We start from the raw sequence: 208,999 nt of genomic DNA, 5'->3' as shown, positions 1-208,999 counted from the left end.
CCGCACAGCCGTCCCCCGATCGGTGGCCAGGCTGAAGAAGCTCACTGATCCTTGATCTTCCACGGCATGACGACGCCGGACTTCGAGAGGCAGATCCCGACCAGCACGCCCACGCTGACCAGCCCGATCACGGTCAGTGTGATGTTGCGGCGGCGCACCCGGGGATCGAGGGCCCGCTGGGCCGCGTCGGTGACCTTGCGTTTGGTCCAGCGGAGCACGAGCTGGGCCCAGACGAACTCGGTCGCCCAGATCGCCATGCCCCCGAAGATCACCACCCGGCCGGGTCCCGGCAGCGGCAACATGATGATCCCGGCCACGACGACCGCGAGGCCGACCGCGAAGACGCCGACCTGCCAGCTCGGATGCAGCGGCCGGCGTGCCTTGATGAATTCCGGCGCCCGGGAGCCGAGCCCAGCACTGTCCTCGGCCCCGGCCTCCCGCGGGTCCGCCTTCGCCTGGTCCGCCGCCACGGCGATCTCACCCGACTCGTCACTCCCCGTATTCATACAGACAAACCCTGCCGGAGTGAATCCAGTCACCGGAATGGTCGTAGATCCCGTACGAGTTCTCCGCCGGAAGAGTTACGTAAAGACACGCAAAACCCTCAGAGGGGTTTACAACGGCATCGTAGGTGGCATGTCGATTTCGCCGACGTGCGAATCCCCGAGCGCACACTGAGCGAAAGGCCCTGGCGCTTATGAACACCACGGTCAGCTGCGAGCTGCACCTGCGCCTCGTTGTGTCGAGCGAGTCCTCCCTGCCTGTCCCCGCAGGCCTGCGGTACGACACGGCCGACCCCTACGCCGTGCACGCCACCTTCCACACCGGAGCCGAGGAGACCGTCGAGTGGGTGTTCGCCCGCGACCTCCTCGCCGAGGGGCTTCACCGGCCCACCGGCACCGGCGACGTCCGTGTCTGGCCGTCGCGCAGTCATGGTCAGGGCGTCGTGTGTATCGCCCTCAGCTCTCCGGAGGGGGAAGCCCTCCTTGAGGCCCCGGCGCGGGCCCTGGAGTCCTTCCTGAAGCGAACAGACGCCGCCGTGCCGCCCGGCACGGAACATCGCCACTTCGATCTTGATCAGGAGCTCTCGCACATCCTGGCGGAAAGCTAGGTCGCGCCCATCGAAAGCAGCCCGGCGCCGTCCACTCGGGGAGACGGCTCGGGCCAGGACAACCGCATACGGCACAGCCGGGCGCCGTCACCGTGAACGTCTCACGGGACGGCGCCGAGCTGTGCGCGCCCGACTCCGCACTGCCGGCATGCTCCGTGCGCTGGCGCGGCGCGGGAACCGCCATGGGCCTCGCGGCGTTGTACGGGCAGTCGAGGTCGGGCACGGCACGGTGCGGTGGGCGGGGTTGTCGCTACCATCGGCCAGCATCGGCGGGCGTCGGCCCGACCCTCAGGCCAGGGAGCGAAACGTGCTGATCACCCATGACACCCGGTGCGCCCTCGAAGCCGTGGTGGATCTGGTGAACACCGCACCGGAGGACGACGCTGCGGCCGACGGACTGCCCGATGTCCCGGCTCTCGCGGATTTCGTACGAAACCACGAGATCAGCGATGTCGGTGTGCTGTCGGACTTCGACCTCTCGGCGGTGCGCAGGATCCGCGGGCGTTTCGCGGCGATCTTCGCCGCCCCGGACGCCCGCAGCGCCGCAGGGCTGATCAACGAGCTGGTCGCCGCGGCGGGCACCACCCCCCGCCTGACGGACCACGACGGGTACGACTGGCATGTGCACTACTTCGCACCCGGCGCCTCGGTGGCCGACCATCTCGCCGCCGACTGCGGGATGGCACTGGCCTTCTTCGTGGTCGCCGGGGAGGAGGAGCGGCTGCGACGCTGCGAGGCACCGGACTGCCGGCGCGCCTTCGTCGACCTCTCCCGCAACCGCTCGCGCCGCTACTGCGACAGCCGCACCTGCGGCAACCGCCTCCACGTGGCCGCCTACCGTGCCCGCCGCAAGGAAGCCACAGGCTGCTGACCGCCCGAGGCGGTCTGCAGCCGGCACCGGCACGGACTGACCGAACGACGCGACTGCCGACCGGTATGAGCTCACCGGTCAAGCGACGGCTGGCCTCGCGGCATCTGACCGGCCGCGCAGCCATCACGCACCTGACTGATCGCCGGCGCGCCCAGCGCAGTTCTGACTGACCGCAGCCGCGCCCATCACACTTCCGACTGACCGCTGGCGCGCCGATCACCGCACCGGCTGACCCCACACGCCGATCACGTGGCGGACTGGTCGGCCTGCGGGCCCGACCGCGCGGCGACCCTCCGTGGGGAGCGGTGACCGGCGAGGAGCCTGTCGCCCGACGGGGCTGGTCGCTCGGCGCCGAGATTCCGGGGTTCGCCGACGGGGCTCAAAGGGTTCGAGTGGGCCCGGGCGACGTCGGTCCCGGCGGGTGGCGCCGGGACGGACGTGTACGGCTCACAGCAACAGCAGGTCGTGCAGCGCAGCCATGAGGAGCAGACACCCGATCACCGCAAGGAAGATCATCAGCGGTGGCTGGGATAGGGCGAAGAGGCACCCGCGCGGCTCGTCCTTCGGCGGCGCGGCCTCGCTCTCTGTGTCCAGCATCTCGCGGAGATCATGACGCAGGTGAGGCCCTGTCCGCGATCAACACACCCGCGATATGCGGGAGTTGCCGTATATCGCGCCGTCTCGCCCGACTTGCTTCGGGTTGTGAACAGTTCCGGACGAGCGCACGACGCTCTGTGTCGTTTCAGTCCGACGGGTCCGGTGAGGTCGGTCCACCGTCGCGGGCGCGAGCCGCCGTCATATGCCGTGCTTCTTGAGGATCGCCTCGATGTCGCTGAAGTCCTCGGTCGAGCCGGTGGCGCGCGGGGCGGCAGACCCGGTCGCGGGCCGGTTGCCCGCACCGAGGGAGGGTGCGGAGGCCCCCGGAGCCACGGCCTCGGTCTGGCCGCCGCGGGCCGCTCTGCGCTCGGCGCGGGTGCCACCGCGCCGGCGTTCGACCGCCCGGGTGCCCGCGAACAGGAGCCAGGCCGCGCCCAGCAACCCGAAGCCCGCCCAGGCGGTGGGGCTGAAGGCGGTGTCGGCGAGCCAGCCGACGACCCCGGTCATCACCAGGCCGACCGGCACCAGCGAGTAGGCCGCGATGCGGGTCGCCGCGAGGAAACGCTTGCGGTAGGCCGTGACCACCGCGATGCCCAGGCCCGCCGCGGACACGGCGGAGCAGACGGTCTCGGCAATCATCCGGTCCTCCAGGCGGGCTCGGTCGGGTGGAAGGCGGAACTCGGCGGACGCGGCACACCGGCACGGCACAGCGCCTCCGTCCCCTCCATCCTGCACCGCCTCGTACCTGCGATGCCACGCCCCCGCAGGACATCAGGGACATCTCCGGGTCGTCTCCTACTGGAGTGCCGGTGCGGTGCCGTACCTCCCCCGCGCATGCCCACCGCCCCGGGCACGGCCGCCGTACCGAGCCGAGCCGAGGCGCCGTACCGTCTCGATTGGGTCGCCCGCGTCCGGCCTGGAAGACTGGGTGGCATGAGCGACTCCTCCCCCGCGCGCACCGACGCCCTCGTTCTCGACGTCTGGTGCGAACTGCAGTGCCCCGACTGCCGCACCGCCCTGGACGACGTCCGCGCCCTGCGCGCCCGCTACGGCGACCGGCTGGAGCTGCGGCTGCGGCACTTCCCGTTGGAGAAGCACAAGCACGCCTTCGCCGCCGCGCAGGCCGCCGAGGAGGCGCTGGAGCAGGGCAAGGGCTGGCCGTACGTGGAGGCCGTGCTGCAGCGGGTCGAGGAGCTGGACCGCAAGGGGGAACCCTTCCTGGTCGAGGTGGCCGGTGAACTCGGCCTGGACGCCGAGGAGTTCGACACCGCGCTGATCGACGGCCGGCACATCCTGATCGTGGACGCCGACCAGGCCGAGGGCAAGGCGATCGGCGTGACCGGCACCCCGACGTACGTCATCGGCGGCGAACGCCTCGACGGCGGCAAGAGCCAGGAGGGGCTGCGCGAGCGCATCGAGGAGATCGCCGACCGGCTGCTGGGCGGCCAGGGAGCCTGAGCCCCACAGCAGGCTCCCTGGGGCCCCTTCTCTGCGGCTCGACATACCGCGGGGGCCTACGGCAAGGACCTAGAGCAGGGGCTTGGAGAGGGAGCGTTCCGTCGTCTCGTAGCCGAGTGACTCGTACAGCCGCTCGGCCGCGGTGTTGCCCGCGTGGACGTTGAGGCCGAGGACCGGCCGGCCGGCCTCGATGGCCTGGCGCTCCGCGAGCAGCATGAGCGTGCGCCCGTGGCCCCGGCCGCGGTGAGCGGCGTCGGTCTCGACGTCGAACACGAACGCCCTGGTGTCCTGCAGGGCCACCCACAGCGTGCCGACCCGGTCCCCTTCGTGCTCCAGGACGCTGAAGAGCATGCCGTCGGTCGCGAGCCCGTGCGGCAGCAGTTGTGCGTGGTCGCTGTGGGCCTTGGCGAGGGCCACGGCCTCGGGGACACCGCGTTCGATCCACATGCGCGCGTAGTCCTCGCGCGCGTGCTCCTCCCAGGCGTCGAACTCGGCTCCGCTCATGGGCCGTGCGCTGCTGCCCGCCGGCAGCTCGGGCGGGGTGGTACCGAGGCGCTTCTGCATGCGGCGGCTGCGCAACGTGTAGCCGAGGGCACCGAACAGCCGCAGGGCGACGTCCGCCGAGGCGGGGACGGACGTCTCGATCTGCGTACAGCCCCAGCCCCGAGCAACCTCCTCGGCGGCGAGCGCGGCCACCGTGCCCCGGCCGCGCCGCCGGTCGGGCTCGGCTATCCGCAGGTCGCCGACGCATGCCACCGAGTCTCCGAAGGACGGCGAGGTGCCGAGGTGGATCTCGCCGACCGGACGGCTGTTCACGCATACCTGGTAGCGGCGGGAACGGGTGCCGTCGGGGTTCCGCTGGAGCGGCTCTAGCGGCCGCAGGGTCGTGGTCATCAATGGTGTTCTACCCATGGCTGACCGCCGAGTCAGCCCGTTTTCCAGGGCCACGGCCACCGGAGGGCTCAGGCCCGGCTCAGGGATCCAGGTCCTCCCCGGACCGCTCGTCGAAGATCCGCATCGCCTTGGCCGTGGCCGGGCCGGGGGCGCCGGGCAGCTCGCGGTCGTCGACACGGCGCACGGCCTGGACGTCGCGGAGGGTCGAGGTGAGGAAGATCTCGTCGGCGCGGCTCAGGACGTCCAGCGGCAGGTCGGTCTCCTTGGCGCCCGTCCACTCGACGGCCAGCGCGCGGGTGATGCCGGGGAGACAGCCGGAGGCCACGGGCGGGGTGTGGATCTCGCCGTCCAGGACGACGAAAACGTTCGACCCGGTGCCCTCGCAGAGCTGTCCGACCGTGTTGCCGAACAGCGCCTCGGACGCCCCGTGTTCATGGGCGCGGGCCAGGGCGACGACGTTCTCGGCGTACGAGGTGGTCTTCAGGCCGGTGAGGGCGCCGCGCTCGTTGCGGGTCCACGGGACGGTGATCACGGCGGTGGTGTCGGGACGGCGGGTGGTCGCGCCGACGGCGACGACGAGGGTCGGGCCGTGCTCGCCGCGGTCGGAGCCGAGCGGGCCGTGGCCGCCGGTGTAGGTGATCCGGAGCCGGCCGAGGGGCATCGGGTTCGCCTCCAGGACCGCCGCGCAGGCCTCGCGGACCTCGGCGTGGTCGGGGTCGGGCAGGCCGAGGCCACGGGCCGAACGGGTCAGCCGGTCCAGGTGCCGGGTGAGGGCGAAGGGCCTGCCGTCGACGGCCTTCACCGTCTCGAAGATGCCGTCGCCGACGGTGAGCCCGTGGTCGAAGACGGAGACTCGGGCGGACTCCAGGTCCCGCAGCCCGCCGTCCAGCCAGATCCTCATGCGAACACCCCTCCACTCGCCTCGTACGCCCCCGACGCTATCGCGAGCAGCCGGGAAGCCTTCAGTTCGGTCTCGCGCCACTCCCCCTCGGGGTCCGACCCCCAGGTGATGCCGGCGCCGGTGCCGAAGCGCAGGACGCCCTCGGCCCGGTCGATCCAGAAGGTCCGGATGCCGACGGCCAGCTCACCGGCGCCCCGGTCGGCGTCGACCCAGCCGATGCCGCCGCAGTAGGGCCCGCGCGGTGCGGTCTCCAGGGACTCGATGATCCGCAGGGCGCTGGACTTCGGCGCGCCGGTGACCGAGCCGGGCGGGAAGGCGGCCGCGAGCAGCTCCGGCCAGCCCGCCCCGTCCCCGAGCTCGCCGCGGACCGTGGAGACCAGATGGACCAGGCCCGGGTGCTTCTCCACGGCGCACAGGTCGGGGACGGTCACGCTGCCGGTCGTACTGACACGCCCGAGGTCGTTGCGGACCAGATCCACGATCATCACGTTCTCGGCGTAGTCCTTCTCCAGGAGGTCCGCCTCGGTGCGTCCGGTGCCCTTGATCGGCCCCGAGTCCACGACCCGGCCGTCCCGGCGCAGGAACAGCTCGGGCGAGGCGGTGGCGATCTCCACGCCGTGCTGCGGCAGCCGGATCGTTCCGGCGTACGGCGCCGGGTTGCCGCGGGCCAGCAGCGCGGTCAGGGCGTCCACGTCGGCGTCCGGGGCGACCGGCGCGCTGAGCACCCGGCAGAGGTTGGCCTGGTAGACCTCGCCGGCCGCGATGTACGCGCGGATGCGGCGCACGGCCGCCGTGTACGCGGCCCGGTCCAGGGAGGAGGTCCACTCCCCCGCCGCCGGGCCGCGCCAGTCGCCCGGTACCGGCATGGGCACGGGCTCCTCGCGTACGTCCGCGAAGCGGGCGCAGGTCAGCCGTCCCTCGAAGTCCGCGCAGACGGCCCAGAAGCCCGTGGAGTCCAGGGCGGCGGGGTCGCTGGTGACGTCGAGGAGACCGGTGGCGACGCGGTCACCGAAGCGGGCCAGAGGAGGGAGGAGAGGAGGCTGGTGGAGCACGTGGTCGAGTCTAGGCGGGTGGCCGAAAGGTGGCGTCGGGGTGACCCCGAGGGTGCCCTGACCACGTCGTCCGCCGGGCGCGGCGCAGCACGCTGCGCAAACGTGTTTTTGTGCTGGCCCGGGAATCCGCTAGAGTTCAACACGTCGCCGGGACGCGGAAGCGGACCGAAACGACAAGCGGACGTAGCTCAGTTGGTAGAGCGCAACCTTGCCAAGGTTGAGGTCGCGAGTTCGAGCCTCGTCGTCCGCTCGAAGGAAGAAGGGGTCATCCCGATCCCCTACACTCCTGGTGGAGTGGCCGAGAGGCGAGGCAACGGCCTGCAAAGCCGTCTACACGGGTTCAAATCCCGTCTCCACCTCCAAGGACGATTAGCTCAGCGGGAGAGCGCTTCCCTGACACGGAAGAGGTCACTGGTTCAATCCCAGTATCGTCCACTGGATCTTCTCGCAAGATCCACGGGGCTTCTCGAAGGTCCCCACCCGCGCGATTAGCTCAGCGGGAGAGCGCTTCCCTGACACGGAAGAGGTCACTGGTTCAATCCCAGTATCGCGCACTGACTGTGACCCCAGGGTCACGGTCTGCGGACGATTAGCTCAGCGGGAGAGCGCTTCCCTGACACGGAAGAGGTCACTGGTTCAATCCCAGTATCGTCCACACAGCAAAGAGCCCCCGGCCGTCTCGTACGGCCGGGGGCTTCTTCGTGTGCCCAGCCTGCTCAGCTGGAGAAGAGCATGTGGGCCCAGCTCTCGTGGCCGTGGTGACCGTGATGGCCGTAGTGCCCGTGGCCGCCGTGGTGACCGCCGTGCGGGGCGCCCCAGGCGGGCGCGGGCGGGGCCGGGTACGGCTGCGGGGCGACGGGCGGGGCCGGCGGGACGGGCTGGGACCACTGGGCCTCCAGCTGGGTCAGCGCCTCCAGCTCGCCGTAGTCGAGGAAGATGCCGCGACAGCCGCTGCACTGCTCGATCTGGACGCCGCTGCGGTTGTACTGTGCATCGGCGCGTGGCACTTCGGACACTGCATGCTCGGCTCAACCCCTCGCCGTTCGACACTGCTTCACGTTTGTCCAGGACAGACTCCGTCCACTCCCGGCCGGTTGCAGCCCAGCCCGTGTGTTCGGGCGCCAACCGGTGTGCAATCGGGGCCATTCGGGCACAGGCGTCGACGAGTCGCTGTTCCACCTCGTCCAGCGGGCGCCCGGCCGCGAGCGCCTTGGCCAGGGCGAGGGCGGCCGTCTGCACGGTCAGCGCGCGTGCCGGGACGTCCAGGGCGGGCCACGGGTCGCCGGCCGCGGGGACGGCCGGGCCGCCGGCCCGCTGGTACGCGCCGGGGAAACGGGTCCATTCGTCCGGCGGGAGGAGACCGCAGGCGTACCAGGCGGCGGGACGGGCGAGGTCCCAGGCCGGGACGCCGGTGCCCAGGTCGTCGACGTCGATCAGCCGCCAGGGGCCGTCCGGTGCGGGGTGGCGGACGAGCCGGCCGAGGTGCAGGTCGCCGTGGCAGAGGGCGGGCGTGCCGGGCATGGGGGCCTCCGCACGGGCTCATGCGGGCAGGACGGCCCAGGCCCGCAGGACGGGGCCGGCCGCCGCATGGGGCCCGGACCGCAGGGCCGTGTGCAGCCGGGCGAGGGCACGGGCGGCTTTGGCGGAGCCGCGCATCGGGGGCAGTCCGTCGAGCGGGGCCGTACGGTGCAGCCGGGCGAGGAGGGTGGCGGTGGCCTCCCAAGGGGCCGCGTCCGGGGCGGCGGGGTCGACGGGAGCCCCGTACGGCCAGAAGGTCACCGAGCGGTGGTGCACGGGGGTGGGTATCGGGGTGAGCGGGGACAGGAGGACGTCCGGGAGGCGAGTGGCGATGGCCAGGCGGAGAGTCAGCTCGGCGGGGTCCGTGCCGGGGGCGTGGGCCTTTGCGACGGTTTCGCCGGGCCGTACGACGGTGGCGTCGGGGCGGTCGGCCAGAGAGGTACTACCGCAGGCACGGTGGGCGTCACCGGTGCGGCCCGGATGGGCGGCGGTCCTGGCCTTTGCGGCCAGCGCGGGTATGAGGGCGGGAGCGTCCGCGGTCAACGATGCCTCGGGAAGATCGGCTGCGCACCTGAGCGTACGGTCGCCGGACGGGGGTGGGGTCACTTCCCGGCGCCGGCCGCGTGCCGCTTCCTGCGGGACGGGTGCCGCACCGGCGGCACGGTCCGCCCGCCGCTACGTGGGTCGCCCGCACCTGGAAGGACGTACCGCCCCCATGAACGGCGCATGCCGGCGCAGCTCCCCAGCTGCGCCGGCATTTGTGCCGTCCGCCGCACCCCCGTCCCCACGGGGTTTCCTGGATGGATGTCCCCACCCGGACCGCTCTTCCGGGTCTGGGGCGCCGCTCAGCGCCCCAGCATCGCACCCACGGACGACGCCTGTGTGGCCACCGTCTCCCAGCCGTCGAAGACGAGCAGGAGCAGGGCCGCCAGGGGAAGGGCCATGAGCGTCGCCACCAAGGGGTGGCGACGGCCCGTCCGGCGGGGTGCGAACGTCGTGCGTCGCGGTGCCGTGTAGGCCATGGTCCCTCTCCTGACCGTTTCGGTTGTCTTCGGCAGCGGCGGGTGTCTGACCTCGGGGGACGAGTGCTGCACCCGCCGCTTGACCTCAAATCTATGCGCGGGGCGGGCACCGGGCGTCATGCCCTCGTACCGATTGCCGGGCCTCCCGGAGGATGAGCCATGACCTGGGAAGTACTCCCCTGGGTGGAGACGCGGGTCCTGGTCTCGGGGTCTTCCCGGAGGGGTCGCCCGCCGTTCCGGTCATGTCCGAAGCATCCCGTGGAGCGACGGGAGTGACTTCGATCACTCCTGCCAGGGATGGGACGTACGCTGTGTCCGGTTCGTGATCCGTTCCGCGCCCGGGTCTCCTGGCGCCCCCGAGTGCCCGTGCGGCGGCTGTGCGACCCGGCGTCGCCTGCTGTCGGGTGACCTCAACGTCCTTGCCTCCAGGAATGGTTGACGGAACGTGAGGCCCAATGTCCCGGAAGGTACCGACTTCCTGACCGTGTTTCATGTCCCACCGGTGACCGGCACAATCCGTCCGGCCCGGAGGGCGCGGCCTCTGCGCGCCAGCGGCCGTGGAAACGTAAGCTGTGCCACGTCACAGGGACCGGGCAGCGGGGATGAACATGGCGATGATGCGCCTGAGGCGCGAGGACCCGCGCGTCGTCGGCTCGTTCAGGCTTCACCGACGGCTCGGCGCGGGCGGGATGGGTGTGGTCTACCTCGGCTCCGACAAGAAGGGGCAGCGGGTCGCGCTGAAAGTGATCCGGCCCGATCTGGCGGAGGATCAGGAGTTCCGGTCGCGCTTCGCCCGTGAGGTCTCGGCGGCTCGGCGGATCAGGGGCGGCTGCACGGCCCGGCTGGTCGCCGCGGACCTGGAGGCCGAGCGGCCCTGGTTCGCCACGCAGTACGTGCCCGGCCCCTCGCTGCACGACAAGGTCGCCGACGAGGGCCCGCTCGGCGCGGCCGACACCGCGGCGATCGGCGCGGCGCTCTCCGAGGGCCTGGTCGCCGTGCACGAGGCCGGTGTCGTGCACCGGGACCTGAAGCCCTCCAACATCCTGCTGTCCCCCAAGGGGCCGCGGATCATCGACTTCGGCATCGCCTGGGCCACCGGTGCCTCCACACTCACCCACGTCGGCACGGCGGTCGGCTCCCCCGGCTTCCTGGCGCCCGAGCAGGTGCGCGGCGCGGCCGTCACCCCGGCGACGGACGTCTTCTCGCTCGGCGCGACCCTCGCGTACGCCTCCACCGGTGACTCACCGTTCGGGCAGGGCAGTTCCGAGGTGATGCTGTACCGGGTGGTGCACGAGGAGCCGCATCTGCACGGCGTGCCGGACGCGCTCGCCCCGCTGCTCAGGGCCTGCCTGGCGAAGGACCCCGACGAACGGCCCAGCACACTGCAGCTGTCGCTTCGGCTCAAGGAGATCGCCACCCGTGAGGCGCAGGGCCTGGCCGACGTACGGCCGCCCGCGCCGCGCGTCGCGGAGGCGGACCGGCCCACCGGGCGGCTCGTCGACACCTACCCCGACCCGCAGCGCACCCAGCGTCGCACCTCCCCGGGCACCCCGGTGCCGCGCGGCGGAGCCCCCTCCCGGGGCGCCGTACCGGCACGCGGTGCCCCGCCCTCGCGGGGCGGCAACGGTCCGCGCGCAGGCGGTACGGGTGCTCCCGCACGGCCGAGTTCGGCTCGCCCGGCCACTCCGGCGCCGCGCGGCCCGGGGGCGCGCCCGGGAAACGGAAACCGTCCCGGCGCGCGCGGTGGTTCCGGGCGGCCGGCGCAGCGTACGACCGGCGGTGGGCGACGGCCGGCCAATCCCCGGCTGCTGCGCCAGCGGCTGTTCGTGTTCGTGGTGGTGACACTGCTCGTGGCACTCGGCATCGCGGTGGCGCAGGGCTGCCAGGGTCCCGCGCGGGGGCTCGGCGACGACGACGGCCGCCATCCGCAGCACGCCCAGCAGGACTCCCCGTCGGCGGTGACCGACCAGCCGACGTCCGACGGGCAGGCGTCGCCGGTGCCTGACCAGCCGATGTCGGACGGGCACGCGGCACCCGCCCCCGACCAGCCGATGTCCGGCGGGCACACGGTGCCGATGCCGGACCCGCACGAGTCGATGCAGAGCCGGGACTTCGGGAGGTAGCCGAGGAGGCCGGCAGAACCGGGCGGGGCTGGTCAGGACTCCGGGCGGCCAGTGGCCACCGCGTAGAAGGCGACCGCCGCGGCCGCGCCCACGTTGAGCGAGTCGACGCCGTGGGACATCGGGATGCGGACCCATTCGTCGGCGGCGACCAGGGCCTGGGTGGACAGTCCGTCGCCCTCGGCGCCGAGCATCAGGGCCACCCGGTCCATCCGATGCGGGGCGGCTTCGTCGAGACTGCGGGCCTTGTCGTCCGGCGTGAGCGCGAGCAGTGTGAAGCCGGCCTCGCGGACCGAGTCCAGGCCCTTCGGCCAGGTCTCCAGACGGGCGTACGGCACCGAGAAGACGGCGCCCATGGACACCTTGACGCTACGGCGGTACAGCGGGTCGGCGCAGTCGGGTGACAGCAGGACCGCGTCCATGCCGAGGGCGGCCGCCGAGCGGAAGATCGCGCCGATGTTGGTGTGGTCGTTGACCGACTCCATGACCACGACACGGCGGGCGGAGCGGAGGAGTTCGCCGGCCGTGGGCAGCGGCTTGCGCTGCATGGAGGCGAGCGCACCGCGGTGCACGTGGTAGCCGGTGACCTGCTCGGCGAGTTCGGGATGCACGGCGTAGACCGGGGCGGGAAGCTCGTCGATGACGTCGCGCATGACGTCGACCCACTTGGCAGAGAGCAGCATGGAGCGCATCTCGTAGCCCGCTTCCTTGGCCCTGCGGATGACCTTCTCGCCCTCCGCGATGAACAGGCCCTCGGCGGGCTCGCGCTTGCGGCGCAGCTCCACGTCGGTCAGGCCCGTGTAGTCACGCAGGCGCGGGTCGTCGGGATCCTCGACGGTGATGAGATCGGCCACAGGGTGATACTGCCTTGTCCTGGGTGTCGTGCCAACGGCTGGGAACGGGTGCGTTACCCCGGGTTACGCGTGATCAAGCCACGGGTGACCCGGCGGCGGGCGGTGCTCGGGCGACCGGAGATCAGACGGCCGGCTGCGGGCCGACCGTCACGACGTCGCCGATGACGATGACCGCCGGGGGCTTCACTTCCTCGGCGCGTACGGTCTCGGCGACCGTGGCGAGGGTGGCGTCGACGCGGCGCTGGGCAGCCGTCGTGCCCTCCTGGACCAGCGCGACGGGGGTCGCCGGTGACTTGCCGTGCGCGACGAGCGTCTCCGCGATCTTCCCGATCTTGTCGACGCCCATCAGGATCACGAGCGTGCCGGTGAGCCTGGCCAGCGACGGCCAGTCGACCAGGGAGCGCTCGTCGTCCGGGGCGACATGTCCGCTGACGACCGTGAACTCATGGGCGACGCCCCGGTGCGTGACCGGGATGCCGGCCGCGCCGGGCACGGAGATCGAGCTGGAGATGCCGGGAACGACGGTGCAGGGGATACCGGCCTCGGCGAGCGCCTGGACCTCTTCCATGCCCCGGCCGAAGACAAAGGGGTCGCCGCCCTTGAGTCGTACGACTGACTTGCCCTGCTTGGCGTGCTCGATGAGCGCGTTGTTGATGGCCTCCTGGGCCATGTAACGGCCGTACGGGATCTTCGCGGCGTCGATCACCTCGACGTGCGGCGGGAGTTCGGCGAGCAGGTCGCGCGGGCCGAGCCGGTCGGCGATGACGACGTCCGCCTCGGCGAGGAGGCGGCGGCCGCGGACCGTGATGAGGTCGGGGTCGCCGGGGCCGCCGCCGACCAGGGCGACGCCGGCGGCGCGGGTGCGGTGGTGGGGGGCGACCAGGGTGCCGTCGCGCAGGCCCTCCACGACCGCGTCCCGGATGGCGGCGGTGTGGCGGGGGTCGCGGCCGCGTGCGTCCATGGTGAGGACGGCGACGGTGACGCCCTCGCTGTGGCCGGTCGCGGGGGTCCAGGCGGTGGCCTGGTCGGCGTCGTCGGAGCGGACGCACCAGACGCGGTGGCGCTCCGCTTCGGCGGAGGCGGCGGCGTTGGCGTCCGGGTCGCTGGTGGCGATGAGGGCGTACCAGGCGTTCGCGAGGTCGCCGTCCCTGTAAGGGCGCCGCTCCCAGGTGAGCTCGCCCGCGTCCGCCATGGCCTCCACGGAGGGAGTCGCCTCGGGGGATACGACGACGATGTCAGCGCCGGCCGCGATGAGTGCCGGAAGGCGGCGCTGGACCACCGTGCCGGCGCCGAGGACGACCACGCGGCGACCGGAGAGACGGAGGCCTACGGGGTAGGCGGGGTGTTCGGCCATGGGGTGGCTCCTCCGGTGGCTGTGCGGTGGCGCTGACGTGCGGATTTTACGTTGGCGGTGGTGGGGCCGGCTCCGGTGTCCGATGGCTGGGCAACATGGCCGGATGCGGCCCCGTGGGTGGTTGTGCCCACCCGTTCCGCCCTGCGGAACGACTGCCCACAACCGCCCGGCCGTTGCCAAGTGCCCGGTACCGCAGTACCGGGCCCATCCACGGGCGTGTCGCCCGGGGACCTACTTCTCCGTGACACCCGCCGAATCGAATGTGGCCACTTCGTGCATGGCCCTGGCCGTGCTCTGTACCAGCGGCAGGGCCAGCAACGCGCCCGTGCCCTCGCCCAGACGCAGGTCCAGGTCGACCAGCGGGCGCAGGCCCAGCTTGTTGAGGGCGGCCACATGGCCGGGCTCCGCGCTGCGGTGGCCGGCGATGCAGGCCGCGAGGACCTCGGGGGCGATGGCGCGGGCGACCAGGGCCGCGGCGCCGGCGCTGACACCGTCCAGGATCACCGGCGTACGGAGCGAGGCGCCGCCGAGGAGGAGACCGACCATGGCCGCGTGCTCGAAGCCGCCGATCGCCGCGAGGACGCCGATGGGGTCGGCCGGGTCCGGCTGGTGGAAGTCCAGCGCGCGCCGGACGACCTCGGTCTTGCGGGCCAGCGTCTCGTCGTTGATGCCCGTGCCGCGGCCGGTCACCTCCGCCGGGTCGGCACCCGTGAAGACCGAGATCAGCGCGGCGGAGGCGGTGGTGTTGGCGATGCCCATCTCTCCGGTGAGCAGCGCCTTGTTGCCCGCCGCCACCAGGTCGCGGGCGGTCTCGATACCGACCTCGATGGCCGTCTTGGCCTCCTCGCGGGTCATCGCGGGCCCGGTGGTCATGTCGGACGTACCGGCGCGGATCTTGCGGGGCAGCAGGCCGGGCGTGGCGGGCAGGTCGGCTGCGACGCCGACGTCCACCACGCACACCTCGGCGCCGACCTGGTTGGCGAAGGCGTTGCAGACCGCTCCTCCGCCGAGGAAGTTGGCCACCATCTGGGCGGTGACCTCCTGCGGCCAGGGGGTGACGCCCTGGGCGTGCACACCGTGGTCGCCGGCGAAGATGGCGACGGCGGCGGGCTCCGGGATCGGCGGCGGGCACTGCCGGGACAGCCCGGACAGCTGTGCGGAGATGATCTCCAGCATGCCGAGCGCGCCGGCCGGCTTGGTCATGCGCTTCTGCCGCTCCCAGGCCTCGCCGAGGGCCTTGGCGTCGAGCGGGCGGATCTGTGCGACGGTCTCGGCAAGCAGGTCGTGGGGTTCCTCTCCGGGCAGGGCGCGGCGGCCGTACGTCTCCTCATGGACCACCCAGGACAGGGGGCGGCGCTTGGACCAGCCGGCCTGCATCAGCTCGGGCTCGTCCGGGAACTCGTCGACGTACCCGACACACAGGTAGGCGACGACCTCCAGATGCTCGGGCAGGCCGAGCGCGCGGACCATCTCCCGCTCGTCGAAGAAGCTGACCCAGCCGACGCCGAGGCCTTCGGCGCGGGCGGCGAGCCAGAGGTTCTCCACCGCTAGCGCCGAGGAGTAGGGCGCCATCTGCGGCTGGGTGTAGCGGCCGAGGGTGTGGCGGCCGCCGCGGGTGGGGTCGGCGGTGACGACGATGTTGACCGGGGTGTCGAGGATGGCCTCGATCTTCAGTTCCTTGAACTGCTTGGCCCGGCCCTTGGGCAGCGACTTGGCGTACGCCTCGCGCTGTCGCATCGCCAGTTCGTGCATCGTCCGCCGGGTCTCGGCGGAGCGGATGACGACGAAGTCCCAGGGCTGCGAGTGGCCCACGGAGGGCGCCGTGTGGGCGGCCTCCAGGACGCGCAGCAGCACCTCGTGCGGGATGGGGTCGCTGCGGAAGCCGTTGCGGATGTCGCGGCGTTCGCGCATGACCTTCAGGACGGCCTCGCGCTCGGCGTCGGCGTAGCCGGGCGCGGCGGGGCCGGTGGGCTGTGCTGCTTCCGCCACGGCGGCCGTGCTCTCTTCTTCCAGCTCTTCCTGATCGGCGGCCCTGGTCTGCAGGTCCTCCGCTTGCTGTACGACATCGGGGGCGTGCTCCCCTGCCGCTGCCGCGGGTGCGGTGACCGGCTCGCCCTCGCGGGGCGCGGGCACCGTGGCCACCGGCTGCTGTGCGTCCTGCGTGGGCAGGACCAGGGGCTGCGGCGGGGTCGGCGCCAGGTGCGGGGTGGTGGGGACCTGGCCCTCGACCGGCACGAACTGCCCGAGCGGCTGCCCGGGGTCCGGCGCCGACGGCGTGTTGGGCGGCAGCGGTCCGGTCTGCTCCGGCTGGTCGGCGGTCTCCGGGGGCGCGGGGGAAGCGCCGACCGGGTCGGCCTCCGGCGTGGACTCGGTCTCGGCCGCGGCCGGTGCGGGAGCGGCTTCCGCGGGCTGTGTCTGCGGGCCGGCGGGGGCGCCGGGGTCGGTCGCGGGGGCCGTCTCGGGCGCGGCGGCGACCTGGTGAACGGCGTGCGGGGCGACCGGCTCGGGCTGGGCCTGCGGGTGTGGCTCGCCCGCGGGCCCGGGCTGCGGCGCGCCGGGCACCGTCTCGGCGGCCGCCACGGGCCCGGCCAGCTGCGGGCCCTGAGCCGGGTAGGGGTGCGGCTCGGGGGTGCCGGTGCCGTCGGCGGCGACCGGGGCCGGTGCGGCCGACGGGGCCTCGGCCTCCTGAGTCGCCGGGGTACCGGGGTCGGGCACGGCCGTCGCCGTCGGCTCGGGGGCCGGTACGGCTTCGGCGGCGGACGCGTGGTGGGCGGTGGACGCGGGGCCCGCCACCGCGCCGGGCTGCGGCTCCGCGACCGCGGCGGTGTGGGGATCGGGCTGCGGGGCGACCTGGGCCGCGTCCGGCGCCTGCTGTACCGGAACGGCGTTCGGGGTCTCGGTGGCGCGCTGCGCGGGAACGGTCCCCTCGACAGCCGTAGCGGCAGCCGCCGGGGTCTGCGGGACGGCGGCGCCCTCGGCGACCGGGGAAGCCTGCGCGGCGACGGCACCTGCGGGGACCGCGGTGACGGCGCCCTCGGGGACGGCGGAAGCCTGTCCCGCGTCGGCGACCGGCGCGCCCTCCACCTGCTCCGGTGCGCCGCCCGGCTGAGCCGGTGCGGATGCCTCGGCGGCGACCTGGGCCTGAGCCGGCGTGGCCTGGGCCGGCACCGTCGGCACCACTGCCTGCACCTCTGCCGGAGCCTCTGTCCGCTGCTCGGGACCCGGTTCGGCCGGGTTCACCGGAGCGGTCCCGGCCGCGGGGGAGGCATCGGTTCCCTGGACGGCCGTGGCCTGGTCCCCGGCAGCGTCCGCCGCCACGGCCACGGCCTGCTCGGCCTCGGACGCCACCACGGCACCCTCGGCAGGCAGCCCGGCCTCCACCTGGGCCGCGGGCGCACCAGCCACACCTTCGGTAGCGAGGCCCCCTTCCACGGCGGCCGTACCCCCGGGCGCGCCCTGGCCGGCCTCGCCGGACGGCTGCTGGACGCCCTCGGGGCCGTAACCGGGAACAGGCGTCGGTACACCGTCCGGGCCTTCGGCCGCAGCGGACGCGACCGCGCCCTCGGGTCCCGGAGCCACGGCGGACGGCTGCACGCTCTCGGGAGCGGTGCCGGCCGGAGCCGTGTACACCCCGTCGTGACCGTGTACGGACTGCACGCCGTCGTGCCCGTGCACCACCTGAGCCTGAGTCTGAGCCGTACCCGGAACCGGTACGGCCGCCTGGGCGGCGCCGGGCGTGTCGGTCCGCTCGACGGGGTCCGCGGGGGCGGCGGCCGGGTCAACCGTTTCGCCAGCGGGGGCCGTTGCGCCGACCTGGGCCACCGCGGCCGGTACCGGTGCCCCGGCCTCGGCCGTCTCGGGGGCGGTGGGCGCCGCGCCCCAGGGGGCCGCGCTCTGCGGGGCCATGTCGCGCACCGGCTGGGCGTCGAGGTACTCGGGGCCGGCCGCGGGCGCACCCGGCTGCCGTACCGGAACTCCGGCCGGGCCGCGGTCGGCGAGGGAGCGGACCGGGCTGGCGGAGGCGTCAGGGATCGGCGGGCCGAGGTGCAGCGGACGGCGCGGCGGCTGGGTGGCGGCCGACGGGTCCTGCGGGGCCGAGAGGATGGGCGACGGCGGCACGGAGGCCGGGGCCGGGTCCGGCAGGCGGACGCCACCGAGGTCGACGGAGCCGCTGTCGCGGCCGGCCGTCTCGTGCGGACCCGGCTCGTGGACGGCCTCGACCACCGGTTCCGGAGCGGGTGGCGGCACTTCGTTGCCCCACGCGCCCTGGGCACCCGGCAACAGCAGGTCTTCGTCCTCGGCGGGGGCTTCGGAGAGGTAGGTGTACGCACCGTGCGCGGGGACGCCCGGCTGCTCCACCATGCCTGCACTCTCCGGCTGTCCCTCGCCCGGGACCTGGCCGGTGTCGGTCATGCGTACCCCTCGCCCATCGGTTTCGTACTCCTACGACCAGCTCACCCGGAACGGCGCACCGACCGCCCGTAGTGAAGAACGAGCGTCCGTGCCCAGCGGCACGAACGACCCGCCGGAAAAGGCGACAAAGCCATTCAGTGGCATTGTCCCGGCCGTTCCGCCGTCGCGACAGCGTGATCCGCGACAGCCCGCTGTGGACTGCGCCACGTTGCGCGTCCACCGGTTCCGCAGTACCACACCCACCCCAAAACGGGCGTGCTTTCCGGACATTGGCGAACGAAGTTCCGGGCCGCCCGGTGTGGCACAACGATCGGCCAGCCTACCGCGCGCAGTACGACAACCCGATCACGGGGCGCGATCCGGCAGTCCCGCCCGCCACGGCTCAACGAGGCGCTTCGCGCCGCAGCAATTCCGCGGTGAGCAGGAACGCGACGCTCCGCTCGGTCTCGGTCCAGGCGCGGGTGTCGAGTTCGACGGACTGCAGCAGCGCGCACTCGACCCGGTATCCGTGCTCGGTCAGGTCGCGCCCGATGAGTTCGGCCGCGTCACGGGTCGCGGCGTGCGTGACGATGCGCTGCGGGCGCCGGTCGGCGACCGCGGAGACGACGGGCGCTCCCCCGCCGCCGACCCGGACGACGTCCGGTTCGGGCAGGTTCTCCAAGGCGTGCGGGGCGGCGCCCTGGACCACTTGGAGCTGGACGCCGGACCGGCGCGCGACCGCGTCGGTCCGGGCGCAGGCCTGCGGGTCCCGGTCGACGGCGATGACGGCCGCGCCGGCGCGCGCGGCTTCGGCGGCGAACGCGCCGGAGCCGCAGCCGATGTCCCAGACGAGGTCGCCGACCCGGGGGCCGAGGCGGGCGAGTTGTGCGGCGCGCAGCAGTTGCGTCTCGCCCTCGCCGAGCCGGCCACCGGGTCCGTCGCCATGGGAGCCGTAGGACTCGTCGGGCTGCACCCAGCCGCGGGGTCCGGCGCCCGGGTCGCGGCCGGCGATCCAGTCGCCGCCGTCCGCCGCCCCGCCTCGTCCGGCGGGCCCGCCTATGACGATGACGACGTTGGGGTCGCGCCAGGTGTGGTCGGCGGCCTTGTCGGAGGTGACGACGGTGACCTGCTCGCGTTCGGTGCCCAGTTCCTCGCAGATGACGAAGGTCCGGTGGACGCCCTCCAGCAGCAGCCCGAGTTCGGCGGGTCCGGCGCCCGGTGAGGTGAGGACGGCGACCTTGGTGTGGGCGCGGCAGACGTTCACGGCCCGGCGCAGGGTGCGCCGGTGGGCGACGACCACCTGGGCGTCGTCCCAGGGCATGCCCGCCCGGGCGAAGGCGGCGGCGACCGAGGAGACGGCGGGGACGACCTCGACCTCCAGGCCGAACTCCGGTGCGCGCAGGGTGCGTACGACGCCGAAGAATCCGGGGTCGCCGTCGGCGAAGACGACCGCGGTGCCGCGGTGGGCGGCGATCCGGCGGGCGGCGAGCGCGACACTGCCGAGGCGGACGCGTTCGGCGGCGGGCGGGACCTCGGGCAGCGCCAGGTGGTGGGCCGCGCCGGCCACGAGCGTGGCGGCGCCGAGGGCTGCGCGTGCCGCGCCTGTCAGCGGCGAGCCGTCCCAGCCGATCACCGTGACGCGGTCGGCCATCGTCGTTTCTCTCCAGGTCTTCGCAGGTCGTCAGGGGTACGGGCCCGTATCCGGGCTCCCTGAGCGTACCCGGTGAGGCTCAGGGGCTCAGTTCCAGTCCGAGTACGAGGTGAAGCCGCCGGTGTCGGCGAGCTGCTCGTCGGCGCCCTCCAGGTCCTCCGGCAGGAGGCTCCACACGATGTAGTCGGAGCGCACGTCGGTCCAGGTGCCGTCCTCGGCTCGATGGCGGACTATGCAGGCGTTGCGCAGCACACCCTCGCTGATGCAGCCGATCTTCTGGGCGACCTGCTGGGAGGCGGTGTTGTCCGCGGCCGTGCGCAGCTCGACGCGCTCGAACTTCTGGTCGCCGAAGAGCCAGTGGGCGGTGGCGAGCGCGGCCTCCGAGGCATAGCCCTCGCCGCGGGCCCAGGGGGCGATGATGTACGACATCTCGGTCGAGCGTACGCGCCAGTTGGTCTTGGCGAGCTGGACGGTGCCGACCAGGCGCTGGGTGAGGAACTCGTCGACGGCGAGGTCGAGGCCGCGGCCCGCGATGCGCTCGGCGGGGGCGTCCCGGGTGATCCAGCGGCGGGCCTGGTCCTCGGTGTAGGGCTGCGGGACGCCGGTCCAGGTGCCGACCTGTTCGTCGTTCATCATCTCGGCCAGGGCGGGCGCGTCGTCCTCGTCGAGGGGACGCAGCACCAACCGCTCCGTGCTGATGGAGATGTTGGGGAAGGTGCTAGTCATGCGCCGCTCCGTAACCTTCGGAAATACCGTCAGGGCCTGCTGAACTGCCCAGCATGCAGCATGAAACCACCGAACCGCACGACGGGGTCCACACCCGGTGAGGGAGTGGACCCCGTGCGTGGCGAAACGCCGTTTACGTGCCGTCAGCCGCCGGTCACGGGCGGGACGGACCTCTTCTTTGTCAGAAGGAGGGGACGACCGAGCCCTGGTACTTGTCCTCGATGAACTTCCTGACCTCGGGCGAGGTGAGGAGCTTGGCGAGCTTCTTCACCCGCGGGTCCTTCTCGTTGCCCTTCTTGACCGCCAGGAAGTTGGCGTACGGGTTGTTCCTGGCGGACTCGAGGACGAGCGCGTCCTTGGCGGGCTTCAGACCGGCCGAGATGGCGTAGTTGCCGTTCACGACGGCGGCGTCCACGTCGTCCAGGGAGCGCGGGGTCTGGGCCGCCTCCACCTCCTTGAACTGGAGGTGCTTGGGGTTCTTGACGATGTCCTGCGCGGTGGCCTCGTTGCCGACGCCGTCCTTGAGGGTGATGAGCCCGCCCGCGGCGAGCAGCTTCAGGGCGCGGGCCTCGTTGACGGCGTCGTTCGGGACGGCGATGGTCGCACCGCTCTTCAGGGCGTCGGCCTTCTTGACCTTGTGGGAGTAGAGGCCGAGCGGCTCCAGATGCACCGTGACGACGGGCACGATGTGGGTGCCGCGCTTGTTGTTGAAGTCGTCCAGGTACGGCTGGTTCTGGAAGTAGTTGGCGTCCACCGAGCCGTCCTCGGTCGACATGTTCGGCGCGATGTAGTCCGTGAACTCCTTGACCTCCAGGTCGAGGCCCGCCTTCTTCGCCAGGTTCTTCTTGACGAAGTTCAGGATCTCGGCGTGCGGGGTCGGGCTCGCGGCGACGACCAGCGGGCCGCTGTAGTCGGCGGAGGAAGAGGAGGACTTGCCGGAGCCGCAGGCGGAGAGCCCGAGGGTGAGGGCTCCGGCGGCGAGGACGGCGGTGGTGAGCTTGGCGGTGTTACGCACGAAAAGTGCCTTTCCTTAAGGGTGGTGCGACCCCGTGTGTGGGTGAACGGGGAGTTTGTGGGGCCGTGTGGAACGGCCTTACGCGACCTTGCCGACGTCGGCCGCGGCGGGCTCCTTCGCCTTCAGCAGGCGGAGCTTCGGTCCGGGGCCGGAGCGGCCGCCGCGGCTGTGCAGGGAGCGGGCCGCGAAGTCACCGGCGAACTGGATCAGGGAGATCACGACGGCGAGGATCGCGACGGTGATCCACATCAGCTCGGTCTCGAAGCGCTGGTAGCCGTAGCGGACGGCGAGGTCACCGAGGCCGCCGCCGCCGACCGTGCCGGCCATGGCGGAGTAGCCGATGAGCGCGATGATCGTGGTGGTGGTGCTGGCGATCAGCGAGGGCAGGGCCTCGGGGACGAGGACCTTGCGGACGATCGTCCAGGTGTTGCCGCCCATGGACTGCACAGCCTCGACGAGACCGTTGTCCACTTCGCGGACAGCCGTCTCGACCAGGCGGGCGAAGAACGGGATGCCGCCGATGGCGAGCGGCACGATCGCGGCGGTCGTACCGATCGTGGTCCCGGTGACCCAGCGGGTGAACGTCATCAGCGCGACCATCAGGATGATGAACGGCATGGACCGGCCGATGTTCACGATCTGGCCGATCACCTTGTTGGCGACGACGTTCTGCAGCAGGCCGCCCCGGTCCGTGAGGACGAGGAGGATGCCGAGCGGAAGGCCGACGGCGACGGCGATCAGGGTGGACCACAGCACCATCGTGAGTGTCTCGGAACACGCCTGAGACAGCAGCGGCTGCATCTCGGACCAGGTCACTTGGCACCTTCCTTCACCAGCGGAGCCTCCTGGCCCACCACGTCGATCTGGAGCCCCTGTTCGCGCAGGAACCCGATCGGCACCACGTTGTCCTCGTAGCGGCCGGGCAGTTCGATGCGCATACGGCCGATCTGCAGGCCGCCGACGGTGTCGATGGCGGCGCCGAGGATCGAGATGTCGATGTTGTAGGTGCGCGCGAGCTGGGAGACGACGGGCTGGGTGGCGGCCTCGCCGTGGAAGGTGACGTCCAGGACGGTCCGGTCGTCGCCCGTGCGCTCACCGCTCACCGGGAACAGCGCGGCGGCCAGCTCGGAGCCCGGGGTGGCCAGCAGTTCGCTGACCGTGCCGGACTCCACGATCCGGCCCTTCTCCATGAGGGCCGCGGAGTCGCAGACCGACTTCACGACGTCCATCTCGTGCGTGATGAGCAGGACGGTCAGGCCCAGTTGCCGGTTCAGGTCGCGCAGCAGCTGGAGGATGGAGCGGGTGGTCTCGGGGTCCAGGGCGCTGGTCGCCTCGTCGGAGAGCAGCACCTTGGGGTCGCCGGCGAGGGCGCGGGCGATGCCGACGCGCTGCTTCTGGCCGCCGGAGAGCTGAGCCGGGTAGGCCCCCGCCTTCTCGGCGAGGCCGACCAGGTCCAGGAGTTCGAGCGCCTTGCGGGAGCGCTCCTTGCCGGACTTGCCGAGGATCTCGAGCGGCAGCTCGACATTGTCCTGCACGGTGCGCGCGGAGAGCAGGTTGAAGTGCTGGAAGACCATGCCGATCCGGCTGCGCGCCCGGCGCAGTTCCTTGCCGGCGCGCGGGCCGCGCCCGGCGAGGGCGGTGAGGTCCTGGCCGGCGACGGTCACGGTGCCGGAGGTGGGGCGCTCCAGCAGGTTGACGCAGCGGATGAGGGAGGACTTGCCGGCGCCGGACTGGCCGATGACGCCGTAGACCTCGCCTTCGCGGACGTGGAGATCGACGCCGTCTAGGGCGGTGACCTCACGGCCGCGGGAGCGGTAGACCTTGGTGAGGCCCGAGGTGGTGATCACGTGGGTTTCCGTCACTGTCGAGTGCGCGGGCGTGGGTGTGCCCGGGCACGGGTGCATACGGTTCCGGCATGGGGAGTGGTCGTGCGTCACGTACGGCCTACGGCGCACGGGCATGCCACGGCTCTCGCTTCGGGGCGCGAGGCTCAGCTGATGCGAGGGCCCTCTAGAAGGCGCACATTCGACACATCAGGCGACACATACAACGAGCACCGGGCGTCATGGTCGCCTCGGTCGCACGGGTGCGGCAGCTCGTCGTGGTCATGCGATCAGTAAACCAGACGTACGCTCCTGACCGGTCGCCGCTGTCCGGATGGTGGACGGCGGCGGACAGCCCGGGGCGGGGCCTCAGCGGCGGACGGAGATCTCCACACCCCCGTCGGTGACCAGTGCCGACAAGGCCGACAGGTCCGTCACCACGAGATCGGCGTCAAGTTCCTCCGCGCGGTGGGTTGTGGTCAACGCCACGGTGGTCATCCCGGCGGCGCGGCCCGCCCGGAGTCCGGCCGGGGCGTCCTCGAAGACGACACAGTGGGCGGGGTCGACGCCGAGCTGCCGGGCGGCGAGCAGATAGGGCTCCGGGTCGGGCTTGCCGCGGGTGATGTCGTCGGCGGCGATCAGCGTCTTGGGCAGGATGCCGACGGCGTCCAGGCGGGCCTCGGCGAGCCGCCGGGTGGCGGAGGTGACGACGGCCCAGCGGTCGGCGGGCAGGGAGTCGAGGAGGTCCCGCGTGCCGGGCAGCAGCCGGACGCCTCCGTCGGGTACGTCGTCCACCTCCAGCTGCTCGACCCGGGCGACCGCCTCCGGCACGAGGCGGGCCGGCAGCAGGTCGGCGACTATCTCGGCGGCGGGCCGCCCGTGCAGCGCCACGCGCCCGAACTCCTCGGCCGTGATCCCGTACTCCCGGACCCAGCGGGCCCAGCAGCGCTCGACGGAGTCGAGGGAGGAGACGAGGGTGCCGTCGTTGTCGAACAGGAGGGCGTGCGCGTGGATCGTCATGGTCTAGACCCTACGGTGTACGGCGCGCTGTACAGCGGGGTCGGCGGCCGGGGTCCGTTTCGGCCGTAATAAGGTCACCGCATGCTCAATGCCCTGACGCTGGTGACCGGGGTCGCCGCGCTGTTGCTCGCCGCCTGGTGCGGCTGGGCCGCCTACCGGGACCAGCCGACCAAGGACTGGCACTTCATCGGCATGGCCGTGGTGTCGCTGCTGGCCGTGGTCCAGCTGGTGGTCGGGATCGTGCTGCTGGCGCGGGGCGAGAAGCCGGAACAGGGCACGACGATCTTCGTGGCGTATCTGCTGGGCGCGTTCGCGTGCGTTCCGGCGGCGGGGTTCATGTCACTGGCCGAGCGGACCAAGTGGGGCTCGGTGACGGTGGCCGCCGGCGGTGTGGTGCTGGCCGTACTGGAGGTGCGGCTCTATGACATCTGGGGAGGCTGAGGTGACGGCCGTGGAGGAGAAGCCGGCCCGGTTGATCAGCGGGCCGGGCATGCTGCTCGTGTGGTTCTACGGCGTGATGGTGGTCGGCGCGGTGTCGCGTTCGGCGTACCAGATCAGCACGGAGTTCGACCGGGCACCGCTCGCCTACTCACTGTCCGCGGTGGCGGGCGTGGTGTACGGGTTCATCACGTACACGCTGGTCCGGGGCGGGGAAACGGCCCGCAGGGCGGCGCTGGTGTGCTGCGCCGCCGAGCTCGTGGGCGTGCTGGTCGTCGGTACCTGGACCCTGGTCGACCGCTCGGCGTTCCCGGACGCGACCGTCTGGTCGTACTACGGGGCGGGGTACATCTTCATTCCGGTGCTGCTGCCGATCTCCGCGATGTACTGGCTGCGGAAGGCGCAGAGCACCGTCAGGCCGTAGCCGCGTACGTCCCCGCCTGCTTTTCGAGGACGATCAGCTCCACGCCGTCGGCGCCCTTGGACCTGCCCACCGTCTCGTAGCCCGAGCGGCGGTAGAGGCGGAGGTTGCCCTCGCTGCGGTGGCCGGTGAGGAGGCGGAACCTCTTGGCGCCGCGCTCCTCCGCGAGCGCCGCCTCGGCCGCGCGCAGCAGCCTCGCGCCGATGCCGTGGCCCTGCAGACGCGGGTGGACGCAGAGCTTGCCGATGGCGGCCGCGCCGTCCTGGGTGACCTTGCCGCGCACGGAGCCGACCACCTCTTCGCCGAGCCGGGCGACGAAGACACAGTCGGAGGCGACCTCCTGGCGGACGGAGTCCAGAGTCTGGACGAGCGGGTCGATGCGGTAGTTGCCGTACAGCGCCGCCTCGCTCTGGAAGCACAGGTACTGGAGCCTGAAGATCTGCTCCGCGTCCTGTTCGGTCGCCACCGAGATGGTCACGCTCATGCCCATGTGCGCACGCCTCCCGCTCACCTGATCGCCTGTCGTTCTCACTCCTATCCCCGCACTTCGCGCGCCGCAACCTCCGGTGTGAGCAAACGCCGTAGACATCCCAGACATCTGGAGCGTTCCGGTCCAAGACTGCCCTGTGAGATACCCAACTCCCCCGCGATCTCCCGGTATGTCAGGTCCTTCGGGGAGAACAGGGCCTCGATGAGCCGGGGGCAGCGGCCGGGCAGACGGCGTACGGCTTCGCGCAGCGCGCGGTACCGGGCGGCCGCGAGGACGTACTGCTCGGGGTCGGTGCGCGCGTCGGCGGCCGGTTCGGCACCGTAGGGACGTTCCCGGCGGGTGGTACGGCGGCTGCGGCGGGCCTCGGCGCGGACGGCCTTGCGCAGCCAGCCCTGTGGGTCCGGCGGCGGCCCGTCGGTCTCCAGGCGCTCCAGCAGGCGGAGCCAGACGGCCTGCTCCAGGTCGCCCGGCTCACTCCCGGCGGCATATGCCTCGGCCGAGGCCTCGGCGGTGAGCAGCGGGTGCAGAGCGGCTACCAAGTCGTGCGTCATATGCGGAACGACGCGCCGCCCCGGGATCAGGTTTCCGGGGCGGCGCACAGTCAGCCCGAACGAGGTGCCGGCGGGGCCACCCGTTGACGGCGTCGGCCGGCACGGAAGTCGACGGTGCCTCAGCCGGCGGAGGAGAGCGCCGGGTCAGCCCGCGAGGAAGTCGGCGCGGGCGAGCACGCCGGTGTCGGCGTTGTCGGTGAAGACGGCGTCGATGCCGGTCGCGAAGTACGTCTTGAACGCGCCGAAGGAGTCGCCGTAACCGTCGGCCGCGCTGCCCTTGCGGAACTCGGCCGGGAGGAACGGGTTCTCGTTGCGCATGGTGTACGGGGTGAGGATCAGGCCCACCTTGTGCGCGTCGCCGACCAGGGTGGTCGGCTTGGTGAGGTTGCCGTTCGCGTCCTTCGGGATGATCAGGTCCAGCGTCGGGCCGATGCCCTGCGCGTAGCCGGCGATCTCCCGCAGCCCTTTGGGGGTGATCAGATCGGCGACCGTGCGCGGGTCGCCCGCCTCGACGAAGTCGTAGGGGCGGCTGTCCGCCGTGGAGAGCAGCACGACGAGCGGGTTGTCGACCAGCTGGTTCAGCCTCTGGATGCTGCTGGGCTCGAAGGACTGCAGCATGACCGGCGCGTTCCGGCCGTCCTTGCCGTGCTTGCGCAGCAGCTTCGCGACCCGCTCCTCCAGGCCGAGGCCGAGCTTGCGGAAGTAGGTGGGGTGCTTGGTCTCGGGGTAGATCCAGACCTGCTTGCCGCGCTTGCGGGTCTGCTCGTCCTGCCACTTCAGGACCTCTTCGAACGTGGGTATCTCCCAGCGCCCGTTGTAGAGGGTGTTGTGCGGACGGTTGGCCGGAATGCGCTCTATCGCGCGCAGCGTCTTCAGTTCGGCGAGCGTGAAGTCCTCGGTGAACCAGCCGGTGGTCGCGACCCCGTCCAGCATCTTGGTGGTCTTGCGGCCGGCGAACTCCGGGTGCGAGGCGACGTCCGTGGTGCCGCCGATCTCCGGCTCGTGGCGGCAGACGAGATGGCCGTCCTTGGTGGGCACCAGGTCACCGGCCTCGACGACGTCGGCCCCCAGGTCCAGGGCCAGGTTGTACGAGCCGAAGGTGTGCTCCGGGCGGTAGCCGCTGGCGCCACGGTGACCGATGATCGCCGGCTTCGGCAGGCTCTTCAGCCCCCGGCCGCCCCGCCCGGCCGCAGCGGCCGGGCCGGCCTCCGCGGCGCCGGCCACGCCCGGCAGCCCGAGGACCGCTCCGCTCGCCGCGCCGAACACCGCCGCGCCGAGGATCGCCCGCCGCCCGGTGCCCTGCGTCTTCTCGTTCGCCTGCTCGCTGCCCATCAGCGTCTCCTGCCCGTTCGTACTTCAGTCCGGGCCGATCGTAGGGGCGTTGACGTGACGAGTGAGAGTCCTGGGCCGGAACGTGCGGGTGCCGCCGGCTGTCGTGTCGGGGCCGGGCCGTGCGCGGCGTCGGCGGCGGAGTGAGGACTGTGCGCGATCTCCGTCACATCGTTGCAGGAAGGTCACGGGCCGACTCCGGGCCGTCACCGCAGGTAAACCCACGTCAACTCTTCGTAAGACCTCGGTGAACCGGCCGCACCCGATGTGCGCCCGGCCCGCGGCCGCGAGTAATGTCCTCACCTGCACAGACTCATATCGATTCCCTCGACATCGGAGGACCCGTTGTCCCGCTTCGCGCTCATCAAGGCAGTGCTCGGACCGATCATGCGCCTGATGTTCCGCCCACAGGTGGAGGGCGTGGAGCACATCCCGGGGGACGGACCGGTCATTCTGGCGGGCAATCACCTCACGTTCATCGACTCGATCGTGCTGCCGCTCGTCACCAAGCGGCAGGTGTTCTTCATCGGCAAGGACGAGTACGTCACCGGGAAGGGCTTCAAGGGCCGGCTGATGGCCTGGTTCTTCACCGGCGTCGGCATGATCCCGGTGGACCGGGACGGCGCGAGCGGCGGTGTGGCCGCGCTGATGACCGGGCGGCGGATCCTGGAGGAGGGGAAGATCTTCGGGATCTACCCCGAGGGCACGCGGTCGCCCGACGGGCGGCTGTACCGCGGGCGCACCGGTATCGCGCGGCTGACGCTGATGACCGGTGCGCCGGTCGTTCCCTTTGCCATGATCGGCACGGACAAGTTGCAGCCGGGGGGTTCCGGTATCCCGCGGCCCGGTCGGGTGACCGTTCGGTTCGGCGAGGCCATGGAGTTCTCGCGGTACGACGGGATGGACCGGGACCGGTATGTGCTGCGGGCCGTGACCGACTCGGTGATGGCCGAGGTCATGCGGTTGTCCGGGCAGGAGTACGTCGACATGTATGCGACCAAGGCGAAAGCGGCCTGAGCGCCGTAGGGTTTCCTGGCCGGATTGCCGGCGCGGGTCGAGGTCGCCTTTCGCGCAGTTCCCCGTGCCCCTGGGTTTCTCACATCACCCGGCGCTTTCCAGTTTCTGGCCTCTCAGCAAGAACCACGCCGCCACCGCCGTCGCCAGGAGGACTGCCGCTCCTGCGCCGGATGCCAGATGGAGGCCTCGCACAAAGGAATCACGGGCCGCGTCCAGCATCTGCTGGGCCGCGTGCGAGGGCAGATGCGTGGAGGCCTCGACCGCCGCGCCCAGTGACTCGTGGGCCTGGGGCGGAGTGCCCGCCGGACCCGTGAAGTCGCGGTAGACGCCCGTCACGATCGAGCCCAGCAGGGCGATGCCCAGGGCCGCACCCAGTTCGTACGCCGTCTCGGAGACCGCCGAGGCGGCGCCCGCCTGTTCCTTGGGCACGCTGGACAGGATGACGTCGGCCGTCACCGTGAACGAGAAACCGGCACCGACGCCGACGACCAGCAGTGCCGCGCCGAGGACCGGGTAGCCCGTCGACGCACCCAACGTGGTCAGCGCGGCCAGGGCGAGGCCCACCGCGGCGAGACCGCCGGAGACCACGGCCCGTACCGAGAAGCGGCGGGCGGCGCGGCCCGCGATCAGGCCGGACACCACCGCGCCTACGGCGGCGGGCAGTTCGGCGAGCCCAGCCTCGAACGGGCGCCTGCCCTGGACGAGTTGCAGGTACTGGGAGAGGAAGAACACCAGGCCGGACAGGCCGAGCACGGTCAGCAGGTCGGCGAGGACCGCCCCGCTGAAGCCGCGGCGCCTGAACAGCCGCATGTCCAGCAGCGGGGTCGGCATGGTGAGCTGACGGTGGACGAAGCCGTAGAGCGCCGCCGCGCCCAGCAGGCCCGCGGCGAGCGTGGGTCCGGTGACGCCGTGCGTGGCCGCCTCCTTGACCGCGTACACGATGCCGATCATGCCGACCAGCGACAGGACGACACTGATCAGGTCCCAGGGGCCGGGGTTCGGGTTACGGGACTCGGGCAGCGTGCGGATGCCGACGAGGACCAGGACCGCCATCACCGGCAGGTTGATGAGGAAGACCGAGCCCCACCAGAAGTGTTCGAGCAGGAAGCCGCCCGCGATCGGGCCGACGGCGGTGCCGGCGGAGGCGGTCGCGCCCCAGATGCCGACCGCGAGGCTCCGCTCGCGCGGGTCGTGGAAGAGGTTGCGGATCAGGGCGAGGGTGGCGGGCATCAGGGTCGCGCCCGCGACACCGAGCAGGGCCCGCGCCAGGATCATCAACTCCGGTGTCGTGGCGTAGGCGTTGAGCACGGATATCGCGCCGAACGCCGTGGCACCACCGAGCAGGATCCGCTTGCGGCCGATACGGTCGCCGAGGCTGCCCATGGAGACCAGCAGACCGGCGATGACGAAGGAGTACACGTCGCCGATCCACAGCAGCTGGGTGCCGGAGGGGTTGAGGTCTTCGCTGATGTAGGGGGTCGCCAGGCCGAGGACTGTGGCGTCGACGGCCACCAGCAGCACGGCCAGGACGAGGACGGAGAGCGCGAGCCAGCGGCCCGGTCGCTTCTCCGCCTCCGCCGCGCGGGCCGGCTGCAGGGTGCTGGTCATGGTTCCTCTCTTCGTCGGGCGTTTCTTCTCGTCGTGCGTGTCTTCGTCATGCGTGTCTTCGTCATGCCTGCGGCCGTCGGGCGCCGCCGAGCAGCAACTCGACGATCATGTAGGTGAAGTCCTTGGCCGCCACCCGCCCCTCGGCCACGGCCCAGGCGCCGGAGGCCAGCAGGCCGTAGAGCGCCTCGGTGAGCCAGGCCGGGGTGAGGTCGATGCGGAACTCACCGCTCTCCTGGCCGCGCCGGAACAGGGCCGTGAGGCGTTCGTCGATGCGGGCCCAGCCCTGGTTCTGCTCCTCGCCCTCGAAGAGCTGGTTCTCGGTGTAGAGGAAGGCGAGCAGGCCGGCGGCGGGTTCGATGGCGCGGACCAGACGGTGGACGGCCTCGCCCGCCGGACCTTCGTCCAGCCGGGCCGTCTCCAGTGCCGCCTCGCACTCCTCGATGCCGAGCGCCTCCAGCGCCCGGACGAGCGCGTCGCGCCCGGCGAAGTGGCGGTGCAGCGTGGCCCGGCTGATCCCGGCGGCCTTGGCGACCTCGTCCATGGTCGCGGTGGATTTACGGGTCAGCAGGGCGGCCGCGCTGCGCAGCACCTGGTCACGATCGAAGGCCATGAGACGATGATAGACCATGTGAGACATTTTTGTCTCACGGCAGGCATAGGTGACTCATATCTGCTGGTCGGCGTGGGTGCTCTCGGCCGGCCGGCGTGGCCGTGGGGTCAGTGCCAGGGCAGCTGTCCGCGCCGCTCCCAGTAGGCGCGCGGGTCCTCGGCGAGCGTGGCGAGGCGGGTCAGCTGGTCCGCGTCGAGGTCCACGGCGGGGGCGTGCAGGTTGGAGAAGAGCTGGGGGACGGTCGCGGCGCCGGAGAGGACGACTCCGGCCCAGGGCCGGCGCAGGATCCAGGCGAGGGCCACCGCGTCGCAGCCGAGGCCGGCCTCCTCGGCTACGGCCTTGAGCGCCTCCGGGGCGTGCGGTGCGGCGAGCCGGCCGTTGGCCATGCCCTCCTTGACGATCACCGTGAGCCCGGCGTCGTGCGCCTCGGCGAGCGCGGGTTCCGCCGAGGTCTCCAGGGCGTTGTACGTCGACTGGACGGTACGGAAGAGGGGCTCGCCGTCGACCGTGATCGCGAGGGCGGCGCGGATGGCGTCGGCCTGGGTGGGGCCGCTGGTGGAGAAGCCGATGGTCAGCCCCTGGGCGGCGGCCTCGACGAGCTTGGCGTGCAGGTCCTTGTCGGTGAGGGCCGGGCTGTCCGGGGTCACCGAGTGGATCTGGTAGAGGTCGAGCCGGTCGCCGAGCAGGGCGTCGGTCTCGGCGCGCTGCCGCTCGTACGTGGCGAGGCTGTGGTCCTTGACCTCGTGCGTCTCGGCGTCCGCCGACCAGCCGGCGGTGTAGGTGTAGCCCCATTTGCTGCCGATGACCACGTCGTCGATGTCGGGGCGGGTGTTCAGCCAGTCGGCGAGGAACTCCTCGGACCGGCCGTAGGAGCGTGCCACGTCGAAGTAGCGGACGCCTTGGGCGTAGGCGGCGTCGAGGAGTTCGTGGGTCCGGGTACGCATCGCGTCGACGCTGCGGTTCTCGCCGAGGTCTTCTTCGCGGCCGAGGTTGATGTAGCCGGGGCGACCTACTGCGGCCAGGCCGAGGCCGATGTGGCAGGTCGGCGTGGTAGCTGTTGCGAGGCGGGTGAAGGGCATCGCGGGTTCCGTTCGGTCGGCTCCGGTACGGTTTCCGACCAACGTAACCCGCGATGCCCTCCAGGTCCGCCCGAGAACTCGGTTCGTCCGGCGGTTCGGCGAATGCGGGAGCGTTGTGGCCGGCCGCGCAGTTCCCCGCGCCCCTCACGGGGCGCTGTCCCTCAGCTCTTCTTCGCGGACGCCCACTCGTGCTGGGCCGCCACGTCCGCCTTGACCTCGGCGAGCTGAACGGCGACCGCGCTCGGTGCCGTGCCGCCGCGGCCGTTGCGGGAGGCCAGGGCACCGGGCACATTGAGGACCGTACGCACCTCCGGAGTGAGATGCGCCGAGATCTTCGCGAACTGCTCGTCCGTCAGCTCGTCCAGTTCCTTGCCCTCGGCCTCGGCGACCTTCACGCACTCCCCCGCGACCTCGTGCGCCACGCGGAACGGCACGCCCTGCTTGACCAGCCACTCGGCGATGTCAGTGGCGAGCGAGAAGCCGGCCGGGGCCAGTTCCTCCATGCGCTCGCGGTTGACCGTGAGGGTGGCGATCATGCCGGTGAAGGCCGGCAGCAGCACCTCCAGCTGGTCGCAGGAGTCGAAGACCGGCTCCTTGTCCTCCTGGAGGTCGCGGTTGTACGCGAGCGGCAGGGCCTTCAGCGTCGCCATCAGCCCCGTCAGGTTGCCGATCAGGCGGCCGCTCTTGCCGCGCGCAAGCTCCGCGATGTCCGGGTTCTTCTTCTGCGGCATGATCGACGAGCCCGTGGAGAACGCGTCGTGCAGGGTCACGAAGGAGAACTCCTTCGTGTTCCAGATGATGATCTCCTCGGCGATCCGGGAGAGGTTGACCCCGATCATCGCGGTGATGAAGGCGAACTCGGCGACGAAGTCACGCGAGGCCGTGCCGTCGATGGAGTTGCCGACGCTGCCGTGCTCGAAGCCGAGGTCCTTGGCCACGGCTTCCGGGTCCAGGCCCAGGGAGGAGCCGGCGAGGGCGCCGGAGCCGTACGGCGACACCGCCGTACGGTCGTCCCACTGGCGCAGGCGCTCGGCGTCCCGGGACAGGGACTGCACATGGGCGAGGACGTGGTGGGCGAAGAGCACCGGCTGGGCGTGCTGGAGATGGGTGCGGCCGGGCATCGCGACGTCCGGGTGGGCCTCGGCGAGGCCGATCAGGGCGTCCTGGAGGTCGGCGATCAGGTCGCCGATCGTACGGGCGTGGTCCCTCAGGTACATCCGGAAGAGGGTCGCCACCTGGTCGTTCCTCGACCGGCCGGCGCGCAGTTTGCCGCCGAGGTCGGGGCCGAGGCGCTCCAGCAGGCCGCGTTCCAGGGCGGTGTGCACGTCCTCGTCGGCGATCGTGCCCACGAAGGAGCCGTCGGCGACATCGGTCTCCAGCCGGTCGAGCCCGGCGATCATACGGGTCAGCTCGTCCTCGGTGAGCAGCCCCGCCTTGTGCAGCACGCGCGCGTGGGCACGCGAGCCGGCGATGTCGTACGGCGCGAGGCGCCAGTCGAAGTGGACGGACGCGGACAGCTTCGCCAGGGCCTCGGCGGGACCGTCGGCGAAACGACCGCCCCAGAGCCGTACGTCACCGCTGCTGCTGCTCACTTGCGCTGCTCCTAGAGAAGTGGGTCGAGAAGTCGGTCGGAGAAGTCGGTCGGTCACGGGAGGTCCGCGTCAGGCTATGCCTGCGGATCACGCCGTGCGGCGATCTTCGACGACAGGCTGTAGATGTCGATGAATCCCTTGGCGGCGGACTGGTCGAAGGTGTCGCCGGTGTCGTAGGTGGCGAGGTTGAAGTCGTACAGGGACGACTCGGAGCGCCGGCCGGTGACGACGGCGCGGCCGCCGTGCAGGGTCATCCGGATGTCGCCGGTCACGTGCTGGTTGGCCTCGTTGATGAAGCCCTCCAGCGCGCGCTTGAGCGGGGAGAACCACTGGCCGTCGTAGACGAGTTCGCCCCAGCGCTGCTCGACCTGCCGCTTGTAGCGGGCGAGTTCACGCTCGACGGTGACGTTCTCCAGCTCCTGGTGGGCGGTGATCAGGGCGATCGCGCCCGGGGCCTCGTACACCTCGCGGGACTTGATGCCGACGAGCCGGTCCTCGACCATGTCGATCCGGCCGATGCCCTGGGCGCCGGCGCGCTCGTTGAGCTGCTGGATCGCCTGCAGGACGGTGACGGGCCTGCCGTCGATCGCGACCGGGACGCCCTCCTTGAAGGTGACGACCACCTCGTCGGGCTCGCGCGGGACGGCCGGGTCGGCGGTGTAGTCGTAGATGTCCTCGATCGGGGCGTTCCAGATGTCCTCCAGGAAGCCCGTCTCGACCGCGCGTCCGAAGACGTTCTGGTCGATGGAGTACGGGGACTTCTTGGTGGTGGCGATCGGGAGCTGCTTCGCCTCGCAGAAGGCGATCGCCTTGTCCCGGGTCATCGCGTAGTCGCGGACCGGGGCGATGCACTTCAGGTCGGGCGCGAGGGCGACGATGCCGGCCTCGAAGCGGACCTGGTCGTTGCCCTTGCCGGTGCAGCCGTGGGCGACGGTCGTGGCGCCGTGCTTCTTGGCGGCGGCGACGAGGTGCTTGACGATCGTGGGCCGGGACACGGCGGACACCAGCGGGTAGCGGTCCATGTAGAGGGCGTTGGCCTTGATCGCGGGGAGGCAGTACTCGTCGGCGAACTCGTCCCTGGCGTCGGCGACCTCGGCCTCGACGGCACCGCAGGCGAGGGCGCGCTTGCGGATGACGTCCAGGTCCTCGCCGCCCTGGCCTACGTCCACCGCGACGGCGATGACCTCGGCGCCCGTCTCCTCGGCGATCCAGCCGATGGCGACGGAGGTGTCCAGACCGCCCGAATAGGCGAGTACGACGCGCTCGGTCACGGGTTTCTCCTCACACTGCACTTGCTGTCATGCATGAGTATGCAGAACTCTGCATGATTCGTCAATCGACAGCCGGAGTGAACGCCCGAAACCGCTTTCTCGTACTTCCCTCTGCACGCAGGCGCCGCGTTGCCCAGACGTCGACCCGACCCAAGTGAGGCTTCCGTATGTCCAGGGCTCTTCCGAAGTACAACAAGCGCCGCGTGGCGGTCGCCGGCGGTGCCGCCGCCGTGGTGCTGTCCGGCGCGGTGATCGCCGGCTCGGCCCTCGCCGGCACCCCCGCCAGGAGCGACGGCGCCGCCCAGGCCCGCACCCTGGCGAGCCCCGGCACGATCAGCTGCCCGGACGTAGCCTCCAGGCTCCCTGCCGTACCCGCCTCCGCGAAGGCCGAGGTCGACCGCAACCTCACCCTCCTCCAGACCCAGATCCAGGAGGCCAACAAGCGTTTGCAAACGACCGTCGGCCAGGGCGGACCCAACTTCGTCAACAACGCCATCCTCGGACCCCTCAAGGACAAGCGCGTCTCCACCATCGACCGCATCGCCATCGCCATCGGCCGCACCACCACCAAACCCACCGGCCTGGACACCCTCGCCGCCTGCTCCCTGAACACGGGCGGCGCGAACACCGGCGGCGGGAGCACGTCGAGCACGACACCGACCCAGCAGTCGGGCACCGGCACGGCAGCGGGCGCGAACACCGGGGCCGGCAGGAACACCGGGGCCGGCACGAACTCCGGGGCCGGCACGAACTCCGGGGCCGGCTCGATCACCTGCCCGGACGTAGCCTCCAGGCTCCCCGCCGTACCCGCCACCGCGAAGGCCGAGGTCGACCGCAACCTCACCCTCCTCCAGACCCAGATCCAGGAGGCCAACAAGCGTTTGCAAACGACCGTAGGCCAGGGCGGACCCAACTTCGTCAACAACGCCATCCTCGGACCCCTCAAGGACAAGCGCGTCTCCACCATCGACCGCATCGCCATCGCCATCGGCCGCACCACCACCAAACCCACCGGCCTGGACACCCTCGCCGCCTGCACGCTCGCTCAGTGAGGCAGCAGACTCACCGCGGCCGCCCCGCCCGGGTGGCCGCGGTGGGTCCGCATGCGGGCGGACGGCTGGGCTTGTCCGGACGGGAGCGTCTGGATGGGGGGCGGCCCGGGTGGGGGCGTCCGGATCGTGGGCCGGTGTGCGAATTCGTTAGACAGGCGAAAGAATCGCGTCGATACTCGGTGGACATGGGAAAGAGCTACGAGCGCATCGACGGCAGGCTCCGGACGTTCATCGAGGAGCAACCCCTCTTCTTCACCGCGACCGCGCCGCTGTCCGGCGACGGCACGGTCAATCTCTCCCCCAAGGGCCTCCAGGGCTCCTTCGTCATACTCGACGAACTGACCGTGGCCTACCTGGACTTCGCCGGGTCAAATGCCGAGACCATCGCCCACCTCAGGGAGAACGGGCGGATCACCCTGATGTGGTGCGCCTTCCAGGGCCCGCCGAACATCGTGCGTGTGCACGGTCGGGGCGAGCCCGTCTTCCGGGACGATCCGCGCTTCACGGGGCTGCTCGCCCATTTCCCGGACATCGACCCGAGCGCGCACGGACTGCGCGCGGTCATCGTCGTACACGCGGAGCTGATCCGGGACAGCTGTGGGTACGCCGTCCCCTACATGGCCTACGAGAGCGATCGTGAGCTGCACGGGAAGCGGTTCGCGCGTGAGGACGACGCCTCGCTGAGCGCCTACTTCGCGAAGAAGGAGCACATCGCGACGAGCCTGGACGGGCTACCCGGGCTGCCGTTGCCGCTTCCCCCGTCTACCGTCTGAGCCATGCGCCCCGGTGTCGTGCTCGCCCTCGTGTCCGCGTCCTCGCTCGCCCTGCTCGGTCTCGCACCGGGCCCCGGGACCGTGCCGCTGCCCGCGCGGATGGCGGACACCGGCGGCGGCACCCAGCTGATCACGGCTCAGGCACCGGGCACCGACGCCACGTCGGGGACCCTCAGCTGGTGGGACCTGCGGGACGGACAGTGGGTGCAGGCCGGTACCGCACCGGCGCGGTTCGGGGCGAACGGGCTGGTGGAGGGGGCCACGCGGAAGCAGGGGACGAACACGACACCGACCGGGCTGTACGGCCTTCCCTTCGGCTTCGGGATCAAGGCGGCGCCGAGCGGGACGAGCGTCAAGTACCTTGCGGTGAAGGACAGTTCGTGGTGGTGCGAGGACACGGAATCGCAGTCGTACAACCGGTGGGTCGAACCGCTGCCGGACGACTGCCGGGCGTCCGAGTCCGAGCATCTGATCTCTTACACCTCTCAGTATGCCTACACCCTTGTCATCGGGTTCAACTACGACCAGCCCGTTCGTGGGCTCGGCGCCGGGATCTTTCTGCATGTCAACGGGCAGGGAGCTACGGCTGGTTGTGTGTCGGTGCCGGAGGACACGATGCAGCGGATTCTTGCCTGGGCCGAGCCGGGGAAGCTGCCGCATGTTGCCATCGGGACGGTTGACGGAGCCACAGCTCTGACGCGGTACTGATGTGCCGTGCGCCCACGCGGCGGAGCCGCACATCGATCCGGCCTCGCGCCCCTCAGGTCGGCAGACTGACCCTGAATGTCGTAGAGCCGGATCTGCTTTCCAAACCCACGCTCCCTCCGTGCGCCTCCGCGACCGCCGCCACGATCGACAGACCCAGGCCCGCTCCTCCTCCGGAGGCGTCCGGGCGGCGGCGGTGGTCGGCCCTGGTGAAGCGTTCGAAGACGCCCGGCCGGACGTCCTCGGGGACGCCGGGGCCGTCGTCGTGGACCGAGAGGACGGCCACTTCGGAACTGACCTCCAGGGTGACCGTCACCTTGGTGCCAACGGGTGTGTGCAAACGGGCGTTGGCCAACAGGTTGGCCAACACCTGTTGGAGGCGGTGGGCGTCGCCCGGGACCATGACCGGGTCTTCGGGGAGGTCCAGGGACCAGCGGTGGTCCGGGCCGGTGGCGCGGGCGTCGGTGACCGCGTCCAGGACCAGACGGGTCAGGTCCACCGGGCGGCTCTCCAGCGGTCGGCCCGCGTCGAGGCGGGCCAGCAGGAGGAGGTCGTCCACCATCTCGCCCATGCGGGCGGACTCGGCCTTGATGCGCCGCAGGGCCCGGGTGACCTCCGGTGGCACCGGGCCGGGGTGGAGGAGGGCCAGCTCGGCGTGGCCGCGGACCGAGGCGACCGGGGTGCGCAGCTCGTGGCTGGCGTCGGCGGCGAAGCTGCGCAGCCGCTCCTCGCTCGCGTGCCGCTTGGTCAGCGCGTCCTCGACGTGCCGCAGCATCCGGTTGAACGCCGCCGCCACCCGGCCGACCTCGCTGCGCGGGTCGCTGTCCGGGGCGCGCGGCGGCAGTGCCACCTCGCCGCTGGCCAGGGGCAGCTCGCTGACCCGGGTGGCGGTCGCGGCGACCCGGCTCAGCGGGCGCAGCGACCAGCGCACCCACAGCGCCCCGGCCACACCGGCGACGGTCAGGGCCAGGCCGAAGACGACCACCGCGACCAGTTCGAGGCGTTGCACTGCGGCCCGTACCGGCTCCGTCGGCAGCCCCGTGACCAGCACGTCGCCGTCCCTGCCGCGCCACGCCATCAGCCGGTAGTCCCGCAGCTTCGACAGGCACACGGTGTGGCCCGCGCCGTCCACGGGAAGCCCGGCCAGGGCCGCGCGGTCGGTGGCGGTCAGGCTGGTGCCGGGGTCCTGCCCGTCGCCGGCGGGCACCACGGCCGCGCTGGTGACCTGGCCGCCCAGCAGGCGGGCGCCGAACGTCTCGGCGGCCTGGCGGCGGGTGTCGCCGTGCTCGTCGCCGTCATGGTCCGACGGCCTGTAGGTGCCGTGCTCCAGGCTCTGCGGAAAGGCCGGACCGGCCTGCTGGAGCTGCTGGTCGAGCCGGCGGGTGAGAAAGCCGTTCAGCTCGACGACGGCCGCCACGCCGACAGCGGCACAGCTGATCGCGAGGAGCACGACCAGACCGGCGATGAGCCGGGCCCGCAGGGTGCGGGGGCGGGGCAGCCGCCATGCGAACGTCACCTGGTCACCGGCTTCAGGACATAGCCCGACCCGCGCACCGTGTGGATCATGGGCTCGCGTCCCGCGTCTATCTTCTTGCGCAGGTAGGAGATGTACAGCTCGACCACGTGGGCCCGGCCGCCGAAGTCGTAGGACCAGACCCGGTCGAGGATCTGCGCCTTGCTGAGCACACGGCGCGGGTTGCGCATCAGGAAGCGGAGGAGCTCGAACTCCGTGGGGGAGAGTTCGATCAGGTCACCGGCCCGGGTGACCTCGCGGGCCTCCTCGTCCATCGCCAGGTCGCCCACGGTCAGCCGTGGCCCCTCCTCCAGTTGCCGGGTCAGGCCCGCCCGGCGCAGCAGACCGCGCAGCCGGGCCACGACCTCCTCCAGGCTGAAGGGCTTGGTGACATAGTCGTCGCCGCCCGCCGTGATGCCCGCGATCCGGTCCTCGACCGCGTCGCGGGCCGTGAGGAAGAGCACACAGACGTCCGGCTTCACCTCGTGCAGCCGGCGCAGCACGGCGAAGCCGTCGGTGTCCGGGAGCATCACGTCCAGGACGACGGCGTCGGGCAGCAGCTCGCGCGCGCCGGCCACGGCCGAGGCGCCGTCGCCGGCCGCACGCACCTCCCAGCCCTCGTAGCGCAGGGCGCCGGTGAGCACTTCCGCGAGGTCGGGGTCGTCGTCGACGACCAGGACGCGCAGCGGGGTGCCGTCGGGTCGGGTGAGGGCCGGGCGGCCGGTACGGGTGGTGTTCATCGCGCCTACCAGCATCACCCGGACGGACGGGTGGGACGTACCGCCTCCGCTCTGAATTTTCTGTGAGTGCGCTCACCGGTCCGCCCGGCGCCGACTGCGCGTTTCCCCTGTGTCCGCGCGCGAAGCGGCCGGTCACCAGGGCGTTTCAGAGGTGGCTCAGAACTTCGCCCCGCACAGTGGCCTGGCACGACGGACGAAGGGACGGCGACCGATGACCACTGTGGAGACGAGACGGGCGGCGCCGCCTGGGCCCGTGACCGCACGGCGCTCCCCCGCCGGGCCCGTGCTGGCCGTGCTGTGGGCCGGGGCGGCTGCCGTCCTCGCACTCTGGTGGGCGGACACCGGGTCCGTGGCCGGTACGGCCGGCCTGCTGACCGGCGCCGGGCGGATCGCCGGGCTGCTGTGCGGGTACGCGTGTGCGGTGCTGGTCGCCCTGATGGCGCGGGTGCCGCTGCTGGAGACCCGGATCGGCTCGGACCGGGTGGCCCGCTGGCACGCGATGGCCGGCCGGTACACGGTCTGCCTCCTCGTCGCGCACATCGTGCTGATCCTCACCGGGTACGCCGCCCAGGACCGGGCCTCGCTCTGGCACGAGACCGTGACCGTCGTCCTGGACTATCCGGACATGCTCAAGGCCACCGCCGGCACGGTGATCCTCTTCGCGGTCGGCATCACGTCCATGCGCGCGGTACGGCGCCGTACGAGCCATGAGTTCTGGTACTACGTCCATCTGCTGACGTACGCGGCCGTCTTCCTGGCCTTCTTCCACCAGCTGGCGCTGGGCAACGAGTTCAACGGCAAGCCGGTGGCGACCGCCGTCTGGTACGCCCTGTATCTGGGGGTCGCGGCCCTGGTTCTGTGGTTCCGGGTCCTCGCCCCGGTCCGCCTCAACCGGCGCCACCGGCTGCGCGTGGAGTCGGTGCACCAGGAGGCGCCGGGGGTGTACTCGGTCGTCGTACGCGGTCGGCATCTGGAGGAGCTGGGCGTACGGCCGGGGCAGTTCTTCCGCTGGCGGTTCCTCGGCGAGGGGATGGGCTGGACGTCGACGCCGTACTCGGTGTCGGCGCCGCCGCGCCCGGACCGGCTGCGGATCACCGTCAAGGCGCTCGGCGACCACAGTGCGGCCGTGGCGCTGCTCAGGCCCGGCACCCGGGTGTGGGCGGAGGGCCCGTACGGCTCGCTGACCGCCGACCGGGCCACCGCACACCGCTCGCTGCTCATCGCGGCCGGTGTCGGCGTCACCCCGCTGCGGGCGCTGTTCGAGACACTGCCCGGCGAGGTCACGCTGCTGTACCGGGCGCGCCGGGCCGAGGACCTGGCGCTCGGGCAGGAGCTGGAGGCGATCGCGCGGTGGCGCGGCGCGCAGGTGCTGTACGCGCTGAACGGGCCCGGCGGGGAGCGCCCGGACATCTCGGCAAAGGCGCTGCGCGCCACCTTCCCCGGCCTCGCCGGCCACGACGTCTACCTCTGCGGGCCGCACGGCTTCGCCCGGGACATGTACGAGGCGCTGCGGGCGGCCGGGGTGCCGGACCGTCGTATCCACCACGAGTCGTTCGAGTTGTGAGGCCGTACACGTGCACGCGTTGAAGAAGAACCGTCCCCTGCGCCGCATCGTGCTGGCGAGTGCCGCGACCGTCTCCGGCATGGTGCTGCTGCTGTCGCTGAAGCCGCACACGAGCCCCACGCTGACGACCGCCGACGCCAAGTCGCCCTCTGTGTCCAGCAGTTCGGCCCCGTCGAGTGGATCGAGCGGCTCCGCCTCCGGCTCGAAGGGCATCTCCAGGTCCGTCACCGGCGACACCGTCCAGACCCGCTGGGGCCCGGTCCAGGTGCGGGTGACGATCAAGAGCGGCAGGATCACCGATGTGACGGCCGTGCAGTACCCGTCGGACAACCCGCGCGACCAGGAGATCAACAGCTACGCGCTCCCCCAGCTGCGGCATGAGGCGCTGGCCGCGCAGAGCGCGGAGATCGACATGGTGTCGGGCGCCTCGTACACCAGCACCGGGTACCGGCAGTCGCTGCAGTCCGCGCTGGACTCGGCGGGGCTCTGAACACTCAGCGCATGCGGCACGTATCTCTGGGCCAAGGGCCGAGTCCCCACGGAGGAACCGTGACCACCACCCTCGCAGGCGGACGTGCCGCCCGCCGACAGACGATGCGCCGCATCCGCCCGCGCCGCAGCCCGGCCGTACCGCTGCTGCTCGCCGTGTGGGCGGGCGCGGTGGCCGTGCTGTGGCTCTGGTGGCACAACACACCGTCCATCGCCGACGACAACAGCAAAATCCTCAACGCGGGCCGGATCACGGGCCTGCTGGCCGGCTATCTGATGGCGCTGGTCGTGCTCCAGATGGCGCGCGTGCCGGCGCTGGAGCGGCGGGTCGGCTCGGACCGGGTGGCACGCTGGCACGCGATGAGCGGCCGGTACACGCTCTGCCTGATCGTGGCGCACGTCTTCCTCACCATGTGGGGGTACGCGCTCCAGGCGGGCAAGTCGCTGGGCGACATCGTGCAGCAGACCATCGACTCCATCAACCAGCTGCCCGACGTGGGCAAGGCGGCGATCGGCACGGGCCTGTTCGTGCTGATCGGGCTGACCTCGATCGGCGGGATCCGCCGCAGGATGCCGTACGACACCTGGTACCACGTCCATCTGATGACGTACGCGGCGGTGTTCCTGACGTTCTGGCACCAGATCACCACCGGCAACGACTTCGCGGTCGAGCCGGCCGCCAAGACCTTCTGGTACGGCCTGTACGGCGTGGTCACCGCGCTGGTGATCTGGTACCGGATCCTCACCCCGATCCGGCTGAACCTCAAGCACCGGATGCGGGTGGAAGCGGTGATCGAGGAGACGCCGGGCATCGTTTCGGTGCTGATCGGCGGGCGGAAGCTGCACCGGATGGGCGCGGAGGCCGGCCAGTTCTTCCGCTGGCGGTTCCTGGCGCCCGGGATGCGGTTCAGCTCGCACCCGTACTCGCTGTCGGCGGCGCCCCGCCCGGACATGCTGCGGATCACGGTGAAGGCGATCGGCGACCACAGCGCCCGGCTGCGGGAGCTGACGCCCGGCACCCGGGTGTGGGCCGAGGGCCCGTACGGGGCGATGACCGCGCAGCGCCGCAGCCGGGGCAAGGTACTGCTGGTCGCGGGCGGGGTGGGCATCACACCGATGCGGGCGCTGTTCGAGACGCTGCCCGGCGCGGCCGGGGACATCACCCTGCTCTACCGGGCCAACAGCACCCAGGACCTGGCGCTGTGGGGCGAGCTGGCGAAGATCGCCGACGAGCGGGGCGCCCGGCTGATGTACGCGGTGAACAGCCCGGAGGGCGAGCGGCCGGACATCTCCGCGGAGAACCTCCAGCGGAAGATCCCGGACATCGACCGGCACGACGTCTTCATGTGTGGTCCGGCCGGGTTCGCGCAGTCGGTGTACGAGGCGCTGCGCGGTGCGGGGGTCCCCGCCCGCCGCATCCATCACGAGTCGTTCGAGATGTGAGCGCGGGCAACGGAGAGACCGGGAGCTACGGAGAGATACGGACTGATGAGGAAGAGCCATCCCATTCGACGGGTCGTCCTGGCCACCGCCGCGACCGTGTCCGGTGTCGTACTGCTGCTGTCGCTGAAGCCGGCGTCCGATCCGGCCGCGGTGTCGGCGGCCGGCACGGCACCGCAGGCGACGGCGGGGCAGCAGGCACCGCAGGGCGGCGCGCAGGCGGCCGGTGCGGCGGGCGGCACGGTCACCGGTGACGCGACGCAGACGCAGTACGGCACCGTGCAGGTACGGCTGACCGTCGCGGGCGGCAAGATCACCAAGGCGGAGGCGGTGCAGGCGCCTAAGGGCGGACTCAGCGACCAGAAGACCGCCATGGCCGTCCCCAAGCTCAACCAGGAGGCCGTCACGGCGCAGAGCGCGCAGATCGACGCGGTCTCCGGGGCGACGTACACGAGCACCGGCTACAAGAAGTCGCTCCAGTCGGCGCTGGACAAGGTGAAGGCTTCCGCAGGGTCTTCCGCAGGGTCCGCCGGCGGGTCCCCGCCCGGGTCCTCCGCTGGGTCCGCGGGCAGGTCCTCCGGTGGCTCCTCGTCGTCCGGTGCCGCGCAGGCCCGTACGGTGACCGGGCAGGTCGCGCAGACCCAGTACGGCCCGGTCCAGGTGCGGATCACGGTCAGCGCCGGCAAGATCACCAAGGCGGAGGCGGTGCAGGCGCCCAAGGGCGGACTCAGCGACCAGAAGACCGCCATGGCCGTCCCCAAGCTCAACCAGGAGGCCGTCGCGGCCGGCAGCGCGCACATCGACGCCGTCTCCGGCGCCACCTACACCAGCACCGGCTACCGGCAGTCCCTGCAGTCGGCGCTGGACCAGGCCGGTGGCTGACACGATGGCCGAACCGGCCGAAGCTCCCGCCGCGGTGCGTCATGCGGAGGAGGTCATGGGGACCGTCTTCTCCTTCGACGTCCGTGGCGGGGAACCCCGTGCGGTGCGCGAGGCCCTGGCCGAGGCGGTCGCCGGTCTGCACGCGGCGGACGCCGTCTTCAGCACCTACCGCGAGGACAGCGAGGTGTCGCGGCTGGCGCGGGGCGAGTTGACCGTGGACCGGTGCGCGCCCGAGGTGGCCCAGGTGCTGGAGCTCGCGGCGGAGGCGGAGCGGGTGAGCGAGGGCTGGTTCAGCAGCCGCTATCGGGGCTCGCTGGATCCCACCGGCATCGTCAAGGGCTGGGCCGCCGAGCGGGCTGCGCGGCTGCTGGCGGGGGTGGCAGGGGTGAGCGGGGTGAGCGTCAACGGGGGCGGGGACGTCCAGTTGCTCGGTTCGCCGGAGCCCCAGCGGCCGTGGCGGGTGGGGGTGGCCGATCCGCTGCGGCCGGGCGGGCTGGCGGCGGTGATCTCGGCGGCCGGGGTGTCCGAGCTGTCGGTGGCGACCTCGGGTACGGCCGAGCGGGGTGCGCACATCGTGGATCCGCGGACGGGAAAGTCGGCGGTGACGGATCTGGTCGCCGTGACGGTGGTGGGGCCGCGACTGACCTGGGTGGACTGCTGGGCCACGGCGGCGTTCGCGATGGGCTCGCGGGCCGGGCTGGCCTGGCTGGAGTCCCTGCCGGACGTGGAGGCCCTGCTGATCACCGCGGGCGACGAGGTGCGGTGCACCGGGGGGTTGGCGGCGAGGCTGGGCTGACGGCGATCTCGTTCGAGCGCGTTGTCCGAGCGCGTTGTCCGAGCGAACTTTTTCGCCGGAGAGCCATCCCGTTTCCGTCCCGGGACGTATCCCATATAAAGCAAGTTTCGGGAGGTACGGAATGGCTATCTTCGCCAGTCTTCTGCCGGCCAGCCGCCATGACCACCGTAAGCACACGTCGCATCACGACCACAGCGACCACGGCCACCGGCACGGCCACCGCCACGAGCACGGTCACGACCGCGACGACCGCCACGAGCACGGCGACCGTCACGGCCACGACGACCACTGAATCGCACGTCAGGGCTGAGCGGACCGGTGGCCAAAGGACCCGGCCCGCTCCGCCGGCCCCCGAGGAACGCGTCCCATGGTGCACGTCCTGCGGCGTCTGCTCTCGGTGGGCGAGGCCTGCGACGGCGTCGTCGCGGCCGCGCCCGCCGTCTCGCCGCGTGCGGTGTTCCGGCGGTTCTGGCCGTACACGCGCGGCGGCCGCCGCTGGCTCGTCCCCGTTCTCCTCTTCAGCCTGGCCGGACCGGCCGTCGACGCCGCGGAGATCTGGCTCTTCAAGACCGTCGTGGACGGCGTGCTCGTCCCCCGCGACCCGCGGCCACTGCTGTGGATCGCACCGGCCTACGCGGGACTCATCATCTGCTCCGGGGTGCTCGGGTTCGCCGACGAGGTGACGTCCACCTGGGTCGGCGAGAGCTTTCTCCTCTCGCTGCGCTCCGAGGTGTTCCGGCATGTCCAGGGGCTGTCGCTCGGCTTCTTCGAACGCCGGCGGCTGGGGGACCTGCTGTCCCGCATCACCGGGGACGTCGACGCGGTCGAGACGTTTCTGCTCTCGGGGGTGGCGGACGTCCTCTACTACGCCGTCCAACTGGGTTTCTTCCTGGGCCTGTTGTTCTATCTGCGCTGGGACCTGACCCTGCTCGCCCTGGTGATCGTGCCGCTGTTCTGGGCTGCCGCGCGGCACTTCGCACGGCTGCTCAAAACGGCCTCGCGGGAACGCAGACGCCGCAGCGGCTCGCTCAGCGCGATCGCCGAGGAGGTGCTCGGCAATGTCGCGCTGGTGCAGGCGTACAACCGGCAGGAGTGGGAGGATCGCCGGTTCGAGCGGGAGAACGCCGGCAGGTTCCGGGCGGCGATGGACTCGGCTCGCATCCGCGCCGTCTACGGGCCCGTCGTCGAGATCATCGAGGTGACCGGGGGCCTCGCGGTGCTGGGCTTCGGCACCTGGCAACTGGCCCGGGGACAGCTCACGCTGGGCGGTCTGCTCGTCTTCCTGGCGCTGATCGGCAAGCTGTACGGCCCGGTCCACGGCCTCTCCGGGCTCGGCACCACCTTCTACGCGGCCTCCGCCTCCGCCGAACGGATCATCGAGTTGCTGGACCAGCGGCCGCAGGTCGTCGAGGCTCCGGGCGCCCGGCGGATCGGCCGCGCGCGGGGCGAGGTGGAGTTCGACGGGGTCTCGTTCCGCTACCCCGGCGCGTCCTCCTGGGCCCTGTCGGACGTGTCGTTCCACGTCGCGCCCGGGGAGACCCTGGCGCTGGTCGGGGCGAGCGGGGCCGGCAAGTCCACGGTCGCCAAACTCCAGTTGCGCTTCTACGACCCCGAGCGCGGCGCGGTCCTGCTCGGCGGCACGGACCTGCGGGGCCTGAGGCTGTCCGACGTACGGGAGAACATCGCGGTGGTACTGCAGGAGACCCTCGTCTTCCACGGCACCGTACGCGAGAACATCGCCTACGGGCGGCCGGGGGCGAGCGAGGCGGACATCGTGGCGGCGGCGCGCGCGGCGGACGCCCACGAGTTCATCGAGCGGCTCCCGGAGGGCTACGACACCCTGGTCGGACAGCGCGGCCGGACCCTGTCCGGCGGGCAGTGCCAGCGGCTGGCGATCGCCCGCGCGATGATCAGGGACGCGCCCGTGCTGCTGCTGGACGAGCCGACCACCGGGCTGGACGTGCGGTCGGGCCGGCGGATCATGGATCCGCTGCGCCGGCTCATGGCCGGGCGGACGACCGTCGTCATCTCCCACAACCTGCTGACCGTGCGCGACGCCACGCGGATCGTGGTGCTCGACCACGGCCGGGTCGTGGAAGACGGCGCCCACGACGACCTGCTCCGCGGCCAGGGCACATACGCCCGGCTGCACCGGCTGAGCGCGGACGCGGTGCCGTCATGAACGCCGTGGTGGCGGCCGGCAGTGACCTCGGGACGGACTTCGTGACAGGCGGGAGCACCCCCGGGACGAACTTCGTGACGCACGAGAGCAGCCTCGGGACCGGCGCCGTGACAGGCGAGAACACCCCCGGGACGAACTTCGTGACACACGAGAGCAGCCTCGGGACCGGCGCCGTGACGGGCGAGAACACCCCCGGAACCCGCATCGTGACGGGCGAGAGCAGCCCCGGAACCGGCATCGTGACGGGCGAGAGCAGCCCCGGAACCGGCATCGTGGCGGGCGGGAGCGGCTGCGCGCCGCTCGTGACGGGTGCGGAGCCGGCGCCGGGGTACGTGATCCTGGCGCATCTGACCCGTACGGGCTGGCTCGATGTGTACGACGCGTGGAGCGCGGAACGGGCCTGCCGGTGCGTGATCAAGGTGGTGCGACCGGACCAGCGGGGCGAGGGGCGGCTCGCCGAGCGGCTGCTGCGGGAGGGCCGGTGGCTGCGGGAGTTCAGCCATCCGCACCTGGTCCGGGGGTACGAGACCGTCACGTCGCCGGAGCCACTCGTCGTCCTGGAGACACTGACCGGCGAGACGCTGTCCCACCTCGTGCACCGGCTGCGGCGCCGGCCGGCGGCCACCGATGTGGCGCTTCTCGGCATGCAGTTGTGTTCCGCGGTCCACTATCTGCACGGCCGGGGTCTGCTGCACCTGGACCTCAAACCGGCCAACGTGGTGGTGGAGCGCGGGCATGCCAAGGTGCTGGACCTGAGCGTCGCCCGGCCGCCCGGACCGGCGCCCGCCGGGCTGGGCACGTGCTGCTACCTCGCTCCGGAGCAGGCCCGGGGCGACCCGCTCACCGCCGCCGCCGACGTGTGGGGCATCGGAGTCACGTTGTACGAGGTCGCGTGCGGTGACGTGCCTTTCGGCTGCGGCGAGCCCGGAACGGAGTCCGACGAGGGCGGCGCCGGCACGGGCGGCTCCTCGGCGCAGCCGAACGCCCGGTATCCGCAGACGGAGAAGGCGGCCCCGCCCCTCGCTTCCCGGAGGCGACTGCCACCCGCGCTCGCCGCCGCCGTCGACGCCTGTCTGCGGGCCGACCCGGCGGCGCGGCCCACGGTCGCCGAGCTGGCCGCGGCCCTGGAAGCGACCCGGCCGGGGCGCCCCTGAGCCGTACCAGGCTGAGCCGTACCCGGCACCGGTTCACTGCTCCGGCTCCACGACCTGGCCTTTCGCCAGGTGAGCTGTGGCTAGGACCGTCCCGTCGGGTGCCGTCAGCCGGGCGCCGGAGAGGGTCGAGAGGTCGCCGGAAGCCGCCACGCCCCATTCGCCGTGTCCGCCGGTCAGGGTGAAGTCGCCGACGCGCACGGTCGTACCGTCGGCGTGTTCCAGGAGGCAGGTGACCTTGCCGTTGTACGCGGCGTGCGGGCCGGCGAGATCGACGGACACGAAGATCCAGCCGGGGGTTCCGGGGTGGGCGTAGACCTCGCCGACGGTGCCGCCGCCCGTGGTCGAGGTCATGTCCCCGATCAGCATGGGCTCGGACGCGGTGGCGGGCGCGGACGAGGCGAGGACCTGCTCGACGGCGGTGCCGATCCCCCAGCCGGCGAACCCGACGGCGACGGTGACCGCGGTGGCGACGGCCGCGAGCCGGAGCCGGGCCCGCCGGGCCCGCCCGCGCAGGATCCGGGACGTAGGGCCGGAGACGCCCTCGGGAGCCTCGGACTCCGACGCCTGCTGGGCCAGCCTGCGCGCCACCCGGGTCTCGAAGCCGAGCGGTGGCTCGCTGTCCGGCAGCAGGCCGATCAGCCGGTCGCCGACCAGGGTGAGTTGGCGGACGTACTCCCGGCAGTCCGCGCACCGGTCCAGATGGGCGACGGCATCGGCGCGCTCCCGCCCGGGCAGCACGCCCAGTGCCAGCTCGGCGGCGATCTCCCGGAGCCTGTCGCAGTTCACGTCACTGGACATGGTCGCCTCGCTTCGAAGCCGCAAGTGTGGTCCGCAGTTTCGCCATGGCCGCCCTGATCCGGGTCTTGGCGGTCCCCAGCGGGATCCGCTCCGCGTCGGCGATCTGCTGGGCGGTCATGCCGTAGATGCCCGCCATCACCAGGGCCCGGGCCTGTTCGCGGGGCAGCCGGGCCACGGCGGCCCGCAGCTGGGAGGAGGTCTCGTCGGCCAGCGCCCAGCGCTCGGGGGTCTCGGTGACCACACCGAGGAGGGCGTCGAGGTCTTCCGGTGCCACCGGTTCGGTCCGCCGGGCGCGGACGGCGTCGACGGCGAGGTTGTGTGCGATGGTCGTCAGCCAGGTGGTGACCGAGCCGCGGCGCGAGTCGTAGATCTGGGCATGGCGCCACGCCCGTTCGAACGTCAACTGGGCGACGTCCTCGGCGAGTTGTTCATCCCCGGTGACAGCCATGGCGACCCCGAAGACCCGGTGCTGGAACCTTCGTACGAAGACGACCGCGAGTTCCGGATCACCGGTGGCCAGCCCGGACAGCAGCGCCTCGTCCGGGAGGCGGCCCACGGGGAACCGGAAACCCGACACACCTCTGTATACGGTCGACGCCCGCCAGGGGATTGCCCGCCCGCCTGACCCCCCGCCGCGGAAGATCACATACCCATTCTCCGCCGCCGGGCGGGGCACCGCATGCGCGCTCAGTGGCCGTTCTGCGCAGTCAGTGCCCGTTCTGCGCCAGCCGCAGCAGGTGGTCCGCCAGGGCCTGGCCGCCGGTCGGCTCCCGGCTGATCAGCAGCAGCGTGTCGTCACCGGCGATGGTGCCCAGGATGTCGTGCAGTTCGGCCTGGTCGATGGCCGAGGCCAGGAACTGGGCCGCCCCCGGCGGGGTGCGCAGGACCACGAGGTTGGCGGAGGCCTCCGCGGAGATCAGCAGCTCCTGGGAGAGCCGCCGCATCCGCTCCTCCTTCGCCGACTCCCCCAGCGGCGCGCGCGGGGTGCGGAAACCGCCCTCGCTCGGCACCGCGTAGATCAGTTCGCCGTCGGTGTTGCGGATCTTCACCGCGTTCAGCTCGTCGAGGTCCCGGGAGAGCGTCGCCTGGGTGACGCTCAGCCCGTCGTCGGCGAGCAGCTTGGCGAGCTGGCTCTGTGACCGCACCGGCTGCCGGTTGAGGATGTCCACGATCCGGCGGTGCCGCGCGGTACGGGTCTGCGGCACCGCGGCTCCGGCACCCGCGGCCTGCTCCTGGTCCTGCGCCTGGCTCATCGTCGTCTCATTCTCCGGATCGTCCGTCCCCATTCGCTGGGTTCGCTGCGTCGAGGATGCCGGGCAGCGCCCGAAGGAAGGCACCCGTCTCGGCGTCGCTCAGGTTCAGCGGCGGCATCAGCCGTACGACGTCGGGAGCGGGCGCGTTCACCAGGAACCCGGCCTCCTGGGCCGCTTGCTGCACCTGCTGCGCGCGCGGTCCGGTGAGCACGATACCCAGGAGCAGGCCGGCGCCCCGCACATAATCGATCAACGGGTGTCCGAGGCCCTCGATTCCCTCGCGGAGCTTCTCGCCCTGCCGCTTGACGTTCTCCAGCAGTCCGTCGCCCGCGATCGTGTCGAGGACGGCGAGTCCGGCGGCGCAGGCGACCGGGTTGCCGCCGAAGGTGGTGCCGTGCTGGCCGGGCTGGAGGAGTTCGGCGGCCCGGCCGAAGGCCACGGTGGCGCCGAGCGGCAGTCCGCCGCCGAGCTGCTTGGCGAGGGTGACGACATCGGGGAGCACGCCCTCGTGGGCCTGGTACTCGAACCAGGTGCCGGTGCGGCCGATGCCGGTCTGCACCTCGTCCAGGACCAGCAGGGCGCCGGTGGCGGCGGTGATGGCGCGGGCGGCCTTGAGGTAGCCGGGCGGGGGTACGACCACACCTTTCTCGCCCTGGACCGGCTCGATGATCACCAGGGCGGTCTCCTCGGTGACCGCCGCGGCCAGCGCCTGCGCGTCGCCGTAGGGCACATGGGTGACGTCGGCGGGCAGCGGCCGGAACGGGTCCTGCTTGGCGGGCTGGCCGGTGAGCGCGAGGGCGCCCATCGTACGGCCGTGGAAACCGCCGTCGGTGGCGACCATGTGGGTGCGCCCGGTGAGCCGGCCGATCTTGAAGGCGGTCTCGTTGGCCTCGGCGCCGGAGTTGCAGAAGAAGACCCTGCCCTCGCGGTCGAAGAGCTGAAGCAGCCGTTCGGCGAGGGCGACGGTGGGCTCGGCCATGAAGAAGTTGGAGATGTGGCCCAGCTGGCCGATCTGCCGGCTGACCGCCTCGACGATCGCCGGGTGGGCGTGGCCGAGGGCGTTGGTGGCGATGCCGCCGACGAAGTCGTGGTACTCACGGCCCTCGGCGTCCCACACCTTCATGCCCGCGCCGCGCACGAGGGGCAGCCGCGGGGTGCCGTAGTTGTTCATGAGCGCGCCCTGCCAGCGCTCGGTCAGCTCCTGGTTGCTCATGACTCCCCCTGTTCGTCGGGCACGACCATCGTGCCGATGCCTTCGTCGGTGAAGATCTCCAGCAGGATCGAGTGCTGGACCCGGCCGTCGATGACGCGGGCGGTCGTCACGCCGCCTCGTACGGCGCGCAGGCAGCCCTCCATCTTCGGCGCCATGCCGGCGCTCAGCTCCGGCAGCAGCTTCTCCAGCTGGGAAGCGGTGAGGCGGCTGATCACCTCGTCGGAGTTCGGCCAGTCCTCGTAGAGGCCCTCGACGTCGGTGAGGACCATGAGTGTTTCGGCGCCCAGTGCAGCAGCGAGTGCCGCAGCCGCCGTATCAGCATTGACGTTGTAGACATGTCCGTCATCCTGGGAGCGGGCGATCGACGACACGACCGGGATACGGCCGTCGGCCAGCAGGGCCTCGATCGCGCCCGTGTCGATCGCGGTGATCTCGCCGACCCGTCCGATGTCGACCCGTTCGCCGTCGATCTCGGGCCGGTGCCTGGTGGCGGTGATGGTGTGCGCGTCCTCGCCGGTCAGGCCGACGGCGAGCGGCCCGTGCTGGTTGAGCAGGCCGACCAGTTCACGCTGCACCTGCCCGGCGAGCACCATCCGTACGACGTCCATGGCGTCCTCGGTGGTGACGCGCAGGCCCGCCTTGAACTCGCTGACGATGCCGTGCCGGTCGAGGGCGGCGCTGATCTGCGGGCCGCCGCCGTGGACGACGACCGGCTTGAGGCCGGCGTGCCGCAGGAAGACGACGTCCTGGGCGAAGGCGGCCTTCAGCTCCTCGTTCACCATGGCGTTGCCGCCGAACTTGATGACGACGATCTTGCCGTGGTGGCGGGTCAGCCAGGGCAGCGCCTCGATGAGGATCTGGGCCTTGGGCAGCGCGGTGTGTTTCCGGGTCGTGGTCATGAGGAGTAGGCGCTGTTCTCGTGGACGTAGTCGGCGGTGAGGTCGTTGGTCCAGATCGTCGCGGTGTCGGTGCCCGCGGCCAGGTCGGCGACGATGTGCACCTCGCGGTAGCGCATGTCGACCAGCTCGCGGTCCTCGCCGACACAGCCGTTCTTGCACACCCACACGCCGTTGATGGCGACGTTGAGCTGGTCCGGCTCGAAGGCGGCCGAGGTGGTACCGATCGCGGAGAGCACCCGGCCCCAGTTGGGGTCCTCGCCGTGGATCGCGCACTTGAGGAGGTTGTTGCGGGCGATGGAACGGCCCACCTCCACGGCCTCCTGCTCGCTCGCCGCGTTGATCACCTCGACCTTGATGTCCTTGCTGGCGCCCTCGGCGTCGCCGATGAGCTGCCGGCCGAGGTCGTCGCAGACCTTCGTCACGGCCTCGGCGAACGCGGCGTACTCCGGGGTGATGCCGGAGGCGCCGGAGGAGAGCAGCAGCACGGTGTCGTTGGTGGACATGCAGCCGTCGGAGTCGACGCGGTCGAAGGTGACCTTGGTGGCGGCGCGCAGGGCCCGGTCCAGCGCCTCGCTGCCGAGGTCGGCGTCGGTGGTGAGGACGACCAGCATGGTGGCGAGGCCGGGCGCGAGCATACCGGCGCCCTTGGCCATGCCGCCGACGGTCCAGCCGTCCTTCGTCACGACGGAGGTCTTGTGGACGGTGTCGGTGGTCTTGATGGCGATGGCGGCCTTCTCACCGCCGTGCGGGCTGAGCTGGGCCACCGCCGTGTCCACTCCGGGCAGCAGCTTGTCCATCGGCAGCAGCACACCGATCAGGCCGGTGGAGCAAACGGCGACCTGGCCCGGGGCGTGGCCGCCGGTCGCGTCGTGGCCTCGGGTGTTGAGCGACTCGGCGACCTTCTCCGCGGTGGCGTGGGTGTCCTGGAAGCCCTTGGGGCCCGTACAGGCGTTGGCGCCGCCGGAGTTCAGGACGACGGCGGTCAGCTCGCCGCCCTTGAGGACCTGCTCGGACCACAGCACCGGCGCGGCCTTCACGCGGTTGGAGGTGAAGACGCCCGCGGCGGCACGGCGCGGCCCGTTGTTGACCACGAGGGCCAGGTCGGGGTTGCCGTTCTCCTTGATCCCGGCGGCGATGCCCGCCGCCGTGAATCCCTTGGCTGCCGTGACACTCACGGTGCGACTCCGATCGTGGAAAGCCCGGTGGTCTCGTCGAGCCCCAGGGCGATGTTCATGCTCTGGACGGCACCGCCGGCGGTGCCCTTGGTCAGGTTGTCGATGGCGCTGATCGCGATGATGCGGCCTACGGCCTCGTCGTACGCGACCTGCACCTGAACGGCGTTCGAACCGTAGACGGCCGCCGTGGCGGGCCACTGGCCCTCGGGCAGCAGATGGACGAAGGGCTCGTCGGCGTAGGCCTTCTCGTAGGCGGCCCGGACCGACTCCGCCGTCAGTCCGGCGACAGCCGACGCGCTGCACGTGGCGAGGATCCCGCGCGGCATCGGCGCGAGTGTCGGCGTGAAGGAGACCGCGACCCGCTCCCCCGCCACCCCGCTGAGGTTCTGGATCATCTCGGGGGTGTGCCGGTGGCCACCGCCGACGCCGTACGGCGACATGGAGCCCATGACCTCGCTGCCGAGCAGATGCGGCTTGGGCGTCTTGCCCGCGCCGGACGTGCCGGACGCGGCGACGATCACCGCCTCGGGCTCGGCGATCCCGGCGGCATGGGCCGGGAACAGGGCGAGGGTGACGGCGGTCGGGTAGCAACCGGGTACCGCGATGCGCTTGGACCCCGTGAGCCTGGCGCGGGCGCCCGGAAGTTCGGGGAGGCCGTAGGGCCAGGTGCCGGCGTGCGCGGAGCCGTAGAACCGCTCCCAGTCGGCCGGGTCCTTCAGCCGGAAGTCGGCGCCCATGTCGATCACGAGGACGTCCGGCCCGAGCTGCTCGGCGACGGCGGCGGACTGCCCGTGCGGCAGCGCGAGGAAGACCACGTCGTGTCCGGCGAGCGCTTCGGCCGTGGTCTCGGTGAGGACCCGGTCGGCCAGTGGCAGCAGATGCGGCTGCAGTGCGCCGAGCCGCTGACCGGCGTTGGAGTTCCCGGTCAGGGCACCGATCTCGACCTCGGGGTGCGCGAGGAGCAGGCGCAGGACCTCGCCGCCCGCGTATCCGCTCGCTCCGGCCACCGCCGCACGTACCGCCATGTCCATCCTCCTCCAGATGGCATGACTATACGTATCTCTGCAGTTTTATGCAACGTCTTCGGGCTCCGCTCAGGGCAGGGCGAGGACGCAGAACTCGTGGCCCTCCGGGTCGGCCAGGCACGTCCACGGGACGTCGCCCTGGCCGAGGTCGAGGTCCGTGGCGCCGAGGGCCCGCAACCGGGCCACCTCCGCTGCTTTGTCGTCACCGGGGTACGGCAGCAGATCGAGATGGACGCGGTCCGGCACGGTCTTCACGTCCGGCGTGCGGATGAACTCGAGAAACGGGCCGACACCCTTGGCGGAGCGCAACACCGCGTGATCTTCGGCCACCTCGTGCACGGCCCAGTCCGTCGCCTCGCCCCAGAACCGGGCCATGGCCCGCGGATCCGCGCAGTCGACCACCACCGCGGCGATCGGCCCGGTGTCCCGGTACACCTCCCGAGGCTCCAGCACGCAGAACTCGTTGCCCTCGGGGTCGGCGAGGACCGTCCACGGCACTTCGCCCTGACCCACGTGGGCGGGCGTCGCGCCGAGAGCCTCAAGGCGCGCGACCAGCTCCGCCTGATGGGTGGCAGAGGTGGTGGCGAGGTCGAGGTGCACACGGTTCTTCGTCGTTGTCTTGGGTTCCGGGACGGGAACGACGTCGACGCAGACGGCGACCGGGTGCGGCCAGACGAGGCCGCCGTCGGGTCCGACGTAGGTGGTCACACCGGGGCTGTAAGCACGCCAGCCGAGCGCCTCCGCCCAGAACCGGCCGACCGCCGAGTGATCAAGAGCCTTGATGTTCACCATCACAGGTCGCAGTGCCATGCCGGCGATCCTATGCACCCGCTCTGCACCGGCATCCGCACCGTCGCCGAACAGAGACGAACTCGCTCACGAGCCGCACTGCCCGGTCAGGGCCCCAGATGGATGTAGGCGCCCACAGCCACGGGCTGCGCGGATAGCGCGCACGCAGATCACCGGTCACCCGGTGCAACGCCTCGGCGGGCGGGACGCCCTCCGCGAGGAGGCCGTACAGCGCCGCGGTGCACTCGGTGGCGTCTCCGTCGGCGACCTCCCACAGTGTGGCGAGTACATGGCTGAAGCCGGCGAGCTGGAACGAGGACGCGACATGGTGCGCCTCGTCGGCGAGCTGACAGGCGCCGGCGGCCGATCCGCACGAGGCGAGGAAGGCCAGCTCGGCGTCGAGGGAGATCCCGGGCATCCGGATCGTCGGCCCCGCAGATCTCACCGACCGGGGCTCGGCCGTCTCCTTCACGGTCGACGGCATCCACCCGCACGACGTCGGCCAGGTGCTGGACGACCGGGGCGTGGCCGTCCGCGTCGGCCACCACTGCGCCCGCCCGATCGTGAAGCGGTACGGCATCCCGGCGACGACCCGGGCGAGCTTCTACGTCTACAACACCCTGGCCGAGGTGGACGCGCTGGCGGCGGGCGTCCGGGCGGCCCAGAAGTACTTCGGGGTCTGACCGGGCTTGCGTTGGAGTGTGCTCCAACTCCTACCGTTCCGGTCATGAGCAACGAGCAGAGCACCACGCGTGAAGAGCGTTTCGCCCACGGCCTGGACGTCCTGAGGCGAGTCGACGGGGAGGCCGGGCAGCGGGTCATCGACTCGCTGGCCGACATCAGCCCCGAGCTGGGGCACCAGATCGTGTCCTGGGGCTTCGGCGAGATCTACGACCGGCCCGGGCTCGTGCCCCGGGACCGCCAGCTGGTCACCCTGGGCATGCTGACCGCGCTGGGCGGCTGCGAGCCCCAGCTGGAGGTGCACGTCAACGCGGCGCTGAACGTGGGGCTGACCCCCGAGGAGATCGTCGAGACGCTGCTGCACTCGGCCGGGTACTGCGGCTTCCCGAAGGCCCTCAACGCCACGTTCATGGCGAAGAAGGTCTTCGCCGAGCGCGGGTTGCTGCCGGTCGGCCGGCAGCAACCCGAGCGGGAAACGGCTACTCCTGCCTGATCACCTCTGCCTGATCACCTCTGCCTGATCCTCAGGAACGTGATCGAGTTCGCCGGGAAGGTGTACGTGAACCTGTCGGCGACTCCGGTGAAGGTGGACGTGACCGGGGCGACCGCCGTGGTCGTTTCGCTGTTCACGGCGTCCGGTGCGGCCGCCAGCGTGGTCACCCGCGCCCTGGACGCGACCTCGGCGCCGCCGAGGTCGATCGCCGTACGGGCCGCCGAGGACTGGTCGTTGACGACCTTGACGATCAACTCGCTGGTCTTCGCGTCCCGCGTGACGACCTGGCGGAACGGCTCGGCCGGCTTGTCGTCGGTGAAGCCGCCCCACTGCTGCCCGTCGAGGGAGAGGGTGACCTGGCGGCCGCGCACCTTGATGTCGATGTCGTAGGCGCGGCCGGTGTCGACCGAGCCCGGCCTGGAGATCAGCGTGGACTTGCCGCCGTCCACGGCCTGCTCGACCGCGGTCCGGGTGTTGTTCCAGCCGCCGATGTTCCACCAGTAGTAGTTGCCGGTGTCCTTGACCCCGAAGGCGACGAGGAAGCCCTCCTGACCCGCCTTCTTGGTGGCCTTCACGTGCAGGTCGTAGTCGTGCCAGGTCGGGTCGCCGGCGGAGACCATGGTGTTCTGGGCGGTGGTGTCGGTCTGGACGTACTGACCGTCCTGGACGCTCCAGCTGCCGGTGCCGGTATGGGTCCACTTCGAGGCGTCACCGGAGAAGTCGTCGCTGAACAGGGTCGAGCCGTCGGCCGCGGTGACCTTCACGTCGTCGTAGGCGGCGCTGGTGTTCCAGGTGGACAGGCCGACCGCGCCCGTGATGGGGCCGCTGACGTTCGGCGTGGTGGTGGCCCTGCTCGGCACCACTTGGTGGCCCACGTTGTTCATGAACAGCTTCTGGACCTCGTAGTTGGCCGAGCCCCACGAGGCATGGTTGTTGAACCACACGAGGTCGGGGCGCCACTGCACATAGTCCTCGTTGGCGAACAGCGGGGCGTAGGAGGCGAGCTTGACGACGTCGGCGTTGCGCTCCAAGCCGGTCATGTACGCCGCCTCGGCGAGCCCGTTCTTGAAGGCGTTGCCCTGGGAGGCGTACTCACCGACGAAGACCTTGGGTCCGGAGCGGTCGTAGGAGTCGTAGCGCTGGTTGTTCTGCAGGAACCACGTCGGGCTCTTGTAGTAGTGCTCGTCTACCAGGTGCACCTTGGCGTCCCGGTTGAGTTTCCAGGCCGTGTCGAAGGTCGTGCCGCTCGCGTCCGGGCCCGCGTTGGAGATCACCCGCATGTACGGGTACTTGGCCTGGACGGCCGCGCGGAACCGGGTGAAGCGGGCGAAGAACTCGTTCGGCAGGTTCTCCTCGTTGCCGACCTCGATGTGGGTGAGGTGGAAGGGCCTGGGGTGGCCCATCTCGGCCCGTACCTTGCCCCATGTCGAGGTCGCCGGGCCGTTGGCGAACTCGATGAGGTCCAGGGTGTCCTGGATGTGCCGCTTGAGCAGCGCGTCGTCGTCGACGGCCTGGTTCTGGCCGCAGCCGGTCACGAGCGCCGGTACGACGGGCAGGGGCATGGCGCCGATGTCCTCGGCCAAGCGGAAGTACTCGTAGTAGCCGAGGCCGTAACTCTGGTTGTAGCCCCAGAAGTTGGCGTTGGTGGCGCGGGTCTCGACCGGGCCGACGGTGTCCTTCCACTGGTAGGCGCGCTTGCGCTGCCAGCCGGAGGACGCGCTGTAGTCCTGCATGGAGCCGGTGTTGACGAGACAGCCGCCGGGGAAGCGGACGAAGCCCGGATGCAGGGCGGCGATCTTCTCGGCGAGGTCCTTGCGCAGGCCGTTGGGCTCGTGCTTGTAGGTGTCGCGCGGGAAGAGGGACACCATGTCGAGGGCGGCCGCGGCGCCGGAGGCCACCGTGAGGCGGCCGGTGGTGCTGGTGCGGGACGCGGTGAAGGTGGCCTTGTACTTCGCCCACCCCTTCTTCCTCACCTGGATCTGCCGGGCGGTGGCGAGGGTGCCGCCCGCGTCCTGGAGGGTGACGGTGAGCGCGGTGCCGGCGTCGGCGCGGGCCCACACCGAGAAGTCGTACTTCCTGCCGTCCTGGACCGCTATGCCGGTGTTGTAACCGGAGTTGGTGACCGACGAACCGGCGCCCAGGGAGAGGTAGTCGCGGTTGCGGTCGTTGAGGCGGCCGGAGTCGTTCACGACCTGCGCGGTACCGGAGACCGTCCATGCGGTCAGCGGGGTGTACGCCTCGTTGTCGTCGGTGGAGTACTCGAAGGACCGGTTCTGGACCAGCTCGGCGTACAGGCCGCCGTCGGCGGCGCGGTTGATGTCCTCGAAGAAGACCCCGTACATCGTCTTGTCGATCGCGGGCCCCTCGGCCGAGGGGTCGACGGTGATCGCGTAGTCCCTGGCGTCATCGGCGTGGGCGGGGGCGGGGAGGGCGGCCGTCGCGAGCAGGACGGCGCTCGCTCCCAGGCCGAGTCTCCAGCGGGCGGTGCGTGACATGGATACTCCGCGGCTCTCGGGTGTCCGAAGGACAGACTGTTCGAAATATCAGACATTGGTCAGCACTTCGAACGCACGGTAAGAGGAGGGGCGTGAACACGTCAATGGGGCGAACACGGTGACCCGTAAGCTCGACCCATGGATGTGCAGCCGCGGTACTGGCCGGTCGCCGATGTCCTGGCGTATCTGGCCGGACGCTGGCACGTCGGGCGCAGCGTGCGGGATCTGGCGAGCGGAGCCGACGGGAGCTTCTCAGGGGTGACCGTCTTCAGCGCGCCGCCGGGCGGCGGGCTGCTGCACGAGGAGTCCGGCACGTTCACCTGGCAGGGCGTGGCGCGGCCCGCGACCCGGACGCTGCGGTTTGTGCCGGGGTCCGCCCCGGGCACGGCGGAGGTGCGGTTCGCGGACGGGCGGCCCTTCCACGTGCTGGACCTGACCTCGGGGCGGTATGTCGCCGACCATCCGTGCGCGGCCGACCTCTACCGGGGCGAGTTCACCGTCCGGGACAACGACCACTGGCGCTCGGTGTGGCGGGTCGGCGGCCCGGCGAAGGATCTGGTGCTGACCACGGACTACGAGCGCGAGGACTGAGCCGAGCCACCGTCGAAACGGAGGTTCCAGCGGGCCGCGCGGCCGGTGACGGTGGACATGGACAGCGGGCGCACATCGATGTTCCAGTACGTGCTGGGCGGCGCCTTCAGGGCGTAGACCAAGGCCGCGCGGATCACGGCGGGCTCGGCGACGGCGACGATCCGGCCGCCGTCCTCCGCCGGCCGGGTGTCCAGCCAGCCGCCCACCCGGGAGATGAAGGCCAGCAGGGACTCGCCGCCGTGCGGGGTGGCGCGCGGGTCTGCGAGCCAGGCGTCCACCGCATCCGGCTCGCGGGCCATCGCCTCGCCCAGCGTCAGTCCGCGCCAGCGCCCCATGTCGCAGTCCCTCAGGGCCAGTTGGACCAGCGGGGCATACCCCAGCGCCTCGCCGGTGGCCCGGCTGCGCGGGGTCGGCGAGCAGTAGCGCAGTTCGGCGGCCGCCAGCGGCAGCAGGTCCCCGGCGGCTCGCTGCACCTCGTCCCAGCCGGCCCGGTCCAGCGGCCGGTCGTCCTCGAAGCGCTCGGCGAGCAGCGGGGCGCTGCGCGCGGCGGCGACGAACGTCACCCTCAGTGGCATGCGGTGATGGTGTGCCGCATGTGAAGGCAGGTCAAGGGGTGACCCCTGTGAGCTACGACGGGTAAGCGGCTGCTTACTCGAAGAGGTTGATCATCCACTGGTCGGGACGGTCCAGCGGCCGGAAGCCCACCTTCTCGTACACGCCGTGCGCGTCCTCGGTGGCGAGCAGCATGCGGCGCAGTCCGTACGGCTTCAGGTGGTCGCGGATGCGGCCGACGAAAGCCGTGCCGACGCCCTTGCCGCGCACAGAGGGGTCCACGTACACATCGGCGAGCCAGCCGAACAGGGCCTGGTCGGTGACCACGCGCGCGTACGCCACCTGCTCCCCGGAGACCGTCTCGTACACCCCGAAGTTGAGCGAGGACGCCATCGCGCGCTCGTGCTTCTCGCGGGGCCGGCCGATCGCCCAGTAGGCGTCGGCCGACAGCCAGCCGTGGACGCGGTCCACGTCGACACGGGCCGTGTCGGCGGAGAACTCGTAACCGTCGGGGAGGGCGGGTGTGTCGCTCATGACCCGGATCCTCACAGGCACCGGGCGCCGGCGTCGAATGGTTTGACCGTCTTACGGCGCCTGGGACGAGTACGACGGCTGCGGCGACCAGGGCGAGGACCGGGAGTTCGGCTGCGCGCCGGTGACGCTGTCCTAGAGCACCTCATCACAGGCCGTCCGCAGCCGCCGTACGCCTTCCGTGATCTCCCCGGTGCCGGCGACCGCGGCGAAGCTCAGGCGGAGGTGGGGGGCGGGGGGTTCGGCGCTGAAGTAGGGGCGGCCGGGGGTGAGGGCGACGCCGGCGCGGAGGGCGGCCGCGGTGAGGGCGGTCTCCTCGGTGCCGTCGGGGAGGCGGAGCCAGAGATGGTAGCCACCGGACGGGATGTGCGGCAGGGCGAGTTCGGGAAGGCGGCGGGCGAGTTCGGTCGTCATGGTGTCGCGGCGGGTCTTCAGCTCGGCCGACAGGGCGCGCAAGTGGCGGGGCCAGGCCGGGGAGCCGACGAGTTCCAGGGCGGCCTCCTGGAGGGGGCGCGGCACGAAGAAGCTGTCCACGACCTGGATGGCGCGCAGGCGTTCCAGCACGGGTCCGCGCGCGGCGAGCGCGGCCACCCGGAAGCTGGGCGAGGTCGCCTTGGTCAGTGAACCGACGTGGACGACGACGCCGTCCTGGTCGTCGGCGGCCAGGGTGCGCGGCAGCGGGCCCGCGTCGGCGTGCACGAGACGTCGTACGTAGTCGTCCTCGATGACGAACGCGCCCGCGGCACGGGCGATGCGCAGCACCTCGGCGCGGCGGTCGGGGGCGAGCACCGCGCCGGTCGGGTTCTGGAAGAGGGGCTGGCAGACGAACACCCGGGCGCCGGTGGCCCGGAAGGCGTCGGCGAGCAGGTCGGGCCGTACGCCGTCGCGGTCGACCGGCACCGGGACCGGGCGCAGACCGGCCGAGCGGGCCAGGGCCAGCATGCCCGGATAGGTGGGGGACTCCACGAGGACCTGGACGCCGGGCGGCGCGACCGCCCTCAGGGCCGTGGCCAGCGCGGACTGCCCGCCGGCGGCGATCAGTACCTCCGCGGCCGTGACGGCACCGCCGATGTCGCGCGCGAACCACTCCCGCAGCTCCGGCAGGCCCTCCAGCGGGGGCCTGCCCCAGGCGCCGGGGCGCCGGCCGGCCCGGGCGAGGGCGGCGGCCATCGCCCGCTCGGGCTGCAGGCAGGGGTGGGGGTAACCGCCGTTGAACTCCAGCACGCCCGGAGCCGGTGCGGCGAGGCAGATCGTGACGCCGGAGGCGTCCACCGTGCGCGGGACGAGGTCGGCGGCGCCGTCGGCGCTCAGCGCGACCTCCTGCCAGGAGGTGTCCCCGGCGGGCTCGGCGGCGGTGCGCGGCCGCGCGCGGAAGGCACCGGCGCCGGGCCGGGTGACCACCAGTCCCTCGGCGGCCAGCTGGGCGAGGGCGCGAGAGACCGTCACCGGACTCACATGGAACCGCTCGACCAGTGCCCGGCTCGACGGGAGCTTTCCACCCGGAGAGTAGCGGTCCAGGTCCCTGCGGAGCTCTTCTGCCAGTTCACTGACACTGCTACGCTGGTTCATGAGAACACAGAGTAGCGCTACTGCCCCGAGTCCGATAGCGGTCACCGCTCCCCGCGAGCACCGCGGCTTCGGCACCGCACTGGCCGCCCTGGGCGTCGCCGCCTTCTCGCTGACCTTCCCGGCCACCGCCTGGGGTCTGGAGAGCTTCGGTCCCTGGTCGCTGGTGGCCGTGCGCAGTGTCCTCGCCGCGCTCATCGCGGGCGGGTGTCTCCTCTTCCTGCGCGTTCCGCTGCCCGAGCGCCGGCATCTGCCGGGTCTCGCCGTCGTCGCCGGCGGTGTCGTACTCGGCTTCCCGCTGCTGACCACGCTCGCGCTGCAGACCTCCACCACCGCGCACGCCGCCGTCGTGGTGGGGCTCCTGCCACTGACCACCGCCGTGTTCTCGGCGCTGCGCACCGGCAGCCGCCCCTCGCGCCGGTTCTGGCTGGCCGCGCTGGCGGGGGCCGCGGCCGTGGCCGCCTTCACCGTCACACAGAGCGGCGGTGCGCTGACGGCCGCCGACGGCTGTCTGTTCGCGGCCCTGCTGGTGTGCGCGGCCGGCTACACCGAGGGCGGCCGGCTGGCCCGGGTCATGCCGGGCTGGCAGGTCATCGGCTGGGCGCTGGTGCTGTGCCTGCCGCTGAGCGTGCCCGCCGCCGCGGTGGCGCTGACGTACGAGCCCTTCCGGCTGACCGCGCACGGCATCGCCGGTGTGCTGTGGGTCGCGCTCGGCTCACAGTTCCTCGGCCTCGTCGTCTGGTACCGGGGGATGGCGGCGATCGGCATCCCCCGGGCGAGCCAGTTGCAGTTGGCCCAGCCGCTGCTCACACTGGTGTGGTCGGCGCTGCTGCTCGGCGAGCACTTCACGGCGGCCGCTCCCCTGACCGCCGTCGCCGTGCTCGTGTGCATCGCCGTCACACAGCGGTCGTGAACATGAGGAGGGCCTGACATGCGTGCCAAAAAAGGCGACAGGCTGGTCCAGCACGGCAGGGTGGTCGGGCAGCACGACCATGTCGTAGAAGTCGTCGAAGTACTCGGTCCCGAGGGGAACCCGCCCTATCGCGTCCGAGCCGAGGACGGGCACGAGACGATCATGTCCCCGGGGCCCGACTGCCTGGTGGATCACAAGAAGGAGCACCAGCGGTAGCTCACCGCGGCGGCCTCGCCGATCGCCCGTAGTGATCGGCGATCACGCGTGACATCGCGCCGATCGGATCGGCCGCCACGTCCCTGGCGGCGAAGAACACATGCCCGCGCACCCGCGGGTGCCGGGCGGCGAGGGTGAGGTGCCGGGACAGCTCGGCCGGGTCCTGCCAGGCCGGGGGCTGCCCGGCCGCCCCCGCCTTGTACAGGGCCTCGCCGATGTACAGCTGTGTCCTGCTGCCCCTGGCGACCGCCGCCCACCAGTCGACGAGCTTCGCGTAGTCGGCGGCGGCGAAGCCGATGTTCCAGTACAGCTGAGGGACGAGATAGTCGATCCAGTGGCGGCGCACCCAGGTACGGGTGTCCGCGTGCAGATCGTCGTACGTCTGCACACCCGCCCGCGTGTCCGAGCCGCGCGGGTCGTTCGAGGCGTTGCGCCACACCCCGAAGGGGCTGACCCCGAACCGGGTGCCGGGCCGGGCCCGTCTGACGCCGGCCGCCATCTCCCTGACGAGCTTGTTGATGTTGTCCCGCCGCCATGCGGCCCTGCTGTCGAAGGCGCCGCCGTAGCGGTCGTACGCGGCGTCGTCGTCGAAGGTCTGCCCGGCGACCGGATACGGGTAGAAGTAGTCGTCGAAGTGGACGCCGTCGACGGGGTACTTGGCGACCGCGTCCAGCATCGCCCGCTGGACGAAGGCGCGGACCTGGGGCAGGCCTGGGTTGTAGTAGAGCTTCCCGCCGTACGGAACCGCCCAGTCGGGGTGCTTGCGGACCGGGTGCGTGGGGGCGAGCCGGCCGGGGTCGGTGTGGTTGGCGATGCGGTACGGATTGAACCAGGCGTGCAGCCGCAGGCCCCGGGCGTGGGCCTCCTTCACCGCGGTGCCCAGCGGGTCCCAGCCGGGACTGCGGCCCTGGGTGCCGGTGAGGTACTCGGACCAGGGCTCGTACGGTGACGGCCACAGGGCGTCGGCGGTGGGCCGTACCTGGAACATCACCGTGTTGAGCCGGCAGCGGGCCGCCTTGTCGAGCAGGGTGGTCAGCTCCTCGCGCTGCGCGGCGGCCGTCAGGCCGGGCTCGGACGGCCAGTCCCGGTTGGACACCGTGGCGAGCCACACGCCCCGCATCTCGGTGGCCGCGTGGGGCCGGCGATCCGCTGCCGCCGCCGCGCCCGGCGCCGTGGCCAGCGTGGACAGCGCCGCCAACGTGAAGGCCCGTCGTGACAGTTGCCCCATCTGTACACCCCCATACGCTCCGGATCCGCTCCGTCACGGATCGTTTCGCGCCCCAGGATGCCCCCACCCGGACGATCGATCATCGATACTTGACGGTAACGTGCACGATCGGAGCAGGCGCCGAACCCGGAGGTCCTGCCAGCGAGCCGGAGAACCAGCGAAGGGGTCGATGTGACAGGCTTCCCATCGGGAGATATTGCGCGCGTCGGAGTCGTGGGCTGCGGCCAGATGGGCGCGGGCATCGCCGAGGTGTGCGCCCGCGCGGGACTGGACGTGAAGGTCGCCGAGACCACCGGCGAGGCCCTGGAGATCGGGCGTACCCGGCTGTTCAACTCCCTGGCCAAGGCCGCCGAGCGCGGAAAGATCACCGAGGAGGAGCGGGACGAGACGCTGGCGCGGCTGAGCTTCACCACGGACCTCGGCGAGTTCGCCGACCGCGATCTGGTGATCGAGGCCGTCGTGGAGAGCGAGCCGGTGAAGACGGAGATCTTCCAGGTGCTCGACCAGGTGGTGACCCGCCCGGACGCGATCCTCGCCTCCAACACCTCCTCGATCCCGCTGGTGAAGCTGGCGGTCGCCACCTCCCGCCCGGACCACGTGGTCGGCATCCACTTCTTCAACCCCGCCCCGGTGCAGAAGCTGGTCGAGCTGATCCCGGCGCTCACCACCTCCGAGGGCACCCTCAGCCGCGCCCAGGTCTTCGCCGAGAAGGTGCTCGGCAAGCACGCCATCCGCGCTCAGGACCGCTCCGGTTTCGTGGTCAACGCGTTGCTCGTGCCCTATCTGCTCTCCGCGATCCGGATGTTCGAGTCGGGCATCGCGAGCCGCGAGGACATCGACAACGGCATGGAGATGGGCTGCGCCCACCCGATGGGCCCGCTGAAGCTGTCCGACCTGATCGGCCTGGACACCATCGTCTCGATCGCCAACTCGATGTACGCCGAGTACAAGGAGCCGCTGTACGCCGCTCCCCCGCTGCTGCAGCGCATGGTCGAGGCGGGCCGGCTCGGCCGGAAGACCGGCTCGGGGTTCTACACGTACTAGCGAGTGCGGCGACGCCGCCAAGTGGCGCTGTTCAAGGGCGAGTTCACCCGGACCAGCACCCATGGCGGCGCTGCCGTGGGTGACTCTCGCGGCGCCCGCCAGGTCCTCATCCGCGCCTCCTCGCCCAGCCCATGTGTTCTGCGCGGGGAGACGGCCTGGTGGGCGGCATCGGTTGACACTAAACAGAATCTGACCTGGGGTTTCGTGTCTTTCGAAGCTGTCAGGGGCTTTCCCGCTCACTCAGCGGAAAATCCCTGGAAAGTCCCCGAGACAGAGCTGAAAGTCCCTGAAAAGTCTCTTGGCGCCGGTGCCTGGTGCTGCACCATCGAATCGCTTGAGGTACACCCACGTGCCATCAGCCGTGCTCGACGCCACCACCCTCTGCACGGCGCCCGACCACTTGCGCAGCTCCGCGACGCCGATGTCCCTGAGCGCCAGGTCTCCGAGCTGCGGCAGCACCTGTGCCCAGATTCGGTGCCTCGTGCTTTCCAGCGTCTGGGCGGGATGCGCCTGGGACGGCCACCAGTGCTTCTCGACGTACTCCCGAAGGCTGATCGCACCGTCGCGCGCGTCGACGAAATCCTCTCGCCGTGCGTCGGTCTGTGCCTCGGCCAGCCACGCCTTGGCGTCCGCGACCGTGTCGGAAGACCGGTCCCGGACTGCCGGTATCCACTTGACGCGGCAGCGCGTGCGCCGCTGATCACTGCCGAAGCCCGGGGCGCCCTTCAACCGCCTTCCGGCTGTCACTCGCGACACATTTAAGGAGCAGATTCACCGCTCCCAGTACGAGGGTCAACAGTCCACGCGCCACGGATGCCGCCAAGAGCCGACCGACTGGCCAGGACACGACGGGGCTTCCTCTCCGGATCACTGCCTGGCACCTGCCGCTGCCTCGACCAACTGCTCGATCCCGTTCTCCCGGTCGCGTAGGTGCAGGCGGAGTACCGTGCGCCCACGGGACAGCAGCGCCCTGCGGTCGCCGCCCGCCTGAGCCGCCTGCAGACCAGCCAGGGTGAACGGGCGGCCCGGAATCTCGATGTCAGCCTTCACCGCTCCGGTGATCTGGCAGAACACCCCGCCGGACGGACCGCCCTTGTGATACTGCCCGACCGAGTGCAAAAGGCGCGGGCCCCAACCGAAGGTCACCGGCCGACGCGTCTGTGCTCGCAGTCCGTCACCCACTGCGGTCACCTTCGCATCGCGTTCACGGTCCAGATAGGACATCACCGCAAGGTAGCCCTGTGGCGGAATGCGCTCCGTCAGCTCGCTGAGCGCACCAGCGACGGTCCGGGCCTTCAGCCCCGCTCCGGCGGTGTGGACCTCGATCGCGCCTTCGGTGAAGTCGGGCCTCTCATCGAGCTTGCCCTCGGCGAGCAAGGTTGCCGTGTTCGCCTTGGACTCCTCGACGTTGGGCTGGTCGAAGGGGTTCACCCCGAGTACACGAGAGGCGATCACGGTCGCGTATTCCCAGAGCAGGAACTGCGCACCCAGCGGCCGGTGGATCCCCAGCGCGCCGACGCCCTCACCGCCCGGCACCCCGTCGCCCGCCGTCAGCAGAGCTCGGATCGAACCGTCGGGATCACAGCCGCCGACCACGGGCAAAATGCCACGTCCGTCCTTGCCCGTCGACTCGGCGACGAGTTGTTCGATCCAGTCCCCCAGACCGCGAAGCCGTGGGTCCGGCACGTCGAGCACCAAGGCACCGCGACCAGCGAGAGCCGAATCCGCCAACACGCTGCCGAGTTCCCAGCCGGGGTTGTCGACACGTTCGAGCTCGTCACGGATCACCGCGGCGTCAGCGAGCAGACCATCCACGTCGGTTCCCAGCAACGCCCCCGCGACAAGCCCGAAGGGCCCCAGGGCGCTGTAGCGTCCGCCGACGCTCGGGTCGGCCAGAACTGCTTCGTAGCCCCGGTCCAGCGCGATGCGGTGCAGCAGCGAGCCCGGGTCGGTGACGGCGACGCAATGGCGGGCGGCCTCATGGGGAGGCAGGCGTTCGGCCAAATGTCGGGTCATGACCCGACAGAGGCTGTTGGTCTCGATCGTCTCGCCGCTCTTACTGGAGAGGATCACCAGCATGCGCTCCGGGTCGCGCCCGAGGACAGCCTCGACCTGCCGGCAGTCGGTGGTGTCCAGCATGGTCAGAGGCCTGCCCGCCGCGGAGGCGATCACCTCCGCGGCCAGCGAGGAACCGCCCATGCCGATCAGCACGATATCGTCGAGATCGGCCCGCCGCGCGGCCAGTTGGGACAACGCCGGGAGCAGGGCCGGCGAGCTGCGCGGAAAATCCATCCATACGGGGTGCCCGGGGCCCAGGAGTTCCTCATGAGCCGCGCTCGCGGGATCAGTCATGTCCACCATCTCTCAACGGGTGCGTTCGGCCCAGGCGACCAGCGGCGGACCGGCCAGGCCGAGCAGGCCGAAGACCGCCCCGAGGACGAACCAGCCCGGGCGGCCCCAGGTGATGCACAGCAGCGCGAGCACCGGCGGTGCGACAGCGTTGGCGAAGCCGAAACCCATGTTGTACACGGCTGAGTACTGGCCTTGAGCGTGCTCCGGCGCGAGACCGAAGGAGAGCTCGAAGCCCGCAGAGGACTGCCACATCTCGCCCATGGTGTGGACGGCGGCACCGGGGATCAGCATGAGAACGGCCGCCCAGCCGGGCAACCCGGCCATGAGGGCCAGCAGAAGGGCTGCGACCAGGTAGGCGAATCCGGCGCGCCGCAGGGCCCTGCCCGCGGCTCCCGGCGTGTCCACACCCTTGCTGAAGCGGATCTGGAACGCGATGCACAGGGCCGTATTGACGAGCAGTCCGAGACCGACGGTCCAACGTGGGGCTTCGGTCCGCCCCACGATCCACAGCGGGAGCGCGAAGGTGAGGACCCCGAGCTGGGTGGCGAGCAGCCCCTCATGCAGGGTGACGGCCAGGAAGGGCTTGTCCCGCAGCGCGATCCACCGGTCGGTTTGGGGCGGTGCGGGCTTCGGCGGCACGTGCGGGATCCGTGTCATCAGCAGCGCACACACGAAGTAGCTCAGGGCGTTGCCGAGGATGAGGGTCAGGTAGGCGGGCCGGGTCCCGATCTGGATGGCGGCCATGGCCACACCGGCTCCGAGCGGGAACGCGATGTTGGTCAGAGTGCGGAGATAGGCGCGGAACTCCGCCGGTTTCTCGCCCCCGAGGGCTCGCAGCATGGGGCTGCGAGCCGCCAAGCTCCCGGTCTGCGCCATCTGGGTGATGCAGACGAGGGCCAGGAAGGACCAGAAGGCGTGCACGAAGACCAGGGATACGGCCGCGAAGCCCTCGATCGTCATCGTTGCCGCGTACGCCTCGCGTGAGCCGTACCGATCCGCGATCCGGCCGACCGGGATCCCCACGAGCAGCCCGACGAGCGCGCTGATACCGAGGCCGGTCGCCACCTGGCCGACGGGCAGCCCGACCGAGCGGGTGAAGAACAGTGCTTGGCCGGTGATGAACATCCCATTGCCGAGATTGTTGATCAGTTGGGAAGTCGCGAGAACGCGCTGCGGCCCCTTGGCCGGTATCACCCTGGCCCACTTCCGGTGTTCGGCCGGCACAACCGGTTCGGCGTTCGCTGTCGTCATGGAGGGTTCCTAGGATTTACTCGTCGGATCACGGAAGCTCTGCGAGGCCGCTTCCCCTTGCATGCCCCAAACGGGCTCGCGGTCGGGAGCCTCGCGCCATCTCCAGACCGGTGTGGAAGCACCCTGCATCGCCTGGTGATCGAAGAAGAGGCTGACCGACCGCATGAACCCCTCGGTGCACTCCCACGCCCGTCGCGAGAAGGTCTCCACCAGCGCTTGCGGAGCCATGAACGTGACCCCCGCCACTGCCTCCGGGTCGGGTGTGAACGGTCCGTCGCAGCGGTGCACATAGAGAGCGCGCTTCTCCAACTGGCGCGCCGAGAAGCCGTCGTACAGGCAGACGTAGTCGAGCCCGGAGTCATGGCAGCCGAGTTCCTCGAGGAGCTCTCGGCAGGCCGCGGTCTGGTAGTTCTCGCCGCTGATGACGTGTCCGCCTGCGGAGGCGTCGAGCCGGCCGGGATGATTGGGCAGGTGCTGCGAGCGGATCTGCACGAGGATCTCGTCAAGCGTGTTGACGACAAGCACGTGGACTCCACGGTGCATCAGGTGATCCCTGTGCACCGCTTCTCGCGTCGCCCTGCCGATCACCCGGTCGTCGGCATCGACGACATCCAGGAACTCGGGCTCCGAGGTCACGCGAGGGTCCGCTGCACCCGAAGGTTCAACGCCTGGTAGTCCACCACGGTCTCGCGCAGGTTGCGCAGGTACTTCAGATACAGCCCGAGGCTGGACGAGTCGGTCCGTTGCACCAGCAGGCTCGCGAACTTCAGCACATCCGACAGCGCGCGGTCCATCTCGTCCCGGCCTCGCTGCACGTCCGGAACCAGATCACCGAGCGCGGCCCTGGTCTCGGCAGTCTCCAGCAGGAAGCCGAGATAGTGCTGCACGGGGTGGAAGCGGTTCTGCAGGTGTTTGCTGACCCGGGACTGGTCGTTGAAGCGCAGCTCGCCGGCGGCGAGGATCTCCTCCTCGCGCTCCTGCCAAGCCTCGATGAGCTGGTCCATCCCGGTGACGCCGATGGTGACCGGCGTGACGTACCGCGACAGCCGACCCCCCTCCCAGCGAAGACCGTACTCGGCGAAGACCGCACGGTAGGCCTCCATCGGTTCCAGGGCGAGGATCCGCTCGATGGTCGGGGCAGCCTTGATCTCCGTCACGGCGACGAGCCCGTCGTCGGTGCGGAACAGCTGATCCGCCAGCTTCTCGAAGGGCACCGGCTTGCGGAAGGTCCGGCTGGCCGCGTCCGAGGTCGACTTGGTGTAGTAGACGGTGTCGTCGGCGTCGATCCCCTCGAGCATCCACTCGGTGACGTAGGGCGTACCGTCGCTGTGGACGAAGGCCACCGGCACCGTAATGTGCGAGCCGCGGTCGAACGCACGACGGATCCGGTCCGGGAGTTCCGCAAGGGAGACCTCGTCCTCGGCCCAGGACTCCCGGCAGGCAATCTCCATCAGACCGTTGTAACGGCTGATCATCGGGACATCGCCGGAGCTCTCGTACTGCCAGTCGTACCAGCGGTCCATGAAGAACAGCGACAGATTGGGGCAGTCGCGCAATATTCGGTACCGGTGGAAGTAGTGCCGCTCGTGGCAGATATAGTACTGCGCCTGAACGAGCATCTCCTCGGAGGGTTCCCACACTTCTGGCATCCGCGCCACTCCTTAGGCCATGTTGTGCTCAGAAAAGTTCTTCGTGGAATCGCTGGTCGCCCACGGCGATCGCTCCTGCTCCCCAGTGCCAGCTCCCGCCGTCGAGCCTCGCGGGTTTCACCCCGGCCTCGGTGGATATCAGCTGTCCTGCGGCGAGGCCCCACACGCGCGGCAGCCCGCCGGCGGAACCGAGCAGCTTGATGAACCCGGCACGCGTGCCCTCGGCCAGGAAGCACAGTTTCAACGAGGTGCAAGCCATGTGTTCGAGCTCGTAGGAGAGAAGCAGCAGGTTCTCCAGCGCGAAATTGGACTGGGGGCTGAGGACCGCGCCGTTGCCAACCGCGATCAGCCTGCGCTCCGCCTCGATCGGGGCCGTGAGCGGCCGGCCGCTCACGCTCGCGCCGCCGCCCTTCTCCGCCACGTACAGCGCCCCCGAACTCGGCCGGTAGACCACGCCGAAGACCGGCTCGGTGCCCCGGCATGCCGCGACGGACACGGCGTAGGTGTCCCGCCCGGCCTTGTAGGACTTGGAGCCGTCCAGCGGATCGACGGCGAACCACAGATCACCGGACGCCTTGTGAGCGTAGTCGCCGTGAAGTGCGTAGTGCTCCTCCGCAAGGACCGTCACCGGTCCGAAGTGGCGCAGGATGAGCGCGACGATCTCCGACTCCAGGCGGCGTTCGACCTCGGCCACCCGCGAGGGTTCGGCACTCACCCATGCCTGCGCTGTCGGCAGGCGATCGGCAAGCGCTGTGAGCGCGGCAGTGAACTCCTCATACCCCATCGCGGCCTACAGGTGCCGCAGGTGCTGTTCGTAGCGGGTGAGCCGGCGAACCTTGTGGCGCTCGACCGGCTCCGGGGCGGGGCGCTCCAGCCCGCCCAGGTAGAGCGGCTGGTCCTGCGCGGGCGGACGGCTGAAGTCCTCCTGGGACTTACCGTAGGGACGCAACAGGATCCGCTGCTCACGAGTGAGATCCGGGTAGTCCTCCAGGTTCTGGAAGTAGTACCCGTTCACCCAGGTCGGTGTGTAGGAGAGGAAAACGTTGATCCGTGTGACATCGCTGTGGTTCGGCTGAATGCGGTGCCACAGGTTCGCACCGAAGATGGTCATCGAGCCCTTGCGGCACGTCAGCACCTTCTGCCCGGCGACTTCGTCGATGCCGGCGTGCTCGGCCTCGTAGTCGGGGAGGTGGCTGCCCGGGATGTAGACGAAGTTGCCCATCTCCTCACGGGGGAGATCGGTCAGCCAGTATCCGATCCGCAACTTCAGCGGGAGGACTGGGGAGAATACGCGGTAAGGGACGGCTCGCGGGCCGTCGAAGTGCCAGTGGTTGATGACGCTGCCGGGGGGCCGCATGAACAGGTCATTCTGGCTGAGCCGCGTCTGGTCGCCGAAGATGTCGTAGGCGTAGCCGATGTGGGTCTCCAGGTCGATCAGCGACGCGAACTCATGGTGTTTCGCGATGATGTTCTCGACCTTGTTGGTGTGTTCCTTCTCAGTCGCGCCACCGACGTACCGGTTGACGGCACCGAGCAGTTCCTCGACCTGCTTCTCGCTCAGTGCGTTCTCGACATGGAGTAGGCCCTCGGCGGCGAAGGTGCGCCACTGCTCGTCGGTGAACCCTGGCGGGGCCGGCTTGATCTCCTCAGTCATCTTCATCCCTTCGTACGGATCATCGTGTCCGCGATGACGCCGAAGACACCGCCGCGGCGGACGCAGTCCAGCTCATGCCGCGTATCGACCCGGGCCGTCATCGTCCATGCGGCGACCTCGGCACCGGACTCGTCGTAGGCGCGCACGTTCACCTTGCCGCCCGGCTCCAGGACCTCCAGCCCGGTCACGTCGAAGCGCTCCTCGCCCGTGATGCCCAGTGACTGCACGCCTTCTCCCGCGGCGAACTCCAGCGGCACAATGCCGACGGCCACGAGATTCGAGCGGTGGATGCGTTCGAAGCTCTCGGCCAGTACGGCCCGCACGCCCAGCAGCCGCGGTCCCTTCGCCGCCCAGTCCCTGGAGCTGCCCATGCCGTAGGCACGGCCGCCCAACACGATGAGCGGGACGCTCTCCTGGCGGTAACGCGTCGCCGCCTCGTAGACCGTGGTCTGCTCACCGGTGGGGAAATGCCGGGTGAACCCGCCCTTGCGATCGGCCAGGCGGTTCACCATTCCGGCACCGGCGAACGTGCCTCGCACCAGCACCTCGTGATTGCCCCGTCGGCAGCCGAAGGTGTTGAACTCCGCCTCCGGCACCCCGAGTTCGCTCAGGTATAGACCCGCCACGGAATCGGCCCTGATCTGGCCGGCCGGCGAGATGTGATCCGTCGTGGTCGAATGCTCGGCATTCACCAGCGCGCGGGCGCCGCGCACGTCCTCAAGCGATGCGTCACCGTCGAGGCTGATCAAGGGCAGCGGGGTGAGGTAACTCGAACCGGTCGGCCAGTCGTACCGGGCTCCGACCGGGCTCTCCAGCGCCTGCCAACTCTCGTCCCCTTCGAACAGGCCCTGGGCACTCTCCGTGTAGCGCTCCAGCGTGACCTGTCCAAGCGCCTCGTCGACCTCCTCGGCAGTGGGCCACAGGTCGGCGAGCATGACCGGGCACCCGTCCGAGTCGGTGCCGAGCGGCTCCGAGGTCAGATCGACGCGCACATGGCCGGCCAGCGCATAGGCGACCACGAGCGGGGGCGACATGAGATACGCCGCGGCGACCTGCTGGTGGATGCGGCCTTCGAAGTTGCGGTTGCCCGAGAGCACAGCCACCGTCTTCGTCCCGCGCTCACTGACCGACCGTGCGGCGTGGGCGTGCAGCGGCCCCGAGTTGCCGATACAGGTGGTGCACCCATAGGCGACGACATCGAATCCGAGCTCGGACAGCGCAGGCAGAAGCCCGGCGGCCTCAAGGTAGCCGGTCACGCTCCGCGACCCGGGGGCCAACGAGGTCTTCACCCAAGCCGGCACCTTCAGACCGCGCGCCACCGCATTCCGGGCGAGCAGACCCGCGAGCATCATCGACGTCTGGTTCGACGTGTTGGTGCAGCTGGTGATCGCTGCGATGGCGATCATTCCGTCCTCGTCGCTGCCCTTCCCTACCTCGGACTCGAAGCTCTTGGGCACACGGGCGAGCGGTACCCGGTCCTGCGGACGACGCGGCCCGGCCGCACTCGGCTCCACCGTGGCCAGATCCAACTCGATGGTCTCTGCGAAGGCCGGACGCCATCCGGCTTCCTCCACGAACAGGCCCTGATATCTGCTGTAGCCCTCGACCAGCGCGAGCTCCTCCTCCGTACGGCCTGTCAGGCGCAGGAACTCGATCGTCCGTGCGTCCACCGGGAAGAGCGTCGAGGTGCAGCCGTACTCGGGAGCCATGTTGGCCACGGTCGCCCGGTCGGTGACCGACAGCGACAGCGCTCCCGGGCCGCGGAACTCCACCATGCGGTGGACCACGCCATGGGCCCGAAGGACTTCGGTGAGGGTGAGGGCAAGATCCATGGCGGTGGTGCCGGCCGGCAGCCGCCCGGTCAGCCAGACGCCGACGACCGGCCGGGCCAGCAGCGAAACGGGCATGCCGAGCAGGACCGCGGACGCGTCGAGCCCACCGATTCCCCAGCCGAGCACGCCGATCGAGTTGACCATCGGTGTGTGGGAGTCCGTGCCGAAGACCGTGTCGGGGGCTGCGATACCGTCGCCGCCGATGCCGACCACTCGGGCCAGCCGCTCCAAGTGAATCTGATGGATGATGCCGTGGCCCGGCGGAACGATCCGCACACCGGCCATGGACTGCCGAGCCCACTTCAGGAAGCGGAAGCGCTCGGCGTTGAGCCGCATCTCCCGGCCCATGTTGCGGGCCAGCGCCATGCGACTGCCCGCTTCGTCGGCCTCCACCGAGTGGTCGACGACCAGATCGACCGGCAGCGCGGGGGAAACGACACCTGGGTCGAGGCCTCGCTCGGCCAGCAGTTCGCGCAACGACGCCAGGTCTGCGAGTACCGGGACTCCGGAGTGGTCCTGAAGCAGCAGCCGGCTCGGGTGGAAGTCGAAGGCCGCGTCGACCTCTTCGCCGGACCCCGCACGCACGATCGCGTCGGCCAGGGCGATCGCCTCGTCCGGGTCGCCCCCGCGTTCAGCCAGGCGTAGGACATTCTCGACGAGGATGCGCGTGGTGATCGACGCATCGTCCAGACCGGGGAGTCCCACCGCTTCGGCGGCCCGCAGGCTCAGCACGCGGTGCCCCAGGCCGGTCGGCGTGGTGAGCAGGCTCATCAGGCCGGTATCCCGGCATTGTCGAGCGTCTCGGTGCCCACCAGGTCGAACAGCCGCTTGACCGGAGCGATCTGGCTCTCCATCTCTGTGGTGGAGGACGTGCGTGCCAGCGAGGTGAGCACCTCCTCCATCGCGGTCACCGAACCCCGGATGAGCTGGTTCGCGTAGATCATGCCGGTGATCCCCATCGCATGCAGGCCCTCGACGGTAGTGACGTGATACGTCGTCGGTACCGCGAACAGCGGCAGTTCGAGACCGGCGTCGCCAGCGCGGGCACAGAACTCGGCGATCTCACTGGGCTGACGCTCCTTGCTGTGGACCAGGATCGCGTCGGCGCCGGCCTTCGCGTAGAGCACCGCGCGGGAGAGTGCGTCCTCCATGCCGGCTCCGGCGATCAACGACTCAAGCCGGGCGATCACCATGAAGGACTCGCCGCGCTGCGCCGCCTTGGCCGCCTCGATCTTGCGAGCGAAGGCCAGCGGCTCCTCAAGCAGATGGCCGTCGAGGAAACTGTTGCGCTTGGGATACTGCTTGTCCTCGATGCACACGGCATCGATGCCCTCTGCCTCATAGAGGCCGGCCATCCTCCGTACGACATTGACATCCCCGAAGCCCGCGTCCACGTCGGCGATTACCGGAAGGGACGACGCCCGCCGGATGCGCACGGCGTCCTGCAGGAACTCCGTCATCGTCAGGATTCCTGCGTCGGGCACCCCATGGGACGTCGAGATGCCGAGTCCTCCGGCCCACAGGGCTTCGAATCCCGCGTTCTCCGCCATGATTGCGCTCAAACCGTCATGCACGCCGACAGCACGAATCGGCACATTGGCTGAGATGAGCCCACGCAACGTTTTGTCCACCATCATCACCTCGTTTTCCGCTCGTTTTCCGCCTGGCGTGCAGTCATCGTCATGAAGTCCGGAAAGCCGGTCAATGAATCCGTGACGTACGGCCATGACGGCAGATCACCCCGACGCGAGAGGCATGCGATGAGCACCCTCTCGGCTAGATTCGCCTTCTGTCCCGCCGGCGGGACAGAACCTGCCGGGGAATCGAAGGCTGGCGATGACAACACAGGCAGTGATTCCGGTGGCGGTGGTCGGCGGCGGGCGGGTCGCTTCTGCCGTACACATTCCCTTGCTCTTGAGACGTCCGGATCTGTTCGACCTCGTCGCAGTCGTCGAACCGGACGCGGACCGCTCAACCGTGCTCGGACGGGAGTTCCCCGGGCTGACCGTGGGCGCGGAGCTCGAAGTGGCCTTCGACAAAGGCGCCCGTGCGGTGATCTGCGCGACTCCTTGGCCGACTCATCGCGAAATCGTCACCGCGGTCCTGGACCGCGGGATCGATGTTCTCGTGGAAAAGCCCGCGAGCCTTGATCCGGCCGATCTCGAGGCGCTCATCGCCGCGGAACAAAGTACCGGAGCGAACGTGGCGGTCGGCTACATGAAGCGCCACGACCCGGCCGCCGTGCGCTTTGTCGAGCTCGTCTCCGAACAGCTCGACGGGGTCCGCCGGATCTCCGTGGAGATCGTCGACCCGGATTCACCTCACCAGGTGGCCCATCGGCTGATCACCCCCACCGCGCCCAAGCCGGAGAGTCGGGCTGCCGCCGGCCGCATCGTGGCCCGGGTTCTCGCCGACGCGAGTGCCGGGCAGCGAACGGTCTACGAACGCGGAATCGGCGCCTCACTCATCCACCAGATCAACCTCGTCCACACGGCCCTGGCCCCGCACCTCCTCGTTGGGCATGTCGCCTATGGAAGGCACTGGGCGAACGGCACCGCCGCCGCGTGTGGCTGGTGGCCGAGCGACGAGATCGCCGTGCAGATGAGCCACATACGGCTTCCGGGCACCCCCGACTACAGGGAGCGGATCGAGGTCGTGACGGACGACGCACGGATCCTCCTGGAGGCGACCTCGCCATATCTCATCGAGCAAGGGATGCGGCTCACGGAGTTCCGCGGGGACCGGGTCACCACCCACAGCTTCCCCACGCAGAGCAATGGATTCGTCCGGCAACTCGAGGAGTGGGCGGCCTTCCTGCGTCGGCAGGGTCCGACCCTGCCGTCTACGGCGGAGGCGCTGCGCGATCTGACCGCGGCCAGGGAGGCGGCGCTCGCCTGTACGGGGGCGGAGCAGTGACCGACCGCCTCGTGCTGCTCGGACCGGACGACCTGCACCGGGAAGCCGACATTCCAGACAATGTCGAGAGGATCCGAGCGATCCGGTCGATCTTTCCCGACGGCGAGCAGCTGCTCACCGTTCCGGAGGTCGAGCGCATCCAGGGACGCCACGTGCTTATCGCGCAGACCACCGCTCCGCCGCAGGATACGCGCCTGTTCACCGCATGCCAGCTTGTCGACATCGCCGTGACGGCCAAGGCCGCCTCCGTCACCTGCTTTGTGCCGTACCTCTGCTATCAACGACAGGACCGGGTGACGAACGCGGGGGAGTCGCGCGGTGCCCGGATGGTCCTGCGCATGCTCGGCAGCTCGGGAGCGGACCGCGTGATCACCGTGGACCGCCACAGCACTCCCTCCTGGGAAGGCGATGACCTCCCCGAAGTGGTCAGTTTCGGCTGTGCGGAGCCGGTCGCCGCACTCTGCTCCGCCGACCCACCCGATCTCGTCGTTTCCACCGATCGCGGCGGGGCCGGGCGCGCATCGTTGATCGCGCAGGCGCTTTCCGTACCCGTGATCGCGCTGGACAAATCGAAATCTCCGGAACGCGGCACTTACTACGAGCGGCTCCCGGAGGAGCTCGCACATCGTCACCTGTTGTTGGTCGACGACGTATGCACCTCCGGGTCCACGATCCGGCCGCTCTGTGCCGCACTCGCCGCCCTGGGAGCACGTTTGACGGTCGTGATCACACACGTCGTCCCCACCTCTCAGGGTCGGCTCTCCTCGATCGAGGGAGTGGACCGGCTGCTGCACTCCGACAGCTGCGGCGACCACTCCGCTCCGATCCGTCTTCTCCCGCTCGCGGTGGACCTGTGGTCCGGGGGCCTCCCCTGACCCGCCGCACGACTTCGAAAGGCGATTGCATGGGAAACGAGTGGATCTCCGTACTCCTCACGGACCTGCTCCCCGCCGATACCGTCCAGCTCCTGAGCAACAAGTACGAGGAGTACAAGGACATCCCGCTCACCCACATCGGCCTGGAGTCGATGGCAGTGATGGGCCTGGTCCTGCGCCTGAGCTCGGAGTTCGGCCGCGAGGTCGACTACGAGGAGTTCGACCTCGGCGAGGTCTCCACCCTCGGCAAGATCAAGACTTACCTGGAACTCGACTAGACAATGAATCAGCTGACCATCGCGGTGAACACCGCCCCGTCCGTACGGGACAATCTCACGACCCAGCTGCGCTTCCACTTCCCCGAGATCACCGCGCTCGAGTTCGCGGACGGCGAGGTCACGATCCACGCCGGGCAACAGCTGGCAACGGCCGCAGTGGAGCGAACCGTCCGACGTATCCTCGACAGGTTCAATTCAGTTCCGCCGGCGATTCGCTCCAAGGTGCTACTGGACTCGCGCGTCGCTGATTCGGTGCAAGCGTGGGGATCACGCCGGCATGCCTTTCCTGTGGCAGTGCTCGCGGATGCCGCGCGTGCGTTCTCGAAAGAGCTGCGCAGGGCCGTCCCACCACTGCGTCGTCGCGTCCTGCCCGATCGCTCCGCCGCCCTGCGCGCCGGCATCAACGTCTACGGGCACGAGACCGCCGCGCTGTTGGCCGCCCTGGACCGGCTCACGGCGTCCTGCATCCGCGGTGTCTACGAAGCGGAGGTCATCCACGTCCCCTCGCTGATTCCGAGCAGTCTGGTGGAGCGGGCGGGCTACGTCGACACCGGATGCCAGCACCTGAGCTTCATCGCCCCGCTCAGCACCGATCCGGATGTCTTCGACGCCTTCGTTCCGTTCTGGAAGTCCGATGGGCGCGACGACCGGCGTGTCCTCGACTACGTCCGGACTCCGCGCGATGTGCTCTCCCCCGCCGTCTGCCTGCCGAGTTACCCGCTGCTGGAGGGGAAGACCGTCGCATCGGACGAGGCGCTGGTGCTCTCCTTCGGCGGTTCCGTCTTCCGCGACGAGTCAGGCAACCTGAACAATCGCGAGCGCCTACTCGAGTTCCACATCCAGGAGACGGTGGTGATCGGCGGGGCCGAGCCGCTCGCGCGGATCCACGGCGAGCTCGCCGACCTGATGGTCTGTGTGGCCTCGGTGCTCGGCCTCGACTTCTCGCTGCAGACCGCCGCGGACATCTTCTTCGGCGACGCCGCCGGCAGTCTGCTCTTCACCCAGCTGGCCTCCACGAACAAGATCGAGCTAGCCGTCCGCTCCGCCTCGGTCGGGCACCCGGTGGCCACGGCCTCGCTCAACAAGCATGGCAGCCATTTCGCCAAGGCGTTCGACATCACCGACGAGCGGGGGCTGCCGACATCCACGATGTGCCTGGGCTTCGGCCTGGATCGTCTGGCCTATCTTCTCTTCGAGCGCTTCGGCCTCGACCTTGCCGCGCTCGGTGACCATGTGGACGCGAACGTCGAAGCCCTGCTCAAGGAGCGGGCATGAGTGACACGCTGTTCCTCTGCCTGGAAACCACCGACACGATGACCCGCCGGCTCGTCGACGTCGCGCACAGCTTGGGTGACCGCGTGCTTCTCGTTTCGGGTTCGAACAGGGCGCCAGCCGGTACGGACTGGCTCGAACTCGACCTGCGCGACGAGCCCGAGCGGGTGGCCGCACGGATACGCGAGCAGACCACAGGTACCCGGATCATCGGGGCGCTCACCGACCAGGAAGCGTTCGTGATCAGCACCACGGCGGTGGCCCAGGCCCTCGGCGTGGCCCGCTACTCCGTCGAAGCCGCAACCAACGCGCGCGACAAGTCGCGCATGAAGCGCCTCTGGCAGGCCGCCGGCGTGAGGACACCCGCGGGAGCGGCCTTCCGCTCACGCAACGAGGTCGTCGGCACACATATCACCTTCCCGGCTGTCATCAAGCCGACACACGGCTACACCAGCGGCGGGGTACGCCGCGTGGACGACACGGCTGCGCTGCTCGCCCAGGCGCAGCGCATCGGCCTGCTCAACGCCACCACCGTGGCCAGGGACGCGACCGAAGGGACGGGGTTTCTCGTCGAGCAGTGCCTGCGCGGACCCGAGTTCGCTGTGGACACCGTCTGGTTCAACGGTGAACCCGTCCACGACTGCGTGATGTCACGCAACCACGACGAGGGCTCGGACTCCCCGTATTTTCCCGACAGGGTCTACCTCCTGGACCAGGCCATGCCGGCCGAACAGCGCAACGAGATCCTCGACATCACGTACGCGGCGGTGAGAGCCCTCGGTATAACTCATGGCGCAACCCATTCGGAGGTCCGATATGACTCCGGGCTTCCGTACGTGCTGGAGACCGCGGCACGTCCCGGCGGTTCCTGGCTCGCGTACGAACTGATGAGGCTCGCCCACGACGCGGACTTCGCACGGGCTCTGTACCTCAGTCATGTATGCGCTGATGCTGAGGAGTTCAAGCAGAGGCTGGGCCCAGTCGCCTGGCGTTCGGTTCCCAAGGACGTGAGCTACTTCATCTACTTCCTACCGCACTCGGGTGCAGGGCTGATCAAGGAGATCCACGGCCTCGACGAGCTGGCGGCGCGAGAAGAAGTACTGCTGTGCCGCTGTTACAAGCGGCCGGGCAGTCTCCTGCTCGCCGACGACGATCTCAACGCCGAGCCGTTCTGCAACGTGATCGCCCGACAGACACCCGACGGCCCGTCTCTCCAGGAGCTGCTGTCCGCGTACGACCGTGCCCTGACCGTGGTCTGCTGAGGGAGCGACGCCTGCCGGATCGCCGTGCCCGCCGTCCGCCTGGACGGCGGGCACGATCGTGTTCCGCGGCCGAGGGCCCGTTCATTTCGGCGGCTCCGCCGTGTCGGTCATCCATGCGCGAGTACCGAAGGAGGTACAGGATCGGCTCGCCACACCAGCGGCGAAACCGAGTGCGCTCTCGAACACGTCCGGGTCGAGGAACTCCGCCCGCGCCAGTCCGTAGCTCAGTGCCCCGTGGAAGACGTCACCCGCTCCCAACGTGTCGACCACATCCACTCTGGACACCTCGACTCGCCCCGCGGCCCCGTTCGGACCGCGCCAGTCGATCGATCCCTTCCCGCTCGTCAGGGCCGCATACCGCACTCCGCACTCCGCCAGGAACGCCAGGACGTCGGCCGGCGTGCAACAGCCCGACGGCCGGAAATCGGCCGAGCAGACCGCTACCTCCACCCACGGCAGCAGCTGCCGGATCTCGGGTCGCCAGCGACCACCGTCGTAGACGGTGAGCCGATGCTCGGCACGTGCTGCCCGCAACGCCGCGAGGGCGGCTTCGGGGTAATGCCCATCGACCTCGACGACCTCCGCCGTCCGGGCCAGTGCCGTGACCGCCGTGGTCGGGGCGATCTCCGGGGGCGCCATGTCGTAGGCGATGACTGCCCGCGCACCGGTGCCCTTGGTGACGGCGACCGCCGAAACCCGGGGTGGCCTGGTCCGGTCCACAGCGATATCGACGATACGGACCCCGTTCGTGGTCAGGTCATCACACATGATCCCGGCGAGACCGTGCCCGCCGACGGCACTGACCAGCGTCGCCGCACCCCCAAGGTGGGCGAAGGTAACCGCTGCGTTGGTCGCGGGCCCCCCGGCCGCCACGACCTGCTGCTCGGCGGACACCTTCTCGTCGGAGTCCGGTCGCCTGGCCACGAGGTGCACCACGTCCAAGGTGCACAGGCCCACGAAGAGCCCGCGTGGAGGCGGGGCATCCGCTGGTTGGCCGGCCATACCCATCACAGCTCCCGAGGCCGGTACGCCGCCGAAAGAACAGTCCATGCGAAGTGGAGCAACTCGGCAGCCAGCTCCGGGTGCGCGACCACCAGCACGGGGGACGACCAGGTGAAATCGCCGCCGTCGGCGCTCAGCGCCGCGTATCCACGGCTCCTCGCGATGGCGAGGCCGGCTGCGACGTCCCAGGGTTTCGGCCGGACGCACACGCAGGCGTCCAGCCAGCCCATCGCGACTCCGACCACATCGAGGCACATGGAGCCGTGCATGCGGACGCGGTAGGCGCCGGTTTGCAGGCGGGTCACCAACTCGGTCTCGGCCGGCAGGCGCCTGCTGCCCGTGCCGCTGACACCGACGATCGCCCGCGACAGCGACCGCGCCCGCGTGGCCGGAGGCTCCGCAGCCGGACACGCATCCACGTCAGCGGCGATCCGCAGCTGCAGCCGCGGCGCGCTGACCACGCCGAGAACCGGCCTGCCGGCGTCCACCAAACCCAGGGCGATGGCGTAGTACGGCGCTCCACGGGCGAAGTTCATGGTCCCGTCGATGGGATCGAGGATCCAGCCCGTCTCGGGTACGCTCCCGTCCCGCGTAGTCTCCTCGCCCAGCAGGGGAAGCCCGGGTGCGTGTTCACGAAGAAGCCCGGAGATGTGCCGCTCCAAACCGCGATCGGCCTGGGTGACCTCCTCCCCCGACGCCTTCAGACTGGTCTCGATGCCGTCCTTCTCGAAGGCCCTGAGCAGTGACTCCGCGGAAGCCACTGCCTCCTCCGCATGATGTAGGAGGCGCCGCCGATCCAGTGACGGCGTCATACTCCTGGGCGCGGCACTGAGACTGCGGCCTGCGGGGGGCCGCCTGAGCCCGTCCGACATTCGTATCCCTCGCTCTCTGTCGACGTGGAGTCGTGGCGGGCAGAGCTGGCACCATGCCAACCAGCGGACGCCTCAGGCCCATTGCGGACACCGCCGAACCCGGCCGTCCTGTCTGTCCCGCCTCCCCGCACCAGAGCCCGCCTCTTCACGTTCCGATCGGACTTCGTCGGCATGACTCCAGTCATCACACTCGTGGTACCTGTTACGCCCCGATGCCGGCCGGACCCGCATGGCCCTACCTGATCGCCTCGATCGCCACGCATCTGCTGTACTTCGCGCTGCTGATCCAATCGTTCCGCCTCGGCGACTTCAGCCAGATGTACCCGATCGCCCGCGGGACGGCGCCGCTCGTCGTCACGGTACTGGCGGTGCTGTTCGTCGGTGAGCACCTGAGCAGGTGGCAGATCGCCGGCGTGGCGCTCGTGTCGGGCGGACTGAGCGGTCTCGCCCTGTGGGGCATGCGCGGCTGCAGCCGACGCGTTGATCGCCTCGCGCTCGCCGCCGCCCTGGGCACCGGCCTGTCGATCTCTGCTTACACCGTCGTCGACGGAGTCGGCGTGCGGGCCGCCGGAACCGCGGCGGGCTACACCGGCTGGCTGCTGCTGCTCCAGGGCGTGGCGGTCCCGGCCTTCGCGTTCGCCTCCCGCCGGGGCAACCTGGCGGCGCAGTTACGTCCGGTGGCACTCCACGGTGCGCTCGGCGGGTTGCTCTCGGCGTTCGCCTACGGGTTGGTTCTGTGGGCGCAGAGCCGCGCTGATCTCGCCCCGGTCTCGGCTCTGCGCGAGTCGTCCATCGTCATCGGCGCCCTCATCGGCACGGTGTTCTTCAAGGAGCGTTTCGGCCGCGCACGGATGCTGAGCGCTGCCTTGATCGTGGCAGGCATTGGGCTGATGCTCCATTCCGGTTGACTCGGGCCCGGCCTGTGGTGAGGCCGGCCTTCAGGCCCCACCACAGGTCAGGTGAGCTCGCCCCGGTTACCAGCCGCGGTTGGCGAAGCGCTCGGCCTCGGGCAGGGTGTCGCAGTTGATGCCGACCATGGCCTCGCCCAGGTTGCGGGATGCGTCCGCGATGATCTTCGGGTCGTCGTAGATGGTCGTGGCCTTCACGATCGCGGCGGCACGCTGGGCCGGGTCGCCCGACTTGAAGATGCCGGAGCCGACGAAGACACCTCGGCGCCCAGCTGGCACATCAGCGTCGGCCGGGGTGGCCACGCCACCGGCGGCGAACAGCACGACGGGAGCTTGCCCAGCTCGGCGACCTCGGCGACCAGCTCGTACGGGGCACGCAGCTCCTTGGCCGCGGCGTACGGCTCGTTGTCGTCACAGCCACGCAGCTTGGCGATCTCGCCCTTGAGCTGGCGCAGGTGGCGGACGGCCTCGACGACGTTGCCGGCGCAGGGCCTCGCCCAGGTTAGTGGCACCACAGACGAACGGGCTGGTGCAGGCCCACTTGTCGGCGTGACGACGTCCGTGATTACGCCGCCCTTGAGCTGCTCGGCCATGCCGCGCTTTACCCGGGCGGTGCCGACCGCCGACTGGTCGGAAGTGGAGGGGTGTTGGTGGGCACACGAATGACCTCACTGCACGTCGGATGGATACGCGGATGGCCACTCTCCGAAACGGCTTCCCTGCGGAGAGAGACGATGTTCGCAGGTTCAGGACATCGTGTTCAGTTGAGGTCGTCGGCGACGGGATCCACTGTGGCTGTGCCACGGGCGCCGGCTGACGCGTTGAGGACCTGGACGGCCCAGACCGCAAGCTTCACGCCGGCGTTGGACGCAGCCTGCTCCCAGATCTCAAGCTGACCGGCAGTCGGACTCAGTCGGATCGCCATGTCCCTGAGAGTGGAGCCGTCCTCCGCCGCGCCGGGGTCTGCCGCCGAACGCAGCCGAGCGCTCGCACGCACCTCGCACCGAAGCCGATTGCGAGACCAGCCGTGCTCCTCCGCCCTGCGCAACCAGTAGTCCCGCTCCGCCTCGGGACAGGATGCGACTTCAGCATGGTGGCCGAAGCTGAGCTTGTCCCGCCGGCGGGACAGCGGGAAACGACGGGCGACCCACGCGTAGTTGCGGAGTGTCTGGTAGTTGAACGAGTAGAGCTCGACGATCTCCCGGTAACGCCCCGCGTAGGCCGACTCTCCGTGAACGAGCCAATCCCCGAGACACCACGCCATGGAAGACTGGGACGTAGACAGCAACTTTCCGATCGCCACCCACTTCTCAAAGGGCAGACGCTCACTCAGGTTGAGTCCGGTGGGCGGTATGGACACGATGCTGGCGAGTGACGTGGCCGAGTCACCTGGTTGGGTGACGCGCCTTGGGACCAGGTGGTGCCTGGCCGTGAAGCGGCTATCGTCCGCTGCCCTTGTGGATTGCACTCTGGCTGCGCTGTTGGAACGCACGAGGTGTGATCCCCTCCCCCATAAGAGGCTCGATGACGATCACAGTAGCCAGTGGCATGCTCATGCGGCACGGATCCGCCGTGCTCCGCTTGACAGTTCGCCCACATTGGGACACTTCTCCCGAAGGGCCGCCAAGTTATTCCTCAAAGACTCTTTGAGCACGCGTCAGAGCGTGGGACGCCAGGTCAGCTCGATAAGGGTCGCACCGAGCAGTGAGGCGCTCCGCCACCTTCTCCCCGATTCCCCAGAATCGATCTTTGATGCCAAATCGAGCTGCAGCCTATGGTGATCCGTGTCGACCGAAGGGGGCGTCTGAAATGGACCTGAACCACCTCACACCCGATGCTGTGCGAGAGCTCGACCTGCTCGAATGCGAGCAGCTCGCCTCAGATATACGAGAGTTTCTCATCGGCCAGGTGAACATCAGCGGCGGGCACCTGGGCGCCAATCTCGGCGTGGTGGAGTTGACGATAGCTTTGCACCGCGCGTTCGATTCACCGAACGAAAGAATTATCTTCGACATAGGTCACCAGGCGTACACACACAAGATCCTCACTGGTCGCGGAGCGCAGTTCACCACGTTCCGACAGCGCGCAGGAATGTCCGGATTCCCCAGCCGAGCGGAGTCCCCCCATGACGTGCTGGAGAGCAGTCACTCCTCCACCAGCCCGGCCTGGGCACTGGGAATCAACCTCGCCGACAAGACACGCTGCGCCGTAGTCATCGGGGACGGGGCATTGACCGGAGGCGTGGCTTACGAGGCGCTCAACGCCATCGGCGTTCGCCGCCGTCCAGTTACCGTCGTCTTCAACGACAACGGCCGCTCCTACGCCCGCACGCCGAGCCTGCTCACACTCGGCGAACCCCAGGAGAGCTCCCAGGTCCGCGAGAACGCCGAGAAGTTCTTCACCTCCTTGGGATTCGCGTACGTCGGACCGGTCGACGGCCATGACTTCGGCGAGTTGGAGGCGGCGTTCAAGAAGGCCGAGTCGATCGCCGGACCGGTCGTCGTACACACCCGCACGCGAAAGGGCCTGGGGTGGGACAAGGCCGAACAGGACGAAGTGATGCGGCTCCACCAGGTACCGGGAACAGTGGCCGTCCCCTCGGTTCCCATCGACGCCCCCGTGCCGACCGCGAAGGACGCCTGGGGCGCTTCGCTCAGCGACCTGCTGTGCGAGATGGCCGAGAACGACGAGCGAATTCACGTGATCACCGCGGCGATGCCCGACCTCCTGTGCCTGCTGGAGTTCCAGCGGCGATTCCCGGAGCGATACCACGACGTGGGGATCAGCGAACAGCTGGCGGTCTCCATGGCTGCCGGACTGGCCGCCCAGGGCGCCCGGCCCGTGTTCGCCGTCTTCGCGACGTTCCTCACCCGAGGACTGGACCAGGTGCTCAACGACGTGGCCCTGCACGAGCTACCGGTGACCTTCATCGTCGATCGCGGGGGCGTGGCCGGCGGGGACGGCGCCTCGTCCCACGGCATCTACGACGTCGGCCTGCTGCGCATGGTGCCCGGGCTGGAGATCTATGCGCCGAGCACGCCGGGCCAGCTGGAGCAGATCCTGCGCACCGCGGTTGGCCGCGACAAGGGACCGGTGGCGCTGCGCTACGCGAAGTGGAAGCCCCTCGACGACGCCGGCACGCCTGTCGCCTCCGACACCGTGCTGCGGCGGCGGGGAACCGACCTGTGCCTCCTCACCCACGGCGCGATGGTCCAGACGGCGATGGCGGCCGCAGCCGTTCTGGAACGCGACTACTCGGTGAGCACCACCGTGCGCGAGGTCGTGCGTCTGCGGCCCTCTGTGCCCGAGGCGTTCGCCGACGCGGCCACGCACCGCGCCGTGATCACGGTCGAGGACCTCTCTGAGGGCTCCGGCCTCTATCCTGATCTACTCGCCCACCTCGCGGAGAGCCCGGGGCCCCATCCGGCGACCGCACAGGTGACGCTCCCGGCGGCCTTCCTCGCGTGGGGCGTCCGCGAGGATCTGCTGGCAGAGTCCGGAGTCAACACCACGGGCGTGGTGGCGAAGGCGCGCACCCTGCTGGACCTCCCATGAAGGTCCTTCGCTATCGAGCCCCAGGGAACGTCGCCCTCGAAGAGGCGCCCGATCCCACGCCCGGCCCCGGCGAGGTGGTTCTGCGGGTGCGTAATTGCTCGCTCTGCGGAACCGACGTGAAGATCTACCACCACGGCCACCAGCGGATCGTGCCCCCGCGGGTGCTCGGGCACGAGATCGCCGGAGAGGTCGTACTCCTGGGTGAAGGATCATCCGCACACGGCCTGCAGGTCGGCGATCGGGTCCAGCTGATCGGTGCAATCCCCTGCGGCTCCTGCCGTAGCTGTCGCGACAAACTGCCAACGGTGTGCACGCGTTTCGAGGCGATGGGGTACCACTACGACGGCGGGTTCGCCGAGTTCGTCACCGTGCCCGGCAAGGTGCTCGACGCAGGCGGGCTGCACCGGATGCCTGATGCGCTCAGCTTCGCCGAGGCATCCCTGGCCGAGCCGCTGGCCTGCGTACTCAACGGACAGGAGTTGGCGCGCGTCGGCAAGGGCGACGATGTCGTGGTCGTGGGTGCCGGGCCCGTCGGCTGCATGCACGTCCGACTGGCCCGGGCACGAGGGGCGAACCGGGTCCTGCTCGTCGAGCTGGATGCGGCCAGGCTCGAGCTGGCCAAGGGACTGGTGGCGCCGGACGAGGCGATCTTTGGTGCAGACGTCGACGTAGCGCAACGCATCCTCGACCTCACCGAGGGCCGGGGCGCCGACGTGGTGCTGCTCGCGGCGGCCTCTGCGCAGGCGCAGCAGCAGGCCCTGCACTACACCGCGCCGCGGGGTCGGGTCAGCCTGTTCGGCAGCCTCCCACCGGGAAGTGCCGCGCCCGTGCTGGACACGAACCTGGCGCACTACCGCGAGCTGACGATTGTGGGCTCCAACTCCTCGCACCCCGGGCAGAACGCCGAAGCACTCGAACTCATCTCCTCAGGGGCGGTGCCGGTTGCCGACCTGATCACGCATACCCTGCCACTCGATCGCACCGTGGAAGGAATCCGGCTCGTGGAATCCCGGCAGGCCATGAAGGTCACCATCGAACCGTGACGAAAGAAGATTGCGGCGGGGGCTCCTAGAAAAACCAGCTCCCTTGGGCGAGACGACCGATCAATGTCCGTGTTAGCTTTCAAAACGCAGCCGCAACGCACAGAGAACGTATACGACATAAATCAGGGGGATTGCTATGCGCTCTGACATAATTCTCGAAGACACCACTCTTCGCGATGGCGAGCAGGCTCCGGGAGTCGCCTTCGACAAGGAGACCAAGTCCGCCATTCTCGATGCGCTCATCGAGGCCGGGGTCCGGTGGGTGGAAATCGGAATTCCCGCCATGGGCGGGGAGGAATTGGAATTCATCAAGGAGGCAGCCGCCCGCCAGGACGAAGCACGCCTCATGGTGTGGAACCGCGGGGTCAAGGCCGACATCGAGGCCTCCCTCGACCTGGGTTTCAAGGCCATCCACATCGGCCTTCCGGCGTCCAAGATCCACCTTGACAACAGCGTCGGCAAGACCCGCGAGTGGCTGCTGAAGTCTGCCACCGAACTCATCAGTTACGCCAAGGACCGTGGCGCCTTCGTATCGGTCAGCGCGGAGGACGTGGCTCGCACCGAGCTCGACTTCCTGGTCGAGTACGCCGGCACCGTGGCCTCAGCCGGTGCCGACCGGCTGCGGCTCTCGGACACCATCGGCATCCTCACGCCCGAGGAGTACGAAGCCCGGGTGAGCGCCGTAGTCAACAGCAGTTCAATCGACGTCCAGGCCCACGCCCACAACGACTTCGGCCTCGGCTTCGCCAACACCCTGGCGGCGCTGCGAGCGGGCGCCCGGTACTTCCACGTCACCGTCAACGGGGTCGGTGAGCGCGCCGGCATGACCGACCTGTCCCAGGCGGCCGTCACCCTGCAGCAGCTCTACGGCGTCGACCTCGGCATCAATACGGAGAAGCTCACCGATCTCAGCCGCCTGGTGGCAAAGGCCTGCAAGCATCAGACCGTGCCCTGGCAGCCGATCGTCGGCGAGAACGTCTTCGCGCACGAGTCCGGAATCCACGTCAACGCCATGCTCAAGGACACCTCCACGTTCGAGCCCTTCCCGCCGGAGCAGGTCGGCGGCGAACGCAAGTACATCCTGGGCAAGCACTCCGGGCGCGCCCTGATCGAGTCGGTGCTGACCGAGCACGGCCGGGCATTCACCGACGCGGACCTCGTCACCGGGCTCGCCTGGGTGCGCCAGACCTCGATCGACCGCGGCGGCGCCGTCGAGCCGAAGGAACTGGTCGCGGCGTTCGACTCATGGACCTCTCGCTGAGTGACGACCCCGTCGGCCTGACCGAGCGTCAGGCCGACGGGGGCTCCGCCTTGTCCGCACTGGTCCGAGCCGTCGAGACACGGGCTGATGACGAGAGCGTGCACCGGCTCATCGAAGCCTGCGTCGCAGCGGGCGAGCTGCGTGATGAGCAGGGCACGCTGGTCCCGCTGGGCGACGGTCCGTACCGGATCAAGCGCCCGGACCTCTCTGCGTCCCAGCTGCGACAGCTCGATGTGCTGGTCGGCCGGATCCGGGGGCTCGACCTGCCCGTCGTGCCGCACTGGGTGGCGGGCGGCCGTGTGCTCACGCTGCAGCGCCACAAGGCGATCGATCTGCGCGAGGTTGCCGGCCGCTCGACAGCGCTTGCCCGATGGGTGCAGGAGCAATGCCTGGAATCCCTGGCCGAGTTCAGCGAGCAGGACGCGCTGCTCCGCACCGCCCTGACTGAGGCGGGGTGCGCCCCCCTGCTCGGGTTCCCCGTGGGCGATCGCCACCTCGTCGCCGTCGCGAAACTGGAGCGGCTGCTCCGGACCGACGTCGAGGTTCCCGCACCGATGCCAGGTGGACGCGCCACGCTGTTCTGCGACCCCAAGCCGGCCAACTTCCTGGTCACCGGTGTGCGGGACGAGCGCCCGGAGCGCATCGACCTGGACCTCATGACATACACGTGTCCGGTGTCCCTCCAGGTGATCCTCGCGCTGTTCTCCCATCCGGTGCAGTTGCCCGGCACGGGGTCACTCGACAACCGCTTCGCCGCGGCCAGGGAAGAGGCCGCCGCCCGCTCGCTGGACCTCGGTGCTCTTCCCGGCGAGTCGGACACGATGCTCGTCTACCACCTGATCCGGAACTTCACTTCGTCGTACGCGGTCCACGGGATCGAAGCACGGACAAAGGCACGAGCGCTCGCTCCGCTGCTCGCCTGCGCCCTGGAACAGATCCCTGTCACCGCGGCGGCCGAGCCCGCGCGCCGGATCCGGCGCCTGATCGAACAAGAGAGGCAGGAGTAGTCCGCGATGACCGAGCGGATCACCATCGTGCGGATCGCCGGGGACGGGGTAGGCCCGGAACTCGTCGAAAGCGGAAGCCGGGTGCTCGAATCACTCGGACTGCCCGTCACCTGGGTCGATGCCGACGCCGGATTGACGGCATATCACCGGCACGGGACGACTGCGCCGCAAGAGACACTCGATGCGCTGCGCACGCACGGCCTCGCGATCAAGGGCCCGTTCCGTACTCCGAGCGGCGGAACGATCCGCAGCGGGAACCACTACATCCGGCGCGGACTCGACCTCTACGCATGCCTTCGGCCGCTCCCAATTCGGCAGGACCGTCCGCCGATGCTCCTGGTGCGGGAGAACACCGAGGACCTCTACGGTGCGATCGAGTGGATGGCGAGCCCCGATGTCGCCCAGGCCGTCAAGGTCGCCTCGCGCGGCGGATGTGAGCGGATCGTCCGATACGCCTTCGAGCTCGCCCGCCGAGAGCGGCGCGCGAAGGTGACGCTCGTCCACAAGGCGAACAACCTCAAACTCACCGAAGGGCTCTTCCTGTCGACCGCGCGGGAGGTCGCCGCGGACTACCCCGAGATCGAGTTCGAAGACGTGCTCTCCGACACCGCCGCCGCGCTGATGGTGCGGGAACCCGAACGGCTTGACGTCGTGGTCACGAGCCACACGGTGGGGGACATCCTCAGCAGCCTCGGTGCCGCACTCGCAGGGAGCCTGGGCGTGGTCGGCAGCCTCGACAGCGGGCCAGGCATACACATCGCCGAGGGCTGCCACGGCGACGCGGGTGACCTCGCCGGCAAGGGCACCGTCAACCCGGCGGCATTCTTCGAGGGGATCGTCCTCCTGCTCGACGCCATGAACGCCGAGCGAGAGGCAGCAAGGCTGCGCACGGCCCTGACGCGGCTGCGCACCGGCGGCCCCCGCGCCTACGACCTCGGCGGCGGCTCGGGGACCGCGGAGATCACCGAATTCGTGTGCGCCGAGGCGGCGGCGTCGTGACCGTCCCCGCCCCGGTCCGAAGCGCCCTGGGCCTCCTGCTCGCCGGGGTGCAGAACCCTCCTGCCGACCTTCAGGCGCTGGTCATCGCACCCGCTGCCGGGAGATGCGGACCGGCTGCGAACGGCCCGGTCGACGCCTTCCGCGACCACGGGGTGTTGCACACCACCGTCGGAACCACGGCGGTGACCCTGCGCGTGCTGAGCGCCCAGCACACACGGTGCTGGCTGCTCTCCTGCGATCTGCCCGGCCAGATGTCCTCGGTCGGCGGACCGATGAGCGGAGTCGAGGTGCTGCCGGCCGCCGTCACGGACACGGCGCAGCTGAATGAATTCATGCTCGACCGTGGTCTCGGCGGCGACTGGCCACAGGTGGTCCGCTTCGGCTCCGCGGACCGCCTGCTGGTGGCGTTCACCGACGGCATCCGGCCCCATGCCGCCGTCCACGCGCGAGACGCGTCCCCCAAGCCCTCCCGGGGCGGCGACATCCGAGTCGCCGTACTCGGAGCCGGTGTCATCGGCAAGCGTGTGATCCACGAGGTGATGTCGGACGACCGCTTCACGCTTGCCGGGGTGGTGGTGCGCAGCGCGAACACCTTCGTGCACGCCCGGCCGGACGTGCCCTACTACGCCTTCGACGAGGACACGGCACGCACCCTGCCGACACAGGGTGTCGGCGTCCGGGGCCGCCTTGAGGACCTCCTCACCCAGGCGGATGTCGTCATCGACTGCGGCCCGTCGCGTTCCGGTGCGGCACGTGCCGCGCTGTACCGCGAAGCCGGCATACGCAGTGTCTTCTGCGGCGGAGAGCGCGACAGCACGCTCGGGCCGGTGGTCCACCCCGCTCTGAGCTCCGAAGAGCTGCTCTCGGCGCAGAGCGTACGGCTGACAAGCTGCAACACCACGGCGCTGGCCCGAGTGGTCGCGGCGCTCGCCCCGGCGAGCATCGCCGAAGTGGATGTGACGGTCGTCCGCTGCTGCACCGACACGGACAAGGCCGGCAAGGGGATCACAAACGGCGCCGTACTCGGCCCCACTCCATCGCACCACGCCCAGGATCTCGTCAGTGTCGTCCCCGGGCTGCGAGCGAGTTCGCTGGCTCTGACCGTGCCGATGGACGCCGGTCATGTCATCCATGCGCGGATTTCCCTGGCACCTCAGCTGAGTCGAAGGGCCGCCTTGGCCCGGCTCGCGGATGCGTCACGGCTGAATGTGATCCACGAGGGCTCGACGATCGACCAGGTACACCGCAGGGCGACGATGAAAACCCCGTGGCACAACCGGTACGACCTTGATGTACAGGTGGTCGACACCGGTACGCCCGACAGGCTCGACCTCTGGCTCGCCCTGGACAACGAGGCGATCACAATCCCCGAGGCACTCGACGTACTGGCGGCGACCACGGCCGGGCCGGCTCGCGGCGAGACCGTCGGCGCCGGCCCTGTGGGGAAGAACGCAGCCACCTGACCGAAGGGGGGACGGAGGCACCCGGCCCGTGCGGGCGCCGAGCCTCCGATCATCGATGGACTACGTGCGGCTCGGCGGCAGCGGATTGAGAATCAGCGAGATCGCCTACGGAAACTGGCTCACACATGGCGCGCAGATCGATCAGGATACGGCTCGCTCCTGCATCCGGGCCGCTCTGGACGAGGGCATCACCACTTTCGACACGGCCGATGTCTACGCCATGACCAAGGCCGAACAGGGGCTCGGCGACGCCCTGTTCGGTCTTCGCCGGGAATCGGTGGAGATCTCCACGAAGGTCTTCTGGCCGACGGGGCCGGGCGCCAACGATCGTGGTCTTTCGCGCAAGCACATCATGGAATCAGCGCATGCCTCGCTGCGTCGGCTGCGGACCGACTACATCGATCTCTACCAGGCGCACCGTTTCGACCCCGACACGCCGCTTGAGGAGACCCTCCAGGCCTTCGACGACCTTGTGCGGCAGGGCAAGGTGCTGTACATCGGCGTCTCCGAGTGGCGCGCCGAACAGATCGAGCGCGCTCTGGAGATCGCGGATGCCATGGGTCTGCACCGCATCATCTCCAACCAGCCCCAGTACAACATGATCTGGCGGGTGGTGGAGACGGAGGTCCTCCCGCTGTGCATGCGCGAAGGGATCGGCCAAATCGTGTGGTCACCGATCGCACAAGGGGTTCTCAGCGGCAAGTACCGGCCGGGGCGCCCGGTCCCGGCGGGGTCACGTGCTGCCCATGCCGAAGGATCGGGCTACATCAGCAATCTGCTGGCCGACGAAATCCTCACCCGGGTGGAACGGCTCGGATCCCTCGCCAAGGAGGTGGGGCTGTCACCGGCCCAGTTCGCGATCGCGTGGACGCTACAGCACCCCGGGGTCGCCGCTGCCGTCGTCGGAGCGAGCCGACCGGACCAGATACGGGAAAACGCCCGAGCCTCGGGCGTGCGCCTGCCGGAGGACATGCTCAGGGAAATCGACAAGATCTTCGAGGGACAGATCATCACCGATCCTCGCCTGACACCGGCGTCGAGCACGCGAAGCACCGTCGCATCGGCAGGGCCTGACGCGCATCCGCGTCACCGAGATCTACGCACTTCGGCATTCGGACAAACCGACTAACGACTGGGAGACCAATACCGTGGCTTTGACCTATCGGGAGCTGCCGAACGGCTGGTCGGTAGCAAGTGTCAACCGACGTGAGACGGACTACCTGTACCAGGAGATCTTCCTCGATCAGACTTACCAGATGGGGCGCGAACTGACGACCGAGCAGCCCGTGATCTTCGACGTGGGTGCGAACATCGGGCTGTTCTCGCTGTACGCCGCCGATCGCTGGCCGGATTCTCAGATTTTCGCCTTCGAACCCGCGCCCGCGGTCTACGAGGCGCTGGAGGAGAATCTGCGGGCCCTGAAGAACATCTCGCTCTTCCGGGTCGCTCTCGGCGAACAGACCGAAGGCAGGGAGTTCTCCTTCTACCCCGGGTACACGATGATGTCGGGCTTCGACGCCGACCCCGACGCCGATCGGGCCCTGGTGAGATCATTCATCGAGAACAAGGCGACGCACATTGCCGAGCCGGCGCGGCGGGCGGTCCTGGTGGACTCCGCAACGAGGCTCCTTGAGGGAAAGTTCAAGCAACAGAAGTTCCCAGTGCGCGTCCAGCGGCTCGCCGACGTCGCGACCGTCCACGGCGTGGACCGCATAGACCTGCTGAAAGTGGACGTCGAAGGGGCGGAGCTGGAAGTCCTGCGCGGTGTCGGCGAAGCCCTGTGGCCGAACATCGATCAGGTTGTCGTCGAGGTCTCAGACCGGGAAGGCCGCCTCATGACGATCAGCGAACTGCTCACTCGTCACGGAATGGACATCGAGATCAGACAAGCTCCTGAATACGAAGGGACAGAGCTGTTCATGGTCTTCGCCTGGCGGTCGCGGAAAGAGCGCGCAAGAACTGATTCCGTACCCATGGGCCGATGATCGGGGAGCTACCCGGACACCGGTGAACGTCTTGGGTTTCTCGCCCAGCAGCTGATGCGGACTGGGCAGGTCTCGGCCTGCAGTCGGCAGGAGATCGAGACCTCCGACGTCCTCGTCGCGAACACGCCTCATCCGCAGCGGGGAAGACATCTGCTGGATAGGCATCCCTACCCACCGAACGCCTTCGGATCAGGTGGAGGACTGCATGACGACCTGCTCGCCCTCTCCATTCGGTTCCTCGAAGTTGGCCAAGTAGCGGCTGAACAGCGCCTCGTCCACGGTGACGGAGTTGGCACCCTCCTCTCCGTTCCGTAGCTGGAGGCGATGCTCCAACGTCGTCCGGTCGGCTTTGAGGTGCACCAGCTCCCAACGGCATCCGTGGTTCGCAATCAACGCCTTGTAATCGTCGCGTGCCGCGCGACTCCAGAAGCTGTAGTCCACCACCACATCGCGTCCTGCCACCATCAGCTCGACCAACTCATGCCGCTGCTCGCGGCGAACCTCCTCCTTGAGCTGGTCGAACGCATCCGCCTCCAGCACCAGGCCGGCGTCGCGCTGCCCGAGTCGCTGCCAGACCGCCTCGTCGATCGAGAGTCGAACATAACCACGTCGCACCAGCTCCATCGCGTAGGTGGTCTTGCCCGCTCCCGGAAGGCCACACATCAGCACAACCGTGCTCACTCGCTGCGTCACGAAGCCAGATTAGCCCGGAAGACATGCCATCCTCCGCGGCGAGAAGGCGCCCCGGGCGCCGCGCCCGGATGAACGCAGGGGTCGAGGTCTTCGCCATCCGGCGCCGAGTACGCCCCCCTGACGAGGCATCACGCACAGCTGTCCACCGGTTGTCCACCGGAAGCATCACGAGCCTGGCGCGGCTCTGCGACTTGGCGTCCCGGGCCCACGCCAGCACGGACGACACATCCCGTCTGATGGATCCAAGCCAGCTCAGAGGCATCCTCCACCCCTGTGCGCCAGGGACTTTTCAGGGACTTTCCGCCACCTGACGCGGCAAGCCTCCGAAAGACCGGAAAGGGCCTCCGCTGCAGGTGAGAGGCCCTTTCCGAGGTAAAATCGCAGGTAGCGGCAGATGAGTCGGGCTGTACGCCGGGTTCTGTTCCGCTCAGAGAGCGATCACGCTCTGACCTGCATGTTTACGGACATCCGGCGGCTGGCCCAGCCCTCTGGGACTTCTCAGGGACTTTCAGCCGATGTCCGTGAACCACGCCTCGATGGCGGACAGTCCCCGCGCGCCGGCCTGCGGCATGAAGTGCGTGTACGTCCGGAGCGTGAACGCCGGGTCGGAGTGCCCCAGCCACTTCGCGAGCGAGACGATCGACTCACCGGCTTCGAGCATCACCGAGGCGTAGGTGTGGCGCAAGACGTGGAAGCCGTGCTCACGACTCGGCTCCCATACACGCGACGGCTTCTCGCCCGGCTGCCGCTCGGGCAGGGGCGGGATCACTCCCACGTCAGCGAGCGCGGGCTTCCACGCCTTGGTGTTCCAGGTGGTGCGGTTGATCGCGCCGCGCCGCCCGGTGTACACGAGCAGCGGGACGGTCACCTTACGCCGGTCCTCGCGTACGAGGTCGGGCTCCTCGGGGTCCAGCCACGGCAGGGTGACGTTGATCGGTTCGAAGCGCTCCTGGTGGGTGAGGAGCCGCTTGGCGAGCACCTTCGGCAGAGGCACGTCCCGCTCTTTGCCGCCTTTGGGTGGGCCGAAGTACAGCCGCGACTTGTACATGAGGATCTGCCGCTCTACGTGCATGAAGTCGCCCTGAACATCACCGGGGCTGAAGCCGAACACCTCACCCTGTCGGAGTCCGCATCCGACGCCGAGGTCGAGCGCGATCCGGTAGCGGTCGGCCAGCGCCACCCGTACGGCGTCGACACGATCCTGCTCCCAGGCGCGAGCCTTACGCTCCGGCTTCTTCGGCGGCTTGATCGAGCTGTTGCCCTTGCACGGGTTTCGGTACAGCCGCTTGTCCTCGACCGCGGCCTGCATGATCGCCTTGAGGTACACCCACGCGACATAGGCCGTGCTCGACGCTACCGCCCTCTGTACATCGGCCGACCACTTGCGAAGCTCCGCGACGCCGATGTCCCTGAGCGCCACGTCTCCGAGCTGCGGCAGGACCTGCCCCCAGATCCGGTGCCTCATGCTTTCCAGCGTCTGAGCGGGATGCACCTGGGACGGCCACCAGTGCTTCTCGACGTAGTCTCGAAGGGTGATCGCGCCGTCTCGCGCGTCGACGAAATCCCCTCGACGTGCGTCGGTCTGTGCCTCGGCCAGCCAGGCCTTGGCGTCCGCGACCGTGTCGAACGAACGGTCACGGACGCCCGGTATCCCCTTCACTCGGTAGCGCGTGCACTTGCCCCACAGTGCGGTGCGATCGCGCTTGCCCGTCTCATTGTTCGGCCGCTTCTTGAGCCATCGGTCCTCTATGTAACCCGCCATGCGCATCTTCTCCTTGACCTGGGCGCGGTTCTGTCGGCGCGAGCTGCGCCGCGATCAGACACACAGACGACTTCCGTGTGCATGAAATTCCGAGTGCTGCCGAAGTCCTCGGAGCCGTCCTGCCAGGTCAAGCAGCCCGACGTCGTTCGCGCTGTTGCGGCGCCTTGTTCAGCGGGTTGAGAGCCGGGTTCGACCGCGAGTCCGCATGCTGCTGCTCGTTGAGCCACGCATCGAGCAGGTCCCGGCGGTACATGACCCTCCCACCGGGCCCCATCCGGAAGCTGGGCGGCCCTTGCCGGCGGTGCCGCCAGACGTAGAGGGTGTTCACCGAGATACCCATGTACCGTGCGGCGTTCTGAACGTTCAGGAACGCAGCTTTTACCTCAGGCTTGGGCTGGTTACGCATCGAGTGTCTCCGAGCTAAGCACTGCCAACGCAGCGGACGTTTCTTCCTCCCGCCCACCACGCAGCAAAGCCGCGCTGACAACTACTGGCGAGCAAGACCAGAATCCGGAGAATCCGCGATTTGGCGTGGCCGTGTCACCGTGGTAAGGCAAGCCGTGGAGCTCGCGGACGCCGTCGGTCGTCGCGCTGCTGGAGCAACACAAGATCGGCGCTCGCCATCGGATGGATGAACTGCGCGAAGAAACCACCTTCGAGCCGAGCTTGCCGCGGCCGAGCAGTAATGACAGGAGCGGCCGACCGCCTGGCAGCGGTCGATGTGCTGTGCTCGCGCGGGGCAACCAGGTTCACGTTCCAAGGCCTGGCGCCGACGGGCTGGCCTGGTCAGCGCCGTCGGTGTCCACTATCAGCGCATTCTTAGACCGTCGCACGATCAGGGCCGGCTCGACCAAGGGCCGCCGACCTGCCGGGAGATGGCTGGCGCCTTCGGCTTGGAGGTGGCGTCGGCGCGGGTTGAGGAGCTGCGGCCGAAGGCGCAGCGCCCGGTGGTCCGCGACTGACTAAGCCGACGCCGGGCCGCTCACCCTTGCCGACGGGTCACGCCACAGCCTGCCTGCCTCTCATCAGCAGCCGTCATCGACCTGCAGACCATCGCCTCGGCGCTGGGATTGCACCGCTCAGCGTAGCGCCCGAGGCGGCGGCTGCGCATTAGGCGGACGCAGAACCGTTCTCAGACACATCGCGAGAAATTCGCGTGAGGACCGTATCTGCGTCGGGATCGTCGAACCCCATTCGCCCCGTTTGGCGGTTGTACCTATTCACAAGCACCTGGGGCCATGGAGAAGCAAGTCCACTGACCCTTTCATATTCGCCCATCTCTGCGTCGGTCGGAGTCTCCACGTGTTGAAGATCCACCAACAGATCGGGCACCTTGAAGAACTTCGGCAGATAAAAGAAGCGGTCCTGCCGCCCGAGAATAATTTGCTTACTCGCCCCACGCAGTTCCCGAGCGTCCTTTTGTAGTTTAGCCCGGCGATCCTTCTCGGCTGAGCTCCACCCCCCACTGGGCACAGCAACATCCTTGATACGAACCCATTCAGACTCAGCCGCGCTCCAGGAAAGAAACGGCTCGACTTCCAGCAGAGGGTTCGCTGCCACCAACAGATGCCTGTCAGCCTTCTCGTTGGCAAGGTCACAACTCGGCGTGAGTTGCACCCAGTAGCGTTGTGTTGCCTTATGCAACAGCAGGTCACCCGTATCAAGCTGCTCCCCGATAGGGGGAAGGACGTAGATACGTGACGGGTGCCAGTTACTGGGACGCCCCAAAGCCCGCCCCACAGGTCCACGCAGTCGGTCTTCTCCATCGAGGGCGAGCGTCAACTCCAATGAGCGCGCCAGCCGGGCCGCTAGGAGGATCGTCTTCTCCTCAGCGTCATAACCTCCCAAGGAAGTCCACTGCTTTGTGATATCCCAGAGATACTCGCGAGTGACCTCGCGGACGTGATCCGTCAAGCCTCGCACGGCAAATGGCAAGCGACTGTCGAACGCTTCTCTTACAGCGTTGAGCAAAACGTCGGTATGCTCCTCCTTGCCCACAACCTGGACCACGGGTGGCTGCGCCAAAGGCTCGACTCGCTCAGCGTAAGCCGTGTAAAAGACGACCGGCACGAAACGAGTAGCCTTCAGACTATCCAGCACATACTCTCCGGCGTCGTCACTGCCCTGATCGTCTCGGACATCAAGAACGACGACATCGACCGTCTCCGCGCTCAGGATTTTCTCAGCCTGAGAGAACTCAGCGACCGGAACCACTCTCGGCGCCCGGCCGTAAGCGACATCCGACTGGCGAAGTTGTTCCGCGATGTCGTTTCGGTAGTCCTCGTTGTCCTCCACTATGACGACGGTCCACTCGGGGCTAGGTGCAGGGAAGTCGATGACGCCCCTGGCTATCTCCGCATCGGAGCTGTCGCCGTGAGCGCCGACAGGTTCGGCGATCTCCTCGGCGACACTCTCTTGAGTTGCTCCGTCCGGAATTTCACTCACACTCGTCTCCTAAAGGTCACCTGGAAAGCTGCTCCGCCGAGTCGGCTGTCCACAAGGGCTAGCGTCCCGCCGTAGGCGTCTGCGACACGCTCACCCACGATCGCCAGGCCGAGACCACCACCATCTGGCTTGCTGGAAAAATAGGGTTCGAAGATACTTTCGCGAATTTCAGGCGGCACCCCAGGACCACTGTCATCGACAATCAGCGCCAAAGCCCCGTCAGCCAGTCGCTCCACCTTCAGATCCACGTGACGTGAACCCTTCGGAACCTGCTGAAGCCAGTAGAGGGAGTTATCCAGAAGGTTGATCACGACCTCCTGCAGCTCGGCGGGATCAATGGTGACGTTTTCATCGGCACCACCCACCGTGACCTCTGCACCAACCTTGGCAGCCCGGCTCGCGAGAACGTCCGTCGCAGAACTGATCGTCTCCAGCAGGCTTACCTTCTTGGGTCGACCCCGGCGACGTCCTCCGAACGGGGCGATTCGCTTGAACAGCTGGGCCAGGTAGTCCGCTTGCTTGTCAACCGTGCTGACGAGGCCGACGGCCTCATCGCGCAACTCGCAAGCATCGGCTCGGGCGAGCATACGCTCAGCATCCCGGGTGACTCGCCGTATCCGTCCGACAGAAGACTGTCCGTCATGCACGACCTCGTCCACGAGTCTGCCCAGTGTGGCAAGTCTCTGATAACGGGCGAGCACCTCCCGAACATGCTCGACTCCGGCACTGATTCTGCGTTCCGCATTAGCAACTACGGCCGCCAGCACACGGTCGTTCGGGTGTGATCTGCGGACCGCTTCTGCGACATCGGTGATGTCGATGTCGTCGAACAAGCCGCGACCTCGAGGCTCTTCGGATCCGTCTTTCCGTCTCCGCTGATCGAATCGAGCGCTTTCAAGCTCGGCGATGATTTCAGTGACGGCCTCACGCAGACCATCGTAGGCATGCCCCTGCAGCAGCCCCTCGCGGTTTGTCTGATCTCGCAGGTCGGGATTGGCATCTGCAGAGATACTAACGGTGCCAATTATCTGCGAGTTACTGAGACGCATACGGGGATTGTTAACGCGCCTGGAGTCGAGCGTCAGCCAATCGTCTCCACGTTCACCGAATGGCAAGACTCGAAACCCATCGCGATAAACACTTACTCCAGCCCGCTGGTCGAGCAGGTCGCGAAACTCCTTGGTGGACAGGTCGAGGCCACCCGCGGCAGTCAGCCGTGAGATGGCGTCCCGGTCCCGGTCGTAGACCCGCAGATCAACGGAAAAAGGTCCACTGGCGAGGTTCCCGTCCGCGTCCCGATGCTGCATATTCCGATCAAGCTCCACATGGTGGACGTACGGAGCCCGACCAGGAAGGCTGATCTGCAGGTCCGCCGCGCCGCCGGCTGAAACGGAACCAGACAGCCTGTAAGGGGGGTTCATCAGTTCAGTCGGAGGTTCAATCGGCCCTGCCAGTGCCTCGAATTCAGGCGGCAGATCGAGTACGATTTCGAAGTCACGGTTGCCGTCCGCGTCGGCAGGTGCGATCAGGCGGGAAAGATCGCGGCGAAGTGCGAGGAGGTCTGCTTCCTCCCAGTCGCGGGTTAGTCCCCGTAGGAGGAGCAGCGTGCCGCTAGGACGACGTGGCAGAGAGACACGTTCCCAGAGCGCGACAACGCGTCCACCTTCACAGAAGTCCACCGCCATGCGCTCGTCGACATCGAGTTCAACCTGATCGAGGTAGACCTCTGGGTCCCGGAACTGTCGCCAGTCAACTCTGACTTCCACCTCATGTGACTCCCCCCTTTGCCTGCTGATCAGTTTCATCGAGTCAGCCAGACGAGCTGCGGCGAAGCGTCCAATGCCCTTTTCTCCCAGAACGCGACGGCCGCGAGGGGTGGTTCTCGTCTGCATTCGATGTGGAGTTGCGATCTCCAACCAGATGCCCGTGACTGTCTCGACAGTCATTCCCGATCCGTCATCTAGGACCGCCAACACCCCCCGGCCTTCTCGAAGCTCTCCGGAGAAGCACAGGACGACACAGTTTGCATCGGCGTCGTAGGCGTTCTTGACCAGCTCTACGACCGCCACCGTCTCGCTACTGATGAGCTCTGTACCAATGGTGTGAAGCAGCCTCGCACGAGGGCGCAGCGTAGGCATGGTGACCTCCCGGCAGCTGATGGTAGATCACCAGACGGTCTTACGTCCGCCGCGCGGCCGTTGGTCCCGGTGAGTGACGACGCGGGCAGTGTTCGCGCCAGCCGCATGTTAGCGGTGGCTTCAGGTCGTCGCCGTCGTGCGAGGCCACCAGCTACGCGTACCTCAGGGGTCTCGAACCGCAGTTCGCGCGCGTACCTTATGAAGTTCCCGACGAGGCGGCCGGCCTGCCTGGCGGGGGATGCCCGCAGAATCGCCGCGATCAAAGCTCTCCGCGCTCGAGCAGATCCCGGATGGCGTCCTCCTGGCGGCGCAGCACCACTCGCCCGTCGCCGTCGCTGTAAGCCACGAGCAGGACACCGGGATCCAGACCTGCCTCGGCCAGAACTCCGAGCGGGATCTCAACCGTCCCGTCCTCGCCAAGTCGTACTTCCGCAGGCTCCCTGATCACGGTTTCAGGATGCCACGCCGCCGGCTCTCCCACCGCTCAGCGATCACCAGACGATCCGGCCGGTGATCGAATCGAGCAAAATCCCGGCTACATCAAGACAGATTCGGTCAACTCCGCATACCCGCTTGTGACTTCATATGCCTACGTCCGATGCTGCTGAGGTTCGAAGAAGCAGAAGACGTCCGGCCATGGCGTCGTGCCATGGCGGCTTCTGACTCGCGGACCTTGGAGATCCCGTGGACACGCATGTCCCGCGGGCCGGTTTGGCATGTCTGCCCGTACCGGCACGCCCTTCCGAGCCGTCTCGGCTCTCGCCTCACTTCGCATGTGCGAGCAGGCACCCCCTCCCCCTTCCTCTGCTGTCGGCGGGGTGCTTCGGGTCCGACGGGGAGGCGCGGTGACCAAGCCCCCGTTCGAACCGAGCGTCGCCCAGCAGACCGCCCTCGTCGACCACCTCGTCAACGCCGTGGTCACCGATGCGACCGGCGAGGCTCAGGGCGACGTCTGCCTCGGCGAGCCTCCGAGTGCTCGCTACTTCATGGAGAGCCTTGGCCCGCACGCCGTCGAACCTGGTGGAGCCGCCCCGCGGTACGGCCGCACGACGCCGGACAGCCTCGGGTTCGAGTTCGAGGCCGAGAACGCCAGCTCCATCACCGTCAAGGCGCGGGCATCGTTCTACTACGCCGCTCTCCCGACCCGCGCCCAGCAGCTGGAGTGGGCCGGTGAGCGAGAGGAGCCGTACCGGCTGGCGCCGCTGTTCAAACGACTCGGTGTGACTGTCGGTCCGGTAGAGATCGTTCTGGGTCACGAGGCCGGCATGCGTCAGACCCTGGAACGTGAGTTCCAGCATGCCTTCGAGGAGGCCGTGAAGCAGGCTCTCCGGGATCCACGGATCGACCGCCGTGTCGGGAACGACCGCCGAGAGCGGCTGGTCCCGCCTGCCGCAATGGCAGACGACGGGGCCTTCGAACAATGGCTGGCCCGGGAGGTGGGCGGGGACCCGGTGGTGCCGTCCCCGGCCGCGCACGTCGTCGTCACGTCGAGGCCCGTGGCGTCCGGACGGCTCCGTGTGACCGCGACGCTGCAGAACCTTGCCACCGATCCCGTCGTGACCGTCCAGGGCCGGGGCAGCAACGCCGGCCGTACCCGTCGCGACGAGGCCAGGGACAACTCCCTGTTCCGTGCCGGGCTGGAGGTCGAGGGCGACCGTCTCCTGCCCATCGTGATGGACCTCGGTGCCGACGCCTACCGCTATTCGGGGGAGCTGGGTGCGTACGCGAACAACTGCGGCGTCGAGCCACGGTGGCACAAGGGTCGGCTAGTGGCTGTACGCAGCGTGCCCGTTCCACAGCATGACACCCACCGCGCCGTGGCCCGGACCGACGAACGCTGGGGTTACGCGACGCTCGCCGCCGACCCTCTGCCGGTGCTCGACGATCTCGCCGACGAGATGGAGGCGTACCTGGAGACGCCCGTCTGGAGTACTGCGGATCTTCAGGACAGGCCCGATCTTGCCCACCGAAAGGAAGCCGACCGGAAGGGCGCAGCACTGGAGGTCGCCCGCCTTCGTGACGGCATTGCGTGGCTGAGGCGGGACAGGCGTCTCCTGACAGCGTTCCAGCTCGCCAACCAGTCCATGGTGGAGCTCAACAAACGACGGAAGCGGCCGAGCCGGGGCTGGCGGCTGTTCCAGCTGGTGGCCATTGTCAGTCAGCTCGGTGCCCTGGCCTGGCGGGAGCACCCTGAGGACCTCTTCACCCCTGGGCTCTGGGGTGACGAAGACGACGTGGATCCGACCAAGGCGGCAACCGTCGTCTGGTACCCCACAGGAGGCGGTAAGACCGAGGCGTATCTCGGCCTGGTGCTGGTGTGCATGTTCTACGACCGCGCCCGAGGAAAGACGGTCGGGGTCTCGGCATGGTGCCGCTTCCCTCTCCGGCTGCTGACTCTGCAGCAGACACAACGGCAGCTCGACGTCGTCGCCGCCGCGGAGACGGTCCGCGACAAGAACGCCGATCTGCTCAGGGAGGTCGGCGGCGACCCCGGGTGGCCCTTCTTCATCGGCTTCTACGCCGGTGGCGGCAACACCCCCAACTCGCTGATCACAGACCGGATGTTCGACCGCCTTCGCTCAAGCGAGGAGGAACGGCACGCTTACCGACTTGTTCACGACTGTCCGTACTGCGGTGAACGGTCGGTCCGTATCCCCGCACCTGATCCGCAGCGGCTCAGACTGGAACACGTCTGCGGTAACGAACAGTGCGGAAGGGTTCTGCCGATTGTCGTCGTCGACACCGAGATCTACCGCTACCTGCCGACCGTCGTGGTCGGAACCCTGGACAAGCTCGCCAACATCGGGCTGTCGGACAAGTTCGGTGCCCTCTTCGGCGACGTGGACTGCTGGTGCCCTCCGCACGGCTTCGGCAGAGGCGGAAAGTGCCACGAACGTCACGCGCCAGGCCACCCGAAGACCCCTCTCAAGCCCCTGGGGGAACCTCTCTACGACCCCTCCCCCTCTCTGGAGATCATCGACGAGCTCCACATGGTCAACGAGGAACTCGGAGCCTTCTCCGGGCACTATGAGGGTCTCCTGGCCGAGGTACAGCGCACCCTGTCGTCCAGGCAGCGGCCCGACGGCCGAGGTGTCCGGATGAAGGTGGTCGCCACCACCGCGACCATCCGTGGCGAGGACCGTCAGAGCGAACACCTCTTCGGCTTGCGGTCGGTGGTGGTGCCCCTCCCCGGGCCCAACCTCGACGAAAGCTTCTACTGGCGGCTCGACCGGAGCCTTCCACTTCGCCGCTTCGTTGGAGTCATGCCAACGCGCGGAACGGCGGAAATGACGCTGGTCAGGATCCTGACCTCCGCCCACCGGGCTCTCTGGAAGCTTGATCGCCGGCACAGCCTTCCCCCTGCTCTCGCAGACTGGCCGGAGGACGAGCTCTGCGATGCCGTCGACCTCTACCGTACGAGCCTCACCTACGCCACGACACTCGTCGACTTCGGCCGTATCCGCCGTTCACTGGACACCCAGGTCAACGAGGCCCTGCGCAGGGAGGGCTTTCCCGACCTCAAGGTGGCGGAGCTCAAGGGCGAAACGCGTCTGGACGAGGTACGCGCTGTCCTGGACGACCTGGGCAGTACCAACGGCAGCACGCGCATGGTCGTCGCAACGAGCATGGTCAGCCACGGGGTCGACGTGGACCGGTTGAACCTCATGCTGTTCAACGGCATGCCCAGGTCCATGGCGGAGTACATCCAGGCGTCCTCAAGGGTCGGCCGCACCTACCACGGCCTCGTGTTCATGCTCTTCAACCCTGTAAGGGAAAGGGACCGGTCGCACTACCGCTACCACGGCAAGTTCCACGAGTACCTGGACCGTATGGTCGAGCCGGTGGCCATCAACCGCTGGAGCAGGTTCGCAGTGCGCAAGACCCTCCCTGGGATACTGATGGGACACCTTCTCCAGATCGCGAACCGCGACTGGTGGCGGGCGGGCAACGCTCCGAGCCACCTGCATGACCTCTCGAAGATGCAGGCCGCCCTCCGTGATCCATCCAGCGGAGGTCTCGACGGGGTCCAGCTCACCGAACTGCTGGAGGCCCTTCACGCCGTCTTCCAGTCGGAGCGCCCGGAGGGGCAGGAACTCCGCAGTGATCTGGAGGACATGGTGGAACACGCCCTGGCCAGCCTCCGCTCCGCCGGCGCCTCTGCCGGTCTCGCGGGTGGGAACAACCGGGGGTACCGCGCGACAGGCGACTACCTGGGTCTCGAGCACCGGCCCATGACAAGTCTCCGCGACGTCTCCGAGGGCATCCCGTTCCACATCGTCTCCGACGGCAGGAGGTCGTGATGGCGTTCAACCCCAGGAACGACGACATGGCCCGTGACCGGGGCCAGGTCCTCTACCGTTACCGCCCTGGTCAGACGTTCGACCACCGCGGCGGCTACACGGCCCAGGTGGTGCAGTTCGGGCGTGACGAGGAGTTCGACGGTCCCTCGCTCGACCGCGAGCATCTGGTACAGGAGGCCATGCGGTTCGTGCGGAGGTGGCGGGCCGCAGGGCGTGCCTTCTGCGCGGGGGCTGACCGGGCGCCGGAGTTTCCCGGGGACGAGGACCGGCTCGCCGACCGCCACTACGAGGTCGTGGTACCGGGCAAGGTCTTCTGCCGCATCTGGCCCCGGGTAGTGCGCTGCTCCAGCAGCGGGTGTGGACACGTCTGGACTGCCAGTGACCCGCGCCCCGGAACGGACGACTGGCCGCCGGCCTGCCCCGCCTGCGGCAACCCCGTCGGGAATCGGCAGCTCCAGTTCGTCTTCGCGCACAAATGCGGCGAGATGTCGCCCATGTACCCACCGAGCAAGTGCCCCAGGGGGCACACACGCTTCAGGCTCGACGACCGCGCCAGTCGGTTCCGTGACTTCCGATGGGAATGCATGACCTGCGGCTTCCCTCTGGGGGTGCAGTGGAGCTGCAGCAACTCCTCGTGCAGTTATCCGGACAAGTTCATGAACCCCCTGCTCCACACCGCGGGGACCGCGCATGTCGGCCAGGGCCTGACACTCGTGAACGTGACCACGACCGAAGAGGCCACCCGGCAGAGCAACCCCCTGTACACGGCTGCAGTGCTCGGTTGGTGGCTTGGTGAGATCACCGAGGACGAGTTCCGACGGCTGACGGACGGGCACACCGTTGACGTCCCCGACGAGGTTGTCGAGGCCATCCGGGCGATGGAGGAGGCTGGCATGCACGACCAGGCGCGAGCGCTCCGGGCACGTTTCATGCCGGTCGAGGTGGACCATCTGCGGGACCGGGTGGGCAAGGCGCTCGGACTCGACACCGAGAGCGACGACGCACGCGGGCTCGCGGCCGAGCTGCACACCTATCGCCGGGTCCTGAACCTGGAACGTCTCGGTGTGCCCCGTCTCCAGCGAGAGGCGCGCAACGCCGAACGTCTAGCCCTGTACGAGCGCTATCCCGGCGTCCTCGCATCCGCCGGTCTCGGTCAGGAGACCTGTCTGGTCAGTGATCTCCCGATCACCTATCTCGCGATCGGCTACAGCCGGACAGGGTTCAGCCCCGAGGAGGCAGACCTGGTCCCGTACCGGGGGCGGCCCACACGAGGGGCCCCCGAGAAGACCCTCGTCTACGCCCACCCCACCGAGGCAGAGGCGCTGCTCTTCCCGGTGGACCGGAAGCGGGTAAGCCGGTGGCTCGTCCGCAACGAACTCGTCAGTCGCAGCACCCTCGACGAGGCCGGTGGCGTCGCCAAGTGGCTGGTGCACCAGCTTGGGCCCAGCGACGGCAAGGCCCTCTCACACGAGACGCGTCCAGAGCCCGGACACCCGGACCTGCCGGTCCACGAACTGTTCGGGCTGCTTCACTCCCTGTCCCACCAGCTCCTGCGGGCCCTGGCAGTTGACAGCGGTTACAGCGAGACGAGCCTGTCGGAGTACCTCTTTCCGTACGACCTGGCCTTCGCTATCTACCCCAACGGGGGAAGCGACTTCAGCCTGGGCGCCATGCGGACGGTCCTCGAACAGAACCTGGACGCGGTCGTCAGTCGCGCTGTCGACAACGACGCCTGCCTGTACGACCCGAACTGCATGATCACGAACGAGGGGGCGGATCACGGCTGCCTCCAGCTGCCGGAAACGGCCTGCCAGTTCTGGAACCGGAACCTCTCCCGCTGGCATCTGTTCGGCTCCCCGGACGGTTCCAGGATCGGGTACTGGGATCCAACCCTGTGAATCACGGGGCCGGAACGGCGGTCTGCCCGCCACCGGCCCCCACCACAGCTGGGGACCCAGCCACCCACCGGTCTGGAACGAGTAGGAGTCCATTGTGAAACCCGAATTGGATCTTCTGGACACCGTCACCAGTGCCCGTGCCCAAGTGCAGGCCCATCCAGCCTGGGACTCGGGGCCGGAACGCATCTATGACCTTCTTCGTGCGTCGACCAAGCTGCGCGCGATGGAGATCACCGCAGGACTTGTGTCCGACCTTCCCTGGGAAAGCGTCCTGGCCCAACTTGTCATCTGGCACCACGAGTTCCGCGTCGGTTCGGGGTCGTGTGACGAAAGGACTGCCGTCGAGGTCACGGCTCTTGCCGCCATGGCCCAGCGGCTGGATCACCTCGAGACCGGCGTGCGATCCGGTGCCTACCAGGTACGCCTGTCAGGCGGGAAGTTCCGCGTGCGCCATCGCTGGAACCCGTCGGTCGAGGTCGCCGACATGATCCTCGCCGAAGCCGCGGCTCCCACACTCCTTCCAAAACTCTCCGAGACCGAACGCCGATGGATCTCGACAAGGCCAGTCGACTCCCGGAGTGGTCCGCCGCCGGCGGTGCTACGGGCGGCCGTTGACCGCGCCACCGAGACGATCGAGGTGTACCGGCAGGCGGTGCCCGAGGGACAGGTCCCCGACACGTTTCCTCTTGGCGAGGGGATGACAGCCGGGGACATGGTCCGTGTTCTGGCTGTGATCATGGCCATAGCCTCACTGTGCGAGGAGACAGCACACAGGCTCGCCAGACTCGAGTCAACCCTCGCCCACCTGCAGGTCCCCCAGTTGATGAGTCTTCTCGCGGAGTTCTGCCCCACCGTGTCCACGGCCCACCAAGCCCTGGCGGTGGAGAGGCTCACCTACCGTGCCGGCCGCTCGTGCAGAACCTCCCCACTGGTTCAGCACGGTGACACCTTGATCATCTGCCCGCCTCTGGTGACCCCCAGAGCGGTGGACACGATCATGCTTCGTTCCGCCGCCCACGATCCCCGGAGCTTCGGCCCCGTCGGGCGCGAGCAGGGGGAGCGTGCGACCGCATGGGTTGACTGGCTGCGCACCACTCCTGGCGTCCTGGTAGCCGAACGGCTCCCTGCTACGAGAGCAGACGGACGCTCTGCCGGGGACCTCGACGTGGTGGTTGTGGACCCGGTCAAAGCCATAGGCGTGTGCATCGAGATCAAATGGCCCATCGACGCAGTCTCCTTGCCCGAGGCCATGAAGGTCGAGAACTGGGTCACCTCCGCCGCCCGCCAGCTTGACCGTCTGAGAGGAGAACTTCGGTCGAGAACGGCAACCGTTCAGTTGCCGGACGGTTGGCCTGCGTTCGACTCAATCGACTGGACGTGGTGCGTCGGTACTCCACAGCAGCTCTGTCTGCGCCCCCTTCCCGTGCCGGAGATGCACGCCACCTCTCTGCGATACGTACAGGCACTGGGAACGCCACCCGGCCTCGAGGCCCTAGTGGACATCCTGGTGAGGCCGGATCTACCAGGTGAGGGAGAGCATTTCAAGGTGATCAAGAGGTCATTCCCCGTTGGGCGTCGCCAGGTGCACCTGGACACGATCGGTGTGTCCACGGACCGTTGGCGTCCCCGCTTCCGCTCGGAGCCGTCGACGGAGCCGGAGCGCGAAGCCGGATGAGCAGACACCAGCGGCCTGGCCCCATCCCCCCAACGACAGGACCGCACCAGCCGTCAAGGGTCCGGGGAGCGCGAACTCGGAACTCTCTGCGCAGCGAAAACATCCCTGCTCCGCGCCTCGGCGTACACAAGCCTTCAACTACCATGGATCCAGGGTGGGGCATCCCCGCTCGCGGCGATGGGGGATGCGGGGGGAGGCAGACTCTTACGGGGCCAGCGTCCTTCACGGTCTTTGTGACATCGGACGGCCACATACACAACCTCTGGCCGACGGGGGCATGGCACGAAGAATGAGTGCGAAGTACGAGGACTACGAAGTCGCTGCACCCGATCCGGCAGGCATGGTCGCCTCGCTGAGCTCTCTCGGCTACTCACTGGAAGCAGCAGTCGCCGACCTGGTGGACAACAGCATCTCCGCCAAGGCGCGGCGCATTGACGTGGAGTTCACCTGGGCCGGATGGAAATCCTGGATAGCCGTGGTCGACGACGGCGAGGGGATGACCAGCGAACAGCTCGTGACCGCCATGACGGTGGCCGCGCGCGGCCCTCAGACCGTTCGTACGAGCACCGACCTCGGCAGGTTCGGGGTGGGCCTCAAGTCTGCCTCGTTCTCCCAGGCACGGCAGCTCACGGTCGCCAGCTCTGTCGGCGGCGAATGGAGCGTACGATCCTGGGACCTGGACGTCGTCGAGGCGTCCGGCAGGTGGTTGCTGCGCCGCGGCGCGGACACGGAGACGACAGCCGTCATCGACCGTCTCCGTGGCGGTGCCGCCAAGGGCACCATCGTGATCTGGCAACGTCTCAGAGGGTTCCACTCCCAGGAGGTGGAAGAGGCCGACGAGAAGGTGCAACAGCAGTTCTACGCTGAGGCCGAGCGGACCGAGTCCCACCTGGGAATGGTTTTCGCCCGGTTCCTCACCGGTTCGGGCAGGCGGGCCATACGCGTTTCCGGAACCCCGGTCGAACCGTGGGATCCGTTCCTGGTCACACACCCTTCCCTGCAGCGCCTGCCAGTTGAACACCTGCCGCTTGGAGAGGACAGCGTCAGAGTGGAGGCGTTCGTGCTTCCCAGCGCTCAGCGCCTTTCGGAACACGCCTACCACCGTGCCGCCGGACCCGCCGGGTGGCTCGGGCAACAGGGGTTCTACGTCTACCGCCGCGACCGTCTGATCCTTGCCGGAGACTGGTTGGGACTCCCCGGCATGCGCCGGGAGGAGCGGTTCAACCTGGCACGCATTGCTGTCGACATTCCGGTTGAGACGGACACCGACTGGGGAGTCGACGTTCGCAAGGCGAGTGTTGTGCCCCCTGTTGGTCTCCGGCGGCACCTGCGTCGAATCGCGGTGCAGGCACGCACGCGAGCAGCTGAGGTGCTCCGGCACCGTGGGCGCGTGTCCGCTCGGACGCACGGTGATCCGCTCCTATACGCCTGGACCGTCAAGCGGGAGAACGGACAGGTCAGCTGCAGGATCAACCGAAGCCACCCGCTCGTACGGGAGTTGCTGCAGTCCGGTCGCGACTCGGCACCGGAGGTGAAGGCGCTGGTCCGCCTGTTGGAGGAGACCGTGCCCGTCACCGCGCTGCGCGCCCTGCACGAGACGGACTCCGAGGACGACCCAGTGCCTTTCGGGGGCGCCGCCATGGCCCCTCCGGAGGCTGTGCAGGTCGCCGAGCAGGTCTACAGGTCGCTCGTCACCCAGGGACGCTCGCCCAGTGCGGCCCGGGACAGGATCCGGGTCATGCCGCCCTTCGACCAGATGAAGGGTTTCTGGAACGACTGACACCTGGTTGTCAGTGAGCACCCCTACTCTTGCCACATCAAGTTCGAACGCTCCGGAGGCAGTTCGTGAGTAACACCCCCGACGACACCTTCGCCGTGGCTCGCCGCGTCGCCCTCGCCATGTTGCCTGTGGACCGCCAGGCGTCGCCGGAGGAAGTGACTCTCGCCGTGAACGCGGTCATGGGAATGATGGCTGCCCAGGGCAAGGTCCTGGACCGCGACCAGTTCACGAAGGACCTCCAGGAAATGGTCGCCGTCTACCAGGAGACCTCGTCCGGCCTGCACGACGACATCGGACACAGGGCCTGGTTGCCGGACGCGAAGAACGACCGGAGCTGGGACTTCTGGGATCGGTACCGGCTCTATCTCGAGGATGTCCGCAACATGCCCCGCCGGGTGGTGTGGCGCCTCGACGAGAGCACCGACGAGGTCCTCGGTGAGCTGGAGGACCCGCAGCGTGAGGGCTCATGGCGCCGATCCGGCCTTGTGATCGGGCAGGTCCAGTCGGGAAAGACCGGTCACTACATCGGTCTCGCGGCCAAGGCGGTGGACGCCGGCTACCGGCTGATCGTCATCCTGGCCGGCATCCACAACGACCTCCGCAGCCAGACCCAGCTGCGGGTGGACGAGGGCCTTCTCGGGTTCGACTCCCAGCACCTGATGCGTTCCGACGAGGCGGGCGCCAGTCGCCGACGGATCGGTGCCGGCGCCATGTCACACGCCAAGCAACTTCCCAGCGCCTCACTGACCAACAGCTCCGAGAAGGGCGACTTCGACCGCAGGACCGCAGCCAAGGCAAACCTGCCCATCGGCAGCTTCCCCGTCGTGCTCGTGATCAAGAAGCATCGCAAGATCATCGACAATCTTCGCGAGTGGGTCACGAGCACCCACGGGGAGCACGATCCCGAGACCGGTAGGGACATCGTCCGCAACGCACCGCTGTTCGTGATCGATGACGAGGCGGACAACGCTTCGATCAACACGTCCAAGGATGCCGACACCGACCCCTCGAAGATCAACGCCGCTGTGCGCAGGCTTGTGAACAGCTTCGACAAGGCCTCGTACGTCGGTTACACCGCAACTCCGTACGCGAACATCTACATAGACCCGGACGCGAACCACAAGGAGTACGGACCGGACCTCTTTCCCGAAGGCTTCATCCGCACCCTGCGCGCTCCCTCGAACTACCTCGGGCCCGAGCGGGTCTTCGGTCTCCGGACGGACGACGTGGAGGAGGACAACGTCGAGCCGCTGCCCCTGGTACACGAGGTGAACGACGCCGACGGCTGGATCCCGGGCAAGCACAAGTCCGTTCACGAGCCGGCAGACACGCTGCCTGCCTCGTTGAGGAAGGCGATCCACTCGTTCGTCCTCTCCTGCGCTGCGCGCCGTGCGCGCGGTCAGCTGACCGACCACAACTCGATGCTGGTCCACGTCACGCGGTTCACAGCTGTCCAGAGCATCGTCCGCACACAGATCGACGACTTCCTCCGGCTCATCAAGGACAGTCTCCGCGACCGCCACGGAAGCGCGGCAAGCACACGGATGGAGGAGTTCCGGGATCTGTGGGAGAAGGACTACGTTCCCACCACCCGCTACTTCACCGCGGACGAGGCGTCCCGTCTCACCTGGGACGAGGTCGCCCCGCACATCCTGCCCGCGCTGCGGAAGATCGAGGTCAAGGCCGTGAACGGAGCGGCCAGGGACGCTCTCGACTACTACGAGCACCGCAGGACAGGGCTGTCGGTCATCGCCGTCGGGGGTGAGAAGCTCTCCCGAGGGCTGACCCTCGAAGGGCTCACGGTCAGCTACTACCTCCGCGCCTCGAAGACCTACGACACCCTGCTCCAGATGGGCCGATGGTTCGGATACCGCCCCGGTTACGAGGACCTCTGCCGCCTGTACACCACCGCATCCCTCAAGAGGGCATACGTGGAGATCACGGCGGCGACTGACGAACTACGCCGCGAGGTGGAGGAGATGGCAGCCCTCCGCCTCACCCCCCGCCGGTTCGGGCTCAAGGTCAAGGCATCGTCGCTGGGCCTGGGAGTCACAGCTGCCAACAAGATGCGGAACGGCACGAAGGTCCTGCTCAGCTATTCGGCCGAAGGTCCCGAGACCGTGCTCTTCAATCTGTCGAAGAAGGCCGTGGACCAGAACTTCGAGACGCTGAAAACATTTGCGAGCAGGCTGGACGTCGTCTCAAGCCCCAAGGTGGAGTCGCCTGGCGACAGTGTGGTCTGGCGGGACGTTCCGCCGGAGGAGATCGTTTCCGGGTTCTTCGCTGCCTACCAGCCTGATCGTGCGGCGCAGAGGGTGCGGCCGGCGTTCATCGCCGAGTACATCCGCAAGTGCGCGGCGGTGGGGGAACTGGGGAGCTGGACGGTGAGGCTCGTGGGCAAGAAGCCTGCGGAAGCCCCCGTGACCGTTTCCGGGCACGCCGTCGGAATGGTCACGCGTAAGCCACTGAACGATCCTGAGAGCGAGGGTCGGTACACGATCCGTCGGGTGCTGAGCCCGACCGACGAGAGCCTGGACCTGGATAAGGAGCAGTACGACATCGCACTCGCTAGGACCAAGAAGGCGGCTGAGGGAACGACCACCAGCAAGGGCGAGCCCAGGGACCCGAAGGTGCCAGCCGGCCCCCAGATCCGGTACCAGAGGCGCCCCGACCAGCCTCTGCTGCTGATCTATCCCGTGCAGCCGCCGACCTACGGCGATCTGGATCCCAAAACGCCGCTGGTCGGCTTCGCGGTGAGCTTTCCCCGCTCGCGTCACCAGGAGAAGACCGAGTACGTGGTCAACGACATCTGGATCAAGGAGGACATCGAGACCTACGGCGAGGAGGAGGACGAGTGACGATCACCGAGAGCGACTGGATCGAGCTGGAAGACGCGCCCCAGGCCACACCGGGTCGGTCCATGCGTCGCATCCACTCGAGATCGCCTCATGACATCTTCCTGTCCGTCTCCCACCCTGGGCTTCGACGGATGCTGGTATTCCAGGCGGAGGCCACTGCCGCTGAGGGTGTGGTCCGTTCCCTGGGGCGACTTCCGCAGACGGCCGGCCTCGAGTTGTCTTTGACGTCCCTATCGCGCCACCAGTACGAGCTGCAGGTGGTCCTCACTGCGGACGATCTGCGGGAGGTCTTCACCCCGCTCGTTGCGGACATCGCCGCGACAGCGAAGGACGAACCGACCACTCTTGAGGCTCTCACCGCGGTTGTCAGCAGGTTCGGTCACTGGCAGACCCTTCTGCGTTCGGTGGGCCGCGACGGTCTCGGGACGGAGGCTCGGCGCGGCCTCTTCGGCGAGGTCCTGGTGCTCAGGGAACACATGGTGACTTCACTTCCGCAGTCGGAGGCGGTTGCGGCCTGGACTGGTCCCACCGGCTCCAACCAGGACTTCCAGTGCCCGTACGTGGCTCTCGAGGTCAAGACGACCGCCGCCAGGAACGCCGGAACCGTGCGCATCGCCAGCGAGAGGCAGCTCGACGACGCAGGGACGCCCTCGCTGCTGCTGGCGCTCGTCACGCTCGACGAAAGGCGCGGAGGGCTCGGGCAGAGTCTCAACGCGCTCGTCGACCAGGTGCGGAACCAACTCGCCAGCCCAGGCGCACGAGCCCGCTTCGACGGACTGCTGATCCAGGCCGGCTACCTGCCAGGCCAGCGGGAGCTGTACGACGAGCCGCGCTACACGCCTCGTGACGTGCGGTTCTGGGAGGTGCGTGACGGATTTCCCAGGATCGTCGAATCCGAACTGGCCCCCGGGATAAGCGACTGCACCTACAGTCTGGCGCTCTCGGGGCTCGACCAGTACCGCCTCAGCGACACCGAAGTGGGCGATCTGATCAGGGGAAAGAATGAGTGAGCTCGACCAGGGCACGTACGCCCGCCAGCTCGTAGGCGACGTCCTGGCGACCGCTGAGGCCGAACGCACAACCACTCCAGAGGCGTTCACGACCCGAGTACTCGAAGAGCTCGAGGAGGCGGGTGTCGTCTCCAACACGTACACCGCCTACCACCGGTCCCACGGTCTGGAGGTACACGGCTACGGCGCGGGCGACGACTCCGGCAGGCTTGATCTCTTCATCACCGACTTCCGGCTGTCGACGCTGGAGGACAAGCTCACCAAGGCGCAGGCCGAGTCACGCTTCAAGCGGCTTCTGACGTTTCTGCGTCGCTGCCAGAACGGACTGCGTCAGCACATCGACGAGTCGTCGGACGTCTACGACATGTGTGACGCGGTGGAGAAGTCACTCACCGACGTCACCCAGATCCGCCTCTTCTTGCTCAGCAACGGCGTCAGCACGTCGACAGCACCAGGCCCCACCGAGTTCGAGGGCATCCCGGTCGTCCACGAGATATGGGACCTGCCCAGGCTGCACCGGCACGAGACGTCCGGCACCCTGAGCGAGCCCATCGTCGTCTCGTTCGACCCGCCCCTCCCCTGCCTGTCCGCACCGAGTACGGAGGCGGACCACTCCGTGGCACTCACCGTGCTGCCCGGCGACAGGCTCGCCGACCTCTATGCGGAGCACGGCACGCGACTGCTCGAACTCAACGTCCGTTCCTTCCTACAGACAAGAGGTGCGGTCAACAAGGGAATCCGGGAGTCGCTGCTGCATTCGCCTGGCCGCTTCCTCGCCTACAACAACGGCATCACGGCCACGGCCTCCGAGGTGGAGTTCGCCGAAGGAGCAGACGGCCAGCACCTCGGGATCTCCAGGATTCACGGACTGCAGATCGTGAACGGCGGCCAGACCACAGCCTCGCTCCACCATGCAAAGAAGCGGGACAAAGCCGACCTGGCAAACGTGCGGGTTCAGATGAAGCTCACGGTGGTCTCACCCGAGAGACTGATGGAGATCGTCCCTAGGATCTCCGAGTACTCGAACACCCAGAACAAGGTGACCCTGGTCGACTTCAGCTCCAACCACGAGTTCCACGTCGACGTGCAGAGGATCACTCGTTCCCTCTGGGCTCCTGCCGCGGACGGCAGCGGTCACGAGACGCACTGGTTCTATGAACGGGCGCGTGGCCAGTACGCAGACGAACTGGCCCAGTTGAGCGCTGCGGGCCAGAAGCGGTTCAGGACGCTCTGGCCCACGAGACAGAAGTTCACCAAGGCGGACCTGGCGAAATACGCCCACTCCTGGGACCAGTTGCCGTTTCTGGTGAGCCGGGGGGCTCAGAAGAACTTCAACGAGTTCATGATCAACCTCCGCAGGCACCCTGTCCAGGTGGACACGGCGTACTGCCAGCGGACCATCGCGAAGGCCATCCTCTTCAGGACTGCGGACACCATCGCCCGTGGGCACGACGCGGGCAGTTACAAGAGCGCCATCACGACGTACACGGTGGCACGTCTCTCCCTGGCCGCGGGAAAGCGTATCGACCTCGACGAGATCTGGCGTAGGCAGCAGGTGTCCGAGGCCCTCATGGATGCTATCGACGACCTCTGTCCAAGGGTCATGGCCGCCGTGACCAACCCACTGCGAGGCACACACGTCGGCGAGTGGGCAAAGCAGCCGGCATGCTGGGACGCCGTGTCCCGGGTGAGGTGGTCGATACCCCGCGCTCTGGAGGCCGAGCTACTGGATCTTCCTGTGGAGGACCGCCCCGCCGGCGATGCCGACGAAGCCGGCACCACGGTGGCCCGCGAGGCCGTCTCCCGGGTCTCGCTGGAGGAGTGGGCGGACATCGAGCAGTGGGCGAGGGCCACGCGTAGCCTGGAACCATGGCAGCGTCAGCTGCTCCAGGTGGTGGGACGGCGACTGAACGTGAACGAGTCGGTTTCGGAAACCCAGGTGGCACAGCTGCTGCACGTGCGCAGCGAGGCGCTACGGCTGGGATTCACCCCGGCCGGAAGTGCGAGTACTCAGTGACTTCCCCGTCCAAGGTGCCTGGCCCGTCATCTGCGCCCCTCGGCGATCCGGCCACGGATGACGGCCACAGGGAGCAGCGAGGCGGAAGCCGGCCGCCCTCTCATGGTGACGGAGCCGACGGACGCTGGGTGAGGACAGAGAAGGGCGAGCACCTGAAGGGTCGGCGTGCGCGTGACACGGCCCCGGAGGTGGCGCTCCGCCGTGCCCTGCACCGACTCGGCTTCCGGTTCCGCCTGCAGCGACGGGTGGCGCCCCGTTGCACCGCAGACTTCGTCTTGCCAAAGCACCACTTGGCCGTGTTCGTCGACGGATGCTTCTGGCATGGCTGCCCGGAGCACGGGGCTCGTGAGTTCCGCGGCCCGAACGCGTCACGCTGGACGGAGAAGATCCATACGAACCAGGCCCGCGACCGACGCAACAACCAGGCAGCCCGGGAGTCGGGTTGGAAGGTGATCCGGGTCTGGGAGTGCGAGATCCGAAAGGACTCCGAGGCTGCGGCGCAGCGGGTGGCAGAGGCAACCCGCGCAGGTACCACCGCTCCCCCGCTTCCCTCCGATCCCGTGTGACGGCACGAGCTCAGAAGATCGTCGGCGTCTCCTCCTGGCGGGGGCAGAAGGTGGCGAGCGGACACTCCGCGCAGATCGTCTGCTGCTCACGACAGAGCTCCGAGCCGATCAGCCGGATCGCAGCCATGCGAAGAGGAGCATGCTCCCCCGCGCCCAGAAGCTTCACGAGATTGACCCTGCCCTCGCTGAGGCGGTTCTCGTGATCTGTCCTGACGCCGTTCATCCGGGCCGCGACGCGGATCGTGCCCTGCCCCACCAACATCAGGTCGTCGCCGATCAGCAACCTGTACAGCGACTCCTCGGCGGGCTTCATGGCGAGCTTGCCGGGGACCTCGAACCGGTTGTTCGACTTCCAGGCGGCAGGCTGGTCCACCAGCGGTTCCAGGCGGTCGATGCGACCTCGTACGACAGCGTTGGGGGCCGCGGCGACCAGCTTCTGGAAGCCCGTCGCCGTGAGCTGCTTGGACCGCCGCACAGTCGACATCAGGGCTGCCCGCTCCTCCGGCTTCATCCTCGTTCCAGAGATCACAGCCGCCACAGCAGCATGGAACGACACGGGCTCCGCACCAGGGAACTCGTACCAGTCGTTCACCTCGCGCCGCTCAAGCGCCCACTTGGTGAGTGCCTGACGGACCTGCTGCCAGTGAGGGTTGAGCCCACCACCCGCAGGAGGCTTCGCCCCCCTGATCGGCTTGAGAACCTCCGCCGCTGCCTTACCCAGCATGGGCGGCACCGCGTTCCCGATCTGGCGGAACGCGTCGCTTCGGGTACCCGCAAAACGGAAGCCGTCAGGGAAGGTCTGGATGCGAGCTGCCTCACGCACCGTGAGCGTACGCAGTTGCTCGGGATGGATGTACCAGTAGCCGTCCTTGGCGATGTGAGCAGTGATCGTCCGGCTGAGTTCGTTCCAGGACAGCTTGTTGTACTTGTCGGTGTACTGGTCGGCCTTGTATCGCTGGAACTGCCGTTCCTCCGGCTTGAGCTTCTCGTGCAGCTCCGAGTACAGCGTGGTCGAGTCCATTACGGCGAAGATCCTGTGGTCGTCCTGCCGTACCCTCCGGGTCATGTGGTCCCAGACCAGACCCTCCGGTGCTCCTTCACGCATCTCCTTGGCAAAGGGCGAGATGTCGGAGGGCTCGTTGTAGGCCATCTCACGTTCCCCGACCCGCTTCAGCGGCTCGACTTCGAGTTCCGGGAGGTCACCGATGGCATCCCGTAGCGTCGTCCAGCCAGGCTGCGCGGCGCGCCACTCGAACCGGTCGACGTCCTTTCTCGCGAGCAGTATGAGCCGCTTACGGTGCTGCGGGACTCCGTAGCTCCAGGCATCGACGAGCCTGACCTGGGTGGCGTAGTGAAGCTCCTCCAGCTCCTCCTCGATCGTGCGGATCACGGAGAAGTCGTCACCGAGCCCCATGTCCGGGACGTTCTCCATGAGGACGACCCTCGGCCCGATCTCCTTGACGACGTCCAGGTAGGAGCGCCACAACTTCTTACGGTGATCTTCCGGGTCCCGGTTGTGGTTGGCCACGAGATCACGGATCTTGTTACGACCGGCTCTGCTGAAGGGCTGGCACGGAGGCCCGCCGGCGACCAGATCGATGTCGGCCGGTTCGAGAAGCTTGAGGAGTTCCCTGCGGTTGGCCGGGTCCCCGAGGTCCATATGGAGGCTCAGACCGGGGAAGTTCGCACGATGCGTTTCCAACGCTCGTTGGTCGAAGTCGACTGCAGCGGCAAGCGTCCACCCGGCCTGCTGAAGGCCGTAGCTCAGGCCGCCCGCTCCGGAGAAGAGATCAACAGCGAGCCTCTTGCTCCTGCCGAAGGTTTTCAGCCACTTCCCGAAGTCCTCCGGGTCGCAGCTGTTCTCGTGCGGGTCGAGCTTCAGTGGATTGCTCCGCTCGAGAGGCACACCGTAGTGGCCAGCCACAGTCCGACCTCCGTCACAACGACATAAACGAGCACCAGGACATCACACAGGGGCTGGTCAAAGCAAGATTCAGAGGCCGTTGACCTCGGTGTTCCGCCTGCCCTGCATACAGCTGTCGGTGCTCGTACGAGCTGTGGAGGTGTACGGAGCCCCCTGACTTCGCGTGAACGTCCTGGTGCATTCTTCGGGGCCAAGCATAAGGGACGCGTGTGGCACGAGGAGCGGGGACTGCGTAACTACTGCTGACAGGTTATTCCGCCCCCAAGCACCACAGCCGCGGGCCGGGAGGAACGCTCCAGGGCGGACAATCCCGACGTCCAGCTGCCGCAGCGGGACGCACTCCCAACGCGCACCGCCTTCGCGCCTCGAACCTCAACCTGTCGCCCGACCGGGACGTGGGGCCCTGGTCGGAATACCCACACACCGAGATCGATTGATCGATCGGGACCAACGCGAACGGGGGAGTCGGTGAACGATCTGAAGCTGTTCCGCATCACGGAGGGACAGGCGTCCGAGATCCCGGGAGCGGTGGTGGCTCTGGAGCGGCAGTTGCAGACATTGATCGAGCAGAACATGGAGGGGATGCTCGGGATCCGGTTCCTCGCATCGGAGTACTCGACGGGCCTCCGACATCGAGGCCGGGTCGACTCACTCGGGCTGGACGAGAACGGGACGCCGGTCATTGTCGAGTACAAGCGTTCCCGCGACCAGAATGTCACCAATCAGGCGCTTTCATATCTTTCTTGGCTCCACGATCACCATCACGAGTTCGAAAGTCTGACCAGGGAAAGACTCGGCATCCATGCGGCTCAGTCGGTCGACTGGAGTAATCCACGGATCGTCTGTATCGCAGGGGACTACAGCCACCATGACCTGGTTGCGATCGAGATGATCGGTCGCCGGATCGACCTGGTGACCTACCGGCTCTTCGGAGACGTACTGTCGCTGCAACTCGTAGCGTCTGTCGCCGGCACCACGACTCCCGCCCGAGGAAAGGCGCCGTCCCCGCCCCGTCCCGCCGACACAGCGTTCCCGAAGTCGGTCCAGCAGTACCTTGATGAGGCACCACGGGACTTGAAGGACCTTTACGCGGATCTCGACGACGTGCTCCTGTCACATGGTGGCGTGCAGAAGGAGGCACAGCTCCACTACATCGCATACCGCCGGATCAAGAACGTCGCTACGGTGCGCGTTCAGACACGCAACCGGCTACTCGTGGTCAACCTCAAGCTGGACCCGGACACGGTCGAGCTGCACGACGGTTTCTCGCGTGACGTCCGCGGGCTGGGGTGTCTCGGTATCCGTGACGGCGTCGAGGTACGGATCGGATCGCACGCGGATCTCGCGCGGGCCGGTGAACTCATTCGGCGGAGCGCCGAGGGAGCCTGACCCTCCGTACAGTGAAGGGCGGTTGCACCACCTGTCTCCGGTGGTGCAACCGCCCTCTTCCGTGTTCCGGGGCACCCCGTTCTCACTCTTCAGGCCCAGCGAGCTCGAAGTCCTCCTGGGTCAGCGCGCCTCGCAGCCGCTGTTCAGCGACATCGGCGTAATGCGAGGACAGCTCGACCCCTACAAACTGCCGGCCCTCGCGCAAGGCGGCGACGCCTGTGGAGCCGCTGCCGGTGAAGGGATCCAGGACGGTGCCACCTTCGGGGCAGATCTGCACGATCTGCTGCATGATCTCGACCGGCTTCTGGGTGATGTGGACACGGTCCTTGCGGGGCTGGGAGGCGATGAAGTGGCCGGGCAGGTAGAGGTCCCGGTCCTTTTCGAGGCTGCCCTTGACGCCCCAGACGATGAACTCTGCCGCCTGCTTGAACCCGCCCTTGCGGGGCCGGCTGGCGGGCTTGATCCAGGGGATCGTGCCGCTCCAGGTCCAGCCCGCCATCTGCAGGGCGTCGCTGGTGGTCGGCTCCTGGCGCCAGTCGGAGAAGACCATGGCGACGGAGTGCTCGGTAGCGGCCCGGTACGCCTCGGTGAGCAGCTCGGTCAGCCAGCTTCGATAGCTCCGCTGGTCGCGGTTCTCGCCGGGGAAGTTCTGCAGGTCGTGCGCCGATCCGGCCGTGACGTACTTGGCACGGGCGGTACGGCCGGTGCGGTCCGAGCTGGTGCGTCCGCCGGAGTTGTACGGGGGATCGGTGATGACGGCGTTGACGCTCTCGTCCGGGAGGGTCTTCAGCACGGTGAGGGCGTCGCCTCGGTGCAGCGTGTAGCTCATGCGCAGGGCCTCTTTCAGGGCACGACGGGACTGGGCCAGCTCCGGACGGCGGCCAACAGCGGCCGTTCGGAGCGGGGGTGCGCCGGAGGTTAGCCGCGATTTCCGGCCGTACCTAACGAGCCTGTGCCGTGCTTCGAGCCTGGGTTCGGCGTTCGTTTGGTGCGGCCGGAATCCCGGTCTACTGTCTCGGCACGTCACCGAGGCGGAGCCCAGCTCCACCCCAGCTGACCTGTGCTAATCCGTGTTTCCGCGTCCAAAAACGTGGGTCGGGAGGCACGTTGCCCCCCGTTCCCGAAGCCGTATGGAGACCCGTGCACCGTCTGAGATTACGAGCGCGGCTGGCTGCCGCGCATGACCTGATTCCGGCGTCCGGGAGCTACCAACTCCCCTGGGCCGGGCCCGCCCTGAGAGGCGGATTCACATCGGCGCGGTGCCGACGGCTTTGCACGAGAAGTCGGCACCGCGCCTCCTACGAACCGCGAGGAGCCGCTGCGATGCAGCACGCCCTGACACGCCCACGCCCTGACCCAACGCCGTTGCCCGGCCGGGCTGTCCGCCCCAGCGAACGGCGGCGTCCGTGAAGAAAACCACCGGAGCAGTCGTCGGTCTCTTCGCCTCTGGACCGCTTCTGCTGGCCGTTCCTATCCTCGCCATCGGGGCCGGGACTGCTTCGGCTTCCTGCTCGACCGGCGGTACCCAGGCTGTGGATACCTCAGCCGTTGCCGCTCAGGTGAAGGCGATCCTGGACGGCGGCGGCAAGGGCACGGTCTCCGTGCCGGGCCTGGACGACCCGGCCGAGCAGATCCCCAACGCCAAGACCATCCAAGCCACCGGCGTTGCGATGAACATCCCCGTCCGGGGCCAGATCGTGGCCCTGGCGACAGCCCTGCAGGAGAGCGGCCTGCGGAATCTGACCTATGGCGACCGCGATTCGCTGGGCTTGTTCCAGCAGCGTCCGTCGCAGGGCTGGGGCACCGCGAACGAGGTCCTCGACCCGGTGCACGCCTCGACGATGTTCTACGAGGCCTTGGAGAAGGTCTCGGGCTGGCACTCCCTGTCCGTCGCCCAGGCCGCCCAGGCGGTGCAGAAGTCCGGCTTCCCCGAGGCATACGCGAAGTGGGAGCCCCTGGCCACTGCCTTGCAGCAGGCGATCGAGCCGCTGTTGTCGAAGGCTGGCGGCACGTCGCCGAGCCCCTCGCCATCCGGCCCGGACAGCACGGCCAGTGCTCCGCCGAGTACCGGGGGCGGCTGTATGGCAGGCGGGGACGGCACCGACTTCGGAACCATCCCGCCCGGCGCGGTGCCGGCCGGATACAAGGTTCCGGCTGACGCTCCCCCCAAGGTCCAGACGGCGATCCGCTGGGCGCTCGGCCAACTCGGCACCCCGTACCAGTGGGGCGGGAGCTGCACGGACTCCCACGGGAGCGACCCCATGGGCCGCTGCGACTGCTCCTCCCTGATGCAGCAGTCGTACAAGGCCGCCGGGGTCGCGCTCTCGCGGACGACGTACACGCAGGTCAAGGAGGGCAAGCCGGTATCGGTCGACGCTCTCCGGCCAGGTGATCTCGTCTTCACCGGGGGGACTGCCGAAGTCCCGGAACATGTCGGGATGGTCGTCGGCCAGGGCTTGATCGTGAACGCTCCGCACAGCGGCGACGTGGTCCGCCTCGCGACCCTCGCGTCCTGGAAGCCGCGGATTCTCGCGGCCCGCCGAGTCGTCTGACCGGCTCTTCTCTCCCTCCCCCTTCCTGCACCGACGTTGGCCCCCTCGGGCTTTGGCGTGCACTAAATCGAACTGGAGTTCACAATCATGTATCTCGCCGACAAGGTCGTCCAGCTCGCCTACGACCCCGGGATCAAGCCGAACGGGGGCGGGCTGCCGGGCTTGGCGGTCCTCAAGCAGGTGATGGGCTCGATCAACCTCTTCGGAATCGTCGCCGTGGTCGGCGCGCTCGCCGTCAGCGCGGGTGTGTGGGCCTGGGGCCACCACTCCGGCGGCCACCAGGCCGAGGCCAACGGCAAGAAGGGCGTGCTGGTCAGTGCCGGCGCGGCCCTCCTGCTGGGTGCCGCGAACGGTGTGGTGGCGTTCTTCAGCACGCTGGGGACGCAGGTCCACTGATGGCTCCCCGATCCACGAACCCCGGCGGCGCATCTCGCGTGCGCCGCCGGGCGCTGCTCGGCACTGCTGTCCTGGTGGTGCTCGTCGTCCTCGCTGCCCTGGCCGCCTACCTCACCCGCGACGGCAGGAGCTCATCCAAGGCTCCTACGCCGCACGTGAGTTCGGCTTCCTCGTCCTCCCCGACCACTCCTGCTTCCGCTTCGTCACCTCCGCACGACAGCCGCGGAGACCTGCCCGTTCCCCCGTCCACGCACGACCCGATCACCTTCGGTAAGGCCGCAGCCGCAGCGCTGTGGTCGTACGACACCCGCGCCTACTCCCAGCACGAGCTGCTGGCCGCCCTGCACAAGTGGCTGACCAGCGAGCCCAAGTACGCCGACACCGCCTCGGTCGACGCACTCGTCCCCTCGCCCGTGCTGTGGAAGGAGATGGCCGCCAACGGCCAGTTCGCCACCGCCATCGTGAACGAGGCGCACTTCCCCGACTCGTTCACCCAGGCCCTCCAGGCGGACCCCGGGGCGATCACCACCGCGTACGTCTACGCCGTGACGGTTTCCGGCAAACAGTCGATCGCCTGGAACGGCTCGCCGCACGGCGGCGCCGAGAACCGCGTCACCACCCTCGCGGTCCAGTGCCGCCCCTCCCAGCCCTGCGCCCTGGCCGGTGTCCTGTCGGCCGTCGCGCCCTGACCTCAGCCCCAGAAAGGAGGTATCGCCATGGGAGTCTGCGACTTTCCGCTGATGGACAAGGTCTGCGGCGCTGTCGACTTCGCCACCAACCCCGCTGGGTCCGTCACCGACGGCATCGGGGCGTGGATCGCGAAGTCTGCGGGTGAGCTGGCCGCCAGCGCGGCCGACCTCGCCGCCAAGGCCGTCAACGAAACCACCGCCATCGATCTCAACGCCGGATGGTTCCGGGACAACTACGAGCTGCTGTTGCCCATCGGCCTCGCCCTGACCGTCGGCACGTTCTGCATCCAGTTGATGTTCGCGGCCTGGCGACGCGACGAACGCGCCCTCGCTCAAGCAGCGATCGGCACGATGACCGGCGTCCTCTTCTCCTTCTGCGCCGTCGCCTTCACCTCCGTGGCCATCACGGTGGTCGACGCCCTGTCCGACGGCCTGTTCCAAGCAGCCAACAGCTCCGTGGACGACGCGATCCGCCGCGTCATCAAGGTCAACGAGTTGGGGCCGATGTACGGCCTCGGCTGGGGCGTCCCAGCCCTGGTCGCCCTCGGCTGCGCGATCGGCGCCTTCATGTACTGGGGCGTGATGGTCGCCCGCAAGGTCGGCGTCCTGATCATGGTCGCCCTCGCGGTCTTCGCCGGATCCGGCGGCGGCTGGGAGGTCGCCAAACGCTGGCGGAGGGGCTGGACCGAAGCCACCGCCACCCTCGTCGTGTCAAAACTGCTGATGACCGTGGTCTTCCTGATCGGCGTCTCGGCCATGGGCAAGTCCGACGCCAAGGACGGAATGGCCGCCCTGTCCGACGCAATGGCCGGCATCGTCGTGATGGTTCTAGTCCTCCTCTGCCCCTACGCCACCTACAAGTTCGTCCACTGGGCGAGTGACGGCGGCGGACACGACGACCTGCACCGTACCGGCGTCGCCGGCATGGCGGTCGCCGCAGGGGCCGCGAAGACCGCGGGCAGCCTCGCGCTGCAGGCCAGCACCGGCACTCCTGCTCCGCAGGGGCCGAGCCGGGTCCCCGGCGCGGGCAGCGACGGTGTCGCCTCCGGCATCAACCCCACCGGCGGCAACCTGAGCAAGGAGGGCATCGACGCCGGCCCCCCGAAGCCGCGGACCACTTTCCGGTACGGCGAGGACCCGAACGCCTCCGGCGACAAGGGCCGCGCGCTGATCCAGCGCCCCGGCATCCCTGCGCTGATCACGCGGCCTGCCGACACCGAAGCAGGAGGCTCTGAGGGGGTTGCTCCCTCCGCCGCCCAGCCCGCTGGTGCGTCGACTCCGGGCAGCAGCTTGACCCGCGCAGGTGCCGTGTCGCCCAGCGGTCCCGCCGCACCGCCGCCGCTCTCCACCGGTCCGTCGGCGACCGGCTCCCCGACTCCGACGAACTGGGTCTACCCCAACCAGCCGCCGTCCGGGTCCTGACCCACCACCCCCCAGGGGCGGGCTGCGTCCCTCCAGCCCGCCCCCCTTCCCTCCGACCACCCGAGACGGAGTCCTGCGATGCCCTCCAGAAGAGCGCCGCGCCTTCCGCCCCTTCCCGCCCACTCCCACTGTCTGGAACCGCCATGTCTGACAACCCCCAGGCCGAAGCCAGCACGGCCACCGTGAAGTTCCCGCACCGCAGCAGGCGCGGCATCCTGCTCGGCCTGACCGCGCCGCAGCTGATCGTCGTGAGCCTCACCGGCCTGCTCCTGCTCGCCGTGATCCTCGCCCGTGGTGTGGTCGGCGCTCTCGAACTCATCCCCGCTTGGGCCGCCATCGCCCTGCTCGTCTTCGTCCGCTACCGAGGCCGAGCCTTGGCCGACTGGGCTCCGATCGTCACCCGGTACGCGCTCCGCCGGATGCGGGGCCAGCTGATCTGGCTCGCCCGGCCCTCCCGCCGCCCGATCCGCGAAGGACTCCTCCACCTGCCCGGCACCGCAGCCAGCCTGCGCGTGGTCACCGCGCCCGACCGCCGGTACGGGGCGGTCCACAACCCCCACACCGGCACGTTGACTGCCGTCGTCAAGGTGTCCTCCCGCGCCTACGCGCTGCTCGACCCGGGCACCCAAAACGCCAACGTCAACGGCTGGGGGCGTGCCCTCGCCGCGTTGGCCCGCACCGGTCAGGTCGCCCGGGTCCAGGTGATCGAGCGCACCGTGCCGGACTCTGGCGACGCGCTGCGCCGGTACTGGGAGGAGCACGGCCAGCCCGATGCCCCGGTGGCTGGCCAGGTCTACAGCGAGCTGATCCAGAATGCGGGCCCGGCTGCGGCTCCGCACGAGGCGTACGTCGCCATCTCGCTGGACGCCAAGGCCGCCAGGCGCCTGATCAACCAGGCCGGAGGCGGTCTGGCCGGATCCTTCAGCGTCCTGGCACAGTTGACCTCGACCTTCGACCAGGCCGCGCGCACCGCCGGGCTCAACCCCACCGGCTGGCTCACCGCCCACGAGATCGCGGCAGTCGTGCGAACGGCATACGACCCCAAGGCCCTTGCCGCGCTGGACCGTTGGTCCTCCTCCGGACGTCCCGAGGCTGACCCCGCCGCTGCCGGCCCGGTCGTGGTCGTCGAGAAGTCGGACCACATCGCGACCGACTCCGCCGTCCACTCGACGTACTGGGTGGAGAACTGGCCCCGCACCGAGACGTCGGCGGGCTTCCTGCACCAGCTGCTGTTCACCGCCGGGGTGCGGCGGACCCTGTCGCTGTCGTACGAGCCGAAGGGGCTGGACGCCGCCCTGCGCGATGTCCAGCGCAAGAAGGCCAGCGTGATCGCGGACGCCGCCGAGCGTGCGCGGCGCGGCCAGGTCGACTCCGAGGCGGACTCCATCGAGTACCAGGACATCAAGTCCCGTGAGCGCCAGCTCATCGCGGGCCACGCGGATGTCGCCCTGACCGGCCTGCTGACCGTCTCGGCCGACTCCGAGAAGGAGCTTCGTTCCGCCTGCGCGGTCGTGGAGACCGCGGCGGTCGGCGCCCAGCTCGACCTCAGGCCGCTCGCCTGGCAGCAGGCCGAAGCGTTCACCGCCGCCGCCATGCCGCTCGCCCTCGCCGCCTGATGCCGGTCCTCCTCCCTTCCGAAAGAGCACCCCCATGTCCCGCACCGCCAGCCCGACCGCGCAGGACTTCGTGCCCTTCGCCACCGCCGCGCTCGACTTCCACCGCGCGCTCAACGTGCCAGGCGGTCCCCTCGTCACCACCCGCGCCGAGTTGGACGCCCTGCACGCCCACCTCGTCTCGCTGCACGGCCTGCTCGACGCCCACGCCGCCCGCACAGGCCGGCTCGTGCCGATCGTAGGCGACCAGCTCAGCGCCGCCCGCACCCGGATCTGGCAGGCCGCCGACCACGTCCACGCCGCCTACCACGCGGCCCCCCGACCCGGCTCCGGCGAGGTCCTCGACCGCGAAGCGTGCCAGGCCGGCCTGCCAGAAGGCGCACCGGAGCTGACCATCTGCCAGCGCCACCAGCGCACCGCGCACCTGGTCCGCCGCCGCACCACCCCGGCCGACCTCCACGCTCCATTCACCGGCCTGATCCGCCACTGACCCTGCCATCCGTCTGGAGAACCGTTCATGCCCCGCACCCGCGCCAGCGCCTCCCACCTGTTCATCCCCCACAAGGCATCACGCGCCGAGCAACGCGCCGCCCGCGCCGGTTTCGCCGAGGCCCGACGCCAGGCCCGCCTCGCCGGAGCCCCGCCCAAGCGCCGCGACGAGGAGGCCCTCGACCCGGAGCTGCGGCCGACCTATCCGCCGTCCGGACGCCCCGGCTCCTCCTCGGCACGCGGCTGCAAGCTCAGCCTGCCCGCCCACCGGATGACCACCGCCACCGTGTCCGCGGCCTACCCGTTCCTCGCCGAGGGCGGCCTGGGCGCGGAGGGCATCTTCATCGGCCGCGATGTCCACGCGGAGGCCGCGTTCTGCTACGACCCGTTCTCGCTGTACAGCAGCGGCCGGATCGAGGGCTTCACCAACCCCAACGCGGTCCTGGCCGGGATCATCGGCATGGGCAAGTCCGCGCTGGCCAAGTCCATCGCCACCCGGGCGATCGCCCACGGTTACCGGGTCTACGTGCCCTGCGACCCCAAGGGTGAGTGGACGGCCGTCGCGCAGGCTCTCGGCGGCTACAGCATCGCGCTGGGGCCGGGGCTCCCGGGCAGGCTGAACCCCCTGGATGCTCCGGCCCGGCCCGCCGCGGTGAGCGAGGACGACTGGTCGACCGAGGTCCGCAAGCGCCGTCTCCTGCTCCTGGCCGGCCTCGCGCGCACCGTGCTGAAGCGCGATCTCCAGCCGATGGAACACACGGCCCTCGATCTCGCGCTGGACCTGGTCGTCACCGAAGCCGAGGCAAGGGGCACCGTGCCCCTGCTCGGCGAGATCGCGCACACGCTCGGCTCGCCCGAGCTCCTCGACCGGGCTCTCGGCGACCAGGCCGGGCGCATGGGTGCCGCCTCGCAGGACCTCGCGCATGCCCTGCGCCGTCTGGTCCACGGCGACTTGAGCGGCATGTTCGACGCGCCCTCGACCGTGGCCTTCGACCCGACCACCCCGATGCTGTCCATCGACCTCTCCCGCCTCGGCGGCTCGGGCGACGACACCGCGCTGGTCCTGGCTATGACCTGCGCGAGCGCCTGGATGGAGTCCGCGCTCGCCGATCCGGACGGCGGCCGGCGCTGGGTGATCTACGACGAGGCATGGCGCGTGATGAGGCACGTCGGCCTGCTGGAGCGCATGCAGAGCCAGTGGAAGCTCAGCCGAGGGCTCGGCATCGCCAACCTAATGGTCATCCACCGCCTCAGCGATCTGCTGAGCGCGGGCGACGCCGGCTCACGCGGCCGGGTGCTGGCCGAGGGCCTACTCGCCGACTGCTCCACCCGCATCATCTACCGCCAGGAGCCCGACCAGCTCGCCGCCGCCGCGTCGCTGCTCGGCCTGACCGGTGTCGAAACCCAGGCCGTGTCCGCCCTGACCAAGGGCCGGGGCCTGTGGAAAGTCGCAGGTCGGAGCTTCATCACCCAGCACATCCTGCATCCGACCGAGCATGAGCTGTTCGATACGGACGCCCGGATGCATGCAAAAAGCGCCGAGTTCACCTCAACTGACGATTCCTCAGTTCCTACGCGACACAAGGAGGCGCGGCAGTGAGCCCCCGTGGGGTCGCGGGTTCCCGGTCCGGGCTCGTCCCTGGTCTCGGTGCGGTCGAGGACGCAGCGCCGCTCCAGCGCCACCCAACGACCGGCCCGGCCGCGAGTCCGGACAGCGGCGCACCGGCCACTGACTGGAACGACTGTCTCGCCACAGCCCGAACCGAGGAGTTCACCGACCTTTTCCACCAGGCCGTTACGGAGGACTCCGGCGCGGTGGCCCGCCTGCATCAGATGCTCGAAACCGCCTCCGAGTGGTGTCGCACCCACGGTGCCCGAAGCAGCGCGTCCGAGTTGGACGCCATCGCCTCCCGGCTGACCGACCTCGGCGAGGAGCTGCATCTCGTCCCGGAGAACGTCGACCACGAGATCTGCTCCCGGCCGCACCAAGCAACAGCGGCCCGCCTCTCGCCAGCGGCGTCGACTCGGGGGACTTCCCCCGGCCAGCAGAGCGACGCTCCTGCTCCGGTCCCACCATCCGTCACGCGCTCGCTGCCGCGTTCCCGGTGAGGCGCCCGTACAGAAACGAGGAACGACCATGCCCACCTCCCCCGACTCCGCCGCCACCCCTGACCGCCAGCCGCAAGATGCCGGCGAGCGGGCGACATGGCGGACGCGCGTCCAGGCCCTGGCCTCCGCCGCCGACGGCATCACGCAGGCTTCGGACCAGTGGGACGCGGTCTCCGACTCGTACTGCGACGAGGACGGCTGGCCCGTCGATGAAGCCGGCTACACCGACGGCAAGCTGGCCCGGGACACCGCCGCCTGGGAACACGTCGAGACCTTCCTGACCCACGGCCCCGAAGTCCTCGCTGGCGTCCGGGCCGCCGTGCAACCGGCCGACTATCTTGACGGCCCGATCAGCGCCGACCTGCTGCGCCTTCGGGGAATCGACTCCGTCCTGGAGCGAGCAGGCGAGATCCGCCGCGAGTGGGATCAGGTCATCGCGCTCATGGAGGGGTCCATGCCCGGGTCGCGGGAGCTCTACGAGGAACGAGCCCGCGAGATCCGCAACTCCGAAGGCTGGCACTACGCCGACGAACTCCGCTACAGCGGGGCGGCGTTGGCCAGGGCTGCCGATCACCTGAGCGACCGGATCGGCGTCGACCTGTCTGCACACACCGGGCGCGTCCAGGCGGCCCTGGCCCGATCCGCCTCCGGCCAGCGCGGTGCCTCTGCCACTTCGCCGTCGGCCTCGGCAACGCCGGACCCCCCTGCCGCGCGCCGCTCGCGCTGACAGCTCTAGCGCCAACTTCCGGCGAGGCCAAACCGCCCGATCACCGGATCCTCAACGAACACCACTACCCCCACCGGCCCCCGCGCGGCTGCGGCTTCCCGCCGTCGACCGCTGGGGACGGCCGACCATGGAGAAGCCCCCATGCGCCCCGATCAGACCCTGGTCATGCTCCAACGCGAGGGCACACGCATCACTGCGCGCACCAGCGAATCCTTCGTCCAGGAAGCCGCCGCCGGCACGTCGGAGCATGAGCACCCGTACGGCCACTTGACCACGCCGCTTCGGCAACGCGGCCTGGCCTGCACTGTCGAGTACGGCCTCAGCGACTACATCGTCCACGCCGAACTTACCGACGGCAGCGCCCTGATCATCTCTCCGCCGCAGGAACCGCCTACCGACCACCCGCCCGGGTATCCGGAGAGCTGGTTGGTGACGCGCGGGCATCCCGACGACTCCACGCTCCACGAAGTGATCTACGACTCGGAGCCCGACGGTCCTCACGCCCGGCATGGCGGCAGCATCCCCTGCCTGCTCGCTGCTATCGACACGCGCCTGGATCAGCTCGGCGTGCCGCCCCGACCGGAACTGTGGCGACCTGCCCAGGAGAGCGCTGCCGACGCGGTGCTCCACCGTGGGGGCTTCGTCCCCGTCGTGCTGTTCCGCGAGCGCTTCCACCGACTGCCCTCCGCCATGACCGAACTGGTCGAGCAGCGGCAGATGGTGACCCGGGCCTTCGACATGCTTCAGGCGGAGGGCTTCGACGTCTCGTGCGATCCCGACCTGCTCGACCCCAGCCTGCCGTCCCCTGGCGATCACGGGCTCAGCCTCGGCGACCGGATCGGCCACCTGACCCAGTCCATCCGGTCGGCGGCACATACAAGCGAGGCCGTCGCCGCACTGAGCGAGCTGACCGCTCCCGGTGACGGTGTTCTCCAGCGCGTCGTGGAGTCCCTCAACACGACGGCCGACTGGTGGGAGGGCCTGGGCGAACCCGCCGATCCCCACTACGCGAACCGGCTGCGTTACATCACCAAGAAGCTCGACTCCTACGCGTTGGAGATTCGGTCCATGCGCGGCGAGCTGGCCGACCGGCACACCGGCCACCCCGACAGGGTCCGGGCCCGAGTGGACCGGGTCGCCCCGGAGGAACCGGCGGCGCCCCGAGTCGCCGCCGCTCTCGCGGTCTCGCCGACCGCACGGCGCACGACCCCAGCCGCGCTGCCGTCAGCTTCAGCGGTACGTCCCTCCCCGCCTCCCGCCCGACCCTCATCCGCACCCGGTCGCTGACCGCTGCCCAGCTTGGAGCCCGCCGTGTCCCGCACCAGCAGAACCATCCCCGCCCTCGACCGCCCCTCTTCCTCTGCGCGCACCGGATGGATCCGCCATGCCCACCCCCGAGCACGACCTGCTTCCCGACGTCGCGGTCGGCCGCCACCCCGACTTCGGCATAGTCGCCTCCAACCCGAAGCATCTGGCCGCAAGTGCCTGGATGTTGAAGGGATTCGACTTCCACCCCGTCCCCGACCACCCCAGCCTGTACGCGCTGGCCAACCAGCAGCGTGATGGGCAGGGCCGCGCTACCCGGGCCGTCGCGCTGCTGCGCAAGGCCGGCTACCGGGTTGACGTGGACGCCGCGTTCGACCCCTCGCTGGCCTCCGGACCAGCGCCCGCCCGTGACCGGCCCCCGCGCGTTGAGCCGGACGTCGCGTTCGCCGAGCATCCGCAGCTCGGCGTGGTCGCCGCCACCGCCGACGGTTCCTCCGCTCTCGGCGGCCGACTCCTCCTGGAAGAGCACGGCTGGCGGCATAACCCGAGCCTGGACATCTACACGCTGCCCATCACCACCGACCGCAGCGAGGCACTCGGCAAGGTCGCCACCGCCACGCAGGCGATGCACCGATCCGACCTCCAGGTGGCGGTGCAGCCCCTTCTCGCCCAAGACATAGCCGCGCGCCGCTCACTCGCGCACACGACGGCAGCGCGCCACCAGCGCAGCCAGGGCTTCACCACTCACAAGTTCCCCATCAGCGCCGCCGCGCTCGCCGCCAGTCCCGCCCGCGCCGGCCTGCCGGGTAAGGCGCCGGTTGCCGCGCCCGCCGCTTCCGGCCCGGCGGCCCGCCCGGTGGACCCGCGCATCGCGTTCTCCCGCAACCGCTGACCCAACTCCCGTAAGGAGCAGTTCCCATGGCCTTGAAGACCATTTGGCAGATCACCCATTCCTGTGGGCACCAGGCTGAGCGAGACCTGTCCGACCGGGCGGCCGACCGTCGCGCGGGGTTCGCCGAGTGGCTCGCCAAGCAGGAGTGCACCGACTGTTGGCCGGCCGCGAAGGAGGGCGACGAGCAGGACAAGTCCGCATGGCTGGAGGCCAAGCGCGCCGCAGAGCAGGCCGAGTCCGAAGCCTGGTCGGAACAGTACCGAATGCCGCCCCTCGAAGGCCGCGAGCGCGCCGTCGCCTGGGGCGTGCGCTGCCGCCATCAGGTCCTGGCTGACGCGTACACCGCTCTGGTCCTCGAAGGCGAGACCAGCGAGGCGGAGTGGGAGGAGATCGAGGAGGCGGCTCGCGCGATCACCCGCGCCGGCTGGTGGATTGATCAACGCTCCTCCGAGCCCGGCGACCTGACCGAGCTGCTCGAGGCGGCCACCGGAGCCGACCGGCCCACGGAGAACCCCCACTTTTGACGCCCGGTGCCCCGCTTCGGCGGGGCACCGGATCTCTCTCCCTGCCAGTGATGCGGATACCCCATGCCCGAATACCTCCTGCGTTGCGATGTGCGGCGCATCGAGAGCACCACCGATCTGCTCGCCGACCTCCACCGCAGCGAGCCTGGCTTCGCCCCCTACCTGCTCACGGCCTGGTCGCCTGAGTTGACCGCCCAGGACGCCATCGTCCTGCCGTACCTGGCTCGGCTGCTCGACGAGCCCCTGGCTTTGCGGAAACCGCGGACCGGACACAGCGCGTATCAGCGGCTCACCTGGCACTGCGCGATCCGCAACACCTCCGGCCAGGAACTCGATGACGACGACTGGTTCGAGCTGACGCACGAGATCCTCGACGTCACCGGCATCGAGCCGGACGACGACCCGGCGGCCTGCCGGTGGGCGGCCCTGCGTAACACGACCGACGGGCTCGACATCGTCGCCACCGTCATCCGACAGGACGGCCGCTGGGCCCGGCTGCACAACGACGCGTACTTCGCGCGCTCCGCCTGCGCGGACTTCGCCTTCTCCCAAGGCCTCGACGAGCCGCTGTGACCTCAGGCGTCTATCACCCATCTCCGGCCGGGCCAAATCGCGGATTCCGCAGATCCTCTCTCCCCGACGGCCCGGCCACCCCGGCTCCCGTTCACCACTCCCCTTCGAGGTAGACGCCGTGATCGCCCACCTGCAGCGCGCCAGCCACACCGTCAGCCTGCTTGAGTATCTGTACGGGCCGGGCGAGCGCGGCAACCACACCAACCCCCGCCTGATCGCGGGGGACGGCCACGGCGCCCCGATCGAGATGCTCGCCCAGCCCAACGCGCTGGCGTACCTGGCCCACGCCCTCGACGCACCCGTCGAGCGCCTCGGGGCCCGAGCGCCCGAGCGGCCGGTGTGGGTCTGCTCGGTCCGCTCCGATCCCCGGCACCCCGACCTGACCGACTCGCAGTGGGCCGAGGTGGCCCGCCGGGTGGTGGCGGCCACCGGCATCGCCCCGGAGGGCGATCCGGACGCCTGCCGGTGGATCGCCGTGCGCAACCAGGCCCGCCTGGTGCACGTCGTGGCCACCCTCGCCCGCGAGGACGGCGGCGTCCACCACGCCTACCGCGACGCCTTCCACCTGCAGACCGAGTGCCACCGCATCGCCACCGAACTCGGCCACCTGCCCCCGGCCCCACGCCCAACGCCCCGCGCCCAGGAGACCCACGTGCCTGCCCCCTACATCACCATCAACATCGAGCCCAGCGGCAGCGTCTCGGCGAAAGGCGCCAGCGACGACCTGTCCGCCACGCTCCTCAAGCACGCCGGTTTCCAGCAGATCGAGGACTGGTACGGCCGACGCCACCGCCTGGCGACCACCACACCGCAGACTCAGCGCGTCGCCATGGCCTCCCACGCAGCCGAGATGCTCCGCGCCGCCCGGTACAGCGTCGACCTGGACCCCGACCTCGTCACGAGCCGGTTGACCACCCCCGCCCACCCGCTCGGGCTCTACACCGCCGGAGCCGAAGTCCTGCGGCTGACCGACCAGATCAGGGCCGCCGAGAACGGTGCCGGCCTTGCGCAGGCGGTCGATCACCTCCTTCATCCCGAGCACGGCGTCCTGGAACGCCTCCGGGAAGCGCTGGAAACGGCAGGCGAACAGATCACCGACCTCGACGACGAGGCGTATGCGCTCGCCGACCGGTTCGGCTTCGCTGCGGAGTTCGTCAGCGCAGCGCAGTCTGAACTCATCGGAGCGGGACACGAATTGCACCGTGTCGGCTACTCGCAGCAGGACCGCGCCGAGGCTCAGACGCAGTCCCCCGCCACGCCCGACGCCCGAAACGCGGCTCTCGCCACGTCGCCCGCAGCGGACAAGGCCAAGGCGTCTTCGGCACTCGGAACTCCGTCTCCGGGAGACGGTACAGCCGTACCCCCGCCGCAGGTACCTGCCCTACGGACCAGGGAGCTACGCAGGGACGTTCTCGGCGACGACGCGGTCGCGGATACCCAACCGTCCGCCGTCCAGAACCCGGAAGCGGACCGGCAGCGAGCCGCCCGCTTCTTCTTCCCGCACGCCGCCGTCCAGCGGACCGCGCCCTCCGCTGGCGCGACGTCCGAACCGCCTGCCAGCGCCCCACCGCCCCGGTCGCCGCGCACCCGATGATCTCGACCACCGACCCCCTTCCCGGAGCAGGAGCTGCCCCGATGACCAGCAGAAGAGCGCCGCGCGCCCCGCCCCGCCTTGTCCGCTCTCCCTCCCTGGATCCGCCATGCCCGCCCCGCGTACCAGCGCACCCTCGACCACCACCGGCTCCGACGCGCTTCTCTACCTCCTGTTCGGCGTCCTCGGCACCGCCATCGCCTTCGGCTCCCTCGCCTGGCTGACCGGCAACCTCACCAACGCTCTTGTCGGCACCGGCCCTTGGGCACCATTCAAGGCCACCGACGCGCTGATGCACCCCGACGTGCTGTGGCCGCACCTGAGCTCCACCGCCCTGCTGGTCGGCGCGCGACTCGTCCCCGGACTGCTCTCCGCCTGCCTCACCGTCACCGGCCTGGTCCTGTGGCTGCGGCTGCGCGGCAGCGCGAAGAACGGCCTCGCCCGCAAGCAAGATCTCGCCCCGCTGATGGACAAGGAGATCACCGCAAAGGCGAAGAGCCTGCGACCGAGCCTGTCCGATCTCAAACAGAAAGAGGTCACTCCCGCCGACCGCGGGATCCTCCTCGGCACGCACTCCCCGGGCCGAGCCGAGGTCCGCGCCTCCTGGGAGGACGTGATCGTCGCGATCATGGCCCCGCGCTCCGGCAAGACGTCCGGGCTGGCGATCCCCGCGATCCTCGCCGCTCCCGGCCCGGTGCTGCTGACCTCGAACAAGGCGGCGAACGACGCCTTCACCGCGACAGTGGACGCCCGAGCCAAGGTCGGCACGATCTGGACGCTCGACCCGCAGCAGATCGCCCACCACCCGCGCGAGATGTGGTGGGACATCCTGGCCGACGCCCGCGACCTGGCCGGGGCGAAACGCCTTGCCGGGCATTTCGTCGCCGCCAGCGTCGACGAATCCAGCGGCGCCGACTTCTGGTCCACCGCCGCGAGCAACACGCTGGGCGCGCTTTTCCTGGCCGCCGCCAGCCATCGGCGCCCGATCACCGATGTCCTGGCCTGGCTCGCCTCCCCTGCTGACCGCACTCCGGTGGACCTGCTCACCGATGCCGGCCACGACGCGGTCGCCGCCCAGCTCCAGGGCACGGTCAGCGGGGCCACGGAAACGCGGGACGGCATCTACGAGACCGCGCGGCAGTACGCGAGTTGCCTGCTCGACCCGGACGTCGCCGCCTGGGTCACCCCCAGCAAGCACCTTCCCGAGTTCAAGCCCTCCGCGTTCGCCACCTCCCGCGACACGTTGTACCTGCTCAGCAAGGACGGCGGCGGCTCGGCATCGGCGATCATCGCCGCAGCGGCCGACGCGGTGATGCGCGCGGCCGTGGTCGTCGCCGAGCGCTCCGGTGGGCGGCTCGACCCGCCTGCCCTGTGCGTCCTCGACGAGGCCGCCAACGTGTGCAAGATCTCCGATCTCCCGGACCTGTACAGCCACCTGGGCTCACGGGGTGTGATCCCGATGACGATCCTGCAGTCCTACCGGCAGGGCCAGCGGTGCTGGGGCGAGGCGGGCATGGACGCACTCTGGTCCGCCGCCACCATCAAGATCATCGGAAGCGGCATCGACGACGCCGACTTCGCCGACCGTCTCAGCAGGCAGGTCGGTGACCACGACGTTCAGACCACATCCGTGTCGACCAGCGACGGCGGCAAGTCCACCTCAGTGAGCATGCGCACCGAGCGGATCCTGCCCCCCGACGCAATCCGCGCGCTCCCCAAGGGGAAGGCGCTGCTGCTCGCCACCGGCATCCGGGTGGCGATGCTCGACCTGCGGCCCTGGTATAAGGAGCCCGCCGCCAAGGTGGTTGGTCCGGCCTCGGCCCGCGCGACGAAGGCCATCACGGAGCGGGCCATCGCCAAGTCCCTGGGCCGCGACGATTTCGGGCTGTCGGCATGAGCGCCCCGAAGCTCAAGGTGCTCTCGCTCGGCGCCGGGCTCGTGTCCTCTCGCACTCCATCCTCCCTTCTGACGCGGTCCGAACGCCTCGCCCGATCACCGGTCGTCCGACGCGGCGGCCAGTGGTGGCTGGTCACCGGTTCCGGCTCGATCCTCGCCACCGACCCGACGTTCGCCGGCGAGTTGGACCGCTTCGCCGCCGCGATGACCGCCGCCGACCAGGCCGTCGCCGATCTCCGCTCGCAGCAGGACGATCCGCCGACTCCCCGCTCCGGGCGGCAGCGATGAACCCGCTGCTGAGTGCCGAGCAGGCTGTGCTCGGCTCGGTGCTGCTCGACCCCGGCCAGCTCGCGCACCTCGACTGGCTCGCACCGGATCACTTCTACCGGCCTCTCCACAAGGCGCTGTTCGCCGCCCTACGCAAGCTACGGACCGAGGGCCACCCGGCCGTGGCGACCAAGGAACCGGTGCCGCTGTCCTGGGTGACCGACGCGGTCGACGAGGCCAGCCACCACGTCCGGGGGCTGACCGCGGCATACGCCCACACCCTGATCTCGGCCTGTCCGCGCCCCGAGCACGCCCCGGTGTACGGCCGGATGGTGCTGGAGGGAGCGATCCACCGCAGCGTGACCGAGCATGCGATCCGCCTCCACCAGGCAGCCCGCGCTGACGCCCTCCAAGGCGAGGTGGAGGGAGCGCTGCACTATGCGGACGTCCTGGCCGGGGTGCTCGGGGACCTCGCGCGCCGCTGGGGGGCCGAACTGTGCCCGGTCGCCCCGGCCCCGCCGCCCTGCACGGCTCCCGTCGCATCGCCGCCGGTACGGGCGGACCAAGTCGCCGAGGACGAGCAGTTCCTGCTGGCGGTCCTGGTCGAGCGGCCGAAGGCGATGGACCAGGTCGTCGGCTTGCTGCGACCGAGCGACTTCGCCGGCCCCGCCCACGGCCAGCTCTACCGCTGCCTGGGCGCACTGCACCACCGCGGCGAGCCCATCGACCGGATCACCGTGCTGTGGGAAGCCCAACGGCGCGGTCTGCTCGCCGACGGCACGCTGACCACCGAACAGCTCACCGCCATCTGCGACGGCGTCGGCCCCGGCAGCGCCGAGTGGCTCGGCGAACAGGTCATGCGCTCCTCCGTTACCCGCACGGCCGCTGCCTCCGCCCGCGCCATCCGCGCGCTGGCCGAGAACGAGTCCTTGGCCCCGGGTCGGCTCATCAGCCATGCGCTGCACGCGCTTGGCCCGCTCGATGACGTTCGTACTCGCTGGCAAGCCGCGAATGGCCACTCCTCGCCGACGCCGCTCGCGCCGCCGACCGAGGAAGCGCCGACGGCGCGAGTCCATGCCGCCCTCGCCCGCAGCACTCCGCGACCGGCCGCACGGCCGCCGGAACGCCCAGGCGCTGCCGTCACGCCGTCAGCAGCACGATCTTCCTCGCGCACCCACGGCTGACTCGCCCTCATCACAGCCCCAGTCCCACCTCACCTCTGGAACGCCCCGTGGACAACACCGTCATCTCCGACGCTTTGGCCCTGCGCGCCACGGCCTCTGCCTTCGACACCCAGCGCGGCAAGCTGGCGATGCCGGGAGGCCCCCACCGCTCGCCTGATGTCGTCGCCGTCGCACGCCAGATCTCCGAACTCGGAAAGCCGTTCACCGATCTGGGCGACGAGGTCCGCTTCCGTGCCGCCGACCAGCGCCAGGCGTCCCACACCGCTCGGGTGATCACCAACTTCGCCGCCGCCGTCGAACCCGCGGGCGAAGTGGCTTCCGCTCTGGGAGCAGTGGCCCACCAACTCGCCTTCCTGAACCAGACCGACGGTCTGCGCGACCAGCCCGACGCCAGCGCTGCCCGGGAGGCAGCCGTACTGGTGATAGAGGAAGCACTCGCCACTGCCGACGCAGCCGTGCACGACGGGTCCAACTCCCTACACTCCGCATCGGCAACGATCTCTTCCCCGTCCGATCGGCTCCAGACTGCCCGCAGCCGGTCCGCGACCACCGCGCCCGCTCTGGGGTCGCCGCCTCCCGGCGTCACCACGGCGGTGGCATCCTCCTCCGACCGATTCGCACGTGGCCGGTGACATGGAGACCACCACCGCGCGAATGCCGTTGATCGGCTCGCTCTGCTCGGGTTACGGCGGTCTGGACCTCGGGGTCCAGGGCGCGCTCGGCGGCACCGTGGCCTGGCACGCCGAGATCAACCCCGACGCAGCGCGCATCCTGGCCCGGCACTGGCCCGGCGTGCCCAATCTGGGGGACATCACCGCCGTCAACTGGGCCGATGTGCCGCGGGTGTGTGTCCTGACGGCCGGCTTCCCTTGTCAAAGACGTCTCCGTCGCCGGCCGCCGGGCCGGACTCAACCCCCACACCCGCTCGGGGCTGTGGCTGCACGTCGCCCGTGCGGTCGAAGCCCTCCGCCCCTGTTTGGTGGTGATCGAGAATGTCCGAGGTCTCCTCACCTCGCCCGCCGGTTCCCCTGGCGACGTGGAATTCTGCCCGTGGTGTCTGGGAGACGACCCAACCCAGCCTTCTGTGCGGGCACTTGGTGCCGTACTCGGCTCCCTGGCCGATCTCCGGTACGACGCGAGGTGGCTCGTGCTTCGTGCCTCCGACGTCGGAGCCCCCCATCGTCGCGAGCGCACCTTCCTCGCCGCCTGGCCCGCCGAGCACCCTGCTCAAGACCCCGACGAGCAACATCGGCAAGAACGGCGGCTCCCAGCATCCGTCGAAGAGGAAGAGCGGCGGCCACGGCCCGAACCTGGCCGACGAGGTGGAGTGGCTGCTGCCCACGCCGAAGGCGTCGGACGGGATCAAGGGCTCGCCGAACCAGCGGCACGGCAACGGGGACATGACGCTGCCGAGTGCGGCAGCGTCGCTGCTGCCCACCTCGAGGGCGAGCGACACCGGCACCCCGGGCCGCCGTCCGGGCAAGGGCTGGCGCCCGCCCCTGTCGGCGGTGGTCCTGCCGCTCTGGGCGGAGGCTGCCCCGGAAGCGGAGGGACCGACGGGCGATGGGGAGCGTACGCCTCCGCCATCGCCCGGTGGGAGAACCTCACCCGCCCCGCGCCGTCGCCCACCGACGCTGCCGGACGCCTGCGCGCCGACTTCGTGGAGTGGATGCAGGGCCTGGCTCCCGGCTGGGTGACCGCCACTCCGGGACTCGGCCGACCGGCTCAGCTCACCGCACTCGGCAACGGCGTGGTCCCCCAACAGGCCACCCGAGCCGTGCAGTTGCTGACACCGCCCTTCCCAGGCTGCCCCCGCTGCACCGCGCCGTAGCGCCCCATTACCCGGTTTCCCCGGCCGCGCCAAATCGCGGAATCTCCGCATCCTCCTCCCCATGCCGACCTGCGAAGGGAGCACCGCCGTGACCTACAGAAGAGCCCGCCGCACTTCGCCCCCGCCCTGCTCGCTCACTCCCTTGGATCCGCCATGTCCGACCCCAGCAAGGCCACCCCCGAGCCGTTCCGCGTTCCCGACAGCGACCTCGACGATCTCGCCAGCACCCTCGCCAAGACCATGGCGGAGGTACGCCAGCACGGCGCCATCCTGGACCGCCTCGGCTCCGAGCCCGTCTCCACCCCTCAGCCCACCGCGGACACCTCCACCGCAGGTGCCGCCAGCGCCGACAAGGCCGACCCCCCGGCCTCGGTGTTCATCCTCGCCCTGGGCGGCGAAGCGTACGCCGTCGAGCTGGCCGCGCTCAGCGACTGGGTGAACTACCTGTTCCTTCCCGTCTACGGACGGGAGATCAGCACTACCCGACCGTGGTGCGACCAGTGGCACGAGCACCCCGAGGCCGTTGCCCGGCTGCACGCGCTCTGGCTCGCGTGGCAGCAGCTCACCGACGCCGAAACCGGCCTCTCCGGTCCCTCGACGTGGCACCGCGACCACCTCGACCAGGCCCTGGTTCATCTCCGTGCCCCCGACGGCCCCTTCGCCGCTTGCACGACGAGCCCGACCCGGCCCAACCACCGCGTGCTGGCCACCCCGGCGCCCGAGCCGACGGGAGCCACCCAGTGATCGCCGAACCCGACTTCCGCCTCGCCGACTTCGAGCCTGCCGACGCCGCCTCCGAACTCGCCGAGAGCAGCATCTGGGCCGGAGACCTGACCGTGCTGGCCGAGCACCACACCACCCCGGAGGAGACGCACAGCTACCTCGTCGCCCACGACAGGTCGATGACCTGGGGCGTCCCCGGTGATCCGGCGCTCGTTGCCATCAAGATCACGCGGGACCTACGCGAGCGCACGTTCACCTTCGAGACCGCGAACCACGCCAGCCTGCCGTTCGCCCAGAACTGGCTGACCGAGCGCGGCTGCCCGCCCGAGCGGATCGCCCAGGCCAAGGGGGACCTCCTGAAGCCCGCCGACGATCTCACCCTCTGGGTCGAGCGGCAGATCCGGGAGTCAGGCTCTCGCTACAAGGTCCTCGACAGCTGGACCTCGGACTACGCCCCGTCCGAGACCTGGACGTTGACCCGTGACTCCAACGCCGCTCAGGCACCGATTCGTGTCTTCCTCGAAGAGGGGAACCCCGACGCCCACACGTACACGATGCGCGAGGGCGCCTTCGCCGACGAGGCCACCGCCCGCCACTGGCTGGAGCACCGCGGCAGTCCGCTGCCGCAGCCACCGGACTACCGCGGTGAGGCCGCCGCCCGGCTGACCCGCGCCGCCCTCACCCGTTCAGCAGGTGCCTCCGCGATCCCGAAAGCCGGCCTCGACACGGGCAACGCGCCGTCGGCAGGAACGGCCAAGCGCCCGAACCCCCGGAGGCCGATGTGAGCCGCGCCCGCTTCGCCTTCGCCGCCCACCCGGACGCCATCGCGGACCTGCGCCAACTCCCCGACGAGATCCGCGACCTGGCACTGCTGGAACTGCAGAACCTGGTCCATGGCAGCGACGACTGCCTGCCGCTGACCGGCCGCCTCGCGGGCTTCCACAAGGTCTACGTCGACCCGGCCGTCTCCTACCGGATGGTCATCCAGTTCCGCCCGGCCCCGCCCACCTCGACCCACAAACGCGAGATCTACCTCGTCGCGGCCGGTGCTCGGGAGGACTACGCGGTCTACCACACGGCCCAGCACCGCACCAACCGCACCGGCCTCAATCAGCACGAGGGCACCGACGCGGCGGCCGAGGCACGAGTCCAGGCGGCCCGGTCTCGATCCCCCCACGCGATCGACCCGACGGCGTCCCTCCCGGCCACCGCACCGGCGCCAGCCAGCCCCGCCGCCCCAGCCACCTCCCGAAAGGCCTCCATGCGATGACCACCGACCGTGCGTCCCTCGACCGCGCCGAACTGGCCGGGCTGCTCACCGACGCCGCGCGGAGCGTCTCGGAGGTCCTGACGACCGAGTACCCCACCTCCGCCAGCCGCTCCTACCTGCATCCCGTCCTCGGCGCGCTGTCCGCCGGTCCGCGGGTGGTCCGCGACCTGAACGACCGGCTCGAAGAGTTCGTCGTCGAGGAGCCGCTGCCTTCCACCCCTGCCGGTCTTTTCACCCTGGCGTCCTACGCTTCCGCGCTCGGCTGGCTCACCGAGTCTCTCGCCGAGCTGACCGCCTCCGTGGACCAGATCTGCACGCGCGTCGGCATCCCCGCCGAGCCGCCGGACCCGGCCTTCGTCGCGCCCTCGCCGACGGACCAGGACGACGAGTTCGACTTCGCGTTCAGCGCACTGGAGTTGGCCGCCATCCGCACAGCCGCCGAGGCTGCCGACCTCAGCCCCGGCGACTACGTCGAGGTGCTCTCGCGGTCCCTGCTCGCCGCCTCCCGGATCACCGACGCCTGCATGGAGATCTCCAGCGGCCTGCTCGAAGACGCCGCGTACGTCCTCGCCGAGGCAACCGATCATGTCCGGACCGGTGAGGGCCCCGACAGCCTGCCCACTCTGGTGCGCTCTCTGCTCGCCCGGATGGACGCTGCTGAATGAACCCCCAGGACATGACGAAGCGGCCCGGCGTGCACCTGGTCGCCGAGGAGTTCTGTGTCGAGGACCCCTTGGCGCAGAGCGACGACCATCCACCCCGCGACCCGCGTTCCCCCGCCGGCACGACTGCCAAGCCCTCTCGCTCCCGCTGAAATCCCCAGAAGGAAGGCGCCCATGTCCACCGTGATCTACACCCGCCACCTCGTCGAGCACCGGTACGGCCGCCCGTTGGAGGACCTCCAGCGCCACAGCGCGCACGGCGGTTCGGGAGATCCTTTTCTGCCGATCGTGCTGCGGCGGCTCGACGGCCTGGCCACGACGAACGCCCATGCCCGCGCCGCCCGCCGCAATCTCGACGCTTCCTGGCAGCGCTGCCGCTCCGGCGGACAGCCCCATGTACCTGGCCGGCTCCAACGGGACCGGGGACGCTGGCTTCGCCCCTGTCAGTCACTGGCCGCACCACTATCTCGACGAGGGCCCCTGCCAGCTCCTCGTCACCTCGCCCGACCAGCGAATACGGATCGGCTGGTTCGGCGACGACTTCGAACTGTGGAAGATCACCGCCGCCGAGGACGCCGTCTCCGCCACCCGCTGGACGGCAATCTTCAACCACGTCACCCCGGCCGAGATCGTCGCCGGGCTCACCAGCGCTCTGGCCCGCGACTACGCCGAAGCCGAGGCCACCGAAGGCAACGGGCGCTTCTTGACGAGCCCGTCGTTGTACTGGGCTGATGCCGTCCGGCCGCTGACCGATGCCGGCTGGACCCGCGACGGGGCGGCCGAGCGCGGCACTGTCGAGATCATCGCCCCCGACGGACAAGCAGGCGTTCTGATCGACAACCGCCTCACTGACTGGGACGACGAAACCGTCACGCCGTGGGCCGGTCCTCCGGGTTGGGGCACACGCGCGGAAGCGGTCTTCACAGCCCGCACCCCGACTCACCTGATCGCCGCGACCGCAGCCGCCATGTCGGACTCAGCCCCGGCGATTCGTGAGCGGCACCAGATCAACCGGAAGGTGGAGCACCTGGTCACGCTGGCCCCGGTCGGCCAAACCGCCGATCCTCAGATCTCTCGTGCTCCGACCCCACTCGACGTGCGCCGCACCGCTGTCGCCCAGGCCGTCCACCGCGCCGCACGCGCCCCGCAGACAGCAGCCGACCTCCGCGTGATGGCCGCTCGCAATCGCACCGCGACTTCGGCACAGAATCTGTCGGGCAACCTCGCACACGCAACCGCGGCCAGGCCGCTGGCCAGCCCGTCGGCCCCACGGCACAGCCGCTGACTCCCACCCCCGGCCCCTCCGAGACGTCACCTCTGACCGAAGCAGCACCTCCGAATACCGGGAGTTCCGCCATGCCCGACGCCACCGCACTCGATCAGGCCACAGCCATGATCGAGAAAGCCTGGGGCCGCCCCATCGACGTGCTGGAGAACCTCGCGGTCCGCCGCCCTGTCGAGGACCCGCTACTGCGCTCGGCGATGCATATCCGTTCGAGCCTCGTCGTCTCGGACAACGCGGTCGCCGTCCACCAGGACCGCTTGCACGCCCTCACCCGGCCCGGCCATGTGCCGGCCTTCTACGACCTGGAGCGGATCACCAGCTCGGCGGTGGACCTGCGCGTCGCGCAGACCGAGAGCCGCATAGCCCTGCAGGCGATCAGCCACGTGATCGAGGCCCGCGAAGCCGCCGTGACCGCGGACCGGGCACCGTCGCTCAGCCTGGCCCAGGCCGCTGTCGCCCGCTCCGCGCACGCGCCGCGTGCCCTGGGCCAACCACCGGACCAGCCCGCCCCGTCGGCCACTGTCCGCCCCACGTTGGCCACGACCGGGCCCGGACGGTAACCGGTCAGCGGGAGTCTTCGTCGCGATGGGCCGCGCCGAACCGGGAGTCCATCGCGCGGGCCAGCTCCACCAACGTCAGCTCGACGCGCCGCCCATCCGCGATCCGACGCTCCACCACGGCTTCCCCGTCACGCTGCCTCCGGGCCTGGGTGTCCACGGCCCACTGCCCGTCGGCCACCATCGCTATGTCGCCCACTGTCCACGGCCGCCCGGCGCCACGGATCTTGCGCTCCAGCCCGGCACCGCCCCAGTGTCTGCTCGACTCCGCCACGGCCTGTCCCTTCTGCTCTGTACGGCCCTGTGCCGCAACCGGGTTACGACAACCGGTCGCGCCGATCCATTCCCCGGCCCGCTGGCCTCCTCCCACCTCGCCGGCCAGTTCGCCCACGGCAGACCTCACCTTCCCGGAAACGACTACGCACTTCGGCACACCGCATGTCAACGTACGGACGTCGGGAAAACCGCAGGTCAACGAAGGGACCGCCCACTCGTGAACGCCTCCAGCACCCTCCTGCCAGCCGTCGTCCGCCCCGCCGTGGAGGAACGCGCCTGGCTCTCCAGCGACCACTGCGCGAGCCCGGTACTCGAACTGCTCGGCGGGCTCGGCTGGGCGATCGTCGACACCCCGGAGGCCAACGTGCACTGCACCAGCCCGGACGGCCGCGTCTACGTCGGCTGGCTCCCCGAGGACACCACCGCCTGAAGGCGCGGCATCGTCTGGCAGGTCCGGGTCCTCCCCGCCGACGCCGAGCCCTGGATCCAGGAGTTCGGCCTCGACACTCCCTCCGAGGCCGTGGCCGGGTTCCTCACAGCGCTCATCGCCAGCCGCTGAATCACCCGGCAGCCCGTCTTGCACGACCAGCCCGGCCTCGAAGCCCGCTGACGCTCCATCACCACGCTTTCTCACCCGCCCACCTCGCTTCCGGAGGTTCCCCGTGCCCCACTGCCTGACCGTCGGCCACCTGCTCCGCCAACTTCAAAACATCGACCCCGACCTGCCGATCCGCCTGGCCGTCAACCCGGACTGGCCCTTCGCGCACTACCTCGGCACCGACGTCGTCGTGGGCAACGGCATGGCGTTCATCGCCGAGGACGGCCAAGAGGGCTACCTCCCGGCATCGATCCGCAACGCCCTCGCCTGGGCCTGACCCTCCGTACCGACCCGTCCAGGAGGCCCCGATCTCACCGCGACCCCACCCTTCCACCACCCACCCGCTGCACGCCCTCGCCGTGCGACCCATGCCGCCGGGAGTGCGCGGCGCACTAGTCCAGCGCGTCTCCGCCCTCCCGGAGGGACCGCTCGACGTCTCCTGGTTCCCGGCGGGCACCCCTGAACTCCCGCTCGGCCGTATCCGCCTGCACTGGGAGCCCGCCTCCCGCGCGGGCTGGGACGTCACCGCCCACCTCGGCCTGGCCACCACCGAGGTCCTCCTCGCCTCCTGGCCCGCCGCCCCCGACAACTGGCCGCGCCTGGTCCGCCCCACCCTCCACGAGGTGACCGGCCTGTGCAGCGCACTCGCTGTCGCCACCATCGCCCTGGACCTCTCCAACCGCCTCGCCGAGGTCTGACCGCAACCGCAGAAGGCCGGGGAGCCCGAGGGGATCTCACCCTCGGGCTCCCACAGATCCGTACCTGACAGTCTCCCGTCATACGACTCTTGTCGTTCTGGTCACCTGACGGCCGGTTTCGCCCAGGCCCACATTCAGACTGCAAGTGAGCGCAAAGAGGCGGGTGTTGTCAGTGTCGGGGGCGATGATGACTACTGACGTACTTCTTGTCCATGGGGGGCATGGTGCACCTGAGTCGTATCGCGGTGAGCGGGTTCCGGGCGAGCACGGAGGGCGAGATGGTCTGTCACTTGCCCGGCCGTTTCAGCGTGCTGATCGGAGCCAACGGCGCTGGAAAGACGACGCTCACGGATGCGCTCTACCTCGCTCATCCCAGTTCCCGCTTCCCGGTCCTGCCGAGGTACGGATCTGCCACGCTCGCGCTCAAAGGCTCTAACCGCACCATCGATGTGGCGTACAAGCTGGCCGACAGTCTCGCCGAGGAAGGCCGCCTCGGACGTCAGCTGCACGGGGTCGGCCATCAACGGCTCGGTGAAGTCGCCCAGAGATGGGGTGTCACGCTGAGCCGCAGGCTTGGCAGTGTCGCCACGAAGATCGAGGCGGCGCACGGCAGGTCTCTGGACTTGGACCCGTACAAACTCATCTACCTGCCAGCCTGGCGCCATCCGCTGGACGAGCTGGCACGCCGAGAGACACGGATCCTGGTGGAGCTGCTCCGTGCCGAACAGCAGCGCCAGAGCGGCACCCGGAACCTGGTGGGTCTCCGGGCGCGGGCCTCCCAACTGCTGGAGGAGCTGGCCAAGGAAAACATCATCGATGCGGTCGAGGCGCGGATTCGCGGCTACCTGACAGATCTGTCGGCTGGGGTGAATCCCCAGTGGCCGTACATACGAGGCCAGGTCATCGACGACACCTACCTCGCCCGCGTGTTGGAGCTCATGCTCGCCGTGATGGAAGGACGCGCCTTCGCCGGGCCTCTCGAAGTGTCCGGCCTGGGATACGTGAACCTGTTGCACATAGCTGTGACCCTGGCGGCGATACCTGACTCCACCGAGCTTCCGCAGGACGTTGCCCGGCCTCACTCGGATGTCGCTGATCGGCCGCCCCTCACGGTGGAGGACGAGATCCAGCAGGCGGTCCGGAACCTCGAACAGGCCCAGGCCGACGCCGAGTCGGAGGAGGATTCCTTCTTCGGTACGAAGCCCTTCCACGCAACGGTCGTCATCGAGGAGCCCGAGGCGCACCTCCATCCGCAGTTGCAGCACGCGCTTGTCCGGTACTTGCGCAGGACGGTCAAGCAACGGCCGGAACTGCAGGTCATCCTCTCCAGCCACGCGACGGACGTCATCACGTCCTGTGCCCCGGAGGAACTCGTCGTCGTGCGCCGGACGGCGCAAGGAAGGGTGTGCCGCACCGTTGCCGACGTCGTGCCGGCCGAGCACCGTGACGTCACTCTGCGGAAGACCCGGCTCCATCTGGATGCGAGCCGGTCCGCCGCCCTCTTCGCGGATCGTCTCGTCCTCGTCGAGGGTGTTACCGACGCCGCTGTCCTCCGGGAGTTCGGCAGGACTTGGGCCGGTCGGGACACACTCAAACACGCTTTCATTGACGCACTCAGCATCGTGCACATGGGATGGAAAGTCGGACAGTGGCCGGCGCATCTCCTGGCGACCCGAGGCAGCGAACTATGCACCAAGCTGGCGGTCCTCGTCGACAGCGACCTGCCCTTCGAGAGCGAGGAGCGCAAGAAGCCGGGATGGCTCTCCGAACACGACCCCTCGGTCGTCGACGCCTTCGTCAGTCACCCAACCCTGGAACCTTCCATCACCAAGGGCAACGAGCGCTTGATCGCCGCAGCTCTGCGCGAGGTCGGCCTGGACGAGGAAAACGTGACGGCCCGCACGATGTACGAGCTGTTTCGCAGCGCGAAGAAGGGCACGAATGAGGAGCCCGCGAACAAGGCCGGCCGAGGCTCCAGCAAGAAGGGCGAGTTCGCGCTGACCTTCGCCTCTCTGCTTGCGGAGGCCAACGAGGCGGACTCTGAGGAAGTGCCCGACCCGCCAACAGTCCCCGAGCACATGCGGCAGCTCTTCGACTTCCTGTACCCGTCCGATCCGGCAGCAGATGGCGCCGCGGCGGACGGCAGCGACCCTCTTGAGGCTCTCGACGAACCGGACTGGTTCATGACGGCCGGCGAACGGGACACAGACGACGTCCCGACTGCCGACGTCGAGGGCCTTTTCTGGCCGGACGAGTTGGAGAGCCCGGAGTGGGCCGACGAGACGACGTACGAACCCGATCCCGACGGACCAGAGGCAGAGGATCCGCCCTGGGAGAGTCTCCAACTTCAGCGTCGCAAACCAGGCGCCTGGCCCACGGCCGCCGTACAGCAGACGACGGGCGACCATGAGTAACTCTGGGCCCGGCACCCGCATTCTCACACCCGAACAGGTCCTTGCCGCAGCGAGCCCGCACCGCCTTCTCTACGTAGAGGCTTTTCCTGGTTCGGGGAAGACGACCGTGTCGAACCAGCGTTTCGGGCTGCACCGCTACGCACGTACAACCGATCACCGGGCGGTCGTGGCGGTCAGTTTCACCCGCTCAGCCACCGAGGAGATACGCAGCCGCGTGTCCCGGCAGTGGGGCCCGTCGGCACTGGCATGGCCTCACCGCATCGTCACGCTCGACACGATCCTGAACGATCTCCTCGCCCACCTCCTGCGCTCCGGGATCCTCCAGTGGCCCGGCGGCCACCAGGAACTCGAGGTGCTGGACACATGGCGGTCCCATCTGCCCACCACCTACACCCTTGACAAGCCGGTCCTCACTCTGAACGGCACGCGCATCGTCACCGACTCCGTACGGCAAGCGAGACGGGAAAGCTTCGTGAAACCGGCCTGCTTCGCCTCGGCCGTCGGTGCAGGGCGGTGTACGCACGACAACGTACGCGAAGTACTGCAGGTTGCTCTTCGCGTCGAAGGCATCCGCGCCTGCGTGATGGCCTACTTCGCCACGACGATCCGATCCCTGCTCGTCGACGAGGTCTATGACGCAAACGACTTGGACCTTGGGGTCATCCGCCTTGCGGCAGACGCGGGCCTCGTCATCACCCTGGTAGGAGACCCCTGGCAGGCTCTCTACGGCTTTCGCGGTGCACGCCCAGAGAACGTCCCCCGCCTCCTGAGCCGACTGGGCTTCGAGCGCAGTGAGCTCCGGACCTCGTTCCGCTGGCGTGGCAGCGCAGCCCAGACATCGTTGGCACGCCAGCTGCGCCGCAAGGAGAGGGCAGTCCTTCCCGCAGGAGAGGCACGCGACGTCGATGTCGTCCTTGCACGGCAGTGGAGACTTTTGTGGGATGCCGACCCTCATATCCTTCCTCTGGCCGTCAGGACCAAGACAGGCCAGTTCCAGGGAGCCGTATGCACCCTGCTCCTGAACGAACTCGCCCAGAGCACCTTCCGCCGGCCGGGCATCGACCTCGTCGATGCCCGGACCAGCCTGGGCATCATGGAGAGCGACACTCTCGCGCAGCTGCGTCCGCATCTGCGTAATGCCCTTGAGCGCCTGGCAGGTCAGGGCAATCTCACCGGAATCTGGACCGACTTGGCATCCACAATGGTCGCTATGACGCCCGTTGAGCCGTCGGAAGGCCAGAAACGGACACCCCGGGCCGCCCTCGCCAAGCTGCGCACGAGGCTCGAGGTCGCCCGTGAGGGGCTGGTCCCCGGCATGACCTGCCACCAGGCGAAGGGGCGGGAGTGGAACCGGGTCGGGGTGAGGCTGGAGGGGACCGACGAGGCCGCGCTCCTGAGAGGTCTCAACCCCACCAACGAAGCCCACCGCGCGCTCTACGTCGCGCTCACCAGGGCGCGGCACCTCAGTCTCGCGGTGTAAGAGGTCTTGACAAGGACGTTGGACGTGTTCGTGGGTAATGAGGCAGGTCGCGAGATCGGTGGAGGCTTCACGGACGTCGTCGAGTCGTTCTTCTCTGTCTCTCGGCCTGAAGTTGGGCACGGGCACCGACGTGTGCCAGCTGGGCCTCGTACTTGTGGGCCCAGCCGCCGCGATACTCCATCTGCAGTCGGTCGGCCATGGTCGCATCCCTGAGAGCACGGCCGATGCTCGACTGCCGGTGTCGCCCGATCAGGGCCGACGGCCGCCAGCAGGGTGGCCGGGCCGTCAGCGAGCACCAGTTACTCCAGGTAGGTGCCAGCGAAGGCGCCGTCGAAGCCGAGTGCGATCAGGCCCTGCTCGACACTCGGGTACGTCGTCCCGTCCGGGATGGCGATCATGGAGTCGAAGTCGGCGCGGCTGATCTCGGGCTCGAGCCACTGGTTGCTGCAGCGGCAGCGGACCCAGACGTTGCGGCCGTGGTTGATGAGCAGCCAGTCGCGCCGGGCCCGGCAGGCCGAGCACATCACGGGGATCCCGCGCAGGGTCAGCGCCGGCGGGTGGCTGAGGCAGCGCGTCGCGCCGGGTCCGCTGTGCGGCTGCGTCTCGTACCGGAGTTGCGGCAGCGGATCGCTTGCGGCGGGGGCGGCGGGCAGGACGTGGGTCAGCTCTACGTGGTGGTCGGTCGTTCTGAGCACGGGCGTCATCTCCCGGTCGAGGGCCTTCTCTTCATCCGTAACAGCCGGTGAAACCGGTTGTCCAGGGGCTTCGCCCAGTCGGCAGGCCGGTGGCGGGCCTGCCGGACCGCTGGTCAGCGGCGCGGCGGGCGGCTGCGCGGGTCCGGTGCGGCGGACCAAGGCGAGGCCGGGGGCGCGGTCCGGACGCCGGTCCGGTTGGCCGGAGGCGTGGCGCGGCCGGTGCCGGCCTGCGGGCGTCGAATGGCTTCGCCCGGGTGGGCCGGGAGGTGAGCGAGGCGGCGCAGTCGCCAGACCAGGACGTCGTTCACGTCCTCGGCCGTGTCGAGTTCGCGCATAGCGATGGCCTTCTGCAGGAGGGCCTCGGGGTCGTGTCCTGCCTGCTCGGCCTGGGCCAGGGTGGCGGCCAAGGCGTCGTTCTTCGTGTTCGTGCCGGGTTGGATGCCGTTCTCGGGCAGGGCGGCGCGAATGGTGGTGTCGTAGGTGCGGCGCTGGGCTTCGGGCAGGGCTCGTCCCTGGTCGCGGAAGGCCTGCATGGGTGCGGCGGCGGCCTGACGGTAGGCGGCTCGCAGGTGCTCCGCGGTCTGACGGGAGGCTTCGGCCTGCTGGGCGTGACCGCGTGCGGAGTGCCAGCGTGCTGCGGCCAGCGCCACCAGGACCAGGGTGGAGACGAGCATCGCGGTGGTGCCGCCGTCTTCTCCTCGGCCGAGCGCGCCGCCAGCCTGGATGATGCCCCGGGCCGCCGAGCGGATCGCCCGGGTGTCGCCACGTTCGGCCCGGACGTGGCTGCGGGTGGCGCGTTCGAAGGAGCGAGCGGCGGCACCAAGTTCGGCGCGGGTGACGGCCGGCGAAGTCTGGGCGACCGCGTCCAGGAGCTCGCCGACTCCAACGAGTTGGGCTGCGGCTTCGTCGTCGTCGCTGTCCAGGATGATCGCGGCGCGCTCGGCGATCCCGGTCGCGGTGCGTCGCTCCCGTGCGGGCGGCGACCAGTCCGACCGGCCGCAGTCAGCTTCCTGCAGCGGGGAGGCATCGGCAGTTCCGTCGGCCAGGCGACGCTGGATCTTCGGATAGGAAAGGTCGGGGGCCAGGGTCGAGCCCGCGAACCAGACCGGCTCGCGGTCGCGGTTGCGGTCGCCGGGCAGCGCGACCGTGTAGCCGAGGACGTCCCCGGAGGGCGCTTTCCGAAGCTTGACGCGCAGGCCCGCCTCACGAAGGCGGGTGAAGAACTCGGCTTCACTGGCGGCTCCGGCGACGGCCTGGCGGACGGCTTCGCGCAGCGTCTCGCGCGGTGTCTCGGGTCGGCCGGTCCGCTCGGCTTTGAAGCGCTCCGCGCTGGTGGGCATCTTGGCGCCGGTACCGTCGCCGGGCTTGAGCCGACGCAGGCCCATCTCCTGTTCGATGCGGCGGCATTCGGCCTGTGCCTTCTTGAAGTCGTAGTTCATCCTCGGGCGGCGCAGGTCCCCTCGCACCATGGTGGCCAGGATGTGGATGTGGTCGTCTGCGTGGCGCACCGCGACCCACCGGCAACCGTCCGGATCGCCCTCGGGTGCGAGGTTGACGGCGTGGACCAGGCGGCGGGCGACAGTGTTCCACTCCTCGTCGGTCAGGGTCCGGTCGCCGGGGTCGGTACGCACCGAGCAGTGCCAGACATGCTCGGCGGGGGCCTTGTCGCCTGCCTGCTTGACCCGCAGGTCCAGGGCGGCGGCGAGCCGGGCAAGGGTGACCTTGGGGTCGGCATCGGGGCTGGTGTCACGGCCAGGGTCTGAGGCGAAACCGTCCCAACTGCCAACGAGGTGTGGGTCGGTGTGCTCGTCGCGCTTGCCGGGACCGTACAGGTAGACGAGCAGGCCATGGGTGCGCGAGCCGCGTCGGATCTTGGGGACCATCAGAGGCGCTTCTTCACCAGGGTGTCGGCCGCGTCGTCGATGCGGGCCAGGACGCGGGTCAAGGTCGTCAGGGCGTGGTCGAGTTCGCCGGGGCGGGGCTGTCCTCCGGCGTTGTAGACGAAGGCGATCTGGTTGATGTTGTTGCCGACACGGGAGAGGGCAGTGCGCAGGGCGGCCAGCTCGTCGATAGCGGTGTCGAGCTGTTCATTGGTGTCCACGGTGGTCGAACCGCGGGCGACAGCGAGGCCGGCGGCGGCGAGGAAGCGGGCGACGGTGACCGCGCGCTGCTTGGCGGCGGCGGTGATCTCGGTCTTCTCGGTGTCGGACAGGCGAGTGGTCGTTTTGTGGGTGCGCTGGCTCGGGTTGCGGGTACGGCGGCGTGGTTTGCGGTCGGGGAACGCAGGTTGGCTCGGGCTCGGCTGCTCGCGCGGGGCCCGGTCGTCTGCTTCTCCTCCCCCGACCGGCGCCCCCTGGTGCAGGGAGCCCGGCTGGTCCCCATGCGCCCTCGCTTGGGGACCAGCCGGACTTCCCATGCCCCCCTGGGCGGGGGCAAGTGCATACGACGGGCCGTAGGACCGTCGTATGCGACAACTTGCTCCGCCAAGAGCCGTGTTGGGGTCACGCCCCGGTCCGAACGGGGTGGCCGCCGAGTCGTTTGCGGTCATCGGCCCGTCTCCGCGTCCTGCTGGCGGATGTCGCGGACGATGTCCTCGATCCAGTCCATGGCCAAGACCGGATGGTGCAGGGTCCAGGGGCGGCTGTGTCGGCATCGTTGCACGGTCCAGGTGTTGTCGGGACCGGATTCGGCGCGGTGGAGGTGGCCGCGCTGGTGCAGGACGGTCAGCCAGGTGTCCACCTCGGCGGGTGTAGCGGAGTTCGTGCGCATGACTGTGCTCTCCGGTTCACGGGAGGAGGTCGTGGGGTGGGGTGTCCAGGGCGGGTGACCGGCCAAGGTGTCCGGCTCGGTCACCCGCCCCATGGGGTGTGCGGTCAGTTCCGGGGGGTGGTGACCGACTGTCCGTGCTGCTGGCGGAGCTGGACCATCAGGGCGGTCAGCGTGTCGCTGGACAGCGGGATCTGCTGACCGCGGATCGCTTGGGCGACCACCTTGCGGGTCAGTTTGTCCTCGGCCCTGACCGCTGACCGGGCGATCTCCAGCAGTTCCTCGGTGTCCGGGTCAGGTCGCCGGTCACCGGTTGTCCGGGGGGCGCGGTCAGTGACTGGTGGCGGAGTGACCGGCGGGAGGTTGTCCGGGTGACCGGTGACCGGCTCGGTGACGGCCTGTCGGTCACTGACCGCCGGGGTGGTGTCCGGCTGTCCGCCCAGGTCAGCGCCCTTGGACGCCCGGTCATGGTGACTGGTGTCCGGGCTGCTGCTGTCCGCCGGGGCGCTGTCCCCGGTCAGTGTCCGGGCATCCGGAGTCTGCTTGTCCAGGGACAGGCGGGGCCGGTCGGTCAGGGCGGTGACCGGCTGTCCGGCGCTGACCTGACCGGGCTGCGGCTGCTGCTGACCGGCCCGGTCAGTCCGAGTGATCGCGATGCGCTCGGGCTGACCGGGGTGACCGGCCTGACCGAGGTCATCGCGGTCGCTTCGGTCACTGTCCTTGACCGGCCCCCGCGCGATGAGGATGTACAGGTGCACCGCTCCGGCCAAGGCCAGCGGGGCGATGGTGGACAGCACCGCGACCACCGTGTCTCCGAGCCGCAGCCCCGTGGCCCGGGTGTTCTCTTCGTTGAGCCTGACCGCGTGCAGCGCGTTGGCCCAGATGCTGGCGGCGGTGGCCGTGCCGAAGAGCGTCCAGACGTAGAGCCGGGCGCGCAGCGGTGCGTCGCGCAGGACCAGCAGGGCCCGGATGCCGTACGCGATGAACCCGTCGATCACCAAGGGGAAGAGGAAGGTCAGCAGGCCTCGGACGTGAATGGCGACGGCCATCTGCTGCAGGGCGTCGTACGACAGGGCGCATCCCGCACCGCCGAGGGCGATGACGACCGCGCGGTCCCAACCGGTGACGTGCGCCGTGCTCGGCGCGCTCGCGATGCTCACGCCGCCGTCCCGAAGTCGTCGCGGCCCAGGCGCTCGCCGCCGGTCTCGAGACCCGGGGCGGCCTTCGTGGTCTGCCCCAGGTCTCGGTTTCGCAGGGCTCGGCGGGTTTCCCGGTAGAGCTTCTGGGCGTGCTCCTCGCTGATCTTCAGAAGCCAGGCCAGGCGCTGTTCGGTGAGGCCGTGGCGGTAGGCGGCGCGGACGACCGCGCGGCGCTCGGCCTTGGTGAGGTGGACGTCACGCCCGGCGACGGTGGCGTTGACCCTGCTGTAGTCGAGGCGGTTGGCGAGCTTCGCGTGCAGCGGCTCGCGTTCCTCCTCGGTCATCCCGCCCCGGATGCCGTGGGTGTCGCCGCCTTCCAGGGCGGCGTCCAGACAGGTGCGGCGGACCGGGCACTGGCCGCACAGCGACTTGGCGGCGCTGATCTTGGCGGTCTCGTCGGGCTCGGGGAAGAAGATTTCAGGGTCCACCGGGTTGTACTCGGTGCTCTGGCAGACGGCCTGGTCCTGCCAGGTGTGGTCACCGAGCGAGCGGTGGCGGGCAGGGCTGATCGTCGTGGTGGTCATGCGGGTTGCTCCGATCGCTCTCCGCGCGCAGTGGCGTCGGCGGAGGGGTGCGCTGGGTCGGGAGGTGCATGGGGCGGCGCGCTGGAGACGCGGCTCGGCGGTGCGGCCGGCGGTGAGTCAGGCGGCGGGACGGTTGCGTCTGCGGTCGACCGGCTCGAACTCGACCCGGGTTGTCATCTGCGCGAGCCGGGAGGTGACGCGGTCGCCGAGGTAGGCCCGGAGGTCCTTGATCGCCAGGTTGGTGGTGATCAGCGTCGGGAGCATGTGGTTGTACCGGCGGTTGATCAGCCGGTACGTCACTTCCTCGACCCACTCGGATGCCTTGGCCGCGCCGAGGTCGTCGATGATCAGCAGGGGGCACCGGCTGACGGCCGCCAGCTCCCGCTCACTGTCCGTCCCGGGCCGAGGGCGAAGGTCGGCGTACAGGTCAGCGGCGGTAGTCGCGCGCCACCGCACGCCGACGCCGCTCTGCACCAGCCGTCGAACCGCGCCGTACGCCTGGTGGGTCTTGCCCGCACCGACCACTCCGGCCATCAGGAGGCTCGGGCCGGTGGTCACTTGCCGCCGGGCTCCCGGATTGGGGGCGACGGCCTGCTGTGCGACGTCCCGAGTCCAGGCCAGGACCTTCGGGTGGTCGGCGACCGCGCCCCGATAACGCGGAGGCATTCCGGCGGACAAGGCCTCCAGCGGGGAGAAGGGTGCACGCTCGTCGGCCAGCGCGGCGACGGCGGCCGGGTCGATGTTGCGGGCGGCCAGGATGCGCGCCATCCGGTCCAGGGTGCCCGCGCTGCCGAGGGTCTGCGGGTCGCGGGTACGGGTGCGCATCACAGCTCCTCGGCGTAGGCGGCGGCAGCATTGACCGGGTTGGTCCACGCCTGGTGAGCGGGCACGTTAGGCCCGAATCCCGGTCGCGCCAAACCAGCGGACCGTGCGTTCATGGCGTCGTTGACCAGGCTCGGCAGGCGGCTGGGGTGGCCCTGGATCTCCGCGAAGCGCCGCAGCCCGGTGCGGACGTGCTCCGGGGCGATCCCCTCGCCGACGAGCTTCTTGGCGATGCGGCCGAGGTGTCCGATCACGTCGCTGGGCGGGCGCTCGTCGCACGAGGCGACGTACTCGCCGATCAGCTCGTTGGCCGAGACCGTGGCGGCGGGCGCTGTGCGCCCCGTAGGGAAAGAAGATCCAGGATCCAAGATCCTAGATCCAGGCGCCGAGCCCTCTCCGGGGTTTCGGGGAGGCTTCGGGGAGCCCTCGGAGAATGCCGCGTGAACTGCGGTTTTCTTGCTGCTCCTGTCAGAGGTGTCGGCGATACCGACGGGCGCCTCCTGCTGAGCGGTCGGGGCCTCGCTGCCTTGCGCGGGAGGCGTCGACGCGGGCGGCGCGGGCAGATCGAGGGCTCGGGGAGTGCTCGGGGAGTGCTCGGCGAACACTCGGGTAGGGGTGGGCGACTCCTTGGTTCGCTTGGTGCAGGTGCCCTCGCATGGCCCGCATCGGTGGTCGGGGTGGTGGTCGGTGCAGACCGGCATCCGGGACTGGCCCCGCTTGTCGATCTTCTGGTGCTCGAACCAGCCGACGATGTGCAGGTACCGCCGGCCGTCGCATCCGGTGTACCGGCAGATCAGCCCAGCGATGGCGAGCTGGGTGAGGTCGTCCTCGACATGCACGGCGGTGTGCTCGGCACGCATCGGCCAGATGACTCCGCCGATGATGGCCGCGTTGTCCCGGTGCCGACCGTGGTCGTCGGCCTGGGGAAGCAGGCCGATGTAGGTCAGTACCGCGGTGACCGATACCTCGTTGCACCGGTCGTTGATGAACAGTTCCGGCTTGATCGTGCGGATCCGTGCCATGTCAGCGGCCCCGACCGGCGGCGGCGAGGTCGCTGCCTGTGAGTGTCGCGCCGGCGAGGTCGAAGGTGTGCGGACGGGTCCAGTCCGCGTGCGGCCAGACTCGCAGGATCCAGCGGGCTGCGACCCGGGTAGTCGTCCGATCCAACTGCATCGTCTCCCCGGCCTCGTCGTTGACGATGGCGTGCGGGTGGGGCCACGCCTGCTTCGGGTCGGTGAGACTGACGCGGACGGTGGCTGCGCCGGGGATCATGTCGGCGAGCTGAGCGGCGAGGCGGTGCCGGCGGCCGGTGTCCGGGCAGGCCGGGGTTCCGCTGGGCATGGCGAGCATGCGATACTCCGTTGTTCGTAGGAGCGCGGTACGGCGGTTCTCGTGCAAAAGCCCCGCCGCCCGCGAGATGTGAATCGGTGCCCCTCGGGGTGCTGGCCCGGCGTCCAGGAGTTGGTAGCTCCAGGGCGCCGGTCTCATGTCCACCCCGGTTCTGCGATCACGGCGGTTTGTACGTCATCGGTCCCCCCTTCGCCGGTTGGCTCCCGCCCTCTGCGGGAGCAGCACCATATGAGCACGCTGCGGCATCAGTCCAGCGGTGTTCCACCCTGTCCCACCAGCCATTTCTCTCCGAGCTGGACCCTGTCTTCCAACAGTCGACCCCGGGCTGCTGGGGCCCCTTGCAGTCCGGTGGGGACGCATTGACGCTGGGGTCCCGTCAGCCTCACGAGCGCCGACGATATCCACTGACGTGAAGCGCTTCACGGCCACAACTTCCTACCTCAGTGGAAATCATGCGGGGGAGCGTAGCAGGATCTCCACTGTGGTGAATGAAGCGCCTGGGAGTGTTTTCACTCAGGTAGAGTGGCCCGGGTCCATCGATCAGAAAGGAGGACACGTGAGCGAGCAGGGGCTCCGCACCCTGGCGGAGAAGATCAACCATCTCTTCGACACCATCAGGTCGCCCAGCGGGCAGGAGTACAGCAACGAGCATGTAGCCGCCGAGATCGGGAAGAGCGGTGCTACCACCATCTCCCAGAGCTATATCTGGCAGTTGCGCAAAGGCAAGAAGGACAACCCGACCATCAGCCACCTGCAGGCGCTGGCTGACTTCTTCGGCGTTCCCGTTGCCTACTTCGTCGACGACGGGGTGGCCAGCAAAGTCGACGGGAAGCTGGAGGCGCTGCAGGCGCAGCAGGTCCGCGTGAGCGAGGCCATCGGCACTGGTGATGTGAAGCTGATGGCGATGCGCGCCGGCGAGCTGTCGCCGGAACGTCGCAGACAGGTGATGGATCTCCTGGACGTGGTCTACCAGCTGGAGCAGGCAGAGCGCCGCCGCCCCATGAACGACTGATCAGTACCGAAATTTAACCGTCAGGCAGGAAGGGGGAGGATCGTGCCGTATCTGTGCAGGAGAGATCTTCGTGAAGGAGCGAGAGCTTCGACGCCGCTGTAAGCGGGAACTGCGGGCCTTGGACGTGCGGCCCCCATTGCGTGTGGAGGCACTCTGCCAGCAGCTTGGCGAGCGTCGAGGGCGCCCCATCCGACTGGTAGCCCATCCGCTTCCGATGCCTGGGCCCTTCGGGGTTTGGATCGCAACGGATTCAGCCGACTACATCCTGTACCAACAGGAGACCAGCAAGACCCACCAGGACCACATCATCCTTCACGAGGTCGGCCACATCATGGCTGATCACCAGGGTGTCGACACCGACGACTCATTCCTGCAGACAACCATGCCCGAGCTTTCGCCGGGCATGGTCACCCGCGCACTGCGGCGCACGTCGTACGACGAGGCGCACGAGCGCCAGGCAGAGCTGGTCGCCACGATCATCCTGGAATGGGCTTCCGTTCTGGACCGCGTGACTCCCCGTCAGGCAAGCGATCCGTCAATGCAGCGCGTCCAGACCGCCCTCGGCGACCGGCGGGGGTGGCTGTGAACTCCGCGATGTACCTGACGGCCGCGCTCCTCCTTCTCGCTGTGCTCTGGAAGGTCTACCAACTCTTTCAGGCTCCCCAGGATCGTGCGCTGCGCGCGGTCACCTTCTGTCTCCTCTGCACGGCTGGTTCGTTCTCCACCGGGCTGCATGCTGAGAACCACGCCCTCAACGCCCTGGCGGGCACAGGCGCAGCCAGCCTGGCATCGAACGTGCTGCTCCTCGGCGCCGTTTACTGGCTGTTCTCCTTCTACCTTCACTCCGCGACCGATCGTCAACGAGCAAGCCGACGTGCCCGCCTTGAAGCGGTGCCGCTGGCGATGGCGGTGATCGTCATCACGCTGGCGACCATCACCACACCGGCCGGAGTGCGAGGTCGTCCGTATGGCACTGCCGATCTGCACACTCCACAGGTCGCGGTGTTCTTCATCGCGGCCCAGCTCTACCTCGTCTACGCGCTTGCGACCACAGCCTGGTGGACCGGCCGCTATGCCCGGATGTCGCAGAAGCCCGTGACCATCGGCTTGTGGATGACCGCGAGTTCACTGGTCAGCATGGCGACGGCCAACACTCTCCGCATCGCGATGGACCTGATCGCCTGGCACGGTAGCGCCGTCCCGGCGGGGCTGAACCAGAGCGTGGCAATGCTGTTCGCGCTCGCCGTGCCGGCCTTCGTCGTCGGCCTGAGCTATCCCGGTGTCATGCTGCGTCTGGCCGGATTCCGGATCTGGCGCCAGCATCGCCGGACCTACCGGCGCCTTCGCCCGCTGTGGCAGCTGCTGCACGAAGCGTTCCCGGAGGACGCTCTACACCGTGAGCCCGCTGGTCTGTGGCGCGAAAACCTGACGGTACGCGGAGTACACCGCCGCTACTACCGGCGAGTCATCGAATGCCGGGACGGCTTGGTCAGGGCCAGCCCCTACATGGCCCACCAGGATGTGCAGACCGGAGCCACACCCGAGGCCCTGGCCGGCTACCTGCGGTCGGCACTGCGATCCCAAGCGGCAGGCGAGCCTGCGCCAACCCACGCCGTTGCGGTGGCCCTACCAGGCGAGAACAGCCTCGACGCCGACGCGCGACAGCTGGTGGCTCTCTCAGACGCAATCGCAACACGTGGATAGGAATGGCTTCATGACGGACCTACTGATCACGGCCGGTCGCGTGCTCACCGGACCTGGCGGCGAATGCGTCGAGGACGGTGCCGTGCTCGTACGCGGGAGCACCATCGCCGCGGTCGGCCAGCGCGAGACGCTCGCGGGGCTGGCAACCGAGGGGCTTGCGACGAAGTCCTTCCCGGACGCCACGGTGATGCCGGGGCTCATCGACTCCCACGTCCACCTCGCCTTCGACGCGAGTTCGGACCCGGTGGCTGCTTTGCAAGGCAGCGATGACGAGACGCTGATGGCTGGCATGGCCGACCGGGCACGCCAGTTGCTTGGCAGTGGAGTGACCACGGTGCGCGACCTGGGCGACCGTAACGGACTTGCCGTACGCCTTCGTGACGTGATCGCCGATGGCGCCCTGCCTGGACCGCGGATCCTCTCCGCCACCACACCGCTGACCTCAACCGGGGGCCACTGCTGGTTCTTCGGCGGCGAGGTCGAGGGCGCAGACACCATCCGTGCCCTGGTGCGACGCAACGTGCGGGCTGGAGCAGACGTCATCAAGGTGATGGCCACCGGCGGCGGACTCACCCGTGGCGGGCCCGCGATCTGGCAGTCCCAGTTCAGCGAGGACGACCTCCGCATCGTGGTCGAGGAAGCCCAGAACGCCGGTCTACCCGTTGCCGTCCATGCGCATGGCACCGAGGGTATCGAGGCGGCCGTGGCCGCAGGCGTGAACACGATCGAGCACTGCACCTGGATGGCCGAGGACGGCGGATTCGACCTCCGTGAGGATCTCGCTGCCAAGATCAAGGCCGCCGGGATCCACGTCTGCACGGCCACCAGCCCCAACTGGCGAGCGTTTGCCGAACGGGTCGGTCATGACCGAGCAGAGGAGCTGTTCACGTCGATGCGCTGGATGGCGCACTTGGATGTCCCGATGATCGCCGGTACAGACGCCGGCGTGACTCGGGCGGTCTTCGACAAGATCGTCAACGGCATGGAGTTCTACCAGTACCTGGGGATTCCCCTCCCGAAGATCATCGACATGGCCACCGTCAACGCGGCCCACGCGCTGGGCATCGGGTCCGACACCGGACAACTGGCTGAGGGGTACCGCGCCGACATCCTCGTAGTGGACGGCAACCCCCTCGTCGAGCTTGACGCCCTCAGGCGCGTACGCCTTGTCCTAGCCGCCGGGCGTCCCTTCCACAGCTGAACGATGAAGGGCTCGCCCAGTCGGCACATCCGATGCCGTCCGGCGGTCAGGCATCGAGTGATCAGCACCTCGGTGGAATCGTGAGCGGCTGAGAGGTCGCCATACAGTTCGTCTGGGAGGGACCCCTCCAAGCCCACAGGCCCGACCACGTCCCGGCAATCCTGTGCCTGACTGTCCGTGTCGAGCCTCAACAACTGCGCGCGCGGCCGCGCCATCGTGATCGGCAGCACGGTACAGATCGATGGCGAAGAGATTGGGCCATGGACGCGCGTGCGCGGAGAAGATCATCGAGCACGTGCACCGGAGACGTCGGCCACAGGGCCAGTCGGGCGTCGAGCGCTGTCTCCCACCGCTCGGTCAGGCCGGCCATGAGGCGTTTGCGCATGCCGGGGGTGACGTGGGCGTAGCGCGCCGAGACTGAGCCGTCGATGTGGCCCATGCGGTCGTCCATGAGGACCTTCTCGGTGCCAAGGTCCTCCATCACGGTCCGGTGGGTATGGCGAAGACCATGGGGTGTGAGGCCCTTGGCAATCGGGAGCCAGCATGCGTCGGCCCGCTCACTGGCGCCGCGTCCTCGGGCCGGGACGCCGGGCCACGGCTCGCCGAGCAGCGGTACGGGACGGGCCTGCTGCGGTGCCTTCTTCGGGTACCAGCCGGAGACCGCTGGGGTGAACAGCCAGGTCGCGAAACCATTTCGGCGCCAGTGGGCAGCGTTCTCGGACATCGCGCCACCCCGCACGAACCTCAGGTCCGCGATGGCCTGCTTCACCTTGACCCGCTTGGCTTCGGCGACGCGCTCAGGGTGGTTGAGGACGTTGGACACCGTGCCCGTGGAGACTTCGGCACGGCGTGCGACGTCGACGAGCTTCGCGCCCTGGTGGCCACCGGTGCGGGCCACGCCCTGGCCCCGGAAGACGTAGGTCTTGCCGTGGCACGGGCACGGTGACGGCTTCGTGCGGGCGATGTGGTTGGAGACCAGGGCTGACAGCCAGTCCATCGCGTCGATGGTGCGGTAGCTGCCGTCCTTGGGCGGGCAGCGCACCAGCTCGCCCGTGTCGAGTTCGTACAGCTGCCACTCGACGCGGATGGAGCCGGGGCGGACGAATTCCGTCTCCAGGCCGACGATTTCGCCCCAGCGCATGCCCGTGTACCCCTTGAGGACCACGGCGACGAACTCGTCGTCGCGGCCGGACAGCAGGGCGGCCCGCTCGGCGGTCAGCAGGATGCCGAGCGCATCGGTGACGATTTTCTCCGGGCCGCGGTCGCGGGCGCGGCCAGCGCGCTTGCCGCGCCCGCGCCGCCTTGCGGCCGGGTTGGACGTGATCAGGCCCTCGTCGATCGCGTCCTCGAAGATCAGGTGAAGCGTCGAACGCCAGGTTTTGACACTGGAGGCCGCGTAGACGGCCTTCTCCTTCTTCTCCCACAGGACGACGTCCATGCGCAGGATGCCGGCGAGCGCCTTGTCCTCGAATTCGGTGAGCAGGTGCTCCTCGATGTGACGCCGGTAGTTCTGCATGGTCGAGGCGGCCAAGTCCTGTGTCTCGTACCAGCGGTTCGCGTACTCGCCGAAGGTCTCCTGGCCAAGTGCCGGGTCGCGCCAGTCGCCGCGCTGGTGCTTGTTCTCGGCCTCGGCCGCTGCCCGTTGCGCCTCGCCCTTGGTGGCGAAGCGGATCGCCTTGCCGCTCTCGTCGACAACTGTGCTGTGCTTGCCGGGCGCGATCTTGTATCGGCCGCGCCAGTAATTTCCGCGCTTCTCCGCGAAACCCAACTTCCGTCTTCCTCTTCCTGCTCTTGGCTTGTGGCTGGCGTGGACGCCTACGCGACAGCCTCGCACTGGGTACGTCGCGGCGGCCGGGCACGCAGACGCCCCGGCGTCGTGGCCTTGGTCGGTCGGGGAGTCTGGGAGGCGCGAGTTCGTACGGCGGGAGGAGATGTTGCTGCTGGACCGTCCACCGCCTTGCTGACGGATCGGGTCGGGCGTTCTTCATGGAGGCGGATGGTCTCGGCGAGGTGTTCGGCGGTGAAGCGGTAGGCGCGGCCGATGCGGGTGTGCGGAATGAGGCCGCGTCGGGCGCGGTCCTTGACCCACCAGGCGGAACAGCCGAGAGCTTCGGCGATCTCCTCGGGGCGGTAGAGGCGGGGCAAGGAGGCTTCGCCCTCGGTGCTGGCGTGGTGGTGTACGGCAGGCGGCATTGCGGCGTGGTGCAAGAAGAGTGGCCCTAACTCGGTTGGAAGCGTTCTCGGTCAGCAGCGCTGGACGAGGCCCCGTCACTTCGCACACGGCCCCTCGCGCAGCACGAGGGGCGAGACGAGCAGGGCTTGGTGATGGCGATGCTTGAAGACAACCACGGAGACTCTTCGCCTCACTGCACCCACCGTTCAGATGAGCACCTCTCGTCTTGTGATCTCGGTCCAAATGCCGTGCGATCGCCGAGATCGTCCATCCCTGGCGACGCAGAGCGTGAGTATCCACGTCTTCCTCCTGCGTGAACTCATGGCTCACGCAGGCTCTCCACGACACTCACGGGCCAACTCGACACGCCGGAGAAGATCACGCGAAGAGACCGAACAAGGTCACACGAAGGGTGGGGAGATCAACAGAGCAGGTTTGCCCCACGCCTTAGCAGGGAGTGCGGAATGCTCCGGCCCAGGACCGCTACCGACACGCCGTCAGCGTCCTCGATCAGGTGACCAGTCTTCGTGTCCATCAGGTGTCCCTTCTGAGAGGGCTTCCACCTGACTCATGACACTCCCGCGTTTGGGCCCCGGCCACCGTCGATCTGCCCGGCAGGGTGTCGGAGTGTGGTCCTGCAGCCCGCGTGTCGGTGGTCTCAGGTCGTGGGGCGTCAGAAGGCCGGAGGCCGACCAGCACGGGTCAGGCGGGCGACCGTGTTCCAGCTCATGGGCTCGCGTGTCCCGCACGCGCCGCGAAGGCCTTCCAAGAAGCCGACGAGCGAAGCACGCAGAGCAGGCAGCCCGCGTGTACGCCAGAGGGTGACGGCGGCCCAGACGGCGAGGTTGACGGGGATGAGGAGGCGGGGCAGGCGGCGGCGGGCGAGCCAGACCCGGTTGCGGGCGTTGAGCCGGTAGAAGGCGGCGTGGCGGGAGGGGTGGGTGGCGGGGTGGTGCACGATCACGTCGGGCATGTAGTAGCCGCGGTATCCGTGGTCCCACAGCCGCCAGGCCAGGTCGACGCCCTCGTGGTAGAGGAAGAAGGAGCCGGGCCAGCCGTCGACCTGGTCGAACGCGGAGCGGCGGACCATCACGACGCCTTCGGACATGACGGTCACGATCCCGGGCCGGGTCGGATCGGACGCGCGCAGGCGCGGGACCCAGCGGCGCAGGGTGATGCCGCTGTCGGGGTCGGCGATGCGGGGCTGCGTGTAGGCGAGGCGGGGCTCGGCTTCCAGGCGGGCGACGAGCTGGGCCAGCACGTGGGGGGTCGGCAGCAGGGCGTCGTTGTCGAAGAAGAAGAGGTAGTCGCCCGTCACCCGGTCGGCGCCGATGTTGCGGCCCTCGGGGATGCCGACGTTCTCGGCGAGTGTGACCGTACGCACACCGTCAGGGACCTGCTGGGGAGTGCACCCGTTGCCCACGACGACGACGTCCAGATCGACACCTTCCTGAGCCAGGAGGGACGACATGGCCTTGGGGAACTCGTCCGGCCGGTCGTTCATGGTCAGGACCACGGCCCCCACGGTGGGTCGCGTTGCGCCGTTGTTCACGCTGATGTTCCCCTTCGTTTGTGCTGCGGGCGGTCAGCCTACGACACGGGCGCCCACGCACTGTGTGTCAACAGCAGCGAGGGAGCGCGGCCCGGAGCGCGCCGCCTTCACGCTCCGGGCGGGCGCGGCTAGGAGGACCAGAGTCTTCGTATGGCGGTGATCACGCGGTCCACGTCACGGTCGGTCATGGCCGGGTAGCACGGCAGGGACAGCTGCCGTGCGGCGGCCGTCTCGGTGACGGGCAGAGGGCCGGTGACCAGGCCCTGGTAAGGGGCCAGGGTGTGCACGGGCTTGAAGTGCGCGCTGGTGCCGATCTGGTGCACGCCGCGCAGCACCTGCGCGGCCTGGTTGCGATCCAGCGGCGCCGTGGCGGGGTCGATGAGGACCGAGTACAAGAACCAGCCGTGCTCGACGCCGGGCAGGACGGCGGGAATGGTCAGGCCGGGCAGAGAGGCGAGGGCTTCGGTGTAGGCGGTGGCGATCTCGCTGCGGCGGGCGGTGAAGGCCGGGAGTCTGGTGAACTGCCGCAGGCCGATGGAGGCGGTGATGTCGGGCATGACGTACTTCAGGCCCGGCACGATCACGTCGTAGTCAGCGGTGTTGCGCTGTCCGTGCCGGCGCCAGGCGGAGGAGTCGATGCCGTGGCGGCCCAGCGGCCGGGCCTTGTGAATGAGGTCGGAGCGGCCGACGAGCATGCCGCCTTCGCCGGTGGTCATGACCTTGTTCGCGTAGAAGCTGAAGACCGCGAGGTCACCCACCGCGCCAGCGCGCTGGCCGTCGCGGCTGGCGTGCAGGGCGTGTGCGGCGTCCTCGATCAGGATGAGCCCGTGGTCGTCGGCCAGCTTGCGGAACGCGGTGAGGTCGCTGGGGTGGCCGCCGTAGTGCATGACGACGATGGCCTTCGTCCGGCCGGTGATCGCCGCCTCGGCCGCTTGGGGGTCGATGTTGAGCGTCGCGGGCTCGATGTCCGCGAAGACGGGCTGGGCGCCGACCTGGAGCAGCGCGTTCGGGGCGGCGCAGAAGGTGAGGCTCGGGGTGATCACCTCATCGCCGGGGCCAAGCCCGAGGGCGAGGAACGCGAGGTGGAGAGCCGCGGTGCAGGAGGACACCGCGAACGCGTCCTGGACGCCGAGGGCCTCGCGTACCGCGTCCTCGAAGCGTGCCGCCTTCGGGCCGTAGGTCAGCCAGCCGGAGCGGAGGGTGTCGGTGACCTCGGCGATCTCCTCCTCACCGATGGACGGCCGGTTCCACGGCAGGAACGGCGCGCCGGCAGGGGCGGTGAAGGTCATCGACTCCTCCAGCCGCTGGCGGTGTACTCGGCGTGCAGGCGCTCGCACTCAGGCGTCCGCCGGGCGGTGAGGTACGCGGCGTCGCGGGCGAGGATGAGGCCCTTGAGGTTGTCGTACTCGGGACGGTCCGGGTCGCCCAGCTTGCGGGTCTCCATGGCCTCGGCGATCTCGCGGATGCCGTCGTGGAGCCAGTGCCGGCACGCTCCAGGGAAGGCGTCGGCGAGGCGGGCGAAGGATGTGCGGTAGTCGCGGGCGTCGGTCTCGTCGCGCTCCGGGCCGCGGTCGATCTTCGTGCCGGGTAGCGTGCGCTGCACGGTTTCTGCGACGTCGGCGATGGTGAAGTTGGCCCGGTCCGATCCCACGTTGAACACCCGGTGGCCCTGGGGAGTGTTCAGGACTGCGGCGAGGGTTTCGGCGACGTCGGCGACGTGGACCAGAGGGCGGCGCTGGGAGCCCCCGTTGAGCGGGATACGGCCGGTTACGACGGCCTGGGCGGTCATGCGGTTGGCGACCGAGTCCAGGCGCTGGCGCGGTGAGCGGCCGTGCACGGTGGCGAGCCGCAGCACTGTCAACGCCGTGTCGTCGAGCGTGGCGGCTAGGCGGCGTTCGGCCAGGACCTTGGTGGTGGCGTAGATGCCCAGTGGGTTGGGGGCGGTGGATTCGTCCACGGTCCCGGCGTGCTGGCCGTAGACACTGCACGAGGAGAAGAACACGTAGTGCCCGACCCCGGCCTCGTGGGCGGCTTCGGCGGCGAGGACCGGGGAGGCGTAGTTGAGTTCGACGGCCAGGCGCTCATCGACGGCGCAGGCGGGTTCCCCGACGAGGCCACCCATGTGCACGACCGCGTCCGCGCCCTGGACGGCATGCCGGAGCGCAACGGTGTCCCGGAGATCGGCGTGGAGGAAGTCGGTGGCGGTCGGCACGAGCCGTGCCGGGTCGTCGCCGCGGTGGTAGATCAGCCCGTCCACGACGGTCACGTGGTGGCCCAGGGCGGTCAGGAGGCGGGTGGCGACGGTGCCGATGTAGCCGGCGCCGCCGAGCAGGACGATGCGCACGCTGGGGTGCTCCTTTCGATTCAGTGTGCTGCTGGCTCGGGGGTGGTGGGGAAGGCGGCCTTGCCCAGGGCGGTTGCGCGCAGGTCGGTCAGGCGGGGGATGAAGGTCACGTCGAGCTGGTCGACCGGGTGGAGGAGGCCGCGTTCGCAGACCTCGGCCGTCCACACCACGTATGAGCCGTGCGGGTAGGCGAGATTGACGCCGATCTCCCCTTTGGGCAGGAAGCCGTTGAACGGGGTCGGGATGCCCTCTCGGTTCCAGTAGGCGTACGCCTGAAGTGCCTTGGCCTGTTCGAACACCGGGAAGAGCCGCGGGTAGCGGGGTTCGGTGCGCATCTCGCGGAAGACCATCTGCCCCAGCAGGTAGGGCGCTGTGCGGGCGAGGGTGAGGAAGTCCGCGTCCTTGAAGGAGACGGCTGCCGCGTCCTGCGAGGCGTCCAGGGCCGTGCAGGCGAACAGGTGTGGCAGGCGGCGGTGCACATAGGAGGCCACGCCCGGTGCGAGGGCGGGTTCGATCTCGCCGATCCGGTCCACGAGCCGGTCGTGGCCCGGTGCGAACAGGGCGAGGTCGAACAGACGGTGCATGCTCTCGACCGCCGAGAACGCGAGCTGCTTGTAGAGCCGGTTGTTCATCTCCCCCACGTCGGCGTACACCCTGGTCTGCGGGGAGGTGGAGTGGAGCATCAAGTACTCCGACAGCACTTCGAAGTACAGGTAGCCCAGAAACGGAACCAGCGGCACGGCGGCGGCAAGCCGGTCCACGAACACCGTGTCCGGGCCGGGGTCGCTGCCGCATGCGGCGGCCAGCAGGGCGTCCAGGAACCCGGATGCTGCCCGTACGCGTTCCACGGCGGCCTGCCGAATCCGGGCGTCCTCGGCGCCGGTCAGGCAGTCACGGTGCTCCTCGTAGGTGCGCAGGTGGATGCGGCCGAGGCGTAGATAGTCGATGCCCTTGACCGGCACCGCCGCGCCGGGGCTGATCTCGATGACCAGGACGTCGCGGTTCTGCTTCGTCTCCAGCAGATAGGCGCCCATGTTGTGCGGCCTCAGCCCCGCCGGCTCGGGGCTGAGAGGGGCGCAGTACAGGCTGCCGACCAGGCAGCCGGCCGCGGCATACAGCTGCCCGCTCGCACGGATCGCGTCCAGGGCCGCGGTGGTGTGCATCAGGTGCATCGGGCGCCCGCTGGCCAGGGTCTTCAGCATGGTGTTCCTGGACAGCAGCCACCCGTTCGGGGTGCCGTGCTCCAGCTGCTCGCGCCACTGGGTGGGGGTCTCGCTGAGGGAGACGGGGCCGGATGGCCGGGCGGGGCCGGCGTAGTTGATGTGGGCGTCGTCCCATTCGGCGCGCACGTTGAGCTCTCCTACCGGTAGAGGATCTGACGGGCATGGGTGAGGGCTTCGGCCGGGCTGGCCCCGTCCAGGCGCCTCTGCTCGCTGGAGGTGACCAGGTCGAAAGCCAGCGGGTGAAGCCACTGCGGTACGCGGATGCGTAGCCGGCGAGTGTCGGGCCACCAGCACTCCAGCGGCAGCCGGTACCGATCGAGGCAGTCCGCGGCCTTCAGCAGGTCCGTGAACTGCCGGGCCCGCCCGTAGGCGCATACCTGGTCGGGCGAGAACGCGCCGTAAGGGACGTCGTGCAGGGCCATGGCGGTGGTCGCCGACGCGATCAGCGCAGGCGGGAGCTGATGTCCGAAGGCGCGGCCGACCATCTGGTGGCGCCGTGCGAACCATCGGGCCGCTCTTCGGCCGTGGCCGACGTCGTCGCGGTCGTGACGGCGACGGCAGTCGTGCACCGCCGCCGCGACGCACAACGTGGCCGCCTCCTCGCGGTTCAGGCCGTGCTCGCCCGCGAGGAGCGAGGCGAGCGCACTGACGCGGGCACCGTGCAGGACACCGTGAATGGAATCCGCGAGCCGTACGTCGGCGAACCACTCCGTGCGCGGGATCAGCAGCAGGGGAGGATGCAGCACACGTGACGGCTGGTCGGGGAAGGAGGCGGGCCGGTGGGAGGTGATCCAGTCCAGCGTGGGCCGGTCCATCACTTGGTGATCAACGAGCAGCCGCCTCTCGGCGAGCTCTCTGAGCGAAGGCATCAGGGCGTCCGCCTACGCCGCGGTGGGCTCGCGCAGCCACGGCGGGATCACGTCCGGGCGCTCACGCAGCCACGCGGCATACCGGGCTACCCCCTCCCCCACGCTGATGCCCGGCCTCCAGCCCAGGAGATCTTCCATCCTGCGGGTGCAGGCGTGCCCGCCTTCCGGATCGCCAGGAGGCATCGGCCTCTCCACGAGCTTGGCGCCGGGGTAGTGCGAGCAGACCAGCTCGGCCAGGCCACGGATGGTCGTGGCCTGGCCGGTGCCGATGTTCACCGTCGCCCGGTGCGCCCGCTCGGCGGTCAGGGCGTGCAGGGTGCCGGTGGCGATGTCGTCGACGTGGACGAAGTCGCGGACCTGGTGTCCGCCGCCGTTGAGGTGCAGCGGTAGTCCCAGTGCGGCGCGCATCGCGAACCAGGCGACGACCCAGGAGTGGCTGTGCTCCTTGATGACCTGCGGTTCGCCGTACACCGAGAAGTAGCGGACGATCGCGTAGGAGGTACCGGAACCGCCGAGCAGTGCGGCGGTCTCGTGCTCGCCCCACACCTTGCTGGCTCCGTACACCGAGACCGGGCGCATCGGCGCGTCCTCCCTAAACCGTGCCCCCGCCTGCCCGCGCTCGCCGTTGCCGTAGACACTGGCGGAGGAGACGAACACCATCCGGCGCACGGTCCGCGAGCCGGCCACGGCGTCGAGGACCCGTTGAGTGCCGACCACGTTGCTGTCGATCGCGTCCAGGGGCTGTCGGGTGCAGGCCGCCACGTCGGCCAGGGCAGCGGCGTGGATGACGTAGTCGCAGCCCGGGATGAGCCTCTTGATCAGGCGGGGTTCGGCGATATCACCGACGATGAAGTCCGGGTCGTCGGAGCGGATGCCGAAGTAGTCGCGGTAGGTGCGCTCCGGATAGGCGTCCATCCTGCACACCGACACCGTGCGCGCGCCGAGCCGGCGGAGCTGCGCGGTGAGGCGGCTGCCGATCAAACCACCCGCGCCGGTCACGAGCACCGTGCATCCGGCGAGTTCACTTAACGACATGACCATGCTCCTTTGATGAAAGGGAAGTTGAGGTCTGCGTGGTGCAGAGGGGGCTGCGTGGTTGGGACCGGTGGCCGGGAGGACCGTCACGCACTCCCGGCCACTGGAGCTGTGCGGCGTGCGGTTACGGCCGTCGTTAGCCCACGCGTCCCAGGTCGCCGGGGAGCTCCTCGACGGACGTCATGCGGCGCTTCCTACGAGCGCGGGCCGCGCCCGTTCGTCGTCGCGAGACTGCTCGCTCTCCGGCTCGCGGCGGTGGCGCTGCCGCAGGGCCTCGCAGGCGACATAGTGCGGCGGCAGGCCGACGCTGGCACGACGGGCGTCGAGGTGATCCGGGTCCTGCGTCGGCAGCATCTGTATGCCGGCGGGGCTGCGGCAGTGCTGGGTACCGAAGACCTTTGGCTGTCCGGCGCTGACGCTGCACCGGTCGCGGAGGTGCGCCCACTGCTGGATCGTCGCCCCACCCTCTTCGACAGCGCTGACCAGGAGGCCGAGAGCCAGCTGTTGAAGGTCCGGGTCATAGTCAGCGTGCAGGGCGAGGTGCCAGGCGGCTTCGGCGCCGTCCTCGCCGACCAGGGTCTTCCCGGGCCAGCCGTGGGCCCTGACGATCCGCCGCAGCACCTGGGCGTCGGCGCGATCGACGTGCCGTTCCATGTCGATCTCGGTCGGGCTCAGCAGCCCGCGGACAAGGAGTGCCCGGTGTGCCCGCGCTCTTTCGTCACGGGCGACGAGGGTTCGGGCGAGGTCGGGCCACTGCGGTTGCGTCGTCATGATCTGGCTCCGAACTGGAGAGCGTTGACGAGGCGGCGTGCGGTCTTGACGGGGATGGACCCGAGGCTGATGGCCGCGTCCGTGTCGCAGCGAAGGCAGTCCGGGTGGAAATACAGGTCGATGAATCCGCCGCGGGTGGCGGCCTTGAAGGCGCAGCTGAGGCGGTCCATGACCTTGCGCGCTTCGGACCACTCGTTCAAGTCCAGACGGGATTCCGGCTGGGGCGGCGCACCCAGCAGGCAGGCCAGGCGGTCAGCCGTCTCGACCGAGACGTCACCGAGATCGACCTTGCCTTCCTGCACGGACAGGTCCGGGATCGCAAGCTCGTGCGCCTGACAGACGGCCTGTAGGTCGTCGACGGTCCTGTAGGCCCGCCGCATGCCGCTGCGAATCAGTCGGGCCAACTCGGCAGCCGTCTCCGGAGCGACCTTGCCCAGGTCGACGTACTCCCTGGGCCGGTCCATCTCGGGCATCGGCGAGATGCTGAGACCTGCGGCCCGAGCGGCGCGGTTCAGCTCATTCGACGCTTCTCCGGTCGTGGGGCGGGCGAGCCTCACCGGGGCGTCAACAACGATCGTCATGACGAGTTCTCCGGGCAGATGGTGCGCTGACAAAGTCGTGAGCACAGATGTGTCCGTCACAGGCGCCGGCCGATAGCACCGACCAGGGCTAACTGCCGCATACGGGCAGCCGGGACGGAGCAGCTTTCCACCACGGGGAGCACGGAGACGGGGTATGCAGTCCACGTCCAGCGGCCGACGGGACTTGGCACCGTGAAGGTGTACGGCTTACCTCTGCGCAGTTCAACGACGGCCGCATGGACAGCGCCGTGGTCACCGAGCCAGCCCCACACCGCGTGGAAGGTCTCGCGCTCCAGTGTGGAGCTGATACTGCGGACGGCCTCACGCACCCACGCGACGGCCAATCCGGGAGCGTTGGTGGTGATGTCGGCCGGGCCCCAGTTCTGAAGCTGCTGGCCGTCGTGGTCGACGTGGCACCAATACGCACGCGGCAACGACTCGCTCACGCCGACCACCACCCACGGAACGAGGGGCGGGCATCGAAGGTCGGGAGCGGACCATCGTCATCCTCGGCCACCCGGTCGACCAGATCCGAAACGAGCATGGCGAGACGGCGTACGTAGGCGTCATCGGGATGAAAACCCTCCGCTGCCCCCTCGGCGTCGAGGCACACAGCGAAGCCGATCCGCTTGATCAGATCCTGGTCCGGACTCCCCTTGACGCGATTCATGGCCTCGGTCACGAGCCTCCACAGGCAGCCCTGCAAGCAGGACACGACCTTCGGAACCTCGTCTGGCTGCAACGGTGCGGCACCCCAGCCGAGGACCAACTCCAGGTAGTCGTCGAGGAGCGCGGCACCAAGCGTGCCCCGCAAATCGAACATGGTTCGTGGGGCAGCGGGCCGGGCGGACCCGACCTTCATACTGCGGGCTGCGGCTGCACCGCACAGGGCCAACGACGGGTGCACTGCGCTCACTTGGTCTCACCGGCGTCTGAACGGGAGGGCGGAGCCCACGAGTAGCGCACGTGCACCCCGCGCTTCATGAGCCAACGGATCTCACGGTGGCGCAACTCGTGTGAGCCATCGGGGGCGATGGCCGCCGGCCAGCGGACGATCACGACGCCGACCGAACCGGCTTCCGCCAGCTCCCGCACGCGCATCCAGACCTCGCGGCGGCAAGGATCGGCTTCACCGTACGGGTCACAGATCGTCTCCGTAACCCGCAGGTCCCGCGCCGCCGCAAAGGATCGGCCCTCGCCTTCCGCGCGCTGGGTGGCCTGGCTCGGCGCCAGCTTGCTGCGCTCAACGCAGACATATAAGACGGCGGCAACCGAGTCGCGGCTGGCGGCGGTGGCGATCCCCTCCTGCATGGCGGTTGCTTTGGTCATTGGATGCCTCCCAGCTCCGCGTAGATCTCGAACCATTCGGTGGTCCAGTCGGAAACGTCGCCGTGTTCGTCGGCGTAGGTGCGGGCAGCGGGCGACACCGGCCCGGTACGGGCGTGCTCCGTCGCGGAGGTGCTGGGGTGGTGGTGCTCTTGGGGTGCGTGTGGCGTCATTGCCGTCTCGGCTCGCTCGCAGAAAGTCATGTGGGGGGGCGGCGGACGGACCCCAAGGGGTAGGGTCCGGCCGCCGCTGCCGGGCGGGTAGCTCGGCTGCCGCCTGGGCAAGGCCGCACGGGCGCACGAAATCACTGGTCGTGCGGAGAGCGGTACCTACCGTGAGCGACATCGGTAGAATCTCGCACAGAGCCAAAACTGACAAGTGGCTCGGTGACACGTTTTCACTTTTGACGAGTATCCGAACTGGCGTGCAGCGCACGGAAACAGACACACTGACAGGCGCCATCCAGTACTGACGTGGAGGTCACATGGCCTACAAAGGCGTTCCCACCGTCCGAAAGAGGCTTCTCGGCGGGCAGCTCCGCCGGCTGCGCGAAGAGCGTGGCATCTCCATCGAGGACGTGGCGCAGAAGCTCGGCGTCGGCCACAGCACCGTGCGCCGTCAGGAGTCGGGCCACACCGCTGTCAGCGTCGCCGACGCCATCGCGTACGCGAGCATCTACGGCCTTGGAGACGACGATGTGAAGCAGCGACTCGTCGCGCTCGCCAAGCACGGCAGGGCGCGCGGCTGGTGGACGGCCTACGGCTCCAAGGTCGGCCCGACCGCCGTGGACGTCGCGGACGCGGAAGACCTCGCGACCGAGGTACGCACCTTCCAGCCACTCGCTGTGCCGGGCATCTTCCAGACAACCGACTACTCGGCAGCGATCATCGAGGCCCAGAAGTCCATCCGGCCAGCTGACTCCCCATTGCCGGTTGACGACGCACTCACCCTGCGTGAGCGTCGCAAGGAAGTACTGGTGCGGAAGAACCCGCCGCAGGTATGGGCGGTCATCGGAGAGGCCGTCATCCGTACCGAAGTCGGCAGCCCGCAGGTAATGCTGGAGCAGATCGCACACCTTGTGGACCTGGGGAAACGGAGCAATATCACGCTTCAGCTCCTCCCCTTCTCCGCCGGCGCGCACGTTGGCATGAACGGGGCGTTCATGCTGCTCAGCTTCGGAGACACGCTGGACGGGAGCATCACGTACGTGGAGTCGGGTGGACCGAACGCCTTCAACGACGAGCCGAACGAGGTTCGCGTGAGCGCGAACCGGTTCACGCAGCTCCAGTCCCAAGCACTGTCCACGAAGGAGACGACGACATACTTGCGTCGTGCCATCTCGACCACGTGAGTTGGCTGACACAGCGCGGAAGGAACAACATGGCAGATAGCCTCGACCAGGGCGCACGCAACTGGCGCAAGTCCAGCCGCAGTGCCACGGAGAATGAGTGCGTGGAGTGCGGCGAGTACCCCGCAGATGCGACCGCCGACGTCGCAGTCCGCGACACCAAGAGGCAGAAGCACGGCCCGGTTCTCGGCTTCACCACCCAGGCGTGGGGCAGCTTCATCGCCGACATCAAGCGAAATGACGGGCTGAGCGGCCGTGCCCTGTAGGGAAGGGCTCGGCAGCATCTGACCTCCCGCCGACAAACACGCGAGGCCCGTCCCCAGGTGAGATGGGGGCGAGCCTCGCTAGTTCGTTCCCTTCGGACACTACCCACTGGCCCCGGCAGTCACCCGGCGACGCACCGTGCAATCCCGTTTCACGCCAGCCAGCCGCCTCGCCGTCCAGCTCACATCTGAGCCCCAGAGGGCAGCTGGCTCCGACGCCACCGTAGGTCGGCCGCATGCCGTGGCCTACCGGTAGCAGTGGGTCGACGTCAGGTACGTCACCGCCAGCGCCGGCTCTCCTTCGTCCTCGCCGCGAGGGGCATCCGGCGGGGACGCCTCCGGCGACCACACGGTCATCAGCGGGGTGGGTTCCACGAGGAACTGGCGACAGTTGAATAGGCAAGCCCGCCAGCACCAAGGCCGATGAAGCCGGACCGTCGCGCTCACTCGAACTGCACGTGCCCAACGGTCACTCTCACCGAACGGACCGAGACTAGGGCCTGCACGCCCCGGCTTCTTGGGGAGTCGCGCGTGAACTTCCCTTGCTGCTCCACCAGCGTCGCTTGCGTTTTGTCTGCCAACTTTGGAGAAGCTTGGCCATCGAGACTGTGCGAGCGTGCTCGGCTCCCAGCATCCTCTGCCAGCTGGAGACGGCACGCTCGAGCAGGAGAATCGCTTCCGCCGTCTTGCCCCCTTCCCAGTAGGCGATGGCGAGATTGCCTCTGCATTCGACAGTCACTGGGTCGTCGAGGCCCAGGACTCGTTCGCGCACGGCAAGGGTGTCCTCCAGCAGCACAATGGCATCAACATGCCTGCGACGACTCTGCGAAGTTGCCAGCCGCTCGGGGGCCAATCTTCGGTCCTGGTGTGGAAAATCCGCCTGAAGTACTGCGAACGCATCCTTGGGGCGGTCGGCAAGGAAGTAGGTCCATGCGAGATCGCGTCGAGCGAGAAGCGTCTTGGGATGGGTGCGGCCCAGCAGCCGCTCGCTATTGGCCGTCAGCCGTTGCCAGTAGGGGAGCGCCGCCGAGCTAAGGGTCAGGGTGCGCCCGGCCCAGCGCAGGAGATGGTGCCCCTCGACCTCCCACAACAAGTCGCCCGTGCATCCGTCGAGGGTGTCGATGTTGGTCCGCAACACGGCCAGCCGTTCGCGGTCGAACGGAGAGGTGGCCTCCCACACCTCAGTCAGTCCGTCGACAGCCGCCTTCACAACGCCCGGCCAGGCGTCATCAGGTGTGTGTTCTCGCACGGCGCGTGCCGTGAGAGCGTGCAGGCGTACAGCACGTGAACCGGCCTGCGCTGTGTCGGTGAGCAAGCCGTACCGGTGTAGGAGCCGTAGTGCTGCGCGCGCCTGGTCGGGGGCGACCTTGGCGGGACCGTCGGCTGGTGATGTGCGGTGCCTGCAGAGGTAGTTGCTTACAGCGTCGCTCGCCCACAGCGAATGGGGATGCCCGGCGGGGTCCAGGACAGCGGCCAGGCGCAAAGCGGGGATTGCCAACCCTACGGGCTCGCACGCTTGAGCCACACCCAAGGACAGGAGGAGGGCGGTAGCGACCTGTCGGCCGTATCCTTCGGTGTCTGACTGGCGTGGGAACAGGTCATCCAGTGTGGCGGCGCTGTGGTTGAAGCGGTTCACGTACTCAGCGCAGGACACGTCCTCGTTGATCATGTATGCAGCGGCGTGAGATAGCGCCAGCGGCAGACAGCCCAGAGACTTGATCAGTGCCTCTGTTTGGTCATCCAACAAATGCGTGGCGCGGGCCGAGCTGAGGCGCTCGTACAGATAGATGCCGGCTTCTTCCGCGCTGTAGGTGTCGATGTTCACCATGGCTCGGCCGCCACCGGACAGCAGAGCGTCATGGCGCCGGGTGGTTGCCAACACTCGGCCGCGACTGTTCACAGATTGCGGGGGCCACCATGGCTGCATGGTCTCGGGGTCCGTGATGTCGTCCAGGACTACGAGCCACGAGCGCGAAGTGGTGGCCAACCAGTCGAGAAAGACCCGAGCCAAGTCTTCTGGGCCCTGGGGCAGTTCGGCCTGTGGGGCTTCCACACAGCGCGCAGCGTCGGCAAAACAGCCTACGACCTGTTCGGTCTCGCTGGCGTCGACCCACACGACCAACTCGACACCTTCGGTCAGAGCCTGGTGGGCGTAGGCGGCGGCCAGTTGGGTCTTGCCCACGCCACCGCCACCGGAAAGGACCTGAGTCAGAACCACCGTGCCATGCCCTGCGCGTGCCTGGTCGATCCGAGCACGTACCGCGCTCCGGTCCTGAAACGCGGATGCAAGACCTGGCACTGAACCCAACCGGAGCGGCCAGCGCAGCGGGTGCCTCGGAGGCGGCGGGGAGACCGTCAGGTGGCTGACGTGGCCGCTGATGGCGACCGCATGCGCGGCTGATGCGGTGGCACTCCCCGACCTTTCGACCAGCACCGCGGCCTCGGCGCCTGGGGCGGAGCCGTCACCGCCTCGGTAGCTGTCGACGGCTTGGTCCGATCCACCCTTGCTGGCCCGGGAGCGGGACGATCTGCCTGCCCGACGCCGCCTCATTGCCGATCTCGCCTTCCAGTCAACGCCACGAGCAGTTCTAGCCGGTGTAGTCGATTCCGGTGCCAGCAGTGCTGCCTCGGCCATGGGCGATGGCCTCACCGGTCTGTTGCGCCCGTGCTGCTCGGTTGTCCCCAGTGTCACGACGGCGAATGCCCGTATGTGCCTGACCACCACCAGTCGCCTCGGCCCGGCCAGTTTGGACGACTATGTCCTGCAGCACGGCTGTCGGTGGTGTGGCCGGCTGAAGCCACGCCCAAATCAATGCGCCCACCCCTGTGGCCGCCTGAACTGTCGCTCCCACCAGTTGGCCGGTATTTGGCCCCTCAAGCAGCCAGAAGAGCGGGGTCGAGACGGTTCCCGCCACAGCAGCCACTATCACCGTCATCCTCCACCTCGGCGACATGGTCCGTCCCTTCTCTCTCGCCCCGTCCCAACGGTCAGACGATCGGCAGGTATGTAGCAACATGCAGGACGGCCCCTGTGGGAACCGCAGTTCCATGTTCCGATAAGACAGTCGCCGGGAGGGCGATATCGGCCAGATCAGGGTGTGACCTTCACCCCTCATCGGTGGTGCGGGAGTGCCACGACCGCCAACAGTTCCTCCGGGTGACCAGCGGCAGTCACTCAGCGGACGGCACCGCGCCCGCCGAAGGCGGCAACGTCTCCGGGACCATGTCCCTCCCGGATCCGTACGGGTCTCACCGGGTGCGGCCAGGCTCCGTGATCCTGCGCTACGTCAACGTCGATCTCCGCGACCATGTCCGGCTCGACGAGGACGACGTCCAGCGGCGCGCGAGTGCTGGAGCCAGACCGCGAACGCATCGACGGTGCCGTCCGGTCAGTACTTCCACGTGGCCGACCTCGACGGGCTTTGACAGATCAAGCTCTTTGATTCTGGCGTCCGGTTCGAAGTCCACCGCCGCGCGCCTCCAGTACGCCCGTTACTGCGGCCCGAAGGAGATGTTGCCGTGGACGTCGCGAGCCTGGATGAGGTTCGTGACAGTTCCGCTGTTGGTGTTGTGCAGGTCAGGCATGTCGGGCAGCTCGCGTACGACGTCGAGCAGGGTCGGGCGCTCCGCAACAACGGCAGCGAAGTATCCAGCCCAGTACGCTCTCTGAACTGCCTCGTCATCGCCTATGCCTGCGGCCTGGTGGTGGGCCGTGTCCAGGCGGCGTTCGACGTCGGCTTGCGCTTCGCCGGTCTGTCGGCTCCAGCGGCGCGCCAGGACGTCGCGAACGTGTGTCCAGCCGTCGGTGAGAATCGCCGTGACGAGGGACTGGGCGCTGGGCAGGAGCACGGATGTCATCGGATCCATGAGATGATCACGCACCTTTGCTTTGCGGTTCGGTTTCGCCCGTCATGGTGGAAGGTGGCTGACGGATGCGCGTGGTGCTGATGTCGTACGGGGCTGAGGGCTTCGAGGACTTGCAAGCGGCGTGCGAGTCAGCCGGCCACGCCCCGGTCGCGTACGTGTGCGCTGCACCGCAGGGTAGGGCTGCCGCGGATGAGCTTCTGGCAGCGATGCCGCCGGGACCCGATCTGCTGGTCCCTCGCAGCCCGCGAGGCCTCGCGCTCAGTCTCGCCGGATACGAACCTGACCTTGTCGTGTGTTACGGGATTCCGTGGCGACTGCCCACGTCTGTGCTGCGCGCGCCGCGGCTTGGGGTGTTGAACGTCCATCCGTCGCTGCTTCCGCGGCACCGGGGGCCGATGCCGGTGCACTGGGCCGTGCGGCACGGTGACGAGGAGACCGGGGTGACGGTTCACTGGATGGACGAGGCGTTCGACAGCGGCCCGGTCGTGGCGCAGCGTGGCGGCATTACTCTGCCGGACGATCTGGCAGGTGATGTGGTCTTCACACAGGTCCGGGCCACGATCCGGGCTCTGGTGCCCCAGGCGCTGGCCCTGGCGGAAGACGGTTTCGCAGGCACGCCGCAGGACGAGTCGCTGGCGTCGTACGAGGGTTCTATGGGTCCCGAGAGCGCGGTCATCGACTGGAGCCGGTCGGCCCGGGAGATCCACAACCTGGTGCGGGCTTACCGGTTCGGCCTGTTTGCCGTACCGGGGCCGCTGGCACTCGTCCGGGGCAAGTGGGTCAGTGTGCTGCGGACCAGCATCAGCGAGGTGAGCGGCGTGAGGATGCGGTGCGGGGACGGGCCGCTGTGGGTCACCGAATCGGTGCCGGTTCCGGCTCGTGATCACTGGCTGGCCTCGACGTGAGGTCACCGCTGGACCATGCTTTCCCGTAGCCGTACAGCGCGCGGATCGGTGAACGCCGTGAGCAGCTTGCATGCGTCCGCTCGCGCGTCGGCGACCTCCTGCGGTGTGCCGGCGCGGTTCAGGGCATCCGCCAGGTGCACCAGCGATCGTGCCATCTCCCACGTCTGCTCAAGGTCGCGGTAGGTGGCCACGGCCCGGCGGTGCCATTCGGCGGCTTCCTGAGCGCGGCCGAGTTGCAGATACGTCTGTCCCAGGCCGTCCCAGGCTGCGGCTTGGCGGCCGCGGTCGCCCAACTCTTCTTGGAGTGCGGCGGCGCGACGGTAGGAGGCAAGTGCCTCGGTCGGGTGCCCGGTGGCGCGTTGAGCATCGCCCAAGGCCAGTAGCCAGTAGCCTTCCGCGGCTGCGCTGCGGATCTCGGTGGCGATGGCTACGGCCTGCTCGGCATGTGACAGTGCAGCATCCGGGTTTCCGCTGTCCAACTCCGCCGCGGCAAGGAGCCTAAGGGCATTGCCCTCGGCGTGGCGATCGTCGTGGGCCCTGAATACCTCGATTCCCCGGCGCAGCGGGCCGAGTGCGCCGGCCGGGTGCCCGAGTTCCAGTTCCACCTGCGCGAGGTTGACTGCCACGCGAGGCTCCCAGAACCCGTCGTTCAGCGCCGCGAACAGCTCCCTGCTGCCTTCGAACGCCGTCTGTGCCTGTGTGAGGTTGCGTCGGCGCAGTTCAAGCAGACCAAGGCCGTTGAGCGTCAGTGCCTCACCGAAGGTATCGCCAAGGTCTCGGCGCAGGGTCAGCGCCGCCTCGTAGTGCTCGGCGGCGGCTGCCAGGCACTGGGACTGGGCGTACGCCATGCCGAGGCTCTCCTCCAGTTCGGCTTCGGCGCCTCGATCGCCGTCGCGCCGGGCGGCCTCCAGACCGATCTGAGAGGTGGCGAGCCAGTCCTGGAACGGGTTGTTGGTCATGTAGACGGCGCGCAGGACCACCGCAAGCTGCCAGGCGATCCGGTCCAGCCCGCTGCTCGCGGCCGCGCGCACGGCAGCCACCAGGTTGTCGCGTTCCGCCTCGTACCACTGCATCGCCTGTGCTTCGTCGGCGAACCGCAGTTCGGGCAGTCCTGCGTCGGCGGGTACCAGCTCCACGCGGGGCTCGTGCGGTGCGACGCGGGCCTGGACCGTGTCCGCAGTGTGCAGGTACCAGGTCAGCACCCTGCGCAGCGCGTCGTGGCACTCCTGAGGAGTCTGCTCCAGCCGTGCCTGATCGGCGGCGTAGGCGCGCAGCAGGTCATGCAGGCGGAAGCGATCGGGCGCGGTCTGATCGACCATGTGCGCGGCAGCGACGGCGTCAAGCAGGCGTCGCGCGGTACGGACGTCGACTCCTGCCAGAGCTGCCGCAGCCGTGTCGCTGAAGTCCGGCCCGGGGTGCAGTCCGAGCAACCGGAAGAGCCGGGCGGCATCTGAGGGCAACGCCCGATAAGACCATGTGAACACGGGACGCACCGCCTCAGACTCCTCGTCGCCGCCTGCCGACAGAACTTCCCACCGACCGGACTCGTCACGCAGCTCGTCGATCAAATCCGCCAGGTGCATCAACGGCCGCCCCGCCGCACGCTCGGCAGCGATCCTGAGCGCCAACGGCAGGCGTGCGCACAGCGAGGCGAGCTCCGCCACCTGCTCGGGATCGTCCCCGTCCCGGTAGCCCCGGGTGATGCTGTGCAGCAGGGCGACCGAGCCGTCCTGGTCGAGGACATCCAGCGTGAGGCGCTGCGCTCCCTCTCGGATCGTCAGGCCGGGCAGACGGTGCCTGCTGGTCACGATGACCAGGCAGCCCGGCGTCGCCGGCAGCAAAGGCCTGACCTGTGACGCGCTGGCGGCGTTGTCGAGCACGATCAACAGCCTGCGGCCAGCAAGCCATGAGCGGAAGGCCGCGGCCATGTGCTCCCCCTCAGCATGAACCGCGTCCGCAGGGGCGCCCAGCACCCGCAGGAAGCTTTCAAGGACCCGCTCGTACCTGACCGGGGCCTGCGGGTCGTAGCCGTGCAGGTCGGCATACAACTGGCCGTCCGGGAACCGGTCACTGACCGCGTGCGACCAGTGCAACACCAAAGACGTCTTACCGACTCCCGCAGTGCCGGTTACCAACAGCACCCGCGCATGGGCGAGACCGTCATCGAGCAGACGGTCCAGCGCCTCACGTTCAGCGCGTCGGTTGACGAAGCCCTGGCTGGCAAACGGGAGTTGGTACGGCACTGGTGGCCGCACGCGATCGGTCGGCGGAGCGTGGAAATGTATCCCGCCCTGAATGTCGCGGGCCTGCACGACGTCACGGGCGGTGCCGGAGATTGAGGAGTTGACTTCCTCGCGCGGCTCATGCACCCGTCGGAGGCTTGAGGTGGGCCACTTCACGGTCGAAGAACGTGCCGATGTCCTCGCCCAGCACGTACAGCTCCTCAACTCGCGCCGCGACGCGATCCCGCGTTCTCGCGCCGAGGTACCGCACGGCACCTTCCAGGACACCCTCCGCGTCGTAAAGGATCTCGTACACCGTGTCGTCGTTTAGCGTGACCAATTCCGGTACTGGCCCCTCGCGTTCGTATGCCGCGATGTACTGCGGGCCGATGACGCGGATCAGCTCACCGCACTCGGCCCTCACACGCAGCAGATGCAGCTCCCACTGCAGATACGGCGTGAGCGGCTGCTCCACCACACGGACACGCAGCAGACGGCACCGATGACGCGCGGCCAGACGGGATACGTCGAGCAACTCGGCACGCTGAGCCTCGATCAGCCTCAGCGCCTCCTCCCAGCTCCCCTGGGTAAAGGCCTCCCAGCTCGCATCGCCCGGCTCACGGAAGTGCTGGCGACGTTCCAGCTTCCACGAATCGCACCCGTCAACAGCGAAGTCCCTGCTGCGGAAGTCCTCCCGGTAGGCCTCAAGTCCCAGTCGCTCGCCGGACGAGGCGCCAAGAAGGTCACGCATCTGGAATGTGCGTCTTGGCCGCCAGCAGAGTGACGCGCGGGATGACCACGAGGCGTTCTCCACCGCCGATCACCGCATCGTCCGGCAGCTCCTCGGAATAGACCGCCGTAAGGTCACGGCCGATGACCGCGAAATCGCCGTTGTCGAGCTCCCAGATGTCCGGACAGCCGTCCCTGCCCCCAGTCGTACCCAGCTCGGCCGGCGCGACGCCGATGCGCCGGACCAGCCGCGCCTGCGGATCCGCGTCCCACGTACCGCCCATACGCCGCCCCCTGTGCTCTGCCCAGACCGGCTACCCAGCGTACGGACCCAGCGACAGGCCGTCCACGGGTGCTCGCTGGAATCAGCCATCTGCCGCAGGCCCTACCCGAGAGAAATGCGGGACCTCGTTCACCCGCCGCTCATGGAACGCGCTCACTGCGCACGCGGACGGCATCGAGGTGTACGACATGGGATGGGCCGAGTTGGCTCAAGATGTCGGGCTGTCCAGCACGGGAGCGTGAACGACCTTGTCAGGTAGCGATGCCGACCAAGGCACTGCGGCTATCAGCCACCTGTCGCTCTGCGTGCATCGGGCGTTCCTGGCGGATGCACTTCCGAGAGCTGCAACTCGCACGCTGTTTCCTTGAGGCTGCAAGTGAACGCCTCGGACGGTCATGCAGAGCAGCACGTGAACGGACATCTCCAGGGGCTTCCTGTGCTGGGGGGCACACAGCGTGTGTCAGGTCATGCTGTTGAGGCTGTGTGCGTCCGTGTTCGACAGGATGGCCAGTTTCTGGGCAGCGGCAGGGTCGACCGGCAGTGAGTCACGGTGGGGCCTCCTCTTTGGGATGAAGGTTTCCCTGCCTTGGCCGTGGTCTTGCCGCACCCGCCGATGGAAAGCAAAAGCAGCGCTGTGGCGATGCACGAGCCTGCTGTGCTGGTTGAGGATCACTCACCACAACAGCATGGCCTACGGTCGGGAGACGGGGCGATCGGCGCATCTGTCTCTGCTGGCGCGCCAGGCGCTGTGGTTCACACAACTGCGGCCAGAGCCATTTTCACGAAGCCTCATCAGCGTCCGCCACTGCCAGCGGTTCGGCGTCGGGAAGCTGTGGATGCCGTACCTCGGCCACCCACCTTCCGTTCGGCACGAACGCCTGTGCCTGGCAGGCGGGTACCGGGTCGTACTCGGCCTCGATGCTCACAGTCTGACTCCTGCCTCTCGCTTCGCTCGGATGCTGGTGAGGAAGGGCTGAATCCGGCCACCCCTGGCAGCTTCAGCGGTCCCCTCGCATCCCCCTCCGCTTCACAGGAGTCACACAGGTACCTCCTGGGTTGCACACTTGATCACCGCATTCCGGATGGCCGCCGCTGCCGGAGTTGCTTTCACGCCGGGACGACATAGCTCCTGCCTTGGCCTCTTGACCGGCATGTTCGTGCCGTGTCTAGAGTGGCCGGGCCGTGGGCGAATGGACCAGACCAACCATCCGCCCATCGGCTTGTCGTTGCGCGTCGGGGGGCGCGTCCATGTACTGATCCGCCTCCCGGACGCGTTCGCTCCAAGGAGGGGGAAACTCTTTGCGTTTCGCCAGATCCGCCGCCGCGACCGCTGCCACCGCCGCAGCCCTAGCCGCCGGCGTTCTCACCGCAGCACCCGCCTACGCCGGAACCTCATACGTGCACAACGACTGCACGTCCAGCGACACGGGCCATCCGAACCACTGTTTCCGGATCCACTACAACTCGCGGTCGGAGACCACGACTCAGTCGGACAGCGCCTGCTTCGCGACCCGCCGTGACCGCTCCAGTGAGTTCGGTTACACGGTGAACGGGGGCGCGGTGGTCGTCCGGTTCGTCTTCGAGGACTTCCCTTCTGACGCGTTCGGTGGGATGCCTTTCCCGTGCGGTCACTACAAGGGGGACGGCGACGGGCAGGGCGTGGAAAACAATGCCGCGTCCGCGTGGAACCAGGACCCCTATGCCGCGTACTCGGTGTATTCCGAGGATGGCTACGGCGGGGAGAACCAGTGGTATCCCAAGGCCGACGGCTACGCCCGGAACCTGAGCTCCGGAATCAAGAACCACAACGGTTCTCACAAGAGGTATGCCTGATGCGACAGACCCGACCCCTCGTGCTCGCCGCCACCGGCGCGGTCCTCGCCCTCACGGCGGCCTGCGGCGCCAACTCGGCCGCCGACAAGAGTGCTGGCAACCAGCAGAAGATGAAGACGGTGGCGATGCAGCTGCCGGATGCGAAGGTCCGCGCCAGCTGGCCCAAGCAGGACGTGGCCTCCGGACTGGCCAAAGGCATGCGGCTTCCGCTGGAGAAGTACATGCTCGGCTATCCCGACATGGTGGACATCGAGAACGCCAAGGATGTCGTCAAGTCGGCGTGTATGAAGCGACTCGGGTTCTCCTACACGCCCAAACTGATGGGCACGCAGCCGGCGGCCTCCTACAACGAGATGAACATGGAACGCCGCTACGGCATCACCGACCCCGCGAAGGCCGCAGCCCACGGGTTCGCGGTGGCCCAGGACACCGACGGGCCGAGCCAGGCGGACCAGGACGCCGAACTCGCGCGGGAAGACCAGGAGTCCTCGGCCGAAGGCTGGGACAAGGCGATGAACGAGACGTGCATCCCCGAGGCCAACCAGAAGGTGGGCGTACTGTTTCCCACTGACACCGCCGGAGACCTCGCCGGGCAGTCCCTCAAGGCCACCCGCTCCCAGCCCGTGGTGCAGCGCGCCCTCGCATCCTGGTCCTCCTGCATGGCAGGCCACGGACACCTGGTGAAGAGCCTGGACGACGCCGAGGGCCGGTTCGCCCAGCCCGGCAGGACGGGGGTTCAGCCTGAGAAGGCACAGGTACTGATGGCCACCGACGACGTCGCCTGCAAGAGCACCACCGGGCTGGTGCCCACCTGGTACACGGCGGAAACCGCCTACCAGAACAAGCAGATCACGTCGCACAAACAGCAGCTGGAGGCTGCGAAGACCCGCGATGCCCTGCTGCTCAAGAAGGCACGTGCCGTCCTGGCAAGCGTCAGCACGGCACGCTGAGCCGTCCTGCCGTCAGATATCAGAGGAGACGTGGTGGTGGCCAGGAGAACTGTCGTTGGCTGGATCGTGGCTGCCGCCGTCGTCTTTGGGGCGGCAGCCTGGCTCGCGCACGACATGAATGCCGGCACCCAGCCGGACACCGGCTCGTCGGAGTCCGTGAAGATCACGGACTCCGGCGTCCGGTACGAGCACGGCAAGCAGGTGTTCAGCGCCGACTACGCCATCCACAACGACGAGGGACACGCGGTCACTTACACGGTGGTGTTCGATTTCGAGAACGGGACCACCCAGACCGTGACGAGGCGTATCGGGCCCGGCGTGTCCGTGCAGGGAACGGTCAGTACACCGTTCGAGAAGCCACGTCCCTCGGCCGAGGGCACGCCCTCCGAGGTGCGCGTCGCCGACGTCAGCACCTCAGAGTGATCCACAACCCGCGTACCGTCCTCGCCGAGACCGGCAACCAGCAATAGAGGCCCGTTACCGGCCCCCTGAGTCGACCGCCTTGCCCCGCGCTCCCCCCGACCGGGGCAAGGCGGTTTCTGTGTCCGGCTCGAAAACCTGAAGTTACCGCCCATGTGATTCGCCCTTGCGCGCCCATGGGCGAGTCAAAGCGTGCCCGCGGACCAGGACGTGGGACATCCCATCACACCAGAAATTCGGGGAACTTCTTTGAGATCCGGAAGACGATCACCCATACCATTGGCCGTCCTTGCGGCGTGTACGGCGCTGATGGGCGGCCTTCTGCAAGCCGCTCCGGCCACGGCAGCACCCAGCGGGCCCCCGCCTCGGCTGGCGTCTGGGAAGCCCCAGTCGCCCCCGTCCGGTGCGGTACAGGACCCTGATGCCAGGCTCGGGAAGGACTGGAAGACCAGCCAGGACCGGGCCGTCACGGGCGCGGCCGACAGCGGCGGATTCAAGATCCTGGCCGCTGACAGCAAGGACGCCTACACATGGCGGACGGTCGCCACCCTCGGGGAGCCGGGTCTGCCGGCCGACTCGTGGATCGGCAATCAGTGCCTGATGGACCGAGATCACGTCGCGGCCGTTTACGCGCCGCGCACGTTCACCAACAAGCCCGACTTGATGCAGGGCGGCGCGTTCGCCGCTGTCGTCGATCTGACGACCGGCAAGGTGACGAAGCTGCCCTTCACCGCGTCACTGGCGTCCTTCGACCCGTCCTGCAACACGACCACGCACCAGGCCGCGTTCACCGGCTTCAGGGACATGAACGACGCCGCGAGCACACGCACGCGCGTCATCACCGTGAACGCGTCCGGGAGGACCACGGGCACGGTGGCGGCCCGCGGTGAGATTACAGGCGCCGTACCGGTGAAGGACGGCACGGTCGCCGCACTCGGCAGCCGCCTGGTCCACCTCGACCGCTCCGGCAAGGTGAACAACCTCGCGGACGCGGACAGCGCTCCGTTCGACATCCGGCCTGCCGCCGACGGCACGATCGCCTTCCTCGACCGCAAGGGCGACTCCACGGCGCACGCCAAGCTGTTCACCGGCCACGACAAGCCGAAGGGCATCGCCTCGGGCAGGCTCGGCGATCTCGACCTCGTGCAGGGCGATGCGGGCCGGGTCTTCCTCACCGGCCGCCCCAAGGGCGCCCTGGCCACCGAGGGAACCGGCGTCACACGCCTCGCCGCCCCGGCCGGCACCGACGTGTCCTCGCACGGCCGTCTCGCCGTCGACCCGGTCCTCACTCCTGGTGTGCGCGTCGGCCTGGCGAATATCGAGGGCGCGGGCAAGGGCTTCACGAAGACCGGGGAGCCCACCTCGCGGACGGCGACGCCTGCCGATGAAGGTGACAAGGCCGTGACGGTCACGAGCACCGCCACCACCACCGGGACCAGGCTGACACAAGGCGTGCAGCAGGACACCGGCGACGGCTCGGGGCACGATCCCTCTCCGGTCCTCGCCACGGCCGACGCGACGCACCGGCCGAAGGGCTCCTCCTCGAAGGCGAGCCTGACACCGAGTTCCCCGACCGATGACGACCGTTGGTGCGCGGTGTCCCGCAACGACGTCAACGTCCAGGCACTCCAGCCGACGCCGAACCAGGTCGAGTGGGCCGTCGACATGGCCGTACGCGGTGATCTGAGCGCCAGCTACATCCGCCAAGGCGACTACCGTGCCCAGGCGGGCCTCGGCACCGTCGACCCACAGGCGCTGTTCCCCCTGCCCAAGCTCAGCGGCGGCGGCAGGATCCCGGCCAACGTGGTCCTCGGCATCATGGCCCAGGAGTCCAACCTGTGGCAGGCCGAGGGCGGCTCGATCCCCGGGCAGATGGGCAACCCGCTGGCCGCCGTCGACGGCTACTACGGCCACAAGGCCGACCCCAACGACCCGGCCGCCTACTGGCAGATCAACTGGGACAAGTCCGACTGCGGCTACGGCGTCGGCCAGGTGACCGACGGCATGCGCATGGCCGGTCACGAGAAGCCGGGCGAGACCAGCCTGTCCCCCGGTCTGCAGAAGCTCGTCGCGGTCGACTACGCGACGAACGTGGCCGCCTCCCTGAAGATCCTCGCCGACAAGTGGAACGAGGTCCACCAGAACGGCCAGAAGATCACCGTCAACAACGACGACTCGTCCAGGGTGGAGAACTGGTTCACAGCCGTCTGGAACTACAACCTCGGCTTCAACCCTCCCTCGCAAGCCGGCAGCCACTCCGGGCACTGGGGCCTGGGCTGGTACAACAACCCGGCCAACCCGATCTACGCCAAGGGCTGGGGCCATCCGTTCATGAACACCGACGTGGACGGGCCGGCGGCGAACAAGGACGCGGCTCACCCGCAGGACTGGCCGTACGAGGAGAAGGTAATGGGCTGGGCTGCCTGGTCCCAGGACACCGGCTTCTCCTACGCCACCGACGGCCGCCAGGACTGGCCCGGCGAGTCCGGCTTCTCCTCGGCCGGCTTCCGGCCCGCCTGGTGGACCCTGGTTGCCCAGCGCACCGCCGTCCAGCCGCCGCTGGAGGCGTTCTGCAACTCCAAGAACAACTGCGACACCAGCACGCCGCCGAAGTGCCCGGACGCCGAGTGCTACGCGCAGTACTGGTGGAACCAGCCCAACGTGACATGGAAGGCCGACTGCGCCACCAGTTGCGGGCACGAGAACATCAAGTACGAGAAGCTGGTGCAGGAACCGGGGCGCGGCTACCGGCTCCAGACCGGTACGCCCGTGTGCTCCGCCGCACCGGCCGGATCCAACGTCGTCGCCTCGGTGCCGGACGGAACGCCGTCCTGGAGCGATCAGAGCGGCTGCGCAACGATCCACTCCGCAGGAAGTTTCCAGTTCAAGTTCAACCCGGGTACGGAAGGCCGATACGAAGCGAAGGCCGACCTGCACTCGGTGGGCGGCGGGTACGGCGGCCACTACTGGTACACCCACACCCGCAACGCCGACCGCTTCGGCGGTGACGGCGGCTACATGACCATCGACGGCACCTGGACTCTTGGCCAGAGCCTTAACTGGGCGCGCGTCCTGGTCCACCTTCCCGACACCGGGGCGCAGACCAGGCAGGCCGCCTACACGATCGGTGGTTCTGACACGAGCAGCCCTACACGGATCGTGGAGCAGCGAGCCGGCCGATGGGTCAGCCTCGGCGTCTTCCACTTCACCGGAACCCCGTCCGTGACGTTGACCAACACCACCGCCGACGGGACCGGCGACGAGGACGTCGCCTGGGGCGCGGTCGCTTTCCAGGGCCTTCCCGGTAAACCGAACCACACGGTCGTCGCGATGGGCGACTCCTTCTCCAGTGGTGAGGGAGCCTCCGAGGGCAACCGGGACTACTACCCGGAGACGAACTGGCGCAACAAGGTCACCGGAGACCGCGACGGCTGCCACCGCTCCACCTACGCGTGGTCCCGGCAGGCAAAGCTCCCCGGCGAACAGCTCTCCATTGGCGAGCTGGACGACAACTGGAGCGCGCGGATGGACTACCACCTCATCGCCTGCTCCGGATCCCGCACCTACAACGTGATCGCTCCGGCCGACAACAAAGACGGGACATACGACAACAGCGGAGAGTTGCCGCAGATCGAGCAGGGATACCTGGACCAGAACACCGACCTGGTCACCATCTCCATCGGCGGCAACGACTCCCGGTTCGGCTACGTGATCACCCAGTGCATGGGGCCAGGGAATCCGTGCCAGGAGAAGAAGTTCGGCAACGCCGAAGGCAAGGGCGTCCCTGACGGCCCCTACCAGGGCAAGCCGCTCGCGGAAGCCATCCCGGACCTCATCAGCGATGTCGTCGCACCCAGCATCCAGAAGACGATCGAGGCAATCCACAGCAAGGCCCAGAATGCCCGGATCGTCCTCATGGGTTACCCGCCGCTGCTGTCCAACGACGCCTCCTGCCTCAACAAGATCCCTCTCGTCGGGGTCTCACCGGAGGAATCGCAGTGGCTCAACGGCGTGGCCGACTACCTGGCACAGACGATGTTCGAGACCGCTGACCTCGTCAGGAAGCACGGGGTGGACGTCGGCTATGCCAACCCGCAGGCGTTCTTCCACGGCAAGGCCGTCTGCGGTGACCCCGAAAGCATTCACGGCATTGTCACCGATCTGACAGACAGCGACGAACCGAAGATCGACTGGCCGTTCTTCCAGTTCGGTATCTCCGCGCAGTCGTTCCATCCGAAGATCGCCGGGGCGCGACTGTACGCGGACACCCTGGAGGCCGCGCTGGGCTCCTGGCCCAAGAAGTAACCCAGCCACACCGTGTGGGGAAGTCCAACAGGGCTTCCCCACACGGTTTTTGAGTACACATACTCATGCTGCCGGCCGCACGTGCGCCGCATGCTGAGGTCAGACGGTAGGAGGCCACGTTCATGAAGCGGGTCAAGCAGGTCAAGGCAGCGGCATTGATGCTTCTGGCCCTGGCGGTGTCCGCGTGCTCGGCAGAGGACCGGGCTGTACCGGAGAAGACTGTCCGCAAACTTGCCGGAACCCCGGAAGCGGTCAACGCCAGGCAGAAGTCGGAAGCTGGGCTCAGAGAAGTGGTTCAGGCGTACGTCGAGCACACGCCCTTGAAGCTCGGCCTGGTCGTGGTCCGCGACAACTGCTGGGGCGGAACAGCGAAGGGATGGCTGGAGACCAGGGACAGCGACCTGTACAAGATCAGCTGCGGTCTGAATGTCACCGCCTACTTCGGCGCCGACCCGAAACACATCGTGTCCGTCCTCGACGGGATCCTCACAGCCGGCGACCGGAACGTACCCGGCATTGAGTTCAACCACGCAGTCGACGGAGCGCTCATCGACTACTACCGGAAGCCGTATGACAAACGCAATCCTGAAGTGCCTTCGCGTGACGCCGTAAGCCAGAGTCTGAAGTGGGATCCGGTACGCGACCGCCAATGGAAACCGAATTTCATCAGCGAACCGACAGGTCCGTGTGAAAATGATCCACCGATCAAACGGTGTCTGCACGAACCGTCTTCCGCTACGGTGACCGCCATCCGCAAACAGTACGGCATGGTGTTCCAGCTCAACCTGGGCACAACCTACTTCAAAATCATGAAGAAGCATTAACCTCGATCTTGCATGAGGGTCAGTCAGCTTGCTGACGGACCCTTTCTGCCTGTTCAAGGCGGGGATTTCGGTCACGTGGGCAGGCTGATGGCCTGGCTGTCGCGCCGGGTGGGCGCCGGGTTCCACATCGGCGATCGGGGTGTGCTTGGTGTTGGTGGCGAAGCAGGTCAGCCGCAGCCCGTCGGCGGCGGTGAAGCGCAACTGAGCACCCGGATGCGGGTGCGACGACAGTCCGTCTCGGGATCGCCCGATGGCCGACTGGTCGGTCTTACCCGGCCCGGCCACCTGGCAGGTTGCAGCGCCCTACGTCTTGTCATCCCTGCCTTGCAGGGATGACAAGACCAGGCGCCCGTACGGTGTGGTGAGGGCTCCGGCTGCAGCGGCGACCGACAGTGTCAGCGCGATGAGCAGGTCTGCCGCAGAGTTGTCGCCCAGGACTTGCAGGATGCTGAGGGCCGTGCCGAGTGGTAGGCCGAGGATGGTGAGGACGCCCAAGGCGCCGCTGATCTGCTGGCTTTCCTGGGTCTGTACGAGTCTGCTGTAGTCAGCTGCTTCTGCGAGGATTTCATGGAAACGCGCAGGAAGTCGGTGCTGGTTCTGGAAGGCGAGCAGAAGATCGTTCGCTGCCCCGTGAGCCGTGAGGTGCTGTCTCCAGTAGGTGCTGCGGAAGACGGCAATGTTCCTTTCCAGTGCGGCAACCCGGCGTGCCAGCTGTGAGGAGTTGAACACCTCGGAGAGTTCATCGGTGAGCTCGTCGATGTGATCGCGCTGCCAGTCGATCGGCGATCCGGGAGTGGTCGTCGAGTTCACTCCGCAGGCGCCGCAGCCGTTCGTCGACCATCGTGCTCACGCGGACTCCTCACGTCGCCGACCGAGGACGAACGCAAACCGGTCAGGGAACACGAGTACGGGCTCCGGATGAGCGACGCGGATCTCTTCGATGCCCTTCTCGATCTCGCTGTCGCTGAAGGTGGACAACAGGGACATGTAGCGGGAGCGCACCATGCCGAGATACTTGTCCCGGCCGATGCGCAGCTCGTGCTCGACGTAGCTGAGACTGGCTTCCAACCCGGCCGCCCGAAGATGCCTCTCGATCACGGCCGGGTCCGGCTGCAACTCCTCGAAACGCGCAAGAGCCGCCTTGAACAGCGGGTACTGGATGGTGGCCGGGGGCATCACCACCAGTAGCCGACCTCCGGGCGCGAGCCGGTCGGCCAGGCCGCGGAGCGTGAGTTCCGGATCGACCACGTGGTGAACCGACTCTTTCAGCCACATCGCATCGAGTTGCTCGTACGGCACCCGAGTGCGCCCATCGGCGATGTCCTCCGCGGAAGCGTGGCAGCGGCCCAACTCCCCGGTCGCGCGTCGCGCCACAGCCCCGGCACTCGGCCCCGCAGACGTGCCCATAGATCCACCAGGCCCGTCCGGAGCGCGTTGAACTCCGATCGATGTCGGCTAATTGGTACAGTCAAGCTTCTTTGTCTCACGAGGGACAAAGTCGTTGACAAAGCGTTGGAGTTTCTTGTAGCCGGTGGGAGTATTTTCGACGCGGTCGCCCCAGAAGTCCACCACGACGGACACGTATGCGGTCTTGGTGTTACACGTTGCCTCGACCACGGCGCGGTCACTTCCGATCGACGCATGCCCTGGGAATGCGACTTTTCGTTGGGCAGCATACTTGTATGGCGATCCCACTTTGTTCCAGTCGGTCGGGTCCGGCGCCCGATCCCATCGGTTCACAGCAACGGACAGGACACCACGGCCGTCCACACTCAAGTCACACTGTGCTCCGGGGTGTGACTCGAAGGGCGTGTATTTCTGCTCCAGACTGTCTCCGTCCGGCACCAGCGACGCCAGGGCCGAATTATTAACGGGAACATGACAGAAATTATCTGGAATGCTAGGTTGCGTTTTGCTGCAACCTGCCACCGTAAGTACAACAGCACCACAAAAGGCCAATGGTACAGTGCGCCACGCTTTCACCATCAGTGAATTCCCGCCATCCCACGGAACTGGGCACCGCCATCATTGGCCCAGCCTTCGATTTGTTTGTACACGCCGTCATTGGGTGAATAGCCGGGGTGACTGTGATTGGACGCCCAGTCGGAGTTGACCGAATACCATTGATCGGCAATGGAATTTAGCTGATTGCGTCGCAGTTCGTAGGTCTGCTGACTATCGCTAGTCAGCTTTTCAGCCTGGTGCTTTTGCTCATCCATGATCCAGGCGGTGGTGAGTGCGTCCGCTCCACGCTGGGCGACATCTCCGAGACCGGGGATGAAGTTCAGCCCCGTTCCCAAGACGTGATAGCTCCACGTCTTGTCCCAGGTGTAGTCGTGTTGATCGCCCTTTAGTGCGGCGTACCGGGCATCCTCCATGAATCCGACGGCGTATCCGGCCGAACTGAGGGTGTCCTCCGGCCGTCGCGAGCTGTTGTGGATGTCGTCCATGATGGCGTAGTTCATACCCTCATGAAGCAGACCATAAGAGTTCTGACTCCGGGAGATCTGCTTGGTCATTTCCATGACTTGCTTCTGATCCAGCGTGGGACCGGCATCGGGATGGCGCCTACCGCTCGGGTCACTCATCGCCACATACGTCTCATGACCGTGATTGGTCATGATCTTCGCCATGTCGTCGCGGAGCGAGGCTGGCATGTTGTCTCCCTGCTTGGACAGGTCATCCAGCGCGTGCACGAACACCCTGTTGTTGGCGTCCGTGTGCGGCGTTGGTCCCACCGGGCGGGGCCCGTGCGGATCGATTCCGGTGGCTGCCGCGGTCAGGGCGTCGCCCAGTCCCTTGCGATCGTCCGTGTCCAGGGCACCGGGCCCGTTGATTTCCCGCTCACCCTGCCATGTAGTGGTGTTGACGACGTTCCAGTCTCGGTCCTTGAGCAGGTAGTGGAGGCGGTCGTTGGTGCCGTCGGCGTGCGGATCGAGATAGGCGGTGGACGCCTCCGGGTCACGGGCCATGATGCCCAGGGCGCCGTCAACTGGGTCATTGGCGAACCAGCCGTCGCCGTTCTTGCCGTCGAAGTTGCCGTAGAGGTTCCAGATGTGCGGGTGGTCCTTCTCCGCGGCGATCGCGCCGTCGGTGACGTCGGAGAGGAACTGCGGTGAGTAGCCACTATGTCCCTGCTGCATCAGGGTGACCAGGCTCTGGTAGCCGCGCGCCTGCTGGCCGTGGCCCTTGGCGACCGTGTTGACCTTGTCCCCGGCAGCCTTGAGATCGTACCCGTCGGCGCCGTGTTCCCTTAGGTCGTTGCCGAACTTGACATAAAACTGGGCGTCGTCGGTCCTCAGCCAGTTGTTGAAGGCGTCGTTGTAGCCCTTTGACCCGAAGGGCAGGTGTTTGCCGTTCGCGTCCTTGAAGTCCGGAACGCGGGTGGCGGTCGCCAGCGAGTCGGCCAGGCCTCCGTTGATCTGGAGGTAGGCGTTCTTGTCCTTTGTGTCGTCGAAGTACGCCATGTCGTCGATCTTGTTGGTGAGCTTGAGGGTCTTGTCAGCGCCGAGGGAGTTGAGGAGGGTCTGGCTGAAGACCTTGTCATGGGAGTTGTCGCGCATCAGGCGCTGCCACTCCTTCAGGTCATCGCCGTCCAGCTTGTCGCCGGCCAGAATCACGTTCGCGTACCCCTTGGCCTCACGGGCCTCGTACACCTCGATGTCACCGACCGCCGAGCCATTGAAGGTGTGGTTCTGTCCGTTGAAGGGGTCCAGGGCACGCTGGATCCAGCTCTTGATGCCGGCCGCTTCGTAGAGGGCGTGTTTGACGCCCTGGTCGGCGTCGTCCACTGCCTGCACAGCGTCCTTGATCTTCTTCGTCCAGGCCGCCTCGGCGTCCTTCGCCCGGGACACGTACGTGGGGTACTTCTCGTCGTGTCGCATGGGGGTGAGCTTGCTGAAGTCGTAGACCGCCTCGCCCTGGCTGTTGACAGACATATGGTCCGCCTTCACCTGATCGACAACGTCGTTCACGTGGCCGATCAGTTTGGAGAACTCCTGATGGGCTTCTCGCAGGATGGAGGCGATGGCGCGGGCTTCTGTCTGCGCGTCCTTGAACTGCTGGCGAGTGGCCGCCAATTGCGCGGCCCTCGCCGCGGCAGTGAGACCTGCCGTGTCCTCGGTCGCGGCCGACTCCACCTTCGCGGCGTAGAGGGTCTCCAGGTCCTCGAAGCCGCCGGCCATGTCGTCCCAGTCGGTAGCCGCCGTCGTAAGCGTGCCGAGCTTGATGGTGACCACGTCCTGATAGCTGAGCATGCCCGTCCTTCTCCCCGTCCCCGTTTCCCCGATTTCCTAGACCTCGCGCCCCTGGTGGGGCCCGGCCTTGATCTGCACTGTCCGACTGCCGACGCCGTAGTCGACGTACTGGAGATGCTGGTGGCTGCCCTCCAGCGCCTCCTTGTCCTGCCCCAGGCGCCCCTTCAGGTTCTTGACCTGCAACTCCCATTCCGCGTGGGCGTCCTTGAGCCCGGAGCCGGTCTGCCAGCCGCTGAACTCCCGCACGGCCGTGGCTGTGGACTCGTCGGCGTGACTGCCGGCCTTGTCCGTGTCCCGCGGTATCTCATCCTGCAAGGCCTTGACTGCGGCGTCGTTCCCCGCCTTGTTCGTCTTCAGATCAGGGGCACCCGCGGCGCCGCTTCCTCCCACGCCCGCAGCACTGTCCAGCCGCATCCCGTCCTGCCGACGGGCCAGCGCGTCGGCCTTCAGCTGCTCCCACTCGTCCCACGCCATCTCAGGGCCTCCCCCCGTAATTACTGTCTCCGTACCACGGCGTCTGCCCCGGCCCAGCCAGCGTGGATCCGGGAGCCTGGGCTACCGCCGCTGCACGTCGCCGCCTACGTACCGCCGCAGCGGCTAGAGCCCCACCCGCAACCACGACAACTCCCGCACCCCCGAGAATCCATGGCAGTGCAGAGCCGCCGCCCGTAGACGCGGATGCTGCCGGCGATGGGTTGCTGCCATCCTTCGAGGAGGCCGTAGCCGACCCGTTCGGTGCCTTGGACACGGCTTGCTTGAAGTCGGGCAGCGGGTAGACGCCGGCAGGACCGGGGTCGCCGGGGTTGGTCAGCGCGATGCGGGGGCGGACGGCGCCGTAGCCCAGGTAGTCGGTGCGCTCCTTGCCGCTCGTTGGCTTGCTCGCCGTGTCGAGCATGACCCGCAGGACCTGGTTGTTGGTCCAGTTCGGATGATTGGACCAGATCAGGGCTGCGGAAGCGGAGGCAATCGCCGTGGCGTCGCTGGTGCCGTGCGTCTTACACACCTTTGTGCTGCTTTCGATGCACGCAGCCACCATGTCCTGACCAGGCGCTACCAGATCGACCTGGGGGCCGTGCTCGGACTCCTTCGTCACTTTGACGCTTTCGTCGATCGCCCCAACACCCACTACACCAGGAGTCGCCGCCGGGTAATTGACTTCGTTGAGGGCGTCGCCGTCATTACCCACGCCCGCGAAGATCAGTTTGCCCTTGGACAGCGCGTAGGCGACGGCGTCCGTCAACTCCTTGGAGTGCGCGGTACTCGCCTGCGAGATGTTGATGACCTGGGCGTCCGAGTCGGCCGCGAATCGAATGGCCTTGGCCATGTAGGTGGGGTAGTCGTCCGGGTTGCCGTCGGCACGGCTTTGCTCGATGAAGTCCGGGATGCGGATCGGCAGGATCTTCGCGCCTGGGGCCAGCCCATAGGAGCCATTGGCGATGCCCCGGCCGCCGGTGCCTGCGATGAGAACGGCCATACCGGTGCCGTGACCGTCGTAGTCACTGCGTTCGTCCCCAGGATGCTTGGAGTAGTTCTTGCCCGCCACGACCTGACCACGCAGGTCGGGGATGTCGGCCTGCACCCCGGTGTCGATCACCGCGACCGTGATGCCCTTGCCCGTGCTGACCTTCCACATCTGCTCGGCCTGCATGGCCTTCAAGTGCCACTGCTGGTCTTTGATGGTCTCAGCGTGGGCGGGGGTGACGGCGAAGCTCGCCAACAAGACCCCGACGGCTGCGGACACGGCCCGGCTGCGCCATCCGGCCCGCTCGCTGCAGCTGCGCATGGTCATCCTTCTCGTCCTAGGTCTCCATCGGGCCCTTTAGGCAGGGGCGGCGGGGTCGGTCGGCTCTCCCTGGCTTCTGCCTGGAGATCCCCGTCCTCTGTTCGGTCGGCTGCTCGGCTGTCAGCGCGCCTGTCGCGAAGGGAGCGGTCGTCACGCTTCCGGGCGGAGGCGGAGGCGCCACGGGATGAGCCACCACGGCGCGGCAGTGACTCGTCTGCGGTTGTTTCACCAGCGGGCCGTACGCCTTGCGAGGTGGTCCCTGCCCGTCGGCGGTCTCGGGAGGGTCTGGGCTGTCCCCCTACGATGCCGTTGGACGTGGCGGGCATGCGCCCCCTCGGTGCGCCCTCGCGGTTCACGACGGGGTCGTCGCCGCGGGTCGACGTGGTCCTGGCAGTAGGGCGTCCGGGCGTCGTGCCACGGCCCCTTGGAGGCTGCTGCTCGTTCGGAGTACCCCCAATGACGTTGCCACGCGGAATCCCACCGGGAGGTCTTCCTGCCGACGGTGAGACCGGGCGGCCGCCTGTGATGCCGTTGGCGCCTCGGGCGGGGCTGGGACTGAGCGGCCCGCGCTCAGGGTCAGGCTCGCTCCCATTCACGCTGGGACCGTAAGGCCCACGTCCAGGGACGCGCGGACTCCCGGAACTGCCCGGTCCCGATGGTGCGGGCAATGAGCCCCGCCCTCCGTATACGGGACGCTCACCGCCTCCCCGAACACCCGGTGTCGGCACTTTTCCGACCCCGAAAACGGGTGGAAGCGCACCGGTCGCCGACGGCGTCCTTACGTCCGGGCCGCTCGGCCCAGCCGACGGCGCCGAATGGGCGGGAGGCACCGTCGGGGCGGGCGGAAGAGTTCCAGTGCTGTCGATCACCGTGTTCGGTACATCCACATGAGCGTTCGGCAGCACATGATGAGGGACGTCGACCTGACTCTTCGGACGATGCGTCGTGGACGGCTGAGGCAGCGAACCGGTCGCGCCGGAACGGGAACCGATCGCCGCCTCATGGGCGTTCGGCTCCACACGGGCAACTGTCGCCGAACCCGCGTTCCCCTGCGTGGTCGGGACAGCAACAGGGGCTCCGTCGCGGACGTTGGTAGGCACGAACTGTTCCGGCAGTTCGGGAAAATTCGGTGCCTCCAGCGCGTGGATCTGTTCCGTGGATGCTGTGTACGACTGGGCGAGTTTCATCATCAGCCCACCGGCCTCGGCACGGGTGTTGGCGTACCGGGTCTTGGCCTTCGTTACCTCGGAGTCCGACGGACCGCCGCTGTGATCGCCGACGTTCGTCGCCTTCGACGCGTGCGCCTCCAGCACCGAGCGCGGGCCCGCGCTCTGCTTCCGCAGGATCTCCAGCTGGGGCTTGACCTCGTGCAGCGTGTCCGCCGCGTGGCCCAGCCACTTGCCCGCGTTCTCGCTGTAATCGCCCAGGCTCACTGTGGTCAGCGCTGCTTGGTAGCACCACGTCCGGAACGCCGCGCCCCCCTCGCCCTCCCACTCGACCGCCATGCTGTGGGTCCGCAGATCGCCGCCGATCTCCTTGATCGTCTTGGCGGCCTCCGTCAAAAGCTCACCGAGGCTACTTGCGGTCGGACCGTCGGCCGACTCGACCATGGCCCACAGCTGTTCGGGGTCTTGGAGCAGGAACCGCTCCTGCCTGACCGTCTCCCACATGCGGCTGGCAAAGTCAGACATGGAGCCCCACCGCCTTCCCTGTCGAAACCATCCCGTCGCACTGTCTCATCACCACGGACATCACAAGTCGCCTGCCTGCGAGTCCGACGTGGAGCCGTGCCGGCCATGGCCGGACGCCCCCGCCCCACCGTCAACGTGTCCCTTTGGTCCCGGCCGACTCTCATTCACAGCCAGCTTGTCGGCCTCGACACGGATGCGGTGCAGGCGATCGCGAACGTCGGCGTCGAGATTGTGATAGTTGCTCTTCGACGCGTCGACCGTGACCATCAGCCCCTCGATCTGCAGCGCCAATTGCTTGGAAAGGCGCTCCAGCTGGGAATGCACCTGGGTGTAGGCGCCGTGGAGCGCGTCGGCTTCGTCGAAGTTACCCAACCGCCCCGTCGGCAGGCCGCCGTCCGCGATCCTCTGCGGGGCGGCCTTGGACTTCTCCAGCTGAGTCAGAAGGTCGTTCACCCGGTTCTTGAAGGTGGTCAGAGTTTCAGCCTCGACCCGCAGTTCCTGGGCCATGACGGCACCAGCACTTGCGATCGGGCCTATGCCGGACGCGGCCAGCGCGCCAGCAGCCGCTTCCAGCGCAGCCGCAGTTGCCTGCGGATCCCCCGTGTTGCCAGCCATCGAGCCCTCCCCCGTGCGATCAGCCCCTCAGCAGCACCTTAGCCACTCGCTTGTGGTGCCCCTGCCATCCCCATCCGTAACAGAAGCAACCCAGGCACGATAGTCGTGATCTTGCCTGGTCACAGAATTTTGACGCCGCTCGTAGCCCGCGACTGACCGGAAAGTGACCGTGCCGTACGTCACAGCTACGCTGCCGTCTCTGGCTACCTCCTTGTTGCACCCAGAAACGGGGCAGGGGCGGCGTCCGTCGTCAGACGCAGGGGCGTCTCGCGAATGGCTGGTACGGAAGGAGCCCCTACCTCGGCCTTGGCAGGAGCTCTGCTATGCCGCCGTTCGGGCAGCCCGGCCAGCGCATGACGGGCGTAGCCTTCCGCTCAAGGGATCACCTCACCACCCGCTCAGACGTTCATGGCCCTGGCGAATACACCGACTCCGACGGAGTTGGCCCGGGTGGATCCTCTGCTGGTGGCGCCCACCGTGACATGTCCGGCGCCGGACTCCACGACGTGTCTGGCGGCGCAAATGGCCCTGCGTGGTTGTGCATCAGGAGCAGCATCACCACAGCGAAGCCGATGGCCACCACGATCAAGGCGAAGCCTACGGGGTTCCGCGGATTGTACTCGTAGCGGTTCGTCCCCCACTTGCTCCGCTTGAAGACGGGCTCATTGTCGTCGAAGCGCACGGCTACGACCGTATTGCGAGCGCTCGAAGCACTTGAGGAAGGGGGTCGATTTCAGAGCGATGCGACGGCCATCAGCACCAACCAACGCGAGCCCTTCGGGCCGACCCGCCCACTCGTTCCGCCGCCTCCAATCCCCGCCCGCCACAGCCGAGGCGGAGGGCATCAACGGCACCGCGATCGTCGCTCTCGTGGCCACGCTACAACGACATCAGCCCTGCCTCACGGGAGGTCGCAGAGCCGCCTGCTGAGACCGACGGGACCATGTTCTGTTCCCTGGTCAGAGGCGTCCACCTCGCCTACGCGCCAGGGACTTTTCAGGGACTTTCAGCGCTGTCCGAGGGACTTCCGAGGGACTTTCCGCCACGTAACTCGGCAAACCCCTGAAAGATCGGAAAGGGCCTCCTCTGCAGGTCAGAGGCCCTTCCCCGGGCAAAGCCGCAGGTGGCGGCAGACGAGTCGGGCTGTACGCCGGGTTCTGGTCTGCATGCGACACGAGATGTCAGGGCGAAGTCGTGTGTCCACGACGTTGCGGCCGAGCCGATCCACGTCTGCAGCCACCGTCGTACAGCCCCCTCTCATCGCGAAGCCGAGGGCCCAGCTTCGGCTGCCGACACCTCCCAGTCGTCGGCACAGCCGATGATGTGGCACCCGACAGACGCGGCGGCAGTCAGCACGTCCTCGTGTTGCCGCTCCGGAGACCACGTGGCGAGCTTCATCCGCGATAGCCGTCGCACGCCGAGCAGGCCCTTCCCACAGCCGTCGTGGACATACGCCGCCGAGACCGGCTCGCCAGAAGCCACCTTTCCCAGCACGCCAGCCTGACCTGGTCGGATGAAATATTCGGCAGCCGCAGCCCGAGACCTACCTCCCCGGCCTCCACCTCCGCGCCTCAATGATCTGGATCAACGGCCTCCTCCAGGGAGGACATGTTCCACGTCCTCCGGCACACGTACGCGAGCACCCAGCTTGAGGCCGGCGAGTCGGTCGTGAGCGTGTCGGCGTGGCTCGGGCATGCTTCGCCGCCGACCACACTGACGCACTACGCTCATTTCAGGCCCGGTGCGGCCAAGCGGGGCCTCGCCGCCATGGACGAGTGGTTCAGTCAAGATCCACAACCGAATGTCCCTGAGAAATCCCTGGGCGCCCCGCAGGCACGCAGGCACGCAGGCACGCAGGCACGCAACAGGCCATGAACCCGCAGGTGAGGGCAGTGATCGCGCACACTGACAGCGTGTACGCCGAGTACAAGGAGCCGCTGTACGCCGCTCCCCCGCTGCCGCAGCGCATGGTCGACGCGGGCCGACTCGGCCGGAAGACCGGCTCGGGGTTCCACACCTACGCCTGATCACACAGAGCTACGACTTACGGGCCCGGCACCGTACTCGGTGCCGGGCCCATCTGTTTCACTCCCCGTGTGCGCGCCGGGCACGCATATGCCCGTCGCACACGCTCCCCACGCGCCCACCAGGCGAGTTGACTCCTCATGCGCATGCAAGGGATGCGGAACCATCCATGCCGACTACCGAAAGGAGTGGACTCGTGACCGCCGAACCGGAGCATCCCGTGGTCCACGGAGAACTCGCAGAGTTACGGCGCCGCCTCGACGTGGCCTACGCCCGCGTCGAGGGCGGGCTGGCGTTGCTCAGTCATCGCACCGAGGAGACCGCCAAGGAGCTGGACGAGCTGAACTCCCGCATGGTCTCACTGGAACACACACGCTGGCCGCTGCCCTCGCTCGCCGCGCTGACAGCACTGGGCGCGCTCGTGGTGACGATCTGGCAGGCGCTGGCCGCGCACTAGCCGTCGGCGAGCCTGAGGTGGTGCAGCAGGAGTAACGCGGCCGCCATGTTGGCGGCCGGGACCTCCCCACGGGCGATCATGTCGGGGACGAGCTTGAGCGGGACCCACTCCCGGCGGTCCGACTCGAAGTCGTCCACGGGATGCCCGATGTACTCGCCCCGGTCGGACCAGTAGATGTGGTGCCGGGCGTCGGTGAGGCCGTTGGACGGCTCCACGCTCATGAGGTGGTGCAGGGGTCCCGGCCGCCAGCCGGTCTCCTCCTCCAGTTCTCTGGCGGCCGCGCACGCTATGTCCTCGCCCTCCTCCACTACGCCGGCGGCCAGTTCCCACCCCCAGCTGTCGGTGATGAAGCGGTGCCGCCACAGCAGCAGCACCTCGTTGGCGTCGTTGACCACGGTGGCCACGGCCACGGGCCGCAGCCGGATCAGGAAGTGGTCGAGATGCCGGCCGTCCGGCAGCTCGACATCAGCGAGATTGACGCTGAACCAGCGGTTTGCATACACAGTTTGTTCGTTCTGTTTCGTCCACTGCACGGTTCTGCCACCTTCCGCCGAGTAAGTGGCAATATCGCAGCAGGGACTGTGCACCTACAGAGGGCCTACAGCGGTACGCGCAGTGCTCCGTCGATGAGTTCGGCGGCCTCGGCGGTCCCGGCCGAGCCACAGCGCACCAGGTGTTCGCGCACCGCGCGGAGTCTGTCGCGCAGCCGCTGCGACTCCATCCCGCGGGCCTGCTCGGCCATCTGCACGGCGGTGGCCACCGCCTTGTCCGCGTTGCCCTGGCGCAGCTCGATGGTGCTGAGCATGGCGAGCCGGTGCACCCGCCCCCGGTCGTGGGCCGGATTGTCGACCGCGGCCGCGGCATGCTCCCGGGCGGCGGCCAGCTCGCCGAGACTCAGCAGCGCCTCGGCCACCTGCACATTGACCAGGCCGGGCTGGACATAGCCGGTCTCGTCGGGCTCGTAGCCGCGCCGGATCCGTTCGGCGGCCGTCTCCGCGCGCCGGATGCAGGACAGGGCGGCCGCGGAGTCGCCGAGGTGGGCGTAGGCCTTGGCCTGCATCGCGTACAGGTCCGAGGCGAGCGCAGGTGTGATGTGCTTGCCGGCGGCCCGCAGCGCGGCCTCGGCGAAGGCGACGGCCTGCCGGTACTCGCGCATGTACAGCGACTGGTTGACCAGCAGTGCTATCACATACGCCCCAAGTCCCCGGTCCCCGCTGGCCTTTGCGAGCCTGAGCGCCTGGTGGAAGTAGCGCTGGGCGAGACCGTGGGCGTCGGAGTCGTAGGCACAGATCCCGGCGATCGCGACCAACCCGCCGGTCGCGCGGTGCAGTTGGCGTCCGGTGGCGTCGGTGTAGCTGCCGCGCAGCAGCGGCGCCGCCTCGGCGTTGAGGAAGCCGACGATTCTGGTGCGGGTCGCGATGCCGCCGGCCTTGCGGTACATCTGCTCGTAGTGCGTCCGCGCGGCCCGCAGCATCTCGATGTCGGCCGCGGTGACCCGGTGCCGGCCGCCACGCGAGACGTCGACGTCCTCGGGCGGGTTCTCCCACTCCCAGACCGGCATGACGGCCGGGGTCCCGGTGACGGCGGGAGCGCCCAGCACATGCGGCCGCTGCTGTTCGTCGGAGCGCCACAGGGCGGTGGCCCGCTCCACGAAGCCGTTCAGCGAGCCGACGTGCGGGGTGCTGGGCTCGCCGGGTACGCCAAGGCCGATGTCGTCGAGGGTGACGGGGCGGTGCAGACGGGCGGCGAGCACCTCGCAGATCAGGTCGGGGACCTGGCCGCGCGGCCGCTGGCCCTTCAACCAGCGTGCCACGGCGGTGTGTTCGTACCGGAGCGCGAGGCCCCGTCTCCGGCCCGCCTGGTTCACATGGGCGGCGAGACCCGCGTGCGAGATCCCCGCCTCGTCCAGGATCGCGTCGAGCAGAGTGTTGGGCTGCATGGGATGCCCCCCGGGTGGCCTGATGCGGTTCAGCGTAGTGACTCCGCCTTCACACGGGGTGTGAACGGAGTGCCCGCATCCGCAGCGTACGCGCACTGTTGCGCAGAGTCGCGACCCCGGTTCACTGGAGTCCTCGCAAGAGGCCGGCCAGGCCACCGGCTCCCCCTCGAAAAGCGGTGGCTTGGCCAGGCGCGGGGCGACTACGGGGGTGCGGTCAGCGGTGCGTTGTCGGCTGCGGGTTGTCCTTGGCCGGCCGCGGCCGCGCGGCGGAGCCGCAGGTGTCACTGTCTCGCGGCCCTGGGCAGGTCAGCTTGCCCCGCGTTCGGTCGTTCCGCAGGACCAGCAGCGCTATGTCGTCCGTGGGCCTGCCGCCCGCGTGGTGCAGGAGCGCTGTGAAGAGGGTGCGCAGGACCGTCTGGGGAGAGACTGGGTGATCCTGTACGGCTTGGCGCAGCGTCCTCGGCAGGGAGAAGAAGCGGCCCTGGCCGTCCCGTGCGTCCTCCACGCCGTCCGTGAACAGGACGAGGGAGTCACCCGGGGCCAGTTGGCCACACGGCTCCGCCTCCAGCTCGGCCGGGAGCGGAAACGGTCCCAGCGGAGGCAGCGGATCGACGCGTGTCAGCGGCTCGACCCGCGCGCCGCTGATCCGATACGGCCATGGATGGCCGCAGTTGAGGGCGTGCAGCTCGTCGTCCCGGCCGATCTCCAGGAGCAGGACGGTGACGAACTCCTCGGCGACCGGGTGGTCGGGGTCCGCGCCGCCGTGGGCCGGGTGTTCGGCGCGAGCGCGCTCGCGCAGGTGCCGGGCGAGGGCGCGCTCCAGCCGGCGCAGGACGCCCCCGAGTTCGGGCTCGTCGTGGACCGCCTCGCGGAAGCTGCCGAGGACGGCGGCGACGGTGCCGAGGGCGGCCAGACCGTGCCCGCGCACATCGCCCATCACGACCCGCACCCCGTACTCGGTGGCGATCGCCTCGTACAGATCGCCGCCGACGCTCGCCCCGCGATCGGCGGACAGCTGGGCCGCGGCGACGTTCAGCCCGTCGAGGCGCGGCGGCAGCGGACGCAGTACGACGCTCTGCGCGGCCCGTGCCACCCGGCGGGCCTGGCGCAGCTCACGCACCAGCGCGCGGCGGACTTGGAAGATGAGCCCGGTGCCGACGGCGAGGAAGACGGCGCTGGTGACGATGCGCGCCCCGAGCCCGGTCTGCTGGGCGAGCGGGCAGCCGAACTTGTAGGCGACCGCCACGGCTCCCCAGAGCGTGGGCAGTACGGCTGCCCGTGTGGTGGGTGCCCGTGCCTTGATACGGATCATGCCTCTGGTCCCCCATGGAGAGTCCCTGACAGAGCAGACGGACCGACCCCGAAAGGCCGGTCCGATTCTGTCGACGCCATGGCCCGAGGAGACCAGATCGCCATGAGTTCCCACCCGATCGAGTGAGCCCGCGTCGGTCAACTCGCATTTATGCAGCTCGCCGAGGGGGACGGGAGGTGGCTCGGGCCTACGACGCGCATTCGGGGGTGGTGGCTGCATCCCCCAGGGGGCGGGGCTGTGTTCAATACGCGGCTCCGCCGCGTGGGCGCGGCCGGCCACGGGATACCCGCAGCCGGCCGACAACAGAACCCAGGGCGGCGATCAGCCCCTCAGGACAGCTCCCGTGCGCTCGCCCGCGAGGGCGACCGCCGCGTCCCGGGCCGCCGACGCCTCGTCCACCGTCAGCGTCCGGTCACCCGCGCGGAAGCGGAGCGCGTACGCCAGGGACTTCTTGCCGTCGCCCAGCTGCTCGGCGTTCTCGTACACGTCGAACAGCCGGATGGACTCAAGGAGTTCGCCCGCGCCCTCGCGAAGCGCCGACTCGACCTCTCCGGAGGGGACCGGCTTGTCGACCACGAGGGCGACATCCTGCGTGGCGACCGGGAACGTGGAGATCCGCGGTGCCTGCGGAGCGCCGTCACCCACCGCCTCCAGGGCGTCCAGGTTCAGCTCCATCGCACAGGTGCGCTCGGGCAGACCGAGGGCCTTCAGCACCCGCGGGTGCAGTTCTCCCGCGTGGCCCACGACCCGCTCCGTACCGTCGGCGGCGATCACCAGCTCGGCGCACCGGCCGGGGTGCCACGGACCGTACTGGCCCTTGCGGACGATCAGTCCGGCACCGGCCTCACGGGCGACGGCACGCGCTGCCTCGACGGCGTCGGCCCACCCGGCCGGACGGCCCTGGCCCCACCAGCCGGCCTGCTCGCGGGCGCCGCTGAGGACGACGGCCACGTGCCGCGGCTGCTCGGGCAGCGCGGCGTTGAGCGCGGCGATCTCCTCGTCGGTGGGACGCCGGTCGACGGACAGGTGCGTGGCGACAGCCCGCTCCTGCTCCTGCCGGGGGTGGAACACCAGACCCGTCTCGAACAGCGCCAGGTCATGGCTGCCCCGGCCGGCGTTGCGCCGCAGCGCACCGAGCAGACCCGGCAGCAGCGTCGTACGGAGCGCGGGCTCCTCGTCGCTGAGCGGGTTGACCAGCTTGACGACCCGGCGGGCCGGGTCGTCGGACTCCAGGCCCAGCTGGTCGAAGATCTGCTCGCTGACGAAGGGGTAGGTGGGCGCCTCGACGTAGCCCGCACCGGCCAGCACCCGGCCGGCCCGGCGGTGCAGCCGCTGCCGGTGGGTCAGACCGCGGCCCGAGGGGAGCTTGGGCAGCGTGGAGGGCAGGTTCTCGTAGCCCTCAAGGCGGATGACCTCCTCGGCGAGGTCGTTCGGGTCCACCAGGTCGGGCCGCCAGGACGGGACGGTGACGATCAGCTCGTCCTGCCCGTAGACGTCGCAGCCGACCTGCTGCAGGCGGCGGACGACCGCCTCACGGCCGTAGTCGACGCCCGCGACCTTGTCGGGGTGGTCGGCCGGGACGGTGATGGTGTGCGGCGCCGAGGGCGCGATGACCTCGGTGACACCAGCCTCCGCCGTACCGCCCGCGAGGAGCACCAGCAGGTCCACCGTGCGCTGCGCGGCGGCCGCGGCGGCCTGCGGGTCAACACCGCGCTCGAAGCGGCGGGACGCCTCGGACAGCAGCTTGTGGCGACGGGACGAACGGGCGATCGCGACGGCGTCGAAGTGCGCCGCCTCGATGACCACGTCGGTGGTCCCGTTCACGCCGTTCTCGGTGACCTCGTGATCGGCGATCTCGGTGTTGGCGCCGCCCATCACGCCGGCGAGGCCGATCGGGCCCCGGTCGTCGGTGATGACCAGGTCCTCGGCGTGCAGCCCCCGCTCGACGCCGTCGAGGGTGACGAGCTTCTCGCCCTCCGCAGCCCGGCGCACCCCGATCGTGCCCTGGACCAGGGCGCGGTCGTAGGCGTGCAGCGGCTGGCCCAGCTCCATCATCACGTAGTTCGTGACGTCGACGGCGAGCGAGATCGGGCGCATGCCGACCTTCTGCAGCCTGCGCTGCAGCCAGATCGGAGAGCGTGCCTCGGGGCGCAGGCCGGTGACCGTGCGCGCGGTGAAGCGGTCGCAGCCGAACGGGTCGGTGACCTGGACCGGGTAGCCGTAGGCGTTCGGGGCCGGTACGTCGATCAGGGCCGGGTCGCGCAGCGGCAGGCCGTAGGCGATGGCGGTCTCGCGGGCGACGCCGCGGATGGACAGGCAGTCGCCGCGGTTGGCGGTGACGGCGATGTCCAGGACCTCGTCGACCAGCTCCAGCAGCTCGATGGCGTCCTTGCCGACCTCGGTCTCCGGCGG

The 208,999-nt window shown here is 69.0% G+C and carries 193 protein-coding genes, 5 tRNA genes and 6 pseudogenes (1 of these 204 only partly in view); 99 read left to right on the top strand and 105 right to left on the bottom strand.

Features of this window, described 5'->3' with window-relative positions:
- Positions 1-41 precede the first annotated feature (41 nt).
- Positions 42-506 carry a TIGR02611 family protein gene (locus AV521_RS08470; protein ID WP_076085779.1) on the bottom strand — a complete coding sequence of 155 codons (465 nt, stop codon included), beginning with the start codon at positions 504-506 and terminating at the stop codon, positions 42-44.
- Positions 507-697: 191 nt separating this feature from the next.
- On the opposite strand from AV521_RS08470, the gene AV521_RS08465 reads away from it, so the two are divergent.
- The gene (locus AV521_RS08465) at positions 698-1,111 is read left to right on the top strand and encodes an SsgA family sporulation/cell division regulator (RefSeq protein WP_004002642.1); all 414 of its coding nucleotides are present in this window, start codon (positions 698-700) and stop codon (positions 1,109-1,111) included.
- A gap of 307 nt (positions 1,112-1,418) precedes the next feature.
- Positions 1,419-1,982 carry a CGNR zinc finger domain-containing protein gene (locus AV521_RS08460; RefSeq protein WP_076085776.1) on the top strand — a complete coding sequence of 188 codons (564 nt, stop codon included), beginning with the start codon at positions 1,419-1,421 and terminating at the stop codon, positions 1,980-1,982.
- Positions 1,983-2,429: 447 nt separating this feature from the next.
- Here the strand turns inward: AV521_RS08460 and AV521_RS49170 are convergent, their stop codons facing one another.
- Positions 2,430-2,579: a hypothetical protein gene (locus AV521_RS49170; protein WP_023552049.1), complete on the bottom strand. Its 150-nt coding sequence runs from the start codon at positions 2,577-2,579 to the stop codon at positions 2,430-2,432.
- 198 nt (positions 2,580-2,777) lie between these two features.
- The gene (locus tag AV521_RS08455; RefSeq protein ID WP_076085773.1) at positions 2,778-3,218 is read right to left on the bottom strand and encodes a hypothetical protein; all 441 of its coding nucleotides are present in this window, start codon (positions 3,216-3,218) and stop codon (positions 2,778-2,780) included.
- A gap of 294 nt (positions 3,219-3,512) precedes the next feature.
- Here AV521_RS08455 and AV521_RS08450 point away from each other — a divergent pair, with 294 nt between their 5' ends.
- Entirely contained in the window at positions 3,513-4,037 is a 525-nt protein-coding gene (locus tag AV521_RS08450; protein ID WP_076085770.1) for a DsbA family protein, read from the top strand.
- Positions 4,038-4,106: 69 nt separating this feature from the next.
- Here AV521_RS08450 and AV521_RS08445 read toward each other — a convergent pair whose 3' ends face one another.
- From AV521_RS08445 to AV521_RS08435, 3 genes are all read right to left on the bottom strand, one after another.
- A complete protein-coding gene (locus AV521_RS08445; RefSeq protein WP_076085767.1) occupies positions 4,107-4,931 on the bottom strand; it encodes an N-acetyltransferase in 825 nt (274 codons plus the stop codon).
- A 79-nt stretch (positions 4,932-5,010) separates the two neighbouring features.
- A complete protein-coding gene (locus AV521_RS08440) occupies positions 5,011-5,832 on the bottom strand; it encodes an aminotransferase class IV (RefSeq protein ID WP_076085764.1) in 822 nt (273 codons plus the stop codon).
- Entirely contained in the window at positions 5,829-6,884 is a 1,056-nt protein-coding gene (locus tag AV521_RS08435; RefSeq protein ID WP_076085761.1) for a chorismate-binding protein, read from the bottom strand. Before AV521_RS08435 ends, AV521_RS08440 begins: the two co-directional genes overlap by 4 nt.
- A gap of 177 nt (positions 6,885-7,061) precedes the next feature.
- Here AV521_RS08435 and AV521_RS08430 point away from each other — a divergent pair.
- The 5 genes from AV521_RS08430 (at position 7,062) to AV521_RS08410 (ending at position 7,539) form a co-directional block, all read left to right on the top strand.
- A tRNA-Gly gene (locus AV521_RS08430) sits at positions 7,062-7,134 on the top strand.
- A gap of 38 nt (positions 7,135-7,172) precedes the next feature.
- Positions 7,173-7,246: transfer RNA gene (locus AV521_RS08425), tRNA-Cys, on the top strand.
- A 1-nt stretch (position 7,247) separates the two neighbouring features.
- Positions 7,248-7,319, top strand: a tRNA-Val gene (locus tag AV521_RS08420).
- 47 nt (positions 7,320-7,366) lie between these two features.
- A tRNA-Val gene (locus AV521_RS08415) sits at positions 7,367-7,438 on the top strand.
- A gap of 29 nt (positions 7,439-7,467) precedes the next feature.
- Positions 7,468-7,539: transfer RNA gene (locus AV521_RS08410), tRNA-Val, on the top strand.
- Between the two features lie 61 nt (positions 7,540-7,600).
- Here the strand turns inward: AV521_RS08410 and AV521_RS08405 are convergent.
- The 3 genes and pseudogenes from AV521_RS08405 to AV521_RS49165 all read right to left on the bottom strand — a co-directional run bounded on the left by AV521_RS08405 (position 7,601) and on the right by AV521_RS49165 (position 9,424).
- Complete coding sequence (locus tag AV521_RS08405) at positions 7,601-7,891, bottom strand: zf-TFIIB domain-containing protein (RefSeq protein ID WP_076085850.1); 291 nt, start codon at positions 7,889-7,891, stop codon at positions 7,601-7,603.
- A 112-nt stretch (positions 7,892-8,003) separates the two neighbouring features.
- Positions 8,004-8,945, bottom strand: a pseudogene (locus AV521_RS08400) (aminoglycoside phosphotransferase family protein); the annotation flags it as partial.
- A 302-nt stretch (positions 8,946-9,247) separates the two neighbouring features.
- Positions 9,248-9,424: a hypothetical protein gene (locus AV521_RS49165; protein WP_179022931.1), complete on the bottom strand. Its 177-nt coding sequence runs from the start codon at positions 9,422-9,424 to the stop codon at positions 9,248-9,250.
- A 602-nt stretch (positions 9,425-10,026) separates the two neighbouring features.
- Here AV521_RS49165 and AV521_RS08395 point away from each other — a divergent pair.
- Positions 10,027-11,547 carry a serine/threonine-protein kinase gene (locus AV521_RS08395; protein WP_079249168.1) on the top strand — a complete coding sequence of 507 codons (1,521 nt, stop codon included), beginning with the start codon at positions 10,027-10,029 and terminating at the stop codon, positions 11,545-11,547.
- Positions 11,548-11,579: 32 nt separating this feature from the next.
- Here AV521_RS08395 and AV521_RS08390 read toward each other — a convergent pair whose 3' ends face one another.
- The 9 genes from AV521_RS08390 to AV521_RS08350 all read right to left on the bottom strand — a co-directional run bounded on the left by AV521_RS08390 (position 11,580) and on the right by AV521_RS08350 (position 24,379).
- Entirely contained in the window at positions 11,580-12,398 is an 819-nt protein-coding gene (locus tag AV521_RS08390) for an RNA methyltransferase (protein WP_076085758.1), read from the bottom strand.
- A gap of 121 nt (positions 12,399-12,519) precedes the next feature.
- A complete protein-coding gene (gene cobA / locus AV521_RS08385; protein ID WP_076085755.1) occupies positions 12,520-13,752 on the bottom strand; it encodes a uroporphyrinogen-III C-methyltransferase in 1,233 nt (410 codons plus the stop codon).
- A gap of 231 nt (positions 13,753-13,983) precedes the next feature.
- On the bottom strand, positions 13,984-18,165 hold the full coding sequence (cobT, locus tag AV521_RS08380) for a nicotinate-nucleotide--dimethylbenzimidazole phosphoribosyltransferase (RefSeq protein ID WP_076085752.1): 4,182 nt from the start codon (positions 18,163-18,165) through the stop codon (positions 13,984-13,986).
- Positions 18,166-18,547: 382 nt separating this feature from the next.
- Positions 18,548-19,795 (bottom strand): precorrin-6y C5,15-methyltransferase (decarboxylating) subunit CbiE, encoded by a 1,248-nt coding sequence (gene cbiE / locus AV521_RS08375; protein WP_076085748.1) that lies wholly within the window; start codon positions 19,793-19,795, stop codon positions 18,548-18,550.
- Between the two features lie 87 nt (positions 19,796-19,882).
- Positions 19,883-20,521 (bottom strand): GNAT family N-acetyltransferase, encoded by a 639-nt coding sequence (locus AV521_RS08370; RefSeq protein WP_076085745.1) that lies wholly within the window; start codon positions 20,519-20,521, stop codon positions 19,883-19,885.
- Between the two features lie 181 nt (positions 20,522-20,702).
- Positions 20,703-21,536 carry a MetQ/NlpA family ABC transporter substrate-binding protein gene (locus AV521_RS08365; protein ID WP_076085742.1) on the bottom strand — a complete coding sequence of 278 codons (834 nt, stop codon included), beginning with the start codon at positions 21,534-21,536 and terminating at the stop codon, positions 20,703-20,705.
- Positions 21,537-21,614: 78 nt separating this feature from the next.
- Positions 21,615-22,352 (bottom strand): methionine ABC transporter permease, encoded by a 738-nt coding sequence (locus AV521_RS08360; protein ID WP_076085739.1) that lies wholly within the window; start codon positions 22,350-22,352, stop codon positions 21,615-21,617.
- Positions 22,349-23,383 (bottom strand): methionine ABC transporter ATP-binding protein, encoded by a 1,035-nt coding sequence (locus AV521_RS08355; protein ID WP_076085736.1) that lies wholly within the window; start codon positions 23,381-23,383, stop codon positions 22,349-22,351. The genes AV521_RS08360 and AV521_RS08355 overlap by 4 nt, the downstream gene beginning before the upstream one ends.
- A gap of 345 nt (positions 23,384-23,728) precedes the next feature.
- On the bottom strand, positions 23,729-24,379 hold the full coding sequence (locus AV521_RS08350; protein WP_076085733.1) for an HAD family hydrolase: 651 nt from the start codon (positions 24,377-24,379) through the stop codon (positions 23,729-23,731).
- Between the two features lie 81 nt (positions 24,380-24,460).
- On the opposite strand from AV521_RS08350, the gene AV521_RS08345 reads away from it, so the two are divergent.
- Together AV521_RS08345 and AV521_RS08340 are read left to right on the top strand one after the other, a co-directional pair.
- Positions 24,461-24,820 (top strand): hypothetical protein, encoded by a 360-nt coding sequence (locus AV521_RS08345; RefSeq protein WP_076085730.1) that lies wholly within the window; start codon positions 24,461-24,463, stop codon positions 24,818-24,820.
- The gene (locus AV521_RS08340) at positions 24,801-25,241 is read left to right on the top strand and encodes a hypothetical protein (RefSeq protein ID WP_179022928.1); all 441 of its coding nucleotides are present in this window, start codon (positions 24,801-24,803) and stop codon (positions 25,239-25,241) included. The genes AV521_RS08345 and AV521_RS08340 overlap by 20 nt, the downstream gene beginning before the upstream one ends.
- Here AV521_RS08340 and AV521_RS08335 read toward each other — a convergent pair.
- From AV521_RS08335 to AV521_RS08325, 3 genes are all read right to left on the bottom strand, one after another.
- Entirely contained in the window at positions 25,231-25,728 is a 498-nt protein-coding gene (locus AV521_RS08335) for a GNAT family N-acetyltransferase (RefSeq protein ID WP_076085724.1), read from the bottom strand. The two genes, AV521_RS08340 and AV521_RS08335, sit on opposite strands and share 11 nt — an antisense overlap.
- Before the next feature lie 44 nt (positions 25,729-25,772).
- The gene (locus AV521_RS08330; RefSeq protein WP_076085721.1) at positions 25,773-26,279 is read right to left on the bottom strand and encodes an RNA polymerase sigma factor; all 507 of its coding nucleotides are present in this window, start codon (positions 26,277-26,279) and stop codon (positions 25,773-25,775) included.
- Positions 26,280-26,423: 144 nt separating this feature from the next.
- Positions 26,424-27,611 (bottom strand): glycerophosphodiester phosphodiesterase, encoded by a 1,188-nt coding sequence (locus AV521_RS08325; RefSeq protein WP_076085718.1) that lies wholly within the window; start codon positions 27,609-27,611, stop codon positions 26,424-26,426.
- Between the two features lie 342 nt (positions 27,612-27,953).
- Between AV521_RS08325 and AV521_RS08320 the strand changes: the two genes are divergently transcribed.
- Positions 27,954-28,625: a 1-acyl-sn-glycerol-3-phosphate acyltransferase gene (locus tag AV521_RS08320; RefSeq protein ID WP_076085714.1), complete on the top strand. Its 672-nt coding sequence runs from the start codon at positions 27,954-27,956 to the stop codon at positions 28,623-28,625.
- Positions 28,626-28,709: 84 nt separating this feature from the next.
- On the opposite strand, the gene AV521_RS08315 is transcribed toward AV521_RS08320, so the two are convergent.
- From AV521_RS08315 to AV521_RS08295, 5 genes are all read right to left on the bottom strand, one after another.
- Positions 28,710-30,233 carry an MFS transporter gene (locus tag AV521_RS08315; RefSeq protein WP_076085711.1) on the bottom strand — a complete coding sequence of 508 codons (1,524 nt, stop codon included), beginning with the start codon at positions 30,231-30,233 and terminating at the stop codon, positions 28,710-28,712.
- 61 nt (positions 30,234-30,294) lie between these two features.
- Positions 30,295-30,843, bottom strand: a complete 549-nt coding sequence (locus AV521_RS08310) for a TetR/AcrR family transcriptional regulator (RefSeq protein ID WP_256725474.1) — start codon at positions 30,841-30,843, stop codon at positions 30,295-30,297.
- Positions 30,844-30,950: 107 nt separating this feature from the next.
- A complete protein-coding gene (locus tag AV521_RS08305) occupies positions 30,951-31,922 on the bottom strand; it encodes an aldo/keto reductase (protein ID WP_076085705.1) in 972 nt (323 codons plus the stop codon).
- A gap of 161 nt (positions 31,923-32,083) precedes the next feature.
- Positions 32,084-33,514 carry an argininosuccinate lyase gene (gene argH / locus AV521_RS08300; protein WP_076085702.1) on the bottom strand — a complete coding sequence of 477 codons (1,431 nt, stop codon included), beginning with the start codon at positions 33,512-33,514 and terminating at the stop codon, positions 32,084-32,086.
- A 74-nt stretch (positions 33,515-33,588) separates the two neighbouring features.
- Complete coding sequence (locus AV521_RS08295) at positions 33,589-34,785, bottom strand: argininosuccinate synthase (RefSeq protein ID WP_076085699.1); 1,197 nt, start codon at positions 34,783-34,785, stop codon at positions 33,589-33,591.
- 167 nt (positions 34,786-34,952) lie between these two features.
- Here AV521_RS08295 and AV521_RS08290 point away from each other — a divergent pair, with 167 nt between their 5' ends.
- From AV521_RS08290 to AV521_RS08280, 3 genes are all read left to right on the top strand, one after another.
- Positions 34,953-35,837 carry a hypothetical protein gene (locus AV521_RS08290; RefSeq protein WP_179022926.1) on the top strand — a complete coding sequence of 295 codons (885 nt, stop codon included), beginning with the start codon at positions 34,953-34,955 and terminating at the stop codon, positions 35,835-35,837.
- 185 nt (positions 35,838-36,022) lie between these two features.
- Entirely contained in the window at positions 36,023-36,610 is a 588-nt protein-coding gene (locus AV521_RS08285) for a pyridoxamine 5'-phosphate oxidase family protein (protein ID WP_076085695.1), read from the top strand.
- 3 nt (positions 36,611-36,613) lie between these two features.
- On the top strand, positions 36,614-37,318 hold the full coding sequence (locus tag AV521_RS08280; protein WP_076085692.1) for a L,D-transpeptidase: 705 nt from the start codon (positions 36,614-36,616) through the stop codon (positions 37,316-37,318).
- A gap of 52 nt (positions 37,319-37,370) precedes the next feature.
- On the opposite strand, the gene AV521_RS08275 is transcribed toward AV521_RS08280, so the two are convergent.
- Together AV521_RS08275 and AV521_RS08270 are read right to left on the bottom strand one after the other, a co-directional pair.
- Positions 37,371-38,831, bottom strand: a complete 1,461-nt coding sequence (locus AV521_RS08275; protein WP_076085689.1) for a cell wall metabolism sensor histidine kinase WalK — start codon at positions 38,829-38,831, stop codon at positions 37,371-37,373.
- The gene (locus AV521_RS08270) at positions 38,828-39,568 is read right to left on the bottom strand and encodes a response regulator transcription factor (protein WP_076085844.1); all 741 of its coding nucleotides are present in this window, start codon (positions 39,566-39,568) and stop codon (positions 38,828-38,830) included. The genes AV521_RS08275 and AV521_RS08270 overlap by 4 nt, the downstream gene beginning before the upstream one ends.
- A 211-nt stretch (positions 39,569-39,779) precedes the next feature.
- On the opposite strand from AV521_RS08270, the gene AV521_RS08265 reads away from it, so the two are divergent.
- The 8 genes from AV521_RS08265 to AV521_RS08235 all read left to right on the top strand — a co-directional run bounded on the left by AV521_RS08265 (position 39,780) and on the right by AV521_RS08235 (position 48,075).
- Complete coding sequence (locus tag AV521_RS08265; protein WP_076085686.1) at positions 39,780-41,132, top strand: ferric reductase-like transmembrane domain-containing protein; 1,353 nt, start codon at positions 39,780-39,782, stop codon at positions 41,130-41,132.
- Between the two features lie 10 nt (positions 41,133-41,142).
- The gene (locus AV521_RS08260) at positions 41,143-41,622 is read left to right on the top strand and encodes an FMN-binding protein (RefSeq protein ID WP_076085683.1); all 480 of its coding nucleotides are present in this window, start codon (positions 41,143-41,145) and stop codon (positions 41,620-41,622) included.
- 59 nt (positions 41,623-41,681) lie between these two features.
- Positions 41,682-43,064 carry a ferric reductase-like transmembrane domain-containing protein gene (locus AV521_RS08255; RefSeq protein WP_076085679.1) on the top strand — a complete coding sequence of 461 codons (1,383 nt, stop codon included), beginning with the start codon at positions 41,682-41,684 and terminating at the stop codon, positions 43,062-43,064.
- A gap of 45 nt (positions 43,065-43,109) precedes the next feature.
- The gene (locus tag AV521_RS08250; protein WP_179022924.1) at positions 43,110-43,943 is read left to right on the top strand and encodes an FMN-binding protein; all 834 of its coding nucleotides are present in this window, start codon (positions 43,110-43,112) and stop codon (positions 43,941-43,943) included.
- 4 nt (positions 43,944-43,947) lie between these two features.
- Positions 43,948-44,739, top strand: coding sequence for an FAD:protein FMN transferase (locus AV521_RS08245; RefSeq protein ID WP_076085838.1), 792 nt, complete (start codon positions 43,948-43,950; stop codon positions 44,737-44,739).
- Between the two features lie 121 nt (positions 44,740-44,860).
- Positions 44,861-45,031, top strand: a complete 171-nt coding sequence (locus tag AV521_RS49160; RefSeq protein WP_179022922.1) for a hypothetical protein — start codon at positions 44,861-44,863, stop codon at positions 45,029-45,031.
- A gap of 75 nt (positions 45,032-45,106) precedes the next feature.
- A complete protein-coding gene (locus AV521_RS08240) occupies positions 45,107-46,921 on the top strand; it encodes an ABC transporter ATP-binding protein (RefSeq protein WP_076085675.1) in 1,815 nt (604 codons plus the stop codon).
- Positions 46,918-48,075 carry a serine/threonine-protein kinase gene (locus tag AV521_RS08235; protein WP_079249167.1) on the top strand — a complete coding sequence of 386 codons (1,158 nt, stop codon included), beginning with the start codon at positions 46,918-46,920 and terminating at the stop codon, positions 48,073-48,075. The genes AV521_RS08240 and AV521_RS08235 overlap by 4 nt, the downstream gene beginning before the upstream one ends.
- A gap of 33 nt (positions 48,076-48,108) precedes the next feature.
- Here the strand turns inward: AV521_RS08235 and AV521_RS08230 are convergent, their stop codons facing one another.
- The 9 genes from AV521_RS08230 to AV521_RS08190 form a co-directional block, all read right to left on the bottom strand.
- Entirely contained in the window at positions 48,109-48,873 is a 765-nt protein-coding gene (locus tag AV521_RS08230; RefSeq protein ID WP_076085672.1) for a hypothetical protein, read from the bottom strand.
- Positions 48,863-49,450, bottom strand: coding sequence for an RNA polymerase sigma factor (locus tag AV521_RS08225; protein WP_076085669.1), 588 nt, complete (start codon positions 49,448-49,450; stop codon positions 48,863-48,865). Before AV521_RS08225 ends, AV521_RS08230 begins: the two co-directional genes overlap by 11 nt.
- Before the next feature lie 130 nt (positions 49,451-49,580).
- On the bottom strand, positions 49,581-50,126 hold the full coding sequence (locus AV521_RS08220) for an arginine repressor (protein WP_023552003.1): 546 nt from the start codon (positions 50,124-50,126) through the stop codon (positions 49,581-49,583).
- A 7-nt stretch (positions 50,127-50,133) separates the two neighbouring features.
- Complete coding sequence (locus AV521_RS08215) at positions 50,134-51,339, bottom strand: acetylornithine transaminase (protein ID WP_076085666.1); 1,206 nt, start codon at positions 51,337-51,339, stop codon at positions 50,134-50,136.
- Positions 51,336-52,238, bottom strand: a complete 903-nt coding sequence (gene argB / locus AV521_RS08210; RefSeq protein ID WP_076085663.1) for an acetylglutamate kinase — start codon at positions 52,236-52,238, stop codon at positions 51,336-51,338. The genes AV521_RS08215 and argB overlap by 4 nt, the downstream gene beginning before the upstream one ends.
- Positions 52,235-53,413 (bottom strand): bifunctional glutamate N-acetyltransferase/amino-acid acetyltransferase ArgJ, encoded by a 1,179-nt coding sequence (argJ, locus tag AV521_RS08205; RefSeq protein WP_076085660.1) that lies wholly within the window; start codon positions 53,411-53,413, stop codon positions 52,235-52,237. Before argJ ends, argB begins: the two co-directional genes overlap by 4 nt.
- On the bottom strand, positions 53,410-54,438 hold the full coding sequence (argC, locus tag AV521_RS08200; RefSeq protein WP_076085657.1) for an N-acetyl-gamma-glutamyl-phosphate reductase: 1,029 nt from the start codon (positions 54,436-54,438) through the stop codon (positions 53,410-53,412). The genes argJ and argC overlap by 4 nt, the downstream gene beginning before the upstream one ends.
- Before the next feature lie 69 nt (positions 54,439-54,507).
- On the bottom strand, positions 54,508-55,248 hold the full coding sequence (locus AV521_RS08195) for a VOC family protein (RefSeq protein ID WP_076085654.1): 741 nt from the start codon (positions 55,246-55,248) through the stop codon (positions 54,508-54,510).
- Between the two features lie 10 nt (positions 55,249-55,258).
- A complete protein-coding gene (locus tag AV521_RS08190) occupies positions 55,259-55,645 on the bottom strand; it encodes a CHAT domain-containing protein (protein WP_076085651.1) in 387 nt (128 codons plus the stop codon).
- Between AV521_RS08190 and AV521_RS08185 the strand changes: the two are divergent.
- Together AV521_RS08185 and AV521_RS08180 are read left to right on the top strand one after the other, a co-directional pair.
- A pseudogene (locus AV521_RS08185) lies at positions 55,632-55,910 on the top strand (aminotransferase class V-fold PLP-dependent enzyme); the annotation flags it as partial. The gene AV521_RS08190 and the pseudogene AV521_RS08185 overlap by 14 nt on opposite strands.
- A gap of 44 nt (positions 55,911-55,954) precedes the next feature.
- Positions 55,955-56,401 (top strand): carboxymuconolactone decarboxylase family protein, encoded by a 447-nt coding sequence (locus AV521_RS08180; RefSeq protein WP_076085648.1) that lies wholly within the window; start codon positions 55,955-55,957, stop codon positions 56,399-56,401.
- A 14-nt stretch (positions 56,402-56,415) separates the two neighbouring features.
- Here the strand turns inward: AV521_RS08180 and AV521_RS08175 are convergent, their stop codons facing one another.
- Complete coding sequence (locus tag AV521_RS08175; protein ID WP_076085645.1) at positions 56,416-58,896, bottom strand: alpha-L-arabinofuranosidase C-terminal domain-containing protein; 2,481 nt, start codon at positions 58,894-58,896, stop codon at positions 56,416-56,418.
- A 138-nt stretch (positions 58,897-59,034) separates the two neighbouring features.
- Here AV521_RS08175 and AV521_RS08170 point away from each other — a divergent pair, with 138 nt between their 5' ends.
- Complete coding sequence (locus AV521_RS08170) at positions 59,035-59,487, top strand: DUF6314 family protein (protein ID WP_076085642.1); 453 nt, start codon at positions 59,035-59,037, stop codon at positions 59,485-59,487.
- Here the strand turns inward: AV521_RS08170 and AV521_RS08165 are convergent.
- The 3 genes from AV521_RS08165 to AV521_RS08155 all read right to left on the bottom strand — a co-directional run bounded on the left by AV521_RS08165 (position 59,469) and on the right by AV521_RS08155 (position 62,139).
- Complete coding sequence (locus AV521_RS08165; RefSeq protein WP_076085639.1) at positions 59,469-60,062, bottom strand: histidine phosphatase family protein; 594 nt, start codon at positions 60,060-60,062, stop codon at positions 59,469-59,471. The genes AV521_RS08170 and AV521_RS08165 overlap by 19 nt on opposite strands.
- A 73-nt stretch (positions 60,063-60,135) precedes the next feature.
- Positions 60,136-60,573 (bottom strand): GNAT family N-acetyltransferase, encoded by a 438-nt coding sequence (locus AV521_RS08160; RefSeq protein WP_076085636.1) that lies wholly within the window; start codon positions 60,571-60,573, stop codon positions 60,136-60,138.
- Between the two features lie 132 nt (positions 60,574-60,705).
- Positions 60,706-62,139, bottom strand: a complete 1,434-nt coding sequence (locus AV521_RS08155; protein ID WP_076085633.1) for a PLP-dependent aminotransferase family protein — start codon at positions 62,137-62,139, stop codon at positions 60,706-60,708.
- Between AV521_RS08155 and AV521_RS08150 the strand changes: the two genes are divergently transcribed.
- Positions 62,138-63,049 (top strand): DMT family transporter, encoded by a 912-nt coding sequence (locus AV521_RS08150; protein ID WP_076085630.1) that lies wholly within the window; start codon positions 62,138-62,140, stop codon positions 63,047-63,049. The genes AV521_RS08155 and AV521_RS08150 overlap by 2 nt on opposite strands.
- An 18-nt stretch (positions 63,050-63,067) precedes the next feature.
- On the top strand, positions 63,068-63,265 hold the full coding sequence (locus AV521_RS08145; RefSeq protein ID WP_076085627.1) for a DUF1918 domain-containing protein: 198 nt from the start codon (positions 63,068-63,070) through the stop codon (positions 63,263-63,265).
- Position 63,266: 1 nt separating this feature from the next.
- Here AV521_RS08145 and AV521_RS08140 read toward each other — a convergent pair whose 3' ends face one another.
- Positions 63,267-64,493: a glycoside hydrolase family 10 protein gene (locus tag AV521_RS08140; RefSeq protein WP_076085624.1), complete on the bottom strand. Its 1,227-nt coding sequence runs from the start codon at positions 64,491-64,493 to the stop codon at positions 63,267-63,269.
- 171 nt (positions 64,494-64,664) lie between these two features.
- On the opposite strand from AV521_RS08140, the gene AV521_RS08135 reads away from it, so the two are divergent.
- Entirely contained in the window at positions 64,665-65,537 is an 873-nt protein-coding gene (locus AV521_RS08135; protein ID WP_179022920.1) for a 3-hydroxybutyryl-CoA dehydrogenase, read from the top strand.
- A 240-nt stretch (positions 65,538-65,777) separates the two neighbouring features.
- Here AV521_RS08135 and AV521_RS08130 read toward each other — a convergent pair whose 3' ends face one another.
- The 9 genes from AV521_RS08130 to AV521_RS08090 form a co-directional block, all read right to left on the bottom strand.
- The gene (locus AV521_RS08130; protein WP_076085618.1) at positions 65,778-66,266 is read right to left on the bottom strand and encodes a hypothetical protein; all 489 of its coding nucleotides are present in this window, start codon (positions 66,264-66,266) and stop codon (positions 65,778-65,780) included.
- A 138-nt stretch (positions 66,267-66,404) separates the two neighbouring features.
- Positions 66,405-67,829, bottom strand: a complete 1,425-nt coding sequence (locus AV521_RS08125; protein ID WP_076085615.1) for a hypothetical protein — start codon at positions 67,827-67,829, stop codon at positions 66,405-66,407.
- Between the two features lie 72 nt (positions 67,830-67,901).
- Positions 67,902-69,140 (bottom strand): MFS transporter, encoded by a 1,239-nt coding sequence (locus AV521_RS08120; RefSeq protein WP_076085612.1) that lies wholly within the window; start codon positions 69,138-69,140, stop codon positions 67,902-67,904.
- A 9-nt stretch (positions 69,141-69,149) separates the two neighbouring features.
- Positions 69,150-69,776 carry an NUDIX domain-containing protein gene (locus tag AV521_RS08115; protein WP_076085609.1) on the bottom strand — a complete coding sequence of 209 codons (627 nt, stop codon included), beginning with the start codon at positions 69,774-69,776 and terminating at the stop codon, positions 69,150-69,152.
- Complete coding sequence (locus AV521_RS08110) at positions 69,773-70,789, bottom strand: hypothetical protein (protein ID WP_143658586.1); 1,017 nt, start codon at positions 70,787-70,789, stop codon at positions 69,773-69,775. The genes AV521_RS08115 and AV521_RS08110 overlap by 4 nt, the downstream gene beginning before the upstream one ends.
- A gap of 28 nt (positions 70,790-70,817) precedes the next feature.
- Complete coding sequence (locus AV521_RS08105) at positions 70,818-71,504, bottom strand: inositol monophosphatase family protein (RefSeq protein ID WP_179022918.1); 687 nt, start codon at positions 71,502-71,504, stop codon at positions 70,818-70,820.
- A gap of 75 nt (positions 71,505-71,579) precedes the next feature.
- Positions 71,580-72,443 (bottom strand): phytanoyl-CoA dioxygenase family protein, encoded by an 864-nt coding sequence (locus tag AV521_RS08100; protein ID WP_179022916.1) that lies wholly within the window; start codon positions 72,441-72,443, stop codon positions 71,580-71,582.
- A 2-nt stretch (positions 72,444-72,445) separates the two neighbouring features.
- Positions 72,446-75,046 (bottom strand): aconitate hydratase AcnA, encoded by a 2,601-nt coding sequence (acnA, locus tag AV521_RS08095; protein WP_076085598.1) that lies wholly within the window; start codon positions 75,044-75,046, stop codon positions 72,446-72,448.
- On the bottom strand, positions 75,046-76,002 hold the full coding sequence (locus AV521_RS08090; protein WP_256725473.1) for an isocitrate lyase/phosphoenolpyruvate mutase family protein: 957 nt from the start codon (positions 76,000-76,002) through the stop codon (positions 75,046-75,048). Before AV521_RS08090 ends, acnA begins: the two co-directional genes overlap by 1 nt.
- A gap of 109 nt (positions 76,003-76,111) precedes the next feature.
- Here AV521_RS08090 and AV521_RS08085 point away from each other — a divergent pair, with 109 nt between their 5' ends.
- Genes AV521_RS08085 through AV521_RS08065 form a run of 5 tightly spaced genes read left to right on the top strand, consistent with a single transcriptional unit; the run spans position 76,112 to position 80,878 of the window.
- Positions 76,112-77,191 carry a Gfo/Idh/MocA family protein gene (locus AV521_RS08085; protein WP_079249164.1) on the top strand — a complete coding sequence of 360 codons (1,080 nt, stop codon included), beginning with the start codon at positions 76,112-76,114 and terminating at the stop codon, positions 77,189-77,191.
- Positions 77,188-78,066: a ribose-phosphate diphosphokinase gene (gene prs, locus AV521_RS48595; RefSeq protein ID WP_076085589.1), complete on the top strand. Its 879-nt coding sequence runs from the start codon at positions 77,188-77,190 to the stop codon at positions 78,064-78,066. Before AV521_RS08085 ends, prs begins: the two co-directional genes overlap by 4 nt.
- A gap of 29 nt (positions 78,067-78,095) precedes the next feature.
- On the top strand, positions 78,096-78,344 hold the full coding sequence (locus AV521_RS08075; protein WP_076085586.1) for a phosphopantetheine-binding protein: 249 nt from the start codon (positions 78,096-78,098) through the stop codon (positions 78,342-78,344).
- A gap of 24 nt (positions 78,345-78,368) precedes the next feature.
- A complete protein-coding gene (locus AV521_RS08070) occupies positions 78,369-79,619 on the top strand; it encodes a hypothetical protein (protein ID WP_143658585.1) in 1,251 nt (416 codons plus the stop codon).
- Positions 79,616-80,878, top strand: a complete 1,263-nt coding sequence (locus AV521_RS08065; RefSeq protein ID WP_076085580.1) for an ATP-grasp domain-containing protein — start codon at positions 79,616-79,618, stop codon at positions 80,876-80,878. Before AV521_RS08070 ends, AV521_RS08065 begins: the two co-directional genes overlap by 4 nt.
- 81 nt (positions 80,879-80,959) lie before the next feature.
- On the opposite strand, the gene AV521_RS08060 is transcribed toward AV521_RS08065, so the two are convergent.
- On the bottom strand, positions 80,960-81,880 hold the full coding sequence (locus AV521_RS08060; protein WP_107480854.1) for a PfkB family carbohydrate kinase: 921 nt from the start codon (positions 81,878-81,880) through the stop codon (positions 80,960-80,962).
- Positions 81,881-81,885: 5 nt separating this feature from the next.
- On the bottom strand, positions 81,886-82,692 hold the full coding sequence (locus AV521_RS08055; protein WP_256725472.1) for an inositol monophosphatase family protein: 807 nt from the start codon (positions 82,690-82,692) through the stop codon (positions 81,886-81,888).
- A 263-nt stretch (positions 82,693-82,955) separates the two neighbouring features.
- On the opposite strand from AV521_RS08055, the pseudogene AV521_RS08050 reads away from it, so the two are divergent.
- Positions 82,956-83,660, top strand: a pseudogene (locus tag AV521_RS08050) (EamA family transporter); the annotation flags it as partial.
- A gap of 66 nt (positions 83,661-83,726) precedes the next feature.
- Here the strand turns inward: AV521_RS08050 and AV521_RS08045 are convergent.
- Together AV521_RS08045 and AV521_RS08040 are read right to left on the bottom strand one after the other, a co-directional pair.
- Positions 83,727-84,212, bottom strand: a pseudogene (locus AV521_RS08045) (pyridoxal 5'-phosphate synthase lyase subunit PdxS); the annotation flags it as partial.
- A 208-nt stretch (positions 84,213-84,420) separates the two neighbouring features.
- Positions 84,421-85,020 (bottom strand): LmbU family transcriptional regulator, encoded by a 600-nt coding sequence (locus AV521_RS08040; protein WP_218639341.1) that lies wholly within the window; start codon positions 85,018-85,020, stop codon positions 84,421-84,423.
- A 479-nt stretch (positions 85,021-85,499) separates the two neighbouring features.
- Between AV521_RS08040 and AV521_RS08035 the strand changes: the two genes are divergently transcribed.
- From AV521_RS08035 to AV521_RS08000, 8 genes are all read left to right on the top strand, one after another.
- Positions 85,500-87,215, top strand: coding sequence for a 1-deoxy-D-xylulose-5-phosphate synthase (locus AV521_RS08035; RefSeq protein ID WP_179022913.1), 1,716 nt, complete (start codon positions 85,500-85,502; stop codon positions 87,213-87,215).
- Positions 87,212-88,258, top strand: coding sequence for an alcohol dehydrogenase catalytic domain-containing protein (locus tag AV521_RS08030; RefSeq protein WP_076085565.1), 1,047 nt, complete (start codon positions 87,212-87,214; stop codon positions 88,256-88,258). Before AV521_RS08035 ends, AV521_RS08030 begins: the two co-directional genes overlap by 4 nt.
- Positions 88,259-88,394: 136 nt before the next feature.
- A complete protein-coding gene (locus AV521_RS08025; protein ID WP_076085562.1) occupies positions 88,395-89,519 on the top strand; it encodes a hypothetical protein in 1,125 nt (374 codons plus the stop codon).
- The gene (locus AV521_RS08020; RefSeq protein ID WP_076085559.1) at positions 89,504-90,526 is read left to right on the top strand and encodes a hypothetical protein; all 1,023 of its coding nucleotides are present in this window, start codon (positions 89,504-89,506) and stop codon (positions 90,524-90,526) included. Before AV521_RS08025 ends, AV521_RS08020 begins: the two co-directional genes overlap by 16 nt.
- Before the next feature lie 6 nt (positions 90,527-90,532).
- Positions 90,533-91,525: an isocitrate/isopropylmalate family dehydrogenase gene (locus AV521_RS08015; protein WP_076085556.1), complete on the top strand. Its 993-nt coding sequence runs from the start codon at positions 90,533-90,535 to the stop codon at positions 91,523-91,525.
- On the top strand, positions 91,522-92,988 hold the full coding sequence (locus AV521_RS08010; protein WP_143658584.1) for a type II glyceraldehyde-3-phosphate dehydrogenase: 1,467 nt from the start codon (positions 91,522-91,524) through the stop codon (positions 92,986-92,988). Before AV521_RS08015 ends, AV521_RS08010 begins: the two co-directional genes overlap by 4 nt.
- Before the next feature lie 55 nt (positions 92,989-93,043).
- A complete protein-coding gene (locus AV521_RS08005) occupies positions 93,044-94,117 on the top strand; it encodes an aldo/keto reductase family protein (protein ID WP_076085550.1) in 1,074 nt (357 codons plus the stop codon).
- A 19-nt stretch (positions 94,118-94,136) separates the two neighbouring features.
- Positions 94,137-94,973 (top strand): FkbM family methyltransferase, encoded by an 837-nt coding sequence (locus AV521_RS08000; RefSeq protein WP_076085547.1) that lies wholly within the window; start codon positions 94,137-94,139, stop codon positions 94,971-94,973.
- Between the two features lie 189 nt (positions 94,974-95,162).
- Here AV521_RS08000 and AV521_RS07995 read toward each other — a convergent pair whose 3' ends face one another.
- The 7 genes from AV521_RS07995 to AV521_RS49155 all read right to left on the bottom strand — a co-directional run bounded on the left by AV521_RS07995 (position 95,163) and on the right by AV521_RS49155 (position 103,309).
- Positions 95,163-95,666: an ATP-binding protein gene (locus tag AV521_RS07995; RefSeq protein ID WP_076085544.1), complete on the bottom strand. Its 504-nt coding sequence runs from the start codon at positions 95,664-95,666 to the stop codon at positions 95,163-95,165.
- A gap of 508 nt (positions 95,667-96,174) precedes the next feature.
- Positions 96,175-97,428: a site-specific integrase gene (locus AV521_RS07990; RefSeq protein WP_076085541.1), complete on the bottom strand. Its 1,254-nt coding sequence runs from the start codon at positions 97,426-97,428 to the stop codon at positions 96,175-96,177.
- Between the two features lie 127 nt (positions 97,429-97,555).
- Positions 97,556-97,834, bottom strand: a complete 279-nt coding sequence (locus tag AV521_RS07985) for a helix-turn-helix domain-containing protein (protein ID WP_076085539.1) — start codon at positions 97,832-97,834, stop codon at positions 97,556-97,558.
- A gap of 704 nt (positions 97,835-98,538) precedes the next feature.
- Entirely contained in the window at positions 98,539-99,873 is a 1,335-nt protein-coding gene (locus AV521_RS07980) for a response regulator (RefSeq protein WP_076085536.1), read from the bottom strand.
- Positions 99,870-102,011, bottom strand: a complete 2,142-nt coding sequence (locus tag AV521_RS07975; protein ID WP_076085532.1) for an ATP-binding protein — start codon at positions 102,009-102,011, stop codon at positions 99,870-99,872. Before AV521_RS07975 ends, AV521_RS07980 begins: the two co-directional genes overlap by 4 nt.
- A gap of 259 nt (positions 102,012-102,270) precedes the next feature.
- The gene (locus tag AV521_RS07970) at positions 102,271-102,459 is read right to left on the bottom strand and encodes a hypothetical protein (protein WP_076085529.1); all 189 of its coding nucleotides are present in this window, start codon (positions 102,457-102,459) and stop codon (positions 102,271-102,273) included.
- Between the two features lie 316 nt (positions 102,460-102,775).
- On the bottom strand, positions 102,776-103,309 hold the full coding sequence (locus tag AV521_RS49155) for a hypothetical protein (protein ID WP_179022911.1): 534 nt from the start codon (positions 103,307-103,309) through the stop codon (positions 102,776-102,778).
- Positions 103,310-103,684: 375 nt separating this feature from the next.
- Here AV521_RS49155 and AV521_RS07965 point away from each other — a divergent pair, with 375 nt between their 5' ends.
- The 8 genes from AV521_RS07965 to AV521_RS07930 all read left to right on the top strand — a co-directional run bounded on the left by AV521_RS07965 (position 103,685) and on the right by AV521_RS07930 (position 118,116).
- The gene (locus AV521_RS07965) at positions 103,685-106,312 is read left to right on the top strand and encodes a helicase-related protein (RefSeq protein ID WP_256725478.1); all 2,628 of its coding nucleotides are present in this window, start codon (positions 103,685-103,687) and stop codon (positions 106,310-106,312) included.
- Positions 106,312-108,210 carry a hypothetical protein gene (locus AV521_RS07960; protein ID WP_076085523.1) on the top strand — a complete coding sequence of 633 codons (1,899 nt, stop codon included), beginning with the start codon at positions 106,312-106,314 and terminating at the stop codon, positions 108,208-108,210. Before AV521_RS07965 ends, AV521_RS07960 begins: the two co-directional genes overlap by 1 nt.
- Positions 108,211-108,433: 223 nt before the next feature.
- Complete coding sequence (locus AV521_RS07955) at positions 108,434-109,885, top strand: hypothetical protein (RefSeq protein WP_143658583.1); 1,452 nt, start codon at positions 108,434-108,436, stop codon at positions 109,883-109,885.
- 289 nt (positions 109,886-110,174) lie between these two features.
- The gene (locus AV521_RS07950) at positions 110,175-111,665 is read left to right on the top strand and encodes an ATP-binding protein (RefSeq protein WP_076085517.1); all 1,491 of its coding nucleotides are present in this window, start codon (positions 110,175-110,177) and stop codon (positions 111,663-111,665) included.
- A 65-nt stretch (positions 111,666-111,730) separates the two neighbouring features.
- The gene (locus tag AV521_RS07945) at positions 111,731-114,523 is read left to right on the top strand and encodes a Z1 domain-containing protein (RefSeq protein WP_076085514.1); all 2,793 of its coding nucleotides are present in this window, start codon (positions 111,731-111,733) and stop codon (positions 114,521-114,523) included.
- Entirely contained in the window at positions 114,520-115,533 is a 1,014-nt protein-coding gene (locus tag AV521_RS07940) for a PD-(D/E)XK motif protein (RefSeq protein WP_076085511.1), read from the top strand. The genes AV521_RS07945 and AV521_RS07940 overlap by 4 nt, the downstream gene beginning before the upstream one ends.
- Entirely contained in the window at positions 115,526-117,550 is a 2,025-nt protein-coding gene (locus tag AV521_RS07935) for an AIPR family protein (protein ID WP_076085508.1), read from the top strand. The genes AV521_RS07940 and AV521_RS07935 overlap by 8 nt, the downstream gene beginning before the upstream one ends.
- The gene (locus AV521_RS07930) at positions 117,547-118,116 is read left to right on the top strand and encodes a very short patch repair endonuclease (protein ID WP_256725471.1); all 570 of its coding nucleotides are present in this window, start codon (positions 117,547-117,549) and stop codon (positions 118,114-118,116) included. The genes AV521_RS07935 and AV521_RS07930 overlap by 4 nt, the downstream gene beginning before the upstream one ends.
- Before the next feature lie 10 nt (positions 118,117-118,126).
- Here AV521_RS07930 and AV521_RS07925 read toward each other — a convergent pair whose 3' ends face one another.
- A complete protein-coding gene (locus AV521_RS07925; protein WP_256725470.1) occupies positions 118,127-120,040 on the bottom strand; it encodes a DNA cytosine methyltransferase in 1,914 nt (637 codons plus the stop codon).
- Between the two features lie 468 nt (positions 120,041-120,508).
- Between AV521_RS07925 and AV521_RS07920 the strand changes: the two genes are divergently transcribed.
- Positions 120,509-121,429 (top strand): DUF5655 domain-containing protein, encoded by a 921-nt coding sequence (locus tag AV521_RS07920; RefSeq protein ID WP_076085502.1) that lies wholly within the window; start codon positions 120,509-120,511, stop codon positions 121,427-121,429.
- An 82-nt stretch (positions 121,430-121,511) separates the two neighbouring features.
- Here the strand turns inward: AV521_RS07920 and AV521_RS07915 are convergent, their stop codons facing one another.
- Positions 121,512-122,258 (bottom strand): site-specific DNA-methyltransferase, encoded by a 747-nt coding sequence (locus tag AV521_RS07915; RefSeq protein WP_076085499.1) that lies wholly within the window; start codon positions 122,256-122,258, stop codon positions 121,512-121,514.
- A 577-nt stretch (positions 122,259-122,835) separates the two neighbouring features.
- On the opposite strand from AV521_RS07915, the gene AV521_RS07910 reads away from it, so the two are divergent.
- From AV521_RS07910 to AV521_RS07785, 27 genes and pseudogenes are all read left to right on the top strand, one after another.
- On the top strand, positions 122,836-123,981 hold the full coding sequence (locus AV521_RS07910; RefSeq protein WP_076085497.1) for a C40 family peptidase: 1,146 nt from the start codon (positions 122,836-122,838) through the stop codon (positions 123,979-123,981).
- Positions 123,982-124,068: 87 nt separating this feature from the next.
- Positions 124,069-124,377 (top strand): DUF6112 family protein, encoded by a 309-nt coding sequence (locus AV521_RS07905; protein ID WP_076085494.1) that lies wholly within the window; start codon positions 124,069-124,071, stop codon positions 124,375-124,377.
- Positions 124,377-125,066 (top strand): hypothetical protein, encoded by a 690-nt coding sequence (locus AV521_RS07900; protein ID WP_076085491.1) that lies wholly within the window; start codon positions 124,377-124,379, stop codon positions 125,064-125,066. Before AV521_RS07905 ends, AV521_RS07900 begins: the two co-directional genes overlap by 1 nt.
- Before the next feature lie 27 nt (positions 125,067-125,093).
- A complete protein-coding gene (locus AV521_RS07895) occupies positions 125,094-126,488 on the top strand; it encodes an ATP-binding protein (RefSeq protein ID WP_076085488.1) in 1,395 nt (464 codons plus the stop codon).
- Positions 126,489-126,631: 143 nt separating this feature from the next.
- On the top strand, positions 126,632-128,104 hold the full coding sequence (locus AV521_RS07890) for an SCO6880 family protein (protein ID WP_076085485.1): 1,473 nt from the start codon (positions 126,632-126,634) through the stop codon (positions 128,102-128,104).
- 34 nt (positions 128,105-128,138) lie between these two features.
- Positions 128,139-128,591 (top strand): DUF6238 family protein, encoded by a 453-nt coding sequence (locus AV521_RS07885; protein WP_076085482.1) that lies wholly within the window; start codon positions 128,139-128,141, stop codon positions 128,589-128,591.
- Positions 128,592-128,618: 27 nt separating this feature from the next.
- Entirely contained in the window at positions 128,619-130,190 is a 1,572-nt protein-coding gene (locus AV521_RS07880; RefSeq protein WP_076085479.1) for an ATP-binding protein, read from the top strand.
- Complete coding sequence (locus AV521_RS07875) at positions 130,187-130,699, top strand: hypothetical protein (RefSeq protein WP_179022907.1); 513 nt, start codon at positions 130,187-130,189, stop codon at positions 130,697-130,699. The genes AV521_RS07880 and AV521_RS07875 overlap by 4 nt, the downstream gene beginning before the upstream one ends.
- Before the next feature lie 28 nt (positions 130,700-130,727).
- Positions 130,728-131,426 (top strand): hypothetical protein, encoded by a 699-nt coding sequence (locus AV521_RS07870; RefSeq protein WP_076085476.1) that lies wholly within the window; start codon positions 130,728-130,730, stop codon positions 131,424-131,426.
- Between the two features lie 141 nt (positions 131,427-131,567).
- A complete protein-coding gene (locus AV521_RS49150) occupies positions 131,568-132,713 on the top strand; it encodes a hypothetical protein (RefSeq protein WP_179022904.1) in 1,146 nt (381 codons plus the stop codon).
- A 97-nt stretch (positions 132,714-132,810) separates the two neighbouring features.
- Positions 132,811-133,584, top strand: a complete 774-nt coding sequence (locus AV521_RS07855) for a hypothetical protein (protein WP_076085470.1) — start codon at positions 132,811-132,813, stop codon at positions 133,582-133,584.
- A 26-nt stretch (positions 133,585-133,610) separates the two neighbouring features.
- On the top strand, positions 133,611-134,108 hold the full coding sequence (locus AV521_RS07850; RefSeq protein WP_076085467.1) for a hypothetical protein: 498 nt from the start codon (positions 133,611-133,613) through the stop codon (positions 134,106-134,108).
- 63 nt (positions 134,109-134,171) lie between these two features.
- On the top strand, positions 134,172-134,681 hold the full coding sequence (locus AV521_RS07845) for a hypothetical protein (protein WP_076085464.1): 510 nt from the start codon (positions 134,172-134,174) through the stop codon (positions 134,679-134,681).
- A gap of 118 nt (positions 134,682-134,799) precedes the next feature.
- On the top strand, positions 134,800-136,275 hold the full coding sequence (locus tag AV521_RS50580; RefSeq protein ID WP_256725469.1) for a hypothetical protein: 1,476 nt from the start codon (positions 134,800-134,802) through the stop codon (positions 136,273-136,275).
- 106 nt (positions 136,276-136,381) lie between these two features.
- Entirely contained in the window at positions 136,382-138,169 is a 1,788-nt protein-coding gene (locus AV521_RS07835) for a type IV secretory system conjugative DNA transfer family protein (RefSeq protein WP_076085461.1), read from the top strand.
- Positions 138,166-138,456 carry a hypothetical protein gene (locus AV521_RS46420; protein ID WP_305965147.1) on the top strand — a complete coding sequence of 97 codons (291 nt, stop codon included), beginning with the start codon at positions 138,166-138,168 and terminating at the stop codon, positions 138,454-138,456. The genes AV521_RS07835 and AV521_RS46420 overlap by 4 nt, the downstream gene beginning before the upstream one ends.
- Positions 138,453-139,619 (top strand): DnaB-like helicase N-terminal domain-containing protein, encoded by a 1,167-nt coding sequence (locus AV521_RS07830; protein WP_079249157.1) that lies wholly within the window; start codon positions 138,453-138,455, stop codon positions 139,617-139,619. The genes AV521_RS46420 and AV521_RS07830 overlap by 4 nt, the downstream gene beginning before the upstream one ends.
- A gap of 47 nt (positions 139,620-139,666) precedes the next feature.
- Complete coding sequence (locus tag AV521_RS07825; RefSeq protein ID WP_076085455.1) at positions 139,667-140,251, top strand: hypothetical protein; 585 nt, start codon at positions 139,667-139,669, stop codon at positions 140,249-140,251.
- Position 140,252: 1 nt separating this feature from the next.
- A pseudogene (locus tag AV521_RS50575) lies at positions 140,253-140,435 on the top strand (hypothetical protein); the annotation flags it as partial.
- Between the two features lie 115 nt (positions 140,436-140,550).
- On the top strand, positions 140,551-141,450 hold the full coding sequence (locus AV521_RS52590) for a DNA cytosine methyltransferase (protein WP_371917005.1): 900 nt from the start codon (positions 140,551-140,553) through the stop codon (positions 141,448-141,450).
- Between the two features lie 153 nt (positions 141,451-141,603).
- The gene (locus AV521_RS07815) at positions 141,604-142,194 is read left to right on the top strand and encodes a DUF4913 domain-containing protein (protein WP_076085452.1); all 591 of its coding nucleotides are present in this window, start codon (positions 141,604-141,606) and stop codon (positions 142,192-142,194) included.
- Entirely contained in the window at positions 142,191-142,958 is a 768-nt protein-coding gene (locus AV521_RS07810) for a glycosyl hydrolase (protein WP_076085450.1), read from the top strand. Before AV521_RS07815 ends, AV521_RS07810 begins: the two co-directional genes overlap by 4 nt.
- The gene (locus AV521_RS07805; RefSeq protein ID WP_076085448.1) at positions 142,955-143,443 is read left to right on the top strand and encodes a hypothetical protein; all 489 of its coding nucleotides are present in this window, start codon (positions 142,955-142,957) and stop codon (positions 143,441-143,443) included. The genes AV521_RS07810 and AV521_RS07805 overlap by 4 nt, the downstream gene beginning before the upstream one ends.
- Entirely contained in the window at positions 143,440-144,108 is a 669-nt protein-coding gene (locus AV521_RS07800; protein ID WP_076085446.1) for a hypothetical protein, read from the top strand. Before AV521_RS07805 ends, AV521_RS07800 begins: the two co-directional genes overlap by 4 nt.
- 11 nt (positions 144,109-144,119) lie before the next feature.
- Entirely contained in the window at positions 144,120-144,257 is a 138-nt protein-coding gene (locus AV521_RS49145; RefSeq protein WP_179022902.1) for a hypothetical protein, read from the top strand.
- A gap of 176 nt (positions 144,258-144,433) precedes the next feature.
- The gene (locus AV521_RS07790; protein ID WP_076085444.1) at positions 144,434-145,390 is read left to right on the top strand and encodes a DUF317 domain-containing protein; all 957 of its coding nucleotides are present in this window, start codon (positions 144,434-144,436) and stop codon (positions 145,388-145,390) included.
- Positions 145,391-145,461: 71 nt separating this feature from the next.
- Positions 145,462-145,950 carry a hypothetical protein gene (locus tag AV521_RS07785; protein ID WP_076085442.1) on the top strand — a complete coding sequence of 163 codons (489 nt, stop codon included), beginning with the start codon at positions 145,462-145,464 and terminating at the stop codon, positions 145,948-145,950.
- Between the two features lie 4 nt (positions 145,951-145,954).
- Here the strand turns inward: AV521_RS07785 and AV521_RS07780 are convergent, their stop codons facing one another.
- Entirely contained in the window at positions 145,955-146,338 is a 384-nt protein-coding gene (locus AV521_RS07780; RefSeq protein WP_256725467.1) for a hypothetical protein, read from the bottom strand.
- Positions 146,339-146,440: 102 nt separating this feature from the next.
- On the opposite strand from AV521_RS07780, the gene AV521_RS50560 reads away from it, so the two are divergent.
- From AV521_RS50560 to AV521_RS07755, 6 genes are all read left to right on the top strand, one after another.
- Positions 146,441-146,653: a hypothetical protein gene (locus tag AV521_RS50560; RefSeq protein ID WP_256725466.1), complete on the top strand. Its 213-nt coding sequence runs from the start codon at positions 146,441-146,443 to the stop codon at positions 146,651-146,653.
- A 9-nt stretch (positions 146,654-146,662) separates the two neighbouring features.
- Complete coding sequence (locus tag AV521_RS50555) at positions 146,663-146,782, top strand: DUF317 domain-containing protein (RefSeq protein ID WP_256725477.1); 120 nt, start codon at positions 146,663-146,665, stop codon at positions 146,780-146,782.
- Positions 146,783-146,885: 103 nt separating this feature from the next.
- A complete protein-coding gene (locus AV521_RS07770; RefSeq protein WP_076085438.1) occupies positions 146,886-147,098 on the top strand; it encodes a hypothetical protein in 213 nt (70 codons plus the stop codon).
- 103 nt (positions 147,099-147,201) lie between these two features.
- On the top strand, positions 147,202-147,519 hold the full coding sequence (locus tag AV521_RS07765; RefSeq protein ID WP_256725465.1) for an esterase: 318 nt from the start codon (positions 147,202-147,204) through the stop codon (positions 147,517-147,519).
- Between the two features lie 755 nt (positions 147,520-148,274).
- On the top strand, positions 148,275-149,933 hold the full coding sequence (locus tag AV521_RS07760; RefSeq protein ID WP_179022900.1) for an ATP-dependent endonuclease: 1,659 nt from the start codon (positions 148,275-148,277) through the stop codon (positions 149,931-149,933).
- Positions 149,926-151,413: a UvrD-helicase domain-containing protein gene (locus AV521_RS07755; protein ID WP_076085431.1), complete on the top strand. Its 1,488-nt coding sequence runs from the start codon at positions 149,926-149,928 to the stop codon at positions 151,411-151,413. The genes AV521_RS07760 and AV521_RS07755 overlap by 8 nt, the downstream gene beginning before the upstream one ends.
- Positions 151,414-151,712: 299 nt before the next feature.
- Here AV521_RS07755 and AV521_RS07750 read toward each other — a convergent pair whose 3' ends face one another.
- The 9 genes from AV521_RS07750 to AV521_RS07710 form a co-directional block, all read right to left on the bottom strand.
- Entirely contained in the window at positions 151,713-152,117 is a 405-nt protein-coding gene (locus AV521_RS07750; RefSeq protein WP_076085428.1) for a hypothetical protein, read from the bottom strand.
- Between the two features lie 104 nt (positions 152,118-152,221).
- Positions 152,222-153,991 carry a relaxase/mobilization nuclease domain-containing protein gene (locus AV521_RS07745; RefSeq protein WP_076085425.1) on the bottom strand — a complete coding sequence of 590 codons (1,770 nt, stop codon included), beginning with the start codon at positions 153,989-153,991 and terminating at the stop codon, positions 152,222-152,224.
- Positions 153,991-154,524: a plasmid mobilization relaxosome protein MobC gene (gene mobC, locus AV521_RS07740; protein ID WP_256725464.1), complete on the bottom strand. Its 534-nt coding sequence runs from the start codon at positions 154,522-154,524 to the stop codon at positions 153,991-153,993. The genes AV521_RS07745 and mobC overlap by 1 nt, the downstream gene beginning before the upstream one ends.
- 128 nt (positions 154,525-154,652) lie before the next feature.
- Positions 154,653-154,877, bottom strand: coding sequence for a hypothetical protein (locus tag AV521_RS07735; protein WP_076085826.1), 225 nt, complete (start codon positions 154,875-154,877; stop codon positions 154,653-154,655).
- A gap of 104 nt (positions 154,878-154,981) precedes the next feature.
- On the bottom strand, positions 154,982-156,034 hold the full coding sequence (locus AV521_RS07730; protein WP_076085419.1) for a DUF2637 domain-containing protein: 1,053 nt from the start codon (positions 156,032-156,034) through the stop codon (positions 154,982-154,984).
- A complete protein-coding gene (locus AV521_RS07725) occupies positions 156,031-156,597 on the bottom strand; it encodes a WhiB family transcriptional regulator (protein ID WP_076085416.1) in 567 nt (188 codons plus the stop codon). The genes AV521_RS07730 and AV521_RS07725 overlap by 4 nt, the downstream gene beginning before the upstream one ends.
- Before the next feature lie 117 nt (positions 156,598-156,714).
- Entirely contained in the window at positions 156,715-157,422 is a 708-nt protein-coding gene (locus tag AV521_RS07720; protein WP_076085413.1) for an ATP-binding protein, read from the bottom strand.
- A complete protein-coding gene (locus AV521_RS07715) occupies positions 157,422-158,441 on the bottom strand; it encodes a hypothetical protein (RefSeq protein ID WP_076085410.1) in 1,020 nt (339 codons plus the stop codon). The genes AV521_RS07720 and AV521_RS07715 overlap by 1 nt, the downstream gene beginning before the upstream one ends.
- Position 158,442: 1 nt before the next feature.
- Positions 158,443-158,769, bottom strand: coding sequence for a transcriptional regulator (locus AV521_RS07710; RefSeq protein ID WP_076085407.1), 327 nt, complete (start codon positions 158,767-158,769; stop codon positions 158,443-158,445).
- A 556-nt stretch (positions 158,770-159,325) separates the two neighbouring features.
- Here AV521_RS07710 and AV521_RS07705 point away from each other — a divergent pair.
- The 4 genes from AV521_RS07705 to AV521_RS07690 all read left to right on the top strand — a co-directional run bounded on the left by AV521_RS07705 (position 159,326) and on the right by AV521_RS07690 (position 162,686).
- Positions 159,326-159,781 (top strand): helix-turn-helix domain-containing protein, encoded by a 456-nt coding sequence (locus tag AV521_RS07705; protein WP_076085404.1) that lies wholly within the window; start codon positions 159,326-159,328, stop codon positions 159,779-159,781.
- Between the two features lie 214 nt (positions 159,782-159,995).
- On the top strand, positions 159,996-160,367 hold the full coding sequence (locus AV521_RS07700) for a hypothetical protein (protein ID WP_256725463.1): 372 nt from the start codon (positions 159,996-159,998) through the stop codon (positions 160,365-160,367).
- Between the two features lie 8 nt (positions 160,368-160,375).
- Complete coding sequence (locus tag AV521_RS07695; protein WP_076085823.1) at positions 160,376-161,485, top strand: MAB_1171c family putative transporter; 1,110 nt, start codon at positions 160,376-160,378, stop codon at positions 161,483-161,485.
- Entirely contained in the window at positions 161,397-162,686 is a 1,290-nt protein-coding gene (locus AV521_RS07690) for an amidohydrolase family protein (protein ID WP_305965144.1), read from the top strand. Before AV521_RS07695 ends, AV521_RS07690 begins: the two co-directional genes overlap by 89 nt.
- A 187-nt stretch (positions 162,687-162,873) precedes the next feature.
- On the opposite strand, the gene AV521_RS07685 is transcribed toward AV521_RS07690, so the two are convergent.
- From AV521_RS07685 to AV521_RS49140, 14 genes are all read right to left on the bottom strand, one after another.
- Positions 162,874-164,454 carry a LacI family DNA-binding transcriptional regulator gene (locus AV521_RS07685; protein WP_076085395.1) on the bottom strand — a complete coding sequence of 527 codons (1,581 nt, stop codon included), beginning with the start codon at positions 164,452-164,454 and terminating at the stop codon, positions 162,874-162,876.
- A 47-nt stretch (positions 164,455-164,501) separates the two neighbouring features.
- Positions 164,502-164,879 carry a helix-turn-helix domain-containing protein gene (locus tag AV521_RS07680; RefSeq protein ID WP_076085392.1) on the bottom strand — a complete coding sequence of 126 codons (378 nt, stop codon included), beginning with the start codon at positions 164,877-164,879 and terminating at the stop codon, positions 164,502-164,504.
- A gap of 653 nt (positions 164,880-165,532) precedes the next feature.
- Positions 165,533-166,411, bottom strand: coding sequence for a glycosyltransferase family 2 protein (locus tag AV521_RS07675; RefSeq protein WP_076085389.1), 879 nt, complete (start codon positions 166,409-166,411; stop codon positions 165,533-165,535).
- Positions 166,412-166,539: 128 nt separating this feature from the next.
- The gene (locus tag AV521_RS07670) at positions 166,540-167,700 is read right to left on the bottom strand and encodes a DegT/DnrJ/EryC1/StrS aminotransferase family protein (protein WP_076085386.1); all 1,161 of its coding nucleotides are present in this window, start codon (positions 167,698-167,700) and stop codon (positions 166,540-166,542) included.
- On the bottom strand, positions 167,697-168,755 hold the full coding sequence (locus tag AV521_RS07665; protein ID WP_076085383.1) for an NAD(P)-dependent oxidoreductase: 1,059 nt from the start codon (positions 168,753-168,755) through the stop codon (positions 167,697-167,699). Before AV521_RS07665 ends, AV521_RS07670 begins: the two co-directional genes overlap by 4 nt.
- Before the next feature lie 20 nt (positions 168,756-168,775).
- A complete protein-coding gene (locus AV521_RS07660; RefSeq protein WP_076085380.1) occupies positions 168,776-170,104 on the bottom strand; it encodes a hypothetical protein in 1,329 nt (442 codons plus the stop codon).
- An 11-nt stretch (positions 170,105-170,115) separates the two neighbouring features.
- Positions 170,116-170,847, bottom strand: coding sequence for a hypothetical protein (locus AV521_RS07655; protein WP_107480840.1), 732 nt, complete (start codon positions 170,845-170,847; stop codon positions 170,116-170,118).
- A 12-nt stretch (positions 170,848-170,859) separates the two neighbouring features.
- Positions 170,860-171,882 carry an NAD(P)-dependent oxidoreductase gene (locus AV521_RS07650; RefSeq protein WP_079249154.1) on the bottom strand — a complete coding sequence of 341 codons (1,023 nt, stop codon included), beginning with the start codon at positions 171,880-171,882 and terminating at the stop codon, positions 170,860-170,862.
- Positions 171,883-172,062: 180 nt separating this feature from the next.
- On the bottom strand, positions 172,063-172,653 hold the full coding sequence (locus AV521_RS07645) for a DUF6624 domain-containing protein (RefSeq protein ID WP_179022898.1): 591 nt from the start codon (positions 172,651-172,653) through the stop codon (positions 172,063-172,065).
- Positions 172,650-173,210 carry a hypothetical protein gene (locus AV521_RS48585; protein ID WP_143658582.1) on the bottom strand — a complete coding sequence of 187 codons (561 nt, stop codon included), beginning with the start codon at positions 173,208-173,210 and terminating at the stop codon, positions 172,650-172,652. Before AV521_RS48585 ends, AV521_RS07645 begins: the two co-directional genes overlap by 4 nt.
- Before the next feature lie 80 nt (positions 173,211-173,290).
- Positions 173,291-173,680: a hypothetical protein gene (locus AV521_RS07635; RefSeq protein ID WP_143658581.1), complete on the bottom strand. Its 390-nt coding sequence runs from the start codon at positions 173,678-173,680 to the stop codon at positions 173,291-173,293.
- Positions 173,677-174,057 carry a DUF6415 family natural product biosynthesis protein gene (locus AV521_RS07630; protein ID WP_076085365.1) on the bottom strand — a complete coding sequence of 127 codons (381 nt, stop codon included), beginning with the start codon at positions 174,055-174,057 and terminating at the stop codon, positions 173,677-173,679. The genes AV521_RS07635 and AV521_RS07630 overlap by 4 nt, the downstream gene beginning before the upstream one ends.
- A gap of 89 nt (positions 174,058-174,146) precedes the next feature.
- Positions 174,147-174,563 carry a hypothetical protein gene (locus AV521_RS07625; protein WP_079249153.1) on the bottom strand — a complete coding sequence of 139 codons (417 nt, stop codon included), beginning with the start codon at positions 174,561-174,563 and terminating at the stop codon, positions 174,147-174,149.
- Complete coding sequence (locus AV521_RS49140; protein ID WP_179022896.1) at positions 174,560-174,733, bottom strand: hypothetical protein; 174 nt, start codon at positions 174,731-174,733, stop codon at positions 174,560-174,562. Before AV521_RS49140 ends, AV521_RS07625 begins: the two co-directional genes overlap by 4 nt.
- A 311-nt stretch (positions 174,734-175,044) precedes the next feature.
- Between AV521_RS49140 and AV521_RS07620 the strand changes: the two genes are divergently transcribed.
- Together AV521_RS07620 and AV521_RS07615 are read left to right on the top strand one after the other, a co-directional pair.
- Positions 175,045-175,911, top strand: coding sequence for a helix-turn-helix transcriptional regulator (locus tag AV521_RS07620; RefSeq protein ID WP_076085359.1), 867 nt, complete (start codon positions 175,045-175,047; stop codon positions 175,909-175,911).
- Positions 175,912-175,940: 29 nt separating this feature from the next.
- Positions 175,941-176,174: a DUF397 domain-containing protein gene (locus tag AV521_RS07615; protein ID WP_076085356.1), complete on the top strand. Its 234-nt coding sequence runs from the start codon at positions 175,941-175,943 to the stop codon at positions 176,172-176,174.
- A 490-nt stretch (positions 176,175-176,664) separates the two neighbouring features.
- On the opposite strand, the gene AV521_RS07610 is transcribed toward AV521_RS07615, so the two are convergent.
- Positions 176,665-178,722 carry a tetratricopeptide repeat protein gene (locus tag AV521_RS07610; RefSeq protein ID WP_079249152.1) on the bottom strand — a complete coding sequence of 686 codons (2,058 nt, stop codon included), beginning with the start codon at positions 178,720-178,722 and terminating at the stop codon, positions 176,665-176,667.
- Between the two features lie 941 nt (positions 178,723-179,663).
- Positions 179,664-180,038: a hypothetical protein gene (locus AV521_RS07600; RefSeq protein WP_076085348.1), complete on the bottom strand. Its 375-nt coding sequence runs from the start codon at positions 180,036-180,038 to the stop codon at positions 179,664-179,666.
- Positions 180,039-180,103: 65 nt separating this feature from the next.
- Between AV521_RS07600 and AV521_RS07595 the strand changes: the two genes are divergently transcribed.
- On the top strand, positions 180,104-180,943 hold the full coding sequence (locus AV521_RS07595) for a methionyl-tRNA formyltransferase (RefSeq protein WP_076085345.1): 840 nt from the start codon (positions 180,104-180,106) through the stop codon (positions 180,941-180,943).
- Positions 180,944-180,945: 2 nt separating this feature from the next.
- Here AV521_RS07595 and AV521_RS07590 read toward each other — a convergent pair whose 3' ends face one another.
- From AV521_RS07590 to AV521_RS49135, 4 genes are all read right to left on the bottom strand, one after another.
- Positions 180,946-183,312: a tetratricopeptide repeat protein gene (locus AV521_RS07590; protein ID WP_076085342.1), complete on the bottom strand. Its 2,367-nt coding sequence runs from the start codon at positions 183,310-183,312 to the stop codon at positions 180,946-180,948.
- Positions 183,305-183,916, bottom strand: coding sequence for a DUF6879 family protein (locus tag AV521_RS07585; RefSeq protein WP_076085339.1), 612 nt, complete (start codon positions 183,914-183,916; stop codon positions 183,305-183,307). The genes AV521_RS07590 and AV521_RS07585 overlap by 8 nt, the downstream gene beginning before the upstream one ends.
- Positions 183,909-184,178 (bottom strand): hypothetical protein, encoded by a 270-nt coding sequence (locus tag AV521_RS07580; RefSeq protein ID WP_076085336.1) that lies wholly within the window; start codon positions 184,176-184,178, stop codon positions 183,909-183,911. The genes AV521_RS07585 and AV521_RS07580 overlap by 8 nt, the downstream gene beginning before the upstream one ends.
- A 778-nt stretch (positions 184,179-184,956) precedes the next feature.
- On the bottom strand, positions 184,957-185,103 hold the full coding sequence (locus AV521_RS49135; protein WP_179022894.1) for a hypothetical protein: 147 nt from the start codon (positions 185,101-185,103) through the stop codon (positions 184,957-184,959).
- Between the two features lie 373 nt (positions 185,104-185,476).
- Here AV521_RS49135 and AV521_RS07575 point away from each other — a divergent pair, with 373 nt between their 5' ends.
- From AV521_RS07575 to AV521_RS49130, 5 genes are all read left to right on the top strand, one after another.
- Positions 185,477-186,010, top strand: coding sequence for a peptidase inhibitor family I36 protein (locus tag AV521_RS07575; protein ID WP_076085334.1), 534 nt, complete (start codon positions 185,477-185,479; stop codon positions 186,008-186,010).
- Positions 186,010-186,960, top strand: coding sequence for a hypothetical protein (locus tag AV521_RS07570; RefSeq protein WP_076085332.1), 951 nt, complete (start codon positions 186,010-186,012; stop codon positions 186,958-186,960). The genes AV521_RS07575 and AV521_RS07570 overlap by 1 nt, the downstream gene beginning before the upstream one ends.
- Positions 186,961-186,996: 36 nt before the next feature.
- On the top strand, positions 186,997-187,383 hold the full coding sequence (locus AV521_RS07565; RefSeq protein WP_143658578.1) for a hypothetical protein: 387 nt from the start codon (positions 186,997-186,999) through the stop codon (positions 187,381-187,383).
- 306 nt (positions 187,384-187,689) lie between these two features.
- Positions 187,690-191,685, top strand: a complete 3,996-nt coding sequence (locus AV521_RS07560; RefSeq protein WP_076085328.1) for an SGNH/GDSL hydrolase family protein — start codon at positions 187,690-187,692, stop codon at positions 191,683-191,685.
- A 122-nt stretch (positions 191,686-191,807) separates the two neighbouring features.
- Positions 191,808-192,509, top strand: coding sequence for a hypothetical protein (locus tag AV521_RS49130; protein ID WP_179022886.1), 702 nt, complete (start codon positions 191,808-191,810; stop codon positions 192,507-192,509).
- Positions 192,510-192,812: 303 nt separating this feature from the next.
- Here AV521_RS49130 and AV521_RS07555 read toward each other — a convergent pair whose 3' ends face one another.
- From AV521_RS07555 to AV521_RS07530, 7 genes are all read right to left on the bottom strand, one after another.
- Positions 192,813-193,319, bottom strand: a complete 507-nt coding sequence (locus AV521_RS07555) for a ZIP family metal transporter (RefSeq protein ID WP_256725462.1) — start codon at positions 193,317-193,319, stop codon at positions 192,813-192,815.
- A gap of 36 nt (positions 193,320-193,355) precedes the next feature.
- Positions 193,356-193,808, bottom strand: coding sequence for a hypothetical protein (locus tag AV521_RS07550; RefSeq protein WP_256725461.1), 453 nt, complete (start codon positions 193,806-193,808; stop codon positions 193,356-193,358).
- 156 nt (positions 193,809-193,964) lie between these two features.
- Positions 193,965-194,495: a hypothetical protein gene (locus tag AV521_RS48580; protein WP_143658577.1), complete on the bottom strand. Its 531-nt coding sequence runs from the start codon at positions 194,493-194,495 to the stop codon at positions 193,965-193,967.
- Positions 194,495-196,765 carry a hypothetical protein gene (locus tag AV521_RS07545; protein ID WP_076085326.1) on the bottom strand — a complete coding sequence of 757 codons (2,271 nt, stop codon included), beginning with the start codon at positions 196,763-196,765 and terminating at the stop codon, positions 194,495-194,497. Before AV521_RS07545 ends, AV521_RS48580 begins: the two co-directional genes overlap by 1 nt.
- A 36-nt stretch (positions 196,766-196,801) precedes the next feature.
- Complete coding sequence (locus AV521_RS07540; RefSeq protein ID WP_076085324.1) at positions 196,802-197,239, bottom strand: hypothetical protein; 438 nt, start codon at positions 197,237-197,239, stop codon at positions 196,802-196,804.
- Position 197,240: 1 nt separating this feature from the next.
- Positions 197,241-198,554 carry a type VII secretion-associated serine protease mycosin gene (gene mycP, locus AV521_RS07535; RefSeq protein WP_107480839.1) on the bottom strand — a complete coding sequence of 438 codons (1,314 nt, stop codon included), beginning with the start codon at positions 198,552-198,554 and terminating at the stop codon, positions 197,241-197,243.
- A 1,745-nt stretch (positions 198,555-200,299) separates the two neighbouring features.
- On the bottom strand, positions 200,300-200,854 hold the full coding sequence (locus AV521_RS07530; protein WP_143658576.1) for a hypothetical protein: 555 nt from the start codon (positions 200,852-200,854) through the stop codon (positions 200,300-200,302).
- A 1,907-nt stretch (positions 200,855-202,761) separates the two neighbouring features.
- Here AV521_RS07530 and AV521_RS07510 point away from each other — a divergent pair.
- Positions 202,762-202,881 (top strand): annotated as a pseudogene (locus AV521_RS07510) (3-hydroxyacyl-CoA dehydrogenase family protein); the annotation flags it as partial.
- 194 nt (positions 202,882-203,075) lie between these two features.
- A complete protein-coding gene (locus AV521_RS07505) occupies positions 203,076-203,336 on the top strand; it encodes a hypothetical protein (RefSeq protein ID WP_076085315.1) in 261 nt (86 codons plus the stop codon).
- Here AV521_RS07505 and AV521_RS07500 read toward each other — a convergent pair.
- The 4 genes from AV521_RS07500 to pheT form a co-directional block, all read right to left on the bottom strand.
- On the bottom strand, positions 203,333-203,869 hold the full coding sequence (locus tag AV521_RS07500) for an NUDIX hydrolase (RefSeq protein ID WP_076085312.1): 537 nt from the start codon (positions 203,867-203,869) through the stop codon (positions 203,333-203,335). The two genes, AV521_RS07505 and AV521_RS07500, sit on opposite strands and share 4 nt — an antisense overlap.
- Positions 203,870-203,934: 65 nt before the next feature.
- Complete coding sequence (locus AV521_RS07495) at positions 203,935-205,275, bottom strand: transcriptional regulator (protein ID WP_076085308.1); 1,341 nt, start codon at positions 205,273-205,275, stop codon at positions 203,935-203,937.
- Between the two features lie 214 nt (positions 205,276-205,489).
- Complete coding sequence (locus AV521_RS07490) at positions 205,490-206,587, bottom strand: PP2C family protein-serine/threonine phosphatase (RefSeq protein ID WP_076085305.1); 1,098 nt, start codon at positions 206,585-206,587, stop codon at positions 205,490-205,492.
- Between the two features lie 321 nt (positions 206,588-206,908).
- A protein-coding gene (pheT, locus tag AV521_RS07485) for a phenylalanine--tRNA ligase subunit beta (RefSeq protein WP_076085302.1) crosses the window boundary here: on the bottom strand, positions 206,909-208,999 show its 3' portion. Its footprint extends 438 nt past the window's final position; only the last 2,091 of its 2,529 coding nucleotides appear in the window; the start codon falls outside the window, past its right edge — the gene reads right to left on this strand; its stop codon occupies positions 206,909-206,911.

The organism is Streptomyces sp. IMTB 2501, assembly GCF_001953885.1.
Taxonomy (GTDB): domain Bacteria; phylum Actinomycetota; class Actinomycetes; order Streptomycetales; family Streptomycetaceae; genus Streptomyces.
The sequence above is the reverse complement of the archived record's forward strand: the minus strand, read 5'-3'. Positions and strand labels throughout refer to the sequence as shown.

Coding starts and splice junctions, on each gene's coding strand:
- AV521_RS08290 (WP_179022926.1), top strand. CDS start 34,953: ATGTCCAGGGCTCTTCCGAAGTACAACAAGCGCCGCGTGGCGGTCGCC.
- AV521_RS08075 (WP_076085586.1), top strand. CDS start 78,096: ATGGGAAACGAGTGGATCTCCGTACTCCTCACGGACCTGCTCCCCGCC.
- AV521_RS07900 (WP_076085491.1), top strand. CDS start 124,377: ATGGCTCCCCGATCCACGAACCCCGGCGGCGCATCTCGCGTGCGCCGC.
- AV521_RS08315 (WP_076085711.1), bottom strand. CDS start 30,233: ATGACCAGCACCCTGCAGCCGGCCCGCGCGGCGGAGGCGGAGAAGCGA.
- AV521_RS07890 (WP_076085485.1), top strand. CDS start 126,632: ATGTCTGACAACCCCCAGGCCGAAGCCAGCACGGCCACCGTGAAGTTC.
- AV521_RS08350 (WP_076085733.1), bottom strand. CDS start 24,379: ATGACGATCCACGCGCACGCCCTCCTGTTCGACAACGACGGCACCCTC.
- AV521_RS07855 (WP_076085470.1), top strand. CDS start 132,811: ATGCCCACCCCCGAGCACGACCTGCTTCCCGACGTCGCGGTCGGCCGC.
- AV521_RS07985 (WP_076085539.1), bottom strand. CDS start 97,834: ATGCGTAACCAGCCCAAGCCTGAGGTAAAAGCTGCGTTCCTGAACGTT.
- AV521_RS07600 (WP_076085348.1), bottom strand. CDS start 180,038: ATGGATCCGATGACATCCGTGCTCCTGCCCAGCGCCCAGTCCCTCGTC.
- AV521_RS07620 (WP_076085359.1), top strand. CDS start 175,045: ATGGCCTACAAAGGCGTTCCCACCGTCCGAAAGAGGCTTCTCGGCGGG.
- AV521_RS07935 (WP_076085508.1), top strand. CDS start 115,526: ATGAGTGAGCTCGACCAGGGCACGTACGCCCGCCAGCTCGTAGGCGAC.
- AV521_RS08140 (WP_076085624.1), bottom strand. CDS start 64,493: ATGGGGCAACTGTCACGACGGGCCTTCACGTTGGCGGCGCTGTCCACG.
- mobC (WP_256725464.1), bottom strand. CDS start 154,524: ATGGGAAGTCCGGCTGGTCCCCAAGCGAGGGCGCATGGGGACCAGCCG.
- AV521_RS07585 (WP_076085339.1), bottom strand. CDS start 183,916: ATGCGTGACCTTCTTGGCGCCTCGTCCGGCGAGCGACTGGGACTTGAG.
- AV521_RS07850 (WP_076085467.1), top strand. CDS start 133,611: ATGGCCTTGAAGACCATTTGGCAGATCACCCATTCCTGTGGGCACCAG.
- AV521_RS08310 (WP_256725474.1), bottom strand. CDS start 30,843: ATGGCCTTCGATCGTGACCAGGTGCTGCGCAGCGCGGCCGCCCTGCTG.
- AV521_RS07815 (WP_076085452.1), top strand. CDS start 141,604: ATGTCCGACCCCAGCAAGGCCACCCCCGAGCCGTTCCGCGTTCCCGAC.
- AV521_RS08180 (WP_076085648.1), top strand. CDS start 55,955: ATGAGCAACGAGCAGAGCACCACGCGTGAAGAGCGTTTCGCCCACGGC.
- AV521_RS07670 (WP_076085386.1), bottom strand. CDS start 167,700: ATGACCTTCACCGCCCCTGCCGGCGCGCCGTTCCTGCCGTGGAACCGG.
- AV521_RS07560 (WP_076085328.1), top strand. CDS start 187,690: ATGGGCGGCCTTCTGCAAGCCGCTCCGGCCACGGCAGCACCCAGCGGG.
- AV521_RS07495 (WP_076085308.1), bottom strand. CDS start 205,275: ATGCAGCCCAACACTCTGCTCGACGCGATCCTGGACGAGGCGGGGATC.
- AV521_RS08100 (WP_179022916.1), bottom strand. CDS start 72,443: ATGACTGAGGAGATCAAGCCGGCCCCGCCAGGGTTCACCGACGAGCAG.
- AV521_RS49130 (WP_179022886.1), top strand. CDS start 191,808: ATGAAGCGGGTCAAGCAGGTCAAGGCAGCGGCATTGATGCTTCTGGCC.
- AV521_RS08120 (WP_076085612.1), bottom strand. CDS start 69,140: ATGACGACAGCGAACGCCGAACCGGTTGTGCCGGCCGAACACCGGAAG.
- AV521_RS08220 (WP_023552003.1), bottom strand. CDS start 50,126: ATGAGCCAGGCGCAGGACCAGGAGCAGGCCGCGGGTGCCGGAGCCGCG.
- mycP (WP_107480839.1), bottom strand. CDS start 198,554: ATGACCATGCGCAGCTGCAGCGAGCGGGCCGGATGGCGCAGCCGGGCC.
- AV521_RS08160 (WP_076085636.1), bottom strand. CDS start 60,573: ATGAGCGACACACCCGCCCTCCCCGACGGTTACGAGTTCTCCGCCGAC.
- AV521_RS07790 (WP_076085444.1), top strand. CDS start 144,434: ATGCCCGCGCCGCCCGCCGCAATCTCGACGCTTCCTGGCAGCGCTGCC.
- AV521_RS07965 (WP_256725478.1), top strand. CDS start 103,685: ATGGACCTCGGTGCCGACGCCTACCGCTATTCGGGGGAGCTGGGTGCG.
- AV521_RS07785 (WP_076085442.1), top strand. CDS start 145,462: ATGCCCGACGCCACCGCACTCGATCAGGCCACAGCCATGATCGAGAAA.
- AV521_RS49155 (WP_179022911.1), bottom strand. CDS start 103,309: ATGCTGGAACTCACGTTCCAGGGTCTGACGCATGCCGGCCTCGTGACC.
- AV521_RS08150 (WP_076085630.1), top strand. CDS start 62,138: ATGAGAACACAGAGTAGCGCTACTGCCCCGAGTCCGATAGCGGTCACC.
- AV521_RS07735 (WP_076085826.1), bottom strand. CDS start 154,877: ATGCGCACGAACTCCGCTACACCCGCCGAGGTGGACACCTGGCTGACC.
- AV521_RS07895 (WP_076085488.1), top strand. CDS start 125,094: ATGGGAGTCTGCGACTTTCCGCTGATGGACAAGGTCTGCGGCGCTGTC.
- AV521_RS07905 (WP_076085494.1), top strand. CDS start 124,069: ATGTATCTCGCCGACAAGGTCGTCCAGCTCGCCTACGACCCCGGGATC.
- AV521_RS07835 (WP_076085461.1), top strand. CDS start 136,382: ATGCCCGCCCCGCGTACCAGCGCACCCTCGACCACCACCGGCTCCGAC.
- AV521_RS07715 (WP_076085410.1), bottom strand. CDS start 158,441: ATGGCACGGATCCGCACGATCAAGCCGGAACTGTTCATCAACGACCGG.
- AV521_RS07580 (WP_076085336.1), bottom strand. CDS start 184,178: ATGGGCGGTACGTGGGACGCGGATCCGCAGGCGCGGCTGGTCCGGCGC.
- AV521_RS08025 (WP_076085562.1), top strand. CDS start 88,395: ATGCGCTCTGACATAATTCTCGAAGACACCACTCTTCGCGATGGCGAG.
- AV521_RS07720 (WP_076085413.1), bottom strand. CDS start 157,422: ATGCGCACCCGTACCCGCGACCCGCAGACCCTCGGCAGCGCGGGCACC.
- AV521_RS08245 (WP_076085838.1), top strand. CDS start 43,948: ATGGCCGAACCGGCCGAAGCTCCCGCCGCGGTGCGTCATGCGGAGGAG.
- AV521_RS07645 (WP_179022898.1), bottom strand. CDS start 172,653: ATGACGACGCAACCGCAGTGGCCCGACCTCGCCCGAACCCTCGTCGCC.
- AV521_RS07595 (WP_076085345.1), top strand. CDS start 180,104: ATGCGCGTGGTGCTGATGTCGTACGGGGCTGAGGGCTTCGAGGACTTG.
- AV521_RS07960 (WP_076085523.1), top strand. CDS start 106,312: ATGGCGTTCAACCCCAGGAACGACGACATGGCCCGTGACCGGGGCCAG.
- AV521_RS07530 (WP_143658576.1), bottom strand. CDS start 200,854: ATGGCTGGCAACACGGGGGATCCGCAGGCAACTGCGGCTGCGCTGGAA.
- cobA (WP_076085755.1), bottom strand. CDS start 13,752: ATGGCCGAACACCCCGCCTACCCCGTAGGCCTCCGTCTCTCCGGTCGC.
- AV521_RS08235 (WP_079249167.1), top strand. CDS start 46,918: ATGAACGCCGTGGTGGCGGCCGGCAGTGACCTCGGGACGGACTTCGTG.
- AV521_RS49170 (WP_023552049.1), bottom strand. CDS start 2,579: ATGCTGGACACAGAGAGCGAGGCCGCGCCGCCGAAGGACGAGCCGCGC.
- AV521_RS07630 (WP_076085365.1), bottom strand. CDS start 174,057: ATGTTCGATTTGCGGGGCACGCTTGGTGCCGCGCTCCTCGACGACTAC.
- AV521_RS08230 (WP_076085672.1), bottom strand. CDS start 48,873: ATGTCCAGTGACGTGAACTGCGACAGGCTCCGGGAGATCGCCGCCGAG.
- AV521_RS07725 (WP_076085416.1), bottom strand. CDS start 156,597: ATGACCACCACGACGATCAGCCCTGCCCGCCACCGCTCGCTCGGTGAC.
- AV521_RS07990 (WP_076085541.1), bottom strand. CDS start 97,428: ATGGCGGGTTACATAGAGGACCGATGGCTCAAGAAGCGGCCGAACAAT.
- AV521_RS08285 (WP_076085695.1), top strand. CDS start 36,023: ATGGGAAAGAGCTACGAGCGCATCGACGGCAGGCTCCGGACGTTCATC.
- AV521_RS08370 (WP_076085745.1), bottom strand. CDS start 20,521: ATGACTAGCACCTTCCCCAACATCTCCATCAGCACGGAGCGGTTGGTG.
- AV521_RS07880 (WP_076085479.1), top strand. CDS start 128,619: ATGCCCCGCACCCGCGCCAGCGCCTCCCACCTGTTCATCCCCCACAAG.
- acnA (WP_076085598.1), bottom strand. CDS start 75,046: ATGAGCCTGCTCACCACGCCGACCGGCCTGGGGCACCGCGTGCTGAGC.
- AV521_RS08165 (WP_076085639.1), bottom strand. CDS start 60,062: ATGCCACTGAGGGTGACGTTCGTCGCCGCCGCGCGCAGCGCCCCGCTG.
- AV521_RS08330 (WP_076085721.1), bottom strand. CDS start 26,279: ATGACGCACGACTTGGTAGCCGCTCTGCACCCGCTGCTCACCGCCGAG.
- AV521_RS07800 (WP_076085446.1), top strand. CDS start 143,440: ATGACCACCGACCGTGCGTCCCTCGACCGCGCCGAACTGGCCGGGCTG.
- AV521_RS08450 (WP_076085770.1), top strand. CDS start 3,513: ATGAGCGACTCCTCCCCCGCGCGCACCGACGCCCTCGTTCTCGACGTC.
- AV521_RS08190 (WP_076085651.1), bottom strand. CDS start 55,645: ATGCCCGGGATCTCCCTCGACGCCGAGCTGGCCTTCCTCGCCTCGTGC.
- AV521_RS08465 (WP_004002642.1), top strand. CDS start 698: ATGAACACCACGGTCAGCTGCGAGCTGCACCTGCGCCTCGTTGTGTCG.
- AV521_RS08015 (WP_076085556.1), top strand. CDS start 90,533: ATGACCGAGCGGATCACCATCGTGCGGATCGCCGGGGACGGGGTAGGC.
- AV521_RS07915 (WP_076085499.1), bottom strand. CDS start 122,258: ATGAGCTACACGCTGCACCGAGGCGACGCCCTCACCGTGCTGAAGACC.
- AV521_RS08175 (WP_076085645.1), bottom strand. CDS start 58,896: ATGTCACGCACCGCCCGCTGGAGACTCGGCCTGGGAGCGAGCGCCGTC.
- cobT (WP_076085752.1), bottom strand. CDS start 18,165: ATGACCGACACCGGCCAGGTCCCGGGCGAGGGACAGCCGGAGAGTGCA.
- AV521_RS07955 (WP_143658583.1), top strand. CDS start 108,434: ATGGAGATCACCGCAGGACTTGTGTCCGACCTTCCCTGGGAAAGCGTC.
- AV521_RS08170 (WP_076085642.1), top strand. CDS start 59,035: ATGGATGTGCAGCCGCGGTACTGGCCGGTCGCCGATGTCCTGGCGTAT.
- AV521_RS08340 (WP_179022928.1), top strand. CDS start 24,801: ATGACATCTGGGGAGGCTGAGGTGACGGCCGTGGAGGAGAAGCCGGCC.
- AV521_RS08110 (WP_143658586.1), bottom strand. CDS start 70,789: ATGCCAGAAGTGTGGGAACCCTCCGAGGAGATGCTCGTTCAGGCGCAG.
- AV521_RS49160 (WP_179022922.1), top strand. CDS start 44,861: ATGGCTATCTTCGCCAGTCTTCTGCCGGCCAGCCGCCATGACCACCGT.
- AV521_RS07975 (WP_076085532.1), bottom strand. CDS start 102,011: ATGCCTACGCTGCGCCCTCGTGCGAGGCTGCTTCACACCATTGGTACA.
- AV521_RS07695 (WP_076085823.1), top strand. CDS start 160,376: ATGTACCTGACGGCCGCGCTCCTCCTTCTCGCTGTGCTCTGGAAGGTC.
- AV521_RS08345 (WP_076085730.1), top strand. CDS start 24,461: ATGCTCAATGCCCTGACGCTGGTGACCGGGGTCGCCGCGCTGTTGCTC.
- AV521_RS07750 (WP_076085428.1), bottom strand. CDS start 152,117: ATGACGCCCGTGCTCAGAACGACCGACCACCACGTAGAGCTGACCCAC.
- AV521_RS07625 (WP_079249153.1), bottom strand. CDS start 174,563: ATGACCAAAGCAACCGCCATGCAGGAGGGGATCGCCACCGCCGCCAGC.
- AV521_RS07885 (WP_076085482.1), top strand. CDS start 128,139: ATGTCCCGCACCGCCAGCCCGACCGCGCAGGACTTCGTGCCCTTCGCC.
- AV521_RS08060 (WP_107480854.1), bottom strand. CDS start 81,880: ATGGCCGGCCAACCAGCGGATGCCCCGCCTCCACGCGGGCTCTTCGTG.
- AV521_RS07650 (WP_079249154.1), bottom strand. CDS start 171,882: ATGTCGTTAAGTGAACTCGCCGGATGCACGGTGCTCGTGACCGGCGCG.
- AV521_RS08005 (WP_076085550.1), top strand. CDS start 93,044: ATGGACTACGTGCGGCTCGGCGGCAGCGGATTGAGAATCAGCGAGATC.
- AV521_RS07545 (WP_076085326.1), bottom strand. CDS start 196,765: ATGCTCAGCTATCAGGACGTGGTCACCATCAAGCTCGGCACGCTTACG.
- AV521_RS07710 (WP_076085407.1), bottom strand. CDS start 158,769: ATGCTCGCCATGCCCAGCGGAACCCCGGCCTGCCCGGACACCGGCCGC.
- AV521_RS46420 (WP_305965147.1), top strand. CDS start 138,166: ATGAGCGCCCCGAAGCTCAAGGTGCTCTCGCTCGGCGCCGGGCTCGTG.
- AV521_RS08125 (WP_076085615.1), bottom strand. CDS start 67,829: ATGGATTTTCCGCGCAGCTCGCCGGCCCTGCTCCCGGCGTTGTCCCAA.
- AV521_RS08470 (WP_076085779.1), bottom strand. CDS start 506: ATGAATACGGGGAGTGACGAGTCGGGTGAGATCGCCGTGGCGGCGGAC.
- AV521_RS08020 (WP_076085559.1), top strand. CDS start 89,504: ATGGACCTCTCGCTGAGTGACGACCCCGTCGGCCTGACCGAGCGTCAG.
- AV521_RS08280 (WP_076085692.1), top strand. CDS start 36,614: ATGCGCCCCGGTGTCGTGCTCGCCCTCGTGTCCGCGTCCTCGCTCGCC.
- AV521_RS08195 (WP_076085654.1), bottom strand. CDS start 55,248: ATGGCACTGCGACCTGTGATGGTGAACATCAAGGCTCTTGATCACTCG.
- AV521_RS07610 (WP_079249152.1), bottom strand. CDS start 178,722: ATGAGGCGGCGTCGGGCAGGCAGATCGTCCCGCTCCCGGGCCAGCAAG.
- AV521_RS08440 (WP_076085764.1), bottom strand. CDS start 5,832: ATGAGGATCTGGCTGGACGGCGGGCTGCGGGACCTGGAGTCCGCCCGA.
- AV521_RS08030 (WP_076085565.1), top strand. CDS start 87,212: ATGAAGGTCCTTCGCTATCGAGCCCCAGGGAACGTCGCCCTCGAAGAG.
- AV521_RS08085 (WP_079249164.1), top strand. CDS start 76,112: ATGACAACACAGGCAGTGATTCCGGTGGCGGTGGTCGGCGGCGGGCGG.
- AV521_RS08215 (WP_076085666.1), bottom strand. CDS start 51,339: ATGAGCAACCAGGAGCTGACCGAGCGCTGGCAGGGCGCGCTCATGAAC.
- AV521_RS07615 (WP_076085356.1), top strand. CDS start 175,941: ATGGCAGATAGCCTCGACCAGGGCGCACGCAACTGGCGCAAGTCCAGC.
- AV521_RS07700 (WP_256725463.1), top strand. CDS start 159,996: ATGCCTGGGCCCTTCGGGGTTTGGATCGCAACGGATTCAGCCGACTAC.
- AV521_RS07680 (WP_076085392.1), bottom strand. CDS start 164,879: ATGCCGCCTGCCGTACACCACCACGCCAGCACCGAGGGCGAAGCCTCC.
- AV521_RS07950 (WP_076085517.1), top strand. CDS start 110,175: ATGAGTGCGAAGTACGAGGACTACGAAGTCGCTGCACCCGATCCGGCA.
- AV521_RS48580 (WP_143658577.1), bottom strand. CDS start 194,495: ATGGTGAAAGCGTGGCGCACTGTACCATTGGCCTTTTGTGGTGCTGTT.
- AV521_RS07745 (WP_076085425.1), bottom strand. CDS start 153,991: ATGGTCCCCAAGATCCGACGCGGCTCGCGCACCCATGGCCTGCTCGTC.
- AV521_RS08305 (WP_076085705.1), bottom strand. CDS start 31,922: ATGCCCTTCACCCGCCTCGCAACAGCTACCACGCCGACCTGCCACATC.
- AV521_RS07830 (WP_079249157.1), top strand. CDS start 138,453: ATGAACCCGCTGCTGAGTGCCGAGCAGGCTGTGCTCGGCTCGGTGCTG.
- AV521_RS08270 (WP_076085844.1), bottom strand. CDS start 39,568: ATGAACACCACCCGTACCGGCCGCCCGGCCCTCACCCGACCCGACGGC.
- argC (WP_076085657.1), bottom strand. CDS start 54,438: ATGGCGGTACGTGCGGCGGTGGCCGGAGCGAGCGGATACGCGGGCGGC.
- AV521_RS08240 (WP_076085675.1), top strand. CDS start 45,107: ATGGTGCACGTCCTGCGGCGTCTGCTCTCGGTGGGCGAGGCCTGCGAC.
- AV521_RS07870 (WP_076085476.1), top strand. CDS start 130,728: ATGCCCACCTCCCCCGACTCCGCCGCCACCCCTGACCGCCAGCCGCAA.
- AV521_RS08145 (WP_076085627.1), top strand. CDS start 63,068: ATGCGTGCCAAAAAAGGCGACAGGCTGGTCCAGCACGGCAGGGTGGTC.
- AV521_RS07570 (WP_076085332.1), top strand. CDS start 186,010: ATGCGACAGACCCGACCCCTCGTGCTCGCCGCCACCGGCGCGGTCCTC.
- AV521_RS07540 (WP_076085324.1), bottom strand. CDS start 197,239: ATGGCGTGGGACGAGTGGGAGCAGCTGAAGGCCGACGCGCTGGCCCGT.
- AV521_RS08090 (WP_256725473.1), bottom strand. CDS start 76,002: ATGGCCGTACGTCACGGATTCATTGACCGGCTTTCCGGACTTCATGAC.
- AV521_RS08265 (WP_076085686.1), top strand. CDS start 39,780: ATGACCACTGTGGAGACGAGACGGGCGGCGCCGCCTGGGCCCGTGACC.
- cbiE (WP_076085748.1), bottom strand. CDS start 19,795: ATGGCCGACCGCGTCACGGTGATCGGCTGGGACGGCTCGCCGCTGACA.
- AV521_RS49140 (WP_179022896.1), bottom strand. CDS start 174,733: ATGACGCCACACGCACCCCAAGAGCACCACCACCCCAGCACCTCCGCG.
- AV521_RS08065 (WP_076085580.1), top strand. CDS start 79,616: ATGAGTGACACGCTGTTCCTCTGCCTGGAAACCACCGACACGATGACC.
- AV521_RS07490 (WP_076085305.1), bottom strand. CDS start 206,587: ATGATCCGTATCAAGGCACGGGCACCCACCACACGGGCAGCCGTACTG.
- AV521_RS08395 (WP_079249168.1), top strand. CDS start 10,027: ATGAACATGGCGATGATGCGCCTGAGGCGCGAGGACCCGCGCGTCGTC.
- AV521_RS07845 (WP_076085464.1), top strand. CDS start 134,172: ATGCCCGAATACCTCCTGCGTTGCGATGTGCGGCGCATCGAGAGCACC.
- argB (WP_076085663.1), bottom strand. CDS start 52,238: ATGACCACGACCCGGAAACACACCGCGCTGCCCAAGGCCCAGATCCTC.
- AV521_RS08250 (WP_179022924.1), top strand. CDS start 43,110: ATGAGGAAGAGCCATCCCATTCGACGGGTCGTCCTGGCCACCGCCGCG.
- AV521_RS08055 (WP_256725472.1), bottom strand. CDS start 82,692: ATGACGCCGTCACTGGATCGGCGGCGCCTCCTACATCATGCGGAGGAG.
- AV521_RS49165 (WP_179022931.1), bottom strand. CDS start 9,424: ATGGCCTACACGGCACCGCGACGCACGACGTTCGCACCCCGCCGGACG.
- AV521_RS49150 (WP_179022904.1), top strand. CDS start 131,568: ATGCGCCCCGATCAGACCCTGGTCATGCTCCAACGCGAGGGCACACGC.
- AV521_RS08155 (WP_076085633.1), bottom strand. CDS start 62,139: ATGAACCAGCGTAGCAGTGTCAGTGAACTGGCAGAAGAGCTCCGCAGG.
- AV521_RS07655 (WP_107480840.1), bottom strand. CDS start 170,847: ATGCCTTCGCTCAGAGAGCTCGCCGAGAGGCGGCTGCTCGTTGATCAC.
- AV521_RS07755 (WP_076085431.1), top strand. CDS start 149,926: ATGAGTAACTCTGGGCCCGGCACCCGCATTCTCACACCCGAACAGGTC.
- AV521_RS08445 (WP_076085767.1), bottom strand. CDS start 4,931: ATGACCACGACCCTGCGGCCGCTAGAGCCGCTCCAGCGGAACCCCGAC.
- AV521_RS49145 (WP_179022902.1), top strand. CDS start 144,120: ATGACGAAGCGGCCCGGCGTGCACCTGGTCGCCGAGGAGTTCTGTGTC.
- AV521_RS08335 (WP_076085724.1), bottom strand. CDS start 25,728: ATGGGCATGAGCGTGACCATCTCGGTGGCGACCGAACAGGACGCGGAG.
- AV521_RS08455 (WP_076085773.1), bottom strand. CDS start 3,218: ATGATTGCCGAGACCGTCTGCTCCGCCGTGTCCGCGGCGGGCCTGGGC.
- AV521_RS08325 (WP_076085718.1), bottom strand. CDS start 27,611: ATGGGCAGCGAGCAGGCGAACGAGAAGACGCAGGGCACCGGGCGGCGG.